225 protein-coding genes, 6 tRNA genes and 1 other RNA gene (2 of these 232 cut by a window edge) are annotated in these 221,482 nt (G+C 69.0%); 78 read left to right on the plus strand and 154 right to left on the minus strand.

The window, feature by feature from the left end; all coding sequences use genetic code 11:
• Together ACZ5Y9_RS13450 and cycA are read left to right on the plus strand one after the other, a co-directional pair.
• Positions 1–2,033, plus strand: partial view of a hypothetical protein gene (locus ACZ5Y9_RS13450; protein ID WP_464471553.1) — the 3' portion only. The gene continues 868 nt to the left of window position 1, outside the view; the window shows 2,033 of its 2,901 coding nt (coding positions 869–2,901); its start codon lies beyond the left edge, outside the window; it ends in the stop codon at positions 2,031–2,033.
• 28 nt (positions 2,034–2,061) lie between these two features.
• Positions 2,062–3,510 (plus strand): D-serine/D-alanine/glycine transporter, encoded by a 1,449-nt coding sequence (gene cycA, locus ACZ5Y9_RS13455; RefSeq protein ID WP_464471554.1) that lies wholly within the window; start codon positions 2,062–2,064, stop codon positions 3,508–3,510.
• Here the strand turns inward: cycA and ACZ5Y9_RS13460 are convergent.
• Positions 3,499–4,035: a hypothetical protein gene (locus ACZ5Y9_RS13460; RefSeq protein ID WP_464471555.1), complete on the minus strand. Its 537-nt coding sequence runs from the start codon at positions 4,033–4,035 to the stop codon at positions 3,499–3,501. The genes cycA and ACZ5Y9_RS13460 overlap by 12 nt on opposite strands.
• A gap of 169 nt (positions 4,036–4,204) precedes the next feature.
• Between ACZ5Y9_RS13460 and ACZ5Y9_RS13465 the strand changes: the two genes are divergently transcribed.
• The 3 genes from ACZ5Y9_RS13465 to ACZ5Y9_RS13475 are packed head-to-tail and all read left to right on the plus strand — an operon-like array spanning position 4,205 to position 7,483.
• Positions 4,205–5,359, plus strand: coding sequence for a calcium:cation antiporter (locus ACZ5Y9_RS13465; RefSeq protein WP_464471556.1), 1,155 nt, complete (start codon positions 4,205–4,207; stop codon positions 5,357–5,359).
• A gap of 46 nt (positions 5,360–5,405) precedes the next feature.
• Positions 5,406–5,948 carry an ArsR/SmtB family transcription factor gene (locus tag ACZ5Y9_RS13470; RefSeq protein ID WP_464471557.1) on the plus strand — a complete coding sequence of 181 codons (543 nt, stop codon included), beginning with the start codon at positions 5,406–5,408 and terminating at the stop codon, positions 5,946–5,948.
• 14 nt (positions 5,949–5,962) lie between these two features.
• The gene (locus ACZ5Y9_RS13475; protein WP_464471558.1) at positions 5,963–7,483 is read left to right on the plus strand and encodes a serine hydrolase domain-containing protein; all 1,521 of its coding nucleotides are present in this window, start codon (positions 5,963–5,965) and stop codon (positions 7,481–7,483) included.
• A 16-nt stretch (positions 7,484–7,499) separates the two neighbouring features.
• On the opposite strand, the gene ACZ5Y9_RS13480 is transcribed toward ACZ5Y9_RS13475, so the two are convergent.
• The gene (locus ACZ5Y9_RS13480; RefSeq protein ID WP_464471559.1) at positions 7,500–8,453 is read right to left on the minus strand and encodes an aldo/keto reductase; all 954 of its coding nucleotides are present in this window, start codon (positions 8,451–8,453) and stop codon (positions 7,500–7,502) included.
• A gap of 57 nt (positions 8,454–8,510) precedes the next feature.
• Between ACZ5Y9_RS13480 and ACZ5Y9_RS13485 the strand changes: the two genes are divergently transcribed.
• Together ACZ5Y9_RS13485 and ACZ5Y9_RS13490 are read left to right on the plus strand one after the other, a co-directional pair.
• Positions 8,511–9,062 (plus strand): hypothetical protein, encoded by a 552-nt coding sequence (locus ACZ5Y9_RS13485; RefSeq protein WP_464471560.1) that lies wholly within the window; start codon positions 8,511–8,513, stop codon positions 9,060–9,062.
• A 9-nt stretch (positions 9,063–9,071) separates the two neighbouring features.
• A complete protein-coding gene (locus ACZ5Y9_RS13490; RefSeq protein ID WP_464471561.1) occupies positions 9,072–9,554 on the plus strand; it encodes a hypothetical protein in 483 nt (160 codons plus the stop codon).
• Positions 9,555–9,566: 12 nt separating this feature from the next.
• Here ACZ5Y9_RS13490 and ACZ5Y9_RS13495 read toward each other — a convergent pair whose 3' ends face one another.
• From ACZ5Y9_RS13495 to ACZ5Y9_RS13505, 3 genes are all read right to left on the minus strand, one after another.
• Positions 9,567–11,630, minus strand: a complete 2,064-nt coding sequence (locus ACZ5Y9_RS13495) for an acyltransferase family protein (RefSeq protein WP_464471562.1) — start codon at positions 11,628–11,630, stop codon at positions 9,567–9,569.
• A 45-nt stretch (positions 11,631–11,675) separates the two neighbouring features.
• Positions 11,676–11,748, minus strand: a tRNA-Thr gene (locus ACZ5Y9_RS13500).
• Positions 11,749–11,805: 57 nt separating this feature from the next.
• A complete protein-coding gene (locus tag ACZ5Y9_RS13505; protein ID WP_247956672.1) occupies positions 11,806–12,753 on the minus strand; it encodes a DsbA family protein in 948 nt (315 codons plus the stop codon).
• Positions 12,754–12,990: 237 nt separating this feature from the next.
• Between ACZ5Y9_RS13505 and ACZ5Y9_RS13510 the strand changes: the two genes are divergently transcribed.
• Both ACZ5Y9_RS13510 and ACZ5Y9_RS13515 read left to right on the plus strand, forming a co-directional pair.
• On the plus strand, positions 12,991–14,094 hold the full coding sequence (locus ACZ5Y9_RS13510; protein ID WP_247625011.1) for an ABC transporter ATP-binding protein: 1,104 nt from the start codon (positions 12,991–12,993) through the stop codon (positions 14,092–14,094).
• Positions 14,095–14,174: 80 nt separating this feature from the next.
• Positions 14,175–15,485 (plus strand): DUF4032 domain-containing protein, encoded by a 1,311-nt coding sequence (locus ACZ5Y9_RS13515; RefSeq protein WP_247625012.1) that lies wholly within the window; start codon positions 14,175–14,177, stop codon positions 15,483–15,485.
• A gap of 27 nt (positions 15,486–15,512) precedes the next feature.
• Here ACZ5Y9_RS13515 and ACZ5Y9_RS13520 read toward each other — a convergent pair whose 3' ends face one another.
• From ACZ5Y9_RS13520 to ACZ5Y9_RS13540, 5 genes are all read right to left on the minus strand, one after another.
• Positions 15,513–16,154, minus strand: coding sequence for an NAD(P)-dependent oxidoreductase (locus tag ACZ5Y9_RS13520; protein WP_464471563.1), 642 nt, complete (start codon positions 16,152–16,154; stop codon positions 15,513–15,515).
• A 31-nt stretch (positions 16,155–16,185) separates the two neighbouring features.
• Positions 16,186–17,190, minus strand: a complete 1,005-nt coding sequence (rlmB, locus tag ACZ5Y9_RS13525) for a 23S rRNA (guanosine(2251)-2'-O)-methyltransferase RlmB (protein WP_464471564.1) — start codon at positions 17,188–17,190, stop codon at positions 16,186–16,188.
• Positions 17,183–18,592: a cysteine--tRNA ligase gene (gene cysS / locus ACZ5Y9_RS13530; protein ID WP_464471565.1), complete on the minus strand. Its 1,410-nt coding sequence runs from the start codon at positions 18,590–18,592 to the stop codon at positions 17,183–17,185. Before cysS ends, rlmB begins: the two co-directional genes overlap by 8 nt.
• A gap of 65 nt (positions 18,593–18,657) precedes the next feature.
• Positions 18,658–19,875 (minus strand): 2-C-methyl-D-erythritol 4-phosphate cytidylyltransferase, encoded by a 1,218-nt coding sequence (ispD, locus tag ACZ5Y9_RS13535; RefSeq protein ID WP_464471566.1) that lies wholly within the window; start codon positions 19,873–19,875, stop codon positions 18,658–18,660.
• A 76-nt stretch (positions 19,876–19,951) separates the two neighbouring features.
• The gene (locus ACZ5Y9_RS13540; protein ID WP_247625017.1) at positions 19,952–20,434 is read right to left on the minus strand and encodes a CarD family transcriptional regulator; all 483 of its coding nucleotides are present in this window, start codon (positions 20,432–20,434) and stop codon (positions 19,952–19,954) included.
• A gap of 134 nt (positions 20,435–20,568) precedes the next feature.
• Between ACZ5Y9_RS13540 and ACZ5Y9_RS13545 the strand changes: the two genes are divergently transcribed.
• Positions 20,569–21,042 (plus strand): DNA modification methylase, encoded by a 474-nt coding sequence (locus tag ACZ5Y9_RS13545; RefSeq protein WP_247634196.1) that lies wholly within the window; start codon positions 20,569–20,571, stop codon positions 21,040–21,042.
• An 88-nt stretch (positions 21,043–21,130) separates the two neighbouring features.
• Here the strand turns inward: ACZ5Y9_RS13545 and ACZ5Y9_RS13550 are convergent, their stop codons facing one another.
• Together ACZ5Y9_RS13550 and ACZ5Y9_RS13555 are read right to left on the minus strand one after the other, a co-directional pair.
• Positions 21,131–21,814: a response regulator transcription factor gene (locus tag ACZ5Y9_RS13550; RefSeq protein WP_247625019.1), complete on the minus strand. Its 684-nt coding sequence runs from the start codon at positions 21,812–21,814 to the stop codon at positions 21,131–21,133.
• Positions 21,811–23,031: a sensor histidine kinase gene (locus ACZ5Y9_RS13555; RefSeq protein ID WP_247625020.1), complete on the minus strand. Its 1,221-nt coding sequence runs from the start codon at positions 23,029–23,031 to the stop codon at positions 21,811–21,813. The genes ACZ5Y9_RS13550 and ACZ5Y9_RS13555 overlap by 4 nt, the downstream gene beginning before the upstream one ends.
• A 221-nt stretch (positions 23,032–23,252) precedes the next feature.
• On the opposite strand from ACZ5Y9_RS13555, the gene phoU reads away from it, so the two are divergent.
• The gene (gene phoU, locus ACZ5Y9_RS13560) at positions 23,253–23,951 is read left to right on the plus strand and encodes a phosphate signaling complex protein PhoU (RefSeq protein ID WP_247625021.1); all 699 of its coding nucleotides are present in this window, start codon (positions 23,253–23,255) and stop codon (positions 23,949–23,951) included.
• Between the two features lie 70 nt (positions 23,952–24,021).
• Here the strand turns inward: phoU and ACZ5Y9_RS13565 are convergent, their stop codons facing one another.
• Entirely contained in the window at positions 24,022–24,771 is a 750-nt protein-coding gene (locus ACZ5Y9_RS13565) for a phosphoglyceromutase (RefSeq protein WP_247625022.1), read from the minus strand.
• 58 nt (positions 24,772–24,829) lie between these two features.
• On the opposite strand from ACZ5Y9_RS13565, the gene ACZ5Y9_RS13570 reads away from it, so the two are divergent.
• The gene (locus ACZ5Y9_RS13570) at positions 24,830–25,654 is read left to right on the plus strand and encodes a methyltransferase domain-containing protein (protein ID WP_464471567.1); all 825 of its coding nucleotides are present in this window, start codon (positions 24,830–24,832) and stop codon (positions 25,652–25,654) included.
• A 17-nt stretch (positions 25,655–25,671) separates the two neighbouring features.
• On the opposite strand, the gene ygfZ is transcribed toward ACZ5Y9_RS13570, so the two are convergent.
• The 3 genes from ygfZ to ACZ5Y9_RS13585 all read right to left on the minus strand — a co-directional run bounded on the left by ygfZ (position 25,672) and on the right by ACZ5Y9_RS13585 (position 27,847).
• Positions 25,672–26,793, minus strand: a complete 1,122-nt coding sequence (ygfZ, locus tag ACZ5Y9_RS13575; protein WP_404598297.1) for a CAF17-like 4Fe-4S cluster assembly/insertion protein YgfZ — start codon at positions 26,791–26,793, stop codon at positions 25,672–25,674.
• 1 nt (position 26,794) lies between these two features.
• Positions 26,795–27,397, minus strand: coding sequence for a heme-binding beta-barrel domain-containing protein (locus tag ACZ5Y9_RS13580; RefSeq protein ID WP_464471568.1), 603 nt, complete (start codon positions 27,395–27,397; stop codon positions 26,795–26,797).
• Positions 27,398–27,550: 153 nt separating this feature from the next.
• The gene (locus tag ACZ5Y9_RS13585; protein WP_247625026.1) at positions 27,551–27,847 is read right to left on the minus strand and encodes a hypothetical protein; all 297 of its coding nucleotides are present in this window, start codon (positions 27,845–27,847) and stop codon (positions 27,551–27,553) included.
• Positions 27,848–27,920: 73 nt separating this feature from the next.
• Between ACZ5Y9_RS13585 and ACZ5Y9_RS13590 the strand changes: the two genes are divergently transcribed.
• The 7 genes from ACZ5Y9_RS13590 (at position 27,921) to pstB (ending at position 36,024) form a co-directional block, all read left to right on the plus strand.
• Complete coding sequence (locus tag ACZ5Y9_RS13590; RefSeq protein ID WP_247625027.1) at positions 27,921–28,604, plus strand: winged helix-turn-helix transcriptional regulator; 684 nt, start codon at positions 27,921–27,923, stop codon at positions 28,602–28,604.
• Between the two features lie 52 nt (positions 28,605–28,656).
• Positions 28,657–30,822 carry an RNA degradosome polyphosphate kinase gene (locus ACZ5Y9_RS13595; protein ID WP_247956680.1) on the plus strand — a complete coding sequence of 722 codons (2,166 nt, stop codon included), beginning with the start codon at positions 28,657–28,659 and terminating at the stop codon, positions 30,820–30,822.
• Positions 30,819–31,793, plus strand: coding sequence for an NUDIX hydrolase (locus ACZ5Y9_RS13600; protein WP_247625029.1), 975 nt, complete (start codon positions 30,819–30,821; stop codon positions 31,791–31,793). The genes ACZ5Y9_RS13595 and ACZ5Y9_RS13600 overlap by 4 nt, the downstream gene beginning before the upstream one ends.
• A gap of 154 nt (positions 31,794–31,947) precedes the next feature.
• Positions 31,948–33,051, plus strand: coding sequence for a phosphate ABC transporter substrate-binding protein PstS (locus ACZ5Y9_RS13605; RefSeq protein ID WP_247634191.1), 1,104 nt, complete (start codon positions 31,948–31,950; stop codon positions 33,049–33,051).
• 100 nt (positions 33,052–33,151) lie between these two features.
• Positions 33,152–34,114: a phosphate ABC transporter permease subunit PstC gene (gene pstC, locus ACZ5Y9_RS13610; protein ID WP_247625031.1), complete on the plus strand. Its 963-nt coding sequence runs from the start codon at positions 33,152–33,154 to the stop codon at positions 34,112–34,114.
• 1 nt (position 34,115) lies between these two features.
• Positions 34,116–35,216: a phosphate ABC transporter permease PstA gene (gene pstA, locus ACZ5Y9_RS13615; RefSeq protein ID WP_247625032.1), complete on the plus strand. Its 1,101-nt coding sequence runs from the start codon at positions 34,116–34,118 to the stop codon at positions 35,214–35,216.
• 28 nt (positions 35,217–35,244) lie between these two features.
• A complete protein-coding gene (gene pstB / locus ACZ5Y9_RS13620) occupies positions 35,245–36,024 on the plus strand; it encodes a phosphate ABC transporter ATP-binding protein PstB (RefSeq protein ID WP_247625033.1) in 780 nt (259 codons plus the stop codon).
• Between the two features lie 108 nt (positions 36,025–36,132).
• Here pstB and ACZ5Y9_RS13625 read toward each other — a convergent pair whose 3' ends face one another.
• The 4 genes from ACZ5Y9_RS13625 to sigK all read right to left on the minus strand — a co-directional run bounded on the left by ACZ5Y9_RS13625 (position 36,133) and on the right by sigK (position 39,266).
• The gene (locus tag ACZ5Y9_RS13625; protein WP_464471569.1) at positions 36,133–37,017 is read right to left on the minus strand and encodes an aminodeoxychorismate lyase; all 885 of its coding nucleotides are present in this window, start codon (positions 37,015–37,017) and stop codon (positions 36,133–36,135) included.
• A gap of 193 nt (positions 37,018–37,210) precedes the next feature.
• Complete coding sequence (locus tag ACZ5Y9_RS13630) at positions 37,211–37,840, minus strand: DNA-directed RNA polymerase subunit beta (RefSeq protein WP_247625035.1); 630 nt, start codon at positions 37,838–37,840, stop codon at positions 37,211–37,213.
• A 29-nt stretch (positions 37,841–37,869) separates the two neighbouring features.
• Positions 37,870–38,670, minus strand: coding sequence for an anti-sigma factor (locus tag ACZ5Y9_RS13635; protein WP_247625036.1), 801 nt, complete (start codon positions 38,668–38,670; stop codon positions 37,870–37,872).
• The gene (gene sigK, locus ACZ5Y9_RS13640; protein WP_247957552.1) at positions 38,667–39,266 is read right to left on the minus strand and encodes an ECF RNA polymerase sigma factor SigK; all 600 of its coding nucleotides are present in this window, start codon (positions 39,264–39,266) and stop codon (positions 38,667–38,669) included. Before sigK ends, ACZ5Y9_RS13635 begins: the two co-directional genes overlap by 4 nt.
• Positions 39,267–39,558: 292 nt before the next feature.
• On the opposite strand from sigK, the gene ACZ5Y9_RS13645 reads away from it, so the two are divergent.
• Both ACZ5Y9_RS13645 and ACZ5Y9_RS13650 read left to right on the plus strand, forming a co-directional pair.
• Positions 39,559–40,221, plus strand: a complete 663-nt coding sequence (locus tag ACZ5Y9_RS13645) for a fasciclin domain-containing protein (RefSeq protein WP_247634185.1) — start codon at positions 39,559–39,561, stop codon at positions 40,219–40,221.
• Between the two features lie 136 nt (positions 40,222–40,357).
• Positions 40,358–40,430: transfer RNA gene (locus tag ACZ5Y9_RS13650), tRNA-Lys, on the plus strand.
• Between the two features lie 18 nt (positions 40,431–40,448).
• On the opposite strand, the gene ACZ5Y9_RS13655 is transcribed toward ACZ5Y9_RS13650, so the two are convergent.
• A complete protein-coding gene (locus ACZ5Y9_RS13655) occupies positions 40,449–41,078 on the minus strand; it encodes an HD domain-containing protein (RefSeq protein ID WP_464471570.1) in 630 nt (209 codons plus the stop codon).
• Positions 41,079–41,200: 122 nt separating this feature from the next.
• On the opposite strand from ACZ5Y9_RS13655, the gene ACZ5Y9_RS13660 reads away from it, so the two are divergent.
• Positions 41,201–41,749, plus strand: a complete 549-nt coding sequence (locus ACZ5Y9_RS13660) for a type 1 glutamine amidotransferase domain-containing protein (protein WP_247625039.1) — start codon at positions 41,201–41,203, stop codon at positions 41,747–41,749.
• Positions 41,750–41,778: 29 nt separating this feature from the next.
• Here ACZ5Y9_RS13660 and ACZ5Y9_RS13665 read toward each other — a convergent pair whose 3' ends face one another.
• A complete protein-coding gene (locus ACZ5Y9_RS13665; RefSeq protein ID WP_464471571.1) occupies positions 41,779–42,300 on the minus strand; it encodes a CGNR zinc finger domain-containing protein in 522 nt (173 codons plus the stop codon).
• Between the two features lie 25 nt (positions 42,301–42,325).
• Between ACZ5Y9_RS13665 and ACZ5Y9_RS13670 the strand changes: the two genes are divergently transcribed.
• Positions 42,326–42,565, plus strand: coding sequence for a hypothetical protein (locus ACZ5Y9_RS13670; protein ID WP_247625041.1), 240 nt, complete (start codon positions 42,326–42,328; stop codon positions 42,563–42,565).
• Here ACZ5Y9_RS13670 and ACZ5Y9_RS13675 read toward each other — a convergent pair.
• From ACZ5Y9_RS13675 to ACZ5Y9_RS13730, 12 genes are all read right to left on the minus strand, one after another.
• Positions 42,555–43,088: a DUF1697 domain-containing protein gene (locus ACZ5Y9_RS13675; RefSeq protein ID WP_247625042.1), complete on the minus strand. Its 534-nt coding sequence runs from the start codon at positions 43,086–43,088 to the stop codon at positions 42,555–42,557. The two genes, ACZ5Y9_RS13670 and ACZ5Y9_RS13675, sit on opposite strands and share 11 nt — an antisense overlap.
• Positions 43,085–43,666 carry an isochorismatase family protein gene (locus ACZ5Y9_RS13680; RefSeq protein ID WP_464471572.1) on the minus strand — a complete coding sequence of 194 codons (582 nt, stop codon included), beginning with the start codon at positions 43,664–43,666 and terminating at the stop codon, positions 43,085–43,087. The genes ACZ5Y9_RS13675 and ACZ5Y9_RS13680 overlap by 4 nt, the downstream gene beginning before the upstream one ends.
• A gap of 68 nt (positions 43,667–43,734) precedes the next feature.
• Positions 43,735–43,807: transfer RNA gene (locus tag ACZ5Y9_RS13685), tRNA-Thr, on the minus strand.
• Between the two features lie 103 nt (positions 43,808–43,910).
• Positions 43,911–45,470, minus strand: a complete 1,560-nt coding sequence (locus tag ACZ5Y9_RS13690; RefSeq protein WP_464471573.1) for an alpha/beta hydrolase — start codon at positions 45,468–45,470, stop codon at positions 43,911–43,913.
• Positions 45,467–46,624: a DNA polymerase III subunit delta' gene (locus ACZ5Y9_RS13695; RefSeq protein ID WP_247625045.1), complete on the minus strand. Its 1,158-nt coding sequence runs from the start codon at positions 46,622–46,624 to the stop codon at positions 45,467–45,469. Before ACZ5Y9_RS13695 ends, ACZ5Y9_RS13690 begins: the two co-directional genes overlap by 4 nt.
• Before the next feature lie 68 nt (positions 46,625–46,692).
• Positions 46,693–47,322 (minus strand): dTMP kinase, encoded by a 630-nt coding sequence (tmk, locus tag ACZ5Y9_RS13700; RefSeq protein WP_247625046.1) that lies wholly within the window; start codon positions 47,320–47,322, stop codon positions 46,693–46,695.
• A complete protein-coding gene (gene topA, locus ACZ5Y9_RS13705) occupies positions 47,319–50,165 on the minus strand; it encodes a type I DNA topoisomerase (protein WP_247625047.1) in 2,847 nt (948 codons plus the stop codon). Before topA ends, tmk begins: the two co-directional genes overlap by 4 nt.
• Before the next feature lie 79 nt (positions 50,166–50,244).
• Positions 50,245–50,574 (minus strand): helicase, encoded by a 330-nt coding sequence (locus ACZ5Y9_RS13710; RefSeq protein ID WP_247625048.1) that lies wholly within the window; start codon positions 50,572–50,574, stop codon positions 50,245–50,247.
• Positions 50,574–50,930: a TadE family type IV pilus minor pilin gene (locus ACZ5Y9_RS13715; RefSeq protein WP_464471574.1), complete on the minus strand. Its 357-nt coding sequence runs from the start codon at positions 50,928–50,930 to the stop codon at positions 50,574–50,576. Before ACZ5Y9_RS13715 ends, ACZ5Y9_RS13710 begins: the two co-directional genes overlap by 1 nt.
• Complete coding sequence (locus ACZ5Y9_RS13720; RefSeq protein ID WP_247634171.1) at positions 50,930–51,127, minus strand: DUF4244 domain-containing protein; 198 nt, start codon at positions 51,125–51,127, stop codon at positions 50,930–50,932. Before ACZ5Y9_RS13720 ends, ACZ5Y9_RS13715 begins: the two co-directional genes overlap by 1 nt.
• Positions 51,128–51,172: 45 nt before the next feature.
• Positions 51,173–52,066, minus strand: coding sequence for a type II secretion system F family protein (locus ACZ5Y9_RS13725; protein WP_247625072.1), 894 nt, complete (start codon positions 52,064–52,066; stop codon positions 51,173–51,175).
• Entirely contained in the window at positions 52,060–53,073 is a 1,014-nt protein-coding gene (locus ACZ5Y9_RS13730; RefSeq protein WP_247625073.1) for a TadA family conjugal transfer-associated ATPase, read from the minus strand. Before ACZ5Y9_RS13730 ends, ACZ5Y9_RS13725 begins: the two co-directional genes overlap by 7 nt.
• Positions 53,074–53,432: 359 nt before the next feature.
• On the opposite strand from ACZ5Y9_RS13730, the gene acs reads away from it, so the two are divergent.
• Entirely contained in the window at positions 53,433–55,400 is a 1,968-nt protein-coding gene (acs, locus tag ACZ5Y9_RS13735; RefSeq protein WP_464471575.1) for an acetate--CoA ligase, read from the plus strand.
• A gap of 159 nt (positions 55,401–55,559) precedes the next feature.
• Here the strand turns inward: acs and ACZ5Y9_RS13740 are convergent, their stop codons facing one another.
• Together ACZ5Y9_RS13740 and ACZ5Y9_RS13745 are read right to left on the minus strand one after the other, a co-directional pair.
• Positions 55,560–56,018 (minus strand): RidA family protein, encoded by a 459-nt coding sequence (locus ACZ5Y9_RS13740; protein WP_247625075.1) that lies wholly within the window; start codon positions 56,016–56,018, stop codon positions 55,560–55,562.
• Entirely contained in the window at positions 56,015–56,239 is a 225-nt protein-coding gene (locus ACZ5Y9_RS13745) for a DUF4177 domain-containing protein (protein WP_247625076.1), read from the minus strand. The genes ACZ5Y9_RS13740 and ACZ5Y9_RS13745 overlap by 4 nt, the downstream gene beginning before the upstream one ends.
• Positions 56,240–56,328: 89 nt before the next feature.
• On the opposite strand from ACZ5Y9_RS13745, the gene ACZ5Y9_RS13750 reads away from it, so the two are divergent.
• The 6 genes from ACZ5Y9_RS13750 (at position 56,329) to ACZ5Y9_RS13775 (ending at position 62,126) form a co-directional block, all read left to right on the plus strand.
• Positions 56,329–58,869 (plus strand): transglycosylase domain-containing protein, encoded by a 2,541-nt coding sequence (locus tag ACZ5Y9_RS13750; protein ID WP_464471576.1) that lies wholly within the window; start codon positions 56,329–56,331, stop codon positions 58,867–58,869.
• On the plus strand, positions 58,866–59,801 hold the full coding sequence (locus ACZ5Y9_RS13755; RefSeq protein WP_464471577.1) for a metallophosphoesterase: 936 nt from the start codon (positions 58,866–58,868) through the stop codon (positions 59,799–59,801). The genes ACZ5Y9_RS13750 and ACZ5Y9_RS13755 overlap by 4 nt, the downstream gene beginning before the upstream one ends.
• A 53-nt stretch (positions 59,802–59,854) precedes the next feature.
• A tRNA-Pro gene (locus ACZ5Y9_RS13760) sits at positions 59,855–59,931 on the plus strand.
• A gap of 68 nt (positions 59,932–59,999) precedes the next feature.
• Complete coding sequence (locus ACZ5Y9_RS13765; RefSeq protein ID WP_247625079.1) at positions 60,000–60,476, plus strand: VanZ family protein; 477 nt, start codon at positions 60,000–60,002, stop codon at positions 60,474–60,476.
• Positions 60,473–61,228, plus strand: a complete 756-nt coding sequence (locus ACZ5Y9_RS13770) for an HAD-IIB family hydrolase (RefSeq protein ID WP_247625080.1) — start codon at positions 60,473–60,475, stop codon at positions 61,226–61,228. Before ACZ5Y9_RS13765 ends, ACZ5Y9_RS13770 begins: the two co-directional genes overlap by 4 nt.
• A 55-nt stretch (positions 61,229–61,283) precedes the next feature.
• Complete coding sequence (locus ACZ5Y9_RS13775; protein ID WP_464471578.1) at positions 61,284–62,126, plus strand: DUF1295 domain-containing protein; 843 nt, start codon at positions 61,284–61,286, stop codon at positions 62,124–62,126.
• Positions 62,127–62,170: 44 nt separating this feature from the next.
• Here the strand turns inward: ACZ5Y9_RS13775 and ACZ5Y9_RS13780 are convergent, their stop codons facing one another.
• From ACZ5Y9_RS13780 to ffs, 16 genes are all read right to left on the minus strand, one after another.
• Positions 62,171–63,451, minus strand: a complete 1,281-nt coding sequence (locus tag ACZ5Y9_RS13780) for an alpha-hydroxy acid oxidase (protein WP_464471579.1) — start codon at positions 63,449–63,451, stop codon at positions 62,171–62,173.
• A gap of 10 nt (positions 63,452–63,461) precedes the next feature.
• The gene (locus ACZ5Y9_RS13785; protein WP_464471580.1) at positions 63,462–64,208 is read right to left on the minus strand and encodes a FadR/GntR family transcriptional regulator; all 747 of its coding nucleotides are present in this window, start codon (positions 64,206–64,208) and stop codon (positions 63,462–63,464) included.
• 140 nt (positions 64,209–64,348) lie between these two features.
• Positions 64,349–64,975 carry a thymidine kinase gene (locus ACZ5Y9_RS13790; protein ID WP_404598263.1) on the minus strand — a complete coding sequence of 209 codons (627 nt, stop codon included), beginning with the start codon at positions 64,973–64,975 and terminating at the stop codon, positions 64,349–64,351.
• A 9-nt stretch (positions 64,976–64,984) separates the two neighbouring features.
• Positions 64,985–66,412, minus strand: coding sequence for a malate dehydrogenase (quinone) (mqo, locus tag ACZ5Y9_RS13795; RefSeq protein ID WP_247634419.1), 1,428 nt, complete (start codon positions 66,410–66,412; stop codon positions 64,985–64,987).
• Between the two features lie 149 nt (positions 66,413–66,561).
• Positions 66,562–67,626, minus strand: a complete 1,065-nt coding sequence (locus ACZ5Y9_RS13800; protein ID WP_247625085.1) for an aspartate-semialdehyde dehydrogenase — start codon at positions 67,624–67,626, stop codon at positions 66,562–66,564.
• Positions 67,627–67,756: 130 nt separating this feature from the next.
• Entirely contained in the window at positions 67,757–69,037 is a 1,281-nt protein-coding gene (locus ACZ5Y9_RS13805) for an aspartate kinase (protein ID WP_247625086.1), read from the minus strand.
• Positions 69,038–69,156: 119 nt separating this feature from the next.
• Positions 69,157–70,080: a DMT family transporter gene (locus ACZ5Y9_RS13810; protein ID WP_247634157.1), complete on the minus strand. Its 924-nt coding sequence runs from the start codon at positions 70,078–70,080 to the stop codon at positions 69,157–69,159.
• A 22-nt stretch (positions 70,081–70,102) separates the two neighbouring features.
• Positions 70,103–70,696, minus strand: a complete 594-nt coding sequence (recR, locus tag ACZ5Y9_RS13815; RefSeq protein WP_247625088.1) for a recombination mediator RecR — start codon at positions 70,694–70,696, stop codon at positions 70,103–70,105.
• Positions 70,696–73,119, minus strand: a complete 2,424-nt coding sequence (locus ACZ5Y9_RS13820) for a DNA polymerase III subunit gamma and tau (RefSeq protein ID WP_464471581.1) — start codon at positions 73,117–73,119, stop codon at positions 70,696–70,698. Before ACZ5Y9_RS13820 ends, recR begins: the two co-directional genes overlap by 1 nt.
• A gap of 70 nt (positions 73,120–73,189) precedes the next feature.
• Positions 73,190–75,697 carry a glycoside hydrolase family 65 protein gene (locus ACZ5Y9_RS13825; protein WP_247625090.1) on the minus strand — a complete coding sequence of 836 codons (2,508 nt, stop codon included), beginning with the start codon at positions 75,695–75,697 and terminating at the stop codon, positions 73,190–73,192.
• Positions 75,694–76,455, minus strand: a complete 762-nt coding sequence (locus ACZ5Y9_RS13830; protein WP_464471582.1) for an HAD family hydrolase — start codon at positions 76,453–76,455, stop codon at positions 75,694–75,696. Before ACZ5Y9_RS13830 ends, ACZ5Y9_RS13825 begins: the two co-directional genes overlap by 4 nt.
• A gap of 105 nt (positions 76,456–76,560) precedes the next feature.
• The gene (locus ACZ5Y9_RS13835) at positions 76,561–77,781 is read right to left on the minus strand and encodes an acetate/propionate family kinase (RefSeq protein ID WP_464471583.1); all 1,221 of its coding nucleotides are present in this window, start codon (positions 77,779–77,781) and stop codon (positions 76,561–76,563) included.
• On the minus strand, positions 77,778–79,895 hold the full coding sequence (pta, locus tag ACZ5Y9_RS13840) for a phosphate acetyltransferase (protein ID WP_464471584.1): 2,118 nt from the start codon (positions 79,893–79,895) through the stop codon (positions 77,778–77,780). Before pta ends, ACZ5Y9_RS13835 begins: the two co-directional genes overlap by 4 nt.
• 76 nt (positions 79,896–79,971) lie before the next feature.
• Positions 79,972–80,538, minus strand: coding sequence for a hypothetical protein (locus ACZ5Y9_RS13845; protein ID WP_247625094.1), 567 nt, complete (start codon positions 80,536–80,538; stop codon positions 79,972–79,974).
• 110 nt (positions 80,539–80,648) lie between these two features.
• On the minus strand, positions 80,649–81,245 hold the full coding sequence (locus ACZ5Y9_RS13850) for a rhomboid family intramembrane serine protease (RefSeq protein WP_464471585.1): 597 nt from the start codon (positions 81,243–81,245) through the stop codon (positions 80,649–80,651).
• A 41-nt stretch (positions 81,246–81,286) separates the two neighbouring features.
• Positions 81,287–81,383, minus strand: an RNA gene (gene ffs / locus ACZ5Y9_RS13855) — signal recognition particle sRNA small type.
• A gap of 50 nt (positions 81,384–81,433) precedes the next feature.
• Here ffs and ACZ5Y9_RS13860 point away from each other — a divergent pair.
• The 4 genes from ACZ5Y9_RS13860 to ACZ5Y9_RS13875 all read left to right on the plus strand — a co-directional run bounded on the left by ACZ5Y9_RS13860 (position 81,434) and on the right by ACZ5Y9_RS13875 (position 88,889).
• Positions 81,434–84,328 (plus strand): DEAD/DEAH box helicase family protein, encoded by a 2,895-nt coding sequence (locus tag ACZ5Y9_RS13860; RefSeq protein ID WP_464471586.1) that lies wholly within the window; start codon positions 81,434–81,436, stop codon positions 84,326–84,328.
• A gap of 115 nt (positions 84,329–84,443) precedes the next feature.
• Positions 84,444–85,421 carry an AAA family ATPase gene (locus ACZ5Y9_RS13865; protein WP_247625097.1) on the plus strand — a complete coding sequence of 326 codons (978 nt, stop codon included), beginning with the start codon at positions 84,444–84,446 and terminating at the stop codon, positions 85,419–85,421.
• A gap of 8 nt (positions 85,422–85,429) precedes the next feature.
• Positions 85,430–86,620 carry a DUF58 domain-containing protein gene (locus ACZ5Y9_RS13870; protein WP_247625098.1) on the plus strand — a complete coding sequence of 397 codons (1,191 nt, stop codon included), beginning with the start codon at positions 85,430–85,432 and terminating at the stop codon, positions 86,618–86,620.
• Positions 86,607–88,889 carry a transglutaminase TgpA family protein gene (locus ACZ5Y9_RS13875; protein ID WP_464471587.1) on the plus strand — a complete coding sequence of 761 codons (2,283 nt, stop codon included), beginning with the start codon at positions 86,607–86,609 and terminating at the stop codon, positions 88,887–88,889. Before ACZ5Y9_RS13870 ends, ACZ5Y9_RS13875 begins: the two co-directional genes overlap by 14 nt.
• A 54-nt stretch (positions 88,890–88,943) precedes the next feature.
• Here ACZ5Y9_RS13875 and trhO read toward each other — a convergent pair whose 3' ends face one another.
• Positions 88,944–89,834: an oxygen-dependent tRNA uridine(34) hydroxylase TrhO gene (gene trhO, locus ACZ5Y9_RS13880; protein WP_464471588.1), complete on the minus strand. Its 891-nt coding sequence runs from the start codon at positions 89,832–89,834 to the stop codon at positions 88,944–88,946.
• A gap of 65 nt (positions 89,835–89,899) precedes the next feature.
• On the opposite strand from trhO, the gene ACZ5Y9_RS13885 reads away from it, so the two are divergent.
• Positions 89,900–89,987, plus strand: a tRNA-Ser gene (locus ACZ5Y9_RS13885).
• Positions 89,988–90,088: 101 nt separating this feature from the next.
• Here the strand turns inward: ACZ5Y9_RS13885 and ACZ5Y9_RS13890 are convergent.
• The 9 genes from ACZ5Y9_RS13890 to ACZ5Y9_RS13930 all read right to left on the minus strand — a co-directional run bounded on the left by ACZ5Y9_RS13890 (position 90,089) and on the right by ACZ5Y9_RS13930 (position 99,685).
• Entirely contained in the window at positions 90,089–90,274 is a 186-nt protein-coding gene (locus ACZ5Y9_RS13890) for a hypothetical protein (RefSeq protein WP_247625101.1), read from the minus strand.
• A gap of 128 nt (positions 90,275–90,402) precedes the next feature.
• The gene (locus tag ACZ5Y9_RS13895) at positions 90,403–91,005 is read right to left on the minus strand and encodes an N-acetyltransferase family protein (RefSeq protein ID WP_464471589.1); all 603 of its coding nucleotides are present in this window, start codon (positions 91,003–91,005) and stop codon (positions 90,403–90,405) included.
• 9 nt (positions 91,006–91,014) lie between these two features.
• Positions 91,015–91,680, minus strand: a complete 666-nt coding sequence (locus ACZ5Y9_RS13900) for a phosphatase PAP2 family protein (protein WP_247625103.1) — start codon at positions 91,678–91,680, stop codon at positions 91,015–91,017.
• 52 nt (positions 91,681–91,732) lie between these two features.
• Positions 91,733–93,103: a multidrug effflux MFS transporter gene (locus ACZ5Y9_RS13905; protein WP_464471590.1), complete on the minus strand. Its 1,371-nt coding sequence runs from the start codon at positions 93,101–93,103 to the stop codon at positions 91,733–91,735.
• 166 nt (positions 93,104–93,269) lie between these two features.
• Entirely contained in the window at positions 93,270–94,424 is a 1,155-nt protein-coding gene (locus ACZ5Y9_RS13910; protein ID WP_404598244.1) for a cystathionine gamma-synthase, read from the minus strand.
• 69 nt (positions 94,425–94,493) lie between these two features.
• The gene (locus tag ACZ5Y9_RS13915; protein WP_247625106.1) at positions 94,494–95,870 is read right to left on the minus strand and encodes a cystathionine beta-synthase; all 1,377 of its coding nucleotides are present in this window, start codon (positions 95,868–95,870) and stop codon (positions 94,494–94,496) included.
• Between the two features lie 68 nt (positions 95,871–95,938).
• Complete coding sequence (locus tag ACZ5Y9_RS13920) at positions 95,939–96,910, minus strand: carbohydrate ABC transporter permease (RefSeq protein WP_247625107.1); 972 nt, start codon at positions 96,908–96,910, stop codon at positions 95,939–95,941.
• The gene (locus tag ACZ5Y9_RS13925) at positions 96,910–98,250 is read right to left on the minus strand and encodes a carbohydrate ABC transporter permease (RefSeq protein ID WP_247625108.1); all 1,341 of its coding nucleotides are present in this window, start codon (positions 98,248–98,250) and stop codon (positions 96,910–96,912) included. Before ACZ5Y9_RS13925 ends, ACZ5Y9_RS13920 begins: the two co-directional genes overlap by 1 nt.
• Positions 98,251–98,359: 109 nt before the next feature.
• The gene (locus ACZ5Y9_RS13930) at positions 98,360–99,685 is read right to left on the minus strand and encodes an ABC transporter substrate-binding protein (RefSeq protein WP_247625109.1); all 1,326 of its coding nucleotides are present in this window, start codon (positions 99,683–99,685) and stop codon (positions 98,360–98,362) included.
• Between the two features lie 304 nt (positions 99,686–99,989).
• Between ACZ5Y9_RS13930 and ACZ5Y9_RS13935 the strand changes: the two genes are divergently transcribed.
• Positions 99,990–100,994, plus strand: a complete 1,005-nt coding sequence (locus ACZ5Y9_RS13935) for a LacI family DNA-binding transcriptional regulator (protein ID WP_247634138.1) — start codon at positions 99,990–99,992, stop codon at positions 100,992–100,994.
• Positions 100,995–101,059: 65 nt separating this feature from the next.
• Here the strand turns inward: ACZ5Y9_RS13935 and rplL are convergent, their stop codons facing one another.
• Entirely contained in the window at positions 101,060–101,443 is a 384-nt protein-coding gene (rplL, locus tag ACZ5Y9_RS13940; RefSeq protein WP_247625111.1) for a 50S ribosomal protein L7/L12, read from the minus strand.
• A gap of 48 nt (positions 101,444–101,491) precedes the next feature.
• Positions 101,492–101,980, minus strand: a complete 489-nt coding sequence (gene rplJ / locus ACZ5Y9_RS13945) for a 50S ribosomal protein L10 (RefSeq protein ID WP_247625112.1) — start codon at positions 101,978–101,980, stop codon at positions 101,492–101,494.
• Between the two features lie 333 nt (positions 101,981–102,313).
• On the opposite strand from rplJ, the gene ACZ5Y9_RS13950 reads away from it, so the two are divergent.
• Positions 102,314–102,994 (plus strand): YqaJ viral recombinase family protein, encoded by a 681-nt coding sequence (locus tag ACZ5Y9_RS13950; protein ID WP_464471591.1) that lies wholly within the window; start codon positions 102,314–102,316, stop codon positions 102,992–102,994.
• 25 nt (positions 102,995–103,019) lie between these two features.
• Here ACZ5Y9_RS13950 and ACZ5Y9_RS13955 read toward each other — a convergent pair whose 3' ends face one another.
• The 5 genes from ACZ5Y9_RS13955 to ACZ5Y9_RS13975 are packed head-to-tail and all read right to left on the minus strand — an operon-like array spanning position 103,020 to position 106,133.
• Positions 103,020–103,499, minus strand: a complete 480-nt coding sequence (locus ACZ5Y9_RS13955; protein ID WP_464471592.1) for a hypothetical protein — start codon at positions 103,497–103,499, stop codon at positions 103,020–103,022.
• Positions 103,500–103,543: 44 nt separating this feature from the next.
• Positions 103,544–104,188, minus strand: a complete 645-nt coding sequence (locus ACZ5Y9_RS13960; RefSeq protein WP_464471593.1) for an LPXTG cell wall anchor domain-containing protein — start codon at positions 104,186–104,188, stop codon at positions 103,544–103,546.
• Complete coding sequence (locus ACZ5Y9_RS13965; RefSeq protein WP_247625116.1) at positions 104,185–104,799, minus strand: signal peptidase I; 615 nt, start codon at positions 104,797–104,799, stop codon at positions 104,185–104,187. The genes ACZ5Y9_RS13960 and ACZ5Y9_RS13965 overlap by 4 nt, the downstream gene beginning before the upstream one ends.
• Positions 104,800–104,833: 34 nt before the next feature.
• Positions 104,834–105,490, minus strand: coding sequence for a SipW-dependent-type signal peptide-containing protein (locus ACZ5Y9_RS13970; protein ID WP_464471594.1), 657 nt, complete (start codon positions 105,488–105,490; stop codon positions 104,834–104,836).
• Between the two features lie 7 nt (positions 105,491–105,497).
• Positions 105,498–106,133: a SipW-dependent-type signal peptide-containing protein gene (locus ACZ5Y9_RS13975; RefSeq protein WP_247625118.1), complete on the minus strand. Its 636-nt coding sequence runs from the start codon at positions 106,131–106,133 to the stop codon at positions 105,498–105,500.
• Between the two features lie 278 nt (positions 106,134–106,411).
• Here ACZ5Y9_RS13975 and ACZ5Y9_RS13980 point away from each other — a divergent pair, with 278 nt between their 5' ends.
• Entirely contained in the window at positions 106,412–108,109 is a 1,698-nt protein-coding gene (locus ACZ5Y9_RS13980) for an MDR family MFS transporter (protein WP_464471595.1), read from the plus strand.
• Positions 108,096–108,590, plus strand: a complete 495-nt coding sequence (locus ACZ5Y9_RS13985) for a MarR family winged helix-turn-helix transcriptional regulator (RefSeq protein ID WP_247625120.1) — start codon at positions 108,096–108,098, stop codon at positions 108,588–108,590. Before ACZ5Y9_RS13980 ends, ACZ5Y9_RS13985 begins: the two co-directional genes overlap by 14 nt.
• Here ACZ5Y9_RS13985 and ACZ5Y9_RS13990 read toward each other — a convergent pair.
• Positions 108,581–109,459 (minus strand): LysR family transcriptional regulator ArgP, encoded by an 879-nt coding sequence (locus ACZ5Y9_RS13990; RefSeq protein WP_464471596.1) that lies wholly within the window; start codon positions 109,457–109,459, stop codon positions 108,581–108,583. The two genes, ACZ5Y9_RS13985 and ACZ5Y9_RS13990, sit on opposite strands and share 10 nt — an antisense overlap.
• A gap of 70 nt (positions 109,460–109,529) precedes the next feature.
• On the opposite strand from ACZ5Y9_RS13990, the gene ACZ5Y9_RS13995 reads away from it, so the two are divergent.
• Positions 109,530–110,183 carry a LysE/ArgO family amino acid transporter gene (locus tag ACZ5Y9_RS13995; protein ID WP_247634131.1) on the plus strand — a complete coding sequence of 218 codons (654 nt, stop codon included), beginning with the start codon at positions 109,530–109,532 and terminating at the stop codon, positions 110,181–110,183.
• 15 nt (positions 110,184–110,198) lie between these two features.
• Here ACZ5Y9_RS13995 and ACZ5Y9_RS14000 read toward each other — a convergent pair whose 3' ends face one another.
• The 5 genes from ACZ5Y9_RS14000 to rplK all read right to left on the minus strand — a co-directional run bounded on the left by ACZ5Y9_RS14000 (position 110,199) and on the right by rplK (position 113,820).
• A complete protein-coding gene (locus tag ACZ5Y9_RS14000) occupies positions 110,199–111,026 on the minus strand; it encodes an amino acid ABC transporter ATP-binding protein (protein WP_308194267.1) in 828 nt (275 codons plus the stop codon).
• The gene (locus ACZ5Y9_RS14005) at positions 111,013–111,678 is read right to left on the minus strand and encodes an amino acid ABC transporter permease (protein WP_247625123.1); all 666 of its coding nucleotides are present in this window, start codon (positions 111,676–111,678) and stop codon (positions 111,013–111,015) included. The genes ACZ5Y9_RS14000 and ACZ5Y9_RS14005 overlap by 14 nt, the downstream gene beginning before the upstream one ends.
• A gap of 3 nt (positions 111,679–111,681) precedes the next feature.
• A complete protein-coding gene (locus ACZ5Y9_RS14010; protein ID WP_247634130.1) occupies positions 111,682–112,500 on the minus strand; it encodes an amino acid ABC transporter substrate-binding protein in 819 nt (272 codons plus the stop codon).
• Between the two features lie 190 nt (positions 112,501–112,690).
• Entirely contained in the window at positions 112,691–113,377 is a 687-nt protein-coding gene (gene rplA / locus ACZ5Y9_RS14015) for a 50S ribosomal protein L1 (protein ID WP_247625125.1), read from the minus strand.
• Between the two features lie 11 nt (positions 113,378–113,388).
• Positions 113,389–113,820, minus strand: coding sequence for a 50S ribosomal protein L11 (rplK, locus tag ACZ5Y9_RS14020; protein WP_247625126.1), 432 nt, complete (start codon positions 113,818–113,820; stop codon positions 113,389–113,391).
• A gap of 252 nt (positions 113,821–114,072) precedes the next feature.
• Between rplK and ACZ5Y9_RS14025 the strand changes: the two genes are divergently transcribed.
• Positions 114,073–114,657: a hypothetical protein gene (locus tag ACZ5Y9_RS14025; protein ID WP_464471597.1), complete on the plus strand. Its 585-nt coding sequence runs from the start codon at positions 114,073–114,075 to the stop codon at positions 114,655–114,657.
• Positions 114,658–114,720: 63 nt separating this feature from the next.
• Here ACZ5Y9_RS14025 and nusG read toward each other — a convergent pair whose 3' ends face one another.
• The 3 genes from nusG to ACZ5Y9_RS14040 form a co-directional block, all read right to left on the minus strand.
• On the minus strand, positions 114,721–115,755 hold the full coding sequence (nusG, locus tag ACZ5Y9_RS14030) for a transcription termination/antitermination protein NusG (protein ID WP_247634128.1): 1,035 nt from the start codon (positions 115,753–115,755) through the stop codon (positions 114,721–114,723).
• 78 nt (positions 115,756–115,833) lie between these two features.
• Positions 115,834–116,106 carry a preprotein translocase subunit SecE gene (gene secE, locus ACZ5Y9_RS14035; protein WP_247625129.1) on the minus strand — a complete coding sequence of 91 codons (273 nt, stop codon included), beginning with the start codon at positions 116,104–116,106 and terminating at the stop codon, positions 115,834–115,836.
• 39 nt (positions 116,107–116,145) lie between these two features.
• Positions 116,146–116,218: transfer RNA gene (locus ACZ5Y9_RS14040), tRNA-Trp, on the minus strand.
• A gap of 192 nt (positions 116,219–116,410) precedes the next feature.
• Here ACZ5Y9_RS14040 and ACZ5Y9_RS14045 point away from each other — a divergent pair.
• Positions 116,411–118,243 carry an HSP90 family protein gene (locus ACZ5Y9_RS14045; protein ID WP_464471598.1) on the plus strand — a complete coding sequence of 611 codons (1,833 nt, stop codon included), beginning with the start codon at positions 116,411–116,413 and terminating at the stop codon, positions 118,241–118,243.
• Between the two features lie 22 nt (positions 118,244–118,265).
• Positions 118,266–121,064: a hypothetical protein gene (locus tag ACZ5Y9_RS14050; protein ID WP_464471599.1), complete on the plus strand. Its 2,799-nt coding sequence runs from the start codon at positions 118,266–118,268 to the stop codon at positions 121,062–121,064.
• 69 nt (positions 121,065–121,133) lie between these two features.
• Here the strand turns inward: ACZ5Y9_RS14050 and poxB are convergent, their stop codons facing one another.
• From poxB to gabT, 7 genes are all read right to left on the minus strand, one after another.
• Positions 121,134–122,858, minus strand: coding sequence for a ubiquinone-dependent pyruvate dehydrogenase (poxB, locus tag ACZ5Y9_RS14055; protein ID WP_464471600.1), 1,725 nt, complete (start codon positions 122,856–122,858; stop codon positions 121,134–121,136).
• A 155-nt stretch (positions 122,859–123,013) separates the two neighbouring features.
• Entirely contained in the window at positions 123,014–124,378 is a 1,365-nt protein-coding gene (locus ACZ5Y9_RS14060) for an NAD-dependent succinate-semialdehyde dehydrogenase (protein WP_247625133.1), read from the minus strand.
• A gap of 65 nt (positions 124,379–124,443) precedes the next feature.
• Positions 124,444–125,919 carry an NAD-dependent succinate-semialdehyde dehydrogenase gene (locus tag ACZ5Y9_RS14065; protein ID WP_247634123.1) on the minus strand — a complete coding sequence of 492 codons (1,476 nt, stop codon included), beginning with the start codon at positions 125,917–125,919 and terminating at the stop codon, positions 124,444–124,446.
• A gap of 28 nt (positions 125,920–125,947) precedes the next feature.
• Entirely contained in the window at positions 125,948–127,489 is a 1,542-nt protein-coding gene (locus ACZ5Y9_RS14070) for an APC family permease (protein ID WP_464471601.1), read from the minus strand.
• Entirely contained in the window at positions 127,489–128,373 is an 885-nt protein-coding gene (locus ACZ5Y9_RS14075) for a universal stress protein (RefSeq protein ID WP_247625136.1), read from the minus strand. Before ACZ5Y9_RS14075 ends, ACZ5Y9_RS14070 begins: the two co-directional genes overlap by 1 nt.
• On the minus strand, positions 128,370–129,749 hold the full coding sequence (locus ACZ5Y9_RS14080; RefSeq protein ID WP_247625137.1) for a flavin monoamine oxidase family protein: 1,380 nt from the start codon (positions 129,747–129,749) through the stop codon (positions 128,370–128,372). The genes ACZ5Y9_RS14075 and ACZ5Y9_RS14080 overlap by 4 nt, the downstream gene beginning before the upstream one ends.
• A gap of 139 nt (positions 129,750–129,888) precedes the next feature.
• Positions 129,889–131,250 (minus strand): 4-aminobutyrate--2-oxoglutarate transaminase, encoded by a 1,362-nt coding sequence (gabT, locus tag ACZ5Y9_RS14085; RefSeq protein ID WP_247625138.1) that lies wholly within the window; start codon positions 131,248–131,250, stop codon positions 129,889–129,891.
• Positions 131,251–131,344: 94 nt separating this feature from the next.
• Between gabT and ACZ5Y9_RS14090 the strand changes: the two genes are divergently transcribed.
• Complete coding sequence (locus ACZ5Y9_RS14090) at positions 131,345–132,865, plus strand: PucR family transcriptional regulator (protein ID WP_464471602.1); 1,521 nt, start codon at positions 131,345–131,347, stop codon at positions 132,863–132,865.
• 55 nt (positions 132,866–132,920) lie between these two features.
• Here ACZ5Y9_RS14090 and ACZ5Y9_RS14095 read toward each other — a convergent pair whose 3' ends face one another.
• Both ACZ5Y9_RS14095 and ACZ5Y9_RS14100 read right to left on the minus strand, forming a co-directional pair.
• Positions 132,921–134,045, minus strand: a complete 1,125-nt coding sequence (locus ACZ5Y9_RS14095; RefSeq protein WP_464471603.1) for a DUF6226 family protein — start codon at positions 134,043–134,045, stop codon at positions 132,921–132,923.
• Positions 134,046–134,112: 67 nt separating this feature from the next.
• The gene (locus ACZ5Y9_RS14100; protein WP_247625141.1) at positions 134,113–135,585 is read right to left on the minus strand and encodes an XRE family transcriptional regulator; all 1,473 of its coding nucleotides are present in this window, start codon (positions 135,583–135,585) and stop codon (positions 134,113–134,115) included.
• 134 nt (positions 135,586–135,719) lie between these two features.
• Here ACZ5Y9_RS14100 and aceA point away from each other — a divergent pair, with 134 nt between their 5' ends.
• The 4 genes from aceA to ACZ5Y9_RS14120 all read left to right on the plus strand — a co-directional run bounded on the left by aceA (position 135,720) and on the right by ACZ5Y9_RS14120 (position 139,703).
• Positions 135,720–137,048, plus strand: coding sequence for an isocitrate lyase (gene aceA, locus ACZ5Y9_RS14105; RefSeq protein WP_404598220.1), 1,329 nt, complete (start codon positions 135,720–135,722; stop codon positions 137,046–137,048).
• A gap of 61 nt (positions 137,049–137,109) precedes the next feature.
• Entirely contained in the window at positions 137,110–138,735 is a 1,626-nt protein-coding gene (gene aceB, locus ACZ5Y9_RS14110; RefSeq protein WP_247625143.1) for a malate synthase A, read from the plus strand.
• A 76-nt stretch (positions 138,736–138,811) separates the two neighbouring features.
• On the plus strand, positions 138,812–139,243 hold the full coding sequence (locus ACZ5Y9_RS14115) for a hypothetical protein (RefSeq protein ID WP_247625144.1): 432 nt from the start codon (positions 138,812–138,814) through the stop codon (positions 139,241–139,243).
• Between the two features lie 232 nt (positions 139,244–139,475).
• Positions 139,476–139,703 carry a hypothetical protein gene (locus ACZ5Y9_RS14120; protein WP_247625145.1) on the plus strand — a complete coding sequence of 76 codons (228 nt, stop codon included), beginning with the start codon at positions 139,476–139,478 and terminating at the stop codon, positions 139,701–139,703.
• Between the two features lie 9 nt (positions 139,704–139,712).
• Here ACZ5Y9_RS14120 and ACZ5Y9_RS14125 read toward each other — a convergent pair whose 3' ends face one another.
• Complete coding sequence (locus tag ACZ5Y9_RS14125; RefSeq protein WP_247625146.1) at positions 139,713–140,231, minus strand: Lrp/AsnC family transcriptional regulator; 519 nt, start codon at positions 140,229–140,231, stop codon at positions 139,713–139,715.
• A gap of 107 nt (positions 140,232–140,338) precedes the next feature.
• On the opposite strand from ACZ5Y9_RS14125, the gene ald reads away from it, so the two are divergent.
• The 4 genes from ald (at position 140,339) to ACZ5Y9_RS14145 (ending at position 143,118) form a co-directional block, all read left to right on the plus strand.
• Positions 140,339–141,424: an alanine dehydrogenase gene (ald, locus tag ACZ5Y9_RS14130; RefSeq protein ID WP_464471604.1), complete on the plus strand. Its 1,086-nt coding sequence runs from the start codon at positions 140,339–140,341 to the stop codon at positions 141,422–141,424.
• A 41-nt stretch (positions 141,425–141,465) separates the two neighbouring features.
• Complete coding sequence (locus ACZ5Y9_RS14135; RefSeq protein ID WP_247625148.1) at positions 141,466–141,615, plus strand: hypothetical protein; 150 nt, start codon at positions 141,466–141,468, stop codon at positions 141,613–141,615.
• Between the two features lie 2 nt (positions 141,616–141,617).
• The gene (locus ACZ5Y9_RS14140; RefSeq protein ID WP_247625149.1) at positions 141,618–141,830 is read left to right on the plus strand and encodes a hypothetical protein; all 213 of its coding nucleotides are present in this window, start codon (positions 141,618–141,620) and stop codon (positions 141,828–141,830) included.
• An 85-nt stretch (positions 141,831–141,915) separates the two neighbouring features.
• Positions 141,916–143,118 carry a pyridoxal phosphate-dependent aminotransferase gene (locus ACZ5Y9_RS14145; protein WP_247625150.1) on the plus strand — a complete coding sequence of 401 codons (1,203 nt, stop codon included), beginning with the start codon at positions 141,916–141,918 and terminating at the stop codon, positions 143,116–143,118.
• Between the two features lie 27 nt (positions 143,119–143,145).
• On the opposite strand, the gene ACZ5Y9_RS14150 is transcribed toward ACZ5Y9_RS14145, so the two are convergent.
• From ACZ5Y9_RS14150 to ACZ5Y9_RS14410, 53 genes are all read right to left on the minus strand, one after another.
• Entirely contained in the window at positions 143,146–143,547 is a 402-nt protein-coding gene (locus ACZ5Y9_RS14150; RefSeq protein ID WP_247956738.1) for a VOC family protein, read from the minus strand.
• Positions 143,544–144,932 carry an AMP-binding protein gene (locus ACZ5Y9_RS14155; protein ID WP_464471605.1) on the minus strand — a complete coding sequence of 463 codons (1,389 nt, stop codon included), beginning with the start codon at positions 144,930–144,932 and terminating at the stop codon, positions 143,544–143,546. Before ACZ5Y9_RS14155 ends, ACZ5Y9_RS14150 begins: the two co-directional genes overlap by 4 nt.
• Positions 144,925–145,563, minus strand: a complete 639-nt coding sequence (locus ACZ5Y9_RS14160; protein WP_464471606.1) for a phosphohydrolase — start codon at positions 145,561–145,563, stop codon at positions 144,925–144,927. The genes ACZ5Y9_RS14155 and ACZ5Y9_RS14160 overlap by 8 nt, the downstream gene beginning before the upstream one ends.
• Positions 145,556–147,400 (minus strand): VWA domain-containing protein, encoded by a 1,845-nt coding sequence (locus ACZ5Y9_RS14165; RefSeq protein WP_464471607.1) that lies wholly within the window; start codon positions 147,398–147,400, stop codon positions 145,556–145,558. Before ACZ5Y9_RS14165 ends, ACZ5Y9_RS14160 begins: the two co-directional genes overlap by 8 nt.
• Entirely contained in the window at positions 147,397–148,074 is a 678-nt protein-coding gene (locus ACZ5Y9_RS14170) for a potassium transporter Kef (protein WP_464471608.1), read from the minus strand. Before ACZ5Y9_RS14170 ends, ACZ5Y9_RS14165 begins: the two co-directional genes overlap by 4 nt.
• Positions 148,071–149,642, minus strand: coding sequence for an AAA family ATPase (locus tag ACZ5Y9_RS14175; RefSeq protein ID WP_464471609.1), 1,572 nt, complete (start codon positions 149,640–149,642; stop codon positions 148,071–148,073). The genes ACZ5Y9_RS14170 and ACZ5Y9_RS14175 overlap by 4 nt, the downstream gene beginning before the upstream one ends.
• Before the next feature lie 23 nt (positions 149,643–149,665).
• The gene (locus ACZ5Y9_RS14180; protein ID WP_464471610.1) at positions 149,666–150,844 is read right to left on the minus strand and encodes an AAA family ATPase; all 1,179 of its coding nucleotides are present in this window, start codon (positions 150,842–150,844) and stop codon (positions 149,666–149,668) included.
• Entirely contained in the window at positions 150,841–151,446 is a 606-nt protein-coding gene (gene pnuC / locus ACZ5Y9_RS14185; protein WP_247956744.1) for a nicotinamide riboside transporter PnuC, read from the minus strand. Before pnuC ends, ACZ5Y9_RS14180 begins: the two co-directional genes overlap by 4 nt.
• Positions 151,447–151,453: 7 nt before the next feature.
• Positions 151,454–152,584 carry a UDP-N-acetylmuramate dehydrogenase gene (locus ACZ5Y9_RS14190; RefSeq protein ID WP_464472746.1) on the minus strand — a complete coding sequence of 377 codons (1,131 nt, stop codon included), beginning with the start codon at positions 152,582–152,584 and terminating at the stop codon, positions 151,454–151,456.
• A 14-nt stretch (positions 152,585–152,598) separates the two neighbouring features.
• Positions 152,599–152,997: a MaoC/PaaZ C-terminal domain-containing protein gene (locus ACZ5Y9_RS14195; protein WP_464471611.1), complete on the minus strand. Its 399-nt coding sequence runs from the start codon at positions 152,995–152,997 to the stop codon at positions 152,599–152,601.
• A complete protein-coding gene (locus tag ACZ5Y9_RS14200; protein WP_247634102.1) occupies positions 152,997–153,443 on the minus strand; it encodes an FAS1-like dehydratase domain-containing protein in 447 nt (148 codons plus the stop codon). The genes ACZ5Y9_RS14195 and ACZ5Y9_RS14200 overlap by 1 nt, the downstream gene beginning before the upstream one ends.
• 50 nt (positions 153,444–153,493) lie before the next feature.
• Entirely contained in the window at positions 153,494–154,297 is an 804-nt protein-coding gene (locus ACZ5Y9_RS14205) for a sulfite exporter TauE/SafE family protein (RefSeq protein ID WP_247625161.1), read from the minus strand.
• A gap of 48 nt (positions 154,298–154,345) precedes the next feature.
• On the minus strand, positions 154,346–155,194 hold the full coding sequence (locus ACZ5Y9_RS14210; protein WP_464471612.1) for an ion transporter: 849 nt from the start codon (positions 155,192–155,194) through the stop codon (positions 154,346–154,348).
• An 83-nt stretch (positions 155,195–155,277) separates the two neighbouring features.
• A complete protein-coding gene (gene rplQ, locus ACZ5Y9_RS14215; protein WP_247625163.1) occupies positions 155,278–155,811 on the minus strand; it encodes a 50S ribosomal protein L17 in 534 nt (177 codons plus the stop codon).
• Between the two features lie 33 nt (positions 155,812–155,844).
• Positions 155,845–156,834, minus strand: a complete 990-nt coding sequence (locus ACZ5Y9_RS14220) for a DNA-directed RNA polymerase subunit alpha (RefSeq protein WP_247625164.1) — start codon at positions 156,832–156,834, stop codon at positions 155,845–155,847.
• 149 nt (positions 156,835–156,983) lie between these two features.
• Positions 156,984–157,382, minus strand: a complete 399-nt coding sequence (gene rpsK, locus ACZ5Y9_RS14225; RefSeq protein ID WP_017829189.1) for a 30S ribosomal protein S11 — start codon at positions 157,380–157,382, stop codon at positions 156,984–156,986.
• Positions 157,383–157,413: 31 nt separating this feature from the next.
• On the minus strand, positions 157,414–157,788 hold the full coding sequence (rpsM, locus tag ACZ5Y9_RS14230) for a 30S ribosomal protein S13 (RefSeq protein ID WP_017201568.1): 375 nt from the start codon (positions 157,786–157,788) through the stop codon (positions 157,414–157,416).
• Between the two features lie 131 nt (positions 157,789–157,919).
• On the minus strand, positions 157,920–158,036 hold the full coding sequence (gene rpmJ, locus ACZ5Y9_RS14235; RefSeq protein WP_005050492.1) for a 50S ribosomal protein L36: 117 nt from the start codon (positions 158,034–158,036) through the stop codon (positions 157,920–157,922).
• Positions 158,037–158,100: 64 nt separating this feature from the next.
• Positions 158,101–158,322 carry a translation initiation factor IF-1 gene (infA, locus tag ACZ5Y9_RS14240; protein ID WP_017201569.1) on the minus strand — a complete coding sequence of 74 codons (222 nt, stop codon included), beginning with the start codon at positions 158,320–158,322 and terminating at the stop codon, positions 158,101–158,103.
• Positions 158,323–158,547: 225 nt separating this feature from the next.
• Complete coding sequence (locus ACZ5Y9_RS14245; protein WP_464471613.1) at positions 158,548–159,207, minus strand: DsbA family protein; 660 nt, start codon at positions 159,205–159,207, stop codon at positions 158,548–158,550.
• Between the two features lie 163 nt (positions 159,208–159,370).
• Positions 159,371–160,219, minus strand: coding sequence for a type I methionyl aminopeptidase (map, locus tag ACZ5Y9_RS14250; RefSeq protein WP_247625166.1), 849 nt, complete (start codon positions 160,217–160,219; stop codon positions 159,371–159,373).
• Positions 160,220–160,230: 11 nt separating this feature from the next.
• Positions 160,231–160,827: an adenylate kinase gene (locus ACZ5Y9_RS14255; protein ID WP_247625167.1), complete on the minus strand. Its 597-nt coding sequence runs from the start codon at positions 160,825–160,827 to the stop codon at positions 160,231–160,233.
• Positions 160,824–162,146: a preprotein translocase subunit SecY gene (gene secY / locus ACZ5Y9_RS14260; RefSeq protein ID WP_247625168.1), complete on the minus strand. Its 1,323-nt coding sequence runs from the start codon at positions 162,144–162,146 to the stop codon at positions 160,824–160,826. The genes ACZ5Y9_RS14255 and secY overlap by 4 nt, the downstream gene beginning before the upstream one ends.
• Positions 162,147–162,275: 129 nt before the next feature.
• Positions 162,276–162,911 (minus strand): 50S ribosomal protein L15, encoded by a 636-nt coding sequence (rplO, locus tag ACZ5Y9_RS14265; RefSeq protein ID WP_464471614.1) that lies wholly within the window; start codon positions 162,909–162,911, stop codon positions 162,276–162,278.
• Positions 162,911–163,096, minus strand: coding sequence for a 50S ribosomal protein L30 (rpmD, locus tag ACZ5Y9_RS14270; RefSeq protein ID WP_017201575.1), 186 nt, complete (start codon positions 163,094–163,096; stop codon positions 162,911–162,913). Before rpmD ends, rplO begins: the two co-directional genes overlap by 1 nt.
• Entirely contained in the window at positions 163,096–163,773 is a 678-nt protein-coding gene (gene rpsE / locus ACZ5Y9_RS14275) for a 30S ribosomal protein S5 (protein WP_282185367.1), read from the minus strand. Before rpsE ends, rpmD begins: the two co-directional genes overlap by 1 nt.
• Before the next feature lie 20 nt (positions 163,774–163,793).
• Entirely contained in the window at positions 163,794–164,153 is a 360-nt protein-coding gene (gene rplR / locus ACZ5Y9_RS14280) for a 50S ribosomal protein L18 (protein ID WP_247625170.1), read from the minus strand.
• Between the two features lie 2 nt (positions 164,154–164,155).
• Positions 164,156–164,692 carry a 50S ribosomal protein L6 gene (gene rplF, locus ACZ5Y9_RS14285; protein ID WP_247634096.1) on the minus strand — a complete coding sequence of 179 codons (537 nt, stop codon included), beginning with the start codon at positions 164,690–164,692 and terminating at the stop codon, positions 164,156–164,158.
• Between the two features lie 6 nt (positions 164,693–164,698).
• The gene (gene rpsH, locus ACZ5Y9_RS14290) at positions 164,699–165,097 is read right to left on the minus strand and encodes a 30S ribosomal protein S8 (protein WP_247625172.1); all 399 of its coding nucleotides are present in this window, start codon (positions 165,095–165,097) and stop codon (positions 164,699–164,701) included.
• 132 nt (positions 165,098–165,229) lie between these two features.
• Positions 165,230–165,820, minus strand: coding sequence for a 50S ribosomal protein L5 (gene rplE / locus ACZ5Y9_RS14295; RefSeq protein WP_247625173.1), 591 nt, complete (start codon positions 165,818–165,820; stop codon positions 165,230–165,232).
• Positions 165,820–166,179 (minus strand): 50S ribosomal protein L24, encoded by a 360-nt coding sequence (gene rplX, locus ACZ5Y9_RS14300; RefSeq protein ID WP_247625174.1) that lies wholly within the window; start codon positions 166,177–166,179, stop codon positions 165,820–165,822. The genes rplE and rplX overlap by 1 nt, the downstream gene beginning before the upstream one ends.
• 3 nt (positions 166,180–166,182) lie before the next feature.
• Complete coding sequence (rplN, locus tag ACZ5Y9_RS14305; RefSeq protein WP_045253838.1) at positions 166,183–166,551, minus strand: 50S ribosomal protein L14; 369 nt, start codon at positions 166,549–166,551, stop codon at positions 166,183–166,185.
• Entirely contained in the window at positions 166,548–166,865 is a 318-nt protein-coding gene (gene rpsQ, locus ACZ5Y9_RS14310) for a 30S ribosomal protein S17 (RefSeq protein ID WP_247625175.1), read from the minus strand. The genes rplN and rpsQ overlap by 4 nt, the downstream gene beginning before the upstream one ends.
• The gene (gene rpmC / locus ACZ5Y9_RS14315) at positions 166,865–167,182 is read right to left on the minus strand and encodes a 50S ribosomal protein L29 (RefSeq protein ID WP_050722500.1); all 318 of its coding nucleotides are present in this window, start codon (positions 167,180–167,182) and stop codon (positions 166,865–166,867) included. The genes rpsQ and rpmC overlap by 1 nt, the downstream gene beginning before the upstream one ends.
• Positions 167,182–167,601, minus strand: coding sequence for a 50S ribosomal protein L16 (rplP, locus tag ACZ5Y9_RS14320; protein ID WP_247625176.1), 420 nt, complete (start codon positions 167,599–167,601; stop codon positions 167,182–167,184). The genes rpmC and rplP overlap by 1 nt, the downstream gene beginning before the upstream one ends.
• Positions 167,601–168,356 carry a 30S ribosomal protein S3 gene (rpsC, locus tag ACZ5Y9_RS14325; protein WP_017201587.1) on the minus strand — a complete coding sequence of 252 codons (756 nt, stop codon included), beginning with the start codon at positions 168,354–168,356 and terminating at the stop codon, positions 167,601–167,603. The genes rplP and rpsC overlap by 1 nt, the downstream gene beginning before the upstream one ends.
• Positions 168,356–168,754, minus strand: coding sequence for a 50S ribosomal protein L22 (gene rplV, locus ACZ5Y9_RS14330; protein WP_247625177.1), 399 nt, complete (start codon positions 168,752–168,754; stop codon positions 168,356–168,358). The genes rpsC and rplV overlap by 1 nt, the downstream gene beginning before the upstream one ends.
• Complete coding sequence (gene rpsS, locus ACZ5Y9_RS14335; protein ID WP_017201589.1) at positions 168,754–169,035, minus strand: 30S ribosomal protein S19; 282 nt, start codon at positions 169,033–169,035, stop codon at positions 168,754–168,756. The genes rplV and rpsS overlap by 1 nt, the downstream gene beginning before the upstream one ends.
• 12 nt (positions 169,036–169,047) lie before the next feature.
• The gene (gene rplB, locus ACZ5Y9_RS14340) at positions 169,048–169,887 is read right to left on the minus strand and encodes a 50S ribosomal protein L2 (RefSeq protein ID WP_247625178.1); all 840 of its coding nucleotides are present in this window, start codon (positions 169,885–169,887) and stop codon (positions 169,048–169,050) included.
• Between the two features lie 20 nt (positions 169,888–169,907).
• Complete coding sequence (rplW, locus tag ACZ5Y9_RS14345) at positions 169,908–170,231, minus strand: 50S ribosomal protein L23 (RefSeq protein WP_247625179.1); 324 nt, start codon at positions 170,229–170,231, stop codon at positions 169,908–169,910.
• On the minus strand, positions 170,228–170,890 hold the full coding sequence (rplD, locus tag ACZ5Y9_RS14350) for a 50S ribosomal protein L4 (RefSeq protein ID WP_247625180.1): 663 nt from the start codon (positions 170,888–170,890) through the stop codon (positions 170,228–170,230). The genes rplW and rplD overlap by 4 nt, the downstream gene beginning before the upstream one ends.
• A 2-nt stretch (positions 170,891–170,892) precedes the next feature.
• Positions 170,893–171,552 carry a 50S ribosomal protein L3 gene (gene rplC, locus ACZ5Y9_RS14355; protein ID WP_247625181.1) on the minus strand — a complete coding sequence of 220 codons (660 nt, stop codon included), beginning with the start codon at positions 171,550–171,552 and terminating at the stop codon, positions 170,893–170,895.
• Between the two features lie 8 nt (positions 171,553–171,560).
• The gene (gene rpsJ / locus ACZ5Y9_RS14360) at positions 171,561–171,869 is read right to left on the minus strand and encodes a 30S ribosomal protein S10 (protein ID WP_030147986.1); all 309 of its coding nucleotides are present in this window, start codon (positions 171,867–171,869) and stop codon (positions 171,561–171,563) included.
• Between the two features lie 777 nt (positions 171,870–172,646).
• Positions 172,647–172,859: a hypothetical protein gene (locus ACZ5Y9_RS14365; RefSeq protein ID WP_464471615.1), complete on the minus strand. Its 213-nt coding sequence runs from the start codon at positions 172,857–172,859 to the stop codon at positions 172,647–172,649.
• A 46-nt stretch (positions 172,860–172,905) separates the two neighbouring features.
• Positions 172,906–182,097 (minus strand): isopeptide-forming domain-containing fimbrial protein, encoded by a 9,192-nt coding sequence (locus ACZ5Y9_RS14370; protein ID WP_464471616.1) that lies wholly within the window; start codon positions 182,095–182,097, stop codon positions 172,906–172,908.
• Positions 182,098–182,409: 312 nt separating this feature from the next.
• Complete coding sequence (tuf, locus tag ACZ5Y9_RS14375; protein WP_042538710.1) at positions 182,410–183,600, minus strand: elongation factor Tu; 1,191 nt, start codon at positions 183,598–183,600, stop codon at positions 182,410–182,412.
• Positions 183,601–183,747: 147 nt separating this feature from the next.
• A complete protein-coding gene (gene fusA / locus ACZ5Y9_RS14380; protein WP_282185368.1) occupies positions 183,748–185,862 on the minus strand; it encodes an elongation factor G in 2,115 nt (704 codons plus the stop codon).
• Positions 185,863–185,947: 85 nt separating this feature from the next.
• Positions 185,948–186,418, minus strand: coding sequence for a 30S ribosomal protein S7 (rpsG, locus tag ACZ5Y9_RS14385; RefSeq protein ID WP_017201608.1), 471 nt, complete (start codon positions 186,416–186,418; stop codon positions 185,948–185,950).
• Positions 186,419–186,423: 5 nt separating this feature from the next.
• Complete coding sequence (rpsL, locus tag ACZ5Y9_RS14390; protein WP_017201609.1) at positions 186,424–186,792, minus strand: 30S ribosomal protein S12; 369 nt, start codon at positions 186,790–186,792, stop codon at positions 186,424–186,426.
• 228 nt (positions 186,793–187,020) lie between these two features.
• Entirely contained in the window at positions 187,021–187,668 is a 648-nt protein-coding gene (locus tag ACZ5Y9_RS14395; RefSeq protein WP_464471617.1) for a spermidine/putrescine ABC transporter substrate-binding protein, read from the minus strand.
• 70 nt (positions 187,669–187,738) lie between these two features.
• The gene (locus ACZ5Y9_RS14400) at positions 187,739–188,176 is read right to left on the minus strand and encodes a hypothetical protein (protein ID WP_247634093.1); all 438 of its coding nucleotides are present in this window, start codon (positions 188,174–188,176) and stop codon (positions 187,739–187,741) included.
• 65 nt (positions 188,177–188,241) lie between these two features.
• On the minus strand, positions 188,242–189,291 hold the full coding sequence (locus ACZ5Y9_RS14405; RefSeq protein ID WP_464471618.1) for an ABC transporter: 1,050 nt from the start codon (positions 189,289–189,291) through the stop codon (positions 188,242–188,244).
• Positions 189,292–189,413: 122 nt separating this feature from the next.
• Positions 189,414–189,566 carry a hypothetical protein gene (locus tag ACZ5Y9_RS14410; RefSeq protein ID WP_247634091.1) on the minus strand — a complete coding sequence of 51 codons (153 nt, stop codon included), beginning with the start codon at positions 189,564–189,566 and terminating at the stop codon, positions 189,414–189,416.
• A 116-nt stretch (positions 189,567–189,682) separates the two neighbouring features.
• Here ACZ5Y9_RS14410 and ACZ5Y9_RS14415 point away from each other — a divergent pair, with 116 nt between their 5' ends.
• Positions 189,683–190,171, plus strand: coding sequence for a YajQ family cyclic di-GMP-binding protein (locus tag ACZ5Y9_RS14415; RefSeq protein ID WP_247625188.1), 489 nt, complete (start codon positions 189,683–189,685; stop codon positions 190,169–190,171).
• 38 nt (positions 190,172–190,209) lie between these two features.
• On the opposite strand, the gene ACZ5Y9_RS14420 is transcribed toward ACZ5Y9_RS14415, so the two are convergent.
• Together ACZ5Y9_RS14420 and ACZ5Y9_RS14425 are read right to left on the minus strand one after the other, a co-directional pair.
• Positions 190,210–191,286: a tyrosine-type recombinase/integrase gene (locus ACZ5Y9_RS14420; protein WP_464471619.1), complete on the minus strand. Its 1,077-nt coding sequence runs from the start codon at positions 191,284–191,286 to the stop codon at positions 190,210–190,212.
• Positions 191,261–191,743 carry a helix-turn-helix transcriptional regulator gene (locus ACZ5Y9_RS14425; RefSeq protein ID WP_464471620.1) on the minus strand — a complete coding sequence of 161 codons (483 nt, stop codon included), beginning with the start codon at positions 191,741–191,743 and terminating at the stop codon, positions 191,261–191,263. Before ACZ5Y9_RS14425 ends, ACZ5Y9_RS14420 begins: the two co-directional genes overlap by 26 nt.
• 96 nt (positions 191,744–191,839) lie before the next feature.
• Here ACZ5Y9_RS14425 and ACZ5Y9_RS14430 point away from each other — a divergent pair, with 96 nt between their 5' ends.
• The 19 genes from ACZ5Y9_RS14430 (at position 191,840) to ACZ5Y9_RS14520 (ending at position 204,345) form a co-directional block, all read left to right on the plus strand.
• A complete protein-coding gene (locus ACZ5Y9_RS14430) occupies positions 191,840–192,037 on the plus strand; it encodes a helix-turn-helix domain-containing protein (RefSeq protein ID WP_464471621.1) in 198 nt (65 codons plus the stop codon).
• Between the two features lie 297 nt (positions 192,038–192,334).
• Positions 192,335–192,826: a hypothetical protein gene (locus ACZ5Y9_RS14435; RefSeq protein ID WP_464471622.1), complete on the plus strand. Its 492-nt coding sequence runs from the start codon at positions 192,335–192,337 to the stop codon at positions 192,824–192,826.
• Positions 192,826–193,143 (plus strand): DUF3039 domain-containing protein, encoded by a 318-nt coding sequence (locus tag ACZ5Y9_RS14440; protein WP_464471623.1) that lies wholly within the window; start codon positions 192,826–192,828, stop codon positions 193,141–193,143. Before ACZ5Y9_RS14435 ends, ACZ5Y9_RS14440 begins: the two co-directional genes overlap by 1 nt.
• A gap of 215 nt (positions 193,144–193,358) precedes the next feature.
• On the plus strand, positions 193,359–194,222 hold the full coding sequence (locus ACZ5Y9_RS14445) for a helix-turn-helix domain-containing protein (RefSeq protein WP_464471624.1): 864 nt from the start codon (positions 193,359–193,361) through the stop codon (positions 194,220–194,222).
• Positions 194,223–194,244: 22 nt separating this feature from the next.
• The gene (locus ACZ5Y9_RS14450; protein WP_464471625.1) at positions 194,245–194,409 is read left to right on the plus strand and encodes a hypothetical protein; all 165 of its coding nucleotides are present in this window, start codon (positions 194,245–194,247) and stop codon (positions 194,407–194,409) included.
• Positions 194,410–194,584: 175 nt separating this feature from the next.
• Positions 194,585–194,845: a hypothetical protein gene (locus tag ACZ5Y9_RS14455; protein ID WP_464471626.1), complete on the plus strand. Its 261-nt coding sequence runs from the start codon at positions 194,585–194,587 to the stop codon at positions 194,843–194,845.
• On the plus strand, positions 194,814–195,131 hold the full coding sequence (locus ACZ5Y9_RS14460) for a hypothetical protein (RefSeq protein WP_464471627.1): 318 nt from the start codon (positions 194,814–194,816) through the stop codon (positions 195,129–195,131). Before ACZ5Y9_RS14455 ends, ACZ5Y9_RS14460 begins: the two co-directional genes overlap by 32 nt.
• Positions 195,131–195,406, plus strand: coding sequence for a hypothetical protein (locus ACZ5Y9_RS14465; RefSeq protein ID WP_464471628.1), 276 nt, complete (start codon positions 195,131–195,133; stop codon positions 195,404–195,406). The genes ACZ5Y9_RS14460 and ACZ5Y9_RS14465 overlap by 1 nt, the downstream gene beginning before the upstream one ends.
• 98 nt (positions 195,407–195,504) lie before the next feature.
• The gene (locus ACZ5Y9_RS14470; protein ID WP_464471629.1) at positions 195,505–196,152 is read left to right on the plus strand and encodes a hypothetical protein; all 648 of its coding nucleotides are present in this window, start codon (positions 195,505–195,507) and stop codon (positions 196,150–196,152) included.
• Positions 196,153–196,263: 111 nt separating this feature from the next.
• Positions 196,264–196,704 carry an HNH endonuclease gene (locus ACZ5Y9_RS14475; protein WP_464471630.1) on the plus strand — a complete coding sequence of 147 codons (441 nt, stop codon included), beginning with the start codon at positions 196,264–196,266 and terminating at the stop codon, positions 196,702–196,704.
• A 108-nt stretch (positions 196,705–196,812) separates the two neighbouring features.
• The gene (locus tag ACZ5Y9_RS14480; RefSeq protein WP_464471631.1) at positions 196,813–197,067 is read left to right on the plus strand and encodes a hypothetical protein; all 255 of its coding nucleotides are present in this window, start codon (positions 196,813–196,815) and stop codon (positions 197,065–197,067) included.
• Positions 197,064–198,533: a hypothetical protein gene (locus ACZ5Y9_RS14485; protein WP_464471632.1), complete on the plus strand. Its 1,470-nt coding sequence runs from the start codon at positions 197,064–197,066 to the stop codon at positions 198,531–198,533. Before ACZ5Y9_RS14480 ends, ACZ5Y9_RS14485 begins: the two co-directional genes overlap by 4 nt.
• Before the next feature lie 578 nt (positions 198,534–199,111).
• On the plus strand, positions 199,112–199,375 hold the full coding sequence (locus ACZ5Y9_RS14490) for a hypothetical protein (RefSeq protein WP_464471633.1): 264 nt from the start codon (positions 199,112–199,114) through the stop codon (positions 199,373–199,375).
• The gene (locus ACZ5Y9_RS14495) at positions 199,375–199,779 is read left to right on the plus strand and encodes a DUF6941 family protein (protein ID WP_464471634.1); all 405 of its coding nucleotides are present in this window, start codon (positions 199,375–199,377) and stop codon (positions 199,777–199,779) included. The genes ACZ5Y9_RS14490 and ACZ5Y9_RS14495 overlap by 1 nt, the downstream gene beginning before the upstream one ends.
• A 452-nt stretch (positions 199,780–200,231) precedes the next feature.
• On the plus strand, positions 200,232–201,788 hold the full coding sequence (locus ACZ5Y9_RS14500) for a recombinase family protein (protein ID WP_464471635.1): 1,557 nt from the start codon (positions 200,232–200,234) through the stop codon (positions 201,786–201,788).
• Between the two features lie 9 nt (positions 201,789–201,797).
• Positions 201,798–201,986, plus strand: a complete 189-nt coding sequence (locus tag ACZ5Y9_RS14505; RefSeq protein WP_464471636.1) for a hypothetical protein — start codon at positions 201,798–201,800, stop codon at positions 201,984–201,986.
• Positions 201,987–202,001: 15 nt separating this feature from the next.
• Positions 202,002–203,174 carry a tyrosine-type recombinase/integrase gene (locus tag ACZ5Y9_RS14510; protein ID WP_464471637.1) on the plus strand — a complete coding sequence of 391 codons (1,173 nt, stop codon included), beginning with the start codon at positions 202,002–202,004 and terminating at the stop codon, positions 203,172–203,174.
• Between the two features lie 26 nt (positions 203,175–203,200).
• Positions 203,201–203,803 (plus strand): hypothetical protein, encoded by a 603-nt coding sequence (locus ACZ5Y9_RS14515; protein WP_464471638.1) that lies wholly within the window; start codon positions 203,201–203,203, stop codon positions 203,801–203,803.
• A 257-nt stretch (positions 203,804–204,060) separates the two neighbouring features.
• Positions 204,061–204,345: a hypothetical protein gene (locus ACZ5Y9_RS14520; protein ID WP_464471639.1), complete on the plus strand. Its 285-nt coding sequence runs from the start codon at positions 204,061–204,063 to the stop codon at positions 204,343–204,345.
• A gap of 183 nt (positions 204,346–204,528) precedes the next feature.
• Here ACZ5Y9_RS14520 and ACZ5Y9_RS14525 read toward each other — a convergent pair whose 3' ends face one another.
• Positions 204,529–205,044: a GNAT family N-acetyltransferase gene (locus tag ACZ5Y9_RS14525; protein ID WP_464471640.1), complete on the minus strand. Its 516-nt coding sequence runs from the start codon at positions 205,042–205,044 to the stop codon at positions 204,529–204,531.
• A gap of 265 nt (positions 205,045–205,309) precedes the next feature.
• Between ACZ5Y9_RS14525 and ACZ5Y9_RS14530 the strand changes: the two genes are divergently transcribed.
• A complete protein-coding gene (locus tag ACZ5Y9_RS14530; protein WP_247625190.1) occupies positions 205,310–205,942 on the plus strand; it encodes a GntR family transcriptional regulator in 633 nt (210 codons plus the stop codon).
• 27 nt (positions 205,943–205,969) lie between these two features.
• Here the strand turns inward: ACZ5Y9_RS14530 and ACZ5Y9_RS14535 are convergent, their stop codons facing one another.
• The 5 genes from ACZ5Y9_RS14535 to ACZ5Y9_RS14555 form a co-directional block, all read right to left on the minus strand.
• Positions 205,970–206,992, minus strand: a complete 1,023-nt coding sequence (locus tag ACZ5Y9_RS14535) for an alpha/beta hydrolase (protein ID WP_464471641.1) — start codon at positions 206,990–206,992, stop codon at positions 205,970–205,972.
• Between the two features lie 24 nt (positions 206,993–207,016).
• Positions 207,017–208,390 carry an FAD-dependent oxidoreductase gene (locus ACZ5Y9_RS14540; RefSeq protein ID WP_247625192.1) on the minus strand — a complete coding sequence of 458 codons (1,374 nt, stop codon included), beginning with the start codon at positions 208,388–208,390 and terminating at the stop codon, positions 207,017–207,019.
• 63 nt (positions 208,391–208,453) lie between these two features.
• Positions 208,454–209,515 carry a polyprenyl synthetase family protein gene (locus ACZ5Y9_RS14545; protein WP_404598192.1) on the minus strand — a complete coding sequence of 354 codons (1,062 nt, stop codon included), beginning with the start codon at positions 209,513–209,515 and terminating at the stop codon, positions 208,454–208,456.
• A 20-nt stretch (positions 209,516–209,535) separates the two neighbouring features.
• On the minus strand, positions 209,536–210,195 hold the full coding sequence (locus tag ACZ5Y9_RS14550) for a class I SAM-dependent methyltransferase (RefSeq protein ID WP_247625279.1): 660 nt from the start codon (positions 210,193–210,195) through the stop codon (positions 209,536–209,538).
• A gap of 81 nt (positions 210,196–210,276) precedes the next feature.
• A complete protein-coding gene (locus ACZ5Y9_RS14555) occupies positions 210,277–210,870 on the minus strand; it encodes a DUF402 domain-containing protein (protein ID WP_464471642.1) in 594 nt (197 codons plus the stop codon).
• Positions 210,871–210,906: 36 nt separating this feature from the next.
• On the opposite strand from ACZ5Y9_RS14555, the gene ACZ5Y9_RS14560 reads away from it, so the two are divergent.
• Positions 210,907–212,166, plus strand: a complete 1,260-nt coding sequence (locus ACZ5Y9_RS14560; RefSeq protein WP_440747491.1) for an isochorismate synthase — start codon at positions 210,907–210,909, stop codon at positions 212,164–212,166.
• 26 nt (positions 212,167–212,192) lie between these two features.
• Here the strand turns inward: ACZ5Y9_RS14560 and ACZ5Y9_RS14565 are convergent, their stop codons facing one another.
• The 3 genes from ACZ5Y9_RS14565 to ACZ5Y9_RS14575 all read right to left on the minus strand — a co-directional run bounded on the left by ACZ5Y9_RS14565 (position 212,193) and on the right by ACZ5Y9_RS14575 (position 215,319).
• On the minus strand, positions 212,193–213,035 hold the full coding sequence (locus ACZ5Y9_RS14565; protein WP_464471643.1) for a polyphosphate kinase 2 family protein: 843 nt from the start codon (positions 213,033–213,035) through the stop codon (positions 212,193–212,195).
• A 179-nt stretch (positions 213,036–213,214) separates the two neighbouring features.
• Positions 213,215–214,924, minus strand: a complete 1,710-nt coding sequence (menD, locus tag ACZ5Y9_RS14570; RefSeq protein ID WP_464471644.1) for a 2-succinyl-5-enolpyruvyl-6-hydroxy-3-cyclohexene-1-carboxylic-acid synthase — start codon at positions 214,922–214,924, stop codon at positions 213,215–213,217.
• Positions 214,921–215,319 carry a PLD nuclease N-terminal domain-containing protein gene (locus ACZ5Y9_RS14575; RefSeq protein WP_247625198.1) on the minus strand — a complete coding sequence of 133 codons (399 nt, stop codon included), beginning with the start codon at positions 215,317–215,319 and terminating at the stop codon, positions 214,921–214,923. The genes menD and ACZ5Y9_RS14575 overlap by 4 nt, the downstream gene beginning before the upstream one ends.
• 74 nt (positions 215,320–215,393) lie before the next feature.
• Between ACZ5Y9_RS14575 and ACZ5Y9_RS14580 the strand changes: the two genes are divergently transcribed.
• Both ACZ5Y9_RS14580 and ACZ5Y9_RS14585 read left to right on the plus strand, forming a co-directional pair.
• A complete protein-coding gene (locus tag ACZ5Y9_RS14580) occupies positions 215,394–215,783 on the plus strand; it encodes a hypothetical protein (protein WP_247625199.1) in 390 nt (129 codons plus the stop codon).
• Positions 215,784–215,858: 75 nt separating this feature from the next.
• The gene (locus ACZ5Y9_RS14585) at positions 215,859–216,551 is read left to right on the plus strand and encodes a DsbA family protein (RefSeq protein WP_247625200.1); all 693 of its coding nucleotides are present in this window, start codon (positions 215,859–215,861) and stop codon (positions 216,549–216,551) included.
• 30 nt (positions 216,552–216,581) lie between these two features.
• Here ACZ5Y9_RS14585 and ACZ5Y9_RS14590 read toward each other — a convergent pair whose 3' ends face one another.
• The gene (locus tag ACZ5Y9_RS14590) at positions 216,582–218,450 is read right to left on the minus strand and encodes a glycerophosphoryl diester phosphodiesterase membrane domain-containing protein (RefSeq protein ID WP_464471645.1); all 1,869 of its coding nucleotides are present in this window, start codon (positions 218,448–218,450) and stop codon (positions 216,582–216,584) included.
• Positions 218,451–218,502: 52 nt separating this feature from the next.
• On the opposite strand from ACZ5Y9_RS14590, the gene ACZ5Y9_RS14595 reads away from it, so the two are divergent.
• Positions 218,503–219,309, plus strand: coding sequence for a tyrosine-protein phosphatase (locus ACZ5Y9_RS14595; RefSeq protein ID WP_247625202.1), 807 nt, complete (start codon positions 218,503–218,505; stop codon positions 219,307–219,309).
• 15 nt (positions 219,310–219,324) lie between these two features.
• Here the strand turns inward: ACZ5Y9_RS14595 and ACZ5Y9_RS14600 are convergent, their stop codons facing one another.
• Complete coding sequence (locus ACZ5Y9_RS14600) at positions 219,325–220,422, minus strand: PQQ-dependent sugar dehydrogenase (RefSeq protein ID WP_464471646.1); 1,098 nt, start codon at positions 220,420–220,422, stop codon at positions 219,325–219,327.
• Between the two features lie 70 nt (positions 220,423–220,492).
• On the opposite strand from ACZ5Y9_RS14600, the gene ACZ5Y9_RS14605 reads away from it, so the two are divergent.
• Positions 220,493–221,482 carry the 5' portion of a bifunctional lysylphosphatidylglycerol flippase/synthetase MprF gene (locus ACZ5Y9_RS14605; protein WP_464471647.1) on the plus strand. The gene runs 1,098 nt beyond the window's last position, so the window shows 990 of its 2,088 coding nt (coding positions 1–990); the start codon lies at positions 220,493–220,495; the stop codon falls past the right edge of the window.

Raw genomic sequence — 221,482 nt, forward strand, 5'->3', positions numbered from 1 at the left:
ACACCCTGCCGGGCGACTTCTGGGGCCTCGAGGCACGCCCGGCCGGCGACGATTCGGTGCTGTACGCCGTGCGCGGGCTCAACCAGGGCAACGAGATCGTGCGGATCCTCGATTCCGGTGACGACTCCGCGTTCACCGCGCAGACCGATGTGCTCGCGACGGCGGCGCCCCAGACCGCGTTCCGCGGTGTCGCCTTCGCGCCCGGGTTCGAGCCGGGCACGGATGCGGTGGGCCCCATCCTCGCGAAGCCGACCCTGTCGTGGGACGTGCGCGTTCCCGGCGGCGCCGGCAGCGCCCTCGCCGCCGTGCTCGGGCAGGACACCAACCCCGCAGCCACCGGCGTGATCGCCGATGCCGCCGGCGAGGCCGTCACGGCGACCGTGACCAGCAGCAACCCCGCGGTCGTGCCCGACGAGGCGATCCGCCTCGACGTCGCCGACGACGGATCGTTCCGGCTCGCGGCGACACCCGCGGCCACCGGCGCCGCCGTGCTCACCGTGCATCTACGCACCGACGACGGACGCACCGCGATCTCGCAGCTCCCGTACCGCGTCGCCCCGGCCTTCGCCGATGACGGCGCTCGCGGGCACTTCGGCATGTCGGACGCCTCCGCCGCGATCGACGCCGGCGACGGCTACTTCTTCGCGGCCGACGACGACTCGAACGCGATCCGCCTCTTCTCGGAAGAGGGCGGAGAAGCCGTCGCGGCGTTCGACTTCAGCGATCGCATCGAGTTCGAACGCGCAGGTGAAGCCCACGACTTCGAGGCCGTCGCCCGGGCCGGAGACCAGGTCTTCTGGATCGGATCGACCGGCAACACCCGCAGCGGCAACGTGCGCCTCGACCGCGACATCGTGCTCCAGACGCAGATCTCCGGATCCGGCGCGGACGCGACGCTCACGTTCGTCGGCTACCGCAACGTGCTGCGCGATGCGCTCGTCGCCTGGGATCACGAAGGCCAGCACGGCCTGGGCGCCGACCGTTTCGGGTTCCTCGCGGCCACCCAGCCGGGGGTCTCGGCCGAGGGTCCCGACTCGCTCAACATCGAGGGAGCGGCGATCGCGCCGGACGGCACGACGCTGTGGCTCGGCTTCCGCTCGCCCGAGGTCGGCGATGACGCGGATGCTCTCATCGTGCCCGTCGCCGACATCGCCGACGTCGTCGCCGGGGCGGATGCCGTCGTCGGCGACCCGATCCTCCTCGACCTGGGCGGGCGAGCGATCCGCGACATGGCCCGCGCCGAGTCCGGTGACTACCTGATCGTCGCCGGCAGCGCCGACGACACCGGCCGCTTCGCCCTCTTCGGGTGGTCCGGCTCGCTGGACGACGCCCCGGTCGCGGCATCCGGCACCCTCGGACTCGCGAACTGGCCCGGCTCCTACGAGGGCATCGCGGGCGTGCGCGACCTCGCCGACGGAACCTCCGTGCGCCTGCTGCTCGATTCGGGAACGGTCGACATCTACGGCGACGGCACCGAGGCGCAGGACCTCTCCCCCGTCGAGTTCAAGCTCTTCCCCTCGCAGACCGTCGAACTGTCGTTCGGCGCGGCGTTCACCGAGAAGCGGATCGCGGTCACGGGCGGCACCCTTCGAATCGGCTCGCCCTCCGAGATCACCGTCTCGGGCTTCGCGGAGGGCGAGCAGATCGAGCTCGTGCTGAACTCCGACCCGGTGCGCCTCGCGACCCTCACCGCGGGAGCCGACGGCACGGCACGCGCGGTCGTCGTTCCCCCGGCATCCGTCGCTCCGGGGGCGCACACCCTGACCGCCACGGCGGCCTCGGGCGCCGCCGAGCTCGCGGTCACGGTGCTCGCCACGGTCGCCGACGGCGGCAGCGGTGACGGCGGCAGCGGCGACGGCACGGACGGCGGCGACAGCGGTGCCGGAGCGGGATCCGGCGCAGGATCGGATGCCGGTGACGCCCTCGCCACGACGGGGTCGGACTTCCCCGCGGGGCCGGTCGCGCTCGTCGCACTCGCGCTCCTCGCGCTCGGTGCGCTGGCGCTGCGCCGCAGGGGTGTCGCTTCGGAGTGACCCATTCTCGTCGGCTACTCTGCATCGGGTGACCGTGCAGAGTACCGACGAAGAACAGCACCTCCGGCGAGCGCTGAGCAACCGCCACATCCAGCTCCTGGCGATCGGCGGTGCGATCGGGACCGGGCTCTTCATGGGCAGCGGCAAGACGATCTCGGTGGCCGGTCCCTCGGTGATCTTCGTCTACATGATCATCGGGTTCATGCTCTTCTTCGTGATGCGCGCGATGGGCGAGCTGCTGCTGTCGAACCTCAAGTACAAGTCGTTCAGCGACTTCGCCAGCGACCTGTTGGGGCCGTGGGCCGGGTTCTTCACGGGCTGGACGTACTGGTTCTGCTGGGTGGTGACGGGCGTCGCCGATGTCATCGCGATCGCCGGGTACACGAACACCCTCATCCCCGGCATCCCGCTGTGGATCCCGGGTGTCGCCGTGGTCGTCATCCTGCTCGCGCTCAACCTCCCCACGGTCGCCGCATTCGGTGAGATGGAGTTCTGGTTCGCGCTGATCAAGATCGTGGCGATCGTCGCTCTCATCGTCACCGGTCTCGTGATGATCTTCACCGGCTTCGAGCACGACGCCGGTACCGCGTCGTTCGCGAACCTCTGGAGCCACGGCGGCATGTTCCCGCACGGGTTCATGGGGTTCGTGGCCGGTTTCCAGATCGCGGTCTTCGCGTTCGTCGGGATCGAGCTGGTCGGCACCGCCGCCGCCGAGACGAAGGACCCGAAGCGGAACCTCCCCAAGGCGATCAACGCCATCCCGATCCGCATCCTGCTCTTCTACGTCGGCGCGCTGATCGTGCTGATGGCGGTGACCCCCTGGACCGAGTACGTCGCCGGGGAGAGCCCCTTCATCGCGATGTTCGCCCTGGCCGGCCTCGGCATCGCCGCGACCGTCGTGAACCTGGTGGTGCTGACCTCGGCGATGTCGAGCGCCAACTCGGGCATCTATTCCACCTCGCGCATGGTCTTCGGGCTCGCGCAGGACGGTGACGCGCCGAAGCTGTTCGGTCGCCTGTCGAAGCGCCGCGTGCCCCAGAACGCGCTGTTCCTCTCCTGCATCCTCCTGCTCTCGGGCGTCGTGCTGCTCTACGCGGGCGAGGACATCGGCACCGCCTTCGACATGGTGACGACGGTCTCCGCCGTGTGCTTCATGTTCGTGTGGACGATCTTCCTGCTCAGCTATGTGGTCTACCGCCGCCGGCGCCCGGAGAAGGCCGCGGCCTCGGCCTTCCGGATGCCGGGCGGAGTGTTCATGGTCTACGTCGTGCTGGCGTTCTTCGTCTTCATCCTGTGGGCGCTGACCACCCAGCCCGATACCCTCACGGCTCTGCTCGTGACGCCGATCTGGTTCGCGCTGCTCGTCGTCGCCTGGCTGTTCGTGCGCCGCTCGCCGAACCATCTGCAGCGGCACGCGGCCCACATCGCGCATCTGCGCAGCGACGACGAGGACGACGAGGACCAGTCAGCGGCGTAGCTCTCCGCGGATCGCCCAACGCCCCGTCGCCTGGTGGAACTGCAGCTGTGCGAGCAACGGCGAGGCGTCGTACATCCGGATGTTGAGGCTCAGCCGCACTCCGCGCGCGGTGCGCACCGTGAGCATCGGCCCCTGATCCGAGCGCCGTACCGAGTAGTCGGTGATGTCGGAGTAGCGGAAGCTGCGCGTGACACCCGCGAGCGTGCGCAAGGTCACCTCCTCGTCGCCGAACGCGACGTACCAGTTGCGGTACATGACGAGGAACAGGATGCCGCCGCCGAGGATCGCGAACGAGGCGATCGCCATGGCGGTGCGATCATCGTCGCGCGAAGCATCCGAGAGCAGGATCATGGGGATGCTGAGCAGGAGGAGGGTCCACCCGCCGATCGGCAGGATCTTCATCAGTCGGAGGCGGCGCGGATCGCGACGATCACGATTCGGATGCTTCCGGGCGTAGTGCGCGGCCTCGACGGCCAGCCACCCCGCGATCGCAGCGACCGCGATGTGCACGACGACCGCCAGCATCCGCTTCTCCTCTCCGGAGCGCGATGCGCTCCCCTTCTCCTCGACGAGTACTGCCCAGGAATACGTCGGACACAGCCGGTAGAATACTGGGTGTGCACGGTGCACGCTGCGGCCGGGACGACCCGGATCGCGTCATCACCCGGGGACGGCCCCGCGAAGGAACCGGATGATGATCCCCACCGCTGTGAAGCAGTTCATCGGACGACCCGATATCGCCCGAATCGCCCTGGGCTGGGGCGCCTACGTCCTGGTGCTGCTGGCGCACCCCCTGCTCGCGGCCCCTGTGGCCGTCCCCCTGCTGATCGTCGCCCTCGGGGTGATCATCGGTGTGATCCTGGTGTGCGCGTTCGGCGTGGTGAAGCAGGCCGAAGCCCTCGCCCACCGTTTGGGCGACCCCTACGGATCGCTCGTACTCACCCTGTCCATCGTGCTGATCGAGGTGATCCTCATCTCGGCCGTCATGCTCGGACCGGGCGACCACGCCACCATCGCCCGGGATTCGGTGATGGCCGTCGCGATGATCATCCTGAACCTCGTGATCGGTCTCGCACTGCTGCTCGGCGGTCTCCGCCACCGCGGCATGGCGCACAACCGCACGGGAACCTCGGCCTACCTGGCGATGCTCGTGGTGCTCGTCGCGCTCGCGTTCGCCCTCCCGGCTCTCATCGGCCGCGACGGCTCGTACACCCTCGGCCAGGAGATCCCGATCGTGATCCTGACCCTCGGGATCTACGCATTCTTCCTCTTCCGGCAGATGGGGGCGCAGGCGGGCGATTTCACCGAGGTCGACGAACGCCTGCGGCGACGGACGGATGCCGCGGACGCGGCGCCGCGCACGGGCATCCGCGAGACTCTCGCCGCGCAGCGCACCGAGGTCCTGGTGCGCCTCGCCCTGCTCGTGGTGACGGTCACCCCGATCGTGCTGCTCTCGCACGACATGGCGGCGCTCCTCGACGACGGCCTCGGTCGCCTCGGAGCCCCGGCCGCACTGGCCGGCGTGCTGATCGCCGCGATCGTGTTCCTGCCGGAGTCCCTCACCGCAGTGCGGGCAGCTCTCGGGGGCGAGGCGCAGCGGGTGGTGAACCTCTGCCACGGGGCGCTGGTGTCGACGGTCGGGCTCACGATCCCCGCCGTACTGGTCATCGGCATGCTCACCGGCCAGACCGTGGTGCTGGCCGAGTCTCCGGCGAACCTCCTGATGCTGGGTGTGACGCTGCTGCTCTCGGTGACCACGTTCGCGGCGAAGCGGGTGACGGCCATGCACGGCGCCGCGCACCTCGCGGTCTTCGCGGTGTACGTGATCGTGCTGTTCAGCGGATCATAAAAGTTCGATTTATCCGTAATTACGAACTATTGCTACGGTTGTAGCCATGGAACGTGACGCGCTGCACGCGATCGAAAGCCGGGTCGACGCCCTCGAACGCGAACTCGAGCGTTTGCGTGCGCAGGTCGAGGAGCCGTCGGCCGACGCCTCGACCGTGACACCGGAACCGGGGGCTGCGACATCGGACCCCGCCGCCGATCCGCTCTGGTTCGTCAATGAACTCGGACGCCGGGCTCCCGGCGCGGTGATGATGGCGGGTGCCGTCGAGGTACCGGCCGGGCCCATCCGCTGGCAGTACGGCCTCTACGCGGAAGAGCTCCTCAGCAAGGACTGGGGCGAACTCGCTCGACCCCTCGAAGCACTGGGGCACCCGGTGCGTCTCGAGCTCGTGCGCGTCATCCTCACCGGCACCCAGACCACCGCTGAGCTGCTCGAACTGGAGCAGTTCGCGTCGTCCGGCCAGCTCTACCACCACCTCCGGCAGCTCGTGAGCGCGGGGTGGCTGTCCTCCCCGCGCCGCGGGTTCTACGAGGTGCCGGGGGCGCGCATCGTGCCGCTCCTCGTCTTGACCATGATCGCCTCGAGCTGAGGAGCAGCCGCACCGTGACATCCCCCACCCCCGCACTCACAGCCCCCACCCCGACAGCGACGTCGCCCGCGCGACGCTCCCCCGGTCCCGTGCTCGGCCTCCTGGCGGGCGGCGCGGTCGCCGCGATCGCCCTCGGCGCGGCCGTCGGGCCGCAGCAGCAGACCGTGACCTCGGCCTGGAGCGGTGACGAGACCCTGGCGGAGAGCATCCGCACTCTGCCCGGAGGCCTCGACGGATTCCGCTCGCTGTCGGTCGCGGAGATCGATCCGGACGGCGTCGTCTTCGCCGGTCTCGGTGACGCCGATCCCGCACACCCGGAGGCGCCCGGGCCCGACACCGTGTTCGAGCTCGGTTCGATCACGAAGACCTTCACCGGAGCGCTGTTCGCCGACGCGATCGAACGCGGAGAGGTGGCCCCCGATGATCGCCTCGCGGAGCACCTCACGGCCCTCGAGGGAACGGATGCCGGCGACGTCACCCTCGCGTCGCTGTCGCAGCACTCCTCCGGACTCCCCGGCCTGGGCGCGACGGCCGCCGACGGCGCGGTGTCGAGCCTGATCCTCAACGACAACGCCTACGCGTCGTCGACCACGGCGCAGCTCATCGCCGACGCGGCCATCGCCCCCGTCGACCCCGACCAGGGCGCCGTCTACTCGAACTTCGCCGTCTCGCTCCTCGGAACCGCACTCGTCGAGGCGGCCGGCGCCGACGACTATGCGACATTGCTCGACGAGCGCCTCACCGGCCCGCTCGGGATGGAGCACACCACGGTCGCGGCGACGGCCGCAGAGGTGCCGGTCGATGCGGTTCCGGGCTTCCTCCTCAACGGCACACCCGCACCGCGCTGGTGGGGGGAGGGATATCTGCCCGCGGGGTCGTCGACGTTCACCACGGCATCCGACCTGGCGATCTGGGCACAGGCCAACCTCGACGGCTCGGCGCCGGGCGCAGCCGCACTCGAGCCGACCGCTCCCCTGGGAGCGGAGGGCGAGATCGGCTGGGGCTGGATCACCTCTGCGTCCTTCGACGGCGCCGGCACTCAGACCTGGCACAACGGCGGCACAGCGGGCTTCCGCACGATCCTCACGATGGATCGCGACGCCGGCACGGCCTTCATCGCCCTGTCGAACACCGTCGCGACCGTCGACTACGTCGCGATGTCGTATCTCTCGGGTGCGCCGATCCCCGGCCCCGCCGAGCCGTATCTGATCCTGGGATGGTCGGTCTTCGGCATCGCACTGGCGCTCGGTGTCGTCGCGCTGCTCCGGGCCCTCCGCGCGAAGGCGCTGCTCCCCTCGCTCAGCGACCTCGTGTGGGCGCTCGCCGGGCTCCTGCTGCTCTGGCACAGCGGCCCGTGGTTCGCGGTCGGCGGTTGGGTGTGGGGCGTCGCTCTCGCGCCGACCTTGGCAGCGGTCGGACTGCTCGCGCTGCGCGGTCGCTCGCTGCCGTTCCTCCCCGCGCGTCGACGGTGGTTCTGGTGGCCGACCGCGGCCATCGGTGTGGTGGCCGCGGTCGGCGTCACCTTGCTCTGGTGAGGACGCCGGTGGCCGCTCAGGCCTGAGCGGGAGTCCACTCCGAGACGCGGTCGAGCGTCTGCACCTCGTCGGCGCTCAGCTCCAGGCGAGCGCCGGCGAGGAGATCGGGAACCTGCTCGACCGTGCGGGCGCTCGCGATGGGGGCTGCCACCGTCGGCTGCGCGCGCAGCCACGCCAGCGACGTCGCGGCGATCGAGGCTCCGTGCGCGGAACCGATCTCCTCGAGGGCATCGATGATCTTCAGGCCCGCGGGAGTCGCGTACTTGGCGGCGCCCTCGGCGCGGGGCGAGGACTGCCCCGCGGTCTCGGTGGAGCGGTACTTGCCCGTGAGGAAGCCGCTCGCCAGCGAGTAGTAGGGCACAAGGCCGAGGCCGAACTCCTCGGCCACCGGGATGATCTCGTTCTCGACGTCGTTGCGATGCACGAGGTTGTAGTGCGGCTGAACGGCGACGGGCAGCGCGGCACCCGTGCGCTGCGCGATCTCGATCCACTCGCGGATTCGATCGGCGGAGTAGTTCGACACGGCCACGTTGCGCACGAGGCCGTCGGTCACGAGCTGACCGAAAGCGCCGACCGTCTCCTCGAGGGGCGCGCTCTCGTCGTCGAAGTGGGCGTAGTAGAGGTCGATCGCGTCGACGCCGAGACGCGCGAGCGACGCCTCGGCAGCCTTGCGGATGTTCGCTGCGGCGAGTCCCCGGAACTCCGGGTGCGTGCTCACCTTCGTCGCGACCGTGACGCCCTGCGGCTTGCGCGAGGCCAGCCACTCGCCGATGATCGTCTCGCTCTCGCCGCCGGAGTTCCCGGGCACCCACGCACTGTAACCGTCGGCGGTGTCGATGAAGTCGCCCCCACCCGCCACGAACGCGTCGAGCACGTCGAAGGACGTGTCGCGATCGGCCGTCCAGCCGAACACGTTGCCGCCGAGAGAGAGCGGGAAGACATCAAGGTCGCTGTTTCCGATACGAGTCATACTCGTCGCAACCGATGGGTCCCGTGGGGTATTTCCGATTCGGGATACTCTCACCGCATGCATATCCTCCGCCGAGCATCCGTCGCCAGCGTCGCCGTCGCCCTCGCCGGGATGCTCGGCGGGTGCGCGGCATCCGTCCCCGACCCGCCCGCTGCGGTGGGCGAGAACTACCCCGGCACGTGCATGCCCGCCGAGTTCACCTGGCCGACCGACTTCCTCGAGGCGCTGCCGAGCGAGTCCGAGGCCGTGGGCGGCTCCATCGTCGGCCTGCGGCTGGAGTACATCGACGAGCGGTGGGCGTGGCGCATCCGCAGTGCGAGCGGTCGGACGGATGCTTTCGGCGAGCGGGTCGACGATCCCGCGGCGGGGCGGGAGACGCTCGCGGACGTGCGGACCCTGGAGGTCTTCGCCAGCCGCGACGTCACCCTCACGAAAGCGGAGCAGACGGCGGGAACGAGTGCCTACACGGCAGCCGACCGCTCGGGCGAGGAGTGGCCCAGCCCCCTCATCATCGAGATGGCCCGGGTCGATGACGCTGGTTCCGACGTCTGGCGGATCACGATGTGCGACACGGCGACCAACGCGCAGTCCGTGATCACCGTGAAATAGCATTCAGGAATGCGCCTTTCTGCCGTCGTCCCCCTGATCGCTCTCGTCGCGCTGCTCGCTGGCTGCACGGCAACTCCGATCCCCGCATCCTCGGCGACGCCGGCTCCGACGCGAACGGCGACCACCGCGCCCACCTCCACGGCCACGCCCGCTCCCTCGTCGAGCCCGTCCACGGCGCCCGCCCCCTCGTCGCCGCCGGTCGCGTCCGATCCCACCGACGGCGAGCTCGTGACGATGTGCGTCGAGAAGGTCGATGCCTACGCGGGCGGCGCGACGTACGCGAGCGACCGGGGCACCGTCGAGTGGCTGGCCGAGCAGACGACCTGGTTCGTGGTCGTGCCCACGGATCGAGACGGCAACGAGGGCGCGGCCGTCTGCGGCATCGAGAAGACCTCCGCGGGCCCCGACGTCACGACCTACGGCGAGACCATCCCGAGCGGCGTCGCCGATCAGCGTGCGGAACTGCTGCGCGGAGAACACCCGCACGAGTGACCAGGGCCCGGCTCAGTCCCCGAGCGCCTTCTTCGCGGCATCCGCGATGTACGGCGCCAGGGTCTGCGCGAACTCCCCGGTCATGTGGTCCCGATCCCTGTACACGACCGCATTACCGATGACCACCGGGCAGACGGATTCGTTGCAGAGGATGGACGTGAAGTCGATGAGGGTGGCGCCGGGCGTGGCCGCGACGGCATCCTCCGACCCGTCGTACGAGGCGAGCGCCTGATCACGCGGCAACGCGCAGGAGTTCGGATCGTCGCGGTTCATGTCGATGCAGGCCTTGACGTCGTCGCGCTGCACGGGATTGTCGCGGATCGCGAGGATCTTCGCTCCGCGGGCGGCCTGCGTCGCCCACACCTCGCTCATGCCGTTCGCCGTGGCCTCGTTCTGAGTCTCACCGTCGACCGGGATGGCCTGCCACCGCGACGAGGCGTGCATGGTGAAGATACCGTCGTACGCCGGACGCTCATCGAGCCAGTCGGTGATGTTCGCCTTCCACGCCGTGCAGTTCTCACGGTGACCGAGGTTGGGATCGTCCTGCTCCCGTGCGGTCCAATAGCACCCGTTGTGACCGGTGAGATCGATCCGCCAGTTCATCTCCTCGGCGATGGTCTCGTACGTGTCGATCAGCGTGCTGTTGTGCGAGTCGCCGACGGCGAACAGCGTGCGGGTGTACCCGGACTCCGGCCCCAGGCTGCAGACGTTCACGGCGGCGCTGTCGACTCCCGTCCAGCACTCGACGCGATTGGTATCGGTATTCGGCGCCGCGGGGTCGGGGATGAGTGCGTCCCCGAGCGGATCCGGTGGGCAGTCGCGGGTCGGGTCGACGGCACCGGCGCCGAAGCACTCGCTGTTCGCACCGTCGGCGAGCATCGCCTGTGCGGCCTCGTTCGCGGCCTCGATCTTCACGTTCGTGTATGCACCGGCTCCGAAGCTCACTCCCCCGATGAGGGCGATCGACGCGGCCATCGCGACGAACACGAATCCGGGCCGGCGTGCGCGGTCGAGCCGAGGGCTGAACCGCACCGGCGACTCGACGAAGCGGTACGACAGCCACGCGAGCGCGACCGATGCGGTGCCGATGAGGATCTTGTCGACCGTGCTGAGCGGCCGACCGGTCGCATACGGGACGAGCACGATGAGCGGCCAATGCCAGAGGTACAGCGAGTACGAGATGTTCCCCAGCCACAGCACCGGGCGGAACCGGGATGCGCGGTCGACCCATGAGGCCGGACCGGCCGCGATCACGGCGACCGTCGAGAGCACGGGGAGCAGGGCGATCCAGCCGGGGAACGCATCCGCTGAGTCGAGCAGGAAGGCCGAGGCGATGATGCCCGCCACTCCGAGGATGCCGACCACGGCCGATGCCCCTCGCGAAAGGGCGATCGGCACGAGCGCGAGGAGAGCTCCCGCGAGGAACTCCCACGCCCGCGTGAAGGTCGAGAAGTACGCGACGGCCGGGGTGGTCGCGGTGAGCCAGATCCCGTAGCCGAGCGACAGGAGCGCTGCGCTCCCGAGCACGATCCGGAAGGTGCGCAGTGAGTGGCTGCGCGTGATCGCCGCGGCGATGACCAGCAGCAGCGGCACGAGGATGTAGAACTGCTCCTCGACCGAGAGCGTCCAGAAGTGCTGGAAGGGCGACGGAAGGTTGTCGGCCGCGAGGTAGTCGACGCTGAAGGCGGCGAGCACCCAGTTGACGACGTACGCCGCGCTCGCCGCTCCCTCGGTGACGAACTGCACGATCTGACTCGCCGGCACCAGCACGAGCACGGCGACGAGCGAGGCGGCGATGACGACCAGGCTGGCCGGGAGAAGACGGATGGCGCGCCGCGACCAGAAACGGGCCAGACTGATCCGACCGTTCTTCTGGAAGTCCCGCACCAGATGCCCCGTGATGAGGAACCCGCTGATCACGAAGAAGACATCGACACCGACGTATCCCCCGGTGACCCGGTTCGGCCAGAGATGGAAAAGCAGCACGAGGAGAACAGCCACGGCACGCAGGCCCTGGATGTCGGCGCGGATGCTCTGCCGTCGGGAGGCACGGGTCCGGTACTGCGGCTGCGTCATCAGTCGTGGTCTCGTGAAGGGGACGGAGAAATGTTCAGATCTGAGAGCCGACTACGGGACTCGAACCCGTAACCCCCGTATTACAAGTACGGTGCGCTACCAATTGCGCCAAGTCGGCGGGTGCCACCAGCTTAGCGATGGTGGCGAAGGTCTCCCGACCTCTCGGGCTTCCGACTTACTCGGCCGGAGTCTCGGTCGGTGTCGGCGTGGGCGTCGCGGTGGCCTGGTAGTACGCGTCGCTGGCGACCGTGAGCACGAACTGCGAGAACTCGGCCGGGTCGTCGAGCGCGCCGACGTATGCCTCGCCGTTGGCGACGATCATCGGGGTCGACGCGAGCACGAGGTCGTCGGAACCGGGCAGCGGACCCTCGAGTGCACGGGTCGTCGCCTCCTTGGCCCAGGTCAGGTAGTCGCCGTCCTGGATGCAGCTGCGCACCGTCTTGGTGTTGTCGACGCCGACGGCTCCCGCGAGATCCGCGAGTTCGCTGTCGGACAGCCCGTCGGTGTTCACCTCGGGCTGGTCGTCGAGCAGATCGTGGTTGAAGGCGTAGAACTGGTCGGGCGAGTGCGTCGCGACGCAGGCGGCCGCAGCGGCGGCGCGCAGCGAGTACTTGGTGCCGTTGGAGCTCGCGGTGAGCAGGGCGACCGGGTGGTAGGTCACGGTGACCGCACCCTCGCTGATCCAGTTGGTGAGCTGGCGGGCGTTGGCGCGCTCGAACTCGCCGGCGTCATCCGACAGGTAGTCCACGTAGATGTGGATGTCGACCTTCTGGGCCGTCGTGGGCTCAGCCGTCGGCTCGGCGGGGGCCTCGGCCTCGGAGGAGTCGGGGGTGGGCGTAGCCGTACCGGCATCGGATGCCGCAGATGCGGAGAGCTCGGAGACGACGACGCCGTCACCGTGCATGCCGGTCGGCGAGAGCTGGGGCTTCGAGACCTGAGCCGACACCGCGAGAGTCACGGCGGTACCGATCGCGCCGACGGCGACCACCGCGAGCGTCCCGATGATGATCCGTCGCATGATGCGCGCACGGGACTGCGCTGCATGCACTCGCTGTGCCTTCTCCCGCACAGCCTCGCGGGAGTTGCGAGGGGTGGGGACGTTCGGCGTTTCGTCGCTCGACATCGTTCCTCTTGAAAGTCTCACGGGGGCAGGGTGGCCCCGATCATCGGATATCGGATAGGCGACGATCGCCGCGTTGCACGGCCGGATTCGATGTTAACCATCGCACCTGAGAAATACCCAGATGCCGCGGTCCATGTCATACTGAGGGCGACCCAATGAGGGGTCACGGCGGGTCGAACCGCCGCATCCATCACTACGGATCGTCCGGCACGTACCTGCCGGTGAAGGAGAAACACAATGGCATCTGTGACTTTCGACGAGGCCACCCGCCTCTACCCGGGCGGCACCCGTCCGGCCGTCGACAAGCTCGACCTCCAGGTCGCCGACGGCGAGTTCCTCGTCCTCGTCGGACCCTCCGGTTGCGGTAAGTCCACGTCGCTCCGCATGCTCGCCGGCCTCGAAGAGGTCAACGCGGGCCGCATCCTCATCGGCGACCGCGACGTCACCGACGTCCCGCCGAAGGACCGCGACATCGCGATGGTCTTCCAGAACTACGCGCTGTACCCGCACATGACGGTCGCCGAGAACATGGGCTTCGCGCTCAAGATCGCCGGCGTCGGCAAGGAAGAGCGCGCCACCCGCGTGCTCGAGGCCGCCAAGCTGCTCGACCTCGAGGAGTACCTGACCCGCAAGCCGAAGGCCCTCTCGGGTGGTCAGCGTCAGCGTGTCGCCATGGGTCGCGCGATCGTGCGTCAGCCCCAGGTCTTCCTCATGGACGAGCCGCTGTCGAACCTCGACGCCAAGCTGCGCGTCCAGACGCGTACGCAGATCGCGTCGCTGCAGCGCCGCCTCGGCGTCACCACGGTCTACGTCACCCACGACCAGACCGAGGCCCTCACCATGGGTGACCGCATCGCGGTGCTCAAGGACGGCCTCCTGCAGCAGGTCGGCACGCCGCGCGACCTGTACGAGAAGCCGAACAACGTGTTCGTCGCCGGCTTCATCGGCTCCCCCGCCATGAACCTGTTCACGGCGGACCTCGCCGAGGGCGGCGTGCGCTTCGGCACCGAGGTCGTCCCGCTCGAGCGTGACGCGGTCGCCGGCGCGAACGGCACGCAGGTCACGGTCGGCGTGCGTCCCGAGGACATCACGGTCGGACCGGCCGACGGCAAGGGCCTCTCGGTCGTCGTCGACCTCGTCGAGGAGCTCGGCGCCGACGGTTACCTCTACGGCCACACCGACATCAACGGCAAGCGCACCGACCTCGTCGCGCGCGTCGACGGTCGCAGCCACCCGAACGCCGGCGAGACGGTCACCCTGGCCGCCAACCCGGGGCACGTCCACGCGTTCGACCTCGAGTCGGGAAGCCGCCTGAACACGGCTCCGGTCGTCTCGGCCTGATCGCACACACCACTCGCGGCGCGGGTCGACTTCGGTCGCCCGCGCCGCGTCTGCGTCCACCCCGACTTCCCAGGAGCGCCATGCAGGATTCGCTGCGCATCACCGCCAGCACCGTCGACCCCGGCCTCCTCGGCCTGCCCTGGTCGACGACGCTCGCCCGCTGGCCCTCCGAGCACATCGTCTCGCTCCCGAAGGGTCTGTCGCGGCACCTCGTGCGCTTCGCCGATCTGTCGGGACGGGTCGTCGCGGTGAAGGAGACCACCGAGGAGATGGCGCGCCGCGAATACGAGATGCTCGGCAACCTCGCCCGCCTCGACGTGCCCTGCGTCGACCGGGTCGCCGTCATCGCCGGGCGAACGGATGCCGACGGCGAAGCGCTCCCGGCCGCCCTGGTGACCTCGCACCTGCGCTTCTCGATGCCGTACCGCGCGCTGTTCACCCGCGTGCTGCGCCCCGACACCGCCACTCGACTCGTCGACGCCCTCGCCCTCCTGCTGGTGCGCCTGCACAACGTCGGCTTCTACTGGGGCGACGTATCGCTGTCGAACACGCTGTTCCGCCGCGATGCGGGCGCGTTCGCGGCGTACCTCGTCGACGCCGAGACCGGCGAACTGCACGAGGAGGGGCTGACCGACGGGCAGCGCGCCTACGATCTCGATCTCGCCCGCACGAACATCGCCGGCGAGATCATGGACCTGGCCGCCGGCGGGCGCCTCGAGAACGGTGTGGACGCGGTCGCGATCGCCGACGGCATCGTCTCGTCGTACCGGTCGCTCTGGGCCGAGCTGACCGCACAGGACTCCTTCTCGGCATCCGAGACCTGGCGCATCACCGAGCGCGTCGAGCGGCTGAACGCCCTCGGTTTCGACATCGACGAGATGTCGATGACGACCACGGCCGACGGCGCGGTCGTCGAGATCCAGCCGAAGGTCGTCGATGCCGGCCACCATCAGCGGCGACTCATCCGCCTCACCGGCCTCGACGTCGAGGAGAATCAGGCACGTCGCCTGCTCAACGACCTCGACGAGTTCCGCGCGCGTTCCACCAAGCAGTGGTCCGATGAGGAGATGTACGCGCACGAGTGGCTGACGCGCGTCTTCGAGCCCGTCGTGCGCGCGATCCCCTACGACCTGCGCGCGAAGCTCGAACCGGCGGAGGTGTTCCACCAGGTGCTCGAGCACCGGTGGTACCTGTCGCAGGCGCAGGGACGCCCGGTACCGCTCGCCGAGGTGCTGACGAGTTACATCAACGAGGTGCTTCGCCACCGTCGCGACGAGGCCACGATCATGGGGCCTCCCACCGAGACGATGAGCCTTCCCGTCATCACCGGCGCCACGCGCACCACCGACGAAGACGAGGACGGCGACATCGACTGGCGCGATCTCGTCTGATCCTCGGGGCGCGATGCCCGTTCGCGGTCAGTAGCCGACGGTGAACCGCTCGCGGTGGTGGTTGCCCTGCTCGATCTCGTCGACGACCGCGACGGCGAAATCCGCGCCCGAGATGTAGGACTTGCCGTCGGCGTCGCGCACGAGCACGTCTCCGCCGTCACGGTAATGGCCGGTGCGCTCCCCCTCGGCCCAGGGCCCGAAGACCTCCGCGGGGTGCACGAAGAACCAGTCGAGCGCGGCATCCGTGCTCTCGAGGAACGTGAGCGAGTCGATTCCCACCTGCGCCTCGTGCTTGTACTCCTCGGGGAAGTCCTGGTCGAACAGTCGCGGGCCGCCCGGGGCGACCAGGCTGCCGCCCGCTCCTCCGACCACGCCCAGGCGCGTGCCGGTGCCGCTGAGCTGTCGGGCCACGCCCTCGAGCGCGTCGAGCACGCGGTCCTCCATGTCGCCGCGCGGGGAGAGCGCGGAGACCACCGCATCCGCCCCCGCGAAGGCACCGGCGAGAGGGGCGAGGTCCAGCACGGAGCCCTGGATGTACGCGACGCCCTCCACGGCATCCGTCGGCACCGAGCGCGACACCGCGACGACCTCGTGACCGCGGCTCACCGCCTCTGCGGCGATGTGACGACCGGCGTAGCCGGTCCCTCCGAGGACGACGATGCGACTCATGCGGGCTCTTCCCTTCGGATGCTGCGGCGAACTACTTCGTGGAGCGGATCGTCGCGACCTGGTACAGGGCGACGGAGGTGGCGATGCCGACGTTCAGCGACTCGGTGGCCGTGGAGATCGGGATCGAGACGATCTGATCGCAGGTCTCGCGGACGAGGCGCGAGAGACCCTTGCCCTCGGCTCCGGCGACGATGACGACCGCGCGATCGGCGAGCTGGAGTGCGGGCAGATCGACGTCGCCGTCACCGGCGAGGCCGAGGATGAACACACCCTGCTTCTTGAACTCCTTGAGCTGCGTGGTCAGGTTCGTCGCGAGCGCGACGGGCAGACGCGCGGCGGCCCCGGCGCTCGTCTTCCAGGCGGCGGAGTTCACCCCCGCCGAACGGCGCTGCGGCAGGATCACGCCGTGGCTGCCGAACGCGGCCGCCGAGCGGATGATCGCGCCGAGGTTGCGGGAGTCGGTGATGCCGTCGAGAGCGACGAACAGCGGGACATGCCCCTTGTCGATCGCCTTCTCGAGCAGGTCCTGCGGGTGCGCGTACTCGTAGGGCGGCACCTTGATGGCGACGCCCTGATGCACGCCGTCGAATCCGGCCATGCGGTCGAGCTCCTGGCGCGTGACCTCGAGCACCGGGATGCCGCGGTGCGTCGCGATCGAGAGCATCTCCTTCACGCGGTCGTCCATCTCGACCCGCTGCGCGATGTAGAACGCCGTCGCCGGGATCTTCGCGCGCAGCGCCTCGAGCACCGAGTTGCGGCCGGTGACGACCTCGGTCTCCGTCGTGTTGTCCTTGGAGCGCGCCGAACGGTTCGGGTTGCCCCCGGCGGTCTGGCGCTGGCCCGGCTTGCCCTTACCACCTGACGCGGCGTAGCGCTCGGCCGCGGCCTTGCGCTTGCCGGCGGGGTGCCAGGCGCGGTCCTCGGCCTTCGGCGTGGGTCCGCGTCCTTCGAGCGCCTTGCGCCCGAGACCGCCGGTGCCCTTGGTGGGGCCCTTCTTGTTGCCCTTGTTCGCGCCGGGGCGCTGTGGCTTAGCCATCGATACTCCAATGAGTTCCGGCCGGAGTATCCTCCAGCGTGATTCCTGCGGCTGCGATCGCGTCACGGATGCGATCGGCTGCCGCCCAGTCCTTGTCGGCACGCGCCTGTGCGCGCTGGGTGATCATCGTCTGGACGAGTGCGTCCAGTGCGGCGGCCTCGGCTCCCCCGCCGGTGCCGTTCCACTGCGAAGAGTGCGGATTGATCCCCAGGACGAGCGTCATCTGAATGACGTCCATCACGTCCTGCCTCGCCTCATCGTACTTGCCCGCGTCGAGGAGCGCATTTCCGGAGCGGATGCTCGTGTGGATCGCGGCGAGCGCCCGGGGTACCGAGAGGTCGTCGTCCATGGCCTCGACGAACTCCTGCGGGAGTCCCTCCTTCGCCTGGCCCCAGCCCGGCTTCGCGAGCCGCTCGCCCCGTTCGAGGAAGGTGCGGATGCGTCCGAGCGCGGCCTCGGCCTCCGTCCACGACGACTCCGTCAGGTCGAGGCTCGAGCGGTAGTGCGCGGCCGCGAGCGCGTACCGCACGACGAGCGGATCGCGGGCGGCGAGCACATCGGCGGCCAGCGTGAAGTTTCCGAGCGACTTCGACATCTTCTGCCCGTTCACGGTGACCAGACCGTTGTGCACCCAGTACCGCGCGAACGCGTCGCCCGCGGCCCTCGACTGCGCCAACTCGTTCTCGTGGTGCGGGAAGCGCAGGTCGAGACCGCCGCCGTGGATGTCGAACTCCGGTCCGAGATAGCGCTTCGCCATCGCGGAGCATTCGATGTGCCAGCCGGGCCGGCCTTCACCCCACGGAGACACCCACCGGGCATCCGCGGGCTCATCGCTCTTCGACCCCTTCCAGAGGGCGAAGTCCTGGGGATTGCGCTTTCCACGGGGGTCGGCGTCCTCCGCCGCCTCCATCGCGTCGATCGACTGGTGCGTCAGCGCACCGTACTCGCCCCACGAGCGCACGTCGAAGTACACGTCGCCCGAGCCGTCGGCGGCGGGGTACGCGTGGCCGCGATCGATGAGCAGCGCGATGAGCTCCTGCATCTGCGGGACGGATGCCGTCGCGCGCGGTTCGTACGTCGGGGGCAGGATGCCGATGCCCGCGTAGGCTGCAGCGAACTCCTGCTCGATCCGATAGGCGAGGGCCCACCAGGGCTCCGCGTCGGTGGCGTTCGCGAGCACCTTGTCGTCGATGTCGGTCACGTTGCGCACGAAGGTGACCCGTCCGTGCCGCTTCTCGAGCCACCGGCGCAGCAGATCGAAGCTGAGCGCCGCGCGGACGTGCCCGATGTGCGGACCGGACTGCACGGTCGGACCGCACACGTACATCGTGACGTTTCCGGGGTCGAGCGGCACGAAGTCGCGCAGGTCCTGCGCACGGGTGTCGTAGAGGCGGAGAGTCACCGCTCAAGCCTACTCGGCTCGCCCCCGCGCGCCCCGAGAGTGACGCGCAGGCCGCGGCCAGTGCGTCAGGGCGCCGTGGCCGGGAAGACGAGTGCGACCGCGGTCACGGCGATGCCCTCCCCGCGCCCCGGGAAGCCGAGCGCATCGGTGGTCGTCGCGGTCACCGAGACGGGGGCGCCGCCGAGAGCATCCGAGAGCGCCCGCTCGGCCTCGGCGCGGCGCGCGCTGAACCGCGGACGGTTGCCCTGGAACTGCGCCGAGACGTTGCCGATCACGAAGCCCGCCTCACCGAGCAGTTCGCGGGTGCGCGCCAGGAAGACCGCGGCGTGCGCGCCCGCGTACTCGGGATGCGCGGTGCCGAAGTGCTCACCGATGTCACCCAGGCCGGCAGCACCGAGCAGTGCGTCGACGATGGCGTGCGCGACCGCGTCGCCGTCGGAGTGCCCCGAGAGCGCCGGCTCGCCGGGCCACCGCAGTCCGGCCAACCACAGGTCGCCCTCTCCGCCGAAGGCGTGGACGTCGGTGCCGAGGCCGACGCGCGGCAGGTTCGGAGCGGATGCCGGCACGTGCAGGGGCAGCGCGGGCGCCTCGGCGAGCAGCCGGCGCGCTCGGTCGAGGTCGTCCGGCGTCGTGATCTTGAAGGCGCGGGCATCGCCGGGGATGTGTCGGACGGCGTATCCGGCGGCGGCGAACAGCGCGGCGTCGTCGGTGTACTCGATCCCCGCAGCGGCGGCGGCGGCGTACGCCGCCTCGAGCGCGGTGCGCGGGAAGCCCTGGGGGGTCTGCGCCGCGGCGAGCTCGGAACGATCGACCGGGGCGACGATGCTGTCGCCGTCGACCCGCTTGAGCGTATCGATCACCGGGAGCGCGGGGATGATGCCGGTGCCCTCGACGACAGCGGCGGCGACGGCGTCGATCTGCGCGGGCGGGGTCAGCGCACGGGCGGCGTCGTGCACCAGCACGGTGCGCACATCACCCCAGAGCGCAGCGAGCCCCGCCGCGACGGACTCCTGGCGCGTGTCCCCTCCCACGACGACCCGCGCGAGGTCGACGCGATCCCCGGCGGCCTCGCGCACCTCGGTCTCGGCGTCGCCTTCGAAGCCCGCGGGCGCGACGACGATCACCTGCGCGGGGGCGGCGGCGAACACGCCGTCGAGGGCGTGGCGCAGGATCGAACGTCCGTCGATGCCGACGAGGGCTTTCGGCGCGCCCGCCGCCAGGCGGGTACCGGATCCGGCGGCGACGACGATGACCGCGACGTGCGGCACGGGAAGCAGAGTCACGTCTTCACGCTACCGTCTGCGGGGAACGACGAAGGGGGCGGATGCCGAAGCATCCGCCCCCTTCGGGAAACTCGGATCAGGACGCGAGGACCTCGTCGAGCATCGCGCCCGCCTTGTCCTCGTCGGTCTTCTCGGCGAGCGCCAGCTCGGAGATGAGGATCTGACGAGCCTTCGCCAGCATCCGCTTCTCTCCGGCGGACAGACCGCGATCCTGGTCACGGCGCCACAGGTCGCGCACGACCTCGCTCACCTTGATCACATCGCCGGAGGCGAGCTTCTCGAGGTTCGCCTTGTACCGACGCGACCAGTTGGTGGGCTCCTCGGTGAACGGAGCGCGCAGAACCTCGAACACGTGGTCGAGGCCCTCCTTGCCGATCACGTCGCGGACACCGACCAGGTCGACGTTCTCGGCAGGAACCTCGATGATCAGGTCGCCCTGCGTCACATTGAGCTTCAGGTACTTCTTCGCCTCACCCTTGATGATGCGCTCCTTGACCTCGATGATGGTCGCAGCGCCATGGTGCGGATAGACGACGGTCTCGCCAACCTCAAAAAGCATAAAAACGTATCCTTTCGGCAACCTCAAGGATACCACAGGGGTTATGCGCTAAGGTTTGCGCCCCCTCGTCCCGAGGCGCGGTCCGCGTACCCGTAGAATGGTTGCGGATATCCCGTCGTACCCCAGGAGGACCCGTGAAATCGCGCCTTGTTGCGTCTGCTGCCCTCAGCGCCGTCGTTCTTCTCGGCGCGACCGGATGCACGTTCATCTCGCCGCAGGCGACGAAGATCGAGTACTCCGCCTCGGACGGCGTGAACGTCTCCGACGCCGAGGGCCCGATCGACGCGCGCAACGTGTTCATCGTCGCGAACGAGGACGGCACGGTGGGCAACCTCATCGGCGCCTTCGTGAACCCGACCGACGACCGCGCGACCATCACCATCGCCTTCGCCGACAACGACGCGTTCACCATCACGGTTCCCGCGGGCGACAGCATCAGCCTGGGCGCCGACGCCGAGCCGCTGCGCATCGTCGGCCTCGACTCGAAGCCCGGTTCCACGGTCGAGATCCACTTCCAGTCCGGTGACTCCACCGGCGTGAAGACGGCCATCCCGGTGCTCGACGGCGGCCTCCCCTACTACGCGGATCTGGTTCCCGAAGAGAACTGATCCATACGCACGCAGAGAAGGCCGGCTCCCTCGGGAGCCGGCCTTCTCGCTGTCCGGAGACCGTCCGGTGCGCTCGGGAAGCGGTGGCTCAGGCCTCGAAGCGGTAGCCGAGCCCCCGCACGGTGACGAGCATGACCGGCTCGCTGGGGTTGACCTCGATGCGCGAGCGGATGCGCTTGATGTGCACGTCGAGGGTCTTCGTGTCGCCGAAATAGTCGCTGCCCCAGACCCGGTCGATGAGCTGTCCGCGGGTGAGCACGCGACCCGCGTTGCGCATCAGCACCTCCAGCAGTTCGAACTCCTTCAGCGGCATGTTGATCAGCTGCCCCGCCACCGACACCGTGTGCCGGTCGATGTCGAGCGACACGCGCCCGCCGTCGAGCACGCGCTCGTCGAGCTCGCTGTCGGCCTGCACCACCCGGCGCAGCACCGCCCGCATACGGGCGAGCAGCTCGCGCGAGGAGTACGGCTTCGTGATGTAGTCGTCGGCTCCGAGCTCGAGCCCCACCACGATGTCGACCTCGGAGTCCTTCGCCGTGAGCATGATGATCGGCACCGCCGACGACGAGCGGATCTGGCGGCACACCTCGGTGCCCGGCATGCCCGGCAGCATCAGGTCGAGCAGAACGATGTCGGCACCGCGCTCGCGGAACGCCGTGAGCGCCGTCGGGCCGTCCTCGGCGATCTCGACCTCGTACCCCTCCCGACGCAACAGGTACGCCAGCGGATCGGCGAGATCGGGTTCGTCTTCGACGAGGAGGATGCGGGTCATGCGCGGTCACCTTTCCGTACGCGAACGGCGCCGGCCTTGGCGGCCTTTCGTTCGCGCTTCTTCTTGCTCTTCTTGCCGGCATCCGCGTTCGGCGGTGCGTCGATCAGGGGAAGCCGCATCGTGAACGTCGAGCCGCGGCCCGGGCGCGACCACAGGCGCACCTCGCCGCCGTGCCGCTGCGTGGCGTGCTTGACGATCGACAGGCCGAGGCCGGTGCCGCCGGTGCGGCGCGAGCGCGCCTCGTCCGCGCGGTAGAAACGCTCGAAGATGCGCTCACGATCGGTCTCGGCGATGCCGATGCCCTGGTCCGACACCGCGATCTCCACGACGCCGTCCTCGGCGCGCACGCCGACCCCGACGCGGGATCCGCTCGGGGAGTACACGATCGCGTTCACGATGAGGTTCCCGACGGCTTCGACGAGGATCTGCGCGTCACCGCGCACCCAGATCCCGCGGTCGCCGCCGCGCGTGATCTCGACTCCCGCGGCGTCGGCCTGCACGACGTGCGCCTCGATGGACTTCGCGATGACCTCGTCGATCGCGACCGGGGTGACGTCGCCCAGGCCGTCGTCGGCCTGGAGCCGGGAGAGGCTCATGATGCGACCGGTCAACTGCGCGAGACGGCCCGCCTCCGCCGAGATGCGCGTCGCGAAGATGCGCACCTGGGCCGGGTCGTCGGCGGCCGACTCGATCGCCTCCGCAAGCAGAGTCACCGCACCGACCGGGGTCTTGAGCTCATGGCTGGTGTTCGCGACGAAATCGCGCCGCATCTGGTCGAGGCGTTCCTGCTCCGTGACATCCCGGATGATCAGCAGGGTCAGACGCGGTCCGAGCACGCTCGCACGCGCCGAGACGAGACGCGGGTCGAGGCTCAGCCCCCCGCGGGTGATGCGCATCGACTCCGTCGCGGTGCCTCCGTCGGCGCGCACGCCGCGCACGAGCAGACGCAGTTCCGGGTTGTCGAGGGTCGAGCCCACGTCGATCCCGAACCGCGAGGCGGCGACCGATGCGGCGAGCACGAGCCCCGACGTGTCGACCACGCAGGCCGCATCGTCCATGCTCGCGAGAACGTCGACGATCCCCTCGGGAACGGCGCTCGAGGTCTCCTCCGCGACACGGGCCCGCGCACGGTACGCCCAGGCGAGAAGGAGCGAGAGGCCGATACCGATCGCCAGGCCGACGGCCAGGGCGATCAAGGCGATCTGCGTCTCGGTCATGTCTCCAGCGTAGAGTGCGTTCACCCTCTCTCCGGCGGGTTTCCGGGCCACAGCGGCAACGAGAGAAGTACTATTCACGTGCTGGGCACCGTTCGTTAACCTTCGGAGCAGACAATCGCTTCGGGCCTGTGCGGGAGCGCGGTCCTGCTCCTCCCGTGCGGACGACCCCGCCGTCTCGCGCTGACACCAGTCGAGATTCACATGAAAGGTTGCGCCCCACCATGCGCGAAGTCTTCCACCAGTCCCTCGAGGACCTGCAGTCCCGCCTCGTGGAGATCGCCGACCTCGTCACGGTCTCGATCGACAAGGCGACACGTGCGTTCGCGACGAGCGACGTCGCGTTGGCCGAAGAGGTCATCGCCGACGACGCCAAGATCGACGAGCTCGCCGTCGCCCTCGACGAGCAGGCCATCGAGATCCTCGCCCGCCAGCAGCCGGTCGCCCGCGACCTGCGCATCGTCGTCACGGCGCTGCGCGTCAGCGCGTCGCTCGAGCGCATGGGCGACATGTCCGAGCACATCGCCCAGCTCGCACGCCTCCGCTTCCCGGAGCGCGCCATCCCGAAGGGCCTCAAGGGCACCTTCGTGAAGATGGGCGAGCTCGACGTCGAGATCTCGCGGACGCTCTCCGAGCTGCTGCGCACCCAGGACCTCCGTTTCGCCGACGCGATCCGCAATGCGGACGACGACGTCGACGAACTGCACGCCACCGTCTTCGAGAAGGTCCTCAGCGACAACTGGAAGGGCGAGGCCACGGCTACCGTCGACGCCACGCTCGCCAGCCGCTACCACGAGCGCTTCGCCGACCACGCCGTGGCCGTCGCGAAGAAGTACGTCTACCTGTCGACCGGAGACTGGGCCGTCGCCGAAGACGACATCGCCCTCGCCGTCGAGCAGCAGCAGGAGCTCGGTCACGCCTGACCCGCAGCATCCCCACGACGAAGCCCCCGGCGCCTGAGCACCGGGGGCTTCGTCGTGTCGTGCGTGGAGGTTACTTCTTGCCCTGCGCGGCGACCGCGGCGGCACCGGCAGCGGCGGCCTCGGGGTCGAGGTAGCGGCCGGGACCGGTGGGCACGTTGTTCTCGTCGAGTTCGTAGACGAGCGGGATGCCGGTGGGGATGTTCAGCTCGGCGATGTCTTCGTCGCTGATGCCCTCGAGGTGCTTCACGAGGCCGCGCAGCGAGTTGCCGTGCGCCGTGACGAGCACGGTCTTGCCGGCCTCGAGGTCGGGGACGATCGCGCTCTCCCAGTACGGGAGGAGTCGATCGATGACGAGCTTGAGCGACTCGGTGCGCGGCACCTCGCCGTCGATGCCCGCATAGCGGACGTCGTGCACCTGGCTGAATTCGCTGTCGTCGTCGAGCACGGGCGGCGGCACGTCGAACGAGCGACGCCACAGCTGGAACTGCTCGGGACCGAACTCCTCGAGCGTCTGCGCCTTGTCCTTGCCCTGCAGAGCACCGTAGTGACGCTCGTTGAGGCGCCACGAGCGCGTCACCGGGATCCACAGCCGGTCGGCGGCGTCGAGGGCGATGTTCGCGGTCTGGATCGCGCGGCTCAGCAGCGAGGTGTGCAGCACGTCGGGCAGGATGCCGGATTCGGCGAGCAGCTCTCCGCCGCGGCGTGCCTCCTTCTGCCCCTGCTCGTTCAGGCGGACGTCCACCCAGCCGGTGAAGAGGTTCAGTTCGTTCCACTCGCTCCGGCCGTGACGGAGCAGGATGAGGGTGCGCTTCGCAGTCATGTCGTCAGTTTATCCGCCCGGACGGTGCGACCGAACAGGATGCTGGGAGGATGGAGACATGGCGTCATCTCCCCTCGGCAGGTCCACGCGCGGCACCACCGGGACCAACCGGCTGCGGCGCAACGACCGCTGGATCGCCGCGAGCGACGCTCTCCGTCGAGCGTCCGATCCCCTCGTCGTCGACCTCGGGTACGGGGCGAGCGGCGTGACCGCGTTCGAGCTCGCGACCCGCCTCGTGCGTGTGCGGCCCGACGTCGAGGTGCGCGGGCTCGAGATCGATCCCGCGCGCGTCGCGAGCGCCGAGATGCAGCTCGCGGAGGTGCGCGCGGGCCGCACGCCGTTCGCCGCCGACCTTCCCGTCTCGTTCGGCCGCGGCGGGTTCGAGGTGCCGATTCCCGACGGACGCCGCGCGGCGGTCATCCGGTCGATGAACGTGCTCCGCCAGTACGACGAGCAGGACGTGCCGGATGCCTGGGCGCGCATGACCTCGCGCCTGGCGCCCGGTGGGCTGTTGTTCGAGGGCACGTGCGATGAGATCGGGCGCATCGCGAGCTGGATCGACGTCGCCCCGGACGCTGCTCCGCTGCGCTTCACCCTCTCGCTCCGGCTCGCCGATCTCGACCGTCCGAGCATCGTCGCGGAGCGTCTCCCGAAGGCTCTGATCCACCGCAACGTCCCCGGCGAACGCATTCACGCCCTCCTGACCGACCTCGACCGCGAGTGGGATCGGGCCGCCGGACTGTCGACGTTCGGAGCGACCCAGCGATTCCTCGCCGCCGCGGGCGCGCTGCGCGCACAGGGGTGGCCCGTGCTCGGCGGCCGGACGCGGTGGCGACTGGGCGAGCTCACGCTGCCGTGGTCGGCGGTCGCGCCCGCGACCTGAACGGGAGCCCGGTCGGTCTAGACCTGCGCGCGGGGGTCCGGCGCCGACGGGCGACGGGACAGACGGGTGAGGCGCGGGATGTCGGCCGTCGCACCGGCATCCGCCGGAACGATGACCTGCTGCGAAGCCGCGATCTCGAGGCCGTCGGCTCGCACGACGAGGTCGCCGACCGGTGCGCGGCGGCTGAGGATCGCGAGCGCGATCGGCCCGTCCTCGAAATGCCGGGCCACGGAGGTCAGGTGCCCGACCTCCTCGTCGCCCGCGAACACGGATGCCCCGGCCTCCGGCAGCACCGCGTCGCTGCCGTCGAGCTGCAGCGCAGCCAGACGCCGCGGCGGGTGCCCGAGGTTGTGCACCTTGGCGACCGTCTCCTGCCCGCGGTAGCAGCCCTTGTTCAGGTGCACGGCGCTGCGGATCCAATCGGACTCGTGCGGCAGGGAGCGCTCATCGACCTCGGTCGCCCAGCGCGGACGCCAGGCGGCGACGCGCAACGCCTCTGCTGCGAGGAGCCCGGCCAGCGCGTCGCGATCGGCCGACACCGCGAGAGCATCCGCGGCCTCGGTCGTCAGCAGCGCGACCCGCCACGCGTAGTCGGCGGCGGGGTGCGCTGCGACCTCGGCGTACTGGTGCCCGCCCGCGGACACGTGCTGCCACGGATCGGCCCAGATCAGGGGCGCACCGCTCGGTGCGGCCGCCGCCGTGACCACCAACGGCGCGATCGCTCCGCCGTCGAGGAATCCGATCGGAACGAGATCCGGACGGATGCCGACGGAGGCCTGCGCGCGGAACTTCATGCGGGTCAGCCATCCGGCGAGCGCTTCGGCGTCACCGGCATCCGCCAGCAACCAGGTCGATGCGCCGTCGTCGAGGACTCCGGCCGCGTGCTCGACCCGACCCTGCGGGTCGAGGATCAGCAACTCGGTGCTCTCACCCGGAGCGAGACGGCCGAGCGCCTGCGAGGTGATGGAGTCGAGCCAGCTCAGCCGCTCGGGCCCCGCGACCTCGATCACGACCCGATCGCCGAGCGGGACGAAGGCAGCGCCCTCGGCGAGGCGGCGCTGCTCGCGGAACGCGTCGCCGAAGTGTGCGATCACGTCTCCGTCGGAGACGGCGCCGTCGATCTCGGCGAATGCGCCCACGTCAGACCTTGGCCAGTCGCGCGGAGGCGTGCGAGCGCAACGGGGTGCCGAGGGCCGCGATGTCCCAGGCCCACAGCAGGTGGCCGTCGACCAGGCCGTACATCCGGGAGGAGGCGGTGTGCGCCTTGGCTCCGGAGCTGCGCACCACGGCATCCGTGGCGATATCGATGCGCGGGCCGTTGATCTCACCCAGGTACAGCTCGAGCGCACCGTCGGCGTGGGCGAGCGACACCTCGATCGGGAAGCCGCCGCTCTCGGCGCGCAGCTCCTCGACGTCGTCGACCGTGCGGGCCACGGCGTCCGCGGTCGGGGGCAGCAGTGCCGGACCGGCATCCGCGTCCGTCGCCGGGCGCGCGAGACGCCAGAAACCGGTCTCGGCCAGCAGGGCGGAGGCCGGGGAGCCCTCCTCCGTGAGGAAGGTGGCGGTGGCCGAGTAGTTCAGGAACGGGCCGCCATCATGGCTGAAGCTCACGCGATGCGTGAACTCGCCCTGCAGCCGCTCATCTCCGACGGGGTAGTCGATGACACCTGTTCCCTCCCAGACGCCGATCAGCCACGAGAGCGGGGCGAGGTCGGCCGGGAGGTCGGTGGGAAGCTCGAGCACGATCGGCTCAGCGCTGGCCGCGGAAGAGGTTGCGCAGCACGACCGCCGAGACGAAGACGATCGCGAGGCTCGCCAGACCCAGCAGGCCGATGAAGAAGAGTTCGAGCGCCATGAGATCCATGGCTCCCACCCTACCGCGCGTGAGCGCGACTGTCAGGCGGAGGCGGTGGCGAGGGCGGCGAGCCCGAATCCGACCGAGATCACGCCCATGAGCAGCAGCGCGCCGATCACGCTCCCCGCCACCCGGAAGATGAATCCCTCGGTGCGGCCGTACCAGAGCTGCACGGCGAACGAGAGGAGCACGGCGCCGCCGAAGGCCACCAGCATCCACGGGATGCGCCACTCCTCACCGACCAGGATGCCGATCGCCACGGCGCCCACCAGAGCGACCGCCCAGACGGCGACCACGCCGGCGAGCGGGCTGCGCGGAGCGAGTGCGGGTTGCGTCATGCGTCCATTGTCACTCATCGACCCCGGTATTATTGCCGCACGGCGTTGACCCGCGCGCCGGTGAGGAGTACGCGTGCCCCAGATCCTGGTCTTGACGAATGCTCCTGCCGAGGAGTCGGTCCTGCCCGCGCTGGAGCTGCTCAGCCACACCGTCCGCCAGATCCCCGCAGAGCCCGCGCGGCTGGTGAGCGCCCCCGAGTACGACATCGTGATCGTCGATGCCCGCACCGACCTCGCGGGCGCCAAGTCGCTGTGCCGTCTGCTCCGCGCGACCGGCCAGGAGGCGCCGCTATTGCTCATCGTCACCGAAGGCGGCATGAGCGCCGTCTCCGGCGACTGGGGCATCGACGACGTGCTGCTCTCGACCGCCGGCCCCGCCGAGACCGACGCCCGCCTGCGGCTCGCGATCGCGCGCCGCGACGACGCTGCGGCTCCGACGCGTGTGCAGGCATCCGGCGTCACGATCGACGAGCAGTCGTACTCCGCCAAGCTGCACGGCAAGCCGCTCGACCTCACCTACAAGGAGTTCCAGCTCCTGCACTTCCTCGCCACGCACCCCTCGCGGGTGTTCACGCGCGAGCAGCTGCTCAGCGAGGTCTGGGGCTACGACTACTTCGGCGGCACGCGCACGGTCGACGTGCACGTGCGGCGCCTGCGGGCCAAGCTCGGCGACGCCGATCAGATCATCGGAACGGTCCGCAACGTCGGCTACCGCTTCAACGTGTACGAGGACGACACCCTGGTGGGCTCGCGGTAACCGAGGGCATCCGTTCACGCGCGTGTCACCTCTCGGTGCTTAGATGTACCCCATGATGGATCCCGCTCTCGCCGACGCAGGTCTCGGCGACGCCGAAGACGACGACTTCGATGCCGTCGAGGCCCCCGACTCGCTCCTCCCGGACCACCGGTACCTCGATCGCGAGCTGAGTTGGCTCGCGTTCAACCAGCGCGTGCTCGAGCTGGCCGAGGATCCCTCGCTCCCCGAACTCGAGCGGGCGAACTTCCTGGCCATCTTCGCCAGCAACCTCGACGAGTTCTTCATGGTGCGCGTCGCCGGCCTCAAACGGCGCATCATCACCGGCCTCGCCGTGCCGACCAACATCGGCCGCTCCCCCTCCGACGCCCTCGCCGACATCTCGCGCGAGGCGCATGCGCTGCAGCTGCGGCACGCGGATGCCTGGACGTCGCTCGTGCGCCCGGCCCTCGCCGACGCCGGTGTCGAGATCACGGAGTGGGACGAGCTGACCGACGACGAGCGCGCGGGCCTGACCGACTACTTCCAGGCCCAGGTGTTCCCGGTGCTCATGCCCCTCGCGGTCGATCCGGCGCATCCGTTCCCCTACATCTCGGGGCTGTCGCTCAACCTTGCGATCCGCATCCGCAACGCACGCACGGGTCGCCAGGAGTTCGCGCGCCTCAAGGTGCCGCCGATGCTGCCTCGGTTCGTGGAGGTGCCGGGCAACAGCGAGATCTCGCGCTACCTGCGCCTCGAAGAGCTCATCGCCAACCACCTCGGAGACCTCTTCCCCGGTATGGAGGTGCTCGACCACCACGCCTTCCGCCTCACCCGCAACGAAGACGTCGAGATCGAGGAGGACGAGAGCGAGAACCTCATCCAGGCGCTCGAGGCCGAGCTGCTGCGCCGCCGGTTCGGACCGCCGATCCGCCTCGAGATCACCGACGACATGGACGACGTGACCCTCGAGCTGCTGGTGAAGGAACTCGACATCACCGACCAGGAGGTCTACCGTCTCCCCGGGCCGCTCGACCTCCGCGGACTCTTCGGCCTCTCGCGCATCGAGCGCCCCGATCTGCGGTACCCGCCGCACGTTCCGACCACGGCGGTCGCGTTCCAGCCCGGCGACAGCAGCACGCGTGCCGACATGTTCAAGGCCATCCGCAAGTCCGACGTGCTCGTGCACCACCCGTACGAGTCGTTCACCACGAGCGTGCAGGCGTTCCTCGAGCAGGCGGCCCGTGATCCGCATGTGCTCGCCATCAAGCAGACCCTGTACCGCACCTCGGGAGACAGCCCCGTCGTGCAGGCGCTGATCGACGCCGCCGAAGCGGGCAAGCAGGTGCTCGCCCTGGTCGAGGTCAAGGCACGATTCGACGAGGCGAACAACATCGTCTGGGCGCGCAAACTCGAGAAGGCCGGCGTGCACGTCGTGTACGGCCTGGTCGGGCTCAAGACGCACTGCAAGCTCGCCCTCGTGATCCGCGAGGAAGACGGCAAGCTCCAGCACTACTCGCACGTCGGCACCGGAAACTACAACCCGAAGACCAGCCGCATCTACGAGGACTTCGGCCTGTTCACCGCGGACGCGCAGGTCGGAAAAGACCTCACCCGCCTCTTCAACGAGCTGAGCGGCTACGCGATCGAGAAGAAGTTCAAGCGTCTGCTCGTCGCGCCCCTGCACCTGCGCAAGGGACTCGTGCGCCAGATCGACAACGAGCGCGCCAACGCCGTCGCCGGCAAGCCCGCGCACATCCGCATCAAGGTCAACTCGATGGTCGACGAGGAGATCATCGACGCGCTCTACCGTGCCAGCGTGGCCGGGGTGAAGGTCGACGTGTGGGTGCGTGGCATCTGCAGCCTCCGCACGGATCTCGACGGCATCAGCGACAACATCACGGTGCGCAGCATCCTGGGCCGCTATCTCGAGCACTCGCGCATCTTCGCCTTCGAGAACGGCGGCGATCCGCAGATCTACATCGGCAGCGCCGACATGATGCACCGCAACCTCGACCGACGCGTCGAGGCGCTCGTCCGCGTCACCGAACCCGCGCATCTGAAGGAACTCCTGGCGTTCTTCGACCTCGCGATGGATCCGGGGACGAGTTCCTGGCACCTCGGCGCGGCCGGCGTGTGGGAGCGCCACGCCGCGGATGCCGACGGCAAGCCGCTGATCGACCTGCAGGATAAGACCATGGGTCAGATTCAGCGACGCCGGCGTGCGCGGGCGGTTCGATGACGGTCGGACAGACCTTCGCAGAGCGGTCGAAGTGGACGGACAAGGCCGTCTACGCGGCCGGGGCCGTCGTCTGGCGCATCGTCGACGGCAAGCTGCGCATCCTGCTGATCCACCGCACCAAATACCGTGACGTCACCCTGCCCAAGGGCAAGGTCGATCCCGGCGAGATGCTCGCCGAGACCGCCGTGCGCGAGGTGCAGGAGGAGACCGGCATCCGCGTCTCCCTGGGCGTTCCGGTGGGCGTGAGCCGCTACAACCTCGCGTCGATGAAGCAGAAGGTCGTGCACTACTGGGCCGCCGAGGCCACCGACGACGCTATCCGCGCGTCGACGTTCGTGCCCAACCGGGAGATCGCGGCGATCGAGTGGGCCAGCGTGAAGAAGGCCAGGGAGCGCCTCAGCTACCCGGTCGACCACGAGATCCTCGATTTCTTCGCCCGTCTGGTCGAGGACGGCGCGCTGCGTACGTTCCCACTGATCGTGCTGCGGCACGCCAAGGCGTTGTCGCGTTCCGAATGGGACGGTACGGATGCCGAGCGCCCGCTCGCCGATCGCGGGCGCCGACAGGCGAAGTCGATCGTCGGCCCTCTGCGCGCGTTCGGCGTGCGGAAGATCGTGACGAGCGACGCCGTCCGATGCGTCGAGACCGTGAAGCCGCTCGCCAAGGCGCTCGATCGCAAGGCCGTGCGCACCGAGCTCATCAGCCAGGACGCCTGGGAGGACGGCACCTCCGATCTGCGCTCGGTGGTCGGGCGGCGCGTACGCTCCGGCAAGCCCGCCGTGCTCTGCAGCCACGGGCCCGTTCTGCCCGGCCTCCTGTCCGAGATCGCGCTCGCGACCGCGACGATCCAGGGCTCCTACCTCAGCAGCGCGGCCGACCTCGAGCCGGCGGCGTTCTCCGTGGTTCACCTCTCGGCCACGAACCCCGGATCCGGCATCATCTCGATCGAGACGCACATTCCGAAGGTCTGACGCGGCCCGGAATTCCGGGGCTTGCACCCCAGAGAGTCGACAGCCGTTCACCTTCCGTTCACCCGCGCGGGAGAGTCTCGTTAACCGCCGCGCTTAGCGTCACTGTGTGCCCTGCACCGGGCCTCAACCCCTCCCACGATCGAACGGATCCACAGTGAAGATCTCCCGAATCGCTCGCATCGGCGCCATCGGCGCCGTCGCTGCTCTCGCCCTGGCCGGTTGCGCCGCGAACGAAGGCGGCACCGGCGGCTCGTCCGACGCCCCCTCCGACTCCACGCTCTCGGGCACCATCGACGCCACCGGCGCGTCGTCGCAGACCGCTGCGCAGGAGGCGTGGGTCGCCGCGTTCCAGACCGCGAACCCCGACGTCACCGTCAACTACGAGCCCACCGGCTCCGGCACCGGCCGCGAGAACTTCCTCGAGGGCGGCAGCAACTTCATCGGCTCCGACCGCGCGTTCAACGACGAGGAGATCGCCGCCGGCGGCTTCGGCGCCTGCGTGACCGACGACATCGTCGAGGTCCCGCTCTACATCTCGCCGGTCGCCGTCGCGTTCAACATCGAGGGCATCGACACGCTCAACCTCGACGCCGCCACGATCGCGGGCATCTTCGCCGGCACGATCACCAACTGGAACGCTCCCGAGATCGCCGCCCTGAACGACGGCGTCGAGCTGCCCGACCTGGCGATCTCGCCGGTCCACCGCTCCGACCCCTCGGGCACGCAGGAGACCTTCACCAAGTACCTCTCGGCGACCGCCGGTGACGTCTGGACCTACGAGCCGGCCGATGTCTGGCCGATCGAGGGTGGCGAGGCCGCTCAGGGCACCTCGGGTGTCGTCCAGGCCATCACCGCGGGCAACGGCGCGATCGGCTTCGCCGACGCCTCGCAGGTCGGCGACCTCGGCCAGGTGCACGTCGGCGTGGGCGGCGACTTCGTCGCCTACTCGGCCGAGGCCGCTGCCGCGCTCGTCGAGGGCTCGCCCCTCGTCGAGGGACGTGGCGCCGGAGACCTCGTCTTCGACGTCGACCCGGCATCCGCTGCCGAGGGTTCCTACCCGATCGCCCTGGTCAGCTACCTGATCGCGTGCGAGCAGTACGAGGACACCAACGTCGCCGAGCTCGTCAAGGAGTACCTCACCTACATCGCCAGCGCCGAGGGCCAGGAAGCCGCCGCGGACAACGCCGGCAGCGCCCCGATCTCGGACTCGCTGCGCGAGCAGGTCCAGGCCGCGATCGACCTGATCCAGGTCGGCTGATCCAGCCGATCGACTGATGGCGGTGCCCCCGCGTCCCGATCGGACGCGGGGGCTCCGCCCGGTCAGCCCCCGTTCCACCCCGCCCCGAAACAGGGAGACCATGAGCACGACCGCGCAGGCGCCCGCAGCGCCGCACGCACCGATCAAGGCCAAGCAGCGTCTCGGCGACCGGGTGTTTTCCGGTACCGCTCTCGGAGCGGGGATCATCATCCTCGTCGTCCTCGCGCTGGTCGCCGCCTTCCTCATCATCCAGAGCATCCCGGCGTTCCAGCTCGACACCACCGGCAACCACATCCTCAAGGGCGAATCCTTCTGGGTGTACGTCTGGCCCCTCGTCTTCGGAACGCTCTGGGCCTCGTTCATCGCGCTGCTCATCGCCGCACCGATCTCCATCGGCATCGCGCTCTTCATCTCGCACTACGCGCACCGTCGCCTCGCCGCCTTCCTCGGCTACGTGATCGACCTGCTCGCCGCGGTCCCCTCCGTCGTCTTCGGTCTCTGGGGCGGCCTCGTGCTCGCCCCCCTCCTCCAGCCGATCTACGCCTGGCTCAACACCCACGCCTCCTGGGTGCCGTTCTTCGGCGGCCAGGTGTCATCGACGGGAAAGACGATCCTCACGGCATCCCTCGTGCTCGCCGTGATGTGCATCCCGATCATGACCGCCATCTGCCGCGAGGTCTTCCTGCAGACGCCGAAGCTCCACGAGGAGGCGGCGCTCGCGCTCGGCTCCACCCGCTGGGAGATGGTGCGGATGGCCGTTCTGCCGTTCGCCCGCGGCGGTATGGTCTCGGCGGCGATGCTCGCCCTCGGCCGCGCACTCGGCGAGACCATGGCCGTGACCATGGTGCTGTCGCCCTCGGCCGTCGTCAGCTTCCTCGTGCTCACCGCGACGAACCCGACGCCGATCCCCGCCAACATCGCCCTGGCCTTCCCCGAAGCGCACGGCACCGGAGTCAACACGCTCATCGCGACCGGCCTCATCCTCTTCATCGTGACCTTCGCGGTCAACGCGTTGGCGCGATGGATCGTCGCCCGCCGCGCCGAGTTCTCGGGAGCGAACTGACATGACCGTCCTCACCCCCACCCCGACCGCCGTCGCCTCGGCCCCGGCAGCGTCGCTCACCGCGGGCAAGCTCCCCCGGTGGGCCCCATGGGCCCTGCTCGGCGGATCGCTCGCGGTCAGCGCCGCCGTCTTCGGCGTCGCCGCGATCGGCACCAGCCTCGCGGACTTCAACATCGCCGGCACCGTCATCATCGGGCTCCTGCTCTACATGGTGCTCATCACGGTCATCTCCTCGATCGTCGAGAGCCGCCGCAAGGCCGTCGACCGCCTCATGACGGCGCTCGTCGCGACAGCGTTCCTCATCGCCCTGCTGCCGCTGATCTCGCTGCTGTGGACGGTCGTCTCCAACGGCATCGAGCGCTTCGATGCCGAGTTCTTCAGCTACTCGATGCGCAACGTGATCGGCGACGGCGGCGGCATCGTCCACGCGATCTGGGGCACGCTGCTCATCACCCTCACGGCGACGGTCATCGCGGTGCCGATCGGACTCATGACCTCGATCTACCTCGTCGAGTACGGTCGCGGCAAGATCGCGAAGGCGATCACGTTCTTCGTCGACGTCATGACCGGCATCCCCTCGATCGTCGCGGGTCTCTTCATCTACGCGGTCTTCGCTCTGATCTTCAAGCCGGGCATCTCGATGGGCATCATGGGCGCCCTCGCCCTGGCCGTGCTGATGACCCCGGTCGTCGTGCGAGGCAGCGAGGAGCTGCTCAAGATCGTGCCGAACGAGCTCCGCGAGGCGTCGTACGCACTCGGTGTGCCGAAGTGGCTGACGATCCTCAAGGTCGTGCTCCCGACGTCGATCGCCGGCATCACGACCTCGGTCATGCTCGCGATCTCGCGCGTGATCGGCGAGACGGCTCCCCTGCTGCTCACCGCCGGGTTCACGCAGAGCCTGAACACGAACATCTTCAACGGCCAGATGATGACCCTTCCGGTGTTCGCCTACAACCAGTACATGAATCAGGGCACCAACCCGGACGCTTCGCTCGCCCGGGCCTGGGCCGCTGCTCTCACCCTCATCCTCATCGTCATGGTGCTGAACCTGCTCGCGCGCCTCGTCGCGAAGCTGTTCGCCCCGAAGACCTCCGGCCGCTGAGCGCCCGACCACTCAGAACAGGAAACACGTGTCCAAGAGCATCGAAGTCAACGACCTCAACGTCTACTACGGCAATTTCCTCGCCGTGGAGGGCGTCTCCCTCGACATCCAGCCGCGCAGCGTCACCGCGTTCATCGGCCCCTCGGGCTGCGGCAAGTCCACGTTCCTCCGCACCCTCAACCGCATGCACGAGGTCATCCCCGGCGCTCGCGTCGAGGGCGAGGTGCTCCTCGACGGCAAGGACCTCTACGGCCCCGGCGTCGACCCCGTGCTCGTGCGTCGCCAGGTGGGCATGGTCTTCCAGCGCCCCAACCCGTTCCCCACGATGTCGATCAAGGAGAACGTGCTCGCGGGCGTCAAGCTCAACAACAGCCGCATGTCGAAGAGCGACCAGGACGACCTCGTCGAGAAGTCGCTCACCGGCGCGAACCTGTGGAACGAGGTCAAGGACCGCCTCGACCGTCCGGGTTCCGGCCTCTCGGGCGGACAGCAGCAGCGTCTCTGCATCGCCCGCGCGATCGCCGTCTCGCCCGAGGTGCTGCTGATGGACGAGCCGTGCTCGGCCCTCGACCCGATCTCGACCTACGCGATCGAGGAGCTGATCGGCGAGCTCAAGAACGAGTTCACGATCGTCATCGTCACGCACAACATGCAGCAGGCGTCGCGCGTCTCCGACAAGACCGCGTTCTTCAACATCGCCGGCACCGGCAAGCCCGGCAAGCTGATCGAGTACGACGACACCACGTCGATCTTCACCACCCCGTCCGTGCAGGCCACCGAGGACTACGTCTCGGGCCGCTTCGGATGATCTGACGCCGTCGGCCGTCTGACAGGGCTCGGGGACTTCGGTCGCCGAGCCCTGTCGCGTGCCCTCCCCGCCCCGACCCCGCACGACTTCGGGGACCTGGTGCCCGCCTCAGTCGCGGGGCGAGAGCAGGTACGTGTTCAGCTCGTCGGTCAGAGGCTGGTCGACCGGGAGAGCGGCGCCGTCGACGGCGGTGATCGCCGCCGCGAGGCGCACGCTCGACACGAGCCACGCGGCATCCGCCCGGGGAAGATCGGATGCCGGGATCCGGTCGTACCCGACCTCGAAACCGCGGGCGGCGAGGTGCTCGTAGACGCTCAGCTGCGTGGTGCCGTGCAGGATGCCGCCGTTCGGCGCCGGCGTGACGAAACGGTCTCCGAACCGGAGGATCAGCGACGCGGTCGGCGCCTCGAGCACGAAACCGTCGCTGGAGAGGAAGATCGCGTCATCCGCGTCACGGCGGTGCGCCTCCCGCAGTGCGGCCATGTTCACGGCGTACGAGAGGGTCTTCGCCCCCAGCAGCAGCCACGGCGCCCGTTCGGCGGCGCCGAGGTCGTAGCCGCGGTCGAGGGTCACCACACGCACACCGTTCGCGCGCACGGCACGGAAGTCCGCCGCCGGGGCCGCGGTCACCCATGCCGTCGGCGTCGGTCCGTGCTCCACTCCCCTGCTGAGGATGAGCTTGATGACGGCCTCACCCTCGCCGCACTCGTCGGCGGCCTGATCGATCGCCTGCCGCCACTGCGCCAGGTTCGGCGCGGGCAGGTCGCAGAGGCGTGCGGAGTGCGCGAGACGCTCGAGGTGCGGCAGGACCTCCTGGGCGTGTCCGTCGACCACTCCGATCGACTCGAACACGCCGTCGCCGCGCTGCGTGCTCAACTCGCCCACGCTGAGGGCGGGAGCCGCCGCGTCGACGTGGGTGAACGTGTCACCGTAGTCGGCACGCTGCTCGTCGGCGGTGACGGGATCGATCATGAGTGCGAAGCGCCGGTTCATGATCCGAGCCTAGAGCGCCGGGAATACCTTCGCTCGTCTCGCGTTACACTGGTACAGGCCGGGCCGCATAACCCCGGGCTCCATTTTTCGCCGCTGCGAGCGGCCTTCCGCCGAGAGGCGTTCTTGCGGCCCGGTCTTTTTTCTTGCCCGGACTTCTTGCCCGGACTTCTCCCTCCGGGCCGCACTCGTTCGCTCAGGCCAGCGCGCCCGACCGCCACAGCACACTCGCCGCGGAGAGGTCCTGCGCATAGCTGCTCAGTCGCAGCGCCCGGGTCGTCAGTTCACTGGCCCGCCCCGGCTCGGTCGCCTCGTAGTCGTCGGCCGTATGCGTCGCTCCGGACGCCTGTACGCGGCAGAACGCGGCCGCGCGCTCGAGCGCCACCGCGAAGTCGCCGCGGAACGCTCCGCGCAGGATCGTGTCGACCAGCGCGACGATCTCCTCCGGGCTCGCCGGGACCGGGGCACCGGCGATGGCGGCGTCGACCGAGGGAAGCTCGACCCGTCCGCGCTCGTACAGCAGCGCCGAGGTCTGCGGATCGGTGTGGATCGCCAACTGCAGCAGGTACAGCCGCCAGAGCGCACCGGGAAGCGTGCGCGAGGGCGCCTTAGACCACAGTTCCGCGATCTCGTCGATCCCATGCTCGGCCGTGAACGCCACCAGGCGATCGGCGCTCACACCGCTCTCGTCGGCGCGCACCCGCGCCAGCAGGGCGGATGCCGTGGCGTGCGCGATGCGCGTCTCCTCGGCGGGATCGTGCGCCCCGACGAGGTTGTCGAAGGAGGCGGAGGGGCGTCGCACGGGGCGGTGGTGCTGCTCGGGCATCCCACCAGGGTACGCGCGATCGGTGACGCTCAGGCCGTGGGGATCGCGATGATCGGGTCGGTCGTGGGCAGGCCGCTCGGCGAGCCGCCCTCTTCCTCGACCGTGACGGCGATGACGTCGCCCTCGTGCATCGAGCCGGAGAGCACGGCAGTGGCGGTCGTGCCATCAGCGTCGAACACACCGGCCGGAACCGGGGTCTCCCCGCGCACGAACCACATCTCGTACGTCTTTCCGTCGGCCGGAGCTGCGAGACCGTCGGTCACGAGCACGGCGGAGCCGAGCGATGCCGACCAGTGGGCCGTGGCCGTGGTGCCGTCGTCGAGCGTGACACTCGCCTGCGCGGCATCCGACGCTCCCGTGATCTGCTCGAGGGCCACGACGCTCGCCGGACGGTTGAGGTAATCGTTCAGCGCGACGGAGCCGATGCCGACGCCGACCAGGAGTGCGAGGCACGCCGCGAGCGCGAAGATCGCGCGTGACCATCGGCGGGGCGGGCGGATGCTGTCGACCGTCGAGGTGTCGGCCGATCCGGAGGACGCTGCGGCAGGCGCGGCCTGCTCGTCGTCCGTGCGGCCGTCCTGCGGCATCTGCACGCCCTGCACCTGCGGCGTCTGCGCGATCTGCGAGAGCAGCGCGGCGCGGATGTCGGGCCGGGGCACTTCACCGGTGAACGGGGCCGAGAGTGTAGCGGCGGTGGCGGCATCCGCCTCGACGATGCGCTCCCACTCGGGGTGCTCGTCGAGGGTACGACGGAAGCGCGCCTCGTCCTCAGGAGAGAGCGCGTGCAGGGCGGCGCCAGCCGCGAGCTCTGCGAAGTCCTTCTCGTTCATGCCATCACCCCCATCGCCGACCGGAGCCGGGTGAGTCCATCCCGCATCCGTGTCTTGATCGTCCCCAGCGGCGCTCCCAGGAGCGCCGCGATCTCGTTCTGACTGTAACCGCCGTAGTAGGCGAGGACGATCGCTTCACGTTGAGCTTCGGGTAGGCCGGAGAGTGCGCCGACGACGCGCTCACCTTCCATGCTCAACTCGACCTGCTCCGCCACGCTGTCGTGGGCCACCCCGATGTCCCGCAGTCCCGCCCGGACATCTCGATCCGAACTGGACTGCGAGGATCGGACGCGGTCCACCGCCCGGCGGTGCGCCATCGTCATGATCCATGTTCGTCCTTGCCCCTTGTTCGGAGCGAAGCGCGAAGCGGATTGCCAGATCTCGAGAAAGACCTCCTGGAGCACTTCCTCGCTCTGCGAGCGGTTCACGAGGACTCGGAGGATGAGACCGAACACGCGGGAGGAGAGGAGGTCGTAGAGCTCCGCGAAGGCCCGCTGGTCGCCGGCGGCGATGGCGAGGAGGAGGTCGGCGACGGCATCCCGCGCCGTGCCGTCCTCGGGAACATCCATCCCATCGATGACCATCTCCATAAGCATGCCGTATTCCACCCCTCCTGCTCTGCATCCGACGCCCGATATCTGCCGATTCCTCGCGGAATTCTCGAAGATTCCGCGGCCCGCGCCCCGCATCACGATCGCGTCACGCTCGCGCGCGTGCTCCTTTTCCGTCGGATGTCGTTCGTGCTGGTGCGCCGATCGGATTGGCGGGGCCGTTCGAGACGGATCTCGAAGAAATCTCGAATTCTTCCCATCCGATCGGCGAGGGGTTCCGAACACCTGTCAACGCCACGGAGAGGCCGTGGTGGTAGTTCATCTGAAGGAGCTCGAAATGTTCAGCACCAAGAAGAAGGTCACCGCAGCACTGACGCTCACGGTGGCGAGCGCGTTCCTGCTCTCGGCATGTTCCATGGGCAGCGGCGAAAGCACCACCGAATCCGAGGAGCCCATGGCGCCGGAGAGCTCGCAGTCGTCCGAGCCCATGGAGATGGACCCCGCGGCCAACCTCGTGGGCCCCGGTTGCGCGGCGTACGCCGAGCAGGTTCCGGACGGAGCGGGTTCGGTCGAGGGTATGTCGAAGGACCCGGTCGCGGTCGCGGCATCCAACAACCCGATCCTCACCACGCTCACCGCAGCGGTCAGCGGACAGCTCAACCCCGATGTCGACCTCGTCGACACGCTCAACGGTGACGAGTTCACGGTCTTCGCACCGGTCGACGACGCCTTCGCGAAGATCGACCCGGCCACCATCGACGCCCTCAAGACCGACAGCGCCACGCTGAGCTCGATCCTGACGTACCACGTCGTCCCCGGCCAGATCACGCCGGACGACATCGTGGGCACGCACCCGACCGTCAACGGAGCCGACCTCGAGGTCACCGGTAGCGGCGACGAGCTGCAGGTCAACGGCGCCAACGTCATCTGCGGCGGTGTCCAGACCGCGAACGCCACCGTGTACCTCATCGACACGGTGCTGATGCCCCCGGCTGAGTAAGAGCGGGAGAGTGCCGATGGGGACCTCGGCACGACGACCTCCGTCATCCGGGGAGGGATGACGCGGGGCTGAAGAGGGCCGTTGACGATAGCTGTGTCGTCAACGGCCCTCTTTCTGCGCCCTAGACTGGGAGCACGGGCCTCTAGCTCAGTTGGCAGAGCATCGGACTTTTAATCCGCGGGTCGTGGGTTCGAGCCCCACGGGGCCCACCGCATTCCCCTCACCGTTCATCGGTCGGGAGAGACCTTCCACGCATCCTCACCCGTGGCGATTCGCTTCGAGGCGTTGAGCCTCGCTGCGGCCGTCGCGGGTTTGCGCGCCGCCTGGTCGGCGATCGCGGCCGAGAACTCCTCGGCGAACGTCAACCGCGGCACCCGCCGCACGATCTCGGCGATGAGCTGCGCATCCCACAGATCTGCCGCAGCGTGCGCGACATCGAGGCTGGTCGCCGCCTCCAGCAGGTAGCCCTCGGGATCCTCGTCGACGTCGACGCTCACCCACATGTGCCGCTGGATCACCTGGCCGAGCCGCTCGCGGCGGTGCTGCGACCACCCGGCTCCGGCAGCGAAGACCTCCGAGACTGCCGCCCCCGCATCTTCGAAGGCCACCGTGTGGCTGTCGAAGGCGGGCACGATCCCGACGTCGTGCAGGACGGATGCCACGAAGAGCAGTTCCTCGTCGATTTCGAGGCCCCGCGAGTCGGCGAGGGCTTTCGCCCAGACCCACGAGCGGAGGGAGTGGTTCAGCACGGCGGGCGTGCACCACTGCCGCGCGACCTCCAGCGCACGCTCCGACGCCGCCGTGGGCGGCACGAGCAGACGGTCGGCGACGGCGGAGACGGGCGCGGGGGTCGACATGGTGCGAGCCTAGCGGCGCGGCCGCTATCACCCCTGCCGCGCACTGGCCACCCCCTTCACCGCATCCGCCCCTCGCGGCGGAGTCGGAGCATCCACTTCCCCCTCCTGAAAGGACGACGACCATGGCGACTCTCACCGGAAACCGCGTGGCATTCCTGGCGACCGACGGCTTCGAGGACAGCGAGCTGACCAGCCCGTGGGAGGCGGTGACGGCCGCGGGTGCGAGCGCCACGTTGATCGCCCCGGCGGCGGGCAGCATCACCGGCAAGAACGGACACGAGCAGGCCGTCGACCTCATCTCCGGCGACACGAGCGCCGATGAGTTCGAGGCGCTCGTTCTGCCGGGCGGCGTGGTGAACGCCGACCACCTGCGGCTCGACGAGGCATCCGTCGCCCTCGCGAAGGAGTTCTTCGCACAGCACAAGCCCGTCGGAGTCATCTGCCACGGAGCCTGGATCCTCATCGAGGCCGACGTCGTCGACGGGCGCACGCTGACCAGCTACCCGAGTCTCAAGACCGACCTGCGCAACGCCGGAGCGACCTGGGTCGACGAGGAGGTCGTCGTCGACGCGGGCCTCGTCTCGAGCCGCACCCCGGACGACCTGCCGGCGTTCAACGCGAAGGTCGTCGAGGAGATCGGCGAGGGTCGCCACGAGGGCCAGACCGCCTGACCCGCATCACCATCGCGCCCGGGGCAGGATCAGGCACTTCCCCGGGCACGATGCCGTCGTACCGCGGCCCGGTTCGCGCATCGCACCGAACAGAATCGTTGGCGGCCGTTCCGGGTGACGTCGGCGACGACGTTCGTGCAGGGGGATGCCGCGCAGCGGCCGAGCCTGCTCATGCCACGAGTGACCAGGTGGAGCGAGGTGCCCAGGTTGATGATCGCCCGCAGCACATACGGAAGCGAGGGCACGTCGTCGCGGTAGTGCAGGTGCCAGCCCTCTCCGTCGTGATTCGTGAGCCGCGGGTACGCAGCCGCCTCCGCGAGCTGGGCATTGAGAAGTTCTGCACGCGCGTCGGGGTCGGCTTCGTCGACGATCCGGAGCCAGTCGTCGATGACGTCGCGCACGCGGGCGTGGTCGTCGGCGGCGGGCGGGAACGTCATCGTCATGCCCATCTCGATCGTGCGCTCCTCGATCCCGGCACGGTCGGCGGGCCAGTCGTTGGCGAGCGAGGTCGCCAGGAGGACCGCGTACTCTCCGTAAGGGTTGAGATGCATAAGGCCATTACATCACGCTGGTCTCATGACCTCCACGGACACCCTCCCGATTCTCCGACCGACCACCGCCCCGATGGCGCACGAGCACTTCTGGCTCACCGAGTCCCGCCATTCGACGAGCGAGGGCATCGTCGTCTACGTGCGGTGCGGGGCGTGCACCGCACGTCGCATCGATCTGCGCCCGTCGAGCGCTGCGCCGTCGACCTCTCTGCCGCCGATCGCGATGAGCCGCAGCGTCGGAGAGTCGCCGAACGTCAGGCCGTGAGCTCTGCGAGCTTTCTCACCGTGCGCAAGTTCCGCGCCGTACCGGCGACCCCCAGCGCGCGATCGAGAATGGCTTTCGTGAGCTTCGACGCATGCACTCCGGACTCGGCGTAGGAGACCCACAGATCGTGCCCGACGAGGGCGATCTCCTCCCCCGGCACCAGACGCTCACGCAGCGCCGCGACCGCACCCTTCTGCGGAGCGCCCTCCAGGAACATCGCATGCAACAGCTTCTCGACCGGATCGACGAACGGCTGCGTCGCGAGGGCTCGCGCGAGCGCGTCGTGCGTGCGCAGGATCACCGGAGTGTCGACTCCGAACTCGTCATGGATGAGCGATCGCACGCGCGCGCAGGCCGCGACCGGATCGGACGGATGCCGACACACGATGTTGCCGCTCGCGATGTACGTCGAGACGTCGTCGAGCACCCCGGCGTCGTTCAGCGCCGAACGCAGCTCGGCCATCGGCACGCGATTGCGACCGCTGACGTTCACGGCCCGCAGCAGCAGGACGCTGCGGCTCACGCCTCGGCGCTCACGACGAGCTCGGCGCCCGCGTGGGCGAGCTCGATCAGCGCAGCCTCGCTCGACTCGGAACCGACGCCCGCGACCAGATCGGTGAGCACCCGCACGCGCACCCCGTGGGCGACGGCATCCAGAGCGGATGCCCGAACGCAGTGATCCGTCGCGATCCCCACCACATCGGCGCTGATCACCCCGGCCGCCGTCAGCACGGCTCCGACCGTCTCGCCGGAATCCGTGACACCCTCGAACATTGAGTAGGCGGGCAGCCCCTGCCCCTTGCGCACGTGGTGGGTGACGGCATCCGTCTCGAGCAGCGGGTCGTACTCGGCGCCCGGCGTGCCCGCTACGCAGTGCACCGGCCAGGAGTCGACGTAATCGGGGCTCTCGGCGAAGTGCCCGCCATTGTCACCCTCGGCGTCGTGCCAGTCGCGCGAGGCGACGATCACGTCGTAGTCGCCGGCGTGGGCGGCGAGGTATGCCGAGACCGCGGCGGCGACCGCATCACCGCCCGCGACCGCCAGGGCACCGCCCTCGGTGAAATCGTTCTGGACATCGACGATGAGAAGCGCTCTGCTCATGATTCGAGACTACGCCGCCGGGAAAAGGAAAGCCCCCGTGATGTTCTTCGCATCACGGGGGCTGTCAGAGCCGCTTGTCAGAATCGAACTGACGACCTTTTCATTACGAGTGAAATGCTCTGCCGACTGAGCTAAAGCGGCGTGCGACGGACGAACCGGCGCGATCACCGATATTACCCTGTCTCGCGCTCGCTCGCGAATCGAGCACGACGCACGCGCGTGTCACGCGCGTGAGTCGCGGACGTCACTCGCAGCGGAGGCCGTCTTCGGGCACGACGTCGTCGAGGAAGAACGCCTCCACGGCGTTGTCGACGCATCCGTTGCCCTTGTTGTAGCCGGTGTGCCCCTCGCCCACGCGGGTGATGAGCACGCCCTCGTCGAGCTGATCCGCGAGCGCTTCCGACCACTCGTAGGGCGTGGCCGGGTCGTTGGTCGTGCCGATGACGAGGATGGGTCCGGCACCCTCGGCCGTGATCTCCCCACGGGTTCCCGTGGGCGGGTAGGGCCACACCTCGCACGAGTCGGGGCCGGTCCAGTACGGCGCGATGGTCGGCGCACCCTCTTCGATCTTCTTCGTGGTCGCAGCTTCGGCGGCGGGGTCGTCTTCGACCGGGTAGTCCATGCAGTTGTAGGCGCGGAATGCCTCGGTCGCGTTGTCGGTGTACGAACCGGCCTCGCGACTGTTGTAGAAGTCCGCCAGCACGAACGCCGTCGACGGGTCGCCCTGCAGCGCCTGGTCGAGCGCCTGCGTGAGGAACGTCCAGCTGTCCTGCGAGTAGAGTGCCGCGATGATTCCCGTCATCAGGGAATCCGCACCGAGCATCCGTCCGTCGCCGTTCTCGAGCGGCGTGCGATCGACGCTCGCGAGCAGCGCCCCGAGATCCGCCATGGCGTCGTCCACCGAGCCGTTGAACGGGCAGCTCCCGGAATCGAGGCAGTCCTGCATGTACGCGCGGAGCGCGGATTCGAATCCGAGAGCCTGCGTCGCACCGACCTCGAGCCCGGGAACCGACGGGTCGATCGCACCGTCGAGCACGAGGCGGCCGGCCTTCTCGGGGTAGAGGTTCGCGTAGGTCGCGCCGAGGAAGGTGCCGTAGGAGTAACCGAGGTAGTTCAGCTGCGAGTCGCCGAGCACGGCACGGATCAGGTCCATGTCGCGTGCGGCGTTGATGGTGGTGATGTACGGCAGGATGCCGTCGCTGTTCGCGTCGCACGCCTCGGCGAACGCGGTGTTGCGCTCGGTGAGCTCGGCCTCCCACTCGGCGCTGCCGCGGGGCGAGGTCGGGACGTCGTAGAGGTAGGCGTCCATCTCGGTCGCGTCGAAGCAGCGCACCGCCGTCGACTCGCCCACGCCGCGCGGGTCGAAGCCGATCACGTCGTAGTTCTCGATGAGGTCGGCGCCGACCGCGTAGTCGAGGCTGTCGCGGATGAGGGCGACGCCACTGGCGCCGGGACCGCCGGGGTTGGTGAGCAGGGAGCCCATCGGCGTCTGCTCGGCCTGGTGCCGGATGATGGAGAGCTCGATCTCGCCCTCTGCGGGGTCCTCCCAATCGAGGGGTGCGGTGACCGTCGTGCAGTCGAAGCCGGCGCTGCCGCAGGACTCCCAGGTCAGCTCCTGCGAGTAGAACGGAAGGAGCTCTTCGGACACCCCGTCGGTGTCGGGCGCACCGGTCGCCGACGGGCGCGTCGCCGTCTCCTCGGGGATCATCGAGTAGAGGCAGCCGGAGAGCGCCACGGCGGCGACGGCGAGGCCGGCGACGAGTGCGGCGGCACGGCGGAGGCGGGGAGTCTTGCGGATGTTCACGGTGTCCTCCCGCTCGTGATGGTCACGAGCAAGCTCTCGAGGGCGAGCAGCGGTGCGACATTTCGCTCCAGCGCCTGCCGGGTGTCGGCGAGGTGGTCGAGTACGACCAGCGTACGGGTCTCGGGCCAGGCTTCGGCGAGCGCGCTCAGCTCGGCCCGGAGCTCACGGTTGATCAGTTCGTCGGTGCGGCCGAACTGCAGCATCACGACGTCGCGGAAGAGCGACTGCATGTCGGTGAGCACGCGGTCGATACCGTCGCGCAGACTGCGGGTGGCGCGCTTCTTCTGGTCGTCCTCCAGGGCCGAGAGCTGGGAGCGCAGTGCCGGGGGGACGGCCTGCCCTTCGGCGACGCCCACCATGCGCAGCAGGTTCGCCCGCTCGGCCGCGTCGCGCTCGGCGGTCAGAGCCTTCGCATCCTCGGTGGCGGCCTGGATGATGCGTCCGGCGACCTCGACGGCATCGCCCACACCGCGCACGCCGATCACCGAGCGGAGAGTGTCGTCGCGCCGGCGACGGGCGGCCTCATCGGTGGCGAGTCGCTGCGCCATACCGATGTGCCGCTGGGAGTGGCGGGCGGCCTGCTCGGCCACGACCTCGTCGACACCCGTGCGCAGACTGATCAACCGCGCGACGTCCGCGACGTCCGGTTCGCGGAGCCGCAGCGAGCGCACGCGCGAACGGATGGTCGGGAGCAGATCGGCCTCGCTGGGGGCGCAGAGGATCCAGACGGTCTTCTCCGGCGGCTCCTCGAGCGCCTTCAGCAGGACGTTCGAGGTGCGCTCGACCATGCGATCGGCATCTTCGACGACGATGACGCGGTAACGACCGGCCGAGGGAGCGAAGTACGAACGCTCGACCAGGGCGCGCGCCTCGGCGATCGTGATGATGACTTTGTCGGTGCGCAGCGCCGTCACATCGGGGTGCGTGCCCGCGAGAACCTGCCGCATGGTCGCCTCGTCATCGGGCCGGTCGGCGACCAGCGCCGCAGCGAAGGCGTAAGCGAGGGTCGAACGCCCGGACCCCGGCGGACCGGTGATCAACCAGGCGTGCGACAGCGCCGACGGATCGGATGCCGCGTCGCGCAGAGTCTCGACCGCGGCATCCTGCCCCCACACATCGGCCCACGGGAAAGGGGCGGCGATGGTCTCAGGCATGCACTCAGCCTAATCGGCACCACCGACACCGACCGCATGCGGTCGTGGCGCTGTGCGGAGGAGGGGGCTCAGGCCAGGAACGATGCGACCCGCGCACGGATCTCGCCGGCGATCACGTCGACCGGCGAGGAGGCGTCGATCACGAGGAAGCGTTCCGGTTCTGCGGCGGCGAGCGCAAGGTACGCATGGCGCACTCGACCGTGGAATTCGGCCTTCTCCGCTTCGAGCCGATCGAAGGGCTTGTCTGCCGAGTCGAGCCGGGTGCGGGCGGTCTGCGGGTCGAGGTCGAGCAGCACCGTGAGGTCGGGCAGCGCCCCCTCGGCGGCCCAGAGCGACAGCTCGCGGATCTCGGTCGCATCGAGCACGCGGCCCGCGCCCTGGTAGGCGACGGACGAGTCGAGGTATCGATCCTGCAGCACGATGTCGCCCCGCTCGAGCGCGGGGCGCACGACGGTCGCGACGTGATGCGCCCGGTCCGCCGCGTACAGCAGGGCCTCGGCACGCGGCGCGATGTCGCCGCGGTGGTGGAGCACGATGTCGCGGATCAGCTGGCCGACCTCCGACCCGCCGGGCTCGCGCGTGCGTACGACCTCGTGGCCTGTCTCCGACAGCCAGGAGGCGAGCAGGTCCGACTGCGTGGTCTTGCCCGAGCCGTCACCGCCCTCGAGCGTGATCCAGCGACCGCGGCCTTCCGTCACGAACCGGCCTTCTTCGCGGCGGCGTTCGCGGCGCGCGTCGCGGCCGCCTTCTTCGCCGCAGCCGAGCGTGCGGCCGCCTTCTCGGCATCCGTCGGAGCCTTCTTCGCTGCAGCCTTCTTGGCCGGAGCCTTCTTGGCGGGAGCCTTCTTGGCGGGAGCCTTCTTGGCCGGCGCTTTCTTCGCCGCCGCACGCGAGCCGCGCTTGGGAGCGGGGCCCTTCGCGCGCTTGTCGGCGAGCATCTGCACGGCGATCTCGAAAGTGATGTCCTCGGGCTTCTGGCCGCGTGGGATCGTGACGTTGGTCTCCCCGTCGGTCACGTAGGCGCCGAATCGACCGTCACGAATGCGGATCGGCTTGCCGCTGACCGGGTCGGCGTCGAACTCGGCGAGCGCGCTGGATGCCCGTCGGGCACCGTACTTGGGCTGCGTGTAGATCTCGAGCGCCTGCTCGAGGGTCACGTCGAAGATCTGCGATTCGCTCTCGAGCGAGCGCGAATCGGCGCCCTTCTTCAGGTATGGACCGAAGCGGCCGTTCTGGGCGGTGATCTCGTCGCCCGATTCGGGGTCGACGCCGACGACGCGAGGCAGGGTGAGCAGCTGCAGGGCGGTGTCGAGATCGATCGCGTCGACCGACATCGACTTGAAGAGCGATGCGGTGCGCGGCTTGGGCGCGGTCTCCTTCTTGGCACCGCGCTTCTTCGGAGCTTCGACGACCTCACCGGTCGTCTCGTCGACCGCGGCGTCCTCGGACACCGGGTCGTTCTCCTGCACGTAGGGGCCGAAGCGTCCGTCCTTGACGACGACGATCTTGCCGTTCTCGGGGTTCTCTCCGAGAACGCGGTCGCCGGCGACCGGAGCGTCGATGAGCTCCTGCGCCTTCTCGGCCGTGAGCTCGTCGGGCGCGAGGTCTTCCGGGACGTTGACGATGCGCGGCTTGGCCTCGGGGTTCTCGGGGTCGGCGACCTCGAGGTAGGGGCCGTACTTGCCGAAGCGCAGGGTCGCGGTGTCGGTGATCGGTGTCGAGTTGAGCGCTCGCGCATCGATCTCGCCGAGGTTGTCGACGACCTTGCGCAGGCCGACGTGCGCGTCGGAACCGAAGTAGAAGCCCTTCAGCCACTCGACGCGGTCCTGCTCGCCGCGTGCGATCGTGTCGAGGTCGTCCTCGAGCGAGGCCGTGAAGTCGTAGTCGACCAGCTCGGCGAAGTGCTCTTCGAGCAGGCGGACGACGCTGAAGGCGAGCCACGTCGGCACGAGCGCCTGGCCGCGCTTGACCGCGTAGCCGCGATCGAGGATCGTCTCGGGGATCGTCGCGAACGTCGACGGACGCCCGATGCCCTTCTCCTCGAGCACCTTCACGAGCGATGCCTCGGTGTACCGCGGCTTCGGCGTCGTGCGGTGCCCCTTGGCCTCGGCTTCGGCGACCGACAGCTCATCGCCCACGGCGACGGCCGGGAGCGACTGGTTCTCGGCGGCATCCGCATCGCCGCGCTTCTCGTCGCGACCCTCTTCGTAAGCCTCGAGGAATCCCTTGAAGGTGTAGACCGTTCCGGATGCTGTGAACTCCGCGACCTGCCCGGCAGCGTTCACCGCGATCGTGACGGTCGTCGTCTCGTACTTCGCGTCGGCCATCTGGCTGGCGACGGTGCGCTTCCAGATCAGGTCGTAGAGGCGCTGCTCGTCACGGTCGAGCTCGGACGAGAGCGACGCGGGGGTGCGGAAGTTGTCGCCCGAGGGACGGATCGCCTCGTGCGCCTCCTGCGCGTTCTTGCTCTTCGACTTGTACACGCGGGGCTTGAGCGGCACCGCGGAGTCACCGTAGAGCGCGACCGCCTGGCTCCGCGCCGCCTGCACCGCCTGGGTGCTCAGCGACGTGGAGTCGGTACGCATATAGGTGATGTACCCCTTCTCGTAGAGGCGCTGGGCGACGCTCATCGCCTGCTTCGCCCCCATCGAGAGCTTGCGCCCCGCCTCCTGCTGCATCGTGGAGGTGGTGAACGGGGCGTAGGGGCTGCGGGTGCCGGGCTTGGCCTCGACCTTGGTCACCGTACCGGCGCCGGCCGATTCGACGGCCTGGGCGAGGGCCTGCGCCTTGGCTTCGTCGAGGACGACGACGGCCTTCTTCAGGGCACCGCGGTCGTCGAAGTCGGTGCCGCGAGCGAGCTGTCCGCCGTCGACGCGCACGAGGCGGATGCGGAACGACGTTCCGGTCGCGGCCGCAGCGGCGTCGACGTCCCAGTACTCGGCCGAGACGAACGCCATGCGCTCGCGTTCCCGGTCGACGATCAGGCGGGTGGCGGCGGACTGCACGCGGCCGGCTGAGATGCCGGTCTTGACCTTGTACCAGAGGACGGGCGAGACATCCCAGCCGTACAGGCGGTCGAGGATGCGGCGGGTCTCCTGCGCATCGACGAGCGCGTGGTCGAGCTCGCGGGTGTTGCCGACGGCTGCCTGGATCGCGTCCTTGGTGATCTCGTGGAAGACCATGCGCTTGACGGGGACCTTGGGCTTGAGGGTCTCGAGCAGGTGCCAGGCGATCGCCTCACCCTCGCGGTCCTCATCAGTGGCGAGCAGGAGCTCGTCGGCGGTCTTCAGGGCGCGCTTGAGCTCGGCGACCGTCTTCGTCTTGCGATCGGAGACGACGTAGTAGGGGTCGAAGCCGTTCTCGATGTCGATCGAGTACTTCCCGTAGGCCTCCTTGTCGGCGGCCGGGATGTCCCGCTTGTCGGCGAGGTCGCGGATGTGGCCGACCGAGCTGAGCACCTCGTAGCCGTCTCCGAGGTATCCCTGAATAGACCGCATCTTCGTCGGAGACTCGACGATGACGAGCTTCTTGCCTTCAGCCAAGGGGGCGTCCTTTCTTCGAAGCACACCATACACACCCCTGCTATCCGGGTGCGTCGCAGTGAGGAGGTACGTTCTGCCGTCATTCGCCCTCGGGTGGCCCGGCACGGGCTCGGGAGACGGCAACGACTCCAGCGTACGCCGACTCCACCTGCACGGTCGCCACGAAGCCCTCGATCGAGCATCCGGTGAGGGTCGCACCCGCAGCCCCGGCCACCCGCGCGGCGACGGCGCAGGGCTCGTCGGCGACGACGACGGCACCGCTGACGGCATCCGCCGCGGCGAGCGCCGCGGCATCCGCCGCGCCGGCGACCCGTTGCGCGGTGACGGCGGCGCCACCGACCGCGGCAAGGCCTATGGCGAGGCCGGCCGCTGTCACCAGAACGCCGGTGGCGAGCGCGGATCCGGCCATCAGAGACCACCTGCCAGGGCGCAACTCGATGCCTGCAGCGGCACGGTGAGGAGATTGCCGACGGCCACCTCCGCGTGCGCCGTCACGCAGACGAGGTCGCCGGAACTCGCGGACGACATGGTGGCACCCGGCGCCGCGCGCGCCACGGCATCGGCGGCGCGCCCCGTGTCTTCGCCTCGCCCGAGGAGGCGGGCGGCATCGGCCGCCGCATCCTGCAGAGACACCTGACGCGTGGCGGCGCCGAGCGCTCCGACGCCGAGGGCGAGCACGAGGACGACCGCCGGCAGCGCGAGGGCCAACTCGGCGGCGACCGATCCCCGGTCACCGCCGAGCCGTGTGAGTCGGAATCGCGGCATCACGCCACGGTCAGCGCCCGGCGCACCAGGTCGGTGAGGATGCCGCGTACCTCGTCGGAGCGCATGATGACGACGAGTAGACCCGCGAAGGCCACGGCGGCCATCGTGGTGATCGCGTACTCGGCCGTCGCCGCTCCGGTTTCGTCGCCGAACAGCGATGCGGCCCGACGCCGGTCGAGTGGGGGAAGTGCGTGCATGGTGTTCCTTCTTTCTGGTGTGACGCGGTCGCGTCGTCGTTCCGCTCATGTCGGGAGCGGCGTGGAGGTCAGGACGCTGAGGAGCATCGGTGCGACGCCCAGCAGCAGGAAGGCGGGGAGCGTGCAGACGCCGAGCGGGAGGAGCAGCCGTGTCGAGAGACGCGACGCGCGCAACCTGCCCTCGACCCGCGACGTGTGGCGCTCCTGGGCAGCCGACGCACGGAGGAGCTCCACGGCGGGCACGCCGGCCGCGCGCGACAGTTCGAGCACGTCCGGCACACGGTCCTCTCCGCCGTGCGCGATCGATCCGACCGCGTCGAGGAGTCCCAGTGCCCGGTCGATCGAGGCTCCACCCGCCAAGGCCACGGCGACGAGTTCGGCGCGCATGCCCGGTGTTCCCGGTGACGGCCGCGCACGCCGGAGCAGGCTCGCCGTCCAGGCCCGCGCGAGGAGCACGAGCGCTCCCCCGGCGAGCACGCAGGCGGCGCCGATCGGATTCCGAGTGATGACCCCGATCGTGTCGAAGCCCAGCGCGAACCCCAGGAGAAGACCGGCGAGCGGCATCCACAGCAGCAGGCGCGCCGTGCCGGCAGGCTCGGTGAGGGCGATGCGCACGTCATCGGCCGCGGACGCGGCGTCGCGCAGGGTCTCGGCCAGCGTGCGCAGCACCTCGGCGATCGGTGCGCCCACCGTGGTCGCGATCTCCCAGGCGGCTGCGAGATCGACCCACACCCCGCCCTCCGCCTCGATCGCGGCGGCGATGGGCTCGCCCGCGTCGATGCGCGACACGATGGCGATCGCGTGCCGGTCACCGGTCTCCGCGAGATGCCGCCAGGCCACCGTCGGCATGGCTCCCGCCTGCAACAGCACGGCCAGCGTCTGCACGGAGGTCGCGGCATCCGCACCGTGCGTCACATCCCGTACTCGCCGCCTCACCATGGCCGCACCTCCTCGATCGTCAGCCGCTCGTCCGCGAGCGCGAACACCCCGGCCTGCGCGATGCGCCGGGTTCCGCCGGGATCGCGCACGAGATGCAGCACGGTGCTGAAGGCGCTCACGGTCTGCCGCGCCAGCGCCGTGGCATCCATCCCCGCAAGTGCCCCGAGTGCTTCCAGTCGCGCCGGCACATCGGTCAGTCCACTCGCGTGCAGGGTCCCGGCGCCACCATCGTGCCCGGTGTTGAGCGCGGTGAGCAGTTCACGGATCTCCTCACCGCGGCACTCGCCCACGATCAGCCGATCCGGCCGCATGCGCAGCGACTCCCTCACCAGACGCGCCAGGCTGATCCCTCCCGCGCCCTCGAGGTTGGCCTGGCGTGCTTCGAGGGCGACATGGTGAGGATGCCGCGGCCGCAGCTCGGCGACGTCTTCGATCGTCACGAGACGCTCGGAGTCCGCGGCTTCTGAGAGCAGCGCGGAGAGCAACGTCGTCTTGCCCGTGCCCGTGCCTCCGGTGATCAGCAGATTCGCCCGCTCATGCACCAGGCTCATCAGCCACCGCTGCATCCGTGCGTCGAAGCAGCCGAGCGCCGCGAGCGCATCGAGGTCGGCGGCGCGCACCCGAGGGATGCGGATCGAGATGGCGGTGCCGCTGGCCGCGACGGGGGCGAGTACGGCGTGCACGCGGATGCCGGAGTCGAGCCGCACGTCGACGCACGGCGACTGGTCGTCGAGATGGCGCCCTCCGAGACCGACGAGCGCGACCGCGAGATCGCGGACCTCTCGTTCGGATGCCCGCCACGCGGAGACGGGTTCGGCGCCCTCGCCCCGATCGAGGAACAGCCCTCCGTCGCCGTTGACGAAGACATCGGTGACGGCGTCGTCGGCGCAGTGCTCGGCCAGCATCCCGAACGCGGGGTCGATCCGCAGCGGGGCCGGCGGAATCGGCACCGAGGCGCCGTGCGGGCTCTCGGCGCCCCGGGGCTGGAGGATGAACGGATCGGCCATGCCCCGACGCTAGGCAACGGGTGGGACCCCGCCCGTCCACGGATGCGGTCGCTGTGCAGAACCCACGGCATCGGCGCGCCGTGCAGAACCGATCGCGGCGCCTCGCCGTAACAAGAAAGGCGGCACCTCACGGGGGGAATGAGGTGCCGCCCGGGGCGGGCACCGATCGGGGGAATCGGGCGCGCCAAGGCCGGAATGAGTATTCGGCTGAGGTCGAGTGTACGCAAGGCAACCGTCCTGACAAAACCGACGCGACTACCGACTTTCGGCAGTATTGATCCCCCGTGCGCGAGACTAGATTCGCCCTGTCCCGGACGCACCACCCGGGATCGACCCCAGCCGCAAAGGAGCGTCTGCCGATGAGCAGTCAGATCGACCACCTTCTCGATGAGAACCGCCAGTTCCCGCCGTCCGAGGAGTTCGTCGCCCAGTCGATCTCCTCCCCCGATCTCTACGAGCGCGCCGCCGCGGACCGCGAGGGCTTCTGGGCCGATCAGTCGCGCGAGCTGCTGCACTGGCACACGCCGTTCACCCGGGTTCTCGACTGGTCCGCCCCGCCGTTCGCCAAGTGGTTCGACGACGGCGAGCTCAACGTCGCCTACAACTGCCTCGACCGCCATGTCGAGCAGGGCAACGGCGACCGCGTTGCTCTGCACTGGGAGGGCGAGCCCGGCGACAGCCGCAGCATCACCTACGCCGAGCTGACCGACGAGGTCAAGCGCACGGCCAACGTGCTCGCCGATCTCGGCGTCGGTCAGGGCGACCGCGTCGCCATCTACCTGCCGATGATCCCCGAAGCCGTCGCCGCGATGCTCGCCGTCGCGCGTCTCGGCGCCATCCACTCGGTGGTCTTCGGCGGATTCAGCGCCGACAGCCTGCGGGCGCGCATCGACGACGCCGGCGCCAAGGTCGTCATCACCGCCGACGGCGGTTACCGCAAGGGTCGCGTCTCGGCGCTCAAGCCGGCCGTCGACCAGGCGCTGAGCGACCGCGGAGACGGCGAGCAGCTCACGGTCGAGCACGTGCTCGTCGTGCGTCGCGGAGGCAACGAGGTCGACTGGGTCGACGGTCGCGACGTCTGGTGGCACGAGGCCGTGCCCGCGGCATCCGCCGAGCACACCGCCGAGGCGTTCCCGGCCGAGAACCCCCTCTTCATCCTCTACACCTCGGGCACCACCGGGAAGCCGAAGGGCATCCTGCACACGTCCGGCGGCTACCTCACGCAGGCCGCGTATTCGCACAAGTACGTCTTCGACCTGCACGCCGACAGCGACGTCTACTGGTGCACGGCCGACATCGGCTGGATCACCGGGCATTCCTACGTGACCTACGGCCCGCTCGCGAACGGAGCCACGCAGGTCATCTACGAGGGCACCCCGGATGCCCCGCACCCCGGCCGCTGGTGGGAGATCATCGAGAAGTACAAGGTGTCGATCTTCTACACCGCCCCGACCGCCATCCGCTCGTTCATGAAGATCGGGCGCAGCGTCCCGCAGAAGTTCGACCTCTCGTCGCTGCGCGTGCTCGGATCGGTGGGCGAGCCCATCAACCCCGAGGCATGGATGTGGTACCGCGAGGTCATCGGCGGGAACCGCGCCCCCATCGTCGACACGTGGTGGCAGACCGAGACCGGCGCGATCATGGTCTCGCCGCTGCCGGGCGTCACCGCCACGAAGCCGGGCTCGGCGCAGGTGCCGCTTCCCGGCATCCGCATCGACGTCGTCGACGAGCAGGGTCAGGAAGTCGGCAACGGCAACGGCGGCCTGCTCGTGGTGACCGAACCCTGGCCGAGCATGCTGCGCGGCATCTGGGGCGACCCGGAGCGCTTCCGCGAGACCTATTGGGAGAAGTTCGAGAAGCAGGGGTACTACTTCGCCGGCGACGGCGCCCGCCTCGACGACGACGGCGATCTCTGGCTGCTCGGGCGTGTGGACGACGTGATGAACGTCTCGGGCCACCGTCTCTCGACGGCCGAGATCGAATCGTCGCTCGTCGCCCACGAGGCCACCGCCGAGGCGGCCGTGGTCGGGGCGTCCGACGAGACGACGGGCCAGGCGGTCGTCGCCTTCGTCATCATCAAGGAGAGCTACCTCTCAGCGCACGACCCGGCGGGTCTCGCTCAGCAGCTGCGCCTGTGGGTCGGCGAGCAGATCGGGGCGATCGCCCGCCCGCGCGACGTCTACATCGTGGGCGAGCTGCCCAAGACCCGCTCCGGCAAGATCATGCGCCGTCTGCTGCGCGACGTCGCCGAGGGTCGCGAGGTCGGCGACACGACGACGCTCGCCGACACGGCCGTGATGACGATCATCTCGTCGCAGGTCAAGTAGTTTCTCGGGGGTCCGCTCCGCGATGCCCCTGCGCCGGTCGAGACGGGGACCCCTGCACCCCGATCGCCCGGCGCAGGGGCATCGCTGCGCTCACCATCGATCTGCTGCGACCAGGCTTCTCGCCTCCCGGTAGGGAGAGAGGCGGATGCCGCGGGCCGATCAGGCGAGGAGGAAGGTGACCTCGACCTCGACGGGGCTGTCGAGCGGCAGCACGGGCACGCCGACGGCGGCGCGGGCGTGACGGCCGGCGTCGCCGAAGATCTCGCCGAGCACTTCGCTCGCGCCATTGATGACGCCGGGCTGGCCCGAGAACTCGGGAACAGATGCCACGAAACCACCGACGCGCAGGACCCCGGCGATCCGGTCGACACCGCCGGCGGCATCCGCCGCGGCGGCGAGCGCGTTCAGCGCGCAGGTGCGGGCGTAGGCCTGGGCGTCGGCGGCGTCGACCGCCGCGCCGACCTTGCCGGTCGCGGGAAGGGCGCCATCGGTGAACGGGAGCTGGCCCGAGGTGTAGACGACCCCCGCGTGGACGACGGCGGGTACGTAGGCGGCGACCGGGGCGGCGACGGCGGGCAGCTCGATGCCGAGCTCTGCGAGGCGGGCGGAGATGCTCATGCGGCACCGCCCTCGAACTGGCGGGCGGCCTGGGCGGCAGCCGCGAGACCGGTCTCGTTGGATCCGTCCTGCGTGACGGGGCGCTTGAAGTAGGCGACGAGTCCGCCCTCCGGACCCTGCACCACCTGGACGAGCTCCCAGCCCTGCTTGCCCCAGTTGTTGAGGATCGCCGCGGTGTTGTGGATCAGCAGCGGCGTGGTGAGGTATTCCCACGTGGTCATGGCACTCCATCGGATCGTCGTGCGGGCGCAGCGGACGAACGCGGGCCCGTCAAAGGCGGTATTCAGGGAACTCCCCTACGATCAAGCGTATGCCTCAAAAGAACCGTACGGTGAAAGGCGTGCTCGGCGGTCTGCTCGGGCTCGTCGGTCTGAGCGCCGTCGCCGGCCTTCTTGTCACCACCAGCGTCACGCCCGTCCTCGCGATGGCCGGCATCGCCGGCAACAGCGCCGTGACGCTGTTCGAAGAGCTCCCCGCGAACCTCGACGTCAACGCTCCGATGGAGCAGTCGACCATCTACGCGACCGACCCGAACACGGGTGAGAACATCGTCCTCGCGTCGTTCTACGAACAGAACCGCGTGCCGGTGACGTACGAGCAGCTGTCGCCGACGCTCATCAACGCCATCCTCTCGAGCGAGGACAAGAACTTCTACAGCCACGGCGGCGTCAACCTCGGCGCCACCGTCAAGGCCGTCATCGACAACCTGCGCAAGACATCGAGCCGCGGTGCGTCGACCATCACGCAGCAGTTCGTGAAGAACGTGCAGATCCAGGAGTGCGAGCAGAAGGCGGACGCCGCCTCGGACACCTACTCGGAGGACCTGCAGCAGTGCTGGCTCGACGCGACCAACGCAAAGGGCGCTGACGGCATCGAGCGCAAGCTGCAGGAGATGCGCTACGCCATCCAGATCGAGAAGACGTCGTCGAAGAACGACATCCTGCTCGGCTACCTCAACATCGCGAACTTCGGCGGCACCGTCTACGGCATCGAGGCCGCTGCCAAGTACTACTTCTCGGCATCCGCGTCGAACCTCACGATCGCCCAGGCCGCGACGCTGGCTGGCATCGTGCAGAACCCGAACAACCTGCGCATCGACCGCTCCGAGGGCGAGAACTCCGCGGCCGACGGCTACGCCGATACCCTCAACCGCCGCGACTACGTGCTCGGCCGCATGCTCGCCGACGGCAAGATCACGCAGGCCGAGCACGACGAGGCCAAGGCCTCGCCCATCGAGCCCAAGATCACACCGTCCGTGCAGGGCTGCGCCACTGCCGGTCAGCAGGCCTACTTCTGCCAGTACGCCAAGTCGATCATCGAGAACGACCCGATCTTCGGCGAGACCCGTCAGGACCGCAGCGAGCTGCTGCGCCGCGGTGGCCTGAAGATCTACACCACGATCGACATGCGCGTGCAGGGACCGGCCGCCCAGGCCATGGCCGAGAACGCCCCCGGCAACATGGACAACAAGTACTTCGGTGCGGCCGGCGTCTCCCTCAACACGACGAACGGCAACATCATCTCGATGACGCAGAACACGACGTTCAGCGAGACGAAGACCGACGACCAGGCGTTCACCTCGCTGGTGTTCGCCGGTGACCGCGCACACGGAAACTCCGACGGCTTCCAAGTCGGATCGACGTACAAGCTCTTCACCCTCATCGACTGGCTCGAGAAGGGACACTCGGTCAACGAGGTGCTCAACGGCGCCGTGCAGAAGAACCTCAAGATGAACGTGTGCGGTGCAACGCAGACCGTCGACACAGCGGAGATCGGCAACTTCGGCGGCGGCCGCGGATATACCAACAACGTTCGCACCTTCACCGCGCAGTCGCTCAACAGCGGATTCTTCGCGATGGCCGCGAAGCTCGATATCTGCGAGATCAACAAGGTCGCCGACCGCATGGGCGTGACGCTGGCAACGGGCGGGAAGGTCACCGACCAGAACGTGCCGTACGACGTGCTCGGGCCGAAGAACATCTCGCCGATGGCGATGGCCGCCGCCTACGCCACCGTCGCGAACGGCGGCACCTATTGCGCCCCGCGCGCGATCGAGAAGGTGCTCAATGCCGACGGCACGGAACACGAGATCCCGCCGGTATCGTGCAAGGAAGGCGTGCTCACGCCCGAGGTCGCCGCGACTGCCGCCTATGCCCTTCAGGGCGTCATGGCAAGCGGTGGCACCGGTTCCCGCGCGAACCCCTACGACGGCACGCCGTTGATCGGTAAGACCGGAACACACGACCGCTGGTCGACCATGATGATCGAGTCGAGCACCCAGGTCGCGACCGCGGTGTGGGCCGGACGCTGGCAGGGCCAGGAGAACGTGTTCCAGGTACCGTCTTTGCTGGGGTCGTACCTCAACGACGTGCGTTACCCGATCGCGAGGGCCGCGCAGGCCGCGGCGAATGACGTCTACGGGGGAAACGCGTTCCCACAGCCCGACCGGAACCTCACCCGCCAAATCCTCGTCGACGTGCCGAGCGTGGTCGGGATGACGATCGACGAGGCGACCGCAGCTCTCGAGGGCGCCGGATTCGCGGTTTCGGTCGGAGCGCCGGTCGACGGCTCGCAAGCGACCAACATCGTCGCCGCGCAGGATCCGTCCGGTCAGGCTCCGACGGGCGCCAACATCACGATTTCGCCCAGCAACGGACAGGCCACGACGGTCCCGGCCGACCTGATCGGTAAGTCGCGAAGCGCCGCCCAGGCCTCGCTCTTCGCCGCCGGGTTCGAATCGCTCCAGTTCGACGCCTCCTGCAACGGCGGAGGCAAGAAGGTGATCAGCACCGACCCGGCCCCGGGCAGTGCTGCGAGCAAGACCACGACCGTGACCGTGGTCTGCGAGTGACCCGCACCTCTTCGGTGCACCCGGCCCTCATCGCGCTCGGCGCGGTGGGGGCCGTGGGCGCTGCAGCGGCGATCTGGGGCATCGGCATCGAACGCTACCTGTTCACAGTGCGCGAGGTCGAGGCATCCGCTCTGCCGCCCGGCTCCGCTCCCCTGCGCATCCTGCACCTGTCCGACGCTCACATGGCGCCCTGGCAGCACCGCAAGCAGGACTGGCTCGCCTCGCTCGCCCAGCTGAAGCCCGACCTGATCGTCAACACCGGCGACAACCTCGGGCATCGCGAGGGGCTCGACGGCATCCGTCGTGCGTTCGATCCCTTCGCCGGCATCCCCGGCGTCTTCGTGCACGGCTCGAACGACGTCAACGAGCCCTCGCCGCGCAACCCGTTCAAGTACTTCACCGGTCCGTCGAAGCACACGAGCGCCCCGCGCCTGCTCGACACCGACGCGATGGATCGCTACTTCACCGACGAGCTCGGGTGGACGGGGCTCAACAACACCGCCGCGCGCCTGTCGGTCGCCGGGCGAGACATCGACCTCTTCGGCGTGAACGACGCCCACCGCGACTGGGACCGCCTCGACGAGCTGCCCGACGCGATCGCGGCGCTCGGCCCGGCACCCGCCGGCACACCGGTGCTCGGGGTCACGCACGCGCCGTACCAGCGGGTGCTCAACGGGTTCATCGACCTCAGCGCCGACGCGATCCTCGGCGGCCACACACACGGCGGCCAGGTGTGCCTCCCCGGCTTCGGCGCTCTGGTCGCGAACTGCGACATCCCCCTGAAGCAGGCCAAGGGGCTGAGCACCTGGACGCACGGCGACCGCGCCGTGCCGCTCAACGTCAGCGCGGGCTGCGGGCATTCGATCTACGCCCCGGTGCGCTTCGCCTGCCGTCCGGAGGCGACGCTGCTCACGCTCACCGCGCGGACCTGAGCGCTCGATTGGGCGCTCGCGACTTTTCCTTGTAGACTCGGAGGGTTGCAAAACGGGGTGTGGCGCAGCTTGGTAGCGCGCTTCGTTCGGGACGAAGAGGTCGCAGGTTCAAATCCTGTCACCCCGACCAGTAACACCGGAAAGGCCGCCCTGCGGGGCGGCCTTCTCTGTACCCCGACCGCGGATCGAAGGGACGGCATGGGCTCGCTCCTCCCCCCGCCGCGTCGCCGCACACGCGCCTGGGCTCTGGGCCTCGGCATCCCGTTCCTCGCCGGGCTCGTTGCACTCACCCTCACGCCTTCCCGCGTCGAACAGCGTCTGCCCAACCTGCTCGACCTCGTTCTGTCGACCGCGCACCGTCTCGGCTGGGCGTCACTCGATTTCACCCGCCTCGAGATCCTCGCGAACGTCTGCGTCTTCGTGCCGGTGGGAATCCTCGCGTTCGTGCTCCTCCCCCGCCCGGTCTGGGGCCTCGCCTTCCTCGTCGGTCCCGCGATCTCGATCGGCATCGAAGTGTTCCAGCGTCTGGTGCTTCCGCACCGCGCGGCGACCGTCTCCGACGTGATCGCGAACTCGACCGGAGCGACGATCGGCGTCGTCCTCGCGGTGTTGTCCGCACTCCTGGTCGCCGTGCTCTCCGGCCCCTCGCCCTCTCGTAGGCTGGAAGCATCATGACCGCGCCCTCTCTCGTCGCCTTCGACCTCGATGACACGCTCGCCACCTCGAAGGCGGCGATCACCCCGCGCATCGCCGCCCTGCTCCAGGCCCTGCTGCATCGGGTCGACGTCGCGATCATCTCGGGCGGCAACGAGACGCAGTTCCGCACCCAGGTCGTCGCCCAGTTGACCGATGCGGATGCCGCCGAGCTCGGCCGACTGCACCTCCTGCCCACCTGCGGCACCCGCTACCTGCGCCACGACGGCACGGCGTTCGCCACCGTCTACGCGCACGACCTCACCGACGACGAGAAGTCCGCCGCCCTCACCGCCCTGCGGGAGGAGGCCGAACGCCTCGAGCTGTGGGAGGCCGAGCCCTGGGGCGAGATCCTCGAGGACCGCGGCTCGCAGATCACCTTCTCCGCCCTCGGACAGCGCGCGCCGAGCGACGCCAAGCACGCGTGGGACCCGACGGGCGCGAAGCGCGCCGCGCTGCGCGATGCCGTCGCCGCCCGCCTCCCCGGCCTCGAGGTGCGCTCGGGCGGGTCGACGTCGATCGACATCACCCGCGCCGGCATCGACAAGGCGTTCGGGATGACGCGCCTCGCCGACCTCACCGGCATCCCCCTCACCGACATGCTCTTCTTCGGCGACCGTCTCGACGAGGGGGGCAACGACTACCCCGTGCTCGCGATCGGCGTGCCCTCGGTCGCGGTCGAGGGCTGGGAGGACACGGCCGACAAGCTCGACGCCCTCCTCCCCACGCTCTGATCGACCTTTCGCAGGCATCCGCCGCTCACGCCCGCTCCGGGCCTAGCATGGCGGCATGGACGCTCTGCTCATCGTCATCATCGTGGCGGCCGCTGCCAGCCTCGTCTGCTGGGTGCTGTCGCTGATCACCCGCGACACCTCCTGGGTCGATCGCGCGTGGTCGATCGTCCCGGTCGCATACGTCTGGATCTTCGTGGGCGTCGCCTTCGCCGAGGGCGACGGATCGGCGCGGCTCGTCGCGATGGGGCTGCTCGCCACGGCCTGGGGCGCGCGCCTCACGTTCAACTTCGCCCGCAAGGGCGGCTACACCGGCATGGAGGACTACCGCTGGGCGATCCTGCGCGGACGCATGCGCCCCTGGCAGTTCCAGCTCTTCAACCTGTTCTTCATCATCGCCTACCAGATGACCCTGCTCGTGCTCATCACGCTCCCGGCGATGGTGGCCGCGCGGCATCCGTCCGCGATGACCGGCTGGGATGTGCTTTTCATCGCCGCCTTCCTCGCCTTCCTCACCGGTGAGACGATCGCCGACCAGCAGCAGTGGGTCTTCCACCAGCGCAAGAAGGCGGCGGGAGGCACCCTCTCCCCCGGTTTCGCGACCACCGGGCTCTTCCGTTACAGCCGCCACCCCAACTTCTTCTTCGAGCAGGCGCAGTGGTGGGCGTTCTACGCGCTGGGCGCCAGCGCGGCCGTCTCGGGAGGCGCGGGACTCGTCGGGGGCGTCCTGAACCCGACGATCGTCGGAGCCGTGCTGCTCTCGCTCCTGTTCATCGGCTCGACGATCTTCACCGAGTCGATCACCGCCGCGAAGTACCCCGCGTACGCGGAGTACCGCCGCACCACCTCGATGCTCGTGCCCTGGCCTCCACGCCGAAGCGCCGTCGCACCCCAGACCTGAGCCGGGCACGACGGCGCTTCGTCGTTCGACCGAACGGATGCGCCTCAGCGCACGACTGCCTCGGCGGCGGGGCGAGCCACCGGAACGAGCCGCTGCAGCTGGGTGACGTGTCCGGGCTCGAGCTCGGCGAGCGTCGAGACGCCGAGCAGACGCATCGTGCGCTCGATCTCGCTGCGCAGGATGGCGATGGTTCGGTCGACGCCCTGGCGTCCGCCGGCCATCAGACCGTAGAGGTACGCGCGGCCGATGAGCGTGAAGTCCGCGCCGAGGGCGACCGCCGCCACGATGTCGGCGCCGTTCATGATGCCGGTGTCGATCATGACGGTGAAGTCGTCTCCGACCGCCTGGCGCACGCTCGGCAGCAGGTGGAACGGGATCGGCGCGCGGTCGAGCTGGCGCCCGCCGTGGTTCGAGAGCACGATGCCGTCGACACCCGCATCGCGCAGGCGCACGGAGTCCTCGACGTTCTGCACGCCCTTGATGACGATCTTGCCGGGCCAGATGTCGCGGATCACGGCGAGGTCGTCGTAGCTGATGGTCGGGTCCATGGCGGCGTCGAGCAGCTCGCCGACGGTGCCGCCGGTGGTGCTCAGCGAGGCGAACTCGAGCTTCGGAGTGGTGAGGAAGTCGTACCACCACCAGGGGCGCGGGATCGCGTTGATGATCGTGCCGAGGGTGAGCTGCGGCGGGATGCTGAAGCCGTTGCGCTTGTCACGCAGACGGGCTCCGGCGACCGGGGTGTCGACCGTGAACTGCAGGGTGTCGAATCCTGCGGCGGCCGCACGACGGGTGAGCTCGTAGGAGATCTCGCGGTCGCGCATGACGTAGAGCTGGAACCAGTTCCTTCCGGGAATCTGTCCCTGAGGCTCTCGAAGGGTGGCGGCCTTCACGCCTTCGATCGAGGTCGTGCCGAGCGTCGACAGCGTGAACGGGATGCCGGCGGCAGCCGCGGCGCCGGCACCGGCGGACTCGCCCTCGGTCTGCATCAGTCGGGTGAAGCCCGTCGGGGCGATGCCGAACGGCAGCGCGGAGGGGCCGCCGAGGATCTCGACGCTCGTGTCGACGGTCGGTGCCGGGCGCAGGATGCCGGGGTGGAACTCGACGTCCTGGAAAGCCTGACGCGCGCGGGTGAGCGAGAGCTCCCCCTCGGCCGCACCGTCGGTGTAGTCGAACGCGGCCTTCGGGGTGCGGCGCTTCGCGATCAGGCGCAGGTCGTCGATCGTGAGCGCGGCGTCGAGGCGACGCTTGCGCCCGTTGAACTCGGGCTTCTTGAACTTCATCAGGTCGAAGAGCTCGGCGGGTTTGGGCACCTGGCGCTGAACCATGGTGGTCCTCTCAGTTGTCGGGGGTGCTGTCGGGGATCGTGTCGGTCGAGGCCGTGCGGGTTAGGCCCGCGGCGGTGTAGTAGCCGGTGATGTGCGCATGCACGAGGGCGCGAGCGGATGCCGCGTCGCCGGTGTCGATCGCCGCGACGAGGGCGCGGTGCTCCTCGCGCAGGCGGGAGGCCATGTCGTCCCAGTCGGGGATCGACGCGGCGCCGGCCTGCACGTACGACTCGATCGATGAGCGGAGGCCCGCCATCATCGCGGCGATCACGGTGTTGCCGCTCGCCTCGGCGAGCGCGAGGTGCAGCTGCGCGTCGAGGGCGAGGAACTCCGCGGGGGTGAGGTCGGGCGCGTCCATGGCGGCGAGCATCCGATGGGCGGCGGCGGTGTCGCGGTCGTGCGCCGTCGCGAGCGCGTGGGCTGTGGAGTCCTCGAGCACGAGTCGGGTCGCGACGACATCCGCCAGCGGGAAGCCGTGCGCGGCCACCTGCAGGCGCAGGAGCTGCGACATGCCCCCGGCGGGCGTCGCGATGACGATCGCGCCCGCCTGCGGCCCGGAACCGGTCGCGGTGCGGATGAGGCCCATGACCTCGAGCACGCGGAACGCCTCGCGCACGCTGGAGCGGCCCACGCCCAGGTCCGTGGAGAGGTCGCGCTCGGAGGCGAGCCGGTCGCCCGGGTTCAGGCGCCCTTCGAGGAGGTCGTGCTCGATGTGGTCGAGCACGACTCGCCACGCACGCACCGGCTGCTCCGCCATCCGCTCTCTCCTCGGTCGCACCGCGCGCGCCCATCGGTGGTCCGCGCTGTGGTCTGACCACACTCTACGTCGTGTGGTCAGACCACGCAACGCGGGTACGTGAAATCGCCGCTCCGGAAGAGCGAAGGGAGGGGGCGGGCTCAGCCCAGGCGTCCGCCGGACTCCTGCAGATAGCAGGTGCCGCACAGCGACTCGTAGGTCGTCACCTCGGGAGCGGCCTGGCCGTCGGCCCCCTCGTCGATCGCGACCTGGTCGCCGTCGAACACGAAGCGCCCGCCGACCACCCGGCCGTTGAACACGGCCTTCCGGCCGCAACGGCAGATGGTCTTGAGCTCTTCGAGCGAGTGCGCGATCGCCAGCAGGCGAGCCGACCCGGGGAAGGCATGCGTCAGGAAGTCGTTGCGGATGCCGTAGGCGAGCACCGGGATGCCCTCCTCGACCGCGATGCGGAAGAGGTCGTCGACCTGCTCCGGCGTGAGGAACTGCGCCTCGTCGATGAGCAGGCATGCGATGTCGTCAGCGTGCGCCCGCGCATCGTCGCGGCGAGCGAGGAAGAGCTGCTTCGCATCGTCGCCGGGAGCGATGAGGAAGTCGACCTCCCGCGTCATCCCCAGACGGCTCGAGATCTCGGACGCGCCCTTGGTGTCGATCGCGGGCTTGGCCAGCAGCACCCGCTGCCCGCGCTCCTCGTAGTTGTAGGCCGCCTGCAGAAGAGCGGTCGACTTGCCCGAGTTCATCGCGCCGTAGCGGAAGTAGAGCTTCGCCACCGGCCGACCTCAGACGTTGATGCCGAGGGTCGCCGCCGTCGCCGTCGTCGACTCCTTCGCCAGCGCGGCATCCTTGTTGAGCTGCTCGCCGAACGTCGGGATGAGCTCTCGCAGCTTGGGCTCCCAGGCCACGTAGTCGTCGGGGAAGCAGGTCTTCAGCAGGTTCAGCATGATCGGCACGGCCGTCGAGGCACCGGGCGAGGCGCCGAGGAGCCCGGCGATCGAGCCGTCGCCCGCGGCGACGACCTCGGTGCCGAACTGCAGGATGCCGCCCTTCTTCGGGTCCTTCTTCATGACCTGCGCGCGCTGACCCGCATCGATGAGCGTCCAGTCCTCGTCCTTCGCCGTCGGCATGAACGTGCGCAGGCTGTCGACCTTCTTGCGGTGGTTCTTCATGAGCTCGCCGACGAGGTACGTGATCAGGTCGGGGTTCGCGAAGGCGACGCGCAGCATCGGCCACAGGTTGTGCGTGCGTACCTGCGAGACGATGTCGAGCATCGAACCGTTCTTGAGGAACTTGGGGCTGAACGTCGCGAAGGGCCCGAACATCAGCGAGGCCTCGCCGTCGACCACGCGCGTGTCGAGGTGCGGCACCGACATGGGCGGTGCACCGACGGATGCCTGCGAGTAGACCTTCGCCTTGTGCTGCTCGACGATCTTCGGGTTGCTGGTCTTCAGGAACTGTCCGCCGATCGGGAAGACTCCGTAGCCCTTGATCTCGGGGATGCCCGAGTTCTGCAGCAGCTTGAGCGCCCATCCACCGGCGCCGACGAACACGAACTTCGCCTTGACCTCGTTCGGGGTGCGACCGATCGTCGTGCGGTACTTGACGAGCCAGGTGCCGTCCTTCTGGCGCTTGAGCGAGCGCACCTCGTGGTTCGTGCGCAGCGTGACGCCCGAATCGGTGAGGTGGTCGAAGAGCTGGTGGGTGAGGGCTCCGAAGTCGACGTCGGTGCCGGCGGGCACGCGCGTCGCGGCAAAGGGCTCACCCTTGCGGCGCTTCTGCATGAGCAGCGGCGCCCACTGGTTGATGACGCGCGAGTCCTCGCTGTACTCGATGCCATCGAACAGGGGCTGCTTCTTGAGCACCTCGTAGCGATCCTTGAGGTACGCGACGTCCTTCTCACCACGCACGAAGGTCATGTGCGGCGTGGCGTTGATGAAGGTGGAGGGAGCGTCGAGCACGCCCTTGTCGACGAGCGACGACCAGAACTGGCGGCTCTGCTGGAACTGCTCGTTGATCGAGACGGCCTTCGCGGGGTCGAGGGGCCCGGTGCCCTGCGGCATGTAGTTGAGCTCGCAGAGGGCGGCGTGCCCCGTGCCGGCGTTGTTCCAGGGGTTCGAACTCTCCTGGGCAACATCCGAGAGTCGCTCGAAGGCGACGATCTTCCACTCCGGCTGCAGCTCGTGCAGCAGAGTACCCAGGGTGGCGCTCATGATGCCACCGCCGATCAGGACGACATCGACTGTTTCGGTCACCACGACAGTCTAGTTCGCGGACGCGACCGGGCCGACCACCGGGGCCGGCCCGATCAGACCGCTTCCGCATCGCGGGGATGCCGTCGCGCTATCGCGCGCGGACCCGCTCAGGCGCTCAGGCGCTCAGCGAGGATCTCCGCGATCTGCACTGCGTTGAGGGCCGCGCCCTTGCGCAGGTTGTCGTTGCTGACGAAGAGCACCAGGCCCTTGCCCGCCGGAGCCGACTGGTCGGCGCGGATGCGACCGACGAAGCTCGGGTCCTTGCCCGCGGCCTGCAGCGGCGTCGGCACCTCGTCGAGCACGACGCCGGGAGCAGCCGACAGCAGCTCGGTCGCGCGCTCGGGGGTGATGTCGTTCGCGAACTCGGCGTGGATCGAGAGCGAGTGCCCGGTGAAGACCGGCACGCGCACGCAGGTGCCCGCAACGAGCAGGTCGGGCAGCTCGAGGATCTTGCGGCTCTCGTTGCGGAGCTTCTTCTCCTCGTCGGTCTCGTTGTCGCCGTCGTCGACGAGATTGCCCGCGAAGGGGATGACGTCGAAAGCGATCGGGGCGACGTACTTCTCGGGCTCGGGGAAGTCGACCGACGAACCGTCGTGCACGAGGCGCAGGGTGTCGCCCTGGGCGAGCACGCCCTCGACCTGGCCGAGGAGCTCCTGCGCACCCGCGAGGCCGGAGCCCGAGACCGCCTGGTAGGTCGAGACGATGAGGCGCTCGAGGCCCGCCTCCGCGTGCAGCGCCTTCAGCACCGGCATCGCGGCCATGGTCGTGCAGTTGGGGTTCGCGATGATGCCCTTGGGGCGCTCGTCGATCGCGTGGGGGTTGACCTCGCTGACGACCAGCGGCACCTCGGGGTCCATGCGCCACGCGCTCGAGTTGTCGACCACGACGGCGCCGGCGGCGGCGAAGCGCGGCGCGTAGGCGCGGCTGGCGGTCGCGCCGGCCGAGAAGAGGGCGATGTCGATGCCCGCGGCATCCGCCTGCTCGACGTCCTCGACGATCACCGACGTGCCGCCGTACTCGATCGACGTGCCGGCCGACCGGGCCGACGAGAACAGGCGCAGCTCGCGGATCGGGAAGGACCTCTCGGCGAGAATCTCGCGCATCACGGTGCCCACCTGGCCGGTGGCGCCCACGATGGCGACGGAGAGTCCTGAGTCGGAGATGCGGGTCATGATGTTCCTTGGCGTCGTGCGGTACTGCGTACGAGGCGCAAGGCGCGGCGTCGGGATGCGGATGCCGCGCCTGGCGCCGATGTCAGGGTTCCGGCGAGTCTATCGCGCAGCCGGACGGCCGGGCGCCGGGTCAGCGACCGGTGCCGGCGTGGACGACCGCTTCGGTGTCGCCGTCGAGGCCGTAGGCGGTGTGCACCGTGCGCGCGGCCTCGAGCAGGTCGCTGCCGCGGAGCACCACCGAGATGCGGATCTCGGAGGTCGAGATCATCTCGATGTTGATGCCGCCGGCCGACAGCGCCTCGAAGAGCACGGCCGAGACACCGGAGTGCGTGCGCATGCCCGCGCCGACGACGGAGAGCTTGCCGATCTGGTCGTCGTGCACGAGGTTCTGGAAGCCCACCTCGGCCTGGTCGCCGGCGAGGGCCTTCAGCGCCGCCGCGGCATCCGCCTTGGGAACGGTGAACGAGATGTCGGTGCGTCCGGTGGCCGAGACGTTCTGCACGATCATGTCGACGTTCGCGCCCGACTTCGCGACGATCTTGAAGATCTCCGCCGCCTTGCCCGGCACGTCCGGCACACCGGCGACGGTGATCTTGGCCTGGCTGAGGTCGGTGGCGACGCCGGCGACGATCGGTTCTTCCATGGCTGCTCCCTCGGCTTCGCGGGGGTTCTTCATACCCTCGCCCAAAACGTACGTACCCTCGGCCGACGAGAACGACGACCGGGCGTGGATGAGCACGCCGTGGCGGCGTGCGTACTCGACGGCGCGGATGTAGAGCACCTTCGCCCCGTTGGCCGCGAGCTCGAGCATCTCCTCGCTCGAGACGTGGTCGAGCTTCTGCGCACCCGGCACCACGCGCGGGTCGGAGGTGAAGATGCCGTCGACGTCGCTGTAGATCTCGCAGACGTCGGCCTTGAGAGCGGCGGCGAGGGCGACGGCGGTGGTGTCGGAGCCGCCGCGGCCGAGCGTGGTGATGTCGCGGGTGTCGCGGTTGAAGCCCTGGAATCCGGCGACGATCACGATCGCGCCCTCGTCGAGAGCCTCGCGCAGACGGATCGGCGTCACATCGACGATGCGTGCGGCACCGTGCTGCGAGTCGGTGATCATGCCCGCCTGGCTGCCCGTGAACGAGCGGGCCTCGAAGCCCATCGAGTGGATCGCCATCGCGAGCAGCGCCATCGAGATGCGCTCACCGCTCGAGAGCAGCATGTCGAGTTCGCGCGGTGCCGGGATCGGCGCCACCTCGTTCGCGAGGTCGAGGAGCTCATCGGTGGTGTCGCCCATCGCGCTGACGGCGACCACGACGTCGTGACCGGCACGACGGGTGTCGACGATGCGCTTGGCGACGCGCTTGATGCTCTCTGCGTCGGCGACGGATGAGCCGCCGTACTTCTGCACGATGAGGGCCACGTTCACTCCCGGGGATGTCGGGCGGATCCGCCCACCGCTCATTCTACGATCGCGCCATATGCTCCGCTGTGCATGTGACGCCGCATCCGGGGCCGGACGATGTCGGTCGAGGCCGGTCGTCAGGGCACCGCGGGAGGAGGGAGAGCGGATGCCGGCGGCCGCAGCCGTCCGCCGGTGGCGGCGAACCAGCATCCGGCGATCACGAGCGGGAAGCCGATCAGCAACCCGGGGGTGAGCGGCTCGGCGAGCACGATCGCGCCGAGCACGATCGCGACGATCGGGTTCACGTAGGTGAACAGCGGGGCGCGCACGGGACCGACCTCGCGGATGAGCGCGAAGAAGGCGAGGAACGCGACCGCGGTGCAGATCACCGCGAGGGCGAGCAGGGCGCCGATCGCGGGGAGGGTCGGCACCTCGTGCTGGGTGAGCAGGCCGATCGGCAGGTAGAAGACGCCGATCATGAGGAGCGAGAGCGTGATCGTTCCGAGGGAGGGCACGTCGGCGAGCTTGCGCGCGACGATGAACGGGGCGGTGGCGTACAGCACCGCGACGAGCAGCACCTCACCGGCGGCGAGCAGGCTGACCTCGCCGCCGAACAGGCCGGGGCCCGCGACGACGATCGCGACACCGAGGAACCCGACGAGCAGTCCGATCGATCGCGCCGGCTTGAGCACTCCGCGATCGCCGCCGCCGAGCGCGATGAGCGCGGCGAACAGCGGCACGGTCGCGACGAGGAGGCCGGTCATGCCCGACGGCAGCGTCATCTCGGCGTGCCCGAGGAGCAGGAAGGGACCCGCCATCTCGACGGCGCCGAAGGCGAGCACCCAGGGCCAGTGCTTCCATGCCGCCTTCAACGCGCCGTTGCGCAGCGCGAAGGGGAGCAGGAGGAGCGCGGCGATGAGCGTGCGCCCGGCGACGATCGCGGGCGGCGAGAACGACTCGACCGCGATGCTGATGAACAGGTACGGCACGCCCCACAGCAGAGCCATGGCCCCGAAGAGCAGCCATCCGCGTCGCGAGAATCCGGTGTGCTGCGCGTTCATCGTCGAACCGCGCGAGGGGTCGTCACAGCACGCGCCGCCCTTCGAAGGCGCGGCCGAGGGTGACCTCGTCGGCGTACTCGAGATCGCCGCCCACGGGGAGCCCCGAGGCGAGGCGCGAGACCGTGATCTGCATCGTGGTGAGGTAGCGGCTCAGGTAGCTCGCGGTGGCCTCGCCCTCGAGGTTCGGGTTGGTGGCAAGGATGACCTCCTGCACCGTGCCGTCGGCGAGGCGGCTCATGAGCTGCGCGATGCGGAGATCGTCGGGACCGATGCCGGCGATCGGACTGATCGCTCCGCCGAGCACGTGGTAGAGCCCGCGGAACTCGCGCGTGCGCTCGATCGCCGCGACGTCCTTCGCATCTTCGACCACGCAGATGAGCGCTTGGTTGCGGCGCGGGTCGCGGCAGATCGCGCACCGCTCCTGCTCGGCCACGTTGCCGCACACCTCGCAGAAGCGCACGCGCGTGCGGATGTCGCTGAGCAGTTCCGACAGTCGAGCGACGTCGAACGTCGGCGTCTGCAGGATGTGGAAGGCGATCCGCTGCGCGGACTTCGGACCGATGCCGGGCAGGCGCCCGAACTCGTCGATCAGCTCTTGAACGATTCCGTCGTACATCAGGCGAACCTCGTCGGGGGCTCATAGGGCTCTTCGCGCACGAACGTCGCGCCGAGCACCTGGCGGATCACGGCCTCGCCGTAGCGTTGCACTCCCCCGGGCGCCGGCGCACGCTCGGTGACGCGCGGAGCGGCGTGGGCCGAGACGACCCGCGCCGGGGCGCTCGCGGGTGCGGCGGAGGACGGTGCGCCGGCGGGTGTAGGTGCGGCGGGTGCCGGTGCCGCGGACGCGGCGGGCACCCGCGCGGCCGAGACCGGTGCCGGCGGGGCCGAGTGCGGAGCGGGCTCGTACGAGGGGTCGTACGGCGGCTCGTCGTCGGGGAACGGCGCCTCGTCGTCGCCGGGAAGCGGGGGCTCGTCGCGGTCGATCGTGCCGTCGGTCGGAGGGACGGGCGCGGATGCCGCGGCCTCGACCTCTTCGGGCTCGTCGTCGACCGGCAGGGACGACCCGGGGCCGACGGGGGTCGTCACCGCTTCGGGCGCGGCGTCGGACGTCGGGATCGCGGCGACGGCCCACTCGGTCACCGCGGCGGGCGCGGGAGCGGACGAGGGGCGCGGGCTCGGTGGTCGGGAGGAACCCGCAGGGGCAGGCTCCGTCGGGGCGGGTTCGGCCGGCGCCTGGGCACCGCCTGCGGACCCCGAGGATCCACCCGAACGCGGTGCGCCGCCGGTCGACGCGGCACCGCCGGCCGGAAGCGGGGCAGGCCGGTACTTGACGACCACACCGAGCTCCTGCTGGAGAGCGGTGCGCAGGTGATCGGACGTGCCTGCGCCCGGCGTCGTTCCCTTGAACTTCGCGACATCGTGCTGGCTCGCGAAACCGATCGTGAGGACCTCGGACTCGGTGTCGTACGCCAGGGGCTGCACGGTGGTGACGACCAGCCACGACGAGCGGCTGATGCTCTCGAGGCGCGTGAGCACGGCCGGCCACGCGGCGACGATGCGATCGAGCGTCACCGGACCCGACGGTGCCGCGGCGGGCGTGGGCTCGGCGGCGACAGCGGCAGCGGGAGCAACCGGCTCAGCGGCGGCAGCAAGGGGCTCGGCGGCGGGCTCGGCGACGGCAGCAGCCGGCGCGGCGGAGGCAGCCACCTCTTCCGGCGCGGACGTCGGGGCTGCGGCTGCGGTGGGTGCCGCGACCGGCGCGGCCGGGGTAGCGGCGGCTGGAGCAGGAGCAGCCGGAGCGGGCGCCTGCGCTGCTGCAGGTGCAGATGCAGGTGCAGCCGACGGTCGCGAAGCGGCGTGCGGCTGGGCCGCTGCTGCGGGCGCGACGGCGGCAGCGGGCGCCACCCCGGCCGCGGCATCCGCTCCCCCGGCCAGTACGCGGGCGACCATGAGCTCGAGGTGCAGTCGCGGCGAGGTCGCGCCCGACATGTCGTCGAGCGCGGCGCTGACGACGTCGGCGGTGCGCGAGAGTCGTGCGGCGCCGAAGGCGGCCGCCTGCGTGCGCATGCGCTCGAGCTCGTCATCGGCGATGCCGCGGAGCACGGCGGAGGCGCCGTTGCCGACGGCGGCGATCACGATGAGGTCGCGCAGGCGCTCGAGCAGGTCGTCGACGAAGCGGCGCGGGTCCTGACCGGTCTGCACCACGCGGTCGATGGCGGGGAACGCCGTCGCCGCATCGGCGATCGCCAGGGCATCGACGATCTCGTCGAGCAGGGCCGCGTGCGTGTAGCCGAGGAGAGCGACGGCGCGCGCGTACGCGACCGTGACCGTCTCGGAGCCCGCGGGCGAGTCGGAGCCGGCGATGAGCTGGTCGAGCAGCGAGAGCGTGTCGCGCGGCGATCCGCCACCGGCGCGCACGACGAGCGGCAGCACACCCTGCTCGACCACGACGCCCTCTTCGACGCAGAGCTTCTCGACGTACTCGAGCATGGCCGCGGGCGGCACGAGACGGAACGGGTAGTGGTGCGTGCGCGATCGGATCGTGCCGAGCACCTTCTCGGGCTCGGTGGTCGCGAAGATGAACTTGACGTGCGGCGGCGGCTCTTCGACGAGCTTGAGCAGCGCGTTGAAGCCCTGCGGCGTCACCATGTGCGCCTCGTCGAGGATGAAGATCTTGAACCGGTCGCGGCTCGGGGCGAAGGTCGCCCGCTCGCGCAGGTCGCGCGCGTCGTCGACGCCGTTGTGGCTCGCGGCGTCGATCTCGACCACGTCGAGCGATCCGCCACCGGCACGCGAGAGCTCGACGCAGCTGGGGCAGGTGCCGCAGGGGACGTCGGTCGGCCCCTCGGCGCAGTTCAGGCACCGCGCGAGGATGCGCGCCGACGTGGTCTTGCCGCACCCGCGGGGGCCGGAGAAGAGGTAGGCGTGGCCGACGCGGTCTCCGCGCAGCGCGGTCATGAGCGGGTCGGTCACCTGGGACTGCCCGATCATCTCGCCGAACGTCTCGGGGCGGTAGCGGCGATAGAGGGCTGTGGTCACCAGAACAGCCTACGGCGTGCCACGGACATCGCGGCAGGTGCGCCGCCGGAGACGCACCTGCCGCGCGCGATCACTCCGGCGGTGCGAGCACCGGGATCGACGTGGTGATCACCGGGACGGATGCCGAGAGGCGCGTTCCGTCCTCGCGACGGGCATCCGCGAACTGGCGCAGCGTCGGGCGACCCGGGATCAGCGGGCCCTGGTCGGCGAGCGGGACGACGACCTCTTCGCCCTCGGTCGCGATGTAGGCCTCGTCGCGCACCGTGAACGGCACCGGTGCGCCGGAGCGCACCCGCAGACGCAGTTCGTGGGCCGTGATCGTGACCGTGACCTCGGACTCCTTCCACTTCATCGGGAAGGTCAGCGAGGGCCAGGCCGCGGGCAGACGCGGGTCGAAGCTCAGCTCGCCCTCGTAGTCGCGCATGCCGCCGAAACCGCATACGAGCGCGGTCCACACGCCACCGGCGGAGGCCACGTGCACCCCGTCGGCCGCGTTGTTGTGCAGGTCGTGGAGGTCGACGAAGATCGACTCCTCGAAGTACTTCAGCGCGAGGTCCTGGTACCCGACCTCGGCCGCGAGGATCGACTGCACGACCGCCGAGAGCGTCGAGTCACCCGTGGTGAGCGGGTCGTAGTAGTCGAAGTCGGCGCGCTTCTCCTCGGGCGAGAAGTGGTTGCCCTGCAGGAACAGCGCGAGCACGACATCCGCCTGCTTGAGCACCTGGAACCGGTAGATCACCAGCGGGTGGAAGTGCAGCAGCAGCGGACGCTGCGACGACGGCGTGTGCGCCAGGTCCCAGACCTCGCGCTCGAGGAACAGGGAGTCCTGCGGGTGGATGCCCAGGCTCTCGCTGTAGGGGATGAACATCGCCTCGGCGGCGCGCTCCCACGACTCCGCCTCGCCCTCGAACAGGCCCGTGCGCTCGACGAGGTCGCGGTAGTCCTCGGGATACGTCTCGCGGATCTCGCGCACGACCTCGGCCGCGAAGCGGAGGTTGTAGCGTGCCATGACGTTCGTGTAGAGGTTGTCGTTCACGACGGTCGTGTACTCGTCGGGACCGGTGACGCCGTGGATGTGGAAGGTCTGCAGACCGTCGGCGGCATCCGCGTTCTCGACCACCTGCGCCGAGCGCCAGAAGCCGAGCGTCGCCCACAGGCGCGCGGTCTCGACCGCGACGTCGGCGCCCTCGCGACGGAGGAACTCGGTGTCTCCCGTCGCGCGCACGTACTTGCCCAGCGCGAAGCTCACGTCGGCGTTGATGTGGTACTGCGCGGTGCCCGCGGCGTAATAGGCCGAGGCTTCCTCGCCGTTGATCGTGCGCCAGGGGAAGAGCGCCCCCGCCTCGTTGAGCTGGGCCGCACGCCGACGCGCCGCCGGCAGCATCAGCACGCGGGCGCGCAGCGCGTTGCGCGCCCACTGCGGCGACGTGTACGCGAGGAACGGGAGCACGTAGATCTCGGTGTCCCAGAAGTAGTGGCCGCTGTACCCCGACCCGGAGACGCCCTTGGCGGGGACTCCGGTGCCGTCGGCGCGGGCAGCGGCCTGCGCGAGCTGGAGGAGGCACCAGCGGGTCGCCTGCTGCAGGTCGTCGTGACCGCCGATCTGCACGTCGCTGCGCTCCCAGAACGCGTCGAGCCAGTCGCGCTGACGCTGGAACTGCGTCTCGACGCCCTCGACGGCGACGCGGTCGAGGGAGCGGCGGCAGCGGTCGACGAGCTCGCGCGGAGGCACCCCGCGCGAGGTGTGGTAGCTCACGAGCTTGGTGACGGTGATCGGCACTCCGGCCTTGGCCTGCACCCGGAAGACGTTCTTCGCGATGTCCGCCTCGACGAGGGCGCGGGCGCTGTACTCGTTCTCGGTCTCGAGGATGTGGTCGGCGACGACGGCGACGGTCATGCCGGAGTCGGCGACGCGGTAGGACAGCGCCGAGCGCAGGCCGTCCTGCCAGTGCTCACCGGGCTCGAGCACCCGATCGGCGATCTTCTCGGCCTTGCGCGGGTCGAAGCCCGGCTTCTGGGCCTGGGTCGGGGTGCCGGCGTAGACGCCCGCACCGTCCTGGCGATTGAGGATCTGGCAGCTGATCGTGACGGGAGCGTCGGAGTTCTCGACGACGACTTCGAGGCGCAGGATCGCGAGGTGGCGCTCCTCGAAGCTGACGATGCGCTCGTCGCGCATGCGCACGCGCTTGCCCGACGGCGTCTCCCACACGACGAGACGCTCGAGCACACCCGTGCGCATGTCGAGGGTGCGGCGGTACTCGCGCACATCCGCCTCGTCGAACGAGATCGGCTCGTCGTCGACGTAGACGCGCATGACCTTGGCGTCGGGGGCGTTGACGATGGTCTGGCCCACCTCGGCGAAGCCGTAGGCCTGCTCGGCATGACGGATCGGCCACGTCTCGTGCAACCCGTTGATGAAGGTGCCGTGCTCGTGAGCCCCGCGGCCCTCGATGTGATTGCCCCGGAGACCGAGGTATCCGTTGCCGATCGAGAACAGCGTCTCGCCGACGCCCTCCTCGGAGTAGCGCGTCTCGATGAGGCGCCACGGGTCGACGGGGAAGCGGTCGCGGTCGATCATGCGGTGGTCTCCGGTGCAGAGTTCGGGGTGGTCGGGAGGAAGCGGTCGAGGTCGTCGACGACGACGGTGGCGCCCGCGGCGCGCAGCGCGTCGGCCCCGGTGCCGCGGTCGACGCCGACGACGTGCGCGTAGCCGGCGGCCGATGCGGATGCCGCGCCCGAGGTCGCGTCCTCGACGGCGACGCTGCGAGCGGGGTCGACGCCGAGCGCCACGGCGCCGGCGCGGAACATGTCGGGCGCGGGCTTGGACGCCAGACCGTCGCGCTCGGCGACGACGCCGTCGACCACGATGCGGAAGTACGAGCGGAGGTCGGCGGCGGCAAGGACCTCTTCGGCGTTCTTCGAACTCGACACGACGCCGAGCGGCACCCCGGCCGCGTGCAGACGCTGGACCAGTGCGAGCGAGCCCGGGTACGGGGCGATGCCGTCACGGCGCAGCTCGGCGGCGAAGGCGTCGTTCTTGCGGTTGCCGATGCCGCAGATGGTGTCGGCGGAGGGCGGGTCGTCGACCTCGCCCCAGGGAATCTCGACGTTGCGGCTGTGCATCAGGCTCGCGACACCGTCGTAGCGCTTCTTGCCGTCGACGTAGTCGAAGTAGTCGGCGTCGGTGTAGGCCGGCGTGATGCCCCACTCGGCGAACACGTCGTCGAACACGGCTTTCCAGGCCCGCATGTGGACCTCTGCCGTCGGCGTGAGCACGCCGTCGAGGTCGAACAGCACCCCTTCTGCGGCGAGCAGATCGGGCAGGTTTTCCGGCACAGAAGCCTCCAGGGAGAAGGTCGAGGGTTTCGGCACTCCTCCGTGCCACCATGACAGCGTAATGGGGAGCCGCGCCCCAGAGTAACCCCTGCGGAAACCGTGTGCTCAGAGCATGTCGGCGGTCTGCCGGGCGATCTGCAGTTCCTCGTTCGTCGGGACCACCAGAACCGTCACCGTCGAGGCATCCGTGGAGATCCTCCGGATGCCGCGACCGCGCTCGGCGTTGCGCCCGTGATCGACCTCGACGCCGGCGAATCCGAGGGTCGCGAGGGCCTCCGCGCGCACCCGGGCCGCGTTCTCGCCGACGCCGGCGGTGAACGAGATCACGTCGACGCCGCCGAGCTGGGCGATGTACGCCCCGGCGTAGGCGCGCAGGCGGTGCACGTAGACGTCGAAGGCGAGGGTCGCCGCCTCCTCCCCCGCATCGACGCCCGCGAGGATGTCGCGCATGTCGCTGCGTCCGGCGAGGCCCTGCAGTCCGCTGCGGGTGTTCAGCAGCGCATCGAGCTCGTTGATCGAGAGGCCGGCGCGACGCGACACGTGCACCAGAGCCGCCGGGTCGAGGTCTCCCGAGCGGGTGCCCATCACCAGGCCCTCGAGCGGGGTCAGCCCCATCGACGTCTCGACCGAGCGCCCTCCGTCGATCGCGGTGACCGACGCTCCGTTGCCCAGGTGGAACACGAGCTGGCGCAGATCGCCGAGGTCGCGGCCGAGGTACGCCGCGGCCGCCTCGCTGACGAACTGGTGACTGGTGCCGTGGAAGCCGTAGCGCCGCACGCGGTGCTGCTTCGCCAGCTCGGCGTCGATCGCATAGGTGTAGGCCGCAGCGGGCAGGGTCTGATGGAAAGCGGTGTCGAACACGGCGACGTGCGGCACGCCGCGGAAGACGGCCTGCGCCGCGAGGATGCCGGCGAGGTTGGCCGGATTGTGCAGGGGCGCGAGTACCGACAGCTCCTCGATCTGCCGCTCGACGTCGGCATCGATCAGGGTCGGCGCGAAGAAGCGGGCCCCGCCGTGCACGACCCGGTGTCCGACGGCGACCGGCGGATGCTCGGCGAGAGAGGGTCCGTGCTCGGCGAACTGCTCGAGCATCACCGCGAAGGCCGCATGATGATCGGGGATCGAGCGCTCGTCGCTGTACGTCGCGTCGAGCATCGTGGGCACGGCATCCGCATCGGTGTCGGGCCGCACCGTGTGCGAGGCCGCACCGGTGTCCTGACCGATCCTCTCGATGAGGCCCGAGGCGAGCTCGTGCTCGCGCTCGATGTCGAGGAGGCTGTACTTCAGCGACGACGAGCCGCTGTTGATCACGAGGATCGCGCTCATGCGGTCTCTCCCTGCGCCTGGATGGCGGTGATCGCCACGGTGTTGACGATGTCCTCGACCAGCGCACCGCGCGAGAGGTCGTTGATCGGCTTGTTGAGTCCCTGCAGGACCGGTCCGATCGCGACCGCGCCGGCGGAGCGCTGGACGGCCTTGTAGGTGTTGTTGCCCGTGTTCAGATCGGGGAAGACGAACACGGTGGCGCGACCCGCGACCGCGGAATCGGGCAGCTTCGCCTTCGCGACGGCGGCATCGGCGGCCGCGTCGTACTGGATCGGCCCCTCGACGAGCAGCTCGGGAGCGCGCTCGCGCACGAGCGCCGTGGCCTCGCGCACCTTGTCGACGTCGGCTCCCGACCCGGACTCGCCGGTCGAGTACGACAGCATCGCGACGCGCGGATCGATCCCGAACTGGCGGGCGGTCGCCGCCGACGAGATCGCGATGTCGGCGAGCTGGACGCTCGTGGGATCGGGGATGACGGCGCAGTCGCCGTACACGAGCACCCGGTCGGCGAGCGCCATGAGGAACACGCTCGAGACGACGTTCACGCCCGGCTTCGTCTTGATGATCTCGAAGGAGGGACGGATCGTGTGCGCCGTCGTGTGCGCTGCTCCCGAGACCATGCCGTCGGCGAGACCCAGGTGCACCATCATCGTGCCGAAGTACGAGACGTCGGTCACGGTGTCGGCGGCCTGCGCGAGGGTGATGCCCTTGTGCGCCCGCAGTCGTGCGTATTCCTCGGCGAACCTCGCGACGTGCTCGGGATCGGTGGGGCTGATCACCTGGGCCGTGGTGATGTCGATGCCGAGCTCGACCGCGCGGGCGCGCACGGCGGCCTCGTCGCCGAGGATCACGAGATCGGCCACCTCGCGGGCCAGCAGCGTGGCGGCCGCGCGCAGGATCCGGTCGTCGCCGCCCTCGGGCAGCACGATGCGCCGGCGGTCGGCGCGGGCGCGCTCGATGAGGCCGTATTCGAACATCAGCGGGGTCACGACCCGCGATTCGGCGAGCCCGAGCTGCGTCGCGAGCTCGGCGATGTCGACATGGGTCTGGAAGAGTCCGAGCGCCCGGTCGTACCGCGCGCGCGAGTCGGCGGAGAGCCGGCCACGCGCGCCCATGACCCGCACGGCGGTGTCGTAGGTGCCGAGATCGGTGGCGATGATCGGCACCGTCGACGGGAACCCGTCGAGCAGCTGCGTGATCGGCTCGGGAAGGTCGAAGGGCCCGTTCAGGATGATGCCGCTGACCCGGGGGAAGGTGCCGGAGGCGTCGGCGAGAAGCGTCGCGAGCAGCACCTCGGTGCGGTCGGCCGGAATCACGACGACGGATTCCTCGGTGATGCGCGGCAGCACGTTGACCATCGACATGCCGGCGACGACGATCGACAGCGCCTCGCGGGTCAGCCGCCCCTCGTCACCCTTGATGAGGCGGCCGTCGACGGCGGCGAGGATGCCGCGGATCGACGGCGCCACGAGCGTGCGGTCCTCGGGGATCGCCCAGACGGGCGTGCTCTTGCCCGGCCGCACCCCCCGCACCGCCTCGATGATGGCGTCGAGCTCGGCGGGGTCCGAGCGGTTGACGATCGCGGCGAACAGCTCGGCGCGCTCCTGCTCGAGTTCCGTGAGCGCGAGCGCGGCGATCTGCCCGACCGCGGCAGGCACCCGGGCGGTCGTCGTGCCGAGCTGCTCTGCCTGGCGCTGCTGGTCGCGTCCCGACAGCACGAGCAGCACCGGAGCTCCGAGGTTCGCGGCGATGCGGGCGTTGACGCCGAGCTCGGCGGGGCTGGCGACGTCGGTGTAGTCGCTGCCGATGATCACCACGGCATCGCACTGCGCTTCGACCGCTTTGAACCGTGCGACGATCGTCGACAGCGCGTGCTCCGGGTCGTGGCGCATGTCGTCGTAGCTGACGCCGATGCAGTCGTCGTAGTCGAGATGCACGCCGTCGTGGGCGAGCAGCAGCTCGAGGATCTCGTCGCGCTCGGTGACCGAGCGCGCGATCGGCCGGAACACGCCGACCCGCGGGGTGACGCGCATGAGCGCGTCGAGCACGCCGAGGGCGATCGTCGATTTTCCGGTATGGCCTTCGGCCGAGGTGATGTAGATGCTCCGCGCCACGATTCCAGCTTAGGCGCACCTCACTCGGCACGCCCTGGGAGCGGACCGGACTTAATCCCCGTGTGATTCCCGGAGGTCAACACGGCGCCGACAGCGCGTCGACGACGGCGGTCGCATCGGCGGCGTAGCGGGAGTAGTAGGTGGGATCGAGGTTGATCTGCACGCGATGGATCGCGAGCGACGGGTCCATCGAGGACCACCCCGGCACCCGCGCCAACCGCTCGTAGAAGAGCGTCGCGGACGTGGCGGGATCCATGCGCTGCTCGACGCTCCCCCACCACTCCTGCTGCTGGAACAGGCCGATGCTCGTGGTGCGCGAGCCGTCGGGATTCGTGAATCCGCTCGTCTCCCAGTCGCCGTAATCGATGTTGCGCAGGCTGCTCTCGCCCATCGCGGTCATCACGCCCAGGATCTGCCCGTCGCGCGCGAAGCCCAGGGCGGATGCCGTCGCCATGATCGTCGCGGCGTTCTCGAGCTGCTCCCCGCGCCACCCCTCGATGCCGGCCGAGGGGTAGGTGCGCGGGTCGCTCGCGCAGATCGCGAGGGGCTTCTCGTGCGCGAGACCGAGCGGCACGAGCACGGCGATCCCGGCGAAGAGCGCGACGGCGACGGCCCCGATCAGCACACGCCGGAGCACCAGCATCCGCCGCCGACGCCGGGCGGCCCGTGCACGGACGCCCGGTCGGCGCCGGGCCGCGGGCCGACGCTTCTTCCGGCGTCGAGCGGGTGTGCGCGAGCGCGACCGCGGCGCGCTCACTCCGCGGAGCCCCCGCGTCGCCCGACGAACACGGCGAGCGCGCCGCCGATCGCCCCGAACAGGTGCGCCTGCCACGAGATGCCCTGGCTCACGCCCACCACGCCCGCGAGCATCGTCGCCCCGTACACGCCGATCACGACGAGCGCGATGAGGGCGTATCCGATGCGGTGGGCGACGCGGCCCGGCGCGAAGACCCGCACGACCGTGTAGCCGAAGTAGCCGAACACGAGCACGGATGCCCCGACCGTCACCGTTCCCGGGGCGTTGAAGACCCAGGTGCCGAGGCCGCCGACGACGGCGACGATCGCGGTGACCGTCCAGAATCTGCGGGTGCCCTCGACCGCGACGAGCAGTCCGAGCACGAGGAAGGGCACGGAGTTGCCGATCAGATGCGCCCAGTTCGCGTGCAGCAGCGGCCCGAGCACGATGCCGAGCAGACCCTCGGGATCCCAGGAGCGGATGCCGAACCCCGTGAACGAACCCGGGAGGAGCGCATCGGCGAACTGGATCGCCCACATCGCGGCGAGGAGCAGCACGGGTGAGGCGAAGCGCGAGAGAGCATTCTGCCGCGGAGGAGTGGTGGCGTCGGTCACATCACGATCCTGACAGGACAGCCCCGGAGGAGGCTGAAAAAGAAAGTGACCCTCCGCGCACCCAGCAGAGCCCGGTTACCCTTGCTGCGCTTCCGCCCTGGGGGAATTGGCCTGGATGCCGCCACGCGGAGAGCCGTCGACAAGTCTAACCGATGAGCGGGCGCACCTTTTGACAGACTGGGGAGATCATGCCGCCCGAGCCCGTCGCCTCCCCGCTCACGGGCTGGATTTTCGCCGGCGAGTTGCGCACGTACCAGGCCGAGGTCCTCACCCGGCTGCCGGTCGGCGGTCGGGAGCCGCTGCACGTCGTCGCCCCTCCCGGATCGGGCAAGACCCTGCTGGGTCTGCTGCTCGCGGCGCGCGAACGCCATCGGACCCTCGTCCTCGCCCCGACCGTCACGATCCGTCAGCAATGGGTCCGCACCGCCGTCGATCTCGCCCCGGATGCCCGCGCCGTGTCGGACGACCCGGAGAGGATCGCCGACCTCACCGCTCTCACGTACCAGGCGCTCAGCGTCACCGGCGACGGCTCGCCCTTCGACGACCTGGCGCGGGTGGTGTGGGCCGAGGAACTGGTCGAGGCGGGGCGTAGCGACGCCGATGCCGCGACCTGGCTCGCCGAGCTCGCGATCGACAATCCGGCGCAGTACCGCTCCGGCATCCGTCGTCGCACGCGCCGATTGCGCTCGCAGTTCGCCCGGCGCAATCCCGCCGAGCTCGCGCGCGTGCTGCATCCGAACGCCACGGCGCTCATCGATCGCCTCGTCGCCGCCGGGGTGCGCACGGTCGTGCTCGACGAGTGCCACCACCTGCTCGACCACTGGGCCCTGGTCGTGGCGTACCTCGCCGCGCGCATCCGCGAGACGGGGGTCGAGCCGCTGCTGATCGGTCTCACCGCCACCCTGCCGTCGCCGGACGACGAGACGGAGTACGAGAACTACAGCCAACTGCTCGGAGAGGTCGACTACGAGGTCCCGACCCCGGCGGTGGTGAAGGAGGGGCACCTCGCCCCGTACCGCGACTTCGTTCTCCTCACCGAACCGACGCCCGCGGAGGCCGGTTTCATCCGCCGGCACGAGGCGCTGCTGCACTCGATGATCGTCGACGTGCTGTCGACCGCCGACGGCATCTCCTTCCTCGAGGAGCAGCTGCAGCCCGCCGACGGACCGCCTGACGAAGACCCGCTCGCCCGCATCGACCGGGCACTCTCCGCGGACTTCGCCCTCGCCCGCTCGTGCGCGGTGGTGCTGCGCGAGGTCGTGCCGCAGCATCCGCTCGTCGCCGCCATCCCGCAGGTGCTGCTCGACCGCTGCACGACCGACGATCTGCTCACCGTCCTCGTGCGGTTCGCGCAGGCGCGCCTGCTGGCCGATCCGTCGGCCGCGAACCAGTGGGAGCACGTGCGGCGCTCGCTCGCCGACTTCGGCTACCTGCTCACCGACCGCGGGCTGCGCCGCGGGCGCAACCCGGTCGAGACGACACTGGCCTCGTCGGAGGCGAAAGATGCCGCGGCCGTCGAGATCCTGCACCGCGAGCTCGCGAGCGACGACGGCGAGCGCATCCGTGCCGTCGTCGTCACCGACTTCGTGACGCACGGCAATCGGCGCGGTGCGGATGCCGCGGCCGGAGCGCTGCGCACCTTCGACGCCCTCGTCGCTGATCCCGTCGTCGCGGGGCTGCGGCCGGTGCTGCTGACCGCGCAGTACCTGCGCGTGCGCGCCGACGACGCCGCGACGCTCGCACCCGCGCTCGCGGATCTGCTCGGGGTGACGGTCGATATCGGCGAGGCCGCCGGGGCCACGCGCAACCTGCGCGCGTCCGGCGCCGGCAGCGGACGCATCGTCGCCGCGGTGTCGGAGCTGATCCGTCGCGGAGAGGTGCGTGTGCTCGTGGGTACCCGTGGCCTGCTCGGCGAGGGATGGGACTGCCCCGCCGTGAACACCCTCATCGACCTCACCGCCGTCGCGACGTCATCGGCGACGCAGCAGTTGCGGGGCCGCACCCTGCGCCTCGATCCGGGGTGGCCCGAGAAGGTGGCGCACAACTGGTCGGTGGCGTGCCTGATCCCCGCCGATGTCGCCCTCGACGACGCGAGCGAGCCGGATCGTCTGCGCCGCAAGCACTCGCATCTGTGGGGCCTGAACGCCGACGGCGACGGTCGGATCGTCAGCGGACTCGCGCACGCACTGCCCTCGGCAGCGGCCCAGGCGTTCGAGGCGGTGCTCGACAAGCATCCGGATGCCTCCATCCGCGGCGTCGATGATCTGCTGCGCGCCGCGTGGCCGGCGCGGACGACCACGCGCGCCGAGTGGCGCATCGGCGAGCCGTACACGTCCCGCGAACGCGACGAGATCACGGTGCGGCAGGTCGCGGCGGCTCCCCTGCTGCGCACCACCCAGGTCGCGCGCGCCGACGGCGCGACCTCCGCCGTGGGCGGGGCGCTCGGCGTCGGCCTGCTGCTCGCCGTCCTGGCGGGTCAGGGACTCGCGGTGCACCCGGCGCTCGGAGCCGCGCTCGTCGCGGCCGGTGGGGCGCTGGCCGCCGCGACGACGCTCCTGCCCCTGCTCGGGCGCACCCTGCGCGATCGCCGCCACCCCGCCGAGGTGTACCGGCTGGCCGCCCTGGTCGTCGCACGCACCCTCCGTGATGCGGGGCGCATCGGCCCCTTCGACGACACCGACATCGTCGCGCACGTCGACGACGACCGCACCCGAGTGCGCATCGAGCTGGGCGGCATGCCCGCGGATCGTCGAGTGGTGACGGATGCCGTCGAAGAGCTGTTCGCGGCGGTGCGCACACCCCGTTTCCTGCTGCGGATCGATCGCGGCGCCGCGGGGTCGACGCGGCTTTTCGAACGCCTCGCCGACCGGCTCTCCCCGGGGCGCACCCTCCTGCCGGTTCCGCGCGCGATCGCACGGCGGCGCGGCGATGCCGAGCAGTTCGAGCGCCACTGGCGGCAGGCCATCGGCACGTGCACGCTGCACGAGCTGCAGGGCGCGCAGGGTCTCGCCCTGCTCCGCGTCGCCCGCAGCAGCGAGGGCCGTGTCGACGTCGCACGGCCCCGGGCCCGCGTCTGGGGCTGAGGGGTGTGCGGGGCGCCCGCGGCCCGAGGAAGCACAGCGATCTGCCAGCCCCATGCGAATGCCCTGCGGGTTACGATCGAGTAACGCGCGCTGCAGCGCCGACGAGAGGGAACGCATGACGGACAACTCCCCCCTGATCACGGCCGAACAGTTCGCCGCCCAGACCTCCGCGATCCTCGCCTCCGTGGGAGAGGTGATCGACGGAAAGCCCGATGCCGTGCGCAGTGCGCTGATCTGCCTGCTCGCCGAGGGCCACCTGCTCATCGAGGACGTGCCCGGGGTCGGCAAGACCATGCTGGCGCGCGCCCTCGCGGCCAGCGTCGACGCGACCGTGCGACGCATCCAGTTCACCCCCGACCTCCTCCCGGGCGACGTGACCGGCGTCTCGGTCTACAACCCGGTCGACCGCGAGTTCGAGTTCAAGCGCGGCGCGATCTTCGCGCACATCGTCATCGCCGACGAGATCAACCGGTCCTCGCCCAAGACGCAGTCGGCACTGCTCGAGGCCATGGAGGAGCGTCAGGTCACCGTCGACGGGTCGACGCATCCGCTCCCCTCGCCCTTCCTCGTCGTCGCCACCCAGAACCCCCTCGAGATGGAGGGCACGTACGCCCTGCCCGAGGCGCAGCGCGACCGCTTCATGATGCGCATCTCGATGGGGTACCCGGATGCCGCGGCGGAGGCCCTCATGATCCGACAGCGCGACGTGGTGAACCCGCTCGCGGCCGTCGCCGCGGTCGCCGATGCCGGCTCGATCTCGCAGCTCATCGCCTGGGCCCGCGCCGTGCACGTGGCGCCCGCGCTCGAGGAGTACACGGTCGCCCTCGCGCAGGCCACGCGCACCGACCCGAGCCTGCACCTCGGGGCGAGTCCGCGCGCGACGCTGCAGCTGATCCGTGCCGCGAAGGTGTGGGCGGCGCTCGACGGCCGCGACTTCGTGATCCCCGACGACGTCACCGCCCTCCTCATCCCGGTGTTCGCGCACCGGCTGCTGCCCGCCCGCGGTGCGCACCGCGCCGGCGCCCAGCCCATCGAGACGGCCCTCGCGCACATCGTCGAGCGCGTGCGCGTGCCCGTCGCGAGCCGCGTCTGAGGCATTCGATGCGACGCCGCCGATCCCTGACCCGCCGCGGTGCGGGCGCGCTGGTCGCGGCGCTGCTGTGCGTGATCGGAGCGAACCTCGTCGCCGCACCGATCCTGCTCTACATCGGGGCCCTGCTCGCCCTCCTCACCGGCTTCTCGGCGCTCATGGCCTGGCTCCCGCGGCGCACGGGCACCGTCTCCCGACAGGTGTCGACCGACCTGCTCACGGTCTCGGAGACCTCGCGCGTCAGCATCCGCTTCGCCCTGCGCTCGCTGCGCGTGCCGCACGCGCTGTGGCACGACGTCCTGCCCGACGCCGTCAGCGGCGACGCCGGCGGCGAGTATCCGCCGCAGTCCGGGCAGCTCGGGTACCGCATCACGGGCGTGCGTCGCGGTGTCTGGCCGATCGGGCCGCTCGTGCTGCGCACCGTCGACCCCTTCGGTCTCGCGCGGCGCGAGCAGGAGTTCGGCGATACGCGCACCGTCACGGTCGTACCCGAGGTCTTCGCGCTCGAACCCCTCGCCGTGCGCGTCGGCGCGGCCGGCGGCACGGCGCACACGTCGTCGACGCGCCTCGGCCAGGGCGCCGACAACCTCTCGCCCCGGTTCTACCTGCCGGGCGACTCGATGCGCCGCATCCACTGGCGTGCGACCGCGCACCGTGGGCAGCTCATGGTGCGGCAGGAAGAGGAGGAGTCGAGCCCTGATGCGATCGTCGTGCTCGACCGCAGCGCCGAGCGGTGGGATCGACCGGGGGACGACGCGGATGCCGCGTTCGAGGCCGCGGTCTCGCTCTGCGCCTCGTCGGCCGTGCATCTCGCCGATGAAGGGTACGGCGTCGACGTGATCGACAGCGCGGGCGTGCTGCTCGGCACCCTGCGCGGTCACGAGGACGACCGTGACGCGCTGCTCGTCGCCCTGGCACTGATCGCGCCGCGGGGCGACCACCGCGACGTGGCGACGCTGATCGGCGGCGCTCCTCCCGGCCCTCTGGTCTACATCACGGGCAGGCTGACGGAGGACGACGCGGCATCGTTGCGCACCGCCGGCGCGGCCGCGGGCATCCTCCTCGCCACCGGGCCCGAGCAGGGTGCGGCAGAGGCGGCGACGCGCAACGGCTGGTCGTTCGCCCCGCTCGGTGATGACGTGGCCGCGGCATGGGCGGACGCCCTCCCGGAGCGGATCGGAGTCGGCGATGTTCCGGGCTGAGCAGGCGACGGGCAGCGCCTCCCGACGATCACGATCGCGCTCCCGCTCGCGCTCGAAGGTCGCGTGGCACCGCGACGAGGAGACGCCGCCGGCGGTCCTCGCCCCCTCGGTGCTCGCGGCGGTCGGCGGTCTCGTCGCGATGTGGCCCTTCACCTCGGTGATCGAGGCGGGCGCCTGGTCGTTCGCCGTCGTCGCGGCGGTCACGCTCCTCCCGTTGACCGGGCTCGTGATGCGCGTGCTGCTGCGTTACCGCCGCGCGTGGCTGCGCGATGTCGGCACCCTCCTCGTGCAGTTGCTCGTCGGGATGGCGCTCGTCACCCAGGTGACGGCGGGCGACTCGGCCTTGTTCGGGATCATCCCGTCGCCCACCACGCTCTCGACGTTCGGCGCCTTGACGGGCGCGGCCTGGCAGGAGGTCGCGGTCGGGTCCGCGCCGCTCGCCGCCTCGCGCGGGCTCGCCGCGACGATGGCGCTCGGCTTCGCGATCGTCGCGATGCTGCTCGATCAGCTGGCTGCCGCCCGTGCGGCGATCCTCCCGATCCTCCTCGTCGGTCTCGTCGGATCCGTCCCGATGATCGTCACCCTCGGCGACGCGAACGTGGTCTGGTTCGTGCTCTTCGCCCTCTTCGTCCTCGCGCAGCTGCGCTACGCGACGCGCGCCGATCCGCAGACGCCGCGCCGCACCTCGGCATCCGTCGCGGTGGGCATCGGCGCCGCGGCGATCGCCGTGACGCTCGCCATCGCACCCGGTCTGCCCCTCGCCGCCGGACTCACCGGCACCGGAACGGGGATCACGGTCGACGCATCGCTGCGGCTCGGCGACGATCTGCGCCAGCCCAACCCCGTCGAGGTCCTGACGGTCGCGACGGCGGGCGGCGCGGCGCCGTATCTGCGGCTCACGACCCTCTCCGACTTCGACGGCGAGGTGTGGCAGCCCGACCGAGGGGGCCTGCAGTCGCAGGCCGACGGATTCGGCGACCCCGAGTGGGGTGCCGACGTCGAGGTGACGGAGACGACGACCTCGATCCGGATCCTGCGGATGTCGAGCTCGTGGCTGCCCGTCCCCTACCCCGCGACCGACATCCAGGGCGTGCCCCGCGCCTGGCGGGTGATGCCCGACAACCGCACGCTGGTCTCGCGCAATGCGGATGCCGTCGGCGCCGACTACACCGTCTCCTCGGTGCGCGTGACCCCCACGCTCGAGCAGATCCGCGCGGTGTCGGCGGCGGAGTCCACCGCCGAGACCGATGACGTCGAGATCCCCGCCATCGTCGGCGAGTTGGCCCGCGAGGTCACGGCAGAAGAAAGTACCGACTACGACCGCCTGCTCGCCCTGCAGGACTGGTTCCGCAGCGACTTCATGTACTCGCTCGACACCCCGGTCGAGGAGGACTTCGACGGCACGGGAGCCGAGGCCGTCGCCCGGTTCCTCGACGTGCGCTCGGGGTACTGCGTGCACTTCGCCGGCGCCTTCGCCCTGATGGCCGAGAGCCTGGGCATGGAGACCCGGATCGTCGTGGGGTACCTGCCCGGTTCGCTCACCGGCGAGAAGCGCGGCGACGAGTCGATCTACTCCGTCACGAGCGATCGCCTGCACTCCTGGCCGGAGGTGCTCTTCCCGGGCATCGGCTGGGTGCCCTTCGAGCCCACGGCCTCGCTCGGCGTGCCGACCGAGTTCCGCACGGCGGTCACGGGTTCCCCGGGATCGGGCACAACACCGTCGGGCACCCCGGAGACCACGGCTCCACAGGCCGAGCAGACGACGGCCCCCGAGGTCGATCGTCAGGATGCCGGCGACAACAGCTCCTCCTCGGGCGAGTTGCGCACGGTCGACCCGACACCGGTGATGTTCGTGATCCTCGGCGCGGTCGTGGTGCTGCTGCTCCCCGCGCTGATCCGCGCCCTCGTTCGCGCCCGTCGCCGGGATCGCGCGCGCGACGGCGATGCGGGCGCCGCCTGGACCGAGGTGCGGAGCACACTCGTCGATCTCGGCATCCCGCCGTCGGATGCCGATTCGCCGCGCATGCGTGCGGCCGCGCTGATCCGCGAACGCGGCGTCGATGCGACGGCGATCGGACGCCTGGCCGATGCGGTCGAACGCGCGACCTACGCCCGATCCGGAGCGGATGCCGCCGACCTCGCGTCAGATCTGGGCACCGTGCTGCGCGATCTGCGGCGCAGCGTCGATGCACCAGCGCGCACCCGGGCGCTCCTGGTGCCCCGCTCCCTCTTCGTCGCCCGAGGAGTCGACACGCTCGCCGCGACCTAGGGTCTCGACCGGTTCCGACCGGTTCCGACCGTTTCCGACCGTGGATGCGATACGTCAGGCGGCGTGCTGTGCGCAGGCGACGCGGTCGCAGTCCTCGCACACGACGAACTGCGTACGGCACGAGAGGTCGGGGCAGTTCGCGGTGCGCGAGGTCGCGGCGCCGCAGCCGACGCACTCGCCGATCACGGCCGCATGATCGGAGAAGTCGATCGATCCGCGCTTGTCGAAGACGTACAGCGAGCCGTCCCACAGGCCGTCGTCGCCGTACTTCTCGCCGTAGCGCACGATCCCGCCCTCGAGCTGGTAGACCTCGCCGAACCCGCGCGCGGTCATGAGGCTCGACAGCACCTCGCACCGGATGCCGCCGGTGCAGTAGGTCACGACGGGCTTGCCCTTGAGGTCGTCGTAGGCGCCCGAGTCGAGCAGGTCGACGAAGTCGCGGGTGGTCTCGGTGTCGGGAACGACCGCGCCACGGAAACGCCCGATCTGCGCCTCGAGCGCGTTGCGGCCGTCGAAGAAGACGACGTCGTCGCCACGCTCGGCGAGCAGGTCGTGCAGCTCCTCCGGGCTCAGGCGGGTGCCGCCGCCGACCACGCCGTTCTCGTCGACTCTCAGCTCTCCCGGGGCGCCGAACGAGACGATCTCGTCGCGCACCTTCACGCTCAGCTTCGGGAAGTCGAGGCTGCGCCCCTCGGCATCGACGCCGGTGCCCTCGCTCCACTTGATGTCGGCGTTCTTGAAGGGCGCGTACGAGCGGAAGGAGCGCGCCCATTTCTTGAGCGCGGGGAGGTCGCCGCCGAGGGTGCCGTTCACTCCGTCGCCCGAGATCAGCAGCCGTCCGCGCAGACCCAGCGCCTCGCCGAGGTCGCGCTGCCACACCCGGATCGCATCGGGGTCGGAGAGCGGGGTGAAGACGTAGAAGAGAACGATCTTGGGGGTTGCCACCTCAAGATCGTACGCCGCGTCACGGAGCATCTGCCGCATCGGATAGGATGAACAAGTTGTTCCCTGGTGACGTGTCCGAGCGGCCGAAGGAGCACGCTTGGAAAGCGTGTGTTGTGCAAGCAACCGCGGGTTCGAATCCCGCCGTCACCGCCAGATGACGAAGAAGGCCCCGCATTCGTGCGGGGCCTTCTTGTTTCCGATGTGCGGGGTGTCCACCGCGACGACGTCCGTGGCGATCACGCCTGACGCCCGCGTCATCCGCCCGACGGGTTCTCGAGGGGCATTCCGTCGTCGTCGGTGCTCTCGTCCCGGAGCATCTTCTCGGTCTCCTCCGAGGCTCCGGTCTGCTCCGAAGCTCCGTTCTCCGACGCGCCACCGGATGCGGCGCCTGCGTCGTCATTCGCCCCGGGGGTTCCCTGTGTGTTGCGGGAATCGCTCATGGTCCAGCTCCGATCTGTCGCGAACCAGGAACGTTACGGGCGCCGTCGCTCCCGCCACAGGGCGTTGACCAGCCCGGACGCCAGCGAGACACTACCTTCCGCGCACGCGCCCGTTCGAAGGGAGAGCCTCAGCCCGCGAAGGTCACGCCGTAGCTCTGCCCGCCCGGCGCGGTCGGGAGCGGCGTCATGCCGAGGCGCTCGTAGAAGGCGGCGGCACCGGTGTTCGCCGGATCCATCCCGAGGTGCAGCCCCTTCACGCCGCGACGCGAGAGCTCGTCGAACAGCGTCTCGATGAGTCGGCGCCCAAGGCCCTGCCCCTGCGTCTCGGGCAGCAGGTCGATGTGCAGATGAGCAGGGTACGCAGCGGCGTTCGGCTCGGCGCCGGGCCGGCGTCCGTAGGCGTACGCGAGCATCTTCTCCTCGCGCGTCTGCGGCTCGACGGGCTGCGGGAAGCGGTCTGCGAACCGCGGCCACCATTCGTCTCGGAACCACTGCTCGAAGGCATCCGTGTCATCGGTCGCGACGATGTACCCGATCACGCGGCCGTCGTCCGATTCGACGACCCACGCCAGGCTCGGGTCGCGCTCGACGTACGGCACCGCGAACAGCAGGCCCCAGAGCTCGTCGTCGGAGAACACACCGGTGGCGTCCTCCCCCGCATCGGCGGTGCGCACGCAGACATCGAACAGCGACGCGCGATCGGACGGACGGTACGGGCGGATGCTCGACACGGGGACTCCTCAGTGAGTGGGTGCGTCGGTGAGTGGGGCGTCGTCCAGACTATCGGCGGGCGGCTCCGCGGCACCCGGGCGCCGCACCCACGGCAGCAGCCACGCCGCCAGCAGCAGCACCACCCCGGCCCCGAGCAGAGCGCCGCCGATCGTGTCGGTCGCCCAGTGCACCGAGAGGAAGGTGCGCGACAGCGCCATCAGCACGATCCACAGCGCCCCCGCGATCCGGATCCACACGTTCGGGAACAGCACCGCGAAGACGAGGGCGAGGGTCGCGGCATTCGCAGTGTGCCCGGAGGGGAACGACCCGTAGTCGCTGAGCACCAGCATGTCCTCCGGCCGCGCGCGCCCGAAGAGGTGCTTGAGCAGCTGCACCGCTCCCGCGCTCGCGAGGAACGCGAGCGCCGCGAACACGCCAGATCTCCAGCGGCGTGCCAGCAGGAACGAGATGATCACGACGAGCGGCACGAGATACACCGCGACCCACCCGCCGCCGACCGTGTCGAGGGCGTGCGCGAAGGCGACCAGTCCCTCCGAGCGGAACGACACCACGACGTCGTTCCACCAGGCGTCGAACACGAACGGGTGCGCGACCCCGAGGGTGATCAGCGCTCCCAGCGCGAAGGTCAGCGCGACGCACCCGACACCCGACCACACCAGCATCCGCCTGTCCATCGCCCCATTCTGTCGGAGCGCGCCTGGGAACCCGGGAGGTGCGCCCGCCGCGTCAGGGAGTGAGCAGGCCGACGGTGCGCGGGCGCACGACGAACCAGAGCGCGAGGATGCCGATCGCCGCGCACCCGGCCATCACCGCGGCCATCGTCGTGGCCGTGATGCCCGCGTCGTGCGAGACCCAGCCGACGACCGGCGAGATGAGACCGGCGACGCCGAAGTTCGTCGCGCCGAGGATCGAGGCAGCGGTCCCGGCCGCCTTCCCGTGGCGGTCGAGCGCCAGCACCTGCACGTTCGGGAACGTGAAGCCGCACGCGGTCATGAAGACGAACAGCGGGATGACGGTGCCCCACAGTCCGAGTCCGAGCTGATCGGTCACGATGATCGCGGTGCCCGCGAGCAGCAGCACCGAGGTCGAGTACGCGAGCACCCACTGCGGGCCGAAGCGCGCGGCGAGGCGCGAGGCGGTCTGCACGCCGACGACGACGCCGAGCGAGTTCACGGCGAAAAGCAGACCGTACTGCTGCGGGTCGAGACCGTGCGTCTGCTGGAACAGGAACGGCGAGGCCGACAGGTACGAGAAGAGACCCGAGAAGGTCATGCCGCCGATCACGAGCACCCCGAGGAACACGCGGTCGGAGAGCACCGAGCGGTAGCGCTGCAGCACCGTGGCGCCGCCGCCCTGACGACGGGCCGCGGGGAGGGTCTCGGGGATGAAGATCAGGGTCGAGATCAGCATCACGACGCCGTAGGCCGCGAGCACACCGAAGATGCCGCGCCAGGGCATGAGCGTCAGCAGCCACGAGCCGATCAGCGGGGCGACGACGGGCGCGACGCCCGAGACGAGCGCGAGGCGCGAGAGCATCACCACGAGTCGGCGGCCGCCGAACAGATCGCGCACGATCGCCATCGCGACGACACCGCCGGCCGCGGCACCCATGCCCATGAGCACGCGCGAGGCGCTGAGCAGCTCGAGCGTGGGCGCGAACGCGGCGGCGAGGCTCGCGAGCACGTGCAGCGCCGTCACGATGATGAGCGGGAGCCGCCGGCCGATCTTGTCGCTGAGCGGACCGACGAGCAGCTGCCCCACCGCGAAGCCGATCATGGTTCCGGTCAGCGTGAGCTGGATCGCCGCGGCGGTCGTCTGGAAGTCCTCTTCGAGCACCGGGAAGGCCGGGAGGTAGAGGTCGATCGTGAACGGCCCGAGGGCGGTGAGCGCTCCGAGGAGGATGATGTACAGCGCGCGCCGGCCGTTCGAGATCGAGTCTCCCGGGTGCAGCATGATCGGCGCCGTGATCGGGTTGGACCCGAGCGTGCGAATCGCTCCCGTCGCGGCGGGGATGCGGATGCTGCCGGTCGCCGTGCGTTCGGGCGCGGCGTGTGCGGGGATCGTCGGGACGGAGTCGGTGCGAGGAGCGTCGGGCACGACGGCCTTTCGGAGCGAGGGCGGACGGTCGAATCGATTCGACCCAGCCACCCATTCTACGTGCACGCCCGCGCGGGCGCGCCGAGACACCACATCCGCGACGAGACACCACGGCCCCCGTGGTGTCTCGCGAGGGATGTGGTGTCTCGCGCTCCGACTCCCCGCGTCAGGAACTGATGCGAGCGAGCCCCTGTTCGAGGTCGGCGATCAGGTCGCGCACGTCCTCGATGCCGACCGACAGGCGCACCACGTTCTCGGGGACCGCGAGAGCGGTGCCGCGCACCGAGGCGTGCGTCATGTCCGGCGGGTAGCCGATCAGCGACTCGACGCCGCCGAGCGACTCCGCGAGCTGGAAGATCTCCGTCGACTCCGCGAACGCCTTGGCTGCGTCCGGGCCCGCGGCGAGGGCGAGCGACAGCATGCCGCCGAAGCCGCTCATCTGGCGGGCCGCGATGTCGTGGCCCGGGTGCGAAGCGAGACCCGGGTAGAAGACGCGCTCGAACTCGGGACGGCTCTCGGCCCACTCGGCGATCGCCTGAGCGTTCTCGGAGTGCTGCCGCACGCGCACCGCGAGCGTCTTGATGCCGCGGGTGGTGAGCCAGGCGTCGAGCGGGGCCGACACGGCTCCCACAGCGAACTGCTGGAACTTGATCGCGTCGAAGTGGGTGTCGTCGCCGAACACCACCGCGCCGCCCAGCACATCGGAGTGCCCGCCGAGGTACTTGGTGGTCGAGTGCACGACCAGGTCGGCCCCGAGGGCGAGCGGCTGCTGCAGCGCCGGCGAGGCGAACGTGTTGTCGACCACGACGACGGCGCCGGCCGCGTGCGCGACCTCCGCGACGACCGCGATGTCGACGACCTTGAGCAGCGGGTTGCTGGGCGTCTCGAGCCAGACGATCTTGGTCTCGGGGCGGATCGCCGCGCGCACCTCGTCGAGGTCGCCGAGCTCGACCGTGGTCGTCTCGATGCCCCACGGCGCGAGCACGCGGGTGAGCAGGCGGTAGGTGCCGCCATAGACGTCGTTGCCGAGCACGACGTGGTCGCCCGGCTTCAGGATGCCGCGCAGCAGCGCGTCTTCGGCGGCGAGCCCCGAGGCGAACGACAGCGCCGAGACGCCGCCCTCGAGGGCCGCGAGCTGGGTCTCGAGCGACGACCGGGTGGGGTTGCCTGCTCGGTTGTACTCGTAGCCCTCGCGGAAGCCGCCGATGCCGTCCTGCACGTGCGTGGAGGCCTGGTAGATCGGCGGGATGATCGCACCGGTGCGGGGATCGGGTTCCTGACCTGCGTGGATGGCTCGGGTGGCGAAGGAGTGCTCGGACATGCCCCTCAGCCTACGTGCGGGCTCCGGAGCGGCGGCGATCCTGTTACGTCGCGCGTCACTCGTCGCGCGTCACTTCGAGAGGTACGCGAGCAGATCCTGCCGGGTCAGGACGGTGTGCGGCTTGCCGCCCTCGGTGACCAGCAGCGCATCGGCGTCGGCGAGCGCGGCACGCGCCTGCGCGACGGACGCGTGGATGCCGATGAGCGGCAGCCGCTCCCCCACGTGATCACCCACGGCGTCGGCCGGGTTGGCGTCGCCGCGGAACAGCAGGTCGAGCAGACCCTTCTCGTCGACCGTGCCCACGACCTCGCCCATCATGACGGGCGGCTCGGCGCTGAGCACGACGAGCTGCGAGACGTCGTACTCGGTCATCATGCCGATCGCCTCAAGCACCGTGTCGGTCGGGTGCGCGTGCACGAGATCCGGAATCGCCTCGCCCTGGCGCGCGGCGCGGGCGGCGATCACGTCGGCGACGGTCTCGCCCTCCTCCACCTCGCTGAACCCGTAGGAGCGCATCCAGCCGTCGTTGAAGATCTTGCCGAGGTAGCCGCGACCACCGTCGGGCAGGAGCACGACCATCACGGCATCCGCGGGCAGGTCCTTGGCGATGCGCAACGCGCCGACGACGGCCATGCCGCTCGACCCGCCGACGAGGATGCCCTCCTCTCGGGCGAGACGGCGCGTCATCGCGAACGACTCCGCATCGCCCACCGCGACGATCTCGTGCGGCACCGCCGGATCGTACGATCCGGGCCAGATGTCCTCGCCGACGCCCTCGACGAGGTACGGACGCCCGGTTCCACCGCTGTAGACGCTGCCCTCGGGGTCGATGCCGATGATGCGCACGCGGTCGTCCGACACCTCGCGCAGGTAGCGCCCCGTGCCGCTGATGGTTCCGCCCGTGCCGACACCGGCGACGAAGTGCGTGACCGTGCCGTCGGTGTCGCGCCAGATCTCGGGACCCGTGGTCTCGTAGTGACTGCGGGGACCGTTGGGGTTCTCGTACTGGTTGGGCTTGAACGCGCCGGGGATCTCACGCGCCAGCCGATCGCTCACGCTGTAGTACGACTCCGGGCTGTCGGCCGGCACCGACGTCGGCGTCACGACGACCTCGGCTCCGTAGGCCCGCAGCACGTCGATCTTGTCATCGCCGACCTTGTCGGGCACCACGAAGACGCACGCGTATCCGCGCTGCTGGGCGACCAGGGCGAGTCCGACACCGGTGTTGCCGCTCGTGGGTTCGACGATCGTCCCACCGGGCTTCAGCTGCCCAGCCGCCTCCGCCGCATCGATGATGCGCGAGGCGATGCGGTCCTTCGACGAGCCGCCGGGATTGAAGTACTCGAGCTTGACGAGCACCGTGCACGCGACGCCCTCGGTGACGTGACGGAGCTTCACGAGGGGCGTGTCGCCGACGAGGTCGACGATCGAATCTGCGTACTTCATAGGTTCAGCGTAGAACGACGGATGCCGTGGCGCAGAAGTGTTGCGCCACGGCATCCGTCGTTCAGGCGTCAGCCCTTGGTCGCGCCGGCCAGCAGGCCGCGCACGAAGAAGCGCTGGAGGGCGAAGAACACGATCAACGGGATGATGATCGAGATGAACGTTCCCGCCGACTGCAGGAACCACTTGTTGCCCCACGTGCCCGACAGCGAGTTGAGGGCCTGGGTGATCGGCAGCGCGCCCGGCGAGGCGAAGATCGTCGCGACGAGCAGGTCGTTCCACACCCACAGGAACTGGAAGATGCCGAACGACGCGATCGCGGGAGCGGCCAGCGGCAGGATGATCCGGAAGAACACCTGGCCGTGACCGGCGCCGTCGACACGGGCCGCCTCGATGATCTCGCCGGGGATCTCCGAGATGAAGTTGTGCAGCATGAACGTCGCGAGCGGCAGCGCGAAGATCGCGTGCGCGATCCAGACGCGGGCGAAGCTGTACTGCACCTCGTTCAGACCGAAGCCCGGGAAGATCGGCACGTCGTTGATCGACAGGCCGTCCGAGAACAGGCTCAGCAGCGGCACGAGGGCCATCTGCAGCGGCACGATCTGCAGCGCGAAGACGAACACGAACAGCATGTTGCGACCCTTGAAGTCGATCCATGCGAACGCGTACGCGGCGAGTGCCGCCATCACGATCGGGAACACCGTCGCGGGGATGGTGATCGCGAGCGAGTTCACGAACGCCGAGGCGAGCGTGGTCGAGGTGCCGCCCGAGTTCCAGGCCTGCACGTAGTTGTCGAGCGTGAACTCGGGGTTCGTGAAGACCGTCCACCAGCCCGAGTTCTGCGTGTCGGCACCGGGACGGAACGAGGTGACGAAGAGGCCGAAGGTCGGGATCGTCCAGAAGATGGCGATGATCGCGGCAGCGATCGTCGCGCCCTTCGACGTCAGCTTCTTGTGGGCGATCGCCTCGTTCTTGCGCGTGTCACGGGCGACCTGCCGCTTGGTGCGGTTGTCGGGCGTGACGACGAGTTGTGTGGCGCTCATCAGCGGATCTCCCTCTGCTTGGCCATCGATCGGGCGTTGTAGACGATCAGGGGCAGCACGAACAGGAACAGCACGACGGCCAGCGCCGAGGAGTGCCCGTAACTCTGGAACCTCTGCTGCTGGTTGACCATCTCGAATCCGAGCACGCTCGTCTCGTCACGACCACCGGTCATGACGGCGACGATGTCGTACACCTTCAGCGAGGCGATCGTGATCGTGGTGAGCACCACGATCAACGAGGAGCGGATGCCGGGCACGGTGACGTTGCGGAACCGCTGCCAGGCGTTGGTGCCGTCGAGTTCGGCGGCCTCCATCTGCTCGATCGGCACGGCCTTGATCGCGGCGGAGAGGATCACCATCGCGAAGCCCGTCTGCGTCCAGATGAACACGATGAGGAGCATCAGGGTGTTGAGCACCGGCTTGATGGCGAGCCACTGCACGGGGTCGCCGCCGAACGCGGTGACGATCGCGTTGAGGAGACCGATCTGGTCACCCTGACGCGCGTCGTACATGAACTTCCAGATGATGCCGGCGCCGACGAACGAGATCGCGACGGGCATGAACACGAGCACCTTGAGGATCTTCTCGCCACGCGCCCGGTCGATGAACACGGCGTAGGCGAGACCGATGACCACCGAGACGGTCGGGGCCAGGAGCGCCCAGAGGATCGTGTTGATCACCGAGGAGGTGCCGACGGGGTTCGTGAAGACCCAGACGTAGTTCTCGAAGCCGACGAAGTTCGCGCCGGTCTTGTCGAAGAACGACTTGAAGATGGTCGAGATCGCCGGGTAGATCAGGCCCAGGACGAGCATGATCGAGGCGGGTGCCATGAAGAGCACGAGCTGGAAGAGGTAGCCGGCTCCCTGGCGGGCGCGGAAGTCCGCGAAGAAGAGCAGAGCGCCGACCAGCAGGGCGATCGCCACGACGTAGAGCACGGCGTTCTGGTACGGACGCAGCAGCAGGAAGGCGAGCACCGGGATCACCAGGCAGGCGACCAGCCGCATGATGAAGTAGCCGCGGCCGGGGCGCGGGGCGAACTCGATGAGCACCAGGATGATGGCCACCACCACGCCGAAGACGGCGAGGATCACGGGGATCTGCACGAGCGGGTGCATGCCGCCGAGGGCGACGAAGAAGCTGTTGAGCGAGAACCCGATGGTCGTGCGGGCGGATTCTTCGGTGGAGGTGGTGAAGACGAGCAGGAGAGCGAGGGCGACGAGCACGACGAAGCCGATCGCGAGGACGGCGCGCGTGATCGCGCGCCCCTTCGGATCGGCGCCGTGCCTCGTCACCGGAAGTTCGTCGGCTTCGACGGACTTCTCGATGGTCGCTTGCGACATGGGAGTCCCCTTCTGAGTACTGCCGCGTACTCGAGCGAATGGATGGGAGGAGCGGGGCCGGGCTCTGGAGCCCGACCCCGCTCAGCTCACGCTGATCGTAGCGAGACGATCAGTTCTCGTAGCCGGCCTGGATGTCGGAGAGCACCGTGTCGGTGTCCTTGCCGTCGATCCAGTCGACCATTCCCTTCCAGAACGAACCCGAACCGACGGTCGACGGCATCAGGTCGGAGGCGTCGAAGCGGAACGTGGTGGTGTCGCTCTGCATCGTCTCCATGGCCTCCTGGAGGAACTCGCTCGAGGCGAGGCTCGGGTCGGCGTTCTTGTTGGCGGAGATGACGCCACCGAGCTTCACGCGTGCGTCGGCGAACTCCGGCGAGGCCATGAACTCGAGAACCTGCTGGGTCGCGTCGTCGTCGGAGAATCCGGCGACGAACTCGCCGCCACCCTCGACCTGGACCTCGCCGGCCGTCTCGCCCGGCATGATGAACGCGTAGACGTCACCGTCGGGTGCGACCTCGGGCGTGTTGCCGTCGGCGGTCTGCGCCTCGAGGAAGTTCGCCGAGAGGAACGACGCCTGGTGGGTCAGGGCGCAGTCGCCCTTCGCCAGGGTCGCCGCCACGTCGCCGAAGGCGGTGGAGTTGATGCTCTTCACGTCGCCGTAGCCCGCGTTGACGTAGTCCGGGTTGAGCAGGATCTCACCGACGGCGTCGAAGGCATCCTTGATCTCGGGGTCGGTGAACTTGACCTCACCGGCCACCCACTGGTCGTAGACCTCGGGGCCGGACTGACGGAGCACGAGGTCCTCGATCCAGTCGGTTCCCGGCCAGCCGGATGCCGCCTCGGACGAGAAGCCGGCGCACCAGGCGGGGCCATCGGTCGTGTCGACGATCGTCTGGGTGAGAGTCAGCATCTCGTCCCACGTCTGCGGGACCTCGACACCCCACTCGGCGAACTGCTTGGGCGAGTACCAGACGTAGCCCTTGAGGTTCGCGAGCATCGGAGCCGCGTAGAACGTGTCGTCGAACGTGCCGTACTTCTTCCAGTCCTCGGACCAGTTCTCGTCGACCGCCGCCTCGACGGCCTCGGGAGCCGCCTTCACCTTGCCGGTGTCGACGAGGGTCTTGAGCAGACCCGGCTGGGGGACGATCGCGATGTCGGGGGCGTCGCCACCGGTGACCTTGGTCACGATGTTGCCCTCGAAGCCCTTGTCGCCGGTGTACTCGACGGTGATGCCGGTGTCTTCCGTGAACTGCTCGAAGGACTTGTTCAGGTCGTCAGCCTCGACGCCCGTGATACCTCCGGAGATGCGGACCGTGGTCTTCGCATCTCCACCGCCGTCGCCGCTGCCGCCCTCGGCGCAGCCGGCCAGAACCAGGGTCGCTGCTCCGACGAGCGCGATCGGTGCAAGAAGGCGGTATCGCTGTGACAAAGCCATTTACTTCTCCTCTTCAGGTGGATCATCGTCCGCCCAAGGGAGCAATCGCCGCAACCATTGGGGAACCGATTCCAGGTAAACCTACTGGCCTTTCCTCCCGCGGCACAACTGGGGAAGGTCACAAGATCGCATCCTTTCGCGGCATATCGGGATGCGGAATGGGAGCGCTCTCATCGTTTTCATGTGGAACCGGTTCCTTTTCGGCCCCGTCACGCACTACGCTGACATCGGCGCGTCCCCCCGCGCGCCGGCGTCGATGCCACGAGCGAGAACCCTCGATGCCGAGATTGGTCGAGGAGGACCGATGAGCAAGATCGCCGACGTCGCAGCCCGCGCCGGCGTCTCGAAGGCCACCGCGAGCAGAGCTCTCAGCGGACGCGGCTACGTCTCGGACGAGACGCGTCAGCGCGTGGAACAGGCCGCCGCAGAGCTGTCGTACGTCGCCCACTCCTCCGCCACCAGCCTCGCCACCGGCCGCACGCAGACGGTCGGGGTGGTCATGCCCCCGGTCGACCGCTGGTTCTTCGCCGAGCTCCTCGCCGGCATCCAGGAGGCACTGTTCGCGCTCGACTACGACCTGGCCCTCTACGGGGTCCCCGAGGGGTCCGAGACCCGCGAGCGTCTCTTCTCGAACGTGCTCCCCCGTCGCCGCTTCGACGGCATCATCGCCGTCGGCATCCAACCGAGTGCTCACGAACTCGAGCGGTTGCAGCAGACCGGGCGACCGCTCGTCAGCGTCGGGCCCTACAGCGAGGGATCGAGCGCCGTCTCGATCGATGACGCCGCCGCCGCGCGCATCGCCACCGAGCATCTGATCGAGCTGGGCCACACCGCGATCGCGTTCGTCGGCGGGACGACGGATGCCGCGGCGCTCAGCTACGGCGACGAGAAGCGCATCGACGGCTATCTCGCCGCGCTCGGCACCGCCGGGATCGCCGACGAGGCGCGCGTGGCGGGATCGGGCCCCACCCTCTCCGAGGGGTACGCCGCGGCCGTCGGCATCCTCGGAGATCGGCGGCACCGGCCGACCGCGATCGTCGCGGTGTGCGACGAGGCCGCGATCGGTACGATCATCGCCGCCCGGCGCCTCGGCATCGCCGTGCCGACCGAGCTCAGCGTCGTCGGCATCGACGACCACGAGCACGCCGAGCTCTTCGCCCTGACGACGATCCGGCAGTCGCCGCGCGACCAGGGTCACGACGCCGTCCGCCTCCTCACGCAGCGGATGGACGACCCGGATTCAGCCGTCGAGCAGGTCGCCGCGGCATCCGCCCTCGTGGTGCGCGGGTCGACCGCCGCGCCGCGCTGACGCCCCCCGTTAACGCACGAATGCCCCGGCCGGAGCCGGGGCATTCGTGAAGCGTTCAGACGCGATTACTTGAGGGTAACCGTGGCGCCTGCCTCTTCGAGAGCAGCCTTCGCCTTCTCGGCGGTCTCCTTGTTCGCGCCCTCGAGCACGGCCTTGGGAGCACCGTCGACGACGGCCTTGGCCTCGCCGAGGCCCAGCGAGGTGAGCTCGCGGACCGTCTTGATGACCTGGATCTTCTTGTCGCCAGCCGACTCGAGGATGACGTCGAAGGAGTCCTTCTCTTCCTCAGCCTCAGCAGCGCCTGCGCCACCCGCAGCGCCGGCAACGGCGACGGGTGCAGCAGCGGTGACCTCGAACTTCTCCTCGAACGCCTTCACGAACTCGTTGAGCTCGATGAGGGTGAGGCCGGCGAACTGCTCGAGCAGCTCCTCGGTGGAAAGCTTCGCCATGATGTATCTCCTAGATAGATGGGGTTTGTAGACGAGATCGCCGGACGCTTACGCGGCCTCTGCGGTCTCCAGCTTTTCGCGAAGCGCGTCGATGGTGGCGGCAGCCTTGCCCATCGTCGCCTTCATCATGCCCGCAGCCTTCGCCAGCAGAACCTCACGGCTCTCGAGCGAGGCGTACTTGTTGACCTCGTCGGCGGTGAGGGCTTCGCCCTCGAAGATGCCGGCCTTGATCACGAGAAGCGGGTTGGCCTTGGCGAAGTCACGCAGAGCCTTGGCGGTGGCGACGAAGTCACCGTGCACGAACGCGACGGCCGACGGACCCTTGAGGTCGTCGTCCAGCGCGGTGATGCCGGCCTTGTTGGCCGCAAGCTTGGTCAGCGTGTTCTTCACCACGGCGTACTCAGCGTCCTGACGGATGCTGTTGCGCAGCTCCTTGAGCTGGGCAACCGTCAGACCGCGGTACTCGGTCAGCAGGACGGCGGACGAGTTCTCGAATGACTTCGTGAGCTCGGCGACCGATGCATCCTTCTGCGCCATGGTCACTCCTTGGTGTGTACGAGGCGCCGCACGGTGGTGGGGCGCCGACCTGGACCGCCCGCAACAACAAGAAGAGCTCCGGCGCAAGCGCACGGAGCTCTGAGAAGATCGTGACACCTGCGCGGGCCCCTGCGATGCAGAGCTTCGATCGACATGTACTCGCGCACACGACGATGACCAGCGGTCTTCGGTTGGTTCAACTGTACCCCACGGCACCCGCTCCCCCAAATCGCGGGGTCTCTTTGCGCCGCCATGATCGCCGGGACAACGGCGCGGCGCGGAGGAGCGGCGTGTGGGGTCGGCGAGGTCGGAGGGCGGGGTTACGCTCGATGGGTGACCCCCGAACTCGCCGCACGCATCGTCGCGGACTCCCGCGACCGCGTCGCCTGGCTGCGGGCCCGGTCACGAGGCATCACCGCCACCGATGTCGCCGGACTCACCTCCGAGAGGTCGATCGCGCGCGCGGCGGAGTCCAAGCTCGGCGGCGGACCCCGCTTCGGCGGCAACGCCTACACCGATCACGGCCGGCGCCGCGAGCCCGAGATCGCCGCCTGGGTGGCGGCGACCCACGGCATCCTGCCCTCGTCCGCCCTGTTCCGCGCCGAGGTCGAGCACCGGCACCTCGCGACCCCCGACGGCATCGCGGTCGACGCCGACGGCCGCATCAAGCTCGCCGAGATCAAGACGACGAACAAGGCGTTCCGCGGCATCCCGCGCACCTACCTCCGCCAGGTGTGGTGGCAACAGCACGTGCTGGGTGCCGAGCGCACGCTCTTCGTCTGGGAGGAGCACGTCGACTTCGCCCCCATCCACGACGAGCCGCGCTGCGTGTGGATCGACCGCGACGACCGCGAGATCGCGAAGCTCGTGGGCCTCGCGACCGACCTCATCGACGAGCTCTACCGGCGTACGACCGGCCAGCAGGTTCCGAGCCGCACGACGGATGCCGCGGCCAGCCGCCGCGAGCAACTGCGCGAGCGCGACGCGTTCCGCGCGCTCGCCCTCGCGGACTGACGTCTCAACGGCTGCGCTCCGCAGCTCAGGTGCACGTGTTGTTGCCGCCGAGCCCGAGCAGTCCGCCCACCGACAGCGTGCGGGTCGCCGCCACCGATGCCCAGGTCGTGCCGGACAGCAGCGCTTGGACGCGGATGGTGTTGCTCGCCCCCAGCAGTCCCCCGGTCAGGAGCGTTCCCAGCAGTCCCGACGAGATCGTCGAGGTGTACGTGTACGGGCCGGTGCCGCTCTGCGTCACGTTGGTGTTCGGCACCACCACATCGTTGATGGTGAACCGCTGCTGCGCGAGAAGGTAGGGCGACGTCCAGGTGATGGTGAAGCCGGTGAACGTCCCCAGCAGGCTCGTGACCGTGCAGCTCGTGATCGCGGGCATGGGCACGGTGAACGCGGTGAACGTGCCCGAGGCGACGAACTCGGTGTCGGTGAACCGCGCATCGGTGGACTGCACCGTCGCGATCGTCCCCCCGGCGACGAGCATCGACAGGCCCAGCACACCGGCGAGCATCCGCCGTCTCCTCCCACCCCGCGCCCGGATCCGCTCCCGCCCGCTCATGCGTCGCCCCCCGAGAGCTGCGCGCCGCGGCGGTCCCGCCGGCGCAGCACCACGAGTCCGATGCCGGCCACGGCCAACCCCACGCCCGCCCCGGTCACCCACGGCGCGATCGTCCCGCCCGTGGCCGGGAGAGGATCGCCTCCGGGTCCGGTGACCACCGCCTCCCCTACGCCCTGCGCGTGCACGCGCACGTCGGTGATGCCGTCGTCGTCGTCGGCGTCGAGGGTGATCCACAGCCGCAGGTGCGCGACGTCGGTGGAGGGGAACGCGGCGAGCGCGACCTCGGAACCATCGCGCGGGATGCTCCACCCCGACTCGAGCTCCTCGGCCCCGCCCGGGCATCCGCTCTCCTGCCACTCCTGCATGCAGAGGGCCGCGTCGACCAGCAGCGGCGCGTCCCCGGCGGCGCTCACGGCGATCGTGACGGTGCCGGGATCGGGCGGGCTCGCACTCACCGCGACGTCCCACTGGACCGGCTCGCCGGGCAGCAGCCGCGAGGCCTGCGCCCAATCGGCGACCGAGACGAGGCGTAGCACGCGCCCCTGGATCACCTCGGTCGTCGGAGCGGCCCACGCGGGGGCAGCCGCGAGGATGCCGGCGGCGACGAGCGCCGGCGGGAGGATCGCGAGTCGGCTCCTCATGTGAGCCCCTGCTCCTTGCGGGTCGCGGCCGATCCCGACCGCGGCCAGAACGCCCAGATCACGAGCACCGTGGCCCCCGCGGTGAGTCCTCCGAGCACCCACGGGTCGCCCATTCCGACGATCACGCTCGCGATGCCGGGGATCGAGAAGAGCACGGTCCGCACCGAGGTCACGGTGTAGGGGAAGGGGTCGTCGGTGGCGTTCGCGTCGCCGCGCATCGTGATGATGCGCTCGGACTCGCTCGCACCGGGTTCGACCGAGGTGACGCGGTGCGTGACGGGCAACTCGTCGTCGCGGTCGACCGTGACGACGTCTCCGACCTCGACCTGAGCGGCATCCACCCGCTGCACGACGGCCACGGATCCTGCGGGGATCGTCGGAGACATCGACCCGGTGCGGAACATGATGAGCGTGATGTTCGCGGTCACGGCGAGGATCACGAGCACGATGCACACGACCCCGGCCGCGGCGGCGATCCACAGGCCGAGGTCGCCGAGCATCCGTCCGATGCCGCCGCGGCGGCGGGGCACCGCGGGCGCCGGCACCATCGCGGGCGCGCCCGACGCGACGGCCCGCTCGCGCAGGCCCCGCCTCGTGGTCGGCGTGCTCATCACCCCTCCTCGCGTGGTCGACCGCTGCGGACGGTCAGGTGGATGTTCCCTGGATCTGCCACGTCTGCGTCATGGTGAGCCCCTGCGCGGCGTTGACCGCGGTCGCCGGAAGCGTCACGGCGACGCAGTAGTTCAGCTGGTTGCCGCCGTTCGCGGTCACCGCCTGGGGTACGGTACCGGTCGCTGCGCCGTTCGTCGTCAGCGCCGACCCGTCGGCGACGACGATGGACGACGAGGCGGATGCCGCGGCGTACGTCGCGGCCGTGCACGACTGGCTGGGGGTCGCCGCGGTCGGCACCAGACGCACCCCGTAGGTGAGGTACGCCGCGAGACCGGTACCCCCGGGGGTTCCGGCGGTCAACTGCAGCGTGCCCGCACCGGACGGGTTGGCCGTCTTGACGCTGAACAGTGCATACGTCGTCGTGCCGGGCACCATGGCCGTGGGCGCGACGGCGAAGCTCAGCGTCGCCGCAGCTCCCGTCGTCGCATGGCTCGAGAACGTGGCCCCGTCGGTCGCGCCGACGATGTCGAATCGTCCGGCGGTGAACGTCGCGGTCGCGTACTCGGAGTCGTTCCAGGCGGCGAGCGTCATGGCCGCGCCCACGCCGAAGACGAGTCCGCCCGCGAGGACGGCCCGTATCCGGCGGGAGCGCAGTCGCTTCGCCTCCCGCATCGCTCTGCGGGTCTGCATGACGGACTCAGCTCGTCGACGTCGCCGTGAACTTCCAGGTCGTCGTGGTCGCGACGCCCTGCTTCAGCGCCGTGCCGGCGGTCACCTTGAAGCACAGCTGAACGGCGGTTCCGGCGGTCGCGGCATCCGCTCCCTGCGTGAGCGTCATCGCGGTCACGCCGGTCTGCGCGTCCATCGTCGCCCCGGTCGCGACGGGGGTGCCGGTGGCGGATGCCGCGTTGCAGGTGGCACCGGGGGCGAGTTGGTACACCTGGTACGACAGGTTGCCGGAGTTCGTCGTCGCGGCGGCACCCGTCGTCGTGCCGGCGGCCGAGAGGCTCGCGCCCGTCGTCGTTCCGGGAGCGAGTCGCACCCAGAAGCCCGCGTAGACCGCGTCTCCCGGTGCCATGTTGCCGACGACACCGGTGGGCAGCGTGAAGGCGAGCGTGGCCGCCGTTCCTCCGGTGTCGACGTTGTGGTCGCTGTAGTTGGCGCTCACGTCACCCGCGGTCGACCCCTGCAGATTGAACGAGCCGGCGGTGAACGTGCCGGTCGCGAACTCGGAGTCGTTCCAGGCTGCGAGCGTCACCGCCACTCCGACGCCGAGCACGAGCCCGCCCGCCAGCACTGCCAGAGTCTTGCGCTTCCGATCCTTCGTAACCATGTGCGATTCCCCCTCAGGAATTCTTATCGGTCGCTCCGGTACGTCGTATGGCCACCCCTCAGAGGCCGCGCACCGTTGCGTTCCGGCCATCCTTCCCGAGACTGCACGGTCATTCAAGGTATCTTTCGCCTGCGATCCCGATCGTTGCGCGTTCGCGACCTGACGCGGATCGATAGTTGACGAACATCAACCACCGCCCTATAGTTGACGAAGTTCAACCATCTTCGTGCGCGCCAGAGCTGTCGCGGCATCCACTCTCCGACTGCGAAAGGTCCTGCATGTCCACGGACTCCGCTCCCGCCAAGATGACGCACCGCCAGGTGCTCGAGGCCCTCACCGGCCTCCTGCTCGGCATGTTCGTCTCGATGATCGCCACCACGGTCGTCTCGACGTCGATGCCCGTCATCGTCCACGACCTCGGTGGCGATCAGGCCGCCTACACCTGGGTCATCACCGCCACCCTGCTGACCACCGCGATCTCGACGCCGATCTGGGGAAAGCTCGCCGACCTGTTCAACCGCAAGCTGCTGATCCAGATCGCGATCATCATCTTCGTCGGCGCGACCGCCGCGGCCGGCTTCGCGCAGGACACGAACACCCTCATCGCCTTCCGCGCGATCCAGGGTCTCGGCGGCGGCGGACTCGCCGCCCTCAGCCAGGTCATCATGGCCGACATCATCAGCCCGCGCGAGCGCGGCCGGTACATGGGCCTCTTCGGCGCCGTCATGGCCGTCGCGACGGTCGGCGGACCGCTGCTGGGCGGATGGATCACGGATGCCGCGAACTGGCGCTGGAACTTCTTCGTCTCCCTGCCGTTCGCCGTCGCCGCGCTGATCATCCTGCAGCGCACGCTGAAGATCTCGACCGAGCGCACCCGCAAGGCGTCGATCGACTACGTCGGCATCGTGCTGCTCTCGGCGGCCGTGTCGCTGATCCTCATCTGGATCACGAACGCCGGGTCGACCTTCGACTGGTGGAGCACCGAGACGGCACTCATGGTGGGCGGAGCCGTCGTCGCCGCGATCGCGTTCGTCATCGTCGAGCTGAAGGTGCGCGAGCCGCTGATCCCGCTCACGCTGTTCCGCGGACGCACGTTCACACTCTCGGTCATCGCGTCGATCTCGATCGGCGTCGCGATGTTCGGCACCTCCGTCTACCTCGCGCAGTACATGCAGCTCTCGCGCGGTGCGACGCCCACCGAGGCGGGTCTCATGACGCTGCCGATGATGGCCGGACTGCTGATCTCGTCGATGGTGATCGGGCAGCTCGTCACGCGCTTCGGCAAGTGGAAGGGCTACCTGGTGCTCGGCGCCGTGCTGCTGATCGCCGGGTCCGTCCTCCTGTCGACGCTGCACTACGACACGGACTTCGTTCTCGTCTCGATCTACATGTTCCTCATGGGTGCCGGCGTCGGCATGACGATGCAGAACCTCGTGCTGATCGTGCAGAACGTCGCGAAGCCGAGCGAGATGGGCGTCGCGAGCTCGGGCGTCACCTTCTTCCGCAGCCTCGGCGGCACCGTCGGCGTCTCGGTGATGGGTGCGGTGCTCGCGAACTCGCTCACCGGACTGTTCGCCGACGGCAAGGAGCGCCTGGGCGCCGCGATCGCGCAGCTCGGGGAGAAGGGCGCCGATGTCGCGGCCCAGCTCACCAGCGGCACGCTGCCCGAGGTGCGCCTGCTCCCCGAGCCCGTGCGCTCGATCATCGAGGACTTCTACGCTCAGGCGATCTCGCACGCCTTCGTCATCGGCATCCCGCTCGCCATCATCAGCCTCGTCGCGATCCTGTTCCTCCCGAACCGGCCGCTGACGACGATGACCACGAGCGAGCGAGCGTCGGCGGATGCCGCGGCCGACGGTGCCGGCGAGACGGCGATCGCCGACTCCGTCGCCCTCTCGGGTGCGGGGACCACCGGCTCCCTGACCGTCGTCGACGGCCGCGGCTCGACGGGAACGGCATCCGATGACCGCCACTGATCACCCGATCGACGCCTCGGAGGCGCGGACCGCTGCGGTCCGCGCCCTCGAGGCGGAGTTCAGCGATCTGATCACGCACTTCCGTCGCCTCATCCTGGAGAACGCGAACCGGGTGAGCCCCGGCATGCTCCCCGGGGCATACAAGGCGTTCACGACGATCGCACGCTGCGAGCAGGCGACCGTGTCGATGCTCGCCGAGCGGATGCTGATGGACAAGGGGCAGGCCAGCCGCACCGTCCGCGAGCTCGAAGACCTCGACCTCGTCGAGCGCACGGCCGATCCGACGGATCGCCGCTCGTCGATCCTGCGCCTCACGCCCCACGGCCAGGAGCGCCTCGCGCTCGCCCGCAAACCCCAGGAGGGCATGCTCATGCAGTCGCTCACCGACTGGGACATCGACGACATCGAGAGCCTCACCCGGCTCCTGCACGCCCTCGCCTCCGGCGGGACGCCCGGCATGCCGACCGCCGCTCAGGGCTGAAGGACCGCCCGCGCCTCGGCGGCGATCTCGGCGGCGATCGTGTCGAGCAGTGCGGAGCGCAGGTTCCACTGCTGCCAGTAGAGCTGCACGCGCAGCGCCGGGGCGCCGAGGTGCACCAGCCCCGCGGCCTCCTGCACGGCCGGGACCATCCCCCATCCGAGCCCCAGTTCGACCGCGCGCGCGTAGTCGTGGGATGCCGGGACGTAGTGCCGCGGGATGCCCTCGGGCGAGACGCCCTGTGTGCGCAACCACTCGTGCTGCAGGGTGTCGCGGCGGTCGAAGTCCACGAAGGGCGCGACGGCGAGAGCATCCGCCGTCACCCCGCCCGGGAACCATCGCCGCGCATACCCGAGGGCCGCGGCCGCCCGGTACTCGAGCACCCCGAGCGGCGAGACCGAGCAGCCCGCCACCGGTGCGCTCTCGCTGGTCACCGCGGCCATCACGTCGCCGGACTCGAGCAGGCGCGCGGTGAAGTTCTGATCGTCGCGATGAAGATCGAAGTCGATGCCGTGCCGCTCCGCGAGGCGAGCGAGCGGAGGCAGGAACCACGTCGCCATCGAGTCGGCGTTGACGGCCAGCGGGATGACGGGCCTGCTCGTCGGGATGCCGTCGTCGACACCGAGTCCGGTCAGGGCGTCCTGCTCGAGCAGAGCGATCTGGCGAGCGAGGCGCACCACCGACTCCCCCGCCTCGGTGAGCCGCACGGGCTTGGTGCGCACGAGCAGGATGCGCCCCAGCTGCTGCTCCAGCGTCTTCACCCGCTGGCTGACCGCGGACGGGGTGATGCGCAGGGCGCGGGATGCCGCGTCGAGCGTGCCTTCGTCGGCGACGGCGGCGAGAGTGGCGGCCAGTTCGGGATCGATCCTCACATTAGCGATGCTAATGGTTCTGAAGGAATCTGCGCTGGCTCTTTATCGACGCGCTTTCTACTCTGAGACCATGCTCTCGGTGCTCTCCGGCCTCGGCCTCGGCCTCTCCCTCATCGTCGCGATCGGCGCGCAGAACGTCTTCGTGCTGCGTCAGGGCATCCGCCGCGAGCACGTTCTCGCGGTCGTCGTGATCTGCGCGCTCTCGGATGCCGCGCTCATCATCGCCGGCGTCGCCGGGCTCGGATTCGTGATCGCCGCCGCCCCCTGGCTCGTCGTCGTCGCCCGCTGGGCCGGGGCGCTCTTCCTGCTGACCTACGGCCTGCTCGCCGCCCGTCGCGCCTGGCGCGGTGAGGGCCAGGCGCTGGATGCCTCGGAGCCCGCGGGCGAGACCGCCCCCTCTGCGGGCGGCACGGCCACCGCGACGCGCACCGCCCTGGCGCCCGTGGTCCTCACCGTCCTCGCCCTCACCTGGCTGAACCCGCACGTGTATCTCGACACCGTGCTGATGCTCGGCTCGATCGCCGCGACGCACGGCGAGGAGCGCTGGCTCTTCGCCGCCGGCGCGGTGACGGCCAGCATCCTGTGGTTCACCGCTCTCGGCTTCGGCGCCCGCTACCTGGGCCGTTGGCTGCGGACGCCGCGCTCGTGGAGGATCCTCGACGCGCTCATCGCCGTCGTGATGATCGCCCTCGCCGTCAGCCTCGTGCTGCCCGTTCTGGGTTGAGGGCGCGCTTCCGGGTCAGATGCCGTCGAGGGGGCGCAGGATGCGCGTGAGGAAGCGCTGCGTGCGCTCGTGCTTCGGGGCGCTGAAGAGCTCGTCCGGCGGCCCCTGCTCGACCACCACGCCGCCGTCCATGAACAGCACGTGATCGGCGGCCTCGCGGGCGAAGCTCAGCTCGTGGGTGACGACGGCCATGGTCCAGCCCTCGTCGGCGAGCTCCTTGATCACCAGCAGCACCTCACCCACCAGCTCGGGGTCGAGCGCACTGGTCGGCTCGTCGAACAGCAGCAGGTCGGGCTTGAGAGCGAGTGCACGCACGATGCCGACGCGCTGCTGCTGACCGCCCGAGAGCTGATGGGGTCGAGCATCCGCCTTGTCGGCGAGACCCACGCGGTCGAGCAGGGCCCGCGCCTCGGCCACGACCTCGGCCTTCGGGCGCCCCTGCACCCGCCAGGGACCCTCGATCACGTTCTCGAGCACGGTGAGGTGCGGGAAGAGGTTGTGGTGCTGGAACACCATCGCCGAGCGGTCGCGCAGGGCGAGACGCTTCTGCTTCTGCACGCGCGGCTTCGGGCGAGCGTCCGGGGCGAAGTCGATGTCGGGTCCACCCGCGACGACGATCGTGCCGGCATCCGGGGTCTCGAGGCCGTTGAGCGCGCGCAGCACGGTCGTCTTGCCGGAGCCGCTGGGGCCGACGAGCACGACGACCTCGCCGCGGTGCAGCGTCAGATCGATGCCGCGGAGCACCTCGTTGTCGCCGAAGCTCTTGCGCAGTCCGCGGGCGGCGAGCAGCTCCTCGCCCTGCGGGGCCTGGGGCGGGAGTGCGATCGGGTCAGTGGGCGACACGGCTGTCGAGCCTCCTCTCGAGGGCGCTCTGGCCGAACGACAGCACGAGGCAGAACACCCAGTAGACCAGCGCCGCGGCGAGGTAGAGCACCATGAACTCGTAGGTGGTCGAGGCGATCTGCTGCGCCACCTTGAACAGCTCGGTCACGAGGATCAGCGACGCGAGCGAGGTGTCCTTCACGAGCGAGATGAACGTGTTCGACAGCGGGGGCACCGACACCCGCGCGGCCTGCGGCAGGACGATGCGGGTCAGCGTGCGGGTGCGGTTCATGCCCACCGTGTACGCGGCCTCCCACTGCCCCTGCGGCACGGAGAGGATCGCGGCACGCACGACCTCGGCCCCGTAGCCGCCGACGTTCAGCGACAGGGCGATGATCGCACTCGGCCAGGGATCGATCGTGATGCCGATCGAGGGCATGCCGTAGAAGATCACGAACAGCTGCACGAGCAGCGGGGTGCCGCGGATCACCGAGATGTAGAACCGGGCGATTCCCGAGACGATCGGGTTCACCGAGATCCGCATCAGGGCGACGCCGACCGCGATGAGGAGCCCCAGGGCGAACGACGCCAGCGCGAGCGGGACCGTCGCCGTCAGACCCGCCAGGGCGATCGGCCCGAGCGAGTCCAGGAACAGCTGCCAGGGGCTCTCCATCGGTTACTGCGAGACGTCTTCGCCGAAGTACTTCTCGCTGATCTCGGCGATCGTGCCGTCTGCGCGCAGCTCTTCGAGCGCGGCGTCGACGGCCTCGACGAGCGACTCCTTGTCCTTCGTGAAGGCGAAGGCCTGCTCGCCCGCCTCGTCGGTCTCGGCGGCGATCTTGAGGCCCGTGGGGCTGTTGGTCGTCTCGTAGTCGAGGAAGGTGAGCTTGTCGTTGATGGTCGCGTCGACGCGGCCCTGACGCAGCAGCTCGACGGCCTGCGCCCACCCCTCGACGCCCTCGACCTTGGCGCCGGACTCCTCGGCGAGGTCCTTCCAGTTGCTCGTGAGCGACTGAGCGGTGGTCTTGCCCTCGAGGTCGGCGAACGACGAGATGGAGTCGTCGTCATCGGCGACCACGATCACGCCGGGCGAGACGGTGTACGGCGTGCTGAAGAGGTACTTCGCCGTGCGGTCGTCGTTGATCGTGACCTGGTTCGCGATCACGTCGAAGCGGCCCGCGTCGAGCCCCGCGAAGATCGCGTCCCACTGGGTCTCCTCGAACTTGATCTCGAGGCCCAGCTTGTCGGCGACGGCCTCGATGATCTCGACGTCGTAGCCGGTGAGCTCGCCCGCGCCGTTGTCGTCGTGGAAGCTGAAGGGGCGGTAGGTGCCCTCGGTGCCGACCGTGAGCGTGCCCTCCGTCGCGAGGCCGAAGTCGGAGGAGGCCGAGCTCTCGTCGCTCGACGTGCTGGCGGGCGTGCTCGAACCGCTGCAGGCGGTGAGCGCCGCGGCGGCGACGACGAGTGCGGTGACGGCGATGAGACGACGGGACATGAACCCTCCTGGGGCATAAGGTGCGCGGTGCGATTTTACGCGACCGCGGCGGGACTCCCCCACAGTACGTGGAGTCGAGGGGGTGGCGGGCCGGCGATGACGTTGCGTTGCGGTTTTGGTATATCGGGTGCGGATGCCGGGACGCAGAAACGCCCCCGGGCGGACCCGGGGGCGTTTCGGTGACTCAGCGTCAGATGGAGTTGACGTCCAGCGGGATGCCGGGGCCGAACGTGGTCGACACCGCACCCTTCTGGATGTAACGGCCCTTCGAGCTGGACGGCTTGAGGCGGACGATCTCCTCGAGCGCTGCGCCGATGTTCTCGTCGAGCTGCTCGGCGGTGAAGGAGGCCTTGCCGACGACGAAGTGCACGTTGGCGTGCTTGTCGACGCGGAACTCGATCTTTCCGCCCTTGATCTCCTCGACGGCCTTGGCCGTGTTCGGGGTCACGGTGCCGGTCTTCGGGTTCGGCATCAGGCCGCGCGGACCCAGGACCTTACCGAGACGACCGACCTGGCCCATGAGCTCCGGGGTGGAGACGGCCGCGTCGAACGCGGTCCAGCCGCCGGCGACCTTCTCGATGAGCTCGGCGCCGCCGACCTCATCGGCACCCGCAGCGATCGCTGCCTCGGCCGCGGGGCCGGTGGCGAAGACGATGACGCGGGCGGTCTTGCCGGTGCCGTGGGGCAGGATGACGGTGCCGCGCACCATCTGGTCCGCCTTGCGGGGGTCGACCGAGAGCTTCAGCGCGACCTCGACGGTCGAGTCGAACTTCGACGAGCCGGTCTCCTTCGCGAGGGCGACTGCCTCGGTCGGGGTGTAGAAACGGTCTGCCTCGATCTTCTCGGCGGCAGCCTTGTAAGCCTTGGACTTAGCCATGATTATTCTCCTCAGCCCTCGACCGTGATGCCCATGGAACGGGCGGTTCCGGCGATGATCTTCGAGGCGGCCTCGATGTCGTTCGCGTTCAGGTCGGCCTGCTTCTGCTCGGCGATCTGACGGACCTGCTCCTTGGTGATCTTCGCGACCTTGACGGTGTGCGGGGTCGACGAGCCCTTGGGCACGCCGGCGGCCTTCTTGATGAGCTCCGCTGCGGGCGGGGTCTTCAGGATGAAGGTGAAGCTGCGGTCCTCGTAGACGGTGATCTCGACGGGGATGACGTTGCCGCGCTGCGACTCGGTCGCGGCGTTGTACGCCTTGCAGAACTCCATGATGTTGACGCCATGCTGACCGAGCGCGGGGCCGATCGGCGGCGCCGGGTTGGCTGCACCGGCGTTGATCTGAAGCTTGATCAGGCCGGTCACCTTCTTCTTCGGTGCCATTTCCTCTTCCTTTCCTCGAACGGATGCCGGATGCATCCGCTCTCCCGCGATCCGGCGATTCCGGACGGCGGTGATGTTCGCGCGCACGCAGAAACGGCGCACAAACCATAGAAGTCTACCGGATGGATGCCGCCGCGCGCACCTCGCGCGACGCGCGGGTGTTCTCAGCCGGAAGTCGGATACGGATGCGAGGGTGAACGGGTCAGCCACCGCCACCTCGGCACGAGAGGTGGCAGGAGAAGGAGAGCACGAATGGGACTGTTCCGCCGCACGCCGAAGACCCCGACTCCCCCACCCGCACCGCGCGTCGAAGCCACGCCGCCGACGACGGCGATGCCGATCATCCGCGGTGACCTCGAGGCGGAACTGGCCGCCGAGCTCGACGGCGGTGCTCCGGTTCGCGGAGCCGCGTTCTCCGGCCGGGGTCTGCGCCTGCAGCATCCGCCCGAGGCGGAGTTCGCCGCGGCGCACGCACAGACGTTCGCCGACGCCGTGCGGAACATCGACGGCATCACTCTCGACTACTCGGTCGAGAGTCTGCGCACGGTCGACGGCGTGCTCGGGAACTTCGAGGAACCCGGCAGCGACGCCGTGGCGGAGACCGTGCTCGCCGCCGGGTTCTACGTGGGCGAGGTGATGGTGCGCCAGCACGGCTACAGCTGGGTGAAGACTCCGGAGGACGTACCGCTCCGGGCTCCGTTCGACCTTCTCGTCGTCGGCCCGAAGGGCGACTATTCCAATCCGCTGAGCAAGGCGTTCAAGCGCGTGGAGAACGGCCCCGAGGACAGCGTCGCGTACTTCGTGGTCGCGATGGTCGCCGCGGCTGATCGCGACTAGCGACCGAACGCAGAACGCCCCGCCGGACGGACCGGCGGGGCGTTCTGCGTGAAGAGTTCTGGGTCAGATCATCTTCGTGACCTGGTCGAACGACAGCTCGACCGGGGTCTCGCGCTCGAAGAGCGAGACGAGGACCGTGAGCTTGCCGCTCTCGGGCTTGATCTCGCTGATCGAACCGGGAAGGCCCGCGAACGAACCCTCCTTGATGGTGATCGTCTCGCCGACCTCGAAGTCGACCTCTGCCGGCAGCGGACGGGCGACGGCGACGCCGCCCTTCGACGCGATGTTCTTGGCGGTCGGCACGTCCTTGACCTCGACGAGCGACTTCAGCATGTTGAAGGCCTCTTCGAAGCGCAGCGGCGTGGGGTTGTGGGCGTTGCCCACGAAGCCCGTGACACCCGGGGTGTGGCGCACGACCGACCAGGTGTCTTCCGTGAGCTCCATGCGCACGAGCACGTAGCCGGGGATGCGCACGCGGGTGACCATCTTGCGCTGGCCGTTCTTGATCTCGACGACGTCCTCCATCGGGACCTCGACCTGGTAGATCTCGTCCTCGACCTCGAGCGTCGACTTACGCTGCTCGATGTTCGCCTTGACCTTGCGCTCGAAGCCCGCGTACGAGTGGATGACGTACCACTTGCCGGGAAGCATCCGCAGGTCGAGGCGGAACGCCTCGTAGGGGTCTTCCTCGGAGTCCTCGTCGTCCTCATCGGCCTCGACGTCGGCGGCGGGACGGTCTTCCTCACCGTTCACGTCGGGCCCGTCGTAGGGGGTGACCTCGTCGGCCTCGGCGGCCTCGAGCTCGGCCGTCTCTTCGGCCACTGCGTCGTTCAGGACCTCGGCGGCGGCTTCGGACTCCGCTGCCTCGTCCAGGTTGAGAGCGTCGTTCACGATCGCGTCCGCCTCCGGGTCTTCGATTTCGATGTCGTCGTCGGTGTCATCGCCGTCTTCGTCCTCGACGTGCACGGCCACGTGCTCCGCCGACTCGGATGCGCGCTCTTCCGCGGCGAGGATGTTGCCCTCCTGGGCCTCGTCCTCTTCGCTGGACTGCTCTGCGGCAGGTGCCCAGTCGGCGTCGTCGGAATATCGTTCAGACACGTTGCTTCTTTCCACTCACCGCGGCGAGAGCCGTGGAGACTTGTCGGTCAGCCTGCGGCGCGAGCCGCGGGGGTGTCATCAGCCGGGGATACCGAACACGTAGTGCGTCACGAACGCGAAGAACGTGTCGAGGCCGTAGACGATACCCATCACGATCAGGACGAAGACGAGCACGACCGCGGTGAACTTGAACAGCTCTTTGCGGGTCGGTGTGACGACCTTGCGCAGTTCGGAGATGACCTGGCGGATGAACAGGGCGATGCTTCCGAAGAACCGGGAGAAGGGGTTGCCCTTCTTCTCGCGGGCGGCGCCAGCCGCGATGACCTCGCCGCGCGGTTCGTCCTGACTCATCCTGAATGTACCTTTCGTGTGTCAGCGTGCGCTGACGCGCAGGGCGGACAGGAATCGAACCTGCAACCTGCGGTTTTGGAGACCGCTGCTCTGCCAATTGAGCTACCGCCCTAGAGACCGGGAGGTCTCGGGGTGTTCCCACATCCTTTCACGGAATGACTCGGAGTGACCCGGGGCACGGCGAAAGAATGCAGAGAACAAACTGCTCCCCCAGTGTACGGCATCCGACGTCGCCCGCCGAACCGGGGCGACGTCGGCGCCCTCTTGTAGGCTTCGATGCGGGGAATCTCTGGGAGGGGTGTCGATGACAGCGGATGTGCAGCAGTTCCAGGTCGATCTGCGCGGCGTCGTCGACCTTCTGAGCCGCCACATCTACTCCAGCCCCCGGGTCTATCTGCGCGAGCTGCTGCAGAACGCCCGTGACGCGATCACCGCCCGACGAGAGGTCGACGGCGGGGGCGGACGGATCCGCATCACCCCGCTCACCGCCGAGAACGGCGAGTTCGTGCTGCGCGACGACGGCGTGGGACTCACGCTCACCGAGGTCGCCGATCTGCTCGCCACCGTCGGCCGCAGCTCCAAGCGCGACATCTTCGACCTGCCCCGCAGCGACTACCTCGGCCAGTTCGGGATCGGCCTGCTCAGCTGCTTCATGGTCGCCGACACCATCGTCATCCGCTCCCGCAGCGCGAAGGGCGGGGCGTCGGTCGAGTGGACGGGCAGCTCGGACGGCACCTTCCACGTCGCCGAGATCGACGAGGAGCTGCCGATCGGCACGAGCGTGCACCTCGTGCCGCGCTTCGACGCGGGCGACCTGCTGCGCCCCGCCGCGGTGAACGAGCTCGCGACCGCCTTCGGCGAGTTCCTCCCCGTGCGGGTCACGATCGACTCCGGCGCGGGCGACATCGACATCACGCACCCGGCCCCGTTCCTCGACGGCACCCCCGAAACCGCCGTGCAGTACGGCCGCGAACTGCTCGGCGCGGCGCCCCTCGACGTCATCGAGCTGCACGAGCCGGCCACCGGCACCCGCGGACTCGCCTACGTGCTGCCCTTCGCTCCTCCTCCCGGCGCACGGCAGGCCACGCGCATGTACCTCGGCCGGATGCTCCTCTCGGAGCGCGCCGCCGACGTGCTCCCCGACTGGGCGTTCTTCGTCAGAGCGGTCGTCGACTCCACCGGGCTCGCGCCCACCGCGAGCCGCGAATCGCTCGTCGAGGACGCGGCACTCGAACGCGTGCGCGAACAGCTCGGTGCCGGCATCCGCCGCTGGATCCTCGAGCTCGGTCTGCGCGAGCCGCACCGGCTGGCCCAGTTCGTCGCGATCCACGAGCTCGGGCTCAAGTCCCTCGTGCGCCACGACGAGGAACTGGCCCGGTTCATCACCCGATGGCTGACCGTCGAGACCACCCACGGCACGATGCAGCTGGGCGACCTCGTCGAACGCTACCCGCACGTGCGCTACGCCTCGTCGGTCGACGAGTTCCGCCAGGTCGCCGGCATCTCGCCGGCATCCGAGGTGCTCGTCAACGGCGGCTACCTCTACGACGCCGACCTCGTGCGCATGCTGCCGGACCTCTACCCCGCCGTGACGATCGAGAAGGTCGACGTCACCGGAGAACTCGACCGGCTCGACCCTCCGCCGCTCGACGACCGCGACGCCGCCGTCGCCCTCGAGGCCAGGGCGAGCGCCGTGCTCGCGGCATCGTCGTGCGCCGTCGTGGTGCGATCGATCGACCGCCCCGACCTGACCGGCCTGTACGTCGCCGACCCCGACGTGCTGCGTGCGATCGACCGCGGCCGCACGAAGGGCATCACCGGCTCGCTCTGGGGCGGTGTGCTCGACAAGATCGACCAGACGCTGTCCTCCGCCCGCGACGACGACCTCAGCGCGCGCCTGTGCCTGAACTGGTCGAACCGCGTCGTGCGCGCCCTGGTCCGCGTCGATGACGACGCCGTGTTCGCGCGCACCCTCCAACTGCTGTACATCCAGGCCCTGCTCGCCGGGCACCACCCGCTCAGCGATGCCGACCGCACGCTGATGACCACCGCTCTCGGCGACCTCGTCTCGCTCTCGGCGGGTCTCGAAGAGGACGCGTTCCCCTTCGAGGGCACCGCCGACGGGCCCACCCGCTGATTCCCGCACCGAGGAGATGTCCATGACCCGTCCGAAGAAGCGCTTCTCGCAGCTCATCGAAGAGATCGACCGCACGCCCTGGGGCCCCGCCGAGCAGACTCTCGTGGCCGAGGCGGTCGCCCTCGCGCAGGAGATCGGCGACGAGCAGCTCGAGTACCAGGCGCGCATGCGGCAGACCGCGTCGGCGAACATGAACGGCGCGACCGACGTCATGCTCAACTCCTTCGCCTGGTGCCTCGCCCGCCACGACGCCGACCCCGGCCGGTTCCCCGCCGACCTCGAGTACGGCGGGGCCGACCTGATGTGGCAGTTCAAGTGGATGGCGTCGTCGCTGCGCTCCTCCCCCGCGTTCTCGCAGGAGCAGATCGCCGCGGTGCTCGACGACATGGAGACCCACTACCGCGCGGCCGACCTCGGACTCAGCGGCGTGCTCACCGCCCGCTTCGAAGACGCGTGGGACGCGGGACGCATCGACGATGCCGAGGCCCTGCGCGTGCAGCTCGAGGCGACCCCGCGCGATGACCACAGCCACTGCGACGCCTGCGGGCGCAGCCAGTTCGCCGGGTTCTTCGCCGAGACGGATCGGGATGCCGACGCCATCCGCCTCGTCGAAGAGATGATCGAGGGCGGTTTCTCGTGCGGCGAGGAACCCGAGCACGCCCTCTCGCGCGTGCTGGTGCCGTACCTGCGCAACGGGCGGGGCGAAGAGGCCAAGACCGCGCACCTGCGCAGCTACCGGCTCGCGAAGGACAACCCCGACAACCTCCGCATCGTCGCGAACAACATCGTCTTCACCGCGATCACCGGCAACGAGGCGCGCGCACTGTCGCTCGTCGAACGGCACATCGGCTGGCTCGCGCACGACGGACTCAACGTCGACGCGCACTTCGCCGCACTCGCCGCGTTCGCCCTCGCGCTCGACCGTGTCGCCGCCACCGGCCACGGCGAGACCCCGGTGCGGGGAGCGGATGCCGCGGCCCTCGTGCCGTTCTTCGGACCGCACGACGGTCCCTGGAGCGCCGCCGACCTCGCCGCAGCCGCCTGGGCGACGGCCGAGCGCCTCGGTGCAGAGTTCGACCGCCGCGACGGTACCGACGGTCACGCCCGCGCGCTCGAGCGGATGCGCGCGCTCGGAACCGAGAGCTACGACGTGCCGATCCGCTCGGATGCCTTCGTCGCACAGCCCGCCACCGTCGATCCGACGGACGCCGAAGGCTGGTACGAGCGCGCGATGCAGCTCGCCCAGTACGGCGACGAGCAGGGCACCCTCGCCGCGCTCCCGCACGCCCTCGAGGTCGCCGACCCCGAGAAGCGCGCGCAGCTGCTGTCGATGCGCCTCGGCATCCTCGTCGCGCTCGATCGTGCCGAGGAGGCGTGGCCGGTGCTTCCCGAGCGCATCGCCGCGCTGCGCGCGGCGGGGAAGGCCGAGCAGGCCGATCTCGAGGAACGCCTCGGGCTCGCGACCTTCGGCCTCGCGACCCCCGAGGATGCCGCTGCCCTCGACCGCGAGCTCGCCGACGCCGCGGCTCTGCCGGCGTGGTCGCGGGGAGATCTCGCCCTGAGCCGGGCATCGCTGCACCTGCGCGGCGACGACGCCGACGCCGCGCTGAACCTCGCCGAGCAGGCGGCGCGCGCATTCGCGGAGGCCGAGGACGCCCGCCTGTCGAACACGACGACGCTCGTCGCGATCTCGGCGTTGCTGCACAAGGGCGACACCGAAGCGGCATCCGCTCTGCTCGACCGACTGATCGCGCAGGACGACCTCAGCACGGGCCACCGGGCGCACGCACTCGAGACGCGGGCCCGCATCCGTGGCGGCAGCGGCGACTTCGCCGAGGGCGCTGCCGATGCCGACGAGGTCTGCCGCCTGATCGCGGGCCTCGGGGCCACCCGTGCACTCGGCTCGGCGCACCTGCTCGCGGGCGCGCTGTGGGAGGACGCCGGCGAGCCCGAGAAGGCCGTCGCGCGGTTCCGGGTGCTCGCGCGCATCGCCGCACAGGAAGGGGCGGATGCCACGGGCGCCGACTTCCGCCTCGCGCGTGCGATGCTCGCGGCGGGCGATGCGGAGGAGGCCGCCGAGCTGTTCGGTACCGTGCTCGAGCGCGAGGAGAAGGCCGAGGTCGAACCCGCCTCGCGCGCCGCCACGGCGATGCTGCTCGCCCGCTCGCTCGCCACGGCGGGAGAGTTCGGTCAGGCGGTCGGCGCGTACGGCTACGCCGCCGACCTGTTCGGCCAGGGCGAGGAGTACGCGGATCAGGCCAGCGCCATGAGCGAGCAGGCCAAGATCCTCGCCCGCTTCGACGAGAACGACGATGCGCTCGCGCTGCTCGAATCGGCCGCCGACATCGTGCGTCGCGCACCCGACGCCGTGGGCGTCATGGCCGATGTGCTGCACAACCTCGGACAGGCCTACGGCGGGCGCGGCGACGAGCGGGCGTTCGCGCTCTTCGACGAGGTCGCAGCCCTCGCGACCGAGCACGAGGCCGACTGGCTGCGCGCGGATGTCACGGACTCCCGCGGGCGCGCGCTCGCCCAGCTCGGACGGATCGACGAGTCCGTCGCCGCCGCACTCACCGCCGCCGACGCCTTCGCGACCATCGGAGACAACGGCTCCGCCGGGGGCTCGGAGCTGTTCGCGGCCCGCGTGCTCGTCTCGAACGAGCGCGGTTCCGATGCGGTAGCCGTGTACCGCAGTGCGATCGAGCACGGGGCGGAGTTCCCGCAGCTGCGCCAGGTCGCGGCCCTCGAACTCGGCGACGTGCTCGAGGGGCTCGGCCGTCACGGCGAGGCCGCCGAGGTGCGGGCACTCGTCGAGAGCTGAGTCTCTCGCGGCGGGCCCTTCGACAGGCTCAGGGACCCAGGTTCCTGGACCCCTGAGCGCAGCGGAGGGTCAGAGGAACTGGCGCCAGTTCGCGCGGGCCAGGTCGAGGAGTTCGTCGCCACGTCCCGACATGACCGTGCGGATGGCGTAGAGCGCGAAGCCCTTGACCTGCGCCGCCTCGATCGCCGGGGGCATCGACAGCTCCTGGCGCTCGGTGACGACGTCGAGCAGCGCGGGGCCATCGTGCGCGAGGACCTCGCGGACGGCATCCGGCAGGTCCTCGCTGTTCTCGACCCGACGCGCGAAGATGCCCATCGCCTCGGCGATCGCCGCGAAACTCGGGTTCGTCAGGTCGGTGCCGTAGGTGACGAAGCCCGCCGCCTTCATCTCGAGCTCGACGAAGTTGAGCGAAGAGTTGTTCACGACGATCGTCTTCACCGGCAGGTGGTTCTGGGTGAGTGTGATCAGTTCGCCGAGCATCATCGCGAGTCCGCCGTCGCCCGCGAGCGCAACGACCTGCCGGTCGGGGTGCGCGACCTGCGCCCCGATACCGTGCAGCAGCGCGTTCGCCATCGACCCGTGCGTGAACGAGCCGATCAGACGGCGCTGCTCGGTCATGTGCAGGTAGCGGGCCGCCCAGACGGTGGGAGACCCGACATCGGCGGTGAAGATCGCGTCGTCTGCGGCGTGGTCGTTCAGCAGCTTCGCGAGGTACTGCGGATGGATCGGACGCCCCGGCTTCGTCGGCACCGCGAGGTCGTCGAGCTTCGCACGGGTCTTGCGGTAGTGCGCGAGGGCGTCGTCGAGGTGGCCGCGGTCGTCCTTGCGGGCGATGCGCGGGAGAAGGGCTTCGGCCGTCGCACGTACGTCGCCGACGAGGCCCAGATCGAGCGGATGCCGCTTGCCGAGCTGCGAGCCGCGGATGTCGACCTGGATCGTCTTCGCCTTCTCGGGGTAGAACTGCTCATAGGGGAAGTCACTGCCGAGCACCAGGAGCGCGTCGGCGGACTCCATCGCGCGATAGCCCGAGGCGAATCCGAGCAGCCCCGTCATGCCCACGTCGAACGGGTTGTCGTACTCGATGAACTCCTTGCCGCGGAGCGCGTGGACGATGGGCGCGCCGAGAGCGTCCGCGAGGGCGATGACCTCGTCGTGCGCTCCCTCGACGCCGGCGCCCGCGAGGATCGTGACCTTCTTCGCGGCGTTGAGCAGGGTCGCCGCCTTCTCGAGCTCGGGGCCGCTGGGCACGACGACCGGGCGGGTGCGCTCGATCACGACGCTGCGGTCGTCGGCGATCTCGGAGAGTGCGACGTCGCCCGGGATCACCAGCACGGCGACGCCGCGCTTCTCGATCGCCGCGCGCATCGCGATCTCCATCAGCCGCGGCATCTGCTTGGTGTCGGCGACGTACTCGACGTACACGCTGCACTCGCGGAACAGCTCCTGCGGGTGCGTCTCCTGGAAGTAGCCCGTGCCGATCTCGTTCGTCGGGATGTGCGCGGCGATGGCGAGCACCGGAACGCGCGAGCGATTGGCGTCGTACAGACCGTTGATCAGGTGGAGGTTGCCCGGCCCGCAGGAGCCCGCGACGACCGCGAGGTCGCCCGTGGTGGCGGCATCCGCAGCGGCGGCGAAGGCGGCGGCCTCCTCGTGGCGCACGTGGACCCAGCGGATCGTGCCGTCCTTCCGGAGGGCGTCGGTGAAACCGTTGAGTGAATCGCCCGGCAGTCCGTAGACCCGGTCGATCCCGTTGGCGTGCAGAGTCTTGACGATGTTCTCAGCGACATTGGCCATGCTTCGACCCTACGCCCGCCCCGACCCGCGCGGTCTGATCGGGTGTCGAGTGCCGGCTCGGCATCCGTCGGGTCCTTCGTCTCGTCGCTACGCTCCTCGCTCAGGAACCGGAGCGTGTTCCGGTCCCTGAGCGAGCGCAGCGAGACGAAGGGCGGTCAGCCGATGCGGATGAGCTTCTTGTTGACGAACTCGTCGGCGGCGAGGTGGCCGAGCTCGCGCGAGGTGCCGCTGCGCTTCACGCCGCCGAAGGGCAGCTCGGGGCTGTCGGCGAGCACGAGGTTGACGTAGACCATGCCGGCCTCGATCCTGTCGGCCACGCGCTCGGCCTGTGCGGCATCGGTCGTGAAGACGTACGAGCCGAGACCGAAGGTCGTGTCGTTCGCGAGATCGACGGCGGCATCCTCGTCGGCGACGCGATACACCACGGCCGCGGGCCCGAAGAGCTCCTCGCGGTAGACGTTCATCGCGGGCGTGACGTCGGCGAGCACGGTGGGGGCGAAGAAGGCGCCCTCGCGGGTGCCGCCCGTGAGCAGCGTCGCGCCCTGCTCGACGGCCTGATCGATCTGCTTCTGCAGGTTCTCGGCCGCCGTCTCGGACGACACCGGACCGAGGACCGTGTCGTCGAGCGTCGGGTCGGATGCCTCGACCGCCGCCATCGCCGCCGTGAACTTCTCGACGAAGGCGTCGTAGAGGTCGTCGACGACGATGAAGCGCTTGGCGCCGTTGCAGGCCTGGCCGTTGTTGTCGAGACGCGCGTCGACACCGGCCTGCACGGTGGCGTCGAGGTCGTCCGTCGACAGCACGATGAACGGGTCGGACCCGCCGAGCTCGAGGGCCACCTTCTTGAGGTTGCGTCCGGCGATCTCGGCGACCGCGGCACCGGCACGCTCCGATCCCGTGAGCGAGACGCCCTGCACGCGCCAGTCGGCAATCATCGTCGCGATCTGCTCGTTCGTGGCGAGCACGTTCTGATACGCGCCCTTCGGGAATCCGGCGTCGTGGTAGATCGCCTCGATCGCGGTCGACGACTCCGGGCACTGCGGCGCGGGCTTGAGCAGGATCGTGTTGCCCACGATCAGGTTCGGCGCTGCGAAACGCACGATCTGGTACGCCGGGAAGTTCCACGGCATGATGCCGACGAGCGGTCCGAGCGACGAGCGACGGATGATCGCCGAGCCGTCGCCGAGGATCGCGATCGGCTGGTCGGCCATGATCGACTCCGCCTGATCGGCGTAGTACTCCGCGATGTCGGCGGCGAAGTCGACCTCACCCAGAGCGGCCTCGCGGGGCTTGCCCATCTCGCGCACGAAGATGTCGGCCAGCTCTTCGCGGCGCTCGCGGTGCAGCTCGGCTGCACGGCGCAGGAGCGCGGCGCGCTCGGCGACGGTCGAGGTGCGCGACCATTCGCGGTGCGCCTCGTCGGCGGCGACCAGTGCCTCTTCGATCTGCGCGTCCGTGAAGGTGTCGAAGGACGCCAGCGTCTCTCCGGTGGCGGGGTTGATGACGGCGTAGTCGGTCATGGCGTGTCCTCTCGTGGTGGCGTGGGACCCTTCGACGGGCTCAGGGACCCACGCCGGTGTCTGGGTCAGGAGACCGGGATGAGCGTGTACTTGGTGGACAGGTATTCGTGGATGCCCTCGAATCCGCCCTCGCGGCCGACACCCGACTGCTTGACGCCGCCGAACGGTGCCGCGGCGTTCGAGACGACGCCCACGTTGAGACCCATCATGCCGGTCTCGAGGCCGTCGATCATCCGCTGCCCGCGCTGCAGGTTCTCGGTGAACACGTACGAGACGAGCCCGTACTCGGTGTCGTTGGCGAGACGCACGGCCTCCTCCTCGGTGGAGAAGGTCGAGATCGCGAGCACCGGTCCGAAGATCTCCTCGCGCAGGATCGCACTGCCGGGGACGACATCGGTGAGGACGGTCGGCTCGTAGTACGTGCCGACGCCGTCGAGGGCCTTGCCTCCGGCGAGCAGCTTGGCGCCGCGCTCGACGGCATCGCCGACGAGCTCGGAGGCCTTCGCGACCGCGCCCTCGTCGATGAGCGGGCCGATCGCCACGCCCTCCTCCGTGCCGCGGCCGACCTTCATCGCATTGACGCGCTCGGTCACCTTGCGGGCGAACTCATCGGCGACATCCTCGTGCACGATGAAGCGGTTCGCGGCCGTGCACGCCTGGCCGATGTTGCGGAACTTCGCCAGCAGCGCGCCCTCCACGGCCTTGTCGAGGTCGGCATCGTCAAACACGACGAACGGGGCGTTGCCGCCGAGTTCCATCGACACGCGCAGCACGCCCTCGGCGGCCTGGGCGATGAGCTTGCGACCCACCTCGGTCGACCCCGTGAACGACAGCTTGCGCAGCCGCGGGTCGGCGATGATCGGCGCCGAGAGGGCGCTCGACTTCGAGGTCTGGACGACGTTGACGACGCCCTTCGGGAGCCCCGCCTCTTCGAGCAGCTTGGTGAAGAAGATGGTCGTCAGCGGCGTGAGTGCCGGGGGCTTGATCACGACGGTGCAGCCCGCGGCGAGCGCCGGGGCGATCTTGCGCGTCGCCATCGCGAACGGGAAGTTCCACGGCGTCACGAAGAACGACGGGCCCACGGGGCGCTGCGAGACCACCATGTGCCCGGTGCCCTCGGGGTTGATGCCGTATCGGCCGCTGATGCGCACGGCCTCCTCGCTGAACCAGCGCAGGAACTCGCCGCCGTAGACGACCTCTCCGCGTGCCTCGGCGAGCGGCTTGCCCATCTCGAGCGTCATGAGCAGCGCGAGGTCCTCCTTGTGCTGCTGCACGAGGTCGAACGCACGGCGCAGGATCTCACTGCGCACACGCGGCGCGGTCGCCGCCCACGACTCCTGCGCGGCGACGGCCGCGTCGAGGGCGCGGATGCCGTCGTCCGGCGTCGCGTCGGCGATCGTGCGGATCACGGCCCCGGTGGAGGGGTCGGTGACGTCGAAGGTGCCGCCGGCGGAGGCATCCGTCCATTCGCCACCGATGAAGAGGCCGGTGGGGATGCTGTCGAGGAGGGCCTGCTCGGCCGGTGCGATCTGCGTGGTCATGGTTCTCTTTCTCTGAGGAGGCGAGGGGTCAGCGGCGGCGGAGGCTCGGCGGGGCGTCGATGCCGAGGGTCTGCCCCCGGAAGAACGCGGGGCGCTTGACGGCGTTCCAGATCATCACCGCGATGCCGACGACGATGATGATCATGCCGAGGATGAACACGATCCCGACGCCGCCGACCTGGGCGCCGGAGCCGTAGGCCGGGTCCATGGAGTCGATCAGCGTCGTGACGAACAGCACGGCGAGGATCGCCCCGCCGACGAGCGGGAACAGGAACGTGAAGAACACGTTGCGCACCGAGTCGAACCACTGCTTGCGGAAGTACCAGACGCAGGCGAACGCGGTGATGCCGTAGTAGAAGCAGATCATCATGCCGAGCGTGAGGATGGTGTCCCACAGCGTGTTCTCGCTGACGACGCGCATGACGGCGTAGAACGCCGAGGCCACGATCGCCGACACGATGGTGGCGTACCCGGGGGTGAAGAAGCGGGGGCTGACCTTCGCGAACGACTTCGGCAGGGCGCCGTAGTGCCCCATCGCGAGCAGCGTGCGGGCGGGGCCGACGAACGTCGACTGCAGCGACGACGCCGAGCTCGTGAGAACGGCGAGCGAGACCAGGAACGCGAGCGGTCCGAGGATCGGCCCGGAGAGGTGGAAGAACACGTTCTCCTGGATCTCCTCGTTGCCGAGTCCGAGTTCGCCCGTTCCGACGCCCGCGAACATGATCATGGCGACCGCGAGCAGCAGGTACAGCGTCACGATCGTGACGACGGTGACGGTGGCCGCGCGACCCGGGGTCTTCTCGGGGTCCTTGGTCTCTTCGTTCATCGTGAGGGTGACATCCCATCCCCAGAAGATGAAGATCGAGAGCGAGAGCCCGGCGGCGACCGCGCTGAACGACGAGATCGCGAACGGGTTGAACCAGTTCAGGTCGAACGGCTGGTAATCGAAGCCGTTGCCGCTGACCGCCTGCACGATCGCCGCACCGGCGAAGAACACCAGCACGAGCAGCTGGAAGCCCACGAGCCAGTACTGCAGCTTCTGCGTGGTCTGCATGTCGCGGTACGACACGAGGGTCGCGCCGAGCATGAAGAGCAGGCAGACGCCGATGTTGATCCAGGTGACGCTCGCGAGGTCGGCGATGGCCGGGTTGTTCGTGACCTGGGAGATCAACAGGAAGAGGAAATCGACCGCGATGCCGGCGAGGTTGGAGAGGACGAGGATCGTCGCGACGACCAGACCCCATCCCGCCATCCACCCGATCCACGGCCCGAACGCGCGAGTGGCCCAGGTGAACGACGTGCCCGAGTCGGGCATCCGGTTGTTGAGCTCGCGGTAGCCGAAGGCCACGAGGAGCATCGGGATGAAGCCGACGAGAATGATCGCGGGGATCTGCGCACCGACGGTGGATGCCGTGGGGCCGACCGCGGCGGTGAACGTGTACGCCGGGGCGATGCACGAGATGCCGATGACGACGGCTCCGATGAGCCCGATGGTGCCGGCGCTCAGGCCCTTGCTCGACAGGCCGGTGGTGACTGCTTCGGGCTCCGTCGCCCGATTCGTGCTGCTCATCAGCGGTCTCCTGCTTCCCCGCGCGTGCGCGGGACGACGATCATGGGAACGGGCAGCTCGTGCAGCATCTTCGCCGCCGTGCTGCCCAGGAACAGGCGTCGCGGCTGTGCGAGCCTGCTGGAGCCGACGAGAACGACCTCGCCGGGGAGCCAGGAGAGATTCGAGACGGCGTCCTCGACGCTATCTCCGGGGGCCTCCTCCACCACGGCACCGAGGGTGTCGGGAAGACGGTCCTTCGCCCGGGCGAGCACCTCGTGGGCGTGCTCCTCGCCGACGACGCGGATCGCGCCGGTGTCGAGTCCCGGGGGAACGTCGAAGGGTACGAGCGAGACGAGTCGAAGGTCGACGCCTCCGTCGGCCGCGAGCGCCGCCGCCTCGTCGAGCAGTACCTCGGCGCCCGGTCGGGTTCCGACGGCGGCCGTGACGCGCGGCACGACGTGGTCGTCCTGCGTCGCCGTGCCCGCGGGTGCCAGCGCGACCGGGATGGTCGAGGAGTGCAGCAGCTCAGAGGCGACCGAGCCGAGGCGGTGCCGGCCGAAGAGGCTGCCGGCGGCCGCGCCCACGACGATCAGGCGGGCATCGAACTCCTCGCCGGCGGCGATGAGGCCCTCGGCGAACGATTCGGCGATCCGCACGTGACCGCGGCTGTGCACCTCGTGCGGAAGGCGCAGGATCGCGTCCTCCAGCCAGCGCTTCGCCTGGGCGCGGATGTGGTCCTCATAGGCCCGCTCGGGCGGGACGACCGGGCTGCGCGTCCCCTCGGCGGGGAGCACGATCACCAGGTGGAGCGTCGCATCGAGGCTGCGCGCGAGACGCGCGCCGAGGGCCGCGGCATCCGCCCCGGCATCCGTCGCCGTGTACCCGACGACGATCGCGGAGGTCATGCGCCGCTCGCTGCCGTGCCGGCACGACCCGCGTCGATGATGTTCTCGGCGGCGAGGTGGCCCATGCGGATCGCGCCGTCGACGTGCTGGTACCCCGCGCCGGCCATGTCGCTGCAGGCGAAGTGGATCGGGCCGACCGCGGCGCGCAGATCGGCGCCGTAGCGGTGCAGACCACCCATGTCGAAGCTCGCGGCGTAGGCGCCGCGCGTCCACTCCTCGGTGCCCCAGTCGCTCTCGTAGTAGACGACGGGGTTCTTGGCCTCGGGGCCGTAGTAGTGCGAGAGCGACTCGAGGATGCGCTCCTTGCGCTCCTCGGCCGACAGCTCGAACAGGTCGTCGGCGTTCTGGTCGGAGACGAAGCCGACGAGGGTGCCGCGCTCATCGCCATGGTTGGTGTTGTCGTAGGCCTCGTGCGACAGCTCGTACGGGCTGAACGCGGTACCGCTGAGCCCCTGCTCGCGCCAGAACGGCCGGTCGTAGACGGCGTGCACCTTGATGACGAAGCCCATCGACAGGTGCTGGTGCAGCTGGTGCTGACGGCGCGGGAGCGGCGGCACGAACGAGATGCGGCTGTAGAGCACGGGCGCGTGCGCGAGGATCGCGAAACGCGCGCGGACGGTGAGGTCGTCGGTCGTGGCGGTCACCCCGGTCGCGCCCCATTCGAGCGAACGCACGGGCTGGTTCAGCAGGACGTCGTCGCCGAGCCGCTCGGCGAGCAGGATCGGCACCCGCTGCAGACCGCCCACGACGCGCTTGTCGAGGATGAAGTCGGCGTCGACGAGGTGGGAGTAGGAACCCGCGGATGCCGCCATCAGCAGCGACTGCAGCAGCGAGAACGCGTGGGTGGGCTTGGTGAGCATCGCGGAGCCGGTGGCGAAGGCCAGGTTGCGCACGGCCTCGTCGTCGTCGGTCTGCTGGCGGAGCCACGCATCCCAGGTGACGGCGTCCCACTCGGCGGCCTTCGGGTGCGCCCAGGGACGGTCGGGGTCGATCTCGGCGACCATCGCATCGAGGCGCTCGGTGATCTCGGCGATCGCCTTCTCGGTGGCGGCGGAGACGGGGAACATCTCGCCCGTGAACCGCGAGGTCTTGCCATCGGGCCCGACGTAGACGCTGTCGCCCTCGCGGTAGCGGCTGTAGGTCTCGAGGCCGAGCTCATCGATCGTGTCGATGAGAGCCTGCTGGTCGGGTGAGACCCACTGGCCGCCGATCTCGAGCATGGCGCCGTCGATGACATCGGTCCACAGACGGCCGCCGACGCGGTCGCGCGCCTCGAGGACGGCGACCGACAGTCCCGCCTTGCGCAGGTCGTTCGCCGCCGTGAGGCCGGCGGCGCCGGCGCCGATGATGAGGACGTCTCGCGTGATCTCAGCCATTGCAACTCCTTCGTCGGATGAAACTGTCGGGTGAATCTGTCGGGGTGGATCTGTGGTGAAGAGTGCCGGCCGCGACCCCCAATCCCCCGATCAGGGTCGCGGCCGGACGTTTTCCGGGTGGCGCGAACGCGCCCGTCGGTTACGCCGCGGCGAGCGCCGCCGCCACGATGTCGAGGCCCTCGTTCAGCAGCTCGTCGCCGATCGAGAGCGGCGGGAGGAAACGGATGACGTTGCCGTAGGTGCCGCACGTGAGCACGATCACGCCCTGCGCGATGGCGGCCTTCGCGACGGCGGCCGTGAGCGCGGCATCCGGCGCCTTCGTCTCGGGGTCGACGAACTCGGCGGCGATCATCGCGCCGTGTCCGCGCACGTCGCCGATACGGGCGTCGCTCTTCTGGATGTCGAGCAGACGAGCGGTGAGGATCTCGCCGATCTCGCGTGCGCGCTCGATCACTCCATCGTTCTCGAACACGTCGATCGAGGCGAGAGCCGCGGCGCAGGCGATCGGGTTGCCGCCGTAGGTGCCGCCGAGTCCACCGGCGTGCGAGGCGTCCATGATCTCGGCGCGGCCGGTGACGGCGGCGAGCGGCAGACCGCCGGCGATGCCCTTGGCGGTCGTGATCAGGTCGGGCTCGATGCCGAAGATCTCGCTCGCGAACATGTGCCCCGTGCGGGCGAAACCGGTCTGCACCTCGTCGGCGATGAAGACGACGCCGTTCGCGCGGCACCACTCGGCGATCGCGGGGAGGAAGCCCTCGGCGGGCACGATGAAACCGCCCTCGCCCTGGATGGGCTCGATGATGACGGCGGCGAGGTTGTCGGCGCCGATCTGCTTCTCGAGCTGCAGGATGACGCGGGCTGCGGCCTCTCCGCCCTCGAGACCGTCGCGGAACGGGTACGACATCGGTGCCCGGTAGACCTCGGGCGCGAAGGGACCGAAGCCGCTCTTGTACGGCATCGACTTGGCGGTGAGCGCCATCGTGAGGTTGGTGCGGCCGTGGTAGCCGTGGTCGAAGGCGACGACGGCCTGACGACCCGTGTACTTGCGCGCGATCTTGATCGCGTTCTCGACCGCCTCGGCTCCCGAGTTGAACAGGGCGCTCTTCTTGGCGAAGTCGCCGGGCGTGATGCGGTTGAGCGCCTCGGCGACGCCGACGTACGACTCGTAGGGCGAGATCATGAAGCAGGTGTGCGTGAACTGCGCGGCCTGCGCGGCGACGGCGGCGGCGACCTTCGGGTGCGCGTTGCCGACCGAGGTCACGGCGATGCCGGAACCGAGGTCGATGAGCGAGTTGCCGTCGGCGTCGACGACCACGCCGCCACCCGCGGCGACCGCCGCGACGGGAACCGTGTGACCGACACCCGCGGCCACGGCATCCGCCTTGCGGGCCAGCAGCTCGGCCGAGCGCGGGCCGGGCAGGTCGGTGACCAGGCGACGCTCCTGGGGGAGCTCGGGTCCTCCGAGGGGGACGACGGGGGATGCGGTGTCGAGGAGTGCCATGTCGCGAGCGTACGACCGGGCACCGACATCGCGCATTCGCCCGGTTGTACAATCGATGACGAGACTTCGCCGGGACGTACAAGAGAGGCGCCGCATGGCCGATCAGCCCACTCTGCAGGCCCTCCTCCGGCGACGTGATCTCGACCTCCGTCTGGTGTCGCAACCGGCCGCGCTCCCGGTCGCCGCCCTCGAGAGGCCGTTGCGCTGGGTGCACAGTTCGGACCTCGCCGACCCCACCCCGTTCCTCTCCGACGACCTCGCCCTCCTCACCACCGGCACGCAGTTCGACGCGGCATCCGAAAGAGACGCGGCATCCGACATCGGCGCGTACGTCGCCCGACTCGCCGACCGCGGCGTGCTCGGACTCGGGTTCGGCACGGAGGTGCACCGCTCCGGCATCCCCGAGGCCCTGGTCGACGCCTGCGCCCTGCACGGCATCCCGCTCTTCGAGGTGCCCTATCGCACCCCCTTCATCGCCATCGCCCGCGCCCACTCCGAAGCCATCGCCGCGCAGGCCTACGCTCGACGCTCCTGGGCGCTCGACGCGCAGCGCGGGCTCGCACTGGCCGCCCTCCGCCCCCGAGGACTCGATGCGATCATCACCGAGCTCAGCCGTCGGATCGGCGTGTGGGCCGGGATGTTCGACGCCGCGGGCGCCCTGCTGCACTCTCCCGCACGCGATGCGGCCGACCGCGAGCTGCTCGACGCCCTGGGCGAGCGCGTCGCCGAGGTGCTCGCCCGCGGGCTCGAGGCCGGGCAGTCGCTCACGCTCGACGGGCGCACCTTCCTGCTCTCGACCGTCGGCCGCGGCGGGCACCTGCGTGGAGTGATCGCCCTCGAGATCGACACCCTCGACGCCGAGGCCCGCGCCGTCGTCACCTCGGTGATCGCGATGTCGGGGCTGGCGCTCGAGCAGAGCGAGCAATTGGCGCGCAGCAGACGCCGCCTGCACTCCCAGCTGCTGCGTTCCCTGCTCACCGATGACCCGTCGATCGCGCGGCGCGTGCTCGGGGCGCTGCCCGTCGCGCCGATCGTCGTCGCCGTCTCCGGCGATGCCCCCGCCACCGCCCTCGTGGACTGGTGGGAGCGTCAGCGCACCGAGCACGGGGTGGCGTCGTTCCTGGCCGAGTCGGATGACGGGGTGACGATGTGCGTCGCGGCCGACGACGACGCGCTCCTCGACGAGCTGGCGGCGCGTTTCGGCATCCGCATCGGCGTCTCCGAGCCCGACTCCTACGCCGCGTTCTCCCGCTCGCACGCCCAGGCCCTCACCGCTCTGCGCCAGCGGAGCACGCCGGGCGCCGCCCGATTCGCGGATGCCGCCGGCTCGAGCATCCTGTCGGCGCTGGCCACCGACGAGGCACGCCTGGTCGCCGAGTCGCGCCTCGCACCGCTGCGCGCCCACGATGCCGGTACCGGGTCGGGGCTGGAGCAGTCTCTGCGGGTGTGGCTCGAGAACGACGCACGCGCCGAGCAGGCCGCGACCGCCCTGGGGGTGCACCGCCACACCCTCCGCTCGCGCATCGCTCAGGCGGGCACGCTGCTCGACATCGACCTGTCGTCGTTCCCGGCGCGCGCCGAGCTATGGGCCCTGCTGGAGACGGCGCGCGACTGAGGCGCGGAGAGCGCGTTCCCGTCGCAGCGCGAACGCGGGTCGACCCGCGAACGCGCTACACGGGCGGCGCCGCCCGGAGCGGCCAGGCGGGCCACCAGCCGTCGTCGAGATCGCGCAGCACGGCGGCTTTCTGCTCGCGCACCTCTTCGGGCAGTTCCGGAGCCGCCCCCGAGCTGCTCGATCGCCCCTCTCCGCCGAGGGAGACCAGCTGCGTGAGCTGCCAGGCGCGGCGTCCGACGGGGAACCGCTCACGGAGTCCGCCCGCAGCGATCGCACGAAGCGTCCTCTCGAGCTCATCCGCCGCGGATTCGGCGGTCTCGTCGCACGCATCGCACGTGCAGGAGGGGATGATCGCCCGGAAGAGCGCACCGGCCTCCACCTCGACGCACGGCCCGGTCTCCGTGAGCGCGATCGGAGCACCCGTGCGCGGTTCCAGCACGATGCGGCGGGCGCCCTCGGGCCTTCCCTCCTCGCGCACCTCGGTCTCGTACCCGCTGCGGAGGTGGTCGACGAGGGCATCGACGACGAGGCGAAGCGGTTCGAAGCGCTCCGGATGCGACTCCCGCGAGTACGCGTCCTCGGGCGGAGCGCCGCCCGCCCACCGGCTCCCGTACCGGATGATGCGCCCTTCGTCATCGGCGTACTCGCGCGTCGGAAGAGTCGGACGACGGTAGTCGACCGGCGGGACGATCAGCGCCGGCTCCGGCAGGTCCCGGGTGAGGGCCTGCATCTCCTGGTCGTCGAGATCGTCCTGCTCCCAGGAGGCGAGCATCTCCCGGAAGTCGTCGAGCCGCTCGGGGTGCGCGAGAATCCCCTGCACGAGACCCGCCACCGGGATCGAGCGCGTGTTCGTGCCGATCTCGAGCTCGGGAGTCGCTCGCCACCTGGCAGCGGGATGCAGGACGGCGATCGCATTACCGAGGAACCGCGCCGCGGACTCCGCCAGGGCGGCCGAATCCGCGATGATCGGATGCTCGGCGATGAACCTCCACAGCGCCGGGAAGTCCTCCGCCAGCTCCGTCGGAACGGCTCCTTCGCGTTCGACGAGGTCCGCGAAGGATTCGAAGCCCTCGATGAACCGCACCGGCCCCGGAGCGGCGGTCAGCGGACCGAAGCTCAGGATGGCGGAGGCGGCCCCCGGCGGCGCGCCGACGGGCCCGGGAAAGACGTCGCTGTTCATCGTGTCGCTCCTCTCCTCACCCCCGGCGTCGTCATCGCGCCGGGTCCGATGAGCCTAACGAGCACCCTCACTCCGGCGCGTGCGCCTCGAGGAATTCGTACACATCGGTCGTGTCGACGCCCGGGAACGATCCGGTCGGAAGCGTTGCGAGCAGCGTGCGCGGAGTCTTCACGTTCGGCCAGGAGTTGTCGCGCCAGCGCTCCTCGAGGTCGGCCGGGGCTCGGCGGCAGCACACCTCGACCGAATGCTTCGAGACTCCGCGGTGGGGAGTGTCGCGTCCGACGAACCACTTGGTGTCGTCGAAGCGCACGCCCACGCTCACCGAGTGCAGCCCCTCGCTCGACGCCTCGACCCTGGCCGTGCACCAGTAGGTGCCGTTGCCGGTGTCGGTGTACTGGTAGTAGGGATTGAAGCGGTCGTCCTCGTCGAACACCACCCGGCTGGTCCACCTGCGGCAGCACATCTGCCCTTCGATCGCCCCGAGGCGGTCGGCGGGGAAGTTCACGTCGTCGTTCTCGTACGCCTTCGTGATCGTGCCCGACTCGTGCACCTTGAGGAAGTGCACGGGGATGCCGAGGTGCCGCGTCGCGAGGTTCGTGAAGCGGTGCGCGGCCGTCTCGTACGAGACGGAGTAGGTGTCGCGCAGATCTTCGATCGAGATCGCCCGTCGCGCCTTCGCGTCGCGGAGCGCCGGGACGACGTGCGCCTCGGGGATCAGCAGCGCACCGGTGAGGTAGTTGGTCTCGACCCGCTGGCGCAGGAACTCGGCGTAGCTGCGAGGCTCGGAGTGCCCGAGGATGCGGCTCGACAGCGCCTGGAGCACCGCGGTGCGGGCATCGCCCTTGGCCGGCACACTGCTCGACAGGTACAGGCGCCCGTGCGCGAGATCGGCGACGCTGCGGGTGGTCTGCGGCAGGTCCGGCGCGTAGTGCAGGGTGAAGCCGAGATAGGCGGCGATCTCGGATGCCGTGCGCTGGGTGAGAGGGCCGCCCGGGTGGCCGACCGCGTCGAGGATCTCGGCGGCCTTCTGCTCGAGGTCGGCGAAGTGGTTGTCCTGTCGGCGCATGAGGTGACGCAGCTCGACGTTCGCCCGCCGGGCCTCCTCCGGCGTCGCCGCCCGCTCGTCGCGGAGTCGGTCGATCTCGCCGTGCAGCGCGAGCAGGGCGGTGAGCGCCTCGGTCGGCATCGACTTCGCGATGCGGAAGGGCTCGATGCCGAGCGCCTGGAACGTCTGCCCCTTCATCGCGCGTTCGAGCGCGATCTCGATCGCACTGCGCTCGTCGAGCGGCTCGCCCTCGAGCAGAGCGTCGAGCGTCACCCCGAGGGCGCGCGCGATCGCCTGGAGCTGCGACAGCTTCGCCTCGCGCTTGCCCGTCTCGATCATCGACAGCTGACTCGGCGCACGATCGACCGCGGAGGCGAGGTCGTCGAGGGTCATCCCCCGCGCGGTGCGCAGACGGCGGATACGCCGCCCGATCGTGAGGGCGTCGGTCTCTTCTGCGGTTCCCGCCGGGGTCCCTGAGCCGGTCGAAGGGTCCATGACGGCGATTCTGTCACAGAAACAGAATTTCGACTGATCTTCACAGGGAAACCCTTCATCGAAGCATCCGTTCTTCACCCACAGTGGATCACACGCCACCCGGCACCGCCGCCGGATCGACCGAAGGAGACACCATGACGACGCACGCACCCCGCCCCGCAGGTCTGCGAGCCGGCGACCAGGTCCAGACCGCCGCCGAGCTCCAGGAGATCTGGGACACCGATCCCCGCTGGGACGGCGTCGAGCGCACCTACACCGCCGACGACGTCATCCGCATCCGAGGGTCCATCCGCGAGGAGTCGACGCTCGCCCACCGCGGCGCCGAGAACCTCTGGAACCTGCTCCACACCGAGGACTACATCCGCGCACTCGGGGCCTACACCGGCGGCCAGGCCGTGCAGCAGGTGCGCGCCGGGCTCAAGGCGATCTACCTCTCGGGCTGGCAGGTCGCCGCCGACGGCAACCTCGCGGGCCAGACCTACCCCGACCAGTCGCTGTACCCGGCGAACTCGGTGCCGGCCGTCGTGCGCCGCATCAACAACGCGCTGCTGCGTCAGGACCAGCTCGAGCACGCCGAGGCCGCGGCGGGCGAAGGAGAGATCACGCAGGACTGGCTCGCCCCGATCGTCGCCGACGCCGAGGCCGGATTCGGCGGACCGCTCAACGCCTACGAACTCGCTCAGTCGCTGATCCAGGCCGGCGCCGCCGCGATCCACTGGGAGGACCAGCTCGCCAGCGAGAAGAAGTGCGGCCACCTCGGCGGCAAGGTGCTCGTGCCCACCCAGCAGCACATCCGCACGCTGAACGCGGCGCGGCTCGCGGCCGACGTCGCGGGCGTCCCGACCGTCATCATCGCCCGGACGGATGCCCTCGCCGCCGACCTGCTCACCAGCGACGTCGACGAGCGCGACCAGGCGTTCACCACCGGCGAGCGCACGCCCGAGGGCTTCTACCGCGTGACGCCGGGCATCGACGCGGTCATCAGCCGCGGCCTGGCCTTCGCACCCTACGCCGACCTGCTCTGGGTCGAGACGGGCGAGCCCGACATCGAGCTGGCGCGCGCGTTCGCCGCGGCGGTCCACGCCGAGTTCCCGGGCAAGCTGCTCGCCTACAACTGCTCACCCAGCTTCAACTGGAAGCGCCACCTGTCGGATGCCGAGATCGCGACGTTCCAGCAGGAGCTGGCCGACCTCGGCTACAAGTTCCAGTTCATCACGCTGGCCGGCTTCCACGCCCTGAACTACTCCATGTTCGACCTCGCCCGCGGCTACGCCGATCGCGCCATGAGCGCGTACGTCGAGCTGCAGGAGGCCGAGTTCGCCGCCGAGGCCGACGGCTACACCGCCACCAAGCACCAGCGCGAGGCGGGCACCGGCTACTTCGACGTGATCTCCACGGCGCTCAACCCCGACAGCGCCACTCTCGCCCTCGCCGGCTCCACCGAGACCGCGCAGTTCCACTGACCCTCCCTCTTCACCGGGTTGCTGAGCCTGTCGAAGCACCCCCACGAGACAAGGACCCATCATGACCATCACACCCCCCACCCCGACCCTGCAGGGTCCGGCGATCGAGATCACCGGTACGCTGCACGACCGCTACGACGAGATCCTCACGCCCGCGGCGATCGCGTTCCTCACCGAACTGCACCACCGGTTCGCATCGCGTCGCCACGACCGCCTGGCCGACCGCATGCGCCGCCGCTTCGAGATCGGCAACGGGCACGACCCGCACTTCCGGGCCGACACGGCGCACATCCGCGACGACGCCTCGTGGCGCGTCGCCGGTGCCGGGCCCGGCCTCGAGGACCGTCGCGTCGAGATCACCGGACCGACGGATCCGAAGATGACGATCAACGCCCTCAACTCGGGCGCGCGCGTCTGGCTCGCCGACCAGGAGGACGCCACGAGCCCCACCTGGAAGAACGTCGTCGAGGGCCAGCTGTCGCTGCGCGATGCGATCCGCGGCGAGCTGTCGTTCACGTCCCCCGAGGGCAAGGAGTACCGCGTCACCGCCGAGCGCACGCCGACCATCGTGATGCGTCCGCGCGGCTGGCACCTGCCCGAGAAGCACATCGCCTTCATCGACCGCGCGGGGCGCCGCACCGCGGCATCCGGATCGCTGGTCGACTTCGGCCTCTACTTCCTGCACAACGCGCAGACGCTGATCGAGGCGGGGCGCGGCCCGTACTTCTACATCGCGAAGCTCGAGTCGAGCGACGAGGCGAAGCTGTGGGACGACGTGTTCTCGTTCAGCGAGGAGTACATCGGTCTCCCCCACGGCACGATCCGCGCCACGGTGCTGATCGAGACCCTGCCGGCGGCGTTCGAGATGGACGAGATCCTCTACGAGCTGCGCGACCACTGCGCGGGCCTCAACGCCGGACGCTGGGACTACATCTTCTCGATCATCAAGAACTACCGGGGTCGCGGCGCCCGCTTCGTGCTGCCCGACCGCAGCGAGGTGACGATGACGGTGCCGTTCATGCGGGCGTACACCGAGCTGCTCGTGCAGACGTGCCACAAGCGCGGAGCCTTCGCGATCGGCGGCATGAGCGCCTCGATCCCCAACCGCCGCGACCCCGAGGCCACGGCGCGCGCGATCGAGAAGGTCGCGGCCGACAAGAAGCGCGAGGCCGGCGACGGCTTCGACGGCACCTGGGTGGCGCACCCGGATCTCATCCCGACCGCGCAGGCCGAGTTCGACGCGGTGCTCGGCGATCGGCCCAACCAGGTCGACCGGCAGCGCGACGACGTGCATGTGCAGGCATCCGATCTGATCGACCTGCACATCGGCCGACCGATCACGGCGAAGGGCGTGCGCGACAACGTGTCGGTCGCGATCCGCTACCTCGAGGCCTGGTTGCGGGGACTGGGCGCGGTGGCGATCGACAACCTCATGGAGGATGCCGCGACCGCCGAGATCAGCCGCTCGCAGGTGTGGCAGTGGATCCACCAGGACCGCACCACGGAGGACGGCACGGCGATCACCGCCGAGTACGTCGAGGAGCTCATCTCCGCCGTGCTCCGCGAGGCGACCCGCAGTGCCGACGACCGGTTCGACGACGCCGCGGAGATCTTCCGCGAGGTCGCGCTGCGCGAGGAGTTCCCCACCTTCCTGACGCTGGGCGCCTACGCCCGGTATCTCGACTGACGTCCTGACCGTGAGGAAGAGCGGATGCCGCAGCTGAACCGGCCGCGGCATCCGCTCTCGGGCGTAGCCTGAAGACATGACCGAGTTCTGGGGCGACATCGCGAGCGAGTTCCTGCACCTGTACCCGAACGGCGGGCGCCTGCTCGCGGTGGCGGGGGCGGATGCCGAGCGCTCGCGCCGCGCGGCCGACGATCTCGCCGCGGCGCTGACCGCCGCAGGACAGCGCGTCGAGCGGGCGCACTCCCCTGCCGGTGACGAGGACGCGCTGCGCACCGAGGTGATCGCGCCGTTCCGCACCGAGCGCAGCGACCGCGTGCTCGTCGTCTCAGGCCCGGCCTCGCTCGTGAGCGCGAGCGCCCGCGGCCTCTGGAACTTCGCGATCTGGCAGCTCGCGGGCGACGAACAGCCGCACACCGCGGCATCCGTCATCGTCGACGTCACCGACCCGGACGCCCCGACCCGCCGCTTCGCGGACTACTGCGCCCTGCCCAGCGCCTTCGGCGCCTGAACTTCTCGACGCGCGCAGGCTCCCCGTCTCACAACCCATGCCGCTCCGCGCATACGCGCTGTGGCACGGTGGGCCGATGACGAACGACGCCTCGGATCCACGCCCCTCGATGTCGCTCGCCGCCTACCTTCGGGAGAATCCCCTTCGCTCGTTCCCGCCGAGATATTCGCGGGCACAGCGGGCGAGGAGTCGGACGGCGGAGATCCTCGGTTGGATCTCTGCGGTCGTCCCCGTGGGGGCAGCCCTGCTCTCGCTGGCGCTCTTCCCCTTCCTCGGGATCACGACGTTCCTCTTCCTGGTTCTCATCCTGGCGACATCCGTGATCTGGGGTGCGCTCGGCCTGGTCGCCCTGCTCCTGACGATCCGCGCCGGTGACCGCGGCCGCATCGTCGCGGTGATCGGCATCGTGGAAGCAGCCCTCCTCGTCGCGATCGGCATCGCCATCATCCGACCGGTGTGATGCCCCGGGTCACGTGAACGACGCGGCGACCGAGTTGCGGTGGTAGTCGAACACGATGCTCGTACGCGTCGAGGCCACGCTGCTCTGGGCCGAGAGGTGCTCGAGCACGAACTCGCGCATCTCCGAGGAGTCCGCCACCGCGATGTGCAGCAGGAAGTCGTCGTCACCGCCCAGGAAGAACACCTGGATCACCTGCGGCAACGCGCGCACACGGTCGGCGAACTCGACGATGCTCTCGCGGCGGGCGCTCGGGCGCAGGCTCACGCCGATGATGGCCTGGAGGCCGGCGCCCAGCATCCGCTCGTCCACGCTCGCGTGGAACCCCGTGATCACGCCGCGCTCGATCAGCGAGCGCAACCGCGCGTGCGCCGTCGACGGGGCGACGCCGAGCGTGCCGGCGAGCTCGGCGTTGGTCATGCGGCCGTCCTCCGCGAGCAGCGCGACGATGCGCTGGTCGACCGGGTCGAGCGCGGGAGCCCGAAGAGTGTTCGGTCGATCCGGGGTCGTAGAGGTCTCCATGCGAATCATTATTCAGGATTCGGACGATTCGCGAATGATCTTCGTGAAATCTGTTGCCCTGCCGATGTTTCTGCGATCCTGTTCTGCAACAACCGCCCCTGAGCAGTGGAGTATCGATGAAGATCGGCGTGCCGACCGAGGTCAAGAACAACGAGAACCGCGTCGCGCTCACCCCCGCGGGCGCGGACCGTCTCGTCCACGAGGGACACCGCGTGCTCGTGCAGTCCGGCGCCGGACTCGGGTCGCGCATCGATGACGACGCCTACCGCGCCGTCGGCGCCGAGATCGTCGACACCGCCGCCGAGGCCTGGGGCGCGGCCGACCTCCTCCTCAAGGTCAAGGAGCCGATCGCGCAGGAGTACGGCTTCCTGCACCCCGACCTCACCCTCTTCACGTACCTGCACCTCGCGGCCGACCGCCCGCTGACCGAGGCGCTCGTCGCCGCCGGCACCACCGCCGTCGCCTACGAGACCGTGCAGCTGCCCGACCGCAGCCTGCCGCTGCTGGTGCCGATGAGTGAGATCGCCGGCCGCCTGTCGGTGACGATGGGCTCTTACTCCCTGCTGCGCTCGAACGGTGGCCGCGGACTTCTGCTCGGCGGCATCGCGGGCACCCCGCGCGCCAAGACGGTCGTGATCGGCGGCGGCGTCGCGGGCGAGCACGCCGCAGCGAACGCCCTGGGCCTGGGCTCGCAGGTCACGGTCTTCGACATCTCGCTGCCGCGCCTGCGCGACCTCGAGCACCGTTACGGCGGCGCGCTCCAGACCCGCGCGTCGAGCCGCTACGACATCGCCGAGGAGCTCGCGACCGCCGACCTCGTGATCGGTTCGGTGCTCATCCCGGGCGCGGCCGCTCCCAAGCTCGTCACCGACGACATGGTGGCCGGCATGAAGGCCGGCTCGGTGCTCGTCGACATCGCGATCGACCAGGGCGGATGCTTCGAGGGTTCGCGACCCACGACCCACGACGACCCCACCTTCGCGGTGCACGACTCGATCTACTACTGCGTCGCCAACATGCCCGGCGCCGTTCCCGAGACCGCGACCCGCGCGCTCACGAACGCGACCCTCCCCTACGTCTCGGCGATCGCCGGGAAGGGCTGGGCGCAGGCATCCGCCGACGACGCATCGCTCGCGAAGGGCCTGAACGTGCAGGGCGGGCGCATCACCCTCGACGCGGTCGCCCGCGCGCACGGCCTCTGAGGGGTCGCGCACCCGCCCCGTGGCGGAATAGTATCCAGCGCATGGGCACAGCCAATCCCGCCGAGACGAAGCGGCAGCTCCCCCTTGGCACCCGGATGATGCTGCGACTGCTGGCGCACCTCGGAGCTGGTGCTGCTTTCGCGCTCTTCCTCACCTGGCCGCTGATTCTGCTCGCCGGTTGGAGAGCGTAGTCATGGCCGCCCCTCCCGCCGAGCGGCCCGACGATCCGCACGCCCTCGATGAGAACTCGACGGAGTCGACGCCTCTGTTGGCGAAGATGACGTTCGGCCTTCTGACGAGCGTGGCGGGTGGCGTCGCTCTCATCGCGATATTCCTCGTCACCCTCTTCGGATTCTTCGGCATCCCGTACCTCTTGCTCTACGGACTCACCGCCTGGTGGGACTGACCGTTCGCTCGGGCGGGCAAGAATCGCGGAACTTACGCCGGTCGCGGCCCGCACAACGCCCGCGCCCCCGAGTACGCTCGTAATCGTGACCGAACGCGCTCCTCTCTCCCGCAAACTGTCCGCGATCGCCGAGTCCGCGACCCTCAAGGTCGACGCGAAGGCCAAGGCGCTGAAGGCGGAGGGCAAGCCCGTCATCTCGTATGCCGCCGGCGAGCCCGACTTCGCGACGCCGCAGTTCATCGTGGATGCCGCGGCCGAGGCCCTGGCCGACCCCGCGAGCTACCGCTACACGCCCGCCGCCGGCCTCCCGGCGCTGCGCGAGGCGATCGCAGCGAAGACGCTGCGCGACTCGGGTCTCGAGGTCTCGCCGAGCCAGGTGCTCGTGACCAACGGCGGCAAGCAGTCGGTCTACCAGGCGTTCCAGACCGTGGTGAACCCCGGCGACGAGGTGCTGCTGCCGGCGCCGTACTGGACCACGTACCCCGAGGCGATCCGTCTCGCCGACGGCACGCCCGTCGAGGTGTTCGCGGGTGCCGACCAGGACTACAAGGTCACGGTCGCGCAGCTCGAGGCCGCCCGCACCCCGCGCACGACCGCGCTCGTCTTCGTGTCGCCGTCGAACCCCACCGGGTCGGTGTACACCGCCGAGGAGACGAAGGCGATCGGCGAGTGGGCCCTCGAGCACGGCATCTGGGTGATCAGCGACGAGATCTACCAGAACCTCACGTACGAGGGAACCGCGGCGGTCTCGATCGTCGAGGCGGTCCCCGAGGTCGCCGGCCAGACGATCCTCGTCAACGGCGTCGCGAAGACCTACGCCATGACGGGCTGGCGCGTGGGCTGGATGGTCGGCCCGGCCGACGCGATCAAGATCGCCGGCAACCTGCAGTCGCACCTGACGAGCAACGTCAACAACGTCGCCCAGAAGGCCGCGATCGCCGCACTCAACGGACCGCAGACCGAGGCCGAGCAGATGCGCGAAGCGTTCGACCGCCGTCGCCGGCTCATCGTCTCGGAGCTCTCGAAGATCGAGGGCGTCGTCGTGCCGAACCCCCTCGGTGCCTTCTACGTGTACCCCGATGTGCAGGGGCTCCTCGGCCGCACCTGGGGCGGCGTCACGCCGACCACGTCGCTCGAGCTCGCCGACCTCATCCTCGAGCAGGCCGAGGTCGCGGTCGTCCCGGGCGAGGCCTTCGGCCCGAGCGGCTACCTGCGCCTGTCGTACGCACTCGGCGACGACGCGCTGCTCGAAGGCATCCAGCGCCTGCAGCGCCTGTTCGCCTCCTGAGGCATCCGGGTGTCACCCGGAGGAGCCTCACTCCTCCGGGTGGTACCCGATCAACCAGCGGATGCCGTAGCGATCCACGAGCGACCCGTCGACGTCGCCCCACGGGCGGGTGGTCAAGGGCGAGATGACCCGACCTTCTGCGGCGAGCGCGTCGAACCAGCGCGTGAGGGTGTCGGCATCCGCCGTTCCCAGCAGCGAGAAGAACATCCCGCCCATCTGCACCGCGTCGTCGTCGGCCCCGGCATCCGCCCCGGCGAGCTCGACGACCCCGCGCAGCATGCCGTGCCCGATCGCGTCGGCGGGGCCGTCGTGGCGACCGAGCTCGGCGTAGTCGAAGAGCTGGAGCTCGCCACCGAAGATGCCCTGGTAGTGAGCGAAGGCCTCCGCGGCGTTGCCGGGGAAGAGGAGGTAGGGGATGAGTCCGCTCATCCCGCGAGTGTACTGCGGTAGCGTCGCGGCTTGCCCTCGCCGAGGTCGATCACCCGCGCCACCGCGGTGACCTCGACCGGCACCGCCAGCAGCGCGGCGAGCGCCGCCTCGATCGCCGCTGCGTCTCCCCCGGCGATCGCCGCGTGCACGACCCCGTCGTCGCCCTGCACGACCGACCATCCCTCGGCGCCATGCGCCTGCAGGTGCTGGGTGAGGTCGACGCTCGCGACGAGCGACCCGTCGCCCGCTCGGAAGCGGGTGTTCTCCCGCCCCTCGAGGTCGGCGATCCCCACCGCGCCGTCGGGCAGCCGCACGAGCCGCCCGTAGTCGCCGGTGCGGTAGCGCACGAGCGGCAGCAACGGGTTCTCCCCCGCGGTCACCGTGATCTCGCCGACCTCTCCGTCGGGCACCGCGATGTCGCGCCGCGGATCGAGCACCTCGACGAGGACCCGACGATCGAGCACCCGGAACGGGCCGTCGTCGGCGCGCGCGGCGATCGGCCGGGTCTCGTGCAGCCCGTAGACGTCGATCACGGGGCACCCGAACGCGTGCTCCAACCGCGCGCGCAGCGGGGCCGACAACGCCATCGCCCCCGAGAAGATCACCGAGGGATGCAGCACCCCGTCGAGCCCCGCATCGACGAGCTCGGCGAGGCTGGTCGGGTGCCCGCTGAGGATCTGCGGGTCGGCGTCGGCGAGGAACCGGCGTCGGGCGTCGGCATCCGGCCACGCCGACACGTGCAGGTTGAGCCGGGCCATCGCCCGGTGGGCGAAGCTGCTGATCACCGAGACGTAGGTGAACGCCTGGCGTTGGAAGACCAGGTTCGCGACCGCCATCCGCTCACCGTCATCGCTGACGGTCGCGCCCTGCTGCGCGGCGAGCGCGCGCAGCAGGTGGAACCCTCGTGCGACCTCCTCGACGTCGTCGGGGATCAGCAGGGCGGCACCGGTCGACCCCGAGCTCGTACCGTGCAGCATCCGTCCGAGGTCGGCGTCGAGCGGCACGTGCGCACCGAGGTCGGCGACGAGGTCGCTGCGGCGGGTGGTCGGGTAGTCGGCGAGCGCGGCATCCGCGGGCATCGCCCGATGCCTCAGCGTGCGGCGAACCGCGGCCAGATGATCGGCGAGCCATCCATCCGTCGGGAGCGGATGCCGTACCCGCTCGACCTGCGCGGCGCTCAGCCGGTCACCGGTCGCGTGCGTCCACTGCGGGGCGTCGGGATGCCGTCGCCACCGGGTGAGGCGGGCGGCCCCCGCATCGTCGAGGGTCGGCCAGCGCTCGGCATCCGTGAGCACCGCTGCCGCCCCGGGTGCGTACTCGGCGAGTGCGAGCGGATCGATGGCATCGGGGTCGTCGCGAACGCCGACCCCCGCGGCGTCACTCACTGGAGTACCGCGCCGCCGCCTCCTTGCGACGCGCCTCCTGCAGCTTGCGGGCGATCTCGGCGCGATGCCGGTGCCCCTCGTAGGCATCCGCGAGCGCCTTGTCGCGGGCGAGGGAATCGACCGCGGCGAGGAGCGACGAGGCGGTCTGCGCGTCTTCGCCCTCCGGCAGGTATCCGCGCCAGAGCAGGAACGTGCGCGCCGCCTCGATGCGCCGCTCGTCGTCGGAGATCCAGCTCAGCGGGTCGGACACGGGGGCGAGCCGCAGTGCGAGCGCATCGACCGCGAGGGCAGCAGCGCCCCCTCCCACCGGGGAGGAGAACGGGGCGACGAGCTCCTCACTCGCGACGATCCAGAGCGCGATCGCCGCTCCCCGGCGCACGCGCTCATCGCCGGCGAAGCGCACGCAGGCCGGTGCCATCCCGAGCACGTCACCCCCGAGCGCGCGCACGGAGACGCGGTCGTCGAGGAACATCTGCGGCACCGCCGAGAGCCGGGCGGCGATCGCGTCGAGTGCGGGGCCCGGGCGGGCGCGCGTCCACGCGTCCTGCTCCCCGCCGGACCGCTCGCTCCAGGCCGCGAGCAGCTCTTCCGTCGACGCCTGCTCGTTCTCCGCCCGCTCCGTCTCATCCATGTAGTCGCTCCGCGAGGGCGGCACAGGCCGCGGGGGCATCGTCCATGCTCGACAGGTACACCACGTCGTACCCGTCGCGCCGGGCGAGGTCGGAGACGCGATGGAGTCGGTCCATGAGCACGAGCGTACCCGTGGTGAGCTTCTCCCTCACCGCCCGGGCGACGCCCGCGAAGGGCTCGTTCCCGACACCGAACATCGACACGAGCCCGTCGTCGGAGAGCACGACGACATGGCGCTGCACCTCCTCGGTCGGGCGCGGCAGAGCCGCGTAGCGGGAGCCATACAGATCGAGCGGGAACGAAGTGCCGCCGCCGAAGAACACGCAGAGGGCGCCGACGATCTCGGCGGGGTCGCGGCTGGCGCGCTCCATGCCCGCGACCTGCCCGGCGGCGGAGAAACTGGTCACGCGCACGCGCCCGCCGCCGCGGAGCACCGACAGGGCGAGGATCGTGCCGGCCAGCACGGCCGGAGACCCGGCGCGGGGGTTGCGCATCGACCCGGACGAGTCGATGTAGAGGTCGATCTCGATGCTCGTCTCGCGCACGACCGGGTCGTCGTCCAGTTCCGAGCGGCGCCGCGTGGTCACCCCGGGGATGACCCGACCGCCGCGCAGGGTGGCAGCCCAGTCGATGTCGCCGATCGCGTCTCCGGTCTCCCACAGTTCGAGCGGCCCGGGGAGCCCTCCGGCGGGCTGCGCCGGCGCGCGCCGCGTGTAGGGGCGCACCCGACTCGCCGCCTCGGTGCGGTACCAGGCCGCGAGCACCTCGGCCTGATCGAGGTCGGAGTAGAGCCCCAGCGTGCGGGCGACGTCGAGGCGCTGTCCGGGCTGCGACGACGCGTCGTCGTCAGGCTCCACCGCCTCCGCCACCCCCGGATGCGCCGGGAGATCGCCGCGCAGACGCTGATCCGCGAGGATGCGGCCGAGTTCTTCGGCGCTCGGCCCCTTCTCGTCGGCCGCGCAGCCGACCCCGCCGACGGTGGGCACCTCGCGTGCGGCATCCTGCCGTTCGGCGATGTAAGGCGCCGCGATCACCCCGAACCGCACCGCACCCGACACCGGGTCGGCGCCGAACGTGCGCACCGCATCGGCGACCAGCGCGGCATCGACGACGGGATTCGTCGTGCGCGCGCCGGCGAGCTCGGCGGCGATGCGCGCGCTCTCGGCCTTGCGCTCGCGCAGGATGCGCTCCTTCTCGCGGTGCCTCTCGGCGATCGTGTCGAGCGGCGGCAGCTGTTCGTGCGCGACGGCGGGCGGCGGAGCGGGCGGGGCGTCGATCGCGCAGAGCGTGCCGGCCGGCAGCCGCCACAGGATCTCGTAGGCGCGGCAGTACACCCACCACAGCCGATCGGCGCTGTCCGCGGGTGCGGGGTACAGCACACGACCGAGACGGATGATCCCCGGCTCGCCCGCGGCATCCGCCTCGGCCCGCTGCAACTGCGCGAGCCGGGTGTTGACGAGCAGATCGTTCCACAGGTTGGCGAGCAGGCCGATATCGGATGCCGCGGGTGCGCGCGACGAGACCGCGGCGAGCGCGCGTGCCATCTGATGCCGCACCTTCAGCCCGTCGATCCGGGTGCTCGGGGCGAGCACGTGGTGTCCGACCTCGTGCGCCAGCATGCTCCAGAGCTCGTCGGCGAGGCCGCAGCCGGCGAGGTAGTCGGGGTCGATCGAGACGGACGGTGGGAAGGTGAACCAGGCGGGCGCCCCGGCTTTCGCGTGCGCACCGGGCAGCACGATCGGGTCGTTCAGTCGTACACCCCACAGCGCGAGCGCGCGCTCCCAGGCCGCGCGCACGGTCTCGTCGACCGCTGCGCGGGGAACCTTGCCCGTCCTCACGCGGCGTCTCGCACGTGCACCCAGGCGAGGTGGGTGTCGGGCCCGATGACGACGCTCACGCCGTCGGTTGCGGGGGTGGAGGCCGCAGCTTCGGGCTCGACGGACACCGAGAGCCGCGCGCCCCATACGTCGGCGTCGAGACGCCACCACTCCCCCGCGACGAGGATCGCGAACGCTCCGGCATCCGCGAGGCGCACGACCCGGTCCGGCGGACGGATCCACGCGCCGCCGACGCCGCGGAACCCGCCGGTCGCGAGCACGTATCCGCGCTCGTCCGCACGCCCGGGCCACCAGAACCGGTCGGTGCGCTGCCGGCGCAGGAACGCTTCGAGGAGCTCGATGCCGATCCCGAGGGTCGCGGCGGCCGCCCGCCGCTCGTCCGCCGGCTCGATGCGTTCGAGCCGGGTCAGGGCGTCGTCGCGCAGAGCCAGGGCGCCGGACCGCCACGCCGCGATCGCGACGAGGTCGAGAGCGCGCTCGCGATCAGCCGCGGCATCCGCATCCTCCGCGAGCCCCGCGGCGAGCGCTCGGACGAACAGCCCCACCTCGCCGTGCGCGCGGCGCACGCCCTCGATCGCGGCGGCGATGTCGAGTCCCCCGGCCGTCAGGTCGGGCGGCGAGGCGGGCGGGAAGGAGTCCCGCGCATTCGCGAGCTGCAGCGGGCGGCGGATCACCCGCGGGTCTCCTGCCAGCGGGCGAACGCGGTGTAGCGCTGATGCAGGTACTTGAGCGCGATCACGTCGTCGAAGTCGCGGCCATAGAGCTTGCCGACGCCGGCGATGCGGCGAAGCTGCGCCTCGATCGCGGTGATCCGGCGTGAGACGTCGAGGGCCGACACACCGTCGAGTCCTCGGTCGAGTTCGCCTAGGAGGGCAGCCACCGGGTCGTCGGCATCGCGGCCGAGCATGTCGTACTGGCGGCACGACTGCACGAACAGGTCGTTCAGCCAGCTCACGGTGTCGGTGGCGAGTTCGCGCTCGGCACCCACGTCGAAGCGCGGGTGAGTGTCGTTGGGCAGCAGTTTTCCCCGCAGGACGAAGGGCAGGATCGCGGCGATGTCGGCGAGCTCGACGGCATCCGCCCCTCGGAACCAGGCCATCGCCTTCGCGTACAGGATGAGGGTCTGCAGCGCGCGCACCGAGAGGCCGTTGCGCGTCTGGGCGCCGAGGTCGACCTCGAGGTCGGCGCCGCTGTTCGCTTCGATGACCTCTCCGACGCTGCCGCCCGCGGTCGTCACGACGTCTTTCGTGCGGTACTCGAAACGGCGTCCGCCGTGCTGCACGAATTCGAAGTGGCTGAGGAAGAACCGCAGGCGGTGGCGCACGCCGTCGGGGATCGGCACGGCGCGGATCAGGGCGCGCATCCGCTCCTGTTCGGCCGCATCGAAGCGCAGTTCCGTCGGCACGTGCTCCTCGGGCTTCTCCCCCGCCTCGACCCGCGTGATGAGCTCGTCGAGGAAGCGGCTGTTGAAGCCGGCGGCCTGCACCGTGACGTCCATGCGATCGCGAAGAGCCTGGATCACCGGAAACGTGCCGCCGCCGGCATCGTCGTTCGCGGTGAAGAACCAGCTCTCGACGCCGCCGTGCGGTGCGGTGCGTCGCATCTGGTCGTGGCTCTCGACGTACCCCTCGGCGACCATCGTCAGCAGCGCCGACTGCGTCTTGGTGGGGATGCGGTTGTACTCGTCGATGATCTTCACCGGGAGGCCGAGCCAGTCGCGCCACGCGATGCGGATGTCGCTGAGCTTCTCGGCCTCGACGAGGTCGCGCGGCAGCGGGATGCCCACGAGGTCGCTCACCGTGAGCTGCGGCTGCCCCTGCTGCACGGCCCGGCGCACGTCGTCGGCCCCGGTGCCGGCGAGCACGCCCATGAGCACGGCGACCGTCGTCTTGCCGCGCCCCGGCCCGCCGATCAGGAGGCACTTGCCGCCGACCGCGAACGTGAGCAGTGGCAGCAGCACGTTCGACGAGAAGGATGCCTGAGTGGGCAACGAGACCTTGGCATCGGCGTCGCCGAGCGCGATCGAGAGCGGGTCGCCGTGCGAGAACTCGATGTCGTAGTACGGGGAGATGACGGCCCGATTGACCATCCAGTAGTAGGCCTGGCGCAGCTTCTCGTCGAGGGGCACCGCGGTCGCCGCCACCGCCGGGCGGAAGAGATCCTCGGCGGTCATCTGCCCGACGCCGTGATCGGCTCCCGGGTTGGTGGGCGATGCGGACACGCGGCTCCAGCGATCGGACATGCGATCATCCTACGGGCGGCGGCTCAGGGCCTCCCGTCGCCCTCTCCGGTCCGACCGCCCGCCCCGTGCGCGGCCGCGCGGTTCGTTGCCGACTCGTGCGCAGCCGCGCCGTACGCAGCCGACCCGTGCGCGGCCGCGCGCTGCAGGGCGCGCTGCTCGTCCATCGGGCGCGCCTCGAGCGGGATCGCGAAGCTGAGGTGCGCGGCCAGCAGCGGTTCGAGAGCGGATGCCGCGGCCTGCACGCGCGCCGGCACGTCGCCGCGCACCTCGAGCCAGGGCACCGGCTGCGCGGCGAGGACATCGCGGAAGCGCTGCTGCATGTCGTGGCGGATGTGCTCGCCGTCGCGCATGCCGTCCTGTTCGAACGGGATCTCGTCGCCCGTGAGCACGTAGAGGAGGGGGCGGTGGCCGTCGGCGGCGCGGTGCAGGCGCTCGGCGACCGTGCCGACGTAGCGCTCGTGCCAGAGCGCGGTCGCGAGCACATCGGTGTCGCACACCAGCACCGGGCGCGGCACACGGCGCAGCGCCCGCTCCTCGAGGGCGATCTGCCGGTCGACGATGAGGTCGAACTCGTCGCTGCGCCAGGGCGCCTCCAGCCCGCCCTCGCGCACCTCGGAGTGCTCCCGCCCGTACTCGGGAACCCACAGCGTGCCGAGGTGCGCGGCCAGCGCCTCGGCGAGCGTCGTCGACCCGGTCGACTCGGCGCCGAGAACGACGACCCGGGGAGTGAGCGACGCCCGCACGGCCGGCGCGAGCTCGTGCCAGAGCGCCGCGGGGTCGGTGCGGATCGCCGTGCCCGACACCGGGTTGATCCGTCGGCCCTCGTCGATGCGCACCCAGTGCGCACCGAGGCGCTGCGCGAGTTCTCCGCCGTACGCGTCGCACGAGTAGACGGTGTCGACGGGGCCGTCGAGCAGCGACTCGATCACGGCGAGGTGCTCGCGCCACGCGGCATCCGATCCGAAGTCCACCGGGGCGTCGTCCATCGCCGCCACGACCCGCGCGCCGGGGTGCGATTCACGGATCCAGTCGGCGCGCGTCTCGAGCGGGATCGATTCGACGGATGCTCCGAGCACCTGCACGGTGACGCGCTCGCTGCGCCGTTCGGCCTCGCGGATGAGGTGCGAATGCCCGCTGTGGAACGGATAGAACTTGCCGATCACGAGCCCGTGACCCTCACGGCGCGGTGCGGCGGCCGTCACGCGGGCGCCTCGACGCGTTCGCGCTCCCGCTCGTCGGCCGCCACTCGGCGCCACGAGGTGAAGCCGAACACGCACAGGCCGATGAAGAGCAGGTACAGCGCGGCGATGACCCACAGCCCGGTGACGATCGAGATGCCGATGATCACGACGTCGACGCCGATCCAGACGAACCAGTTCTGGATCCACTTGCGGTTGAGCATGTACTGCGCGACGAGGCTCGCCGAGGTGGTGAGCGCATCCGCGACCGCGACCTCCGAGTCGGTGAACGACGTGAGCACCCACACCAGCACAGCGGCACCGGCGATCCCGGCGAGCACCAGCCACGGCACCGCCCGGCGCGGAGTGCTCGCGATGTAGGTGCGACTCTGTTCCTCACCCCGCGTCCACCGCCACCAGCCGTGCACGCCCATCACGAGGTAGACCGCCTGCAGGCCGGCGGCGGCGTAGACACCCGCGCCGAGGAAGACGACGAAGAGAACGACGTTGTTGGCGATGCCGATCGGATACGTCCACACGTTGCGGAGCCCCGCCAGGAGCACGCAGACCGCGCCGGTCACGAAACCGAGCACCTGCTGCCACTCGGCGATCAGCCAGTCGAGCACGACGGGCCTAGAGCTCGACGCCGACGAGAACCGGCTCGGGCTGCAGCACGAGCCCGAACTCGCTGTGCACCCGGCTCTGGATGAAGCGCGCGAGCTCGGCGACCTCCGCGGCGGTCGCGCCGCCCCGGTTCGTGAGGGCGAGCGCGTGCTTGGTCGACACCGAGGCGCGCGAACGCGGCAGCTTGAACCCCTTGCGGATACCGGCCTGCTCGATGAGCCACGCGGCGCTGACCTTGACGTCGGCCGCTTCACGCGCCGGTGCCGGGATCAGACCTCCGTAGGACGCGAGCGGGATGACGGTGACGGTGTCGAGATCCGGTGAGACCGGCCAGCGCGGACACTCCGGCGGGAGGGCGCGGGCGACGGACTCCGTGACGATCGCGTTCTGGAAGAACGACCCGACGCCGTGCGTGTCGGGATCGACCCGGTCCCACAGCATCCCCTTCGAGGCGCGCGTGGCGAGGATGCGCTCGCGCACCCACGACAACGGCACGGGGGCGTCGTCGCCGAGGGTCAGCGCCCGGCGCAGCTGCTCACCGCGCACGATGCGCTCCCGCGCGACCAGCAGATCGACCGTGATCGACAGGATCACGGCCCGCCGCTCGGGCTCGCTGCCGTAGTGGTGCTTGAGCACCGAGGTGCGGAACCCGAGGCCCAGCTCGGAGGCGGGGACCGTCGAGATCTCGCTGGTCGCGGCGTCGATCAGCTCGACCTCGACCAGGGTCTCCTGGATCTCCTGCCCGTACGCCCCGATGTTCTGCACGGGAGCGGCCCCGACGGTGCCGGGGATGCCACTCATCGCCTCGAGCCCGGCGTAGCCGTGTTCGACCGCGTACGCGACGAGTTCGTCCCACCCGTGGCCCGCCTGGGCGCGCAGCCGGATGCGGCCCTCGTGGGGCGAGGGCAGCTCGTCGATGCCGCGGGTGAGCACCCGGATGACGGTGCCCTCGAACTGCTCGTCGCCGACGAAGAGGTTCGAGCCTCCGCCGAGCACGAACCACTCGTCGCCGCGCGACCACGTCTCGCGGAGCGCGCTGACGAGCCCCTCGGCGGTCGTGGCGTCGAGCATCCGCTCGGGCGCACCGCCCGTGGCGATGGTGGTGAGCGCGGAAAGCGGGATCGGCGTGATCTCGTGCACCTCGGCGTCGCCCATCAGACCGCGATGCGCAGCTGCGCCTTGACGAGCACGGTGGCCTCGCCGAAGGTGACCTTGAGGTCGACGCGCGCGGACGCCTCGTCGACGGCGCCGATCGTGGCCAGCACGTGCACGTCGGCACCGTGCTCGGGGCCGACGACGACGGGCTTGGTGAAGCGCACCCCGTAGTCGAGGATGCGGGTCTGCGGGTCGAGGGCCGCGACGACCACCGACGAGGCGATCCCCATCGTGAGCATGCCGTGCGCGAGCACGCCGGGCAGCCCGACGGAGGCGGCGACGTCGTCGCGGTAGTGGATGGGGTTGAAGTCGCCGGAGGCCCCGGCGTAACGGACGAGCGACTCGCGCGTCAGGTGCACGGTGCGCTCGGCGATCACATCTCCGATCGAGTACGCCATCACTCCCCCTCTCCGACCAGCAGCACGCTGGTCGCGGTCACGACATGGGCACCTGCGGCATCCGTGATCTCGGCCTCGCTCGTGATGAGCGCGTTGCCGGCCATCATGCGGATGCCGGTGACCCGCAGTTGCGCGCTGAGCTCGTCACCCGCGACGATCGGCCGCGTGTACGCGAAGCGCTGCTCGGCGTGGATCGTGCGCGCCAGCACGATGCCCGAGTCCTCGGCGCCCAGGAGCTGCTGGAGCGTGAGGTCCTGGATGACCATCGGGAACGTCGGGGGCGCGACCACGTCCGCGAAGCCGGCCGCGCGGGCCGCCTCGACGTCGGTGTGCTGCGGAGCATCGGCGAAGACGGCGCGGGCGAACTCGCGCACCTTCTCACGACCGACGAGGTACGGGGGCGTCGGCGGGAACTCCCGGCCGACCAGTTCTGGGTTCACTGGCACCCCTCGATCCTATCGAGGGTCGCCGACAGCCGCCCCGCCCGCCGATGCGGTCAGTCCTTCTTCTTGCGGCCCCGGATCGCCTTGAGCGCCATCTGCACCGCGATCACGACGAGATATGCCGCGAAGAGGATGTTGCCCGTGCCGGGATCGATCAGCGTCGCGAGCCAGGCGCCGAGCGCGGTCGTGGTGCAGGCGGCGACACCGATGAGCGCGGCGGCGAGCAGATCGACGTTGCGGTTGCGGAGGTTGCCGAACGTGCCGGAGACCGCGGTGGGGATCATCATGAGGAGCGACGTGCCCTTGGCGACCAGGTCGCTCGTGCCGAAGGCGAGCATGAGCACCGGAACGACGATCACACCCCCGCCCACGCCGATGAGGCCCGCGAGCACACCGGTGCCCACGCCGACGACGACGAGCGCGATGCCCGAGATCCAGGTGAGATCGAAGGGCGCATCCCGCGAGGGGATCACGAGGAAGAGGCTCACGATCACGACGAGGAGAAAACCCACGAAGCCCCAGCGCAGGGCGGTCTGCGAGATGCGCGGCAGCAGGCGGGTGCCGATCTGGGCGCCGACGACGGCGCCCGCGGCGAGGATCAGGGCGGGGACCCATGCGACGGACCCCGAGGCGGCGTACGAGATCACACCGACGGCCGCGGTGGGGACGATCGCGGCGAGCGAGGTACCGGCCGCGAGGCGCTGATCGAAGTGCAGGAACAGCACCAGCAGCGGGACGATCACCGTGCCGCCGCCGACCCCGAAGAGTCCGGAGAGGAGGCCGGCGAGCAGGCCGATCCCGATGAACGTCGTGTAGGCCCGCGGTCCGCGGAACGGTCTCGTGGCCGCGTCGTTCACGTCTCTCCTTCTCACGCGGCCCTGGACCTGGCCGCACCGTCCGCCAGCCTACTCCCGCGGGGGGCGTGCGCCGGACTCGAGGCTCTGCGTCAGCTGCGCGACCTGCGCGCGCAGCGCGCGCAGCTCGGCGAGCACCGCGGCCTCGCCGTGACCGCCGACGGTCACCTCGTGGACGGGGGCCTCGCCGTTGCGGACGCGGTCCTCGTCGAGGCCCTGCATCGCGTCGACGATCACCGCGATGAACAGGTTGAGGACCGTCAGCGCGCTGATCAGCACGAAGGGCACGAAGAACGCCGGCGCCCACGGGATCTCGGCGCTCACCGTCCGCGCGATCGCACTCCAGGAGTCGAGCGTCATGATCTGGAAGAGCGAGAAGAGCGACGCCCCCATGTCACCGAAGTACTCGGGGAAGCGCGCCCCGAACAGCATCGTCGACATCACCGCACCGACGTAGAACACGATCACCAGCAGCGCCGCGATGGAGACGATGCCGGGCACCGCGCGCACGAGCGCGTCGACGACACGACGCAGCGAAGGGATCACCGAGATCAGACGCAGCACCCGCAGCACCCGCAGCGCCCGCAACACCGCGAAGCCGTCGGCGCCCGGGATCAGGGCCACGCCGATCACCAGGAAGTCGAATACGTTCCACGCGTTGCGGAAGAACCCCAGGCGTTCGGCGTACAGCTTGAGCGCGATCTCGATCAGGAAGATGCCGAGACAGATCTTGTCGAGCACGTGCAGCAGCCCGCCGAACGACTCCGTCACCGCCGGGGAGGTCTCCAACCCGAGGATCACGGCGTTGACGAGGATGACGACGATGATGAAGGTCTGCACCGGCGACGAGAGCACGAAGCGTCCCACCGCCGCTCGCGAGTGCCAGGCGTCCGTTCGCATGACGGAATCCTTTCATGCCGTCCGCCGTACACGCGAAGAAGCCCGCCACCTCAGAGGTGACGGGCTTCTCTCGAGTCGAGTGATTACTCGGACTTCTCCTCGGCGGCAGGCGCCTCGGTGGTGTCTTCGGCGGCGGGAGCCTCCTCGGCGGGAGCCTCCTCGACGACCTCGGCGGTCTCCTCGGCGGGAGCCTCCTCGACCGGCTTCTCCGCCTGGGGGGCGGCAGCGGCCTTCTTGGTCGACTTCGCCTTCGGCGTGACGGGCTCGAGGACGAGCTCGATCACAGCCATGGGAGCGTTGTCGCCCTTGCGGTTGCCGACCTTGGTGATGCGCGTGTAGCCACCCTCGCGGTCAGCGACCAGCGGAGCGATCTCGGTGAAGAGCGTGTGCACGACTTCCTTGTCACCGATGACCGAGAGCACGCGACGGCGTGCGTGCAGGTCTCCGCGCTTGGCGAAGGTGATGAGACGCTCGGCGAGCGGACGCAGGCGCTTGGCCTTCGTCTCGGTCGTCTTGATCGACTTGTGGGTGTACAGCGCAGCGGCGAGGTTGGCAAGCAGCAGGCGCTCGTGGGCGGGGCCGCCTCCGAGGCGGGGACCCTTAGTGGGCTTGGGCATAATCGTCTAACTCCTGGTCAGAAAGGTCGGGTATCAGAAGGACTCGTCTTCGCTGCCGCCGTAGAAGTGGGCGCCGTCGAAACCGGGCACCGAATCCTTGAGCGACAGACCGAGCGAGATGAGCTTGTCGCGCACCTCGTCGACCGACTTCTGGCCGAAATTGCGGATGTTCATGAGCTGCGTCTCCGACAGGGCGACGAGCTCGGAAACGGTGTTGATGCCCTCACGCTTCAGGCAGTTGTACGAGCGGACCGACAGGTCGAGGTCCTCGATCGGCATCGACAGCTCGCTGGAGTTCACAGCCTCCACCGGCGCCGGGCCGATCTCGATGCCCTCGGCCTCGACGTTCAGCTCGCGAGCGAGACCGAACAGCTCGGTGAGCGTCTTGGCAGCCGAAGCGACGGCGTCGCGGGGGCTGATCGAGTTCTTCGTCTCGACGTCCAGGACGAGCTTGTCGAAGTCGGTGCGCTCCCCGGCACGGGTCGCGTCGACGCGGTAGCTCACCTTGAGGACCGGCGAGTAGATCGAGTCGATCGGGATCTGACCGGCCTCGGCGTACTCGTTGCGGTTCTGCGTCGCCGAGACGTAGCCACGGCCACGCTCGATCGTGAGCTCGAGCTCGAACTTCGCGGTGTCGTTGAGCGTCGCGATGACGAGCTCGGGGTTGTGCACCTCGACACCGGCCGGAGCCGAGATGTCAGCGGCGGTCACTTCGCCCGCACCGGTCTTGCGCAGGTACGCGGTGATGGGCTCGTCGCGCTCCGAGGAGACGACCAGCTGCTTGATGTTGAGGATGATCTCGGTGACATCCTCCTTCACACCGGGGATCGTGCTGAACTCGTGCAGCACGCCGTCGAGACGGACGCTGGTGACAGCGGCACCGGGGATCGACGACAGCAGGCTGCGACGCAGCGCGTTGCCGATCGTGTATCCGAAGCCGGGCTCCAGAGGCTCGATGATGAACCGGCTCCGGTTCTCGACGATCTTTTCCTCGGTGAGTGTGGGACGCTGTGCAATGAGCACTCTGTGTTCCTTTCGATCACATGACCGCTATATGACATGTGGTGGGTGAGGTCTTGAGTTGTGGAAGTCGATGCCCGCGAACGGGCGGGCGAGCCGCTCGGCCCCGACCGCTCAGAGAACGGAACGGAGCGAGCGGCTCGCGAGCCGGATCAGACGCGGCGACGCTTCGGCGGGCGGCATCCGTTGTGCGCCTGCGGGGTGACGTCCTGGATCGAGCCCACCTCGAGGCCGGCGGCCTGGAGCGAGCGGATCGCGGTCTCGCGGCCGGAGCCCGGACCCTTCACGAGGACGTCGACCTTCTTGACGCCGTGCTCGGCGGCCTGGCGGGCAGCCGACTCGGCTGCCATGCCGGCGGCGTACGGGGTCGACTTGCGCGAGCCCTTGAAGCCCACGCCACCCGACGATGCCCACGCGATGACGGCGCCGGACGGGTCGGTGATCGAGACGATCGTGTTGTTGAACGTCGACTTGATGTGGGCCTGGCCCAGCGCGATGTTCTTCTTTTCCTTGCGGCGCGGCTTGCGCGCGGCGGCCTTGGGTGCAGCCATGAAAGTGTTCTCCTAGTCCCTGGGGCCGCGCTTAGCGGGCCTTCTTCTTGCCGGCGACGGTGCGCTTCGGGCCCTTGCGGGTACGGGCGTTGGTCTTGGTGCGCTGACCGCGGACCGGGAGACCACGACGGTGGCGGATGCCCTCGTAGGAGCCGATCTCGACCTTGCGGCGGATATCTGCGGCGACCTCGCGGCGGAGGTCACCCTCCACCTTGTAGTTGCCTTCGATGTGGTCGCGGAGGGCGATCAGCTGGTCGTCGCTGAGGTCCTTCACGCGGATGCTCTCATCGATGTCGGTCGCCTTGAGGATCTCGACCGAGCGGGTACGGCCGACGCCGTAGATGTAGGTAAGGGCGATCACCACGCGCTTGTCGCGCGGGATGTCAACGCCGGCAAGACGTGCCATGCGGTTCTCCTGGGTGTTGTGGAGGTGTGGAACAGGATCGGTGCCCGGGCCTCCGCCCCGAGGTGTCCCCCACTCGCGTGGGATCTGATCCTGCCGTTCGTGTATTCAGTTGTGTCAGATCAGAAGAGTGATCAGCCCTGGCGCTGCTTGTGGCGCGGGTTGCTCTTGCAGATCACCATGACGCGGCCGTGGCGGCGGATCACCTTGCAGTGATCGCAGATGGGCTTGACGCTGGGGTTGACCTTCATGATGTTTCCTGTTCGCTGTCTTCGTACCGCCCCGCTGCGGGGCAGGCCGTTACTTCTCGACCGATCAGCGGTAGCGGTAGACGATACGGCCGCGGGTGAGGTCGTAGGGGCTGAGCTCCACGACCACGCGGTCCTCGGGGATGATACGGATGTAGTTCTGCCGCATCTTGCCGGAGATCGTTGCCAGGACCTTGTGTCCGTTGCTGAGCTCAACGCGGAACATCGCGTTGGGAAGAGCCTCGGAGATCACGCCCTCGATCTCGATGACACCGTCTTTCTTAGCCATAGCCTCGCTGACGCTTCTGCAGACCGGTCGATCTGCGGTGGGTGATTGGTTTGTTGGTGCTGCGCCGACGGACACGCCGAATCAGTGCGCAAGGCACCAAAGATCTATGTTAGACGACGCCGGGGCATCCGGCAACCTGAGCCGGAAGCATCCGCGCGTCGCCCGCCGTGCACGCCACGAGGGCGGCCCCGCGACAGGACCGCCCTCGTCGTGATGCGGATCCGCTCAGGGCAGGATCTGCGCGAAGCGCGACTGGATGTCGGCGTTCTCGATGCGCTCACCGTTGATCTCGACGGTGGGCGTGCCCTGGATCTCGTGCTGGTTGGTCTGGTCGCGAACGAAGTTCATGTAGGTGCCGTCCGCGATGCAGTCGGCTGCCGCACCCGCCCCGACCTGCTCGGCGTAGGACGCGAGCTCTTCGTCGGTGTAGCCGGCGGTGTTCTCCTGCGGCTGGTTGGTGAACATGAAGTTGAAGAAGTCGAGGAACAAGTCCGGCGCGTTCTCGGCGACGCAGTACGCGGCGCCCGCGGCACGAGTCGAGTACTTCGTGTTCTGCGAGTACCGGTCGAGGATCGAGATCGGGTGGATGTTCAGCGTGATGTCATCGCTCGCGGCGGCGGACTGGAGCTGCTCGCCGTACGCGTCTTCGAAGTCGCCGCAGATGGGGCACATGAAGTCGACGAAGACGTCGACCTCGTCATCGCCGCCACCGAAGCTGATCGCGCCGGTCTCCTGGTTGACGTTGCCACCCTCGGGGGCGACGCCGGGGGCCGTGGCCTGGTTGTTCAGGAACACCACGAGCCCGCCGAGGACGACCAGCACGACGACGACTGCTGCGGACACCCCGATCGCGAACCAGTTGGTGTTGCTCTTCGCCGCTGCCATTGTCTTCCGTTTCTCTCGGTCTCGCCGCAGTTATTGCGGACGCAAGTACCCTGTGATCTTCCTGCATCAGCCTATGGGGTTCGTGTGAGGCGAACCTTGCCTGCAGTTCACGCTTGCGTAACGGATGCCGGGGGCAGCCGATGAGACGAGATGCTCCGGAGCGTCAGGCGACGGGAACCGGCGTCACGCCGAAGGGCGCGAGGCCCGCTGCGCCGCCGTCGGGGGCGGTGAGCACCCAGAGCCCGTTCTCATGCACGGCGACGCTGTGCTCCCAGTGCGAGCCGTCCGAGCCGTCGACGGTCGAGACGGTCCAGTCGTCGTCCTCGATGAACGTCTCCTCGCCGCCCGCGGTCACCATCGGCTCGATCGCGAGCACGAGGCCCGGCTTCACCTCGGCTCCGGGGTCGGGCGTGCGGTAGTTGAAGACGCTCGGCGCCTCGTGCATCTTGCGGCCGATGCCATGGCCGACGTACTCGCGCAGGATGCCGTAGGTCTCCCCCGACACGGCGGAGGGGCCCTGGGCCTCGATGTACCCCTGGATCGCGGCGCCCAGGTCACCGAGATGCGAGGCGGTCGCCATCGCGGCGATGCCGGCCCACATGGACCCTTCCGTCACGCGCGAGAGCTCCTCGCGATTCGCGACGACGTCCGGTCGCGTCTCATCGGGGACGACGACGGTGATCGCACTGTCGCCGTTCCACCCCTGGTACTGCGCACCGCAGTCGACCGAGACGATGTCGCCGGGCTGCAGCACCAGATCGCCGGGGATGCCGTGCACGACCTGCTCGTTGACCGAGACGCAGATCGTGTGGTGGTAACCGCGCACGAGCTGGAAGTTCGATTCCGCGCCGCGAGCGAGGATCACGCGATTCGCCTCGGCGTCGAGCTCGAGCGTCGTCACCCCGGGGCGGATCAGCGGACGGACGGCGTCGAGCGCCGCCGCCGTGATCAGCCCGGGCTCGACCATCGATCGGAGCTGGGCCGGGGTCTTGTAGATCGACCGGCGGAACATCTCGGAGCCGCTCAGACGGCGACGCGCAGACCGCGTGCGTCGAGCGCGGCGACGATGCGCTCCGTGATCTCGTCGAGCGAGCCGACGCCGTCGATACGGTCGACGATGCCCTTCTCGCTGTAGACGTCGATGATCGGGGCGGTCTCTCGCTCGTAGATGTCGAGCCGGTGGGCGATCGCCTCTTCGGTGTCGTCGGAGCGCCCCTGCTCGATCGCACGGAGACTCAGACGCGAGATGCTCTCGTCGCGCGGCACGTCGAGGAGGATCACGGCGTCGAGAGACTCGCCACGTCCCGCGAGGAACTCCTCGAGGTGGCCGACCTGAGCCGTGTTGCGGGGATACCCGTCGAGGAGGAAGCCGTTCGCGGCGTCGTCCTGCGCCAGACGATCGCGCACGATCTCGCCCGTCAGCTCGTCGGGGACCAGGTCGCCGCGGTCGAGGATCGCGGTCACCTTCTGTCCGAGTTCCGTGCCGCCCTTGATGTTGGCGCGGAAGATGTCGCCCGTCGAGACGACGGGGATGCCGAAGGTCTCGGCGATGCGCACACCCTGCGTGCCCTTGCCGGAGCCCTGCGGGCCGACGATCAGGAGACGTGCGGATGCCGTCATCGGAGGAGCCCTTCGTAGTGACGCTGCTGCAGCTGGGCGTCGATCTGCTTGACCGTCTCGAGACCCACACCGACGATGATGAGGATCGACGCGCCACCGAACGGGAAGTTCTGGTTGGCACCGACCGTCGCCAGGGCGATCAGCGGGATGAGGGCGATCAGACCCAGGTAGATCGAGCCCGGCAGCGTGATGCGCGTCAGGACGTAGTCGAGGTACTCGGCGGTCGGACGACCCGCGCGGATGCCGGGGATGAAACCGCCGTACTTCTTCATGTTGTCGGCGACCTCGACCGGGTTGAACGTGATCGCGACGTAGAAGTAGGTGAAGCCGATGATGAGCAGGAAGTACGCCGCCATGTAGATCGGGTGGTTGCCCGTGGTGAAGTACGTGCTGATCCAGGTGACCCACGCGGCGGGCGTCGAGCCGTCCTGCGGGGTGTTGAACTGCGCGATGAGCGCGGGGATGTACAGCAGCGACGAGGCGAAGATGACCGGGATCACACCCGCCATGTTGACCTTGATCGGGATGTAGGTGTTCGTGCCGCCGTAGGTACGGCGTCCGACCATCCGCTTGGCGTACTGCACCGGGATGCGCCGCTGCGACTGCTCGACGAACACGACGAGACCCATGACGATGATTCCGACGAGCAGCACGAGCAGGAAGACCTCGAAGCCCTTCGTCTGCCAGATGAGGCTCATCGCGCCGGGGAAGGTCGCGGCGATCGAGGTGAAGATGAGGAGCGACATGCCGTTGCCGACGCCGCGCTCCGTGACCAGCTCGGCGAACCACATGATGAGGCCGGTACCGGCGGTCATCGCCATGATGATGAGCAGCTGTGCCCACCAGACGTCGTTCGTGAGCAGGTTCTGGCAGGCCGCGAGATCGGTCGTGCCGAACAGCTGGCCGCTGCGCGCGACGGTGACGAGAGTCGTCGACTGCAGCAGCGCGAGGGCGATGGTGAGGTAACGCGTGTACTGGGTGAGGCGGGCCTGGCCGGCCTGGCCTTCCTTGTGCAGCGCCTCGAAGTGCGGGATGACCACGCGCAGGAGCTGCGTGATGATCGTCGCGGTGATGTAGGGCATGACACCCAGCGCGAAGATCGACAGCTGCAGGAGTGCGCCACCCGAGAAGAGGTTGACCAGACCGAGAAGACCCTCGGTCCCGTTGTTGGCTGCGAGGCACTCCTCGACGTTCGGGAAGTTCACGAACGGAGCGGGAACGTTGGAGCCGAGTCGGTAGATGGCGATGATGGCCAGGGTGAAACCGATCTTCCGACGCAGGTCGGGAGTGCGGAAGATCCGCGCGATGGCGCTAAACAAGAACGTGCCTCCTGAAAGGGGTTGCCGCGACCGATGGGCGGCTGAAAGACCAGAGTAACCTAAACGCGGTTCTCGGCATCCATGTGCACAGAAGGGGCCGGAGAATCTCCGACCCCTTCCCTGCTGTGGTTACTTGACGGAACCGCCCGCAGCCACGATCTTCTGCTCGGCAGAACCCGAGACCTTGTCGACCGCGACGGTGAGCTTCACGGCGATGTCGCCGTTGCCCAGAACCTTGACCTTCTCGTTCTTCCGAACCGCACCCTTGGCGACCAGGTCGCTGATGGTGACGTCTCCACCCTGGGGGTAGAGCTCCGCGAGCTTCTCCAGGTTCACGACCTGGTACTCGACGCGGAACGGGTTCTTGAACCCGCGCAGCTTCGGGGTGCGCATGTGCAGCGGCATCTGCCCACCCTCGAAACCGACGCGAACGGTGTTGCGAGCCTTGGTGCCCTTGGTTCCACGACCGGCGGTCTTACCCTTCGAGCCCTCACCACGGCCGACGCGAGTCTTGGCGGTGTTGGATCCGGGGACGGGACGCAGGTGGTGCACCTTCAGCACGCCGGGACGCGATGCCGGAGCATCCGCCTTCGGCGCAGCCTTCTTGGCAGCCGGCTTCTTGGCGGTAGCCTCCACCTTGGCGTCGGCCGCAGCGGTCTTGGCCGGAGCCTTCTTCGCGGCGGGCTTCTTCTCGGCGGCGGCCTTGGGGGCAGCAGCCTTCTTCGTGGCCTTCTCGGCCTCGACGGCCTCGTTCTTCTCAGCCATTAGTCGATCTCCTCAACCTTGACGAGGTGTGCGACGGTCTTGACGTAACCGCGCGTCTGCGCGTCGTCGGGGCGGACGGTGGTGTCACCGATCCGCTTGAGACCGAGGCTGCGCAGCGTGTCGCGCTGGTTCTGCTTCTCGCTCACCTTGGACTTGATCTGCGTGACCTTGAGCCGGGCGGCCATCAGGCACCTACCTTCTGTGCGGCGATGGCCTCGGCCTCGGCGCGGACAAGACGCGCCGGTGCCACCTGGTCGAACTCGAGGCCACGACGCGCGGCGACCGCACGGGGCTCCTCGAGCTGCTTCAGGGCGGCGACGGTCGCGTGCACGATGTTGATCGTGTTCGACGAACCGAGCGACTTCGACAGGACGTCGTGGATGCCGGCGCACTCGAGCACGGCGCGGACGGGACCACCGGCGATAACTCCGGTACCGGCGGCAGCCGGACGCAGCAGCACGACACCGGCCGCAGCCTCACCCTGCACGGGGTGCGGGATGGTGCTGCCGACGCGCGGAACGCGGAAGAAGTTGCGCTTGGCCTCTTCGACACCCTTCGAGATCGCCAGAGGGACCTCACGGGCCTTGCCGTAGCCGACGCCCACCAGACCGTTGCCGTCACCGACGACCACGAGAGCGGTGAAGCTGAAGCGACGACCACCCTTCACGACCTTCGAGACGCGGTTGATGGTGACGACGCGCTCCAGGAACTGGTTGTCACCACGGTCGCGCGAGTTGCGGTCGCGGCCACCCTGGTTGCGGTCACCGCGGCCACCGCGACGACCGTCGCGCTGGTCGCGAGTCGGCTCTGCCTGCGTGGTGCCGGCGGCCGTCTCGGAAGTGGCAGCAGCCGCTTCGGTCACTTCGTTCTCCTTGTTGTCACTCACAGTGCCAGACCCCCTTCGCGGGCGCCATCGGCGATGGCGGCGACACGACCGGCGTAGCGGTTACCGCCACGGTCGAACACTGCCTCGGAAACGCCGGCGGCCTTCGCGCGCTCGGCGACGAGCTCGCCGACCTTGCGGGCCTTGGCGGTCTTGTCACCCTCGAAGCCGCGCAGGTCGGTCTCGAGCGTCGATGCCGACGCGACGGTGTGACCCTTGCTGTCGTCGACCAGCTGCACGAAGACGTGGCGGGCCGAACGGTTGACGACGAGGCGCGGACGCACCTCGGTGCCGACGACCTTCTTGCGAAGGCGGGCGTGACGACGCGCGCGGGCGTCGGACTTTGACTTGAGAGCCATGGTTACTTACCACTCTTTCCGGCCTTGCGACGCACGTTCTCGCCGGCGTAGCGGACGCCCTTGCCCTTGTAGGGCTCCGGCTTACGGATCTTGCGGATGTTGGCAGCTGCCTCGCCGACAGCCTGCTTGTCGATACCGCTGACGGTGAGCTTGTTCGTGCCCTCGACCGTGAGCGTGATCCCCGCCGGCGGGTCGATCAGGACCGGGTGCGAGAAGCCGAGAGCGAACTCGACCGAGCCGCCCTTCTGCTGGACGCGGTAACCGGTGCCGACGACCTCGAGACCCTTGGTGTAGCCCTGGGTCACGCCGATGATGTTGTTGTTGATGAGCGTGCGGGTCAGGCCGTGAAGCGACCGGGACTCGCGCTCGTCGTCGGGACGAGTGACCAGAACCTGGTTCTCCTCGACCGCGACCTCGATGGGGCTGGCCACCGTGAGGGTGAGTTCACCCTTGGGGCCCTTCACCGCGACCTCGCGGCCGGTGACCGAAACGGTCACGCCCGCGGGAACGTCGATGGGAAGTCGTCCAATACGCGACATTTCGAATTACCACACGTAGGCGAGAACTTCTCCGCCCACGCCCTTCTGCTCTGCCTGACGGTCGGTGAGGAGACCGGAGGAGGTGGACAGGATGGCCACGCCGAGGCCGCCGAGGACGCGCGGGAGCTCGGTGGACTTCGCGTAGACGCGGAGGCCGGGCTTCGACACGCGCTTGATGCCGGCGATCGACCGCTCGCGGTTCGGGCCGTACTTCAGCGTCAGCGTGAGGTTCTGACCCACGCGGGCGTCCGAGGTCTCCCAAGCGGAGATGTAACCCTCCTGCTGGAGGATCTCGGCGATGTGCGTCTTGAGCTTGCTCGACGGCAGGGTCACGGAATCGTGGTGCGCCGAGTTCGCGTTACGCAGACGGGTCAGCAGATCTGCGACCGGGTCTGTCATTGTCATTGTTGTTTTCCTTTGTTCATGAGGTTCCGGCTGCCGTTACACGACAGACGGCCTGCGATGACACGCAATCTTCAATTGTACGCACACATCGACGGGCTCAGTGACACATGACCACTGAGCCCGTCGAGGGTGTTACGCCTGTGCGTCTTCCGAGCGGAACGGGAAGCCGAGGTGGCGGAGCAGTGCCCGACCCTCGTCATCCGTCTTCGCGGTGGTGACGACGGTGATGTCGAAACCGCGAACCCGGTCGATCTTGTCCTGATCGATCTCGTGGAACACGCTCTGCTCCTGGAGACCGAAGGTGTAGTTGCCGTTGCCGTCGAACTGCTTGGCCGAGAGACCGCGGAAGTCGCGGATACGGGGCAGTGCGAGCGAGACGAGGCGGTCCACGAACTCCCACGCGCGGTCACCGCGGAGGGTGACGTGCGCGCCGATGGCCTGGCCCTCGCGCAGCTTGAACTGCGCGATGGACTTGCGGGCCTTCGTGACGATCGGCTTCTGGCCGGTGATCTTGGTGAGATCGTCGACCGCGCCGTCGATCACCTTGCTGTCGCGAGCTGCCTCGCCGACACCGGTGTTCACGACGACCTTGACCAGTCCGGGGATCTGCATGACGTTGGCGTAGCCGAACTCGTCCTGCAGAGCCTTCTTGATCTCGGCGTTGTACTTCGCCTTCAGGCGGGGCTGGATCTTGCCAGCCACCGCGGCGTCGGTGGTTGCCATCAGAGGTCCTTACCTGACTTCTTCGCGAACCGCACGCGGACGGTGCGCTTCACGCCGTCCTTCGTCTGCTCCTCGACCCGGTGGCCGACCTTGGTCGGCTTCTTGGTCGAAGGGTCGACGAGTGCGACGTTCGAGATGTGGATGGGAGCCTCGACGGTCTCGAGGCCACCGGTCTTGGTGCCACGCTGCGTCTGGCCGACGCGGGTGTGCTTGGTGACGTAGTTCACGCCCTCGACGATGATGCGGTTGCGCTCGGCAAGGATCTCGAGGACCTTGCCCTGCTTGCCGCGGTCTCCGCCGCGCTCGGGCTTGGCGCCCGTGATGACCTGAACGAGGTCACCCTTCTTGATCTTCGCCATGACTTAGATAACCTCCGGCGCCAGCGAGACGATCTTCATGAACTTCTTGTCACGAAGCTCACGGCCGACCGGTCCGAAGATACGGGTGCCGCGGGGCTCCCCGTCGTTCTTCAGGATGACGGCGGCGTTCTCGTCGAACTTGATGTACGAGCCGTCGGGACGGCGCGTGGACTTGACGGTGCGGACGATGACCGCCTTGACGACGTCGCCCTTCTTGACGTTGCCGCCCGGGATCGCGTCCTTGACCGTCGCGACGATGGTGTCGCCCACGCCGGCGTAGCGGCGCTTCGAGCCACCGAGCACGCGGATCGTGAGCAGCTCCTTGGCGCCGGTGTTGTCGGCGACCTTGAGGCGGGACTCCTGCTGAATCACTTGGCCTTCTCCAGAATCTCCACCAGACGCCAGCGCTTCGTGGCGCTGAGCGGGCGGGTCTCGTTGATCAGGACCAGGTCGCCGATGCCGGCGGTGTTCGCCTCATCGTGCGCCTTGACCTTCGAGGTGCGGCGGATGACCTTGCCGTAAAGCGGGTGCTTCACGCGGTCCTCGACCTCGACCACGATGGTCTTGTCCATCTTGTCGCTGACGACGTAGCCACGACGCGACTTGCGGTACCCACGGGCATCCGCATCGCGCACATCGTGAGCAGCGTGCTCAGCCTCGACGGCGGCTTCCTTCTTGGTGGCCATCACTCAGCCTCTTCCTTCACGGCGTCGTCGGCGGCATCCGCCTTCTTCGCCTTCGACTTGGACGCCTTCTTGGCCGGAGCCTCGACCGGAGCGGGCGTCGCACGGATGCCCAGCTCGCGCTCGCGGATCACGGTGTAGAGACGCGCGATGTCGCGCTTGACGGCGCGGATGCGGCCGTGGCTCTCCAGCTGGCCGGTGGCCGACTGGAAACGGAGGTTGAACAGCTCCTCCTTGGCCTTGCGCAGCTCCTCAACGAGGCGCTGGTCTTCGAACGTGTCGAGCTCTGCCGGAGCGAGCTCCTTGGTGCCGATCGCCATTACGCGTCGCCCTCCTCGCGCTTGATGATGCGTGCCTTCAGCGGCAGCTTGTGAATGGCTCGCGTGAGTGCCTCACGGGCGAGCTGCTCGTCGACACCGGCGACCTCGAAGAGGACGCGACCCGGCTTGACGTTGGCGACCCACCACTCGGGGGAACCCTTACCGGAACCCATGCGGGTCTCGGCAGGCTTCTTCGTGAGCGGACGGTCGGGGTAGATGTTGATCCACACCTTTCCACCACGCTTGATGTGACGGGTCATCGCGATACGAGCGGACTCGATCTGACGGTTCGTCACGTAAGCGGGCGTGAGGGCCTGGATGCCGAAGTCACCGAAGGAGACCTTCGTGCCACCGGTGGCCTGACCCGAGCGACCCGGGTGGTGCTGCTTGCGGAACTTGACCTTACGGGGAATAAGCATCAGGCAGACGCTCCTTCTGCAACAGGTGCCTCGTTGCGCGGGGCACGGCGGCGGTCGCCACCACGGTCGTCACGACGAGCCTTGGGTGCGTTGGCCTGCTCGCGAGCGAGCTCCTTCGCGGTCAGGTCGCCCTTGTAGATCCAGACCTTGACGCCGATGCGGCCGAAGGTGGTCTTGGCCTCGTAGAAGCCGTAGTCGATGTTCGCACGGAGCGTGTGCAGCGGCACACGACCCTCGCGGTAGAACTCCGACCGGCTCATCTCCGCGCCGCCGAGGCGGCCGGAGACCTGGATGCGGATGCCCTTGGCACCGGCGCGCTGGGCGCCCTGCAGGCCCTTGCGCATCGCGCGGCGGAAGGCCACACGTGCGGAGAGCTGCTCGGCGATTCCCTGTGCGACCAGCTGAGCGTCGGCCTCGGGGTTCTTGACCTCGAGGATGTTCAGCTGGATCTGCTTGCCGCTGAGCTTCTCGAGGTCGCCGCGGATGCGCTCGGCCTCGGCGCCACGACGACCGATCACGATGCCCGGACGGGCGGTGTGGATGTCGACGCGGACGCGGTCACGGGTGCGCTCGATCTCGATGTTCGAGACACCGGCGCGGTCGAGCTGCGTCTTCAGCAGGTTGCGGATCTTGATGTCCTCGGCGACGTAGTCGGCGTAACGCTGACCCGGCTTCGTCGAGTCCGAGAACCAGCGCGACACGTGGTCCGTGGTGATGCCGAGACGGAAGCCGTACGGGTTTACCTTCTGTCCCATTACTTGCTCGCCTTCTTGTTGCTGTCACCGGCAGCGGGCGCAGCCGCCTCCGGCGTCGAGAGCACGACCGTGATGTGGCTCGTGCGCTTCTTGATCTGGAAAGCGCGACCCTGTGCACGGGGCTGGAAACGCTTGAGCGTCGTGCCCTCGTCGACGTACGCGTTGGCCACGTACAGGTCCTGCTCGTCGAGGTACTCGCCGTCGCGATCCGCCTTCACCTGTGCGTTGGCCATGGCCGACGCGACAAGCTTGTAGATCGGCTCACTGGCGCTCTGCTGTGCGAACTTGAGGATCGCGAGAGCTTCCTGGGCCTGCTTGCCCTTGATGAGCGCGACGACACGACGAGCCTTCTGCGGGGTCACGCGGATGTGCTTCACGCGTGCGATCGATTCGACCATTAGCGGCGCCGCCCCTTCTTGTCGTCCTTCTCGTGGCCGCGGAAGGTGCGGGTGGGCGCGAACTCGCCCAGCTTGTGACCGACCATGGTCTCGGAGACGAACACAGGAATGTGCTTGCGTCCGTCGTGGACCGCGATCGTGTGACCCAGCATGGCCGGGATGATCATGGACCGGCGGGACCAGGTCTTGATGACGTTCTTGGTGCCGGCTTCGTTCTGCACGACCACCTTGCGAAGCAGGTGCTCGTCGACGAAGGGGCCCTTCTTAAGACTGCGAGGCATCTTCTCTTACTCCTACTTGCGCTTCTTGCCGGCGTTACGACGACGCACGATGTACTTGTCGCTTTCCTTGTTGGCGTGACGGGTGCGACCCTCAGCCTGACCCCACGGGGAGACCGGGTGACGACCACCGGAGGTCTTACCCTCACCACCACCGTGCGGGTGGTCGACCGGGTTCATGGCGACACCACGCACGGTCGGGCGAACACCCTTCCAGCGCATACGGCCGGCCTTACCCCAGTTGATGTTCGACTGCTCGGCGTTGCCGACCTCGCCGATGGTCGCGCGGCAGCGCGCATCGACGTTGCGGATCTCGCCCGAGGGCAGACGCAGCTGGGCGTAGGGGCCGTCCTTGGCGACGAGACGGACGGATGCTCCGGCCGAACGCGCCATCTTCGCGCCGCCGCCGGGGCGGAGCTCGATCGCGTGGATGACGGTACCCGTCGGGATGTTCTTCAGCGGGAGGTTGTTTCCCGGCTTGATGTCGGCACCCGCGCCGGACTCGATGATGTCGCCCTGCTTCAGCTTCGCCGGAGCGAGGATGTAGCGCTTCTCACCGTCGAAGTAGTGCAGCAGCGCGATGCGAGCCGTGCGGTTGGGGTCGTACTCGATGTGAGCGACCTTGGCGTTCACGCCGTCCTTGTCATTGCGACGGAAGTCGATGACGCGGTACTGGCGCTTGTGGCCACCACCGATGTGACGGGTCGTGATGCGCCCCTGGTTGTTACGACCACCGGTCTTCGAGAGCGGGCGCAGCAGCGACTTCTCCGGCGTCGATCGGGTGATCTCGGCGAAGTCAGCCACCGACGAGCCGCGACGGCCCGGGGTCGTGGGCTTGTACTTGCGAATTGCCATGATTGTCCTTATCCCCCGGATCAGCCGATTGCCGTGAAGATGTCGATGGTGCCCGACTTCAGGGTCACGATGGCGCGCTTGGTGTCCTTGCGCTTGCCGGTGCCGAAGCGGGTGCGACGGGCCTTGCCGACGCGGTTGAGCGTATTGACGGACGCGACCTTGACGCCGAAGATCTTCTCGATGGCGAGCTTGATCTCGGTCTTCGAAGCACGCGGGTCGACGAGGAAGGTGTACTTGCCCTCATCGATCAGGCCGTAGCTCTTCTCGGACACGACCGGCTTCAGGATGACGTCGCGCGGGTCCTTGTTCAGGGCCGTCTGGAGAACAGATGCCTGCTCGCTCATGCGGAGACCTCCTGGTTGGCGCCGGACTTGGAGGCGATGAAGCCTTCGAGCGCGGCCTGGGTGAAGACGATGTCGTCGGAGACGAGCACGTCGTAGGCGTTGAGCTGGTCGAACGACAGCAGGTGCACGTGACCGAGGTTGCGCAGGCTCTTGAGCGCGAGCTCGTCGCCGCGCTCGATGACGACCAGCACGTTCTTGGACGTGGCGACCTGGCCGAGGAAGCCCGCGGCTGCCTTGGTCGAGGGCGAGCCCTCGGAGCCGAAGCTGTCGATCGCGTGCAGGCGGTCGCCGCGGAAGCGGTCGCTGAGCGCACCCAGGAGGGCGGCGGCGATCATCTTCTTGGGCGTGCGCTGCGAGTAGTCGCGCGGCTTGGGGCCGTGCACGATGCCACCACCGGTCATGTGCGGCGCGCGGATGGAACCCTGACGGGCGTTACCCGTGCCCTTCTGCTTGAAGGGCTTGCGGCCGGCACCGGAGACCTCACCGCGACGCTTGGTCGAGTGGGTTCCCTGGCGAGCCGCCGCGAGCTGCGCGACGACGACCTGGTGGATCAGCGGAATGTTCGTCTTGACGTCGAACAGCGCGGCGGGAAGCTCGATCGAGCCTGCCTTCTTGCCGTCTGCCTTGAGGACGTCGAGCGCGAGAGTCGAGTCAGCCATGATCAGGCACCCTTCACTGCGTTGCGGACGTAGACGATGCGGCCACGAGCACCGGGGACGGCGCCCTTGACGAGCATCAGACCCTTCTCGATGTCGATGGCGTGCACCGTGAGGTTGAGGACGGTCACGCGCTCGCCACCCATACGGCCGGCCATGCGCATGCCCTTGAAGACGCGGCTCGGGGTCGACGATGCGCCGATGGAGCCGGGCTTGCGGTGGTTGCGGTGCGAACCGTGCGATGCCGAGACGCCCTTGAAGTTGTGACGCTTCATGACACCGGCGAAGCCCTTGCCCTTGCTCGTGCCGACGACGTCGACGAGCTGGCCGGCCTCGAACGTGCCGTCGACCGTGAGCTCCTGACCGAGTGAGTAGTCAGCAGCGTCCGCGGTGCGGATCTCGGTGACGTGGCGGCGCGGCGTGACGCCGGCGGCCTCGAAGTGAGCCGTGAGGGGCTTGTTCACCTTGCGGGGGTCGATCTGGCCGTACGCGATCTGCACGGCGTTGTAGCCGTCCTTCTCGGGGGTACGAACCTGGGTGACCACGTTCGGTGCGAGCTCGATGACGGTGACGGGGACGAGCTTGCCGCTCTCGTTCCACACCTGGGTCATGCCGAGCTTCGTGCCGAGCATGCCCTTGGAAATCTTTGCGTTGATGTCAGCCATGTCGAACCTCAGAGCTTGATCTCGATGTTGACATCGGCCGGGAGGTCGAGACGCATCAGCGAGTCGACGGCCTTGGGCGTCGGGTCGACGATGTCGATCAGACGCTTGTGGGTGCGCATCTCGAAGTGCTCGCGGCTGTCCTTGTACTTGTGGGGCGACCGGATGACGCACACGACGTTCTTCTCGGTCGGAAGCGGCACGGGGCCGACGACGGTCGCGCCCGCACGGGTCACGGTGTCGACGATCTTGCGTGCCGACGAGTCGATGACCTCGTGGTCATACGACTTCAGGCGAATGCGGATTTTCTGTCCCGCCATTGTCTGCTCACTCTCTTTAAGCGTCTTACCGGCCTGAACCCGGTGGCTCAGGGGCATTGGACGCACGTCGGCGCTGTTCGCGCCTCGGCACTCGAACGACTCCGGGGAGTCGCTCTGCGCACCACTGTTCTGCTGTCATCCCGACCTCCGCCGCGCACGGCGAAGACCTCGAAAGGAAGGTGTCGGGGTTGTGTGTTCTGCTACCCGCGGCCTAGAACCCTGCGCCTCTCAGAGGAGACACCGTCTATGCACTGCCCTGGCAGTGATTCGGCGCACGCTGAGCGCACCGAAATGTCGAACCTGTCTATTCTGCCACGGGGTATTTCACTTGTGCAAACCCGGGCGTGTCGCGCCGCCGCCGAAGCCTCAGCCGCGAGGTGAGAACGGGGCGAGGCATCCCCATGCCTCGCCCCGTTCGGGGAGGGCGTTCAGTGCGAGGGGGCACACCGAACGCGAGGAATCCGGCGTGAAGGGACGCCGAGATCCTCGATCGAGGGCACGGCGATGACGCCGCCGTGCAGGCGGGGTGACGAAGGCGCGCAGCGAGTGCGCACGTCGCAAGATGATCCCCAAGATCGCATTCCCCAGTTGAACGCGGACGAGCCGCGTGCTTCAGGAGTCCGGACCCCTCCGGGCTCCCCGACCGCCCTATCCCCAGTGCGGTCGGCTCCAGTCTACGCATCCGCGGGTCTCCACGCGAGCATCCGCCGGAATATCGCAGCGCACGACGGAGGGCGGTGACCTCCTCCCGGAGATCACCGCCCTCGGAGCGATCGACTACTTGTTGCCGACCTGCTTGTCGGCCGCGTCGCGGATCTCGTCGATCTTTTCGGACGCACCCGGAGCGATCTTCTTGGCGAAGTCGGCGACGCCGTCGAGGACCTTGTCGCTGATGTCCTCGGCCTGTTCGCTCTTCACGGCCTCGGCGATCTTGTCCTTGTTCTGCTCGACGAAGTCCTTGCCCTTGTTGACGGCGTCCTCGATACCCATGTGCGTCCCCTACTGGTCATGTGCTCCGGATCGGTTCCGGGCACCCTCATTCTGCATGCACGGACGCGCCGGCGGAAGAGCGTCGACGCGCGGCGACGAACAGTCCTCCCGACACCATCATCAGCAGGGCGACCGCGAGCAGACCCCAGGCCATCTCGGCACCGGTCGTGGCGAGCGGATCCGCGGCGGCGACATCGACCGTGGCCTCGTCGGTCAGCACGGCGTCCTCGGTCTGCTCGCTGGGCGAGGTGACCGTGACGACGTTGGTGACCGACGGGTACGCGGCTTCGCCGACGTTCACGCGCAGCGCGAGGGTGATCTCCTCGTCGACCGCGAGGCCGTCCTCGAGCGTCCAGGTCACGACCTGGCCATCGACCTGCACTCCCTCGTCGGGAGATCCGGCGAACGAGAGCCCGGCGGGCAGCACGTCCGTCACGGTGATCGGCCCCGGGTCGGCGGTGGGACCGTCGTTGCGCACGACGATCTCGTAGGACCCGGCCTTGCCGACCTGGAACTCGCCGACCGCGGTCTTGCTCACGACCAGCGCGGCCATCGGCGGCACCGTGACGACGTCCGACGCGCGGTTGTCGTCGGGGGTGCGGTCGGGGTGCTCCTCCGTGATCTCGGCGGCGGAGACATCCGCCACGTTCACGACCTCGGAGTAGGCCGCGACGAGCACGCGGGTGCTCACGCCCAGGACGGATGCCGTCTCGCCCGGCGCGAGGGGCAGCGCGTAGCGCGCGACCACACGGGTCCCGGCCGTCGCGTCCTCCGCATCGACCGGTGCGATGCTCTCGATCGACCAGTCGGTTCCGACCTCGTCGCCGACGGTCGTCGTGACCTCGAGCCCGGCGGGCACGACGTCGGTAACGACGACATCCGTCGCCTCGGACGGTCCGGCGTTGCGGACCTCGAGAGCGAACGCGAGCTCGTCGCCGATGCGCACGGCGGCTGCGTCGTGGGTCTTCGTGATCGAGAGATCGACCTCGCGAGCGATCGTGAGGTCGGCGGAGTCACCGTCGTTCTCGGGGTTCGAGTCCGGGGTGCCCGACGACACGGATGCCGTATTGGTGAGCACCGTGCCGTGCGCGACCGACGGGTCGACGGCGGCCTCGAACTCGATCGAGGGCGCAGCGGCGCCGTTCACGAGGCCCGCGTCCGCCGGCAGCATCGTGAAGGTCACGGTCTGCGGATCGGCGTCGTCGGCCTGCGCGGACCACGCCTCGACGGCGTCACCGGTCAGACCGGTGAAACGGATGCCGGAGGGCAGCGCGTCCGTGACCGTGATCGGCCCGACCGCATCGCTCGGTCCGGCGTTCTCGACCTCGATCCGGTAGCGCACGCTCTCCCCCGCGACCGCGGAGGTGATCTCGGCGCCCTCGGCGTCGACCGCCGTCTTGACGAGGCCGAGGTCGGCATCCGTGGAGACGTCGATCGCGGCGTCGTCGCTGTCGGAGTGCGGCGAGGTGCTGCGGCTGTCGGTCCACGACAGGTTCGCCGTGTTCGTCAGCTCGGTGCCGGTGGGCACGTTCGACTCGATGAGGGCGACGACCGTGATCGTGCTCTCCCCCAGCGGGTGTCCGCGACGGATGCAGCTCTGGGCGTCCTCGTCGCACGTCCAGCCCTCGCCCGCGATCGAGACGGGGGCGAGGCCGGCCGGCAGCACGTCGGTGAGGAAGGCGTCCGCGACGGACGGCCCCTCGTTGTCGACCGTGATGGTGTACTCGACCTCGGTGCCGGCGATCCACGGACCGTCGGCGACGTCCTTCTGCACCGTCATCTCGGCGAGGGTGACGATGTCGATCTCGGCCTCGCCGTGGTTGTTCGCGGGGTCGAAGTCGTCGGGCCCCGTCACGTCGGCCTCGTTCACCAGGGTCTGCGGGCGAACGTCTGCGGCCACGTCGGCGGTGACGACGATCTCGATGGTCGATCCGACCTCGAGGGTCTGCTCCTCGGTCAGCGCCGTCCACGAGATCGCGCGGCCGTTCTCCGACACCGTGGGGCTGGCGGCGTCTGCCTCGGCTCCCGCGATCGAGATGGTCGACGAGCTGTACGTGAGACCTGCCGGGAGCTGATCGCTGATCGTGATCGGCGCGCTCGAGAAGCTCGGCCCCTGGTTCGTCACCGTCAGCAGGAATCGCGTCTGCGTGCCCGCGGTCACCTCCGGGGTCTCTCCCTCGGCGACGGCGACGCCCTCGGCATCCATCGCCTGCTTGAGGATCGCGAGATCCGCGACGCGGTCGGAGTCCGTCGTGTCGCCGTCGCGCGGCTCGTTGGTGGCGTTGGTCGCCGATGCGGTCGCCCAGTTCTCGACGACCGAACCGGGCGCGAGCGCGGCGTCGACGTCGTAGGTCACGACGAACGCGCGGGTGTTGTCCCCCGCGGCCGCCGGCACGGTGCCGTCGACGGTGAACGTGTCGTGGGTGTCGGGGCCCGCGATTCGGGTCCAGGTGCCCGTCACGTCCTCGACGGATGCGAAGGCGAGCATGCTCGGCACCTCGTCCTCGACGCTGACGTCGCGGGCATCCGCCGGTCCGTTGTTCGTCACGACGACGCGGTAGCTCACCGTCTCACCGGCGACCACGACGGGCAGCGGCCCGCCGAACTGCGCGGCGTCCTTCCAGACTCCCTGGTCGTTCACGACGCGCGTCTTGGTGATGGCGAGGGTCGTCGCATCCCCCGGAGAGACGGTGACATCGTCGGAGTTGTTGGTGGTGGTCGGATCGGTGGTCGCCCCCGCGGTGACGGTCGCCTCGTTGACGATGTCGCCGTCGTCGGGCGTCCACGATGCGAGCACGGTACCGGTCAGCGAGAGATCCTGCGCGGGACCGACCGCGAGCTGGGTGCCCGTGAACGTCCAGGTGATCGTGTCACCGGCGGTGGCGGGCCAGCCGTCGGATGCCGAGGCGGTCCACGCCGTCAGCCCCGCCGACGGGTCGGCCACGCCGGTGATCCCCTCCGGGATGGTGTCGGTCACGGTGATCTTGTCGTCCGCCGTCGACGCCGACACCGAGGGGCCGTTGTTGCGCACCGCGATGCTCCACGTGATCGAGCGTCCGGCGGTCACCTCGGCGGTGTTCACCGTCTTCTCGATCGCGAGATCGGCAGCGCTCGAGATGGGCTTCGTGGCCGTGGCCGCGTTGTCCTTCGCGATGTCGGCCGGCAGCTCGTACGTGCGGCCGGTGACGCTCGCGGTGTTCTCGGCGGTCCCGGTGGCCGGGGCCTGGATCGTGACGTTCGCGACCAGGACGATCCGGTCGGAACCGTCGGCCTTCAGGGCCGTGCCGGTCGTACCGACGACGAACGGGTCGGCTGCCGTGCCCGCACCCGAGAGCGAGAGCGCGGTGCCCGTGGTGTCGGCGGCGCCGCTGTAGTACCGCGCGGTGAAGGCACCGGTGGTCACGCCGTCGGGGAGGACGGCCTCATCGGTCACGCGGAACGGACCGTTCGCGGCATCCGGTCCCTGGTTGGTGACCGTGATGCGCCACTGCGGCTGCGTGTACCCGCCGCGCACCGAATCGCCGGCCGTCCAGGCGCCCTGGGCGTCGCCGCCGATCGCCTGCTTGACGATCTTCAGGTCGGCACGGGCGATCTGCGCGTTCGCCTGCGCGTTCGTGTCGACGTACAGGCCGTTCGCGTTACGGGTGACGCCCGTCCGATCGGTGGCGGAACCCGTGAGGGTGTTCGTGTGGTTGGTCGCGAGTCCCGCTCCCGCCGTGGTCACGGCATCCGCGAGCGGCTTCGAGGAGAAGGTCACGACGACCGTGCGCTGGGCATCGGTCGCCCCGGCGGCGGTTCCCGGAAGGAACGCCGCACCGGTCTCCGAACCCAGCACCCAGGTGAGCACCTGGCGACCGTTCGCCGTCGTGATCGTGGGCGCGTCGAGGGCGATCGCCGCCTGACCCGCCACCGAGATGCGCGGCGCCACCGAGTCGTCGAAGCGCCAGTCCGTCGGAAGGGTGTCGGTGAGGGTGACGGTCTGGGCGGAGCCCGCACCGACGTTTCGGGCCTGGAGGGTCCAGGAGAACGCCTCGCCAATGAAGGCCTGGGCACCCGGCGTGGTGACGCTCTTCTGCAGCTGGATGCTCGGGAAGAGCGGGCTGATCGCCGCGCTGCCCGTCGTGTTGGTGGTGGGGATGGCTGCCCCACCCGGGCGGGTCGAGCCCGGACGGTAGACCCAGCCATCGGACGACGCCGACGAATACTGCGTGACGCGAACCGTGTTGTTGAGGGCGATCGCGCGCAGCGACTCCGAGGAGACGAAGCTGCCCTCGTAGACGAGGTCGCGCACGTTGGCACCGCTCGCGTTCGAGAGCGGACCGGCGAGGGTCCAGGTGATCACGCCGCCGCGGCCGTCGCGGATCGCGTCCTCATCGGAGAACACGGCCTCGTCGAACACGCTCTGCTTCGTGTCGATGCGCACTCCCGCGTCGACCGTGTCGGTGACGACGATCCCGTGAGCAGGCGCCGTGCCTGCACCGGTGGCGTTCGTCACGCGCACGCGATAGGTGAAGGATTCGTCGGGGTTCCCCGTCTTGCTCGCCGCATAGGTCGAGTCCGCGGCGCCCGTCGTCTTGACGGCCTTCGCGATCGTGACGCTGGGGTGGAGCAGAGTCACGGTGGCCGTCGACGTCGGCGTCTTGCGGTCCCCCGGTGCGGTGGATCCGTTGACCGAGCTCCAGGCGAAGGTGCCCGTGTTGCTCGGCGCCGCGGCCGTCACGGCGTTCGTGATACGCGCCTCGAACGTGACGGTGATCGTGCGGTTCGCCGACCACGCGAGGATGTCGTCGGGACCGACGCTCCAGGTGAGCGTCCGCCCGTTCAGCGACGGGGCGCCGATCACGGGCGTGTTGGGAGCGCCCGCCCAGTTCGCCGTCTCAGTGTGCGTGCCGCCCGAGAGGTACTCGACTCCGACCGGCAGGGTGTCGGACAGCACGACGTCGTAGAAGTTCGTGCTGGCCGGCAGTGTGGTGGTCAGGGTGTAGGTGACGACGTCGCCGACCGGTGCGGAGCCCGGCTCGACGGTCTTGAGGATGGATGCTTCGGGCATGCGCACCGTCGCGGAGCTGATCGCCGCGACCGTGCCGCGACGGTCCGACGTGTCGGTGTCATCGCCCACCGCGAGCGGGAGCGTGTATCCCTTGAGCTCGGCACGGTTGGTGAACGTCGACCCGCCGCCGGCCTGGGTCTCGACCGTCCCGGTGTAGGTGAGCGTGGGCGCACCGGTCGGGCCGGTTCCGTTGATCACCGGGATGGTCCACTCGATGAGCGTTCCCGGACCGGTGCCCGGCTGGATCACGTTGCCCGTGCCGATCGCGCAGTCACCGATGATGCGCGGATCACCGGACGTGGCGGAGAGGGTGCTCGGCGTGATCTCGGTCGGCACGCAGTCGAGCACGACGGCGTCGTAGAACGAGACGCGGTTCGCGCCGTTCTCCGCTCGCAACGTGTAGGTCACCGTGCCGTCGGCGGCGACCGTCGCGGACGATGCCGTCTTCGTGAGCCGCGGGGCGGGCTCGATGAACTGCACCTGGGCGTTCGCGGTGCGGGTGAGGCGCGCGTTCGTGTTCGTGCTGTTCGGGTCGCCGAAGGTCAGTGTGGCCGTGTTCGTCAGCTGCGTGCCGTTGGCGATCTGCGGCTGGCTCGCGTTGGCCGTGTTGGCGTCGCGGTCCTTCACCCACACCGAGATCTGCACGCGGAACGTCTGCGCTTCGTCCGTGCCGTTCGTGTACGTGCTCGGGAAGGTGAGCACGCCGCGCGCGGCGCCCGAGGTCTCGGCGGTCCGGAAGCCGTCGGCCTCGTCGGCCGTCTCGATCTCTTCTCCCGTCGGACCGAAGAACTTCGCACTCCCCGCCACGTACTGGTACGTGACCGCCGCGCCGCCGGTGCTGAGCGCGCCGTTGTCGGAGAGCACGGCATTGCGGATGGAAGTGCGGGCCGGGATGCTCATCGAGTACTCGAAGGTCGCGTACTCCCCCTGCACGATCTGCGACGCGGAGTTGCGCGCCGAGGTGCCGAGATCCGTCTGACCGAACGGCGTCCCGGTCGTCGGGCCGACCTCGGTCGACAGGAGCTTCTTGGCGACGGTCACGTCGGGCAGGTGCACCTCGGCGGTGTCGACCGTGTCGACATCGGATGCCGCGACCTCACCGGCCTGCGGGGTGCGGTTCGTGAGCTGCTGGCCACCGGCATCCGCCTGCGGCACGACCGTGGTCTTCGTCGACGGCGTGTTCTCGATCGCGTAGCTGACGATGCCGGCCGTGTTCACGTAGCTCTGCGTGAGCTGTGCGGCGGCGCCGCCGTTCGTCGCGCCGGCGGGAACCGTGAGGGTGTAACCGAGCGAGAGGCCGCGGACGACCTCGGGCGCGGCGTTCTCACCCGTCGTCGCGGGGGTGCTGCCGGGAACCGAGGCGCCGATCGTCCAGACGATCGCCGAGCGCCCGCTGTACGCAGGCGTCAGAGCGATCCCGTTCGGCAGCTCTCCATCGTCGTAGGCGACCGCGGTGACGTCATCCGCCGTCGTGTACGGCGACGCGGGTGCGGTCGCCCCGCCGTCGTACGTCGCGGCGGTGAAATCGGCGACGTCCGCCTTCTTCACCCCTGCCGGGAGAACGTCCCACACGACGTAGTCGGTGGTCGAGTTCTGGGGGGAGGTGACGTCGATCCGGTACTCGACCTTGTCGTTCTGCACGACCTGGTTCGTCTCGGTGCGCGCGCCGAAGGTCGTACCGTTCGGGGTCGCGGTGCCGTTGACCGCCGCGATGCCCTTGGTGAGCGTCGAACCCCAGTCGAGGTCGATGCCCGCGTCGTCGCGGCGGAAGGAGATCTCGCCGTTGACGTTCACCTGCTGGTACTTCGCCTGGTTCTTCGGGCTGTCGACCTCTTCGCGGGATGCGGACTGCGCCTGCACCTCACCGCGGATGTAGACGGTCACCGTGCTGCCCGCAGGCATGAAGCGGTGGTCGCTGCCCCCGCGGTTGCGCGAGCCGAACTCCCAGGTGAGCGACGACTCGGTCGTCACCGGGTTCGGGATGAAATCGGTGGGGAATCCGGAGGAGCCGTAGGCGACCGGGGTCGTCGTCGATGCGCCCGCCGGGAAGCCCGTGTACGCGTAGCGGATCTCCTGCAGTGCGACGCCCTCGGGGAGGTAGTCGACGAGCTCGGCGTTACGGATGTCGATCCCCCTCGCGAACGGGATCTCGATGCGGTACCAGACCGAGTCGCCGGGCGAGAACGGCTGGACGGCATCCTTCACCCAGGCCTCGGGGTCGGTGGTGAGCTCGCTGCCGCGCTCGAGAACCGTCTTCGTGAGTCCGGTGAAGCCCGAGGTGATGATCGCGGCGGAGTCGTCCGAGATCAGGCGGGCACCGCCGACGCGCGCGCTCAGCGCCGGGTCGTTCGCGATCGCGGCGATCGGGTCGGTCTGCGCCGTGACGGTGACCCGGTTGACGAAGCTGTCGCCCGAGCTCGTACCGCCGCTGGTGCCGCTGTAGTTGGGACGCTGCATGACCGAGTAACGGCCGGTCATCGTCTCGCCCGCGACGAGGTCGTCGGCGGAGAAGACGACCGTGAACGTGCCGTCGGTGCGGTCGTAGTCGATCGAGACGACCGTCAGGTCGTCGGAGAGCACGGCGCCGCTCGCGGTGGTCGGGTAGTTGCACGCCTCGCCGGGGACCTCGGAGTTCCAGCGCTCGGACGTGACCGTCGCGCCGTCGATCATGAGGGTCGCGGCCGTCTCCCCCGCAGGGAGCGCGGGGCAGAGACCGTTCGGGATGACGTCGGTGAGGATGATGTCGCTCGCATCGACGTACTCGCTGACGTCGACCTGCATGGAGTAGACCGCCACCGATCCCGTCGAGAACAGTCCGCTCGAGTCGACGCTCTTGAGCACGCGCACGTCGACCGCCTCGATGATCTCGTCATCGTCGTCGGAGCTGGCGCGCAGCGACTCGTCGCCGCCGAAGACCGGCCCCTGGTAGGTGCCGACGACCGACGCGACGTTGCGGAACGTCTGCGCGGTGGCCGGCGCATCCGTGGCACCGTGGCGGGTGGAGGCGCCGGTGTTGTTGTCGAGGTTCGCCGCCTGTGCGCCGCTCTCTGCCGACGGGGCCGTGCCCGCCGCCCACTGCGCGTTGGCGAACAGCGGGACGACGGCGCGGTACTGGAGGGTACGGGTCTCGTCGGCCGCGAGGTCGCCGAGCAGCCACGTGACCTTGGTGTAGACACCGGCGCCGGGGAGTCCGAGAGCCAGCGCCTGGGCCTCGGTGAGCGACACCGTCTCGACGGTCTCGCCGTCGATCGCGCCGCCGGCGAGACGAGGCGCGGTCGGGTACTCGGCACCCGGTGCCGAGTTGTCGACGGTGGTGCCGTCACCCAGGTATTCGATTCCGGCGGGGAGGTAATCGGTCACGGTCGCGCCGAGGGTCGCCTCGCGCTTCGTGTTCTGCACGGTCACGGTGTAGACGGTGGGCTCGCCGTGCGCGCCGCGCAGACGCTCGTCCTCGGCGCTGGGCTCGGACTTGGTGACGCGGAGCGCCTTGACCGGCACGTCGTCATCGGCGAAGCCCGTACCCGACGTGTGGTCGGCCGTGCGGGAGACGCTGGTCGAGCCGTCGAACGTGGGCAGACGCGCGGGGTCGTCGCTGGTGAACGCTCGGATCGAGAAGTCGATGCGGCTGCCGACCGGGTAGGCGTCGGATGCCGGGGCGATCGTGATCGTGGAGGGAACGGTCGCCCCCTGCGGGAGGTCGTTGACGTTCGACCAGACCCAGACCTGCTGACCGGCGGGGACCGCGCACAACTGCGGCTGAGCGGAGCCCGTGGGGGCGGCCACGAGGCCGAGGTCGGTGCAACTCGGGAGATCGGTGGCGGCGGTGCGCGTGCGGTTGGGCAGCACCTGGCCCTCGGTGAAGATCGTCGGGGCACCGAACTCGCCGCCCGAGACGAACGAGACGGATGCCGGGACCATCGCCATCAGGCTGAGGTTGAACTGCCGTCCGCCCGAGGTGTTCGAGACGGCGACGTCGAAGCCGACGTTCTCCTCGGCGAGGACGAAGTCCTTTCCGGCGCCCGAGGGATCCACGCTCTCGACCGAGACGCTGGGCGTCCAACTGTTGGCCGATGCCATCTGAGCCGAAATACCGGCGACGAACGCCCCGGCGATCACGGAGACGATGGCGGTGATCGCCGTCAGCTTCCGGGCGTGCTGCTGCTTCTGCGGACGCGCGTTCGAACGCATGGTGATACTCCCCTTTATCCCGCGCGCCACTCCCCGGCGCGCAGGCTCTCCCCGATACAGGCAGGCGCACGCAGATCAGCGGCTCAGGGAAGCTTCGGGTTTCCCTGGCCGCTGCAGCGCCGGCTCGACCTAGGGCTCGAACACATGCCTGCTTCGCCATGCTTTCGCATAGCGGTATTCACCATATCCAACACTTCGTGTTTTATTCAACTGGATAGGGGAACGAGTTTGGGATACCGGATTCTCGGGTGTCCGGGCAACACAAAAGGGGCCGGACCCGAAGGTCCGACCCCTTGTGCAGGAAGCAGATGCTTACTTGATGATCTTCGTGACCGTACCAGCGCCGACGGTACGTCCACCCTCACGGATGGCGAAGCCGAGGCCCTCTTCCATGGCGATCGGCTGGATCAGCTCGACCGTCACGTCGGTGGTGTCGCCGGGCATGACCATCTCGGTGCCCTCGGGCAGCGTGATGACGCCGGTGACGTCGGTGGTGCGGAAGTAGAACTGCGGGCGGTAGTTCGTGTAGAACGGGTTGTGACGGCCACCCTCGTCCTTCGACAGGATGTACGCAGTGCCCGCGAAGTCGGTGTGCGGCGTGACCGAACCCGGCTTCACGATGACCTGGCCGCGCTCGACGTCCTCACGCTTCGTACCACGGAGCAGGAGACCGCAGTTCTCGCCGGCCCATGCCTCGTCGAGCTGCTTGTGGAACATCTCGATACCCGTGACCGTGGTCTTGACGGTCGGACGCAGTCCGACGATCTCGACCTCGGAGTTGATGGCCAGGGTGCCACGCTCGGCGCGACCCGTGACGACGGTTCCACGACCGGTGATCGTGAAGACGTCCTCGACGGGCATCAGGAACGGCTTGTCCTTGTCGCGCACCGGGTCGGGCACGTTCTCGTCGACGGCCTCCATGAGGTCGAGGATCGACTGGACCCACTTCTCGTCACCCTCGAGGGCCTTGAGAGCGGAGACGCGGACGACAGGAGCGTCCTCGGCGAAGCCCTGCGAGGCGAGCAGCTCGGAGACCTCGAGCTCGACGAGCTCCAGGATCTCCTCGTCGTCGACCATGTCGGACTTGTTCAGCGCGACGAGCAGGTACGGAACGCCGACCTGCTTGGCGAGCAGAACGTGCTCACGCGTCTGAGCCATCGGGCCGTCGGTGGCGGCGACCACGAGGATCGCGCCGTCCATCTGAGCCGCACCGGTGATCATGTTCTTGACGTAGTCGGCGTGGCCGGGGGCGTCAACGTGCGCGTAGTGGCGCTTCGGGGTCTCGTACTCGATGTGCGAGATGTTGATGGTGATACCACGCTGGCGCTCTTCCGGCGCCGAGTCGATGGAAGCGAAGTCGCGCTGCACGTTGGTGTCAGACGGGAACTTGTCAGCAAGCACCTTCGAGATCGCTGCGGAGAGCGTGGTCTTGCCGTGGTCAACGTGACCGATGGTTCCGATGTTGACGTGCGGCTTGGTCCGCTCGAACTTGGCCTTAGCCACTGGGTCCTCCTCAGGACGTCGTGTAGAGGGTGCCGGGCACTGGATTGCGACCGGTTCTCTACGGGTGTGAATCTCAGTTTAGTAGAGAGGGAATGTGAAGTTGTAGGGGACCTGGGAGCCGGGCCGGAACCCGGCTCCCAGAAGTTGTTACTCGCCCGCGGTCTTCTGGACGATCTCGTCGGCCACGTTGCGGGGAACCTCAGCGTAGCTGTGGAACTCCATCGAGTAGACCGCGCGACCCGAGGTCTTCGAGCGCAGGTCGCCGATGTAACCGAACATCTCGGACAGCGGCACCTGGGCACGGACGACCTTGACGCCGGCGGCGTCCTCCATCGACTGGATCTGGCCACGACGCGAGTTCAGGTCACCGATGACATCGCCCATGTACTCCTCGGGAGTACGGACCTCGACGGCCATCAGCGGCTCGAGGAGAGCCGGGCTGGCGCGGCGAGCCGCTTCCTTGAAGCCCATGGAGCCGGCGATCTTGAACGCCATCTCCGAGGAGTCGACGTCGTGCGCGGCACCATCGACGATGGTCGCCTTGACGCCGACCATCGGGTAGCCCGCGAGGACTCCGACGTTCATGGCGTCCTGGAAACCGGCGTCGATCGAGCCGATGTACTCGCGCGGGATGCGTCCACCGGTGACGGCGTTAACGAACTCGTAGGTGTTCTCGGAGTCCAGGTCCATCGGCTCGATGGTGAACTGGATCTTCGCGAACTGACCCGAACCACCGGTCTGCTTCTTGTGCGTGTAGTCGTGCTTCTCGACGGCCTTGCGGATCGTCTCGCGGTACGCGACCTGGGGCTTTCCGACGTTGGCCTCCACGTTGAACTCGCGCTTCATGCGATCGACGAGGATGTCGAGGTGCAGCTCGCCCATTCCCTTGATGGTCGTCTGACCGGTCTCGGGGTTGAGCTCGGTGCGGAAGGTCGGGTCCTCTTCAGCGAGCTTCTGGATGGCGACACCCAGCTTCTCCTGGTCGGCCTTGGTCTTCGGCTCGATGGCGACCTCGATCACGGGCTCCGGGAACGTCATCGACTCGAGGACGACCGGGGAGGCCGGGTCGGTCAGGGTGTCACCGGTGGTGGTGTCCTTCAGACCGATGACGGCGTAGATGTTGCCCGCGGTGACCGAGGGGACCGGGATCTCCTTGTTGGCGTGCATCTGGAAGATCTTTCCGATGCGCTCCTTCTTGCCCTTGGTCGAGTTGATGACCGCGGAGCCCGACTCGAGCGAACCCGAGTAGACGCGCACGTAGGTCAGACGACCGAAGAACGGGTGCACCGCGACCTTGAACGCCAGCGCGGCGAACGGGTCGTTGGCGTCGGGGTGACGCTCGATGATCTTCTCGGGGTCCTTGGGGTCGTGCGCCTCGATCGAGCCCACGTCGAGCGGGTTCGGGAGGAAGTCGACGACCGCGTCCAGCATCGGCTGCACGCCGCGGTTCTTGAACGCCGAGCCGCAGAGCACCGGGTAGATCTCCGAGGCGACCGTCATCTTGCGGATGGCGCCCTTGATCTCGGCGACCGTGAGCTCCTCGCCACCGAAGAACTTCTCGAGGAGTGCGTCGTCGCTCTCGGCGACGGTCTCGAGCAGCTGCTGGCGGTAGGAGTCGGCCTTCTCCTTGAGGTCGGCCGGGATCTCCTGGATCTCGTAGGAGGCGCCCATGGTCACATCACCCTTGGCGTCACCCGCCCACACCAGTGCGCGCATCTCGATGAGGTCGACGACACCGATGAAGTCGCTCTCCGCGCCGATGGGCAGCTGGATGACCAGCGGCTTGGCGCCGAGGCGGTTGATGATCGTGTCGACCGTGAAGTAGAAGTCGGCGCCGAGCTTGTCCATCTTGTTGACGAAGCAGATGCGCGGGACGTTGTACTTGTCGGCCTGACGCCACACGGTCTCGGACTGGGGCTCGACGCCCTCCTTGCCGTCGAAGACGGCGACGGCACCGTCGAGGACGCGGAGCGAGCGCTCCACCTCGACCGTGAAGTCCACGTGACCGGGGGTGTCGATGATGTTGATCTGGTTCTTGTTCCAGTAGCAGGTCACGGCGGCAGACGTGATCGTGATGCCGCGCTCCTTCTCCTGTTCCATCCAGTCGGTGGTCGAAGCACCGTCGTGGGTCTCGCCCAGCTTGTGGTTGACACCCGTGTAGAACAGGATGCGCTCAGTCGTGGTGGTCTTGCCAGCATCGATGTGCGCCATGATGCCGATGTTGCGGACCTTGCTCAGGTCGGTGAGCACGTCTTGTGCCACGGGAGTGTCCTTATCTTTTCTGGCAGTCGTACTGCGAAGAGGGGGTGCCCGCCCCCGACGGATGGCCGGGGGCGGGCGGAGCTGTTTACCAGCGGTAGTGAGCGAACGCGCGGTTCGACTCGGCCATCTTGTGGGTGTCTTCGCGGCGCTTGACCGCGGCACCCAGGCCGTTCGAGGCGTCGAGGATCTCGTTCTGGAGACGCTCGGTCATCGTCTTCTCACGACGACCCTTGGCGTAGCTGACGAGCCAGCGCAGCGCGAGGGTGTTCGCGCGGTGCGGCTTGACCTCGACCGGCACCTGGTAGGTCGAGCCACCGACGCGGCGGCTGCGGACCTCGAGGGTGGGGCGGACGTTGTCGAGCGCCTTCTTGAGCGTGGCGACGGCATCCTGACCGTTCTTCGCCTCGACGCCGCGGAGGGCGCCGTAGACGATCGACTCGGCCAGCGACTTCTTGCCGTCGACGAGGATCTTGTTCACCAGCGAGGTGACGATCGGAGCGCCGTAGACCGGGTCGTTGACGACGGGGCGCTTGGGGGCGGGACCCTTACGAGGCATCTAACTCAACCCTTCTTCGCGCCGTAGCGGGAACGAGCCTGCTTACGGTTCTTGACGGCCTGGGTGTCCAGGGCGCCACGGACGATCTTGTAACGCACACCGGGGAGGTCCTTGACACGACCGCCACGGACGAGCACCAGCGAGTGCTCCTGGAGGTTGTGGCCCTCACCGGGGATGTACGCGGTGACCTCGGTGCCGTTGCGGAGCTTCACACGGGCGACCTTGCGCATCGCCGAGTTCGGCTTCTTCGGGGTGGTGGTGTAGACGCGGGTGCAGACCCCGGCCTGCTGCGGGTTCGACTTGAGCGCCGGCGCCTTGGTCTTGGTGACCTTGGGCGAGCGACCCTTGCGAACCAACTGCTGAATGGTTGGCACGTTCTCTCCTCATAATGCTGCACGGTGACAGCGTGATGGGTTTCACATCATGACCCACCGGCACGTCCGAACGGACGCGCTTTTGGTGTGGTGGGTATGCCGTGGGGGCGGACCGACCATGGGGCCGGCGCCCAGCGCGCACGTCGAGACGTGCACACACCTGACCAAGTGTAATGGCGCGTAACCTGCCGGTCAAATGACCGCGGGCTCCCCGCGCGGATGCCGTCGCTAGCTCGGGTCGGCGTCGAAGGGCGAGTCGAGCGACTGGGTCAGCTCGGTGAGGAGCGCCTCGATCTGCGGCTCGATGTGCTGCGCGATGGCGGCCTGGATCGGCAGACGGTGCCGCAGCAGCAGACCGCAGATCTCACGGCCGACCATGTTGGCGTACTCATCGGCCAGACCGACCTCCTGGCGCAGCGCCACCTTCGCCTCCTCTGTCAACGGCGGCAGGGGTGGCAGTGTCTCGGCCGCGTCGTCGGCGAGGCCGGCGATCGTGAAGAGGAACGGCGCGCCCGGAACCGGGTCGGGATCGAGCGGCAACCCGTCGAACTCGGGGTCGAGGTCTTCGGCCGGGCGGTAGCTGCGCGCGCGGTTGCGGGCGGCCTGCTGATCGAGTTCGCGCTGCAGCATCGGCAGGTTGCGGGCGGTGTAGTCGGCGACCGCGTGATCGACGATCGTCTTCAACCGCGTCGAGAGCCCGTGCTGCACGCCGTGCGGCACGTTCGCTCCGATCCCCGCGGCGGAGAGCAGCGGGGAGCCGAGGCACCGGCGGCACGGCGCGATCCGACCGCGATGGGTCGCCGGCTCCCAGCGCGGCACCCAGCGCAACCAGGCCTCGACGGCCTGGTCGACCTGCGTCTCCAACGAGCGCTCCACCCCACCAGGGTACGCGCGAGCGGGCGCTCCGCGGCGACACGCCGGGAGAGCGGCGCGTCACCGCCGCCCATCACTCCGCGTCTTCGTCGCGTTCCCAGGGCCAGCGCGGATGCCGTGCGCGGGTGCGCCGCAGGGCGATCCCGGCCCAGGCGCCTATCGCGGCGGCCAGGAGCAGCACGGCACTCGCTCCCCCGCGCACCAGGTCGCCGGCGACCGCCGTCGCGAGCAGCGCGCTCCCGGCGACGCTCGCCACGGCGATCCAGACCGCGGCCAGATGCACGAGCGCCGTCGCCACCGCGATCACGAGCGCCGAGAAGAACGACGGCCCGGGGCGACGGACGACCGACCAGAGCAGGACGGCGAAGGCGAGCACGGCCGCGGCCATGCCGCCGATGCCCGGCCACTGCCCCAGCCCCGGCGTCGCGATGATGTCGCTGTCGGTGAGCACGCTCACTGCACCGAGCCCGAAGATCGCCAGCGCGAAGAAGCCGATGGTGGCGAAGACCACCGCCAGGACAGGCGAAACCCCCGCGGACTCGGGTCCACGGGGGTTCGGCATCGGCGTGTGCGTCATTACCTCGACAGCGTCGGGCCGGCCTCGAGGGTGCGCTCGTACTCGCGCTGCGCCTCGAGGTTCAGCTCGGTCTTGCGGGCACCGCTGCGGGCGACCCAGGCACCGAACCAGATGGTGAGTTCGCGGGCGAACACGAACGCGACGATCGCGAGCGGGGCGAGGAGCTGACCGCCGATGAGGTCGGCGCCCTCGGAAGCGGTGAGCGTCCAGAACTGCGCCTGGAAGAGCTGCCCGAGAAGGTGGCCGCCGTACGCGATCGCGCCGACGATGATGCCGAAGACGACCCAGAGGCCCCAGCGACCGCGGTTGATGATCGCGCCGAGCAGCCAGAAACCGAGGAAGAAGACGGCGACCGGCACCCAGTATCCCGCGGTCTGCAGCGGTGCGAGAGCGGCCTGCCCGATGTTGCTGCCGTCGACATCGCCCGCGAGCGCGCCCAGCCCGAGCGTGGCGCCCAGGTAGAGCACGGCGAAGGCGAGGGTGGCGAGGAGTCCGATCGCGCCGGCCGTTCCACGGTTGCCGCGGTCGTGCGGCGGCTCGGGAGCCTGGACGAAGATCGGCTGCGGCTGCGGCTGGGAGGGAGCGGCTGCGGCGAACGCCGGCTCCGAGGGGACGATGGTGGTCTCGGCTTCGGCACGCGAGGAGTAGGCGGTGTCCGCGACCGTCGGCGTCTCGTCGACGTACGCGGTGGGCGCGGCGATCACCTCGGTGGCCTCGGCGCCGTAGACGGACTCGCGGCGCTCGACCGGAGCCGAGAACGTGCCCGGGTGATCGCGCTCCGCGGCCTCGAAGGCCGCGAGATCGGGGTCGACGGCTGGAGCGGCGGTCGCGGCATCCGTCGTGGCGGGCTCGGACACGGCGGCACCGGGAGCGGCGTCACTGTGGATGGCGGCGTCACCGTGGGCGGCGTCGTCACGGATCGCGGCGTTGTCGCCGGCGGGCACGTCGGCACCGGCCGCGGCGGCGGCGTCGAGACCCTCGTTCGCGCTGTCGAGGACGTCGTTGACGTCCTTCGGCCGCTCGGGCTGGGGAACCTCGGGGTCACTCATGGGGTGCGCCTCTCATCGGAAGTGTGCAGTGCGAGGGTACCGCCGCCCGCGGACGCGCTCCGGGAGGCGTGCCGACGTGTCGGCATTCACCCTCCGGGGCGTTCGGGAAGCGACGGTCCCGCTCAGGGGAAAATCGATCGCAACGTGTCGCCGGCGAATGCGGCGAGCACGGGCATCATCGGCAGGGAGAGCCAGATCAACCCGGCGACGACACCGGCGCAGACCACTCCCGCGAACCAGCTCATCGCCAGGTTGCGTCCACCGACTCGTGCCATGCCTTCACGCTACGACCGAAGTATCGGTTGCACGCGGAGCAACGCCGAGACGCACGCGTGTCGCCGGGCCACGGGCGCGAGGGGCGCGGGTTGCGCACTCTCGGTACACTCCCTGTATGGCTGACAGTTCCTTTGACATCGTCTCGAAAGTGGATCACCAGGAGGCCGAGAACGCCCTGAACCAGGCCCGCAAGGAGATCGAGCAGCGCTACGACTTCAAGGGCACGGGCGCGTCGATCGCCTGGAGCGGCGAGCAGATCCTCATCATCGCCGGCACCGAGGAGCGCGCGAAGGCCGTGCTCGACGTGTTCCAGTCCAAGCTCATCAAGCGCGGCATCTCGCTGAAGAGCCTCGACTCCGGCGACCCGTTCGCCAGCGGCAAGGAGTTCCGCATCGTCTCGACGCTCAAGGACGGCATCTCCTCCGAGAACGCGAAGAAGATCAACAAGATCATCCGCGACGAGGGCCCCAAGGGCGTCAAGAGCCAGATCCAAGGCGACGAGCTGCGCGTGCAGTCGAAGAGTCGCGACGACCTCCAGTCGGTGATCGCCCTCCTCAAGGGCTCCGACCTCGACGTCGACCTGCAGTTCATCAACTACCGGTAAGCACCCCTTCCGACCTGGGGTTTTCCGACCGTAGTCCGCTAGGAGTCCGCAACCGCCAAGACGTTCCCCATAAATGTGGCCGTCGCAGAGCGCGTCTTGTCCTCTGCAGACGGCCACAGGTGCGAGTAGACATTGAGCGTGATCGAGGGCTGCGAATGCCCGAGCGCGCGCTGAACCGTCACGACGTCGCACCCGGAGGCAATCAGGTTAGACGCGAACGTGTGGCGGAGCGTGTGGAGCGTGATTTCGTCGTCGAACCCGACTGCTTCCCGGATCTTCCGCCACTCATGGCCGGCGCTGTTCCGATTGAAGAGGTGGCCCCGAGGCGTGCGGAACAGAAACCGTTCAGGGGTATCAGGATTGCTAAGCCCCTCGATCATCTCGATTAGCTCAGCGGGAACGAACACCTCACGCTCAGAACCAGCTTTCGGCGGGACGACGTTGGTCGATGGAATCGACGTGCCCTGAACCTGCCTGCGCACCGCGATGGTGTTGCGCTCGCGGTCGATATCCCCCGCCTGCAGTCCCGCGGCCTCTCCCAATCGCAGACCGGCGAAGGCGCAGACGGCGACAAACAGTCTGAACTCCCCCGCTACCTCGAGCGCCGCAGCCACCTGATCGACAGAAAGCACGCGCAGCCTCGCCGACTGCTTGCGCTGCCGCGGCGTCTTCACCCTCACAGCGGGATTGCGGGCAATCACCTGGTTGTCGACGGCGGCGCGAAAAGCCATCTGCACATAGTTCAAGCGGGTGCGGATCGTGGAGGGCGCCAATCCCCTATCGGTCTCGCGCGTGACCCAGGTCTGCACGTCGCCGTGCTTCACGTCGCGCATCGGCTTCGATCGCCACGTCACCGAATCCACAGCAGTGCGAGCTGCGACCTCCGTACCGTCGACCCAGACTTGCATGCCGATCCATCGAGCAACCCACTCATCCCAGGAAACCCGGCCCGCCGAGGGATCAGCCCACTGCCCCGTGACCATCGCCGCCGTCTGCTCGTCGAGCCACTTTTGGGCCTCGCGCTTCGTATTTCGGTGCGCTGAGTGCTCCTTACCGTTCTGATCGCGGTATCGCGCGCGCCAGACCCCGCTAGGTCGTTGCTTGATGCTCGCCATGACGCCCGCCATCTCCGCCCGAAAGCAGGTCGTAGACGTCTGCCTCGACCTCGGATATCCATTCTGCGTATGCGGATCCTTCGGGAATGCGCCCGTCCTCACGCATCCGTCGAACACTGGATAGAACCTGATCCGCCATCTCTGAACCGATCTTGAAATTGCGTTTAGCGGTGAGGAGCTGCGCTCGAACGTCGCGCAGAGCTGCGAGCGCCTCGGCACCCCCGTCGCCACCACTGATCATTAGCGGGAGAGTCACGTTGAAGACTCTGGCAAGTGCAAGAGCCTCCCCCAGGCGGATCGGACGCTCGAGTTTCTCGGTGCGGCTAACCGTCATCTGTGAGTAGGTGTCCCAGCCTGCGGCGACCATTCGGCGCGCCAGCTCCCCCTGGCTCCACCCCCGGTCTTCGCGCATCCGCTGGACGGACTGGGCAAACGCTGTCTCTTCTGACTGATCCACAAACCGAGTTTGCCACACAAATGTGGGAGTGTTGCGAAATCGTGGGGAGTCATGCAATACTGTTGCTAGGCCACAATTTCGATGGAAGGAGAGAGTATGACCCTTACCGCATCGCCGGAGCACGACCTGCTCACGGTGGACGAGGTAGCTGAGCTGACCCGACGCTCCCCCGCGTCCGTTCGTTGGCTCATCCACACCAACCAGATCAAGTCGGGGAAAATCGCGGGGCGACGGCTGGTTCGCCGCGTCGACCTGCAGGAGTTCATCGATGCGGGGTTCGCCGCCGCGGGATGATGAACCGCTCGCACCAGCCGCCCGATGCCTCGAGCCGGGTACCCGCGGAAGATTCCGGCGCCCTGCCGTACTCCGACCCCACGGGTAATCGCGTCGTCGAGTTGTTGACGGGCCAAGACATCAGCGTCTGCCTGAACAACCAAGAGGTTTTCATCATGAACTCCGCCTTGTTGCTCGAACTAATCGGCAGGCACGTCGTGTTCGCACCATCGCGGAGAGGTAATTCGATCCGCGCACATAAGAAAAAAGCCCCCACCGGCCAGGGTGAGGGCGATGTCAATTCGAAGGGATCCGAAAATGACTGGTAAGACCATGATTGCAGATTCGCCCGCTGAGCGCACCTTGTTGGGTGACGGGGTGGGGAGTAATCAGGCGACCCCGCCCCGCGCCCGCCTGGATGAGGGGTTCGAGGAGTACGCCGCCGCATTCCTGCAGGCCCACCCGGAGATCTCTGCCGCGGTGCCGTCCTGGACGGAAGAGATCGACTTCTCCACGATCGAGTGCGAAGTGGAAGACACGATCTTCTCGTTCTCCGCCGAGGTCGGTGTCGTCGAACTGTACGGCTGCGGCAAGTTGTTGCAGACGGGCGAGGTGCGAATTGATGACGCTGGCGCCCCGAATGTCTATCTCCCTGCGGAGAACGACTTCAACACGGCAAGCGATGCCGTTCGATGGATGCTCGACGTCGCCAAGGATCTCATCACCGCCGCCGGATTGTTGCGGGCCGAACCGAAGTTGCTGCGCAGGGCCGTATGTGTCGACGAGCAGCTCCGGGCCCTGGACATCTGATGGCTACGACGAACCACCGCGTGAAGAGCGGCGATCTGCAGTTGGCGATGATCGAGGGAACGCCGATCAAGACCTTCTGTGGTGACATTTTCGTCCCCACCGTTCAGGTCGGCACATCAGGCCGAGCAGACCTTCCTGGTGCTCCCAACTGCGATCGATGCGACGAGGCGATTGAGGTCTGCCGACAGTGGTCGCGTGTGAAGGAAGAGAAGAACCGTCTCGTTCGTGAGATGAGAGCTCTCGAGAAGCTCCACAAGCAACTGATGGTCGAGTACCGCGAGAAGCGCGAGAACGTTCCTGATCCGGCTATGGCCTAAGCAGCACTGACGTCATCGACCACTAGGACACGCCTCCCCTCATCACCGGCCTGATGAGGGGAGGCGCTCCATTTCAACTGAAGACAACACCCCGAGAGGGGGGACCAGATGACCGACAACAAAAGGGAGACAGCCGCACAACGAAGGATGCGGGAGTTCCGAGAAGCACAAGCCCTGATCGCGAATCGTCGACAGCAGGCGAAGGGTGGTGACGGATGGCAAAGACAGATGGATTCGTCAAAGTCCCAAACTGGCTGATCGACGACGCGGACCTGACCGCACACGAGTTCGCCGTCTACATCGTCCTGCTGAGGTTCCGTGACCCGAAGACGGGCACATGCTTTCCCGGCATGACGACGATCGCGGACCGAGCCCGCATATCCCGGAAGACCGTCGAACGCGTCATTCCACAGCTCGAGGCCAAGGGAATGATCCAGGTGCGTCGGCGGAGCACACTGACGGAGAACCTGCCCAACGTCTACACGGTCGCCTTGGCGAACGAGAAGCCGGGGTTCCTGTGGGGCGACAGCGCTCGAGGCAGGCGAATCCCAAGGCGTACGAAGACCACAGACTCCGAGTCGGTGGGCGTGGAAGACACCGCCCTACCCACAGACTCCGAGTCTGTGCCCACAGACTCCGAGTCGCAGGGGGCACAGACTCCGAGTCGCCCTAAGAAGATCCACCTTAAGAAGATCCAACAACAAGATGTGACACCCACTTTCGCGGAAAGCGGGTCAGATCGATTCTCATTCGACAACCCACACCCAGATCTCGCGACCGAGAAGCAAGTCGCCTACCTGAAAGACCTCGCGATCCACCTGGGCTACCAAACAGGGGGTGGGGTGCCAAACGACCTTCAACTTCAACGGTGGAGGAAGCTCACCCGCGACGAAGCCACGCAGAGAATCCGCGGCTACCTGAAGGAACTCGGCAGACCCGACGACATCCACTACCCGCAGGCCGGCGATCCCGAGTACGAGGAACTCAGCGACGTCGGCAAAGAGTTCGCGGAATCAGCAGGCGACCCCGCGAGCGTCTTCGACTACGGCTTCCTGCGGGACGCCGACCGACTCGCATAACAACAACGACAGGAGGAAGAACATGGGCGCTGCAGCCCCGAAACCACTCAACCTTCGAGCGATGTCGAACGCCTGGGACAACCCCATCGCATTCGCCAGCGAACTCTCCCGCTACTACTCGCAACTCGAAGCATCAGGTCACCGCCAGCCCACACGCGACTGGACGACCAAACAGGAGGCGACGTGACGATCCGCAAAGCGGTGCTCTGCGACTCGTGCGACGCGGCATTCGCCTCAACGGACCGGATCGCGAACTTCCAGCTCATCCAACACGCACACCAAGACGGGTGGACATCCACCAACACCAACGGCACATGGACCAACCAGTGCCCAGACCACATGAACAACTAAGGAGAAAACCAATGGCACTTGACTACCTCGAAAGCAAGCTCGACGGGCTGCGTTCGGAAGCATCAGCAGTTCGGGCAGCGCACAGCAATCTTCGCGACTCCGTCCACAACGACAAGAGCTTGAGCCTCCAGGGCAAGCAGGAGCTGATCAAGGATTCGAAGGCTCGCGCCGACGCTCGTATTTCGGCACTTCGCGGAGGAACTGCGCCTGATCAACGAGAAGCTCGAGTCATCGCAGCGAGTGCTGTTCGGGTCGACTATCTCGTCGAGTGACATCATCGCGGAACGAGATGCTCAGGATCGAGCCGACAACATCAAGGACGAAGCTGAAGCGCTGCGTCTCATCGAACGCAGCGTGCGCAGCGGAGACCGGTCAATGACCAACGCGATTCTGCGGCGGTCACTCGACGCCGGCTGGCCGAATGCGATCGATGAGGTCGGCAAGAGCTACCCCGCCTCCGCTGGCGTCGTCAATGACATCAGCGCACTGAACACCTCGCTCAACGACATTCGTCACGTCCTCAGCCGATCTATGGCGTACGGGTCGGTCATCGACTGATGGGTGTCGTCACGATCGGTTCCCACGTCTTCGAACTGCCCGACGAGGAAGCAAGAGTGCTGGGAGAGGCGGCGATGATCCAGTCCCGCAAGGGTGGCTGGCTCTCACCCACGGACGACCTCCTCATCGCAGTCACCCCGGCAACGGAGATCACTCTGCAGATCACGGGCGAGTTCAAGGACACGACCGCATCGAAACCCGCGGCGATTGTTGAGAAAGCAAACAGGCCGAGGAGCGCTGTGAGCGTCAGTAACAACGGGGTGTGGGCGATCTAATCACCCCGGGAGCGGCGATAGGGCCGGCAGCAGGTACCCGCATCGGGCACCGCGCCGGCCCTTCGTATACCTAGCGAACAACTACCAGGAGGAAACACATGGTCAACGATCTATCCGACCCGTATCGAGAGATCCGCAATCTGCAACGTGAGGTGCGCCGTTTGCAAAACGCGCGTCCCCTTGAAAACTCATCCGTAACAAATGGCCGGCTGCGGTTCATCGGCGGACTGCTGCTTGTCGACTCAGGTGGAACCGTGCAGGTGATAGGCCAGCTCATCGGCAACGGCGAGTTCCGATGGACCGGGCCGTGGCGGCTCGAGGGGCCAGGAACGATCACCGGCAACGTCACCCAGACCGGAAACACCACACAGCAAGGGAACATGACCCTCACGGGCGGGGGAAAGGTCACCGCCGGGAATGTCACCGTCGAACCCAACAAGATCACCGTCGGGTCCGCGTGGCTGCAGGACGGTGAACTCGTTCTATCGAACGGGGCGAAGGTGGCTGTAGGGCTTACGGGCGGCACGTCGGCCATCGGTCTGCTGCCGGGTGGAGCTGCGGACATCTCCGTGAACACGTCCACGGCCTGGCTGCGCTCGACAGGGGCCGCGATCTCGGTTACGACCGCTCAGGCCCGCATCTCGGCACCCACCATCGTTCTGGATGCGTTGCCGACTGGTGCCCCCTCTGGGGCGAAGGCCGTTCTCGTCGATCCGTCGAACGGGAAGCTCTACAGAGCCGCTTAACCCGCACCAACGCCCGGATCGCTCGCAACAACGCGCAAGCGATCCGGGCAGGTGACAACCACTACGCCAATCCCGCGCCGAGAGGAACGCCCGCAGACAGGAGCACAGTCAATGAGCCGCACCGGCACAACCCAATGGCGGAAAATCACCGCCATCATCCGCGCACAAGGCCGCACCAACAACACTCCCTGCCACCTCTGCAACGGCGCGCGCGGCCCCATCGACTACCGCACACGCGCAGAAGCCGACCGCGACGCGAAAGCCCAGGGCGCCTACTGGCTCCTTGGAGCCCAACGACCCCTCGCACTCGACGTCGACCACATCACACCGCACGCACAAGGCGGACACGACACCCTCGACAACGCCGCTCCCACCCACGCCATCTGCAACCGCAGCGCCGGCGCGAAAGGGGCGCCACGAACCAAACCCAACAAGCCCAACCTGACACCAGTCAACGGTTACTGGTGGCCCCTCGACGGTGCAGGCGAACCACTGCCCGGACGAGCCATTGAAGGCACCCAGACAGCCACACACGCCTTCCGAAGCGCATAGGCCACCCACCCCCTCCCCACGCCCCCAGTCCCCGCTCCCTCGGCTTTGGCGATACCTCCGGGAGCCTTCCGCCACCAAGCGGACCTAAAACCTAGAAGTGAGGTCGATATGGAAACCACGTCACCACGTTCGATGCTGAAAGCGATCGAGCAGAACCCGAACGATGCCGCAGCGCGGTTGAAGATGCTGCGGGAGATCGTCGCGGCCCGTCTTGACGAGACAGAGTCAGCGCGCGAGACCGGCACACTCGCTCGCTGCATGCTCGACATCGAAGCGGCTCTTCGAAGCTTGTCGGGCGATGGCGCCCAGTCTTCGCCCGTCGACGACCTTCTGGCTCGTCGTTCGGCTCGAGGCGCCCGATGAGCGGGGTCCAGACGCCGACGTTCTCCGTTGTCCCCGTCGTCGCCGATCCGCGAACCGCAGATGAGGCGATTGAGCTCGCAGAAGCCGCCGGCATCACTCTGCTGCCGTGGCAGGCCGCGGAGGTGCGCACGATCCTCGGCCAGACCGAAAACCAGGAGTGGGCCGCATCACGGTACGGCCTTGCTGTGGGCAGACAGAACGGAAAAGGCGTCATCCTCGAGGTCGTGACCCTCGCGAAAACGGTCTTGCTCGGCGAACGCGTCCTGTGGACGGCTCACGAGGTGCGGACGATGCAGGAGTCCTTCGCCCGCTTTCGCGCGATTCTCGAAGGGACTCCCGCGTTGTCTGCAGTCGTGGCGACGATCCGCACGGCGAACGGTCAGGAGAAGGTCACGTTCCACAACGGCTCGGAGGTGAAGTTCTCCGCACGGTCGAAGTCCGCCACTCGCGGTCTGGGCTTCCGCACAATCATCTGTGACGAGGCGCAAGAACTCGAGTATCTGACCATGGGCGCGATGATGCCCACGCTCTCCGGTCAAGGTGCTGCACGCACGCAACTTATCCTCACAGGCACGCCCCCGTACTCACGCAAGGGGGAGGTCTTCGCCGACACACGCGCCGCAGCTTACGCGGACGGCGATGATCGTCTCGCATGGTCAGAGTGGTCCTGCGACCCTGAAGATCTGCTCAACGATCCCGTTGTCTGGGCAAAGACTAACCCGTCGCTCGGCACGGTCATTCGAGAGGACAAGATCCGCGATGAGCTGCAGGCTCTGCAGGCACGACCCGACGTCTTCCGCCGCGAAAGACTAGGTGAGTGGGGCCGATCCGGTGACGCGGTATTGGCGCTCGACGAACCACAGTGGCTTGCCGGCTCGATCCCGGAGAGCGAGTGGCCCGACCGTGATTGGCGTTACACCCGTCTTCGAGGCCCGGTTCGTGTCTTCGGCATCGACTGCACCTATAACGCGGAGATGACCACACTGCTTGAGGCTGTGCCGCTCGATGGCTACAAGGTAGGCCTACGGGTGATCGACGCTGCACCCGGACTCGAATGGATCGCGGGCCGTATGGCCGAGCTGCGAGAGGGCACGTCATACGTCGTTGTCGCATTCGACCCGCTCAGGACCGGAGACCTCACTGCGGATCTCCAAACAGCCGGAGTCCGAGACACCGAATCGACGAAACGAGTGATCGCAGTCACTTCCCGCGGCCTCACGATGGCTTGTGATGGGATTGTGCGCGCGAATCGCGAGGGGCGACTGGTACACGCAGACCCGCGCCTCGACGCGGCGGCAGCAAACATAACCCGATCCACCTTCGACGACGGCAAGGGCTGGAAGCTGATCGGTGTTGACGGTGCCGATGCATCTCCCGTCATCGCCGGCGGACTGGCGCTCCAGGCACTGAGTGAACAGACACCGCTGTCGAAGCCCTTGGGCGAGCGGCGAGCGGTCTTCCTGTAGTCAAATGCCGGAACGTCTCTCTACTTGAGAGCCTGAGTAACAGCGACTACAACCTTTCCCCGAGGGGTGTCCACAGTACGGACCCCCTCCGCCCCAACACATCTGTAGTTTGAGGGGTTGGGGCACCCCGCTCGGTTCGATGTTTGCGTTGGGTGCTATGGTCGCATCGTGACGCGACCTCTTCCGTACCGCGAAGAAGCGCCACTTTCCCCGGGAGACTTCGTTGTCCGCGGAGGGTCGTTCGAGTGGGAGCCCACGATCCGCTCCTTCAACCGTTGTTTGAAGGTTCATGGCGTTGCGGCGATCTCTGTCGCAGCGTCGGCCGGCGCTACTCCCCACGAGATCATCGACATGTCAGCCGTCCTATCGAACATCTCACATCACTCTTTCACGACTGTCGCCGAGCTAAATTCCAGCGGGTTCTCGCTCGTAGCGACAGGTAAAGCACCTCACTACACGCTGCTACTTCCTAGCGATCTCCTTGAAGACTCGTGGGAAGAGCTAGTGCGAGTCTTCACGGGGCTCTAAGCTTCAACACAAGGAGAAAGATCATGCGACTATCTGCAGACTTCCAGAGTATGACTCACGACGACATAGTCACTGTCACGTTCGACGACGTGCTCGAAGGGACAGCAGTTGCCCAGGTCGGGCAGTCTGTCGAACTCGATGACCTCGAAGGCCACACCGCGCTGGGCATTGTCCGCCAGATTGATGATGACCTTCTAGACATTCAAGTTCTCATGGAGACCTGGAGTAATGAGATTTTGCTGTCTTCAGGTTGGACCTCTTCCGCGCTTTACAGTACGAGCTGGCGAGCGGATCAAGTCCGGGAAGTCGCGTAGTGCGAGGATTCATCGTTCTCGCTGACTTCGCCGAGGCAGTGGGTGGCAAGCTCTACATCATGGGTGGAGGCTGGAGCACACTCAACCTCGTAGTGCCCGCAGATATCAGCGTCGCTGGAATTGTCTACGTCCCGTGGGATGAGGCAAATCGGCGTCGTCGATTGCTTCTGCAACTTCTCACGGAGGACGGTGACGAAGTGCGTTTCGATGGTGCACCGGTCGAGATGCGAGGAGAGTTCGAGGTTGGCCGCCCTCCCGGGATCACCCCTGGAGTCGAACTCGAGTTGCCTGTGGCAGCCCGATTCAACAACCTTCCACTGACTCCGGGACGCTACAAGTTCTCGCTTACCGTGGGAGCGACGCATGTCAGTGATGTCAAGTTCGAGGTCCGCCCTGGCGTCTGACTGAGCACTGGGTCTGGACCACGCTCGCTTCGACTATGACGGTTGCCCAGCCAAAGTAACGGCGTTGCCCCATACCCAGCAACGAAATGTCTGCTCGCCGGCCTTGAACTCGATCCCAGCCGCGAGGGGGGTGGATCGCATCACCTTTGCGTCGACTCGAATCGCCTCTGATCCGAACCGCACCCATACGCGCACCGTCGCTGGCCGCGGGTAGATCGTGACCGGTTGCTCGCGGATGTCGAGTTCACGATCGGTGAGGCTCTGCAGTGGGCCGCGCTTCGCGGCCTCAAGGATCGATCGGGCCTGCGATTGCATGTCGCGATAGGCAGACAGTGTGGCGCCAGGGTTCCCCATAGCCGGCTGCTCCTTCCTCCGGCCGAGAGATTCGATTGTATGTCTCGGCTCCGACGTCGCGCATTGCGAACCCTCGGCCACGGGTGTCTGCTTGGCGGATGAAACAGCTCACAGTTCGCGAATACCTGCGAGTCTCAAGGGATGTGCACGGCACGGGGCGAAGCCCCGACCAACAGCACAGTGAAAACAAGAAGTCGATCGAGGAGCAGGGGTGGCGGCTTCACGATCTCCCGCCGTACAGGGATGCTGACAGGAGTGCGAGCCGGTACGCCAAGAAGGAACGTGAGGACTTCAAGCGGCTGGTGACTGACCTCGAGGCTGACGAATTTGACGCAGACGTTCTTGCGATCTGGGAATCGAGCCGTGGGTCGCGTCGAGTCGGTGAGTGGGTAGATCTCGTTGACCTCTGCCGGGAGCGCAACGTGCGGATCTGGGTCACCACGCATAACCGCATCTACGATCCAGCCAACGCCCGCGATCGTCGTAGCCTCTTGGAAGACGCTGTGGACGCGGAGTACGAGTCTGATAAGACGTCTGAGCGGCGCCGACGAAGCGCTCGGGCTTCAGCCGATGCTGGGCGCCCGCACGGAAGGAACATCTACGGCTATCTCCGCGTGTACGACGAGTTCACGCGAGAACTGCTCCGAGTGGAGCCGCACCCGGAAGAGGCGCCGGTCGTGGTTGAGGCGGCGCGCCGCGTGCTCGAGGGGGACTCCTTCTACCAGATCGCTCGCGACTTCAACGCCCGCCCGGTTCCCACTCGGGGTTCACGGCGTCTGCCTTCACACGAGGCAGCCGCTTGGACACCGTCCATCGTGAAGCAGATGTTGCGTATTCCGGCATACGCCGGCAAACGCGACTACAAGGGCGAGATTGTCGGCGATGGCATGTGGGATGCGCTCATAGCGTTTACGGACTGGCAACAACTGCAACTCATCATGGAGGGGCCAAGTCGCAAGGGTCCGCGGGATCACACGGCGAAACACCTCTTGTCGAACATCGCGCAATGTGGGGTGTGTCGACAGCCATTAAGGTCATGGAATTCCCAGCCCCGTGGGCGACAGGTCAGCGGTTCCGCTGGCGAGGGCACGGTTCTGTACTACTTCTGCTACGGAATACCAGGGATTCCACGAGGCTCCGACGCCAAAGGATGGCACGCCAGCATCCGAGCATCGTTTCTGGAAAACACGGTACTTGAGCAGCTTTTCGCTCGGATGACGCAACCCGATCTCTTTCTCACACCCGATCCCGTGGATACGGAGAGCCTCGCCCGTAGAGCGACCTTGCTGGCGACGATCTCCGAGAGCGAGAACTACCTTGAGGAGGTTCGGGCGGAGGCGGCTGCTGTTCGACGCGTCGACCTCTTACTTGACCAAGAGGCTCGAGTGCGGCCAATCATCCAGCGCGCACGACGCGCCTTGCAGAACTCGCTTCCTATTGACCCGAGCATCGCACTACTCCTGCGATCGAGCGACCGCGCCGCGACGTGGGAGTCCCTCGATATCGCAGAAAAACGCAGGGTGATCCGCCGCGTAGTCACTCCCGTCGTGCATCGGCTGGCGCCAGGGCGCAAGGGAAGTCGAGAGGGTAGCGCCAACAGAGTCGAACTGATCTGGAATGCATCTGACGCGTCAAACAGTGACGGTGATGACTAGGCTCAGCGCATGAACGTGTACGAGGCGAAGGCGCGACGTGACGGCAACCTCTGGTTCGTGGAGATCCCAGAGCTTGGCCTGTTCACGCAGGCGCGCACGGTCGACGAGATCGAGGTCATGGCCCGGGACGTGATCGCGATCAGCCTCGAGGTGCCAGCAGATTCCTTCGGCGTGCACGTCGGCATCGAGAAGACCTAAGCCGAGATTCCACGCATGACAAACCGTCGCGCAAAAGGATCGGGCTCGCTGTTCCGCGACCAACGGGGTTACTGGACGGTAGTAGTTCCGCTGCCGGCAGCGGATGGGAAGAGGCGCCGCAAGACGTACCGTTTCAAGAGTCGCCAGGATGCGCTTGCTCGTCTGCGGGAGTTTGAGCGTGCTCGTGGCGGCACGGATCTGCCAGATCCGGATTCCTACCCGAGCGGTAGCGGAACGACAGTCGGCGAGTGGTTCGACTACTGGGTCGCCGAGTGCGTCTACCCGCACCTTCGCCCAAGGACGGCTGATGGGTATCGAAGCGCCGTGAAGACCCATATCGTGCCGGCGCTCGGTGCGAACACCCCATTAGCGTCGATCCGCGCCGCAGACATTCGTCGAATGCAGCACACGGTGCGCGAGGGCCACTCCCCCACGACAGTCCGCAACATCCACACCATTGCCGCGCGAGCCTTCGATGTCGCGGTGCGGGAGGAGGAGATTACCCGCAACCCGGTACGTCTAGTCGAACAGCCGCGACCGGCACGCCCTGATCTTGACGTGCCGACCACAACTGAGGTCCGCCATCTTCTTGGGGTGCTGAAGACAAGACCCGATGGGCTCAAGTGGATGACCTACATCCTGACTGGCGCACGACGGGGCGAAGTAGTCGGCCTCGAAACTGATCGGGTCGGTGCTCATATCGATATCAGCTGGCAACTACAGACCCTTCGTCGCGGTGAAACCGGGCGTCCGATCGCACCTCCCGACTTCGATTACAGGCACCTCTATGGCGGGTTCTTCCTCACCCGCCCGAAATCTAAAGCAGGGTGGAGGACAGTTCCGCTGATCAGTCCGTTGAGAGAGATGATGCAGCACCATCTCGAGACGATGGAGCCGAATCCCTGGGGCCTTGTGTTCACCCGCAAGGGCCGTCCGATCGACCCAAACATGGAGACTCGCCTATGGCCAGCGGTGCAACGCGAGATCCTCGGCGAGGACCGGCACGTTCGACTTCACGATTTGAGACATGCAGCAGTTGACCTGCTCTACGCCGCAGATATCCCCGAGGAGCTCATCGTCGAGCTAGTCGGACATTCCACGCGCGCGATGACTCGCTCATACAAGAGCCCTACGCACCTTGACCGACTCACTCGCGCGATGTCAAACGTCGAATCGATGCTCGAGTAGAACGTCGGCTTCACTAGCATTCAGGTGTGAATCACACTCCGACCGACGCGCGTCTGATGTTCTTCGACCCTTGGACCTCCAGCCTGGCCCCACGGGACAGCATCGAGGTCGCCGAAGATGGCTACTGGGGACTGAAATGCAAGGAGGGCCACCGTGCACCCCGCGTCCTGCCTCCCCGGTGGCATCGCGATCGTTACGAGTGCGAGGTGCCGCACGAGCGCCCTGTTCACGAATTCGAACCACTTGTCCTGCATGATGCCATCGGCTTCTTGGATCACTCACAGGACGTGTTGAAGGCACATTGGTTTCACAGCACGACCTCGCTCGGCGGGCTCACAACGACCCACGAGGGACTCACACATCTCGGCTCGAGCGAGGCTGCCGACGACCGCGGACTGTTCCTCACTCGGAACGATGTCGCCCCGGCTACTCATCGAGTTCGAATCGCGTCGAGCGCGCGCGTGCATCCCTTCGTGCTCATCGAGCCGACAATGGGGGACCACGGCCACTCGCACTTCGAAGAGTGGTTCCAGTCGGCCGACGTGATCCGATACGTCAACGCCCACGAGGCTCCTGGTTCGATCTCGCTAGCGGTGAAGCCTCAGGTCCTAGTTACGTCACTGACCTGATTAGGTCGGGGAAACGGACGTATACGGCTTCTCAGATACGCAGAACATCCATACCCCCCGAGGGTGTCCACGGCGGCGGACGCGCCCCGCCAAGGGTGTGTGTTGAACCCACCCCCCTTGCCGATATGCTCGCCGCATGAATCGTCACCGTGCCTCAGCAGCGGCTCTAGCACTCTCTGGCGCGCTTATCCTGTCCGCTTGCACTGGCAACCGCAGAGGAGCCGGTCCCGCCCGCAGAGGCCACTCAGGAGGTCGCTGTGGGCGCATCTGACATCGCGACCATCGACGACGGAATCGAGTGGGCAAGAGGACTAGACGACTCGACCACTTCCACCGAGCTGAGCACGGGCATTCAGGCGATTGGCCACCTCGTCCCCGAGCAGGACATCTGGTTCGATGACAGCAACGACATCGGAGGCGACCTCATCAGCCTCAACGCAGATGTGCTCGCGAATCCCGATGACGCCGGCTCCATGGTCGACGACCTGAACGACATCATCGACGACCTCGAAGCATTCATCTCCAAGGGCAACCGTCCTTAGTCCGCAGGGAGTCCGCAGACCAGGCCGTCATACCCAACTGCATACAATCACCCACACGACCCTACCCGGCGTTTTTCCAGGGGAATGTGGGCTGCTCAACCGCAACCAATTAACGTTTATCTGTTCATCAACTACCGCTGACCGCGTCGTCACCCGTTCGTGAAGCCCCGCCCCGGCGGGGCTTCACGCGTTTCCGGAGGGCGCTTCCCCGAGGTCGTACACCCACTCGTTGATCTCGAGCGACGCTCCGCGGAACTCCTCGACGAGCGATCCGACCTGGGCGAATCCCGCGCGACGGCACACGGCGTTCGATGCGGCGTTGTCGACGCCAGGGAAGGCCGTGAGCATCCGCCGCTCCCCCGCCTCGGCCCGCGCCTGCGCCACGACCAGCGCGACCGCGCGTGCGGCGATCCCGCGACCCTGCGCCTCGGGCAGCACGAACCACCCCGTCTCCCACGCGTCGGTGTCGCGCCAGCGCACCGGCCAGAAGCCGATCGACCCGACCGGAAGCCCACCCTCGAGGATCACCGACATGTGCGCCTCGCCCGAGGCGTTCAGGCGCAGGTAGCGCGCGTGGCGCTCCTCGACCTGGGCATCGGTCTCGGAGCCGTTCAGGTGCGACGTCATCGCGGGCGCATTGGCCCGGTGCAGGAGCGGCAGGTCGCCGGAACCCCAGGGGCGCAGAGTGAGCTCGTCCATCCCCGGAGCTTTCCACGGACCACGGACACGCACCAGAGCGACGCATCACCGCGACATCAGCGCAGGCCAGCCGCAAGAACTCCGCAAGAACGGTAGGCACGGCGACCGCACAGGTGCATGATGTAGTTTCCTGCGGGAGCGTATGGGGCGCTCGCGCAGCACAGCAGAACCGAAGACAGCAGGAAGCACGACAGCAGGCGCACCGCGCGACCGGGAGGCGCGACGCCGGCGGTGGTGAACCGACGAACTTACTGGGGGTAAGTCGATGAGCAGCATCGAAACCACACACATCGGCGAAGGAAAACAGCTCCTCGCAGACGAGGTGTTCCACCACATCGGCCAGCAGATCATCGACGGGGTGATGGAGCCGGGCCACCGCATCCGCGACGTCACCGTCGCCGACGAGCTCCACGTCTCGCGCACGCCCGTTCGCGAGGCCCTGCAGCGCCTCGAACGTCTGGGACTGGTCACGATGTATCCGAGCCGCTACACCGAGGTCACGCTCGTCACACCCGAGATCGTGCTCGGCACGCTCGAGTTCGCCGGCTACCAGGCGGGCGTCTCCGCGCGCATGGGCGTGCCCAAACTGACCGAGGTCGAGCGCGCCTACCTGGCGGGACTCGTCGAGCGGCTGCACACCACGCTCGATGATGCCGCGAAGACGTCCGAGGGCCGGTGGGCGGTCTTCTCGTACCTCACGCACCGCGCGGGCAACCCCCAGCACAGCGCCCTCGTCAACGACTCGAGCATCGCGCTGTTCCGCAACCTCCGCAACTGGGTGGTGCCCGTCGAAGACCGCGCGCACATGACGCAGGTCTACGCCGACTTCCGCTATGCGGTGGAACGGGGAGACGGCGACGACGCCGAGCGTCTCGCCCGCGCCATGTACTACGTCTGACGTCAGCGGGGCGGACCGCCGCCCGCGTCACCCGGCGGCTCGCCACCCTCTCACCCAGCGGTCGAGCCGCCGATACGCGTCCTCGCGTGCGTCGTGCGCCGAGAGGAACACGTCGTGCAGCGCACCGTCGATCCGCTCGACGGTGACCGACGGCCCGAGGCGCAGCGCGGCGCGGGCGATGTCCTCGACGACGAGCACGGTATCCGCCCGCGTGAGCTCGTCGGACCACCGCGTCGGCGACGCGAATCGCGCCGACAGCAGCACGCACACCGGTGCCGTGATCGACAACCCCGCCGCGACCGTGCGGTGGCCGCTGAGGATCGCGTGCAACCAGCCGGCGTGCACGGCCATGGTCTGCTGCGGGCGCCAGCGGAGGTCGACCTCCATCGGGTCGTCGGGATCGGCCACCGCCTCCTGCGCCCGACTGTAGAAGCCGAGATCGATCTGCGGTGCAGCATCGAGCGGGCGCAGCCGCGCCTGCAGCTCGACCATCGGCGCGATCGCCGCTCGCGCCGCCGCGAACTGGAACTCCAACCACGGACTGTTGAGGATCACGGCATCCGCCATCCCCGGATGCCGTGACGCCCAGAGGCTCAGCGTCAGCCCGCCTGTCGAGTGTCCGAGCAGCACGAGGCGCCGAGCCGACGCCTCGGCATCCGCTCCCCGGCCCATCGCGTCGAGCGCCGCGGCGATGTCCTCGTCGTAGGTCGCGAGATCGGTCACGTACCCGGGCGTCTGCCCGTCGCGCAGGCTGCGCCCGTACTTGCGCAGATCCAGCGCGAAGAACCGCGCGCCGCGCGAGGTCCAGAACCGTGCGAGACGCTTCTGGAAGAAGTAGTCCGACCAGCCGTGCACGTAGAGCACGTCGACATCGTGCAGGAGCGGCAGCCGTCCCCGCAGGCGCTCCCACCACCCGACGGATGCCGGGAGCGCGCGCACCAGGGTCGCGACGACCGGGCCCTGGTCGTCGTCGGCGAGCGGCAGCGTCAGCTGCTCGAACTCGTCGCCGAGGACGTCGGGGATCCAGTGCGTGGAGCCGGTGTCAGCCATGCGGCCAGGCTATCCGAGGGCGACTCACTCCCCGCGGGAGACGCGCACCATCTCGTCACGCGGCACGACCTTGACGCGCGCCCGCTCGTGCGGAGCACCCAGGGCGATCTCGTGCTCGTCGAGGCGGTGCCAGCCGTCGAGATCGGTCCACTTCACGTCGCGCTCCTCGAGCAGCGCCGGGATGGCCTCCTCCGAGGGGTCCTCCGGGTGCCACCACGAGCCCTGGTCGTTGATGATGTGACGCACGGTCTCCATCGCGTCGGACTTGGTGTGGCCGATGAGCCCGACCGGTCCGCGCTTGATCCAGCCGGTCGCGTAGATGCCGGGAACCTTCTCGTTCGAGTCCTTCGCGAGCACCTGCCCCTCGCGGTTCGGGATCACCCCGTGCTTCTTGTCGAAGGGCACGCCGGGCAGCGGCGAGCCGAAGTAGCCGATCGCGCGGTACAGCGCCTGGATCGGCAGCTCGCGCATCTCGCCGGTGCCGATCGCGCCGCCCTGCCCGTCGGGCTGGGTGCGCTCGTAGACGAGCGCCGCGACACGACCGGTGTCGTCGGTGCGCACCTCGACCGGGCGCGCCCAGAAGTGCAGGTGCAGGCGACGGGATGCCGTTCCGCCGGCGTTGTTGACGGAGTCGAGCTTGCGCCACGACTGCAGGATGCGGTCGATGACCATGACCTGCTTGTTGCTCGCGACGGCATCCTTGGCGGCGTCGTCGTAGTCGAAGTCCTCGTCGTAGACGACCATGTCGACGTCGCGCAGCTCGCCGAGCTCGCGCAGCTCGAGCGGGGTGAACTTCACCTGCGCCGGGCCCCGGCGTCCGAAGACGTGCACGTCGGTGACCGCGCTGGACTTCATGCCCTCGTAGACGTTCTCGGGCACCTCGGTGACGAGCAGGTCCTCGGCGTGCTTGGCGAGCATGCGCGACACGTCGAGCGCGACGTTGCCGTTGCCGAGCACGGCGACGGATGCCGCGTCGAGCGGCCACTCGCGCGGCACGTCGGGGTGCCCGTCGAACCAGCTGACGTAGTCGGCCGCACCGTAGGAGGCGACCGCGTCGATGCCGGGGATGTCGAGAGAGGTGTCGCGGATCGCGCCGGTCGCGAAGATCACGGCGTTGTAGTGCTTCTTGAGGTCGTCGAGGGTGATGTCCTCGCCGAAGCGCACGTTGCCGAACAGGCGGATGTCCCCGCGGTCGAGCACATCGCGCAGCGCGTTGATGATGCCCTTGATGCGGGGGTGATCGGGGGCGACGCCGTAGCGGACCAGTCCATAGGGCGCCGGCAGCTGCTCGAACAGGTCGATCGAGACGTCGAACTTGCGCTCGGCCTTCAGCAGCAGGTCGGCCGCGTAGATCCCGGCGGGTCCTGCACCGACGATGGCCAGTCTGAGCTTGGTCATGGAGGTCCTTTCGTATGCCGTCGCGTGAGCCGCGCAGCCGCGCCCGTCCGGACGCGGCGCCGGTCAGCTGGAGCGTTCGGCGAGGGTCTCGGCGAAGCGCGTCAGCGCCTCGCGCACGGTGCCCCGGGGCAGCGGTGCGAGCGCGGCGATCGCGTCGCGCGTCCACGTCAGGGCGAGATCGAGGGTCTTCTGCGTCGCCGCGTGGTCGCGCAGCTCGGCGAGCGGTCCGTCGAGGATCGCGGGGTCCTCGCCGTCGGCGATGCGCACGACTCCTGCGTCGATGCGGGCGGCGAGGTCGGCGGCATCCGCATCGTCCTGCGCCTTCAGCAGCAGGTACGGCATGGTGGGCACGCCCGCGCGCAGGTCGGTGCCGGGGACCTTGCCGGTGTCCTCCGGCTTGGCCGACAGGTCGATGACGTCGTCGAGCAGCTGGAACGCCACGCCGATCTTCTCGCCGTAAACCCGCAGCGGCTCCTCGTACTCGCTCGGCGCGTTCGAGAAGATCACCCCGCCCTGCGTCGCGGCGGCGATCAGCGAGCCGGTCTTGTCGGCGAGCACCTGGATGTAGAACTCGATGGGGTCGTCGTCGGGCTGCGCGCCGAGCGTCTCGTGCATCTGCCCCAGAACCAGACGCTCGAACGTGTCGGCCTGCAGGCGGATCGCCCGTTCGCCGAGACGCGACATGAGCTGGCTGGCCCGCGAGAAGAGGATGTCACCGGTGAGGATGGCGATGTTGTTTCCCCACACGGCGTGTGCGGCGGGAACCCCGCGGCGGCGGTCGGCTCCGTCCATGACGTCGTCGTGGTAGAGCGAGCCGAGGTGCGTGATCTCGAGCGCCTTGGCGACGTCGATCACCTTCTCGGTGTTGCCGTCGCCGAGCTGGGCGGCGAGGAGCGTCAGCACCGGACGGATGCGCTTGCCCCCGGCCTCGTACAGGTACCGGCTCGCGGCGTCGGCGAGGGGATCGGCGACGCGCACGTCTTCGGCCAATCCGGTCTCGACGAGCTCGAGCCCGTCTTCGATTGCGCGCGCGACGCGCCGCGCCGCAGGACCGATGAAGACACGGTCGCTGAAACCCAGACGGCTCGCCAGTCGCGATCCCGGGGCTACGGGGCTCGAAGTCACGTTGTCAGCCTACCGTCGTCTCAGGCGGGCTTTCGCGCCCGGTGCAGGGCGACGATCCCGAAGGTGAGGTTGCGGTACGCGACGTCGATCCAGCCGGCCTCGCGGATCCATTCGGCCAGGCGCTTCTGATCGGGCCAGGCCGCGATCGACTCGTTGAGGTAGTCGTAGGCGTCGCCGTTGGTGCCGGCGACGCGGGCGACGCGCGGCAGCACCTGCGCGTTGTAGAAGCGGTAGGCGCCGCGGAAGAGCGGAGCGGGCGGCGTGGAGAACTCGTTGATCACGAGACGCCCGCCCGGCTTGGTGACGCGGAACAGCTCGCGCAGCGCCTTCTTCGGGTCGTTGACGTTGCGCAGCGCGTACGACATGGTGACGGCGTCGAACTCGTCGTCGCCGAACGGCAGCGCGGTGGCGTCGGCCTGCACGAAGGAGAGGTTGCGCATCGACCCGTGGCGGCGCTCGCCCTCGGCGAGCATGCCCGGCGAGAAGTCTGCGGCGACCACCCGGGCGCCGCTGCGGGCGAGGGATGCCGACGACGACGCCGTGCCCGCCCCCAGATCGAGGATGCGCTCCCCCGGCTTCGGCGCGACGGCGCGCGTCGTCGCCGCTCGCCACAGCACGTCGTTGCCGAAGGTCATGGCGGTGTTCGTGCGGTCGTACCCGGCCGCCACCTGGTCGAACATGCCGCTGACGCGCGCGGGGTCCTTGCCGAGATCGGCGCGGTTGGGCTCGCTGCGGGGGTCGTTCGAGGTCACCGGATCAGTCTAGGCGTCGGGTCTGTGCGCATTCTGCGGGTTGACAGGGTCGAACCCGTGCAGGTCGAACGACTCGAGCAGGTCGAGCCATCGATCCGCGGTCGCATCGTCGAAGGGCGCGACCCGGGCACGCACCCGCTCCTCGAGGTCGAGCGCCAGCGCCTCCAGTCGCACCATGATCTCGGCCGGATACCCGTAGCGCGCGCTGTGCTCTGCCCACTCGTCACGGTCGTCGACCCAGGTGCCGCGCTCGCCCTCGACGCGCACGACGTCGAGATCCATGTCGATGCCGGTCGCGAGCAGCGGATCATCGCTCCAGCGCACGTCCCAACCGAGATCGACGTAGATGCGCATGCCCTTCGAGTGCCCCCGGTTCACCGTCAGGGCGAAGTCGCCCTGGTGCGGAATCAGGGTCACGTTCGGGCCGCCGGCGAGGTAGTCCCGCCCCGGACGACTGCTGCGCCATCCGGCGGGCTGCCCCACCCAGTCACCCCAGGCATCCGCCCCGAGGTACACGCTCTCGTGGCGCCAGTGCGGAGACCCGTCCCACTTTCGCCACTGCACGATCATCGGGGTTTCCACGGCGGGACGGGCATCGCTCATGCGCTCAGCCTAGAACGCAGAGATTAGGCTGGAGCCGTGAGCAGCGCGCTGGTCGTGGAGACCCGAGAGATCGATCCGATCGAAGACCTCCTGGCATCGGCCTCCCCCTCCCGTCCCCTCGCCTGGCTGCGCCGCGGCGACGGCATCGTGGCCGTCGGCGAGCCCCTGCGCGAGCTGCGTGCCTCGGCCGGAGCGAACGGCCTGCGCAGCGCCGCCCTCGCCACCGCCTGGCGCCGCCTCGCCTCCACCGCGCGCATCGACGACCCGGTCGGCCTGCCCGGCACCGGGCTCGTCGCCTTCGGCGCCCTCGCGTTCGACGAGCGCTCGTCGAGCGACAGCGTGCTGGTCATCCCCTCGCAGGTGATCGGACGCCACGGCGACCGGTTCTGGCGTACGACCATCGGATACGCCGACGAGAACGCGGATGCCGTCGCCCCGAGCACCGTCGCGGATCACCCGTACGGACCGCACTGGGCCGGCACCGTCGGCCCCGGTGCGCAGACGCCCCAGGGCTACCAGGACTCGGTGCGCCAGGCGCTCGGCCGGATCGCCGCGGGTGAGCTGAGCAAGGTCGTGCTCGCGCGCGACCTCACCGGCAGCATCCCCGCAGGCTCCGACCTGCGCCGTCTCGTGCGCGCGCTGTCGACCGGATACCCCGACACCTGGGCGTTCGCGGTCGACGGATTGATCGGCGCGAGCCCCGAGACCCTCGTCACGGTGCACGAGCGCACGGTCACCGCGCGCGTGCTCGCGGGCACCGCGGGTCGCGGAGCGGATGCCGACGCCGACACCGCCGTCTCGGCCGCCCTCGCTTCGAGCACCAAGGACCTCGACGAACATCAGTACGCGGTGCAGAGCGTGCTCGCCTCGCTGCGCCCGCACACCCGGGCGCTGGCGGCGAGCGAGCAGCCGTTCCTGCTGAAGCTGCCGAACCTGTTCCACCTCGCGACCGACGTGGAGGGCGAGCTGGCCGAGGGCGAATCGGCGCTCGACCTGGTCGGGGCGCTGCATCCGACCGCGGCCGTGGCCGGTACCCCGACGACGATCGCCATCGGCGTGATCCGCGAGCTGGAGCCCTTCGACCGCGGGCGCTACGCGGGCCCGGTCGGATGGGTGGATGCCGCGGGCAACGGCGAGTGGGCGATCGCGCTGCGCTGCGCCCAGTTCACCGCGACCGACGACGACATCGCCGTGACCGCTTATGCGGGCGCGGGCATCGTCGCAGGCTCCGACCCCGAGTCGGAGCTGCTCGAGACCCGGGTGAAGTTCCGCCCGCTGGTCGACGCCCTGGCCTGAACGGGCCTCAGCGCCGCCCGCGGGGCTCAACTCGCGGCGAGCCGCTTCTTCTCGACCTCGACGTCGAAGTCGGCGACCGGCCACTGCGGGTCGATGTCCTCCAGCGCCGCGAGCAGCAGTTCCTGCACCGCGAGGCGCGCGTACCATTTGCGGTTCGCGGGTACGACGTGCCAGGGCGCGATCTCGGTCGAGGTGCGCTCGAACACCGTCTGATACGCCCGCATGTACTCGGGCCAGACGAGCCGCTCGTCGACGTCGCCGGGGTTGTACTTCCAGTGCTTGTCGGGGCGCTCGAGACGTTCCATGAGCCGCGACTTCTGCTCTTCGGGCGAGATGTGCAGCATGACCTTCACGATGCGGATGCCGGAGGCCGCGGCATCCGCCTCGAACGCGTTGATCGCGTCGTAGCGTCGATCGATCTCCTCGGGCGGCGCGAGGGCACGCACGCGCCCGATCAGCACGTCCTCGTAGTGCGAGCGGTCGAAGACGCCGATGAACCCGGGCTCGGGCAGCCGCTTCTCGATGCGCCAGAGGAAGTCGTGCGCGCGCTCCTCGTCGGTCGGGGCCTTGAACGCCGCGAGCGAGACGCCCTGCGGGTCGACCCCGCCCACGACGTGCCGCACGATGCCGCCCTTGCCCGCCGAGTCCATGGCCTGCAGCACGAGCAGCACGGCATCCGTCGCTGTGCCGGTGCGACTCTCGGCGAACAGGCGCTCCTGCAGATCGTTGAGCGCGACCAGTCCCTCGGCGAGGTCGCGGGCGCCGTCGGCTTTGTGCCCGTGATATCCGGGGGTGCTCTCGGCGTCGATGTCGTCGAGACGGAAGCCGTCGCCGACGCGGAGGGTCTCGGTCCACTGGTGAGCGTTCATCTGCTCATGATGGCCGAGTCGCGGGCATCCGCGCACGTCTCGATCTGCACCGATCGGTGGGAAATGTCGGTCACCGGGCGGCAGAACCGACATTTCGCACCGGTCGGTGGGTATGGCAGCGAGCGGTGGGGCTCCGCGGACGAGACACTCCGCGGGCGAGACGCTCCGCGGGCGGCACCTCAACGCGCGAGCGGAACCTCGATGAGCTGACGGCCGCCGACGGGGCGGGTGAGCACCTGGTCGAGCGCGGTGCGGGTCGTCACGCGCTGGTACTCCCAGCCGTAGGCGACGGCGAGGTGCTCGAGGCGCACCTGGTGCGGCGTGTAGAACGCGCGGTCGAGGTCGGCGGCCGGGGCGACCTGCGCCACTTCGAGTCCATCGAAGATCGTGCCCCCGCCGTCGTTGCCGACGATGACCTGCAGACGCGGCTCGGTCTCGTCTGGCGGCAGCAACAGTGCTCCCACATCGTGCAGCAGGGTGAGGTCGCCGAGCAGCACCCGGGTCACGCCCGGCGCTCCCCCCGCCTGACTCGCGAGGGCGATGCCGGTCGCGGTCGCGATCGTGCCGTCGATGCCCGCGAGACCGCGGTTGGCGTGCACGGGGATCTTCTTGCCACCGAGCACCGCGTCGGCCACGCGCACGAGACGCGACGACCCGAACACGAGTCGGTCGTGCGGCCACGTCGCCCGCCACACCGCGTCGACCAGCAGTTCGCGGTCGAGCGGTCGACGCACGGCTTCGAGCTCGGCCTTGACGGCGTCGCGTCGGGTCGCGGAATCGGCGGACGCCAGGCCGTCATGATCCGGAGCCCGCTCGCTGAGGTCGACGGCCTGCGCGGCGGACGCCTCGAGCCAGGCTCCGAGCCAGGTCCGATCGGCGGCACGGTCGTCATCGTTCGACGGCGCGGCGACGACGACGGATGCCGCGGGCCGCGAGCGGTGGTTCAGGTCGAGCTCCTCGCCGCCATGCCGCACCGCGATGACCTCGACCTCGGGCCGTGCGAGGAGCCCCGCGACCTCGCGGCTGAGGGTGGGATGCCCGAGCACGACCGCACGCTCGACGGCGCCGCCGAGATCCGCGCGGCGCAACAGTGCGCGATAGCCGTGCACGAGATGACGGCCGAAGCGGGCACCCGACACGATCTCGGCGATCAGCGGCCACGACCCGGCGTGGGCGATCTCCTCGGCATCAGGCCCGGCATCCGCTCCGGCGATCACGACCGTACGGGGTCCGCGCGCGAGCACGACGGCCTCGCCCCGTGCGGGCATCGGAGCTGCGCCGGGAGTGACGGGGGTGACGACCGGTTCGCCCGACAGCGGCTCGCGCGCGGGCAGGTTCAGATGCACGGGGCCCGCGACTCCGGGAAGGCCGTGCGGGGCGTCCGCGCCGAGCGCGAGCGCGACCGCGCGGACGGCGAGGCCCGACCAGTCGTCCCCGGACCCCGACTCACCGGGAACCGGAGCGTCGACGCTCTCACGCACCCAGGGTGCGAACATGCCGGGCTGGGTCGTCGCCTGGTTGGCGCCGATTCCGCGCAGCTCGGGCGGACGATCGGCGGTCAGCAGCAGCAGCGGGACGCCGGCGTGGAACGCCTCCATCGCGGCCGGCAGCAGGTTGGCGGCCGCCGTGCCCGAGGTGCACAGCACCGCCGCCGGTACGCCGGTCTCGCGGGCGAGCCCGAGAGCTGTGAAGCCGGCCACCCGCTCGTCGATGCGCACGTGCACGCGCAGGTCGCCGGTGTCGGCCAGACGCACCGCGGCGAGCGCGAGCGCCTGCGAGCGCGAACCGGGCGAGAGCACGAGGTCGCGCACGCCGTGGGCGACGAGATCGGCCAGGAGGGATGCCGCGGCATCCGTCGCCGGCGACGAGGCCGGACGCGGAAGGGTCACGGGCGGGGCTCGGGCGTCGCCCCGGGAGTGGAGCCGCTGTCGTTGTCGCCGTCGACCTGCGCCTCGTTCGCGGCATCCGTCTCGGCATCGAGGCGTGCGAGTTCTTCTTCGAGACGAGCGATGCGGGCGTCCTGCTCGGTCTTGCTGATGCCGCGCAGGAACATCGGGTCGTCGTCGGGGGCGATCACGCGCGCGGGACCGGGGTCGTTCTTGCGGCGTCGGCCGATCACGAACCAGAGGACCCCGCCGATGACGGGGAGGAGCACGACGATCAGGATCCAGATGCCCTTGCGCACACCACGGTGCCGCGTCGGCGGCTGCACTGCGCAGTCGACGATGCTGAACACCCAGAACACGGCGGCCAGGAAGCCGCCGATGATCAGTAGTCTCGCCACCCCTCCAGTGTAAGCGGGTCGACGGACACGTGGCCCGGCGGGTGCAGAGGACCGCTTGTTAGACTTCGCGCACCATGACGTCGACCCGGTCGCTGACCACCCTCTTCACCGCGCTGGGCCTCGCCCTGCTGCTGGTCGTGGGCGCCTGGTCGACCTCGCACGGCGAGGCCGATGTGCACGCGTCGCTCTGCCTGGCGTCGGGGGCCTCCGCGTCGGATGCCGGAACCGGAGCGTCGCACCACGAGGAGGCCGCACCGGTCGATGCCTCCTCCTCGCACACCGCGGTGGCGGGCTTCGTCGTGCTCTGGTTCCTCGCACTCCTCGTGCTGCTCGTGCGGATGCTGCGGCGCGGCCCCGGCATCCGGCTCCCGCGTGCGAGCCTCGCCGTCGCCGCGCCGCGCGCCGGTCCCCGCCCGTCGCGCACCGCCCTCACCCTCGCCGAGCTCTCGATCTCCCGCACCTGAGCGACGACGCGTCGATCCGGCCGCTGCCGCGGCATCCTCGTCCGTCGTTCCTCTTTCTCGTGTCTGGAGACACCCATGTTCGCCACCCCCTCCCGCAACGCCCCGAAGCCCCGCCTGACCACGCCCGTCAAGGCGACCCTCATCGCTCTCGCCGTCGCCGTCGTGCTCGCGATCGCCGGCATCGTCTACGCCATCACCCAGCAGGCGCCCGCGCCCGACGTCGCCGAAGACGGCACCCTGCAGACCACCCGGGCAGACTCGCACGTGCTCGACGACGGCGGCACGGATGCCGTGACCGTCGTCGAGTTCCTCGACTTCGAGTGCGAGGCGTGCGGCGCCTTCTACCCGATCGTCGAAGACCTGCGTGCGCAGTTCGACGGCGAGATCACCTACGTGGTGCGGTACTTCCCGCTGCCGGGTCACATCAACTCGACGCAGGCGGCTCTGGCGGCCGAGGCGGCGGCGCAGCAGGATCGCTTCGAGGACATGTACCACCGGCTGTTCGAGACCCAGCAGGAGTGGAGTCACGCGACGGGCGAGACGCCCGCGGTGTTCCGCGCGATGGCCGAATCCCTCGGGCTCGACATGGCGGCCTACGATGCGGCGATCGCCGACCCCGCGACGCTCGCCCGGATCCAGGCCGACAAGACCGACGGCGAGTCGCTCGGCATCACCAGCACTCCGTCGTTCTTCGTCGACGGCACGTACGTGCAGCTGCAGGAATGGGACGACCTGGAGGATGCCGTCGCCCGGGCCGTCGAGGGCTGACGGCCCGGCCGGCGCAACGGCCGCGGTCGATCAGAACAGGGAGATGCGCCGCGCGGCGGTCGCGAGGTAGCGGCTGACGGGATTCGTCACCGTCTGCTGCAGTTCGCGGATCGTGATCGCCTCGGCGACGCGGTCGGTGATCACGCCGTCGACGCCGCGACCGACGTACTCCTCGAGGAGGGCGGGGTCGTCGACCGTCCAGACGAAGAGCTGCTTGCCCTCGTCACGCAGCCGAACGAGCATCTCGTCGGAATAGGACCAGTCCTCGATCGCGACCGCGTCGGCGGCGGTACGCGGGGCGTCGCCGATCTGGAAGCCGGTGACGAGCACCACCGTGCGTTCCGGGTCGGCGGCGGCGATCCGGTCGACGATCGCCGGGTCGAGCGACTGGATCCAGTGCCGTCGGTCGGGATCGAGGCGTTCCATGACGGCGACCACGCGCTCGGCGAAACCCGGGGCTTCGTGCCCGTGCGGCTTGACCTCGACGAGCACGCGGATCCCGAGATCGTCGGCCTCGCCCAGATACTCCTCCAGCGTGGGGATGCGGTCTTCGAACCCGCCCTGACGGACGACCAATCGGGAGAGTTCGGCGGCATCGAGGTCGTACACGTCTCGGGGGTCGCCGGCGAGGCGCTGGAGGTCGGTGTCATGGATCACGACGAACCTCTGGTCGGCGGTCTCCTGGATGTCCATCTCGACCACATCGGCGCCGGCATCCGATGCGCCCCGCAGCGACGACAGCGTGTTCTCCACTCCGAGCGCCGTGTAGCCGCGATGGGCGATGACCGCCGGCGGTTCCGCGGGAATCGCCGCGAGCGAGGCGAACACCGTGGGCGGCACGGCGAGCACGGTGAAGGCGACGAGCACGGTCACGACGAGCACGCGAGACAGACGATCCCGAACGGGTGCGCCGGTCGACGGGACCGCGCGCGTCGGAATCGACGTGCGACCGCCGGGCTCGGATGCCGCAGCACCGCGATCCAGCGCGATGAAGAAGAACGCCAGGAAGGCCGCGACGAGTCCGGTGACGACGAACCGCACGAGGTCGAGCACGGCGAGCATCGCACCGGCAACCGCTGTCCCCTCGCTCGTCCCCGTCCCGTCCCCGGTCGTCGACGCCAGCGCGACCGGGATCGTGCCGAGCAGCGCCGCCACGAGGAAGATCCCCGCCGCCACCGCGCCGACGAGCACCAGCACGAGCGCCACGTGCACCTGCGTGCGGCGATTGAGCACCAGGCTGCGACGCATCGCCGTCCATACGCTCTGCTGCCCGCCCGCCAGCGCGGGCACCGTCGCGGCCAGTCGCAGCGCGAGGTAGACGATGCCGGCGATCGCGAGCGCGTAGACGACGGTGCCCGGGGTCGTCTTCGTGAGTTCGCCGCTGATGAACTGCGGAATCGCGATGTGCGCGGTCACCGTCGATCCGACCCCGACGTGCGACAGCGGCAGGATCAGCAGAGCGTACCCGGCGAACAGCGCGATCTGCGGACCGAGAACGCGGCGGCCCATCCGCCCCAGACCGCGCAGAAGCTCGGGCGCCGTCGGAGCTCCACCGCGCAGACAGAGGTCGGCGACGACCGAGAACACGCTCACCTCGATGAGGGCGAACAGCGTCGCGACGAGGGCGATGACGAGAAGCGCGAGCACGGCGAGCGGGCTCGAGAGGATTGCGGGCAGACCGGCGAGACTCAGACCGTCGACGCCGCCCGCGTCGAGGGCTGCGTCGAAGAGGGTGAGCAGCAGCGGCAGCACCGCCCAGACGTACAGGCCCTGCACCGCGATCGCGACCACCACGATCAGCAGCACACGTCGGCGCAGCAGAGCCCCCGCCGTCGAGGCCGCGGAGCGGACCTGCGGCCATGCTCGGGCGCTCCCGGGCGATGCGGCGTTCGTCGGCATGATCCGAGAGTAGCGAGGGAGCGAGCCCACCACCTTCGCTACGCTCGCTCGCATGGACATCTCCTCCGCTCTCACGGTCACCCACAACGCCCGCAGCCTCGAGGGGATCGCCACCTCCGACGGCGCGGTGATCGCCCCCGGCATCCTCTTCCGATCGGATGCCCTGGCGAGCCTGACCGACGAAGGCCTGCGGGCGCTGGCCGACCTCGGCATCGGCACGGTGATCGATCTGCGCACCGACGCCGAGCGCACCCGCGCCGCGGACCGGCTGCCCGACGACGGCAGCGTGACGCTCGTGCCGCTGTCGGTGCAGGGCGGGGCGATGGACGAGATGGTGCAGAAGCTGCTGCCCGCGAGCGGGCAGCACGCGCTGACGGACGAGCAGATGGCGGCGGTGCTCGATCAGGTGCCGACGCTGGAGGACCTGTACGTCGCCATCCTGGCCGCGAGCGCCCCGCAGTTCGCGACCGTGGCGCGCGCGGTGCTCGATGCCGCGGGCACCGACCGGCCGGGCGTTCTGTTCCACTGCACGGCGGGCAAGGACCGCACGGGTCTGGCCGCGGCGATCCTGCTGTCGGTCGCCGGGGTGCCGCGCGAGGCGATCGTCGAGGACTACACGCAGACCGGCACGAACCTCGCGCGCGGCTTCGCCGCCTCGCTCACGCAGCTCATCACCGCGATCGGGGTGCCGCTGACGCCGCGCCTGCGCACGCTCGCCACCGAGTCACCGGCTCCGGCGATCGAGGCCGCGCTGGACTGGATCACCACCGAGCACGGCGGCGCGACGGGGTACCTGCGCAGCGGTGGGATGACCGACGACGAGATCGCCGGTCTTCGTCGGGTGCTCCGGGGAGAGTAAGCCTCCCCGAAGGACCTATCCGAAGTCGACCCGGAGGATACGGTCGTCGCCATCCCGAGGATCGCCGCGACCGTCGGTGTTGTTCGTGAGCACCCAGACCGATCCGTCGGGGGCGGCGACCGCATCGCGCAGGCGTCCGTACTCGCCGCGCTGCTCGCCGCCGTGCAGCTCGAACGCCGTTCCGGTGTCGGCGAGCGGAACGATCCGCAGACGTTCGCCCCGCAGGTTCGCGATCACGATCTCATCCGCCGCCACCGCGATGCCGCTCGGACTCGCGGTCGACGGCGACCACTGCTGCACCGGGTCGACGAAGCCCTCGCGGTCGGCGATGCCCTCGACGGTCGGCCACCCGTAGTTCTCGCCCGCGACGATCACGTTGAGCTCGTCCCAGGTGTCCTGCCCGAACTCGCTCGCGTACATCGTGCCGTCCTCGGCCCAGGCGATGCCCTGCGGGTTCCGGTGGCCGAGCGTGTAGACCGCCGAGCCCGGGATCGGGTTGTCGTCGGGAACGGCGCCCTCGGGGGCGAGCCGGAGGATCTTGCCCGACAGCGCGTCGGGGTCCTGCGCGCTCTCGCGATCGCCGGCGTCACCGGTCGTGGCGTACAGCATCCCGTCGGGGCCGAAGGCGATGCGGCCGCCGTTGTGGTTGCCGGCCGCCGGGATGCCGTCGATCACCGTCGCGGCATCTCCCAGCGAGAGCGCGCCCGGGTCGCCGAGCAGATCGCGGCGCTCGATGCGGTTCTCGGTCGCTCCGCCGTCGCCGGCGTCGGCCGTGAGGTACGTGTAGAGCTGATCCTCGTGCACGGCGATGCCGAGGAGCCCGCCCTCACCGCCCGCCCGCACTCCCTCGATGCGGCCCACCTCGCGCGCGCCGCCCGTCACCGTGATCTCGACGATCCGCGCGCTGTCGCGCTCGCTCACGAGCGCCGTCTCGCCGTGGAAGGCGATGGACCAGGGGGCGTCGAGTCCCGAGGCGACGACGGACGTGAGGATCGTCGCGGCCTCGGACTCGGCCGACTCCGGTGTCGGGACCGGGGTCGGGGATGCGCATCCGGCCAGCGCGACGGCAGACACGACCAGGAGGGCGGTGGCGGTCCGGCGCGAGAGGGGCATGTCTCCCATCCAACCCTCTCGCGTCAGATGGAGGAAGACCCGGAGGGGCGCTGATCGCTACGCTGAGCGCATGCACGCAGAGCCGAACGCCTCGCCGACACCCGTGCGGTCCTCCGCGCTCTCCGTCGTGAGGCGGATGCCGGCGACGTTGACGTTCATCGCGCTGATCCTCGTCGTCGGCGTGGTCTGGCAGGGACTCTGGACCCCCTTCGAGAAGTCCGCGCTGTTCGAGACCGTCGCCTACGGGCTCCCCAATCTCGCCGACGGCAAGTGGTGGACGCCGCTGACCGGCACGTTCTTCGTGAACGAACCGTGGGTGTACATCTTCACGATCTCGGGCTTCTGGGGCATGGCGTACCTCGAGTACCGTCGCGGGTCTCGCGTCGCCCTCGCCTACTACGCGATCGGGCAGCTGTTCGCGATCTTCGCCACCGCCCTCCTGCTGCTCGTGCTCTCGCAGTTCCCCTGGGCGTGGGCGACGGCCCAGGCGCAGGCGCTCGACGTCGGGGCATCCGGCGGCACCATGGCGTGCATCGCGGCAGCCGTCGGCCTGTTCCGACCGCCGTGGCGTGTGCGCGGCTGGTTGATCCTGCTCGGCTTCGTGTTCGTCGCCATGCTGTTCTGGGGCAAGGTCGCCGACCTCGAGCACCTGCTCGCCGTGCTGCTGATCCTGGTGGTCGACCGCTCGCTGCGCGTGCGGCGCACGACGGTGCGCGAGCAGCGGCTCATCGCGGTGATGGCGATCCTCGTGCTCGGCGCGGTCGAGATCATCACGACCCTGGTGCCCACCGACGGACCGTTCGGCCCTACCGATCCGGCGTCGGGCGGTTTCATCGACCTCGCGATCGACCTGGTCGTGATCCTCGTGCTCGTGAACGGCCTGCGTCGCGGACGCCGCTGGTCGTGGGTGCTCGCCGTGCTCCTCGGCATCTTCAACGTGCTGATCGCCGCCTTCGTGCTGACGCTCATCATCCTCACGAGTCAGGCCGAGCTCGACATCCGCTGGGACGGCGAAACCGAGCTCGCGCTCGCCAACGGGTTCCTCTGGGTCGTCGTGCTC

The organism is Microbacterium sp. T3-8 (genome assembly GCF_055398145.1).

Bases quoted from the DNA above. Each gene is read 5' to 3' on its own strand.
- ACZ5Y9_RS13695 (WP_247625045.1), bottom strand. From the start codon at position 46,624: ATGCCTGAGACCATCGCCGCCCCTTTCCCGTGGGCCGATGTGTGGGGG.
- ACZ5Y9_RS14530 (WP_247625190.1), top strand. From the start codon at position 205,310: ATGAGCAGCATCGAAACCACACACATCGGCGAAGGAAAACAGCTCCTC.
- ACZ5Y9_RS13985 (WP_247625120.1), top strand. From the start codon at position 108,096: ATGACCGCCACTGATCACCCGATCGACGCCTCGGAGGCGCGGACCGCT.
- rpsS (WP_017201589.1), bottom strand. From the start codon at position 169,035: ATGCCTCGCAGTCTTAAGAAGGGCCCCTTCGTCGACGAGCACCTGCTT.
- ACZ5Y9_RS14430 (WP_464471621.1), top strand. From the start codon at position 191,840: ATGACCCTTACCGCATCGCCGGAGCACGACCTGCTCACGGTGGACGAG.
- ACZ5Y9_RS13770 (WP_247625080.1), top strand. From the start codon at position 60,473: ATGACCGCGCCCTCTCTCGTCGCCTTCGACCTCGATGACACGCTCGCC.
- ACZ5Y9_RS13775 (WP_464471578.1), top strand. From the start codon at position 61,284: ATGGACGCTCTGCTCATCGTCATCATCGTGGCGGCCGCTGCCAGCCTC.
- rplD (WP_247625180.1), bottom strand. From the start codon at position 170,890: ATGGCTGACTCGACTCTCGCGCTCGACGTCCTCAAGGCAGACGGCAAG.
- ACZ5Y9_RS14135 (WP_247625148.1), top strand. From the start codon at position 141,466: ATGGGCACAGCCAATCCCGCCGAGACGAAGCGGCAGCTCCCCCTTGGC.
- rpsQ (WP_247625175.1), bottom strand. From the start codon at position 166,865: ATGGCCACCAAGAAGGAAGCCGCCGTCGAGGCTGAGCACGCTGCTCAC.
- ACZ5Y9_RS14455 (WP_464471626.1), top strand. From the start codon at position 194,585: ATGGCACTTGACTACCTCGAAAGCAAGCTCGACGGGCTGCGTTCGGAA.
- ACZ5Y9_RS13520 (WP_464471563.1), bottom strand. From the start codon at position 16,154: ATGAGTCGCATCGTCGTCCTCGGAGGGACCGGCTACGCCGGTCGTCAC.
- recR (WP_247625088.1), bottom strand. From the start codon at position 70,696: ATGTACGACGGAATCGTTCAAGAGCTGATCGACGAGTTCGGGCGCCTG.
- map (WP_247625166.1), bottom strand. From the start codon at position 160,219: ATGTTCCGCCGGTCGATCTACAAGACCCCGGCCCAGCTCCGATCGATG.
- poxB (WP_464471600.1), bottom strand. From the start codon at position 122,858: ATGGCCAATGTCGCTGAGAACATCGTCAAGACTCTGCACGCCAACGGG.
- ACZ5Y9_RS14005 (WP_247625123.1), bottom strand. From the start codon at position 111,678: ATGGAGAGCCCCTGGCAGCTGTTCCTGGACTCGCTCGGGCCGATCGCC.
- ACZ5Y9_RS14210 (WP_464471612.1), bottom strand. From the start codon at position 155,194: ATGCGAACGGACGCCTGGCACTCGCGAGCGGCGGTGGGACGCTTCGTG.
- ACZ5Y9_RS13865 (WP_247625097.1), top strand. From the start codon at position 84,444: ATGACGGACAACTCCCCCCTGATCACGGCCGAACAGTTCGCCGCCCAG.
- ACZ5Y9_RS14435 (WP_464471622.1), top strand. From the start codon at position 192,335: ATGACTGGTAAGACCATGATTGCAGATTCGCCCGCTGAGCGCACCTTG.
- ACZ5Y9_RS14370 (WP_464471616.1), bottom strand. From the start codon at position 182,097: ATGCGTTCGAACGCGCGTCCGCAGAAGCAGCAGCACGCCCGGAAGCTG.
- rpsG (WP_017201608.1), bottom strand. From the start codon at position 186,418: ATGCCTCGTAAGGGTCCCGCCCCCAAGCGCCCCGTCGTCAACGACCCG.
- ACZ5Y9_RS14160 (WP_464471606.1), bottom strand. From the start codon at position 145,563: ATGGATGAGACGGAGCGGGCGGAGAACGAGCAGGCGTCGACGGAAGAG.
- ACZ5Y9_RS13825 (WP_247625090.1), bottom strand. From the start codon at position 75,697: ATGATCGACCGCGACCGCTTCCCCGTCGACCCGTGGCGCCTCATCGAG.
- ACZ5Y9_RS13785 (WP_464471580.1), bottom strand. From the start codon at position 64,208: ATGGCGGAGCAGCCGGTGCGTGCGTGGCGAGTCGTGCTCGACCACATC.
- ACZ5Y9_RS13810 (WP_247634157.1), bottom strand. From the start codon at position 70,080: ATGAACGCGCAGCACACCGGATTCTCGCGACGCGGATGGCTGCTCTTC.
- ACZ5Y9_RS13780 (WP_464471579.1), bottom strand. From the start codon at position 63,451: ATGGTTCAGCGCCAGGTGCCCAAACCCGCCGAGCTCTTCGACCTGATG.
- ACZ5Y9_RS13845 (WP_247625094.1), bottom strand. From the start codon at position 80,538: ATGCTGGTGCTCCGGCGTGTGCTGATCGGGGCCGTCGCCGTCGCGCTC.
- ACZ5Y9_RS14585 (WP_247625200.1), top strand. From the start codon at position 215,859: ATGTTCGCCACCCCCTCCCGCAACGCCCCGAAGCCCCGCCTGACCACG.
- ACZ5Y9_RS14090 (WP_464471602.1), top strand. From the start codon at position 131,345: ATGGCCGATCAGCCCACTCTGCAGGCCCTCCTCCGGCGACGTGATCTC.
- ACZ5Y9_RS13665 (WP_464471571.1), bottom strand. From the start codon at position 42,300: ATGCATCTCAACCCTTACGGAGAGTACGCGGTCCTCCTGGCGACCTCG.
- ACZ5Y9_RS14525 (WP_464471640.1), bottom strand. From the start codon at position 205,044: ATGGACGAGCTCACTCTGCGCCCCTGGGGTTCCGGCGACCTGCCGCTC.
- ACZ5Y9_RS14510 (WP_464471637.1), top strand. From the start codon at position 202,002: ATGACAAACCGTCGCGCAAAAGGATCGGGCTCGCTGTTCCGCGACCAA.
- phoU (WP_247625021.1), top strand. From the start codon at position 23,253: ATGCGCGAAGTCTTCCACCAGTCCCTCGAGGACCTGCAGTCCCGCCTC.
- ACZ5Y9_RS14485 (WP_464471632.1), top strand. From the start codon at position 197,064: ATGAGCGGGGTCCAGACGCCGACGTTCTCCGTTGTCCCCGTCGTCGCC.
- ACZ5Y9_RS13505 (WP_247956672.1), bottom strand. From the start codon at position 12,753: ATGTCGAGCGACGAAACGCCGAACGTCCCCACCCCTCGCAACTCCCGC.
- rpmJ (WP_005050492.1), bottom strand. From the start codon at position 158,036: ATGAAGGTCAACCCCAGCGTCAAGCCCATCTGCGATCACTGCAAGGTG.
- ACZ5Y9_RS14080 (WP_247625137.1), bottom strand. From the start codon at position 129,749: ATGGCTGAGATCACGCGAGACGTCCTCATCATCGGCGCCGGCGCCGCC.
- ACZ5Y9_RS14115 (WP_247625144.1), top strand. From the start codon at position 138,812: ATGACCGAGTTCTGGGGCGACATCGCGAGCGAGTTCCTGCACCTGTAC.
- ACZ5Y9_RS14045 (WP_464471598.1), top strand. From the start codon at position 116,411: ATGACAGCGGATGTGCAGCAGTTCCAGGTCGATCTGCGCGGCGTCGTC.
- ACZ5Y9_RS14550 (WP_247625279.1), bottom strand. From the start codon at position 210,195: ATGTTCGACCAGGTGGCGGCCGGGTACGACCGCACGAACACCGCCATG.
- gabT (WP_247625138.1), bottom strand. From the start codon at position 131,250: ATGGCACTCCTCGACACCGCATCCCCCGTCGTCCCCCTCGGAGGACCC.
- ACZ5Y9_RS13745 (WP_247625076.1), bottom strand. From the start codon at position 56,239: ATGACCACGTGGGAATACCTCACCACGCCGCTGCTGATCCACAACACC.
- ACZ5Y9_RS14075 (WP_247625136.1), bottom strand. From the start codon at position 128,373: ATGACCTCCGCGATCGTCGTCGGGTACACGGCGACGGATGCCGGGGCG.
- ACZ5Y9_RS13470 (WP_464471557.1), top strand. From the start codon at position 5,406: ATGGAACGTGACGCGCTGCACGCGATCGAAAGCCGGGTCGACGCCCTC.
- ACZ5Y9_RS13600 (WP_247625029.1), top strand. From the start codon at position 30,819: ATGACGGTCGGACAGACCTTCGCAGAGCGGTCGAAGTGGACGGACAAG.
- ACZ5Y9_RS13870 (WP_247625098.1), top strand. From the start codon at position 85,430: ATGCGACGCCGCCGATCCCTGACCCGCCGCGGTGCGGGCGCGCTGGTC.
- ACZ5Y9_RS14140 (WP_247625149.1), top strand. From the start codon at position 141,618: ATGGCCGCCCCTCCCGCCGAGCGGCCCGACGATCCGCACGCCCTCGAT.
- rplK (WP_247625126.1), bottom strand. From the start codon at position 113,820: ATGGCACCGAAGAAGAAGGTGACCGGCCTGATCAAGCTTCAGATCAAC.
- ACZ5Y9_RS13540 (WP_247625017.1), bottom strand. From the start codon at position 20,434: ATGCTTTTTGAGGTTGGCGAGACCGTCGTCTATCCGCACCATGGCGCT.
- ACZ5Y9_RS14150 (WP_247956738.1), bottom strand. From the start codon at position 143,547: ATGAGCGGACTCATCCCCTACCTCCTCTTCCCCGGCAACGCCGCGGAG.
- ACZ5Y9_RS13750 (WP_464471576.1), top strand. From the start codon at position 56,329: ATGCCTCAAAAGAACCGTACGGTGAAAGGCGTGCTCGGCGGTCTGCTC.
- ACZ5Y9_RS14405 (WP_464471618.1), bottom strand. From the start codon at position 189,291: ATGAGTGACCCCGAGGTTCCCCAGCCCGAGCGGCCGAAGGACGTCAAC.
- ACZ5Y9_RS14465 (WP_464471628.1), top strand. From the start codon at position 195,131: ATGGGTGTCGTCACGATCGGTTCCCACGTCTTCGAACTGCCCGACGAG.
- ACZ5Y9_RS14420 (WP_464471619.1), bottom strand. From the start codon at position 191,286: ATGGCGAGCATCAAGCAACGACCTAGCGGGGTCTGGCGCGCGCGATAC.
- ACZ5Y9_RS14245 (WP_464471613.1), bottom strand. From the start codon at position 159,207: ATGGCAGCGGCGAAGAGCAACACCAACTGGTTCGCGATCGGGGTGTCC.
- ACZ5Y9_RS13465 (WP_464471556.1), top strand. From the start codon at position 4,205: ATGATCCCCACCGCTGTGAAGCAGTTCATCGGACGACCCGATATCGCC.
- ACZ5Y9_RS14565 (WP_464471643.1), bottom strand. From the start codon at position 213,035: ATGAACGCTCACCAGTGGACCGAGACCCTCCGCGTCGGCGACGGCTTC.
- ACZ5Y9_RS13680 (WP_464471572.1), bottom strand. From the start codon at position 43,666: ATGAGCAGAGCGCTTCTCATCGTCGATGTCCAGAACGATTTCACCGAG.
- rpsM (WP_017201568.1), bottom strand. From the start codon at position 157,788: ATGGCACGTCTTGCCGGCGTTGACATCCCGCGCGACAAGCGCGTGGTG.
- rplL (WP_247625111.1), bottom strand. From the start codon at position 101,443: ATGGCGAAGCTTTCCACCGAGGAGCTGCTCGAGCAGTTCGCCGGCCTC.
- ACZ5Y9_RS13480 (WP_464471559.1), bottom strand. From the start codon at position 8,453: ATGACTCGTATCGGAAACAGCGACCTTGATGTCTTCCCGCTCTCTCTC.
- ACZ5Y9_RS13890 (WP_247625101.1), bottom strand. From the start codon at position 90,274: ATGAGCGATTCCCGCAACACACAGGGAACCCCCGGGGCGAATGACGAC.
- ACZ5Y9_RS14595 (WP_247625202.1), top strand. From the start codon at position 218,503: ATGGACATCTCCTCCGCTCTCACGGTCACCCACAACGCCCGCAGCCTC.
- rplJ (WP_247625112.1), bottom strand. From the start codon at position 101,980: ATGGCGCAGAAGGATGCATCGGTCGCCGAGCTCACGAAGTCATTCGAG.
- ACZ5Y9_RS13710 (WP_247625048.1), bottom strand. From the start codon at position 50,574: ATGGCCGGATCCGCGCTCGCCACCGGCGTTCTGGTGACAGCGGCCGGC.
- ACZ5Y9_RS13635 (WP_247625036.1), bottom strand. From the start codon at position 38,670: ATGAACGAGAAGGACTTCGCAGAGCTCGCGGCTGGCGCCGCCCTGCAC.
- ACZ5Y9_RS14410 (WP_247634091.1), bottom strand. From the start codon at position 189,566: ATGGCACGAGTCGGTGGACGCAACCTGGCGATGAGCTGGTTCGCGGGA.
- ACZ5Y9_RS13900 (WP_247625103.1), bottom strand. From the start codon at position 91,680: ATGGACAGGCGGATGCTGGTGTGGTCGGGTGTCGGGTGCGTCGCGCTG.
- ACZ5Y9_RS13930 (WP_247625109.1), bottom strand. From the start codon at position 99,685: ATGGCTTTGTCACAGCGATACCGCCTTCTTGCACCGATCGCGCTCGTC.
- ACZ5Y9_RS13765 (WP_247625079.1), top strand. From the start codon at position 60,000: ATGGGCTCGCTCCTCCCCCCGCCGCGTCGCCGCACACGCGCCTGGGCT.
- ACZ5Y9_RS13630 (WP_247625035.1), bottom strand. From the start codon at position 37,840: ATGCCCGAGCAGCACCACCGCCCCGTGCGACGCCCCTCCGCCTCCTTC.
- ACZ5Y9_RS13960 (WP_464471593.1), bottom strand. From the start codon at position 104,188: ATGAGGAGCCGACTCGCGATCCTCCCGCCGGCGCTCGTCGCCGCCGGC.
- ACZ5Y9_RS13920 (WP_247625107.1), bottom strand. From the start codon at position 96,910: ATGAGCGCCACACAACTCGTCGTCACGCCCGACAACCGCACCAAGCGG.
- rplQ (WP_247625163.1), bottom strand. From the start codon at position 155,811: ATGCCCAAGCCCACTAAGGGTCCCCGCCTCGGAGGCGGCCCCGCCCAC.
- ACZ5Y9_RS14500 (WP_464471635.1), top strand. From the start codon at position 200,232: ATGAAACAGCTCACAGTTCGCGAATACCTGCGAGTCTCAAGGGATGTG.
- rplR (WP_247625170.1), bottom strand. From the start codon at position 164,153: ATGGCTCTCAAGTCAAAGTCCGACGCCCGCGCGCGTCGTCACGCCCGC.
- rplC (WP_247625181.1), bottom strand. From the start codon at position 171,552: ATGGCTGACATCAACGCAAAGATTTCCAAGGGCATGCTCGGCACGAAG.
- ACZ5Y9_RS14470 (WP_464471629.1), top strand. From the start codon at position 195,505: ATGGTCAACGATCTATCCGACCCGTATCGAGAGATCCGCAATCTGCAA.
- infA (WP_017201569.1), bottom strand. From the start codon at position 158,322: ATGGCTAAGAAAGACGGTGTCATCGAGATCGAGGGCGTGATCTCCGAG.
- ACZ5Y9_RS14010 (WP_247634130.1), bottom strand. From the start codon at position 112,500: ATGTCCCGTCGTCTCATCGCCGTCACCGCACTCGTCGTCGCCGCCGCG.
- ACZ5Y9_RS13595 (WP_247956680.1), top strand. From the start codon at position 28,657: ATGATGGATCCCGCTCTCGCCGACGCAGGTCTCGGCGACGCCGAAGAC.
- rplX (WP_247625174.1), bottom strand. From the start codon at position 166,179: ATGGCGAAGATCAAGAAGGGTGACCTCGTTCAGGTCATCACGGGCGCC.
- rpsJ (WP_030147986.1), bottom strand. From the start codon at position 171,869: ATGGCGGGACAGAAAATCCGCATTCGCCTGAAGTCGTATGACCACGAG.
- ACZ5Y9_RS13910 (WP_404598244.1), bottom strand. From the start codon at position 94,424: ATGTCCGAGCACTCCTTCGCCACCCGAGCCATCCACGCAGGTCAGGAA.
- ACZ5Y9_RS14095 (WP_464471603.1), bottom strand. From the start codon at position 134,045: ATGAACAGCGACGTCTTTCCCGGGCCCGTCGGCGCGCCGCCGGGGGCC.
- ACZ5Y9_RS14580 (WP_247625199.1), top strand. From the start codon at position 215,394: ATGACGTCGACCCGGTCGCTGACCACCCTCTTCACCGCGCTGGGCCTC.
- ACZ5Y9_RS13860 (WP_464471586.1), top strand. From the start codon at position 81,434: ATGCCGCCCGAGCCCGTCGCCTCCCCGCTCACGGGCTGGATTTTCGCC.
- ACZ5Y9_RS14175 (WP_464471609.1), bottom strand. From the start codon at position 149,642: ATGTCCGATCGCTGGAGCCGCGTGTCCGCATCGCCCACCAACCCGGGA.
- sigK (WP_247957552.1), bottom strand. From the start codon at position 39,266: ATGCTTATGGAGATGGTCATCGATGGGATGGATGTTCCCGAGGACGGC.
- secE (WP_247625129.1), bottom strand. From the start codon at position 116,106: ATGAGTCAGGACGAACCGCGCGGCGAGGTCATCGCGGCTGGCGCCGCC.
- rplF (WP_247634096.1), bottom strand. From the start codon at position 164,692: ATGTCGCGTATTGGACGACTTCCCATCGACGTTCCCGCGGGCGTGACC.
- ACZ5Y9_RS13625 (WP_464471569.1), bottom strand. From the start codon at position 37,017: ATGAACCGGCGCTTCGCACTCATGATCGATCCCGTCACCGCCGACGAG.
- rpmC (WP_050722500.1), bottom strand. From the start codon at position 167,182: ATGGCGATCGGCACCAAGGAGCTCGCTCCGGCAGAGCTCGACACGTTC.
- ACZ5Y9_RS13995 (WP_247634131.1), top strand. From the start codon at position 109,530: ATGCTCTCGGTGCTCTCCGGCCTCGGCCTCGGCCTCTCCCTCATCGTC.
- ACZ5Y9_RS13460 (WP_464471555.1), bottom strand. From the start codon at position 4,035: ATGCTGGCGGTCGTCGTGCACATCGCGGTCGCTGCGATCGCGGGGTGG.
- ald (WP_464471604.1), top strand. From the start codon at position 140,339: ATGAAGATCGGCGTGCCGACCGAGGTCAAGAACAACGAGAACCGCGTC.
- ACZ5Y9_RS13510 (WP_247625011.1), top strand. From the start codon at position 12,991: ATGGCATCTGTGACTTTCGACGAGGCCACCCGCCTCTACCCGGGCGGC.
- ACZ5Y9_RS14450 (WP_464471625.1), top strand. From the start codon at position 194,245: ATGGGCGCTGCAGCCCCGAAACCACTCAACCTTCGAGCGATGTCGAAC.
- rplO (WP_464471614.1), bottom strand. From the start codon at position 162,911: ATGGCTGAGAAGAACGAGGCCGTCGAGGCCGAGAAGGCCACGAAGAAG.
- ACZ5Y9_RS14070 (WP_464471601.1), bottom strand. From the start codon at position 127,489: ATGAGCAGCACGAATCGGGCGACGGAGCCCGAAGCAGTCACCACCGGC.
- ACZ5Y9_RS13515 (WP_247625012.1), top strand. From the start codon at position 14,175: ATGCAGGATTCGCTGCGCATCACCGCCAGCACCGTCGACCCCGGCCTC.
- ACZ5Y9_RS14125 (WP_247625146.1), bottom strand. From the start codon at position 140,231: ATGATTCGCATGGAGACCTCTACGACCCCGGATCGACCGAACACTCTT.
- ACZ5Y9_RS14475 (WP_464471630.1), top strand. From the start codon at position 196,264: ATGAGCCGCACCGGCACAACCCAATGGCGGAAAATCACCGCCATCATC.
- ACZ5Y9_RS13955 (WP_464471592.1), bottom strand. From the start codon at position 103,499: ATGCTCGCCGGTGTGCTGGGCCTGTCGATGCTCGTCGCCGGGGGGACG.
- ACZ5Y9_RS14365 (WP_464471615.1), bottom strand. From the start codon at position 172,859: ATGGGTATCGAGGACGCCGTCAACAAGGGCAAGGACTTCGTCGAGCAG.
- rpsH (WP_247625172.1), bottom strand. From the start codon at position 165,097: ATGACAATGACAGACCCGGTCGCAGATCTGCTGACCCGTCTGCGTAAC.
- ACZ5Y9_RS13800 (WP_247625085.1), bottom strand. From the start codon at position 67,626: ATGACCCGCATCTCCGACTCAGGACTCTCCGTCGCCATCGTGGGCGCC.
- ACZ5Y9_RS13980 (WP_464471595.1), top strand. From the start codon at position 106,412: ATGTCCACGGACTCCGCTCCCGCCAAGATGACGCACCGCCAGGTGCTC.
- ACZ5Y9_RS13555 (WP_247625020.1), bottom strand. From the start codon at position 23,031: ATGACCGAGACGCAGATCGCCTTGATCGCCCTGGCCGTCGGCCTGGCG.
- ACZ5Y9_RS14195 (WP_464471611.1), bottom strand. From the start codon at position 152,997: ATGGCGTACTCGATCGGAGATGTGATCGCCGAGCGCACCGTGCACCTG.
- rpsC (WP_017201587.1), bottom strand. From the start codon at position 168,356: ATGGGACAGAAGGTAAACCCGTACGGCTTCCGTCTCGGCATCACCACG.
- ACZ5Y9_RS13725 (WP_247625072.1), bottom strand. From the start codon at position 52,066: ATGGTGAGGCGGCGAGTACGGGATGTGACGCACGGTGCGGATGCCGCG.
- acs (WP_464471575.1), top strand. From the start codon at position 53,433: ATGAGCAGTCAGATCGACCACCTTCTCGATGAGAACCGCCAGTTCCCG.
- ACZ5Y9_RS14480 (WP_464471631.1), top strand. From the start codon at position 196,813: ATGGAAACCACGTCACCACGTTCGATGCTGAAAGCGATCGAGCAGAAC.
- ACZ5Y9_RS14065 (WP_247634123.1), bottom strand. From the start codon at position 125,919: ATGACCACGCAGATCGCACCGGCCGAGCAGGCCCTCCTCGACAGCATC.
- pstC (WP_247625031.1), top strand. From the start codon at position 33,152: ATGAGCACGACCGCGCAGGCGCCCGCAGCGCCGCACGCACCGATCAAG.
- rplB (WP_247625178.1), bottom strand. From the start codon at position 169,887: ATGGCAATTCGCAAGTACAAGCCCACGACCCCGGGCCGTCGCGGCTCG.
- ACZ5Y9_RS14490 (WP_464471633.1), top strand. From the start codon at position 199,112: ATGACTCACGACGACATAGTCACTGTCACGTTCGACGACGTGCTCGAA.
- ACZ5Y9_RS13585 (WP_247625026.1), bottom strand. From the start codon at position 27,847: ATGACGCAACCCGCACTCGCTCCGCGCAGCCCGCTCGCCGGCGTGGTC.
- ACZ5Y9_RS13715 (WP_464471574.1), bottom strand. From the start codon at position 50,930: ATGCCGCGATTCCGACTCACACGGCTCGGCGGTGACCGGGGATCGGTC.
- aceA (WP_404598220.1), top strand. From the start codon at position 135,720: ATGACGACGCACGCACCCCGCCCCGCAGGTCTGCGAGCCGGCGACCAG.
- ACZ5Y9_RS14555 (WP_464471642.1), bottom strand. From the start codon at position 210,870: ATGAGCGATGCCCGTCCCGCCGTGGAAACCCCGATGATCGTGCAGTGG.
- ACZ5Y9_RS13570 (WP_464471567.1), top strand. From the start codon at position 24,830: ATGGCGTCATCTCCCCTCGGCAGGTCCACGCGCGGCACCACCGGGACC.
- ACZ5Y9_RS13740 (WP_247625075.1), bottom strand. From the start codon at position 56,018: ATGAGCATCTCCGCCCGCCTCGCAGAGCTCGGCATCGAGCTGCCCGCC.
- ACZ5Y9_RS14060 (WP_247625133.1), bottom strand. From the start codon at position 124,378: ATGACCGACTACGCCGTCATCAACCCCGCCACCGGAGAGACGCTGGCG.
- rplA (WP_247625125.1), bottom strand. From the start codon at position 113,377: ATGGCTAAGTCCAAGGCTTACAAGGCTGCCGCCGAGAAGATCGAGGCA.
- ACZ5Y9_RS13670 (WP_247625041.1), top strand. From the start codon at position 42,326: ATGACCTCCACGGACACCCTCCCGATTCTCCGACCGACCACCGCCCCG.
- rlmB (WP_464471564.1), bottom strand. From the start codon at position 17,190: ATGGCTAAGCCACAGCGCCCCGGCGCGAACAAGGGCAACAAGAAGGGC.
- ACZ5Y9_RS14050 (WP_464471599.1), top strand. From the start codon at position 118,266: ATGACCCGTCCGAAGAAGCGCTTCTCGCAGCTCATCGAAGAGATCGAC.
- pstA (WP_247625032.1), top strand. From the start codon at position 34,116: ATGACCGTCCTCACCCCCACCCCGACCGCCGTCGCCTCGGCCCCGGCA.
- ACZ5Y9_RS14590 (WP_464471645.1), bottom strand. From the start codon at position 218,450: ATGCCGACGAACGCCGCATCGCCCGGGAGCGCCCGAGCATGGCCGCAG.
- rplE (WP_247625173.1), bottom strand. From the start codon at position 165,820: ATGGCAACCACCGACGCCGCGGTGGCTGGCAAGATCCAGCCCCGCCTG.
- rplP (WP_247625176.1), bottom strand. From the start codon at position 167,601: ATGCTTATTCCCCGTAAGGTCAAGTTCCGCAAGCAGCACCACCCGGGT.
- ACZ5Y9_RS13970 (WP_464471594.1), bottom strand. From the start codon at position 105,490: ATGCAGACCCGCAGAGCGATGCGGGAGGCGAAGCGACTGCGCTCCCGC.
- ACZ5Y9_RS13660 (WP_247625039.1), top strand. From the start codon at position 41,201: ATGGCGACTCTCACCGGAAACCGCGTGGCATTCCTGGCGACCGACGGC.
- ACZ5Y9_RS13925 (WP_247625108.1), bottom strand. From the start codon at position 98,250: ATGTCGCAAGCGACCATCGAGAAGTCCGTCGAAGCCGACGAACTTCCG.
- ACZ5Y9_RS14025 (WP_464471597.1), top strand. From the start codon at position 114,073: ATGGGACTGTTCCGCCGCACGCCGAAGACCCCGACTCCCCCACCCGCA.
- ACZ5Y9_RS13730 (WP_247625073.1), bottom strand. From the start codon at position 53,073: ATGGCCGATCCGTTCATCCTCCAGCCCCGGGGCGCCGAGAGCCCGCAC.
- ACZ5Y9_RS14445 (WP_464471624.1), top strand. From the start codon at position 193,359: ATGGCAAAGACAGATGGATTCGTCAAAGTCCCAAACTGGCTGATCGAC.
- mqo (WP_247634419.1), bottom strand. From the start codon at position 66,412: ATGAGCGCCACCCTGGGTACTCTGCTGCACGAGCTGCAGCCGGAGTGG.
- ACZ5Y9_RS13720 (WP_247634171.1), bottom strand. From the start codon at position 51,127: ATGCACGCACTTCCCCCACTCGACCGGCGTCGGGCCGCATCGCTGTTC.
- ACZ5Y9_RS13645 (WP_247634185.1), top strand. From the start codon at position 39,559: ATGTTCAGCACCAAGAAGAAGGTCACCGCAGCACTGACGCTCACGGTG.
- ACZ5Y9_RS14505 (WP_464471636.1), top strand. From the start codon at position 201,798: ATGAACGTGTACGAGGCGAAGGCGCGACGTGACGGCAACCTCTGGTTC.
- ACZ5Y9_RS13495 (WP_464471562.1), bottom strand. From the start codon at position 11,630: ATGACGCAGCCGCAGTACCGGACCCGTGCCTCCCGACGGCAGAGCATC.
- ACZ5Y9_RS13935 (WP_247634138.1), top strand. From the start codon at position 99,990: ATGAGCAAGATCGCCGACGTCGCAGCCCGCGCCGGCGTCTCGAAGGCC.
- rpsK (WP_017829189.1), bottom strand. From the start codon at position 157,382: ATGGCTGCACCCAAGGCCGCCGCGCGCAAGCCGCGCCGCAAGGAAAAG.
- ACZ5Y9_RS13975 (WP_247625118.1), bottom strand. From the start codon at position 106,133: ATGGTTACGAAGGATCGGAAGCGCAAGACTCTGGCAGTGCTGGCGGGC.
- ACZ5Y9_RS13490 (WP_464471561.1), top strand. From the start codon at position 9,072: ATGCGCCTTTCTGCCGTCGTCCCCCTGATCGCTCTCGTCGCGCTGCTC.
- ACZ5Y9_RS14535 (WP_464471641.1), bottom strand. From the start codon at position 206,992: ATGGCTGACACCGGCTCCACGCACTGGATCCCCGACGTCCTCGGCGAC.
- ACZ5Y9_RS14440 (WP_464471623.1), top strand. From the start codon at position 192,826: ATGGCTACGACGAACCACCGCGTGAAGAGCGGCGATCTGCAGTTGGCG.
- ACZ5Y9_RS13835 (WP_464471583.1), bottom strand. From the start codon at position 77,781: ATGAGCGCGATCCTCGTGATCAACAGCGGCTCGTCGTCGCTGAAGTAC.
- ACZ5Y9_RS14415 (WP_247625188.1), top strand. From the start codon at position 189,683: ATGGCTGACAGTTCCTTTGACATCGTCTCGAAAGTGGATCACCAGGAG.
- ACZ5Y9_RS14100 (WP_247625141.1), bottom strand. From the start codon at position 135,585: ATGGACCCTTCGACCGGCTCAGGGACCCCGGCGGGAACCGCAGAAGAG.
- ACZ5Y9_RS13655 (WP_464471570.1), bottom strand. From the start codon at position 41,078: ATGTCGACCCCCGCGCCCGTCTCCGCCGTCGCCGACCGTCTGCTCGTG.
- ACZ5Y9_RS13965 (WP_247625116.1), bottom strand. From the start codon at position 104,799: ATGAGCACGCCGACCACGAGGCGGGGCCTGCGCGAGCGGGCCGTCGCG.
- ACZ5Y9_RS14540 (WP_247625192.1), bottom strand. From the start codon at position 208,390: ATGACCAAGCTCAGACTGGCCATCGTCGGTGCAGGACCCGCCGGGATC.
- ACZ5Y9_RS13485 (WP_464471560.1), top strand. From the start codon at position 8,511: ATGCATATCCTCCGCCGAGCATCCGTCGCCAGCGTCGCCGTCGCCCTC.
- ACZ5Y9_RS14255 (WP_247625167.1), bottom strand. From the start codon at position 160,827: ATGACGGCATCCGCACGTCTCCTGATCGTCGGCCCGCAGGGCTCCGGC.
- rplV (WP_247625177.1), bottom strand. From the start codon at position 168,754: ATGGTCGAATCGATCGCACGCGTGAAGCACATCCGCGTGACCCCGCAG.
- ACZ5Y9_RS14600 (WP_464471646.1), bottom strand. From the start codon at position 220,422: ATGCCCCTCTCGCGCCGGACCGCCACCGCCCTCCTGGTCGTGTCTGCC.
- rpmD (WP_017201575.1), bottom strand. From the start codon at position 163,096: ATGGCCGCCCGGCTCAAGGTCACGCAGATCAAGTCCAAGGTGAGCGAG.
- ACZ5Y9_RS13565 (WP_247625022.1), bottom strand. From the start codon at position 24,771: ATGACTGCGAAGCGCACCCTCATCCTGCTCCGTCACGGCCGGAGCGAG.
- ACZ5Y9_RS13550 (WP_247625019.1), bottom strand. From the start codon at position 21,814: ATGACCCGCATCCTCCTCGTCGAAGACGAACCCGATCTCGCCGATCCG.
- aceB (WP_247625143.1), top strand. From the start codon at position 137,110: ATGACCATCACACCCCCCACCCCGACCCTGCAGGGTCCGGCGATCGAG.
- ACZ5Y9_RS13875 (WP_464471587.1), top strand. From the start codon at position 86,607: ATGTTCCGGGCTGAGCAGGCGACGGGCAGCGCCTCCCGACGATCACGA.
- rplW (WP_247625179.1), bottom strand. From the start codon at position 170,231: ATGAGCGAGCAGGCATCTGTTCTCCAGACGGCCCTGAACAAGGACCCG.
- ACZ5Y9_RS13915 (WP_247625106.1), bottom strand. From the start codon at position 95,870: ATGAAGTACGCAGATTCGATCGTCGACCTCGTCGGCGACACGCCCCTC.